The 173,377-nt window shown below is 62.4% G+C and carries 141 protein-coding genes, 2 tRNA genes, 2 pseudogenes and 1 riboswitch (1 of these 146 cut by a window edge); of the genes and pseudogenes, 54 read left to right on the forward strand and 91 right to left on the reverse strand.

Going from position 1 to position 173,377, the window contains the following annotated elements; translation table 11 throughout:
- Nucleotides 1-565 carry the 3' portion of an energy transducer TonB gene (locus IC234_RS03755; RefSeq protein WP_190922483.1) on the forward strand. It extends 50 nt beyond the left edge of the window, so only the last 565 of its 615 coding nucleotides appear in the window; its start codon lies beyond the left edge, outside the window; its stop codon occupies nt 563-565.
- An 86-nt stretch (nt 566-651) separates the two neighbouring features.
- On the opposite strand, the gene IC234_RS03760 is transcribed toward IC234_RS03755, so the two are convergent.
- From IC234_RS03760 to IC234_RS03780, 5 genes are read right to left on the reverse strand one after another with little or no spacing between them, the layout of a single operon-like run.
- Nucleotides 652-1,452: an aminotransferase class IV gene (locus IC234_RS03760; protein ID WP_190922484.1), complete on the reverse strand. Its 801-nt coding sequence runs from the start codon at nt 1,450-1,452 to the stop codon at nt 652-654.
- A 9-nt stretch (nt 1,453-1,461) separates the two neighbouring features.
- Entirely contained in the window at nt 1,462-2,355 is an 894-nt protein-coding gene (locus IC234_RS03765) for a hypothetical protein (protein WP_190922485.1), read from the reverse strand.
- Nucleotides 2,352-3,293, reverse strand: coding sequence for a hypothetical protein (locus IC234_RS03770; RefSeq protein ID WP_190922486.1), 942 nt, complete (start codon nt 3,291-3,293; stop codon nt 2,352-2,354). Before IC234_RS03770 ends, IC234_RS03765 begins: the two co-directional genes overlap by 4 nt.
- Before the next feature lie 25 nt (nt 3,294-3,318).
- Nucleotides 3,319-4,458 carry a DNA-processing protein DprA gene (gene dprA, locus IC234_RS03775; protein WP_190922487.1) on the reverse strand — a complete coding sequence of 380 codons (1,140 nt, stop codon included), beginning with the start codon at nt 4,456-4,458 and terminating at the stop codon, nt 3,319-3,321.
- Nucleotides 4,458-4,835 carry a MerR family transcriptional regulator gene (locus tag IC234_RS03780; RefSeq protein WP_190922488.1) on the reverse strand — a complete coding sequence of 126 codons (378 nt, stop codon included), beginning with the start codon at nt 4,833-4,835 and terminating at the stop codon, nt 4,458-4,460. Before IC234_RS03780 ends, dprA begins: the two co-directional genes overlap by 1 nt.
- A gap of 129 nt (nt 4,836-4,964) precedes the next feature.
- Between IC234_RS03780 and alaS the strand changes: the two genes are divergently transcribed.
- The 7 genes from alaS to IC234_RS03815 all read left to right on the forward strand — a co-directional run bounded on the left by alaS (nt 4,965) and on the right by IC234_RS03815 (nt 14,494).
- Nucleotides 4,965-7,652 (forward strand): alanine--tRNA ligase, encoded by a 2,688-nt coding sequence (gene alaS, locus IC234_RS03785; protein WP_190922489.1) that lies wholly within the window; start codon nt 4,965-4,967, stop codon nt 7,650-7,652.
- A 187-nt stretch (nt 7,653-7,839) separates the two neighbouring features.
- Nucleotides 7,840-8,586 (forward strand): TonB family protein, encoded by a 747-nt coding sequence (locus IC234_RS22125; protein ID WP_190922490.1) that lies wholly within the window; start codon nt 7,840-7,842, stop codon nt 8,584-8,586.
- A gap of 53 nt (nt 8,587-8,639) precedes the next feature.
- Nucleotides 8,640-9,449, forward strand: a complete 810-nt coding sequence (locus IC234_RS03795; RefSeq protein ID WP_190922491.1) for an energy transducer TonB — start codon at nt 8,640-8,642, stop codon at nt 9,447-9,449.
- 98 nt (nt 9,450-9,547) lie between these two features.
- The gene (locus IC234_RS03800; protein WP_190922492.1) at nt 9,548-10,519 is read left to right on the forward strand and encodes an LIC11966 family surface protein; all 972 of its coding nucleotides are present in this window, start codon (nt 9,548-9,550) and stop codon (nt 10,517-10,519) included.
- Nucleotides 10,520-10,709: 190 nt separating this feature from the next.
- A complete protein-coding gene (locus IC234_RS22130) occupies nt 10,710-11,621 on the forward strand; it encodes an energy transducer TonB (protein WP_190922493.1) in 912 nt (303 codons plus the stop codon).
- 121 nt (nt 11,622-11,742) lie between these two features.
- Nucleotides 11,743-13,200 (forward strand): Asp-tRNA(Asn)/Glu-tRNA(Gln) amidotransferase subunit GatB, encoded by a 1,458-nt coding sequence (gene gatB, locus IC234_RS03810; RefSeq protein ID WP_190922494.1) that lies wholly within the window; start codon nt 11,743-11,745, stop codon nt 13,198-13,200.
- Nucleotides 13,201-13,360: 160 nt separating this feature from the next.
- Nucleotides 13,361-14,494, forward strand: a complete 1,134-nt coding sequence (locus tag IC234_RS03815) for a TlpA disulfide reductase family protein (protein ID WP_190922495.1) — start codon at nt 13,361-13,363, stop codon at nt 14,492-14,494.
- A 79-nt stretch (nt 14,495-14,573) separates the two neighbouring features.
- Here the strand turns inward: IC234_RS03815 and IC234_RS03820 are convergent, their stop codons facing one another.
- From IC234_RS03820 to IC234_RS03840, 5 genes are all read right to left on the reverse strand, one after another.
- Nucleotides 14,574-15,287, reverse strand: a complete 714-nt coding sequence (locus IC234_RS03820) for a hypothetical protein (RefSeq protein WP_190922496.1) — start codon at nt 15,285-15,287, stop codon at nt 14,574-14,576.
- A gap of 48 nt (nt 15,288-15,335) precedes the next feature.
- Nucleotides 15,336-15,854, reverse strand: a complete 519-nt coding sequence (locus IC234_RS03825; RefSeq protein WP_190922497.1) for an acyl-CoA thioesterase — start codon at nt 15,852-15,854, stop codon at nt 15,336-15,338.
- Between the two features lie 156 nt (nt 15,855-16,010).
- Nucleotides 16,011-18,191 carry a M43 family zinc metalloprotease gene (locus IC234_RS03830; protein WP_190922498.1) on the reverse strand — a complete coding sequence of 727 codons (2,181 nt, stop codon included), beginning with the start codon at nt 18,189-18,191 and terminating at the stop codon, nt 16,011-16,013.
- 137 nt (nt 18,192-18,328) lie between these two features.
- Complete coding sequence (locus IC234_RS03835; protein ID WP_190922499.1) at nt 18,329-20,545, reverse strand: M43 family zinc metalloprotease; 2,217 nt, start codon at nt 20,543-20,545, stop codon at nt 18,329-18,331.
- Nucleotides 20,546-20,678: 133 nt separating this feature from the next.
- Nucleotides 20,679-21,344, reverse strand: a complete 666-nt coding sequence (locus IC234_RS03840) for a protein-L-isoaspartate(D-aspartate) O-methyltransferase (protein ID WP_190922651.1) — start codon at nt 21,342-21,344, stop codon at nt 20,679-20,681.
- A gap of 143 nt (nt 21,345-21,487) precedes the next feature.
- On the opposite strand from IC234_RS03840, the gene IC234_RS03845 reads away from it, so the two are divergent.
- The 7 genes from IC234_RS03845 to IC234_RS03875 all read left to right on the forward strand — a co-directional run bounded on the left by IC234_RS03845 (nt 21,488) and on the right by IC234_RS03875 (nt 28,304).
- Nucleotides 21,488-22,909, forward strand: coding sequence for a sugar transferase (locus IC234_RS03845; protein ID WP_223827446.1), 1,422 nt, complete (start codon nt 21,488-21,490; stop codon nt 22,907-22,909).
- 176 nt (nt 22,910-23,085) lie between these two features.
- A complete protein-coding gene (gene mnmA / locus IC234_RS03850; protein ID WP_190922500.1) occupies nt 23,086-24,246 on the forward strand; it encodes a tRNA 2-thiouridine(34) synthase MnmA in 1,161 nt (386 codons plus the stop codon).
- A 73-nt stretch (nt 24,247-24,319) separates the two neighbouring features.
- Nucleotides 24,320-25,093 carry a hypothetical protein gene (locus IC234_RS03855; protein WP_190922501.1) on the forward strand — a complete coding sequence of 258 codons (774 nt, stop codon included), beginning with the start codon at nt 24,320-24,322 and terminating at the stop codon, nt 25,091-25,093.
- A gap of 40 nt (nt 25,094-25,133) precedes the next feature.
- Nucleotides 25,134-26,828 carry a S8 family serine peptidase gene (locus IC234_RS03860; RefSeq protein ID WP_190922502.1) on the forward strand — a complete coding sequence of 565 codons (1,695 nt, stop codon included), beginning with the start codon at nt 25,134-25,136 and terminating at the stop codon, nt 26,826-26,828.
- A gap of 144 nt (nt 26,829-26,972) precedes the next feature.
- The gene (locus IC234_RS03865; RefSeq protein ID WP_190922503.1) at nt 26,973-27,287 is read left to right on the forward strand and encodes a hypothetical protein; all 315 of its coding nucleotides are present in this window, start codon (nt 26,973-26,975) and stop codon (nt 27,285-27,287) included.
- A gap of 156 nt (nt 27,288-27,443) precedes the next feature.
- Nucleotides 27,444-28,040 carry a riboflavin synthase gene (locus tag IC234_RS03870; protein WP_190922504.1) on the forward strand — a complete coding sequence of 199 codons (597 nt, stop codon included), beginning with the start codon at nt 27,444-27,446 and terminating at the stop codon, nt 28,038-28,040.
- Between the two features lie 63 nt (nt 28,041-28,103).
- The gene (locus tag IC234_RS03875; RefSeq protein ID WP_190922505.1) at nt 28,104-28,304 is read left to right on the forward strand and encodes a hypothetical protein; all 201 of its coding nucleotides are present in this window, start codon (nt 28,104-28,106) and stop codon (nt 28,302-28,304) included.
- Between the two features lie 28 nt (nt 28,305-28,332).
- Here IC234_RS03875 and IC234_RS03880 read toward each other — a convergent pair whose 3' ends face one another.
- Genes IC234_RS03880 through hemF form a run of 3 tightly spaced genes read right to left on the reverse strand, consistent with a single transcriptional unit; the run spans nt 28,333 to nt 30,454 of the window.
- On the reverse strand, nt 28,333-28,944 hold the full coding sequence (locus IC234_RS03880) for an NAD(P)H-dependent oxidoreductase (protein ID WP_190922506.1): 612 nt from the start codon (nt 28,942-28,944) through the stop codon (nt 28,333-28,335).
- Nucleotides 28,945-28,956: 12 nt separating this feature from the next.
- Complete coding sequence (locus IC234_RS03885) at nt 28,957-29,535, reverse strand: phosphatase PAP2 family protein (protein WP_190922507.1); 579 nt, start codon at nt 29,533-29,535, stop codon at nt 28,957-28,959.
- A complete protein-coding gene (hemF, locus tag IC234_RS03890) occupies nt 29,528-30,454 on the reverse strand; it encodes an oxygen-dependent coproporphyrinogen oxidase (RefSeq protein WP_190922508.1) in 927 nt (308 codons plus the stop codon). The genes IC234_RS03885 and hemF overlap by 8 nt, the downstream gene beginning before the upstream one ends.
- Nucleotides 30,455-30,602: 148 nt before the next feature.
- Between hemF and IC234_RS03895 the strand changes: the two genes are divergently transcribed.
- On the forward strand, nt 30,603-32,816 hold the full coding sequence (locus IC234_RS03895) for an alpha-ketoacid dehydrogenase subunit alpha/beta (RefSeq protein WP_190922509.1): 2,214 nt from the start codon (nt 30,603-30,605) through the stop codon (nt 32,814-32,816).
- 125 nt (nt 32,817-32,941) lie between these two features.
- Here IC234_RS03895 and tamL read toward each other — a convergent pair whose 3' ends face one another.
- Nucleotides 32,942-35,563: a translocation and assembly module lipoprotein TamL gene (gene tamL, locus IC234_RS03900; RefSeq protein WP_190922510.1), complete on the reverse strand. Its 2,622-nt coding sequence runs from the start codon at nt 35,561-35,563 to the stop codon at nt 32,942-32,944.
- Between tamL and IC234_RS03905 the strand changes: the two genes are divergently transcribed.
- The gene (locus IC234_RS03905) at nt 35,554-36,312 is read left to right on the forward strand and encodes an RNA methyltransferase (RefSeq protein ID WP_190922511.1); all 759 of its coding nucleotides are present in this window, start codon (nt 35,554-35,556) and stop codon (nt 36,310-36,312) included. The genes tamL and IC234_RS03905 overlap by 10 nt on opposite strands.
- A 104-nt stretch (nt 36,313-36,416) precedes the next feature.
- Here IC234_RS03905 and IC234_RS03910 read toward each other — a convergent pair whose 3' ends face one another.
- From IC234_RS03910 to IC234_RS03925, 4 genes are all read right to left on the reverse strand, one after another.
- Entirely contained in the window at nt 36,417-37,568 is a 1,152-nt protein-coding gene (locus IC234_RS03910; RefSeq protein ID WP_190922512.1) for an outer membrane beta-barrel protein, read from the reverse strand.
- Nucleotides 37,569-37,592: 24 nt separating this feature from the next.
- On the reverse strand, nt 37,593-38,654 hold the full coding sequence (locus tag IC234_RS03915) for a hypothetical protein (protein ID WP_190922513.1): 1,062 nt from the start codon (nt 38,652-38,654) through the stop codon (nt 37,593-37,595).
- An 8-nt stretch (nt 38,655-38,662) separates the two neighbouring features.
- Complete coding sequence (locus IC234_RS03920) at nt 38,663-39,220, reverse strand: RNA polymerase sigma factor (RefSeq protein WP_223827447.1); 558 nt, start codon at nt 39,218-39,220, stop codon at nt 38,663-38,665.
- Nucleotides 39,221-39,316: 96 nt separating this feature from the next.
- Complete coding sequence (locus IC234_RS03925; RefSeq protein WP_190922514.1) at nt 39,317-40,669, reverse strand: chloride channel protein; 1,353 nt, start codon at nt 40,667-40,669, stop codon at nt 39,317-39,319.
- Nucleotides 40,653-40,725, reverse strand: a riboswitch (Fluoride riboswitch). (Overlaps the previous gene by 17 nt.)
- A gap of 108 nt (nt 40,726-40,833) precedes the next feature.
- On the opposite strand from IC234_RS03925, the gene IC234_RS03930 reads away from it, so the two are divergent.
- Nucleotides 40,834-41,826 (forward strand): ABC transporter ATP-binding protein, encoded by a 993-nt coding sequence (locus tag IC234_RS03930; protein WP_190922515.1) that lies wholly within the window; start codon nt 40,834-40,836, stop codon nt 41,824-41,826.
- A gap of 95 nt (nt 41,827-41,921) precedes the next feature.
- Here IC234_RS03930 and IC234_RS03935 read toward each other — a convergent pair whose 3' ends face one another.
- On the reverse strand, nt 41,922-42,281 hold the full coding sequence (locus IC234_RS03935; protein WP_190922516.1) for a CoA-binding protein: 360 nt from the start codon (nt 42,279-42,281) through the stop codon (nt 41,922-41,924).
- 135 nt (nt 42,282-42,416) lie between these two features.
- Nucleotides 42,417-43,985 carry an NAD(P)/FAD-dependent oxidoreductase gene (locus tag IC234_RS03940; protein ID WP_190922517.1) on the reverse strand — a complete coding sequence of 523 codons (1,569 nt, stop codon included), beginning with the start codon at nt 43,983-43,985 and terminating at the stop codon, nt 42,417-42,419.
- A gap of 208 nt (nt 43,986-44,193) precedes the next feature.
- On the opposite strand from IC234_RS03940, the gene IC234_RS03945 reads away from it, so the two are divergent.
- On the forward strand, nt 44,194-45,513 hold the full coding sequence (locus IC234_RS03945; protein WP_190922518.1) for an MFS transporter: 1,320 nt from the start codon (nt 44,194-44,196) through the stop codon (nt 45,511-45,513).
- A gap of 18 nt (nt 45,514-45,531) precedes the next feature.
- Here the strand turns inward: IC234_RS03945 and IC234_RS03950 are convergent, their stop codons facing one another.
- A complete protein-coding gene (locus IC234_RS03950; protein ID WP_190922519.1) occupies nt 45,532-45,807 on the reverse strand; it encodes a hypothetical protein in 276 nt (91 codons plus the stop codon).
- Nucleotides 45,808-45,971: 164 nt separating this feature from the next.
- The gene (locus IC234_RS03955) at nt 45,972-46,967 is read right to left on the reverse strand and encodes a tryptophan 2,3-dioxygenase family protein (protein WP_190922520.1); all 996 of its coding nucleotides are present in this window, start codon (nt 46,965-46,967) and stop codon (nt 45,972-45,974) included.
- A 255-nt stretch (nt 46,968-47,222) separates the two neighbouring features.
- Here IC234_RS03955 and sdaAB point away from each other — a divergent pair, with 255 nt between their 5' ends.
- The 5 genes from sdaAB (at nt 47,223) to IC234_RS03980 (ending at nt 52,587) form a co-directional block, all read left to right on the forward strand.
- Entirely contained in the window at nt 47,223-47,903 is a 681-nt protein-coding gene (gene sdaAB / locus IC234_RS03960; protein WP_190922521.1) for an L-serine ammonia-lyase, iron-sulfur-dependent subunit beta, read from the forward strand.
- A 72-nt stretch (nt 47,904-47,975) separates the two neighbouring features.
- Nucleotides 47,976-49,517, forward strand: coding sequence for a TolC family protein (locus IC234_RS03965; RefSeq protein ID WP_190922522.1), 1,542 nt, complete (start codon nt 47,976-47,978; stop codon nt 49,515-49,517).
- 76 nt (nt 49,518-49,593) lie between these two features.
- Nucleotides 49,594-50,988 carry an efflux RND transporter periplasmic adaptor subunit gene (locus tag IC234_RS03970; RefSeq protein ID WP_190922523.1) on the forward strand — a complete coding sequence of 465 codons (1,395 nt, stop codon included), beginning with the start codon at nt 49,594-49,596 and terminating at the stop codon, nt 50,986-50,988.
- Nucleotides 50,989-51,138: 150 nt separating this feature from the next.
- Nucleotides 51,139-52,128 carry an NAD(P)H-dependent glycerol-3-phosphate dehydrogenase gene (locus IC234_RS03975; protein WP_223827448.1) on the forward strand — a complete coding sequence of 330 codons (990 nt, stop codon included), beginning with the start codon at nt 51,139-51,141 and terminating at the stop codon, nt 52,126-52,128.
- Nucleotides 52,129-52,158: 30 nt separating this feature from the next.
- Nucleotides 52,159-52,587: an EamA family transporter gene (locus tag IC234_RS03980; protein ID WP_190922524.1), complete on the forward strand. Its 429-nt coding sequence runs from the start codon at nt 52,159-52,161 to the stop codon at nt 52,585-52,587.
- Between the two features lie 13 nt (nt 52,588-52,600).
- Here IC234_RS03980 and IC234_RS03985 read toward each other — a convergent pair whose 3' ends face one another.
- From IC234_RS03985 to pdxH, 5 genes are read right to left on the reverse strand one after another with little or no spacing between them, the layout of a single operon-like run.
- A complete protein-coding gene (locus IC234_RS03985) occupies nt 52,601-54,475 on the reverse strand; it encodes a hypothetical protein (protein ID WP_190922525.1) in 1,875 nt (624 codons plus the stop codon).
- A gap of 1 nt (nt 54,476) precedes the next feature.
- Complete coding sequence (locus IC234_RS03990; RefSeq protein ID WP_190922526.1) at nt 54,477-56,261, reverse strand: hypothetical protein; 1,785 nt, start codon at nt 56,259-56,261, stop codon at nt 54,477-54,479.
- A gap of 12 nt (nt 56,262-56,273) precedes the next feature.
- Entirely contained in the window at nt 56,274-56,867 is a 594-nt protein-coding gene (locus IC234_RS03995; RefSeq protein WP_190922527.1) for a Maf family protein, read from the reverse strand.
- Nucleotides 56,864-58,216, reverse strand: a complete 1,353-nt coding sequence (locus IC234_RS04000; protein WP_317173320.1) for a DUF1015 domain-containing protein — start codon at nt 58,214-58,216, stop codon at nt 56,864-56,866. The genes IC234_RS03995 and IC234_RS04000 overlap by 4 nt, the downstream gene beginning before the upstream one ends.
- 60 nt (nt 58,217-58,276) lie before the next feature.
- Nucleotides 58,277-58,927 carry a pyridoxamine 5'-phosphate oxidase gene (pdxH, locus tag IC234_RS04005; RefSeq protein ID WP_190922528.1) on the reverse strand — a complete coding sequence of 217 codons (651 nt, stop codon included), beginning with the start codon at nt 58,925-58,927 and terminating at the stop codon, nt 58,277-58,279.
- Nucleotides 58,928-59,170: 243 nt separating this feature from the next.
- On the opposite strand from pdxH, the gene IC234_RS04010 reads away from it, so the two are divergent.
- The 3 genes from IC234_RS04010 (at nt 59,171) to IC234_RS04020 (ending at nt 62,487) form a co-directional block, all read left to right on the forward strand.
- Nucleotides 59,171-59,728, forward strand: a complete 558-nt coding sequence (locus IC234_RS04010) for a YqgE/AlgH family protein (RefSeq protein WP_190922529.1) — start codon at nt 59,171-59,173, stop codon at nt 59,726-59,728.
- Between the two features lie 91 nt (nt 59,729-59,819).
- A complete protein-coding gene (locus IC234_RS04015; protein ID WP_190922530.1) occupies nt 59,820-62,288 on the forward strand; it encodes a DUF349 domain-containing protein in 2,469 nt (822 codons plus the stop codon).
- Between the two features lie 126 nt (nt 62,289-62,414).
- A tRNA-Thr gene (locus IC234_RS04020) sits at nt 62,415-62,487 on the forward strand.
- 73 nt (nt 62,488-62,560) lie between these two features.
- Here IC234_RS04020 and IC234_RS04025 read toward each other — a convergent pair.
- A complete protein-coding gene (locus tag IC234_RS04025) occupies nt 62,561-63,373 on the reverse strand; it encodes a phosphatase PAP2 family protein (protein WP_190922531.1) in 813 nt (270 codons plus the stop codon).
- A gap of 181 nt (nt 63,374-63,554) precedes the next feature.
- Here IC234_RS04025 and IC234_RS04030 point away from each other — a divergent pair, with 181 nt between their 5' ends.
- From IC234_RS04030 to IC234_RS04050, 5 genes are all read left to right on the forward strand, one after another.
- Nucleotides 63,555-64,202: an HD domain-containing protein gene (locus IC234_RS04030; RefSeq protein ID WP_317173321.1), complete on the forward strand. Its 648-nt coding sequence runs from the start codon at nt 63,555-63,557 to the stop codon at nt 64,200-64,202.
- A 62-nt stretch (nt 64,203-64,264) separates the two neighbouring features.
- The gene (locus IC234_RS04035) at nt 64,265-64,495 is read left to right on the forward strand and encodes a hypothetical protein (protein ID WP_190922532.1); all 231 of its coding nucleotides are present in this window, start codon (nt 64,265-64,267) and stop codon (nt 64,493-64,495) included.
- A 145-nt stretch (nt 64,496-64,640) separates the two neighbouring features.
- The gene (gene gyrA, locus IC234_RS04040) at nt 64,641-67,289 is read left to right on the forward strand and encodes a DNA gyrase subunit A (protein WP_190922533.1); all 2,649 of its coding nucleotides are present in this window, start codon (nt 64,641-64,643) and stop codon (nt 67,287-67,289) included.
- Between the two features lie 195 nt (nt 67,290-67,484).
- Nucleotides 67,485-68,642 (forward strand): tetratricopeptide repeat protein, encoded by a 1,158-nt coding sequence (locus tag IC234_RS04045; RefSeq protein WP_190922534.1) that lies wholly within the window; start codon nt 67,485-67,487, stop codon nt 68,640-68,642.
- Nucleotides 68,643-69,607: 965 nt separating this feature from the next.
- Nucleotides 69,608-70,597 carry a hypothetical protein gene (locus tag IC234_RS04050; RefSeq protein WP_190922535.1) on the forward strand — a complete coding sequence of 330 codons (990 nt, stop codon included), beginning with the start codon at nt 69,608-69,610 and terminating at the stop codon, nt 70,595-70,597.
- Between the two features lie 76 nt (nt 70,598-70,673).
- On the opposite strand, the gene hisIE is transcribed toward IC234_RS04050, so the two are convergent.
- From hisIE to rpe, 9 genes are all read right to left on the reverse strand, one after another.
- Nucleotides 70,674-71,360, reverse strand: a complete 687-nt coding sequence (gene hisIE / locus IC234_RS04055; protein WP_394354866.1) for a bifunctional phosphoribosyl-AMP cyclohydrolase/phosphoribosyl-ATP diphosphatase HisIE — start codon at nt 71,358-71,360, stop codon at nt 70,674-70,676.
- Nucleotides 71,361-71,399: 39 nt separating this feature from the next.
- A complete protein-coding gene (gene hisF, locus IC234_RS04060) occupies nt 71,400-72,155 on the reverse strand; it encodes an imidazole glycerol phosphate synthase subunit HisF (protein WP_190922536.1) in 756 nt (251 codons plus the stop codon).
- A 47-nt stretch (nt 72,156-72,202) separates the two neighbouring features.
- A complete protein-coding gene (hisA, locus tag IC234_RS04065) occupies nt 72,203-72,919 on the reverse strand; it encodes a 1-(5-phosphoribosyl)-5-[(5-phosphoribosylamino)methylideneamino]imidazole-4-carboxamide isomerase (RefSeq protein ID WP_190922537.1) in 717 nt (238 codons plus the stop codon).
- A gap of 24 nt (nt 72,920-72,943) precedes the next feature.
- A complete protein-coding gene (gene hisH / locus IC234_RS04070) occupies nt 72,944-73,531 on the reverse strand; it encodes an imidazole glycerol phosphate synthase subunit HisH (RefSeq protein WP_190922538.1) in 588 nt (195 codons plus the stop codon).
- Between the two features lie 56 nt (nt 73,532-73,587).
- Nucleotides 73,588-74,688, reverse strand: coding sequence for a bifunctional histidinol-phosphatase/imidazoleglycerol-phosphate dehydratase HisB (gene hisB, locus IC234_RS04075; protein WP_190922539.1), 1,101 nt, complete (start codon nt 74,686-74,688; stop codon nt 73,588-73,590).
- A 46-nt stretch (nt 74,689-74,734) separates the two neighbouring features.
- Nucleotides 74,735-77,134, reverse strand: coding sequence for a histidinol dehydrogenase (gene hisD / locus IC234_RS22135; RefSeq protein ID WP_317173322.1), 2,400 nt, complete (start codon nt 77,132-77,134; stop codon nt 74,735-74,737).
- Between the two features lie 5 nt (nt 77,135-77,139).
- The gene (gene hisG / locus IC234_RS04085) at nt 77,140-77,991 is read right to left on the reverse strand and encodes an ATP phosphoribosyltransferase (protein WP_190922540.1); all 852 of its coding nucleotides are present in this window, start codon (nt 77,989-77,991) and stop codon (nt 77,140-77,142) included.
- 407 nt (nt 77,992-78,398) lie between these two features.
- Nucleotides 78,399-80,960 carry a TonB-dependent receptor gene (locus IC234_RS04090; protein ID WP_190922541.1) on the reverse strand — a complete coding sequence of 854 codons (2,562 nt, stop codon included), beginning with the start codon at nt 80,958-80,960 and terminating at the stop codon, nt 78,399-78,401.
- Nucleotides 80,961-81,018: 58 nt separating this feature from the next.
- On the reverse strand, nt 81,019-81,738 hold the full coding sequence (gene rpe, locus IC234_RS04095) for a ribulose-phosphate 3-epimerase (protein ID WP_190922542.1): 720 nt from the start codon (nt 81,736-81,738) through the stop codon (nt 81,019-81,021).
- A gap of 143 nt (nt 81,739-81,881) precedes the next feature.
- Between rpe and IC234_RS04100 the strand changes: the two genes are divergently transcribed.
- Complete coding sequence (locus tag IC234_RS04100; RefSeq protein WP_190922543.1) at nt 81,882-82,478, forward strand: hypothetical protein; 597 nt, start codon at nt 81,882-81,884, stop codon at nt 82,476-82,478.
- Here IC234_RS04100 and trmB read toward each other — a convergent pair.
- The 11 genes from trmB to holA form a co-directional block, all read right to left on the reverse strand.
- The gene (gene trmB, locus IC234_RS04105; RefSeq protein ID WP_190922544.1) at nt 82,475-83,140 is read right to left on the reverse strand and encodes a tRNA (guanosine(46)-N7)-methyltransferase TrmB; all 666 of its coding nucleotides are present in this window, start codon (nt 83,138-83,140) and stop codon (nt 82,475-82,477) included. The genes IC234_RS04100 and trmB overlap by 4 nt on opposite strands.
- A gap of 30 nt (nt 83,141-83,170) precedes the next feature.
- Nucleotides 83,171-84,481, reverse strand: coding sequence for a bifunctional folylpolyglutamate synthase/dihydrofolate synthase (locus IC234_RS04110; protein ID WP_190922545.1), 1,311 nt, complete (start codon nt 84,479-84,481; stop codon nt 83,171-83,173).
- 106 nt (nt 84,482-84,587) lie between these two features.
- Nucleotides 84,588-85,466 (reverse strand): hypothetical protein, encoded by an 879-nt coding sequence (locus IC234_RS04115; RefSeq protein WP_190922546.1) that lies wholly within the window; start codon nt 85,464-85,466, stop codon nt 84,588-84,590.
- A gap of 32 nt (nt 85,467-85,498) precedes the next feature.
- Entirely contained in the window at nt 85,499-85,918 is a 420-nt protein-coding gene (locus IC234_RS04120) for an ExbD/TolR family protein (protein WP_190922547.1), read from the reverse strand.
- Between the two features lie 91 nt (nt 85,919-86,009).
- Entirely contained in the window at nt 86,010-86,696 is a 687-nt protein-coding gene (locus tag IC234_RS04125; protein ID WP_190922548.1) for a MotA/TolQ/ExbB proton channel family protein, read from the reverse strand.
- 8 nt (nt 86,697-86,704) lie between these two features.
- Nucleotides 86,705-87,919, reverse strand: a complete 1,215-nt coding sequence (locus IC234_RS04130; RefSeq protein WP_190922549.1) for an HU domain-containing protein — start codon at nt 87,917-87,919, stop codon at nt 86,705-86,707.
- A gap of 103 nt (nt 87,920-88,022) precedes the next feature.
- Nucleotides 88,023-89,804 carry a TonB-dependent receptor gene (locus IC234_RS04135; protein WP_190922550.1) on the reverse strand — a complete coding sequence of 594 codons (1,782 nt, stop codon included), beginning with the start codon at nt 89,802-89,804 and terminating at the stop codon, nt 88,023-88,025.
- Nucleotides 89,805-89,840: 36 nt separating this feature from the next.
- Nucleotides 89,841-93,077, reverse strand: a complete 3,237-nt coding sequence (locus tag IC234_RS04140; RefSeq protein WP_190922551.1) for a tetratricopeptide repeat protein — start codon at nt 93,075-93,077, stop codon at nt 89,841-89,843.
- 130 nt (nt 93,078-93,207) lie between these two features.
- Nucleotides 93,208-93,942, reverse strand: a complete 735-nt coding sequence (locus IC234_RS04145; RefSeq protein WP_190922552.1) for an ATP-grasp domain-containing protein — start codon at nt 93,940-93,942, stop codon at nt 93,208-93,210.
- A 300-nt stretch (nt 93,943-94,242) separates the two neighbouring features.
- Nucleotides 94,243-94,434: a hypothetical protein gene (locus IC234_RS04150; RefSeq protein WP_190922553.1), complete on the reverse strand. Its 192-nt coding sequence runs from the start codon at nt 94,432-94,434 to the stop codon at nt 94,243-94,245.
- A gap of 58 nt (nt 94,435-94,492) precedes the next feature.
- Nucleotides 94,493-95,551, reverse strand: coding sequence for a DNA polymerase III subunit delta (gene holA, locus IC234_RS04155; protein WP_190922554.1), 1,059 nt, complete (start codon nt 95,549-95,551; stop codon nt 94,493-94,495).
- A gap of 153 nt (nt 95,552-95,704) precedes the next feature.
- On the opposite strand from holA, the gene tyrS reads away from it, so the two are divergent.
- Nucleotides 95,705-97,018 carry a tyrosine--tRNA ligase gene (gene tyrS / locus IC234_RS04160; RefSeq protein WP_190922555.1) on the forward strand — a complete coding sequence of 438 codons (1,314 nt, stop codon included), beginning with the start codon at nt 95,705-95,707 and terminating at the stop codon, nt 97,016-97,018.
- Between the two features lie 240 nt (nt 97,019-97,258).
- Here the strand turns inward: tyrS and IC234_RS22140 are convergent.
- Nucleotides 97,259-97,429: pseudogene (locus IC234_RS22140) on the reverse strand (histone H1); the annotation flags it as partial.
- A gap of 255 nt (nt 97,430-97,684) precedes the next feature.
- A complete protein-coding gene (locus IC234_RS04170) occupies nt 97,685-98,932 on the reverse strand; it encodes an aminotransferase class I/II-fold pyridoxal phosphate-dependent enzyme (RefSeq protein ID WP_190922557.1) in 1,248 nt (415 codons plus the stop codon).
- 282 nt (nt 98,933-99,214) lie between these two features.
- Between IC234_RS04170 and accC the strand changes: the two genes are divergently transcribed.
- Nucleotides 99,215-100,729: an acetyl-CoA carboxylase biotin carboxylase subunit gene (gene accC, locus IC234_RS04175; RefSeq protein WP_190922558.1), complete on the forward strand. Its 1,515-nt coding sequence runs from the start codon at nt 99,215-99,217 to the stop codon at nt 100,727-100,729.
- Nucleotides 100,730-100,873: 144 nt separating this feature from the next.
- On the opposite strand, the gene IC234_RS04180 is transcribed toward accC, so the two are convergent.
- Together IC234_RS04180 and parS are read right to left on the reverse strand one after the other, a co-directional pair.
- Nucleotides 100,874-101,326, reverse strand: coding sequence for an RES family NAD+ phosphorylase (locus IC234_RS04180; protein WP_190922559.1), 453 nt, complete (start codon nt 101,324-101,326; stop codon nt 100,874-100,876).
- Between the two features lies 1 nt (nt 101,327).
- Nucleotides 101,328-101,771: a type II RES/Xre toxin-antitoxin system antitoxin gene (gene parS, locus IC234_RS04185; RefSeq protein ID WP_190922560.1), complete on the reverse strand. Its 444-nt coding sequence runs from the start codon at nt 101,769-101,771 to the stop codon at nt 101,328-101,330.
- A gap of 244 nt (nt 101,772-102,015) precedes the next feature.
- Between parS and IC234_RS04190 the strand changes: the two genes are divergently transcribed.
- Entirely contained in the window at nt 102,016-102,435 is a 420-nt protein-coding gene (locus IC234_RS04190; protein ID WP_190922561.1) for a secondary thiamine-phosphate synthase enzyme YjbQ, read from the forward strand.
- A 119-nt stretch (nt 102,436-102,554) separates the two neighbouring features.
- Here IC234_RS04190 and bshB1 read toward each other — a convergent pair whose 3' ends face one another.
- The 8 genes from bshB1 to IC234_RS04230 all read right to left on the reverse strand — a co-directional run bounded on the left by bshB1 (nt 102,555) and on the right by IC234_RS04230 (nt 111,429).
- Nucleotides 102,555-103,274: a bacillithiol biosynthesis deacetylase BshB1 gene (gene bshB1 / locus IC234_RS04195; RefSeq protein WP_190922562.1), complete on the reverse strand. Its 720-nt coding sequence runs from the start codon at nt 103,272-103,274 to the stop codon at nt 102,555-102,557.
- A 74-nt stretch (nt 103,275-103,348) separates the two neighbouring features.
- Entirely contained in the window at nt 103,349-104,467 is a 1,119-nt protein-coding gene (locus tag IC234_RS04200; RefSeq protein WP_223827450.1) for a M23 family metallopeptidase, read from the reverse strand.
- A 141-nt stretch (nt 104,468-104,608) separates the two neighbouring features.
- A complete protein-coding gene (gene trxB / locus IC234_RS04205) occupies nt 104,609-105,541 on the reverse strand; it encodes a thioredoxin-disulfide reductase (protein ID WP_190922563.1) in 933 nt (310 codons plus the stop codon).
- Between the two features lie 123 nt (nt 105,542-105,664).
- Entirely contained in the window at nt 105,665-106,528 is an 864-nt protein-coding gene (locus tag IC234_RS04210) for a sigma-70 family RNA polymerase sigma factor (RefSeq protein WP_035566352.1), read from the reverse strand.
- A 121-nt stretch (nt 106,529-106,649) separates the two neighbouring features.
- Complete coding sequence (pnp, locus tag IC234_RS04215) at nt 106,650-108,821, reverse strand: polyribonucleotide nucleotidyltransferase (protein ID WP_190922564.1); 2,172 nt, start codon at nt 108,819-108,821, stop codon at nt 106,650-106,652.
- A 203-nt stretch (nt 108,822-109,024) separates the two neighbouring features.
- Nucleotides 109,025-109,300 carry a 30S ribosomal protein S15 gene (gene rpsO / locus IC234_RS04220; RefSeq protein WP_190922565.1) on the reverse strand — a complete coding sequence of 92 codons (276 nt, stop codon included), beginning with the start codon at nt 109,298-109,300 and terminating at the stop codon, nt 109,025-109,027.
- Nucleotides 109,301-109,453: 153 nt separating this feature from the next.
- Nucleotides 109,454-110,908 carry an LptF/LptG family permease gene (locus IC234_RS04225; protein ID WP_190922566.1) on the reverse strand — a complete coding sequence of 485 codons (1,455 nt, stop codon included), beginning with the start codon at nt 110,906-110,908 and terminating at the stop codon, nt 109,454-109,456.
- Between the two features lie 107 nt (nt 110,909-111,015).
- The gene (locus IC234_RS04230; protein WP_223827451.1) at nt 111,016-111,429 is read right to left on the reverse strand and encodes an START-like domain-containing protein; all 414 of its coding nucleotides are present in this window, start codon (nt 111,427-111,429) and stop codon (nt 111,016-111,018) included.
- 130 nt (nt 111,430-111,559) lie between these two features.
- Between IC234_RS04230 and IC234_RS04235 the strand changes: the two genes are divergently transcribed.
- A tRNA-Met gene (locus IC234_RS04235) sits at nt 111,560-111,633 on the forward strand.
- Nucleotides 111,634-111,832: 199 nt separating this feature from the next.
- On the opposite strand, the gene rplT is transcribed toward IC234_RS04235, so the two are convergent.
- From rplT to IC234_RS04280, 9 genes and pseudogenes are all read right to left on the reverse strand, one after another.
- Nucleotides 111,833-112,177, reverse strand: a complete 345-nt coding sequence (gene rplT / locus IC234_RS04240) for a 50S ribosomal protein L20 (protein WP_068195169.1) — start codon at nt 112,175-112,177, stop codon at nt 111,833-111,835.
- An 84-nt stretch (nt 112,178-112,261) separates the two neighbouring features.
- Nucleotides 112,262-112,456, reverse strand: a complete 195-nt coding sequence (rpmI, locus tag IC234_RS04245; protein ID WP_190922567.1) for a 50S ribosomal protein L35 — start codon at nt 112,454-112,456, stop codon at nt 112,262-112,264.
- Nucleotides 112,457-112,648: 192 nt separating this feature from the next.
- A pseudogene (gene infC, locus IC234_RS04250) lies at nt 112,649-113,203 on the reverse strand (translation initiation factor IF-3); the annotation flags it as partial.
- 209 nt (nt 113,204-113,412) lie between these two features.
- Nucleotides 113,413-115,347, reverse strand: a complete 1,935-nt coding sequence (gene thrS / locus IC234_RS04255) for a threonine--tRNA ligase (protein ID WP_190922568.1) — start codon at nt 115,345-115,347, stop codon at nt 113,413-113,415.
- A 175-nt stretch (nt 115,348-115,522) separates the two neighbouring features.
- Entirely contained in the window at nt 115,523-116,638 is a 1,116-nt protein-coding gene (locus IC234_RS04260) for a tetratricopeptide repeat protein (RefSeq protein ID WP_190922569.1), read from the reverse strand.
- Nucleotides 116,639-116,751: 113 nt separating this feature from the next.
- On the reverse strand, nt 116,752-117,720 hold the full coding sequence (locus IC234_RS22145) for a tetratricopeptide repeat protein (RefSeq protein WP_190922570.1): 969 nt from the start codon (nt 117,718-117,720) through the stop codon (nt 116,752-116,754).
- 199 nt (nt 117,721-117,919) lie between these two features.
- Nucleotides 117,920-120,658, reverse strand: coding sequence for a DNA gyrase/topoisomerase IV subunit A (locus IC234_RS04270; protein ID WP_394354867.1), 2,739 nt, complete (start codon nt 120,656-120,658; stop codon nt 117,920-117,922).
- Nucleotides 120,659-121,316: 658 nt separating this feature from the next.
- Nucleotides 121,317-124,472, reverse strand: a complete 3,156-nt coding sequence (locus IC234_RS04275; protein WP_190922571.1) for a DUF7948 domain-containing protein — start codon at nt 124,470-124,472, stop codon at nt 121,317-121,319.
- A 187-nt stretch (nt 124,473-124,659) separates the two neighbouring features.
- Nucleotides 124,660-126,597: a DNA topoisomerase IV subunit B gene (locus tag IC234_RS04280; protein ID WP_190922572.1), complete on the reverse strand. Its 1,938-nt coding sequence runs from the start codon at nt 126,595-126,597 to the stop codon at nt 124,660-124,662.
- 195 nt (nt 126,598-126,792) lie between these two features.
- Here IC234_RS04280 and IC234_RS04285 point away from each other — a divergent pair, with 195 nt between their 5' ends.
- The 3 genes from IC234_RS04285 (at nt 126,793) to IC234_RS04295 (ending at nt 130,198) form a co-directional block, all read left to right on the forward strand.
- Complete coding sequence (locus IC234_RS04285) at nt 126,793-127,986, forward strand: AI-2E family transporter (protein WP_190922573.1); 1,194 nt, start codon at nt 126,793-126,795, stop codon at nt 127,984-127,986.
- Nucleotides 127,987-128,062: 76 nt separating this feature from the next.
- On the forward strand, nt 128,063-128,530 hold the full coding sequence (locus IC234_RS04290; RefSeq protein WP_190922574.1) for a PA2169 family four-helix-bundle protein: 468 nt from the start codon (nt 128,063-128,065) through the stop codon (nt 128,528-128,530).
- Nucleotides 128,531-128,713: 183 nt separating this feature from the next.
- Nucleotides 128,714-130,198 carry an exonuclease domain-containing protein gene (locus IC234_RS04295; protein ID WP_190922575.1) on the forward strand — a complete coding sequence of 495 codons (1,485 nt, stop codon included), beginning with the start codon at nt 128,714-128,716 and terminating at the stop codon, nt 130,196-130,198.
- A gap of 76 nt (nt 130,199-130,274) precedes the next feature.
- Here IC234_RS04295 and acs read toward each other — a convergent pair whose 3' ends face one another.
- The 4 genes from acs to IC234_RS04315 form a co-directional block, all read right to left on the reverse strand.
- Nucleotides 130,275-132,188 carry an acetate--CoA ligase gene (acs, locus tag IC234_RS04300; protein ID WP_190922576.1) on the reverse strand — a complete coding sequence of 638 codons (1,914 nt, stop codon included), beginning with the start codon at nt 132,186-132,188 and terminating at the stop codon, nt 130,275-130,277.
- A gap of 87 nt (nt 132,189-132,275) precedes the next feature.
- Entirely contained in the window at nt 132,276-134,198 is a 1,923-nt protein-coding gene (locus IC234_RS04305) for an AMP-binding protein (RefSeq protein ID WP_190922577.1), read from the reverse strand.
- A gap of 101 nt (nt 134,199-134,299) precedes the next feature.
- The gene (locus IC234_RS04310; protein ID WP_190922578.1) at nt 134,300-135,769 is read right to left on the reverse strand and encodes an MFS transporter; all 1,470 of its coding nucleotides are present in this window, start codon (nt 135,767-135,769) and stop codon (nt 134,300-134,302) included.
- 183 nt (nt 135,770-135,952) lie between these two features.
- Nucleotides 135,953-136,870, reverse strand: coding sequence for a M28 family peptidase (locus IC234_RS04315; RefSeq protein ID WP_223827453.1), 918 nt, complete (start codon nt 136,868-136,870; stop codon nt 135,953-135,955).
- Between the two features lie 84 nt (nt 136,871-136,954).
- On the opposite strand from IC234_RS04315, the gene IC234_RS04320 reads away from it, so the two are divergent.
- A complete protein-coding gene (locus tag IC234_RS04320) occupies nt 136,955-137,875 on the forward strand; it encodes a flavin reductase family protein (protein WP_190922580.1) in 921 nt (306 codons plus the stop codon).
- 20 nt (nt 137,876-137,895) lie between these two features.
- On the opposite strand, the gene IC234_RS04325 is transcribed toward IC234_RS04320, so the two are convergent.
- The 3 genes from IC234_RS04325 to tsaE form a co-directional block, all read right to left on the reverse strand.
- Nucleotides 137,896-139,182: an acyltransferase family protein gene (locus IC234_RS04325; protein WP_190922581.1), complete on the reverse strand. Its 1,287-nt coding sequence runs from the start codon at nt 139,180-139,182 to the stop codon at nt 137,896-137,898.
- Between the two features lie 195 nt (nt 139,183-139,377).
- The gene (locus IC234_RS04330; protein WP_190922582.1) at nt 139,378-140,604 is read right to left on the reverse strand and encodes an alanine dehydrogenase; all 1,227 of its coding nucleotides are present in this window, start codon (nt 140,602-140,604) and stop codon (nt 139,378-139,380) included.
- Between the two features lie 104 nt (nt 140,605-140,708).
- Complete coding sequence (tsaE, locus tag IC234_RS04335; RefSeq protein WP_190922583.1) at nt 140,709-141,146, reverse strand: tRNA (adenosine(37)-N6)-threonylcarbamoyltransferase complex ATPase subunit type 1 TsaE; 438 nt, start codon at nt 141,144-141,146, stop codon at nt 140,709-140,711.
- A 174-nt stretch (nt 141,147-141,320) separates the two neighbouring features.
- Between tsaE and IC234_RS22150 the strand changes: the two genes are divergently transcribed.
- Both IC234_RS22150 and IC234_RS04345 read left to right on the forward strand, forming a co-directional pair.
- The gene (locus IC234_RS22150) at nt 141,321-143,777 is read left to right on the forward strand and encodes an outer membrane beta-barrel protein (protein ID WP_190922584.1); all 2,457 of its coding nucleotides are present in this window, start codon (nt 141,321-141,323) and stop codon (nt 143,775-143,777) included.
- A 60-nt stretch (nt 143,778-143,837) separates the two neighbouring features.
- Complete coding sequence (locus tag IC234_RS04345; RefSeq protein WP_190922585.1) at nt 143,838-145,094, forward strand: pyridoxal phosphate-dependent aminotransferase; 1,257 nt, start codon at nt 143,838-143,840, stop codon at nt 145,092-145,094.
- A 76-nt stretch (nt 145,095-145,170) separates the two neighbouring features.
- On the opposite strand, the gene porX is transcribed toward IC234_RS04345, so the two are convergent.
- Nucleotides 145,171-146,739, reverse strand: a complete 1,569-nt coding sequence (gene porX / locus IC234_RS04350) for a T9SS response regulator signal transducer PorX (protein WP_190922586.1) — start codon at nt 146,737-146,739, stop codon at nt 145,171-145,173.
- 279 nt (nt 146,740-147,018) lie between these two features.
- Here porX and IC234_RS04355 point away from each other — a divergent pair, with 279 nt between their 5' ends.
- From IC234_RS04355 to IC234_RS04375, 5 genes are all read left to right on the forward strand, one after another.
- Entirely contained in the window at nt 147,019-148,248 is a 1,230-nt protein-coding gene (locus IC234_RS04355; RefSeq protein ID WP_190922587.1) for an HD domain-containing protein, read from the forward strand.
- Nucleotides 148,249-148,358: 110 nt separating this feature from the next.
- Complete coding sequence (lpxD, locus tag IC234_RS04360; protein WP_190922588.1) at nt 148,359-149,399, forward strand: UDP-3-O-(3-hydroxymyristoyl)glucosamine N-acyltransferase; 1,041 nt, start codon at nt 148,359-148,361, stop codon at nt 149,397-149,399.
- Between the two features lie 99 nt (nt 149,400-149,498).
- Nucleotides 149,499-150,893, forward strand: a complete 1,395-nt coding sequence (locus tag IC234_RS04365; protein ID WP_190922589.1) for a bifunctional UDP-3-O-[3-hydroxymyristoyl] N-acetylglucosamine deacetylase/3-hydroxyacyl-ACP dehydratase — start codon at nt 149,499-149,501, stop codon at nt 150,891-150,893.
- Nucleotides 150,894-151,002: 109 nt separating this feature from the next.
- Nucleotides 151,003-151,809: an acyl-ACP--UDP-N-acetylglucosamine O-acyltransferase gene (gene lpxA / locus IC234_RS04370; protein ID WP_190922590.1), complete on the forward strand. Its 807-nt coding sequence runs from the start codon at nt 151,003-151,005 to the stop codon at nt 151,807-151,809.
- A gap of 14 nt (nt 151,810-151,823) precedes the next feature.
- Nucleotides 151,824-152,447: an ABC transporter ATP-binding protein gene (locus IC234_RS04375; protein ID WP_190922591.1), complete on the forward strand. Its 624-nt coding sequence runs from the start codon at nt 151,824-151,826 to the stop codon at nt 152,445-152,447.
- Here IC234_RS04375 and IC234_RS04380 read toward each other — a convergent pair.
- From IC234_RS04380 to IC234_RS04410, 7 genes are all read right to left on the reverse strand, one after another.
- Nucleotides 152,444-153,445, reverse strand: a complete 1,002-nt coding sequence (locus IC234_RS04380; RefSeq protein WP_190922592.1) for an ADP-ribosylglycohydrolase family protein — start codon at nt 153,443-153,445, stop codon at nt 152,444-152,446. The two genes, IC234_RS04375 and IC234_RS04380, sit on opposite strands and share 4 nt — an antisense overlap.
- 36 nt (nt 153,446-153,481) lie before the next feature.
- Nucleotides 153,482-154,258, reverse strand: a complete 777-nt coding sequence (locus IC234_RS04385) for a methyltransferase domain-containing protein (protein WP_190922593.1) — start codon at nt 154,256-154,258, stop codon at nt 153,482-153,484.
- Complete coding sequence (locus IC234_RS04390) at nt 154,251-155,390, reverse strand: SRPBCC family protein (RefSeq protein WP_190922594.1); 1,140 nt, start codon at nt 155,388-155,390, stop codon at nt 154,251-154,253. The genes IC234_RS04385 and IC234_RS04390 overlap by 8 nt, the downstream gene beginning before the upstream one ends.
- Nucleotides 155,391-155,443: 53 nt before the next feature.
- A complete protein-coding gene (locus IC234_RS04395; RefSeq protein ID WP_223827454.1) occupies nt 155,444-155,977 on the reverse strand; it encodes a GbsR/MarR family transcriptional regulator in 534 nt (177 codons plus the stop codon).
- A 9-nt stretch (nt 155,978-155,986) separates the two neighbouring features.
- The gene (locus IC234_RS04400) at nt 155,987-156,910 is read right to left on the reverse strand and encodes a TIGR01777 family oxidoreductase (protein ID WP_190922595.1); all 924 of its coding nucleotides are present in this window, start codon (nt 156,908-156,910) and stop codon (nt 155,987-155,989) included.
- A gap of 136 nt (nt 156,911-157,046) precedes the next feature.
- On the reverse strand, nt 157,047-158,123 hold the full coding sequence (locus tag IC234_RS04405; protein ID WP_223827455.1) for a nucleotidyltransferase domain-containing protein: 1,077 nt from the start codon (nt 158,121-158,123) through the stop codon (nt 157,047-157,049).
- A gap of 14 nt (nt 158,124-158,137) precedes the next feature.
- Nucleotides 158,138-158,911, reverse strand: coding sequence for a nucleotidyltransferase domain-containing protein (locus IC234_RS04410; RefSeq protein WP_190922596.1), 774 nt, complete (start codon nt 158,909-158,911; stop codon nt 158,138-158,140).
- 115 nt (nt 158,912-159,026) lie between these two features.
- Here IC234_RS04410 and IC234_RS04415 point away from each other — a divergent pair, with 115 nt between their 5' ends.
- A complete protein-coding gene (locus IC234_RS04415; protein WP_190922597.1) occupies nt 159,027-159,626 on the forward strand; it encodes a TMEM175 family protein in 600 nt (199 codons plus the stop codon).
- Between the two features lie 91 nt (nt 159,627-159,717).
- Nucleotides 159,718-160,116, forward strand: coding sequence for a hypothetical protein (locus tag IC234_RS04420; protein ID WP_190922598.1), 399 nt, complete (start codon nt 159,718-159,720; stop codon nt 160,114-160,116).
- A gap of 310 nt (nt 160,117-160,426) precedes the next feature.
- Here the strand turns inward: IC234_RS04420 and IC234_RS04425 are convergent, their stop codons facing one another.
- On the reverse strand, nt 160,427-163,171 hold the full coding sequence (locus tag IC234_RS04425; RefSeq protein ID WP_190922599.1) for a polynucleotide kinase-phosphatase: 2,745 nt from the start codon (nt 163,169-163,171) through the stop codon (nt 160,427-160,429).
- Nucleotides 163,172-163,222: 51 nt separating this feature from the next.
- Between IC234_RS04425 and IC234_RS04430 the strand changes: the two genes are divergently transcribed.
- A complete protein-coding gene (locus IC234_RS04430) occupies nt 163,223-164,149 on the forward strand; it encodes a hypothetical protein (protein ID WP_190922600.1) in 927 nt (308 codons plus the stop codon).
- Here IC234_RS04430 and IC234_RS04435 read toward each other — a convergent pair.
- The gene (locus tag IC234_RS04435) at nt 164,130-165,608 is read right to left on the reverse strand and encodes a 3' terminal RNA ribose 2'-O-methyltransferase Hen1 (RefSeq protein WP_190922601.1); all 1,479 of its coding nucleotides are present in this window, start codon (nt 165,606-165,608) and stop codon (nt 164,130-164,132) included. The two genes, IC234_RS04430 and IC234_RS04435, sit on opposite strands and share 20 nt — an antisense overlap.
- Before the next feature lie 137 nt (nt 165,609-165,745).
- On the opposite strand from IC234_RS04435, the gene IC234_RS04440 reads away from it, so the two are divergent.
- Complete coding sequence (locus tag IC234_RS04440) at nt 165,746-166,384, forward strand: hypothetical protein (protein ID WP_190922602.1); 639 nt, start codon at nt 165,746-165,748, stop codon at nt 166,382-166,384.
- A 33-nt stretch (nt 166,385-166,417) separates the two neighbouring features.
- On the opposite strand, the gene IC234_RS04445 is transcribed toward IC234_RS04440, so the two are convergent.
- From IC234_RS04445 to IC234_RS04460, 4 genes are all read right to left on the reverse strand, one after another.
- On the reverse strand, nt 166,418-167,878 hold the full coding sequence (locus IC234_RS04445) for a GH1 family beta-glucosidase (protein ID WP_223827456.1): 1,461 nt from the start codon (nt 167,876-167,878) through the stop codon (nt 166,418-166,420).
- Nucleotides 167,879-167,912: 34 nt separating this feature from the next.
- Nucleotides 167,913-168,956: a glycosyltransferase family protein gene (locus tag IC234_RS04450; RefSeq protein WP_190922603.1), complete on the reverse strand. Its 1,044-nt coding sequence runs from the start codon at nt 168,954-168,956 to the stop codon at nt 167,913-167,915.
- Nucleotides 168,957-169,108: 152 nt separating this feature from the next.
- The gene (locus tag IC234_RS04455; RefSeq protein WP_317173324.1) at nt 169,109-170,014 is read right to left on the reverse strand and encodes a UDP-2,3-diacylglucosamine diphosphatase; all 906 of its coding nucleotides are present in this window, start codon (nt 170,012-170,014) and stop codon (nt 169,109-169,111) included.
- Between the two features lie 23 nt (nt 170,015-170,037).
- Nucleotides 170,038-170,274, reverse strand: coding sequence for a hypothetical protein (locus tag IC234_RS04460; protein WP_190922605.1), 237 nt, complete (start codon nt 170,272-170,274; stop codon nt 170,038-170,040).
- Nucleotides 170,275-170,510: 236 nt separating this feature from the next.
- Between IC234_RS04460 and IC234_RS04465 the strand changes: the two genes are divergently transcribed.
- Nucleotides 170,511-171,104, forward strand: coding sequence for a hypothetical protein (locus IC234_RS04465; protein ID WP_190922606.1), 594 nt, complete (start codon nt 170,511-170,513; stop codon nt 171,102-171,104).
- A gap of 109 nt (nt 171,105-171,213) precedes the next feature.
- Here the strand turns inward: IC234_RS04465 and IC234_RS04470 are convergent, their stop codons facing one another.
- Entirely contained in the window at nt 171,214-171,732 is a 519-nt protein-coding gene (locus IC234_RS04470) for an NUDIX domain-containing protein (protein ID WP_190922607.1), read from the reverse strand.
- A 317-nt stretch (nt 171,733-172,049) separates the two neighbouring features.
- Here IC234_RS04470 and IC234_RS04475 point away from each other — a divergent pair.
- Nucleotides 172,050-173,377, forward strand: a 1,328-nt coding sequence (locus IC234_RS04475) for a DEAD/DEAH box helicase (protein WP_190922608.1), incomplete at its 3' end; no start/stop codon positions are given.

Below are 173,377 nucleotides of genomic sequence, written 5' to 3' on the forward strand. Positions count from 1 at the left end.
GGCCCGAGCGGCCAGCGCGCAAAAGGGCGGCCGCGCGCTGCCCCGGGCCAACACGGCCCTGCGCACGCAGCCTGTGCCGGCGCCGGCAGGCTCGCTGCCTTTGCTGCCCCGCTTCTGGCACCTGGCCGATTCGGCTGAACGGACAGACGCGGCGGAGATTTTTCAGCAGTTCCTCCGGCAGTTTATTCAGTATCCGGTCCTTGCCCTCAAGGCGGGGGTGGGTGGGGTCATTTACGCCATGCTCACGGTGCTGCCTGACGGGCGCGTGAGCAGTATTTCCGTTACCCGGCGCGCCTTGACCTCAGGCGCGCCGCCCATCAAAGCCGTGCTGGCGCTCGACGCGGAACTGCTGCGGGTGGCTTGGCAGCTGCGGTTTAAGCCCATGCTCGTGCGCCCCGATAGCGCGGCCAGCGCGGCTGCTGTCGATGTGACCGACGTGCCGGAGCGAAGTGACAATGCAAACGAGACGGAAAGCGACGACAGCATCGACGTGACGGAAGCCCCCGCCGCCACTTCGATACCGGCAGATACCGTTACCATCCATTTTCAGTTTGCGCCGCAGTAAGGCCGGGAGTGTGGGAGCCGAGCATTCCTTCATCGGCCTATCCCTGAAGACCGTAGGCTGCCAATGAGGCTGCAAGTGGGTTGACTTTACAAACGGTCCGAGTGCAAAAACGTCAGGTTAGGCGGAGCAAAGACTGCTTGGCCAATGGCCAGCACCGCTCGCACCGAGGCCACATTTGCCGTGAATGCGGCTTCCGCGGCCAGCAGCTCGGCGGGTTTGAATAGACCCTCGCGGCACTCCACGCCCGCCGCCCGCGCGGCCCGCAGCACCTGCGCCCGGCGCACGCCCGCCACGCAGCCCGTTTCGAGCGCGGGCGTAAACAGCACCCCGTTTTTCAGCCAGAAAATGGCCGCGGCGCCCGCCTCGGCCACGTGCCCGGCGGAATCGCACAGAATGATTTCGTCGAGCCCGCGCTGCTGCCGCTCGTGGGCGGCGCGCACGTAGAGCCACGCCTGCGGGCCTTTACAAAAACACAGTGGGGAATAAACAGAGCAGGTTTCGAGCGCAAAATCGGCCTTGTCGATGGGCGTATCGGCGGGCACGAAAGCTTCGGCGGTGGCCAGCCATTCGGCCGCGTCGGTGGGCGGGGTGTAGCGGCCGCCGCCGGCACGCCACAGCTGCAGGCGCAGGCGGGCGGCGGGCAGCTGGCTGGCCTGGGCGAGGCCGGCCAGGGTCGTTTCCAGGGCTTCGGGCGTGGCCAGGGCGGCGGGTAGCGCGAGGTAGAGCGCGGCGGCGGCCTGCCGCATCCGGGCGTGGTGGCCGGCCGCCAGGCGCAGGCGGCCGTTGGCGAAAATCAGCGTTTCAAAGAACCCGTCGCCGAAAGCCAGGCCACGGTTGGGCAGGGGCAGGGCGGCGGCGGGCAGCAGTTCGTTGTTGAGCAAAAGCATGGGCCAAAGCTAGCGCCGGACCACGCGGTAGGGCACGCGTACTTGAAAGGTGGTGTCGCGGCCCCAAAGGCGTGCGCGAATCGTGCCGTGCCATTCGGCTGGTCCAGTATTAGCCGGGGCCGTAAAACCCACTATTCCCGCGCCGTCGCTGTCGATAGGAATGGGCTGCTCATTGCAATACATGCGAATAGATGGGCTTAGAAGGCTTTTAATTAGCAGCAAGCGGGCGCAGTACAAGGCGCCCGGTGCCACCTGGTTTGATTGGACCAAGGCCACTGCCACCACTTTCGCCCGCGGTTCCTGCCGCCCTACCTGCTGGGTGAGGTACTGAAGCGTGCGGGCCTCGGCCGCTAATAAGTCGTTTTCTACTTGAGCAAGCCCGGCCAAGGCCATTGCTGGGGAACCAGTAGAATGAGACGGTACGGCCAACCGAGTCGGGTCAACCGAATTGAGCCGGTGGAGGCTGTCGCCGTAAATTGCCAATTGCCGACGCAATACATCAAAGGCCGGTTGGTATGTATGACGCGGCTGTTCAATCCATGTCGTTTCGCCGGGCCGCACCTGAACCAAAGAATCGACGGAGCTAGCGGCACGTAGCACAGCCAGCCGCAACGCATGGATTTTGCGGAGCAGGGTGATGGTGCGCCAGCGCAGGGCTTCGGTGGCCGCGAGAATCGCGACCTCGTGGTTTTGGTATCGGTTTTTTTCAACGGCGTAACGCATAAATTTAACTGCGTAATCAGCGCGTTGCGCAGCCTCTGCGTTAGTTTCGTTCAGCTGCTGGCTCAGCAGCGTCAATTCCTGATTCAAGCATGCTTGTTGGGCATGCTGCCAATAAAAGCTCAACCCCGTTGCTACTAACGCCAATACGCCAGCCAACAGAACGACAGCACGGCGAATCATGGCGTTGGCGGGTTATTGATGAAGTACGGGACCGTCAGTTGCCAGACCGAATCGGCGGCGTAGGGGTGCGCTTCGGGGTAGGCCAAGGCGTGAATGGTGCCCCGCCAATGTGCCCGCCCAGAAGCCCGGCCGGCTGACTGGGCCGACACCCGCAACGTAAGCAACGACCCTTCGACCAAGGCTGGGGCCAACGCCTTACCGTTCGCGGAAACGCTGGTGTAGTAATAATGCAGGTTGTTGTCTCTGAGAAACAAGCGCGCGCGGTAAAGTTGGCCCGGCGTTACCGTTTCCGATTCGGGCGCGGCAAACGCCTGAATGGGGTCGTACCAATCGACGGTGCGACCGGATTTCTCCGCCACGTAGCCGAGAGCCTTGGCTCCCGTGCGCCACACTTGGGTTTCGAGCCGGTTGAGGCCCGCCAACGTGACTGGCAAGGGCTGGCGATGACTAAAAACAGCTGCCAACTGACCATCACCGGCGAATGACTGCAGGGTTGCCAGCAGCGGCTTCGCAGTGCCATAGGTTACCTCCGCGTAGCTCACCAGTTGCTTGCCTAATCGCGCAGCGGTACTGGCCTTAATACCGCTGTTGCTACCAGAGCGTGGGCTTTCGCCGGACGCTAGGCGAATCTGGTGTTGCAGGTCCCGGAGCGTATCGGCCAGTGATTGGGTGCGCTGCACAATCAGTTGGCTGGCGGCGAGCACTGCCAAATCATATGGCTGGCTAGCATTGAGATGGGTGTAATAGTTGATGGCGCGCACCGTCGTGGCCATTCCTGCGTCAGTCTGCTGGTTATGCTTTGCCAAGCGCATTTCCAGGTCGGCCAGCTGTGCCAGTGTGGCCGCTTGCTGCTCTTCTGCTTGATGATAAGCATAGCCGCTGGCCAGCAAAACGCTCCCGAGCAGCAGTATAAACAATAATCGAACGGGTTTTTTCATTGCCTTAATGCAAACAAACACTGTCCTACACCAACGCAAACTTCTTCCCCGGCATTGCCCGCACCACGCCCCGAAACTCCAGCCCCAGTAGCAGCGAGGCCACCGCGTAAATGGCCAGCTGGGCTTGCCAGGCAATGTCGTCCATGTGCAGCTCGCGGCCGGGCGCGGCGGCCAGCACCGTGACAATGGCGAATTCCTCCGGCGTAAAATCGTCGGCCGAATAGGAAGGAACCGCCCTGAACTTGCCCGACTGGTGCAGGGCCGCGTCCCAGTTCAGGAGCTGCTCCAGGTCCAGTGGCTCGGTGTACATGGCCGCCTTGTTGCTTTTGATGAGCGCATTGCAACCCGCCGAAGCCTCGGAGCCCAGATTGCCGGGCACGGCCAACACGTCGCGGTCGTAGCTCAGGGCCAGCTCGGCGGTGATGAGCGCGCCGCCTTTTATGGCCGCTTCCACCACCACCGTGCCGTCGCTCAGGCCGGCGATGATGCGGTTGCGGGCCGGGAAATTGTAGCGGTCGGGCGGCGTGCCGAAGGGGAATTCGGTGAGCAGGCCGCCTTGCTCGCGCATTTTCTCGGCCGTCTTCTGGTGGGTGTGCGGGTAGATGCGGTCGAGGCCCGTGGCCATCACGCCCACGGTTTCGAGGCCTTCCTGCAAGGCGGCGCGGTGCGCGATGATGTCGATGCCATAGGCCAGGCCACTCACTACCAGGGGCCGGTGCGGCACCAGTCCACGCACGATGCGCTCGGTTTGCTCGCGGCCGTAATCGGTGTTTTTGCGGGTGCCCACCAGGGCCACACTTTTCGGCGCGTTCAAGTCGGCCGTCCCTTTGTAGTAAAGGATGGCCGGCGCGTCCGGAATCAGCTTGAGGCGGCTGGGGAAGCGCTTGCTGGTGTAAAACAAGATTTCGACGCCGTCTTTTTCGGCTTTTTTTAGGTCGGCTTCAGCTTTGCGAAACGCCTTCTCGCGCTCGGGGCCGGTGAGGGCTTTCACCGTGGCCTCGCCCACGCCGGGAATGCGGCGGAGCTTACCGGGCGGCATCATGAGCACGTTTTTGGCCGAGCCGCCGTAGCTCATCAATTGGCGCGTGAGCTGCGGGCCAATGCCGGGTAGCAGCGTGAGGGCCAGCTCGTGGAAGAGGGTGTCGTCGGGGGAAGAATGCAGCATTAGGCCTCAGGCGTGGGGTCTGGGTCGGCTTTGCCGGCGGCTTCAACTTCCTTTTTCAAGCTTACCAGAAACGCGCGCACCTTCTCCAGGCTCTGCACCACATCAATCTTCTCTTTCAGCTGCGGGCCCTTCTGCTTGAGCATGTCGCGCGCGCCAGGAATGGTGTAGCCGCGCTCTTTTACCAAGTGATAGATGGTGCGAAACACCTCGATGTCCTGCGGGGTGTAGAGGCGGTTGCCCTTCTTGCTGCGGCGCGGGCGCAACTCGTCAAACTCCGTTTCCCAGAAGCGCACCAGCGACTCGGCCACCTTGAATTGGGCGGCCACCTCGCCGATGGTGAAGTACTGTTTCTCGATGCTGCGCTCCTTATACGGCATATGGCTACCTTTGCAAATACTCCGAAAAGTAGCCTAAAATTCGCAGCCATGCGCAGTTGCGGGCTGATTGGGCGGAGATAATCCAACGGTATCTTCTCATTCGTCAACGTTCGGTTGGCGCCTAGCTTCATGTCACTCCCCACCGCTTCCACTGTTCGCCAGCAGTTTCTTGATTTCTTCGCCAGCAAAGGCCACCACATCGTGCCCTCGGCCCCGATTGTGGTGAAAGACGACCCCACGCTGCTGTTCATCAACAGCGGCATGGCCCCGTTCAAAGACTATTTCCTGGGCAATAAGCCCGCGCCCTACAAGCGCATCGCCGATACCCAGAAGTGCCTGCGCGTGAGTGGCAAGCACAACGACCTGGAAGAAGTAGGCTACGACACCTACCACCACACCATGTTCGAAATGCTGGGCAACTGGAGCTTTGGCGACTACTTCAAGAAGGACGCCATTGCCTGGGCCTGGGAGCTGCTCACGGAGGTGTACAAGCTGGAAAAAGACCGGCTCTACGTCACCTATTTCGAAGGCGACCAGGCCGACGGCACCGCCGCCGACACCGAAACCCAGAACCTGTGGCGCCAATACACCACCGACGACCGGATTTTGCCCGGCAACAAGAAGGACAACTTCTGGGAGATGGGCGACACCGGCCCCTGCGGCCCGTGCACCGAAATCCACATCGACCTGCGCTCGGAAGATGAGCGGGCCGCCAAGCCCGGCCGCGCGCTGGTGAACGCCGACCACCCGCAGGTGGTGGAAATCTGGAACAACGTGTTCATGGAATTCCAGCGCCTGGCCGACAAGTCCCTCATCAAGCTGCCTGAGCAGAGCGTGGACACCGGCATGGGCTTCGAGCGCCTGATGATGGCCGTGTCGGGCGTGAAGTCGAACTACGACACCGACGTGTTCCAGCCGCTCATCCAGTTCATTGCCAAAGAGGTAGGCCTGGAATACCACGGCACCGCGCCCGCCACGGTGAACGACCAGCCGGCCACCGAAAACGAGAAAACGGACATCGCCATCCGGGTCATCGCCGACCACATTCGCACCATCGCCTTCACCATTGCCGACGGCCAGCTGCCGAGCAACGTGAAGGCCGGCTACGTCATTCGCCGCATCCTGCGCCGGGCCGTGCGCTACGCATTTTCGAGCCTGAACCAGAAGCAGCCCTTCCTCTACAAGCTGGTGCCCGTGCTGGCCGACCAGATGAAAGGGATTTTCCCGGAATTGCACCAGCAGGTGCCCTTCGTGCAACGCGTGATTGAGGAAGAGGAGATTTCCTTCCTGAAAACGCTGGAAACCGGCCTGCGCCGCCTCGACGCGCTGGAAGAAAGCGCCCGCGCCAACGGCGGCGTCATCGACGGCAAAACCGCGTTTGAGCTGAGCGACACCTTCGGCTTTCCGCTCGACCTCACCGCCCTCATTGCCCGCGAAAAGGGCCTGACCGTGGACGAGAACGGCTTTAAAAAGGAGCTGGAGCAGCAGAAAAACCGCAGCCGCAACGCCCAGGAAACCGAGCAGAGCGACTGGGTAACCGTGACCGAAACCGATGCCCCGAACGTGTTTGTGGGCTACGACCAGGACGAGGCCACGGCCCGCCTGCTGCGCTACCGCAAAATCGACAAAAAGGGCAAAACCGAGTACCAGCTCGTGTTCGACCAGACCCCGTTCTACGCCGAAAGCGGCGGCCAGATTGGCGACACCGGCTACTTGGAGTCGATGCTGAGCAAGGTGCGCGTGATTGACACGAAGAAGGAAAACGACCTCATCATCCACACCACGCTGGATTTGCCGCAGGATTTGGAAGCCGAATTCCTGGCCCAGCCGGACGTGGTGCGCCGCAACCTGATTCGCAACAACCACACGGCCACCCACCTGCTGCAGGCCGCCCTGCGCAACGTGCTGGGTAGCCACGTGCAGCAGAAAGGCTCGCTGGTGAACGAGAAGCTGCTGCGCTTCGACTTCTCGCACTTCACCAAAGTGACCGACGAGCAGCTGCGCGAGATTGAAACCATCGTGAACGAGCGCATCCGCCAGCAAATCCCGCTCGACGAGCGCCGCAACGTGCCCATTGCCGAAGCCAAAAACCTGGGCGCCATGGCCCTGTTCGGTGAGAAGTACGGCGACTTCGTGCGCGTTATCACCTTCGACAAGGACTATTCGGTGGAGCTGTGCGGCGGCCTGCACGTGCAGAACACCGGTAGCATCGGCTACTTCAAAATCACGGCGGAAAGCGCTGTAGGCGCCGGCGTGCGCCGCATCGAGGCCGTGACGGCCGGCGCGGCCGAAGCCTACGTGGACGCGCAGCTCGACCTGCTGGCCCAGGTGCGCGAAAAGCTCGGCAACCCCCAGCATTTGCTCACCGCCTTGGAAAAGCAAGGCGATGAGATGGCCAGCCTGCGCAAGCAGCTGGACCAGCTCACGCAGCAGCAACTGGCTGCCCAGCGCCGGACGCTCCTCACCCAAATCAAGCAGTTGCCCAACGGCTTGCACTTCCTGGCTGCTGCCGTGCACGCCGGCTCCGCCGATTCGCTGAAAACGCTGGCTTTCGAGGTGCGGCAGGCCGCGCCCGCGCCGCTGGCGGTAGTGCTGGGGGCAACCATCGATGGCAAGCCCCAGCTGGCGGTCATTTTGGACGATGAAACTGCCAAGGCGGGCACGCTCAACGCCAGCACGCTGGTGCGCGAGCTGGCCAAGGAAATTCAGGGCGGCGGCGGCGGGCAGCCGTTCTTCGCCACGGCGGGCGGTAAGAACGCGGAAGGGCTCAAAGCCGCCATTGCCAAGGCCGAAGAGGCGGTGAGCAAAGCCCTGTAAGCAGCCAGCAAATCGAATTGGGCGGCCGGTTTGGCGATGGAGCAAGGCGTATGCTTTAGCTTCGTCAAACCGGCCGCTTCGTGTGCAGGCCATAGCGGTTTATCCATTTATTCTACCTACTCCGGCAATGCGCGCTACTCTACCCGGGCTACTGATTCCCGTTTTCCTGGCTTGTGTTTCTCCAGCTGTGGCCCAAACGGCGGCCCCCGCAGCGGCGGCCTCCGCGGCGGCAGTTATCCCGCCTATCCACACGGTTTATTTCGACGCCCTGGGCCGGCCCATCAACACCGCAGAAGGGGCCGACCACCGCGAAGACATGATTTACCGCGACAGCGTGGGCGGCTCCGTGCGGGTATATTATCCGTCGGGGAAGCTGCGGCGGGTGGTGCCCTACCTGCATTTTGCCTACGGCATCAAGTACGGTTCCGAAACGAGCTTTTATGAAACGGGCGAGCTCAAAAGCCGCTGCGAGTATAAAGTTGACGGCCCCGTGGGCTACTACCAGCAGTTTTATCGCAACGGCAAGGTCCGCTTCCGCACGCCCATGGGCAACGACTTGCCTAAAGACGCCCAAGGCGAAGGGTTCGGGCCAGACGGCCTGCCTTTTACCGCCGCTTATAACAAGGAGCATTCCAAAATGCCGGCCATGCGTGGGGGCGGGGGCGACGCCGCCATTGTGCAGGCCGTGCAGCAAGCCGTGCGTTACCCAGCGGAAGCGTTGCGCTCGCAGATTACGGGCCGGGTGCTCGTTAGCTTCATGGTCGACGATTGCGGCTTCGTCCGCAACGTGCGCATTGTCAAAACTCCCTCGCCGGTTTTTAATGCCACGGTGCTGTCGGCGGTGGCGTCCCTTGGCCGGCTGACACCCGGCGAGCACGACGGCGAAACAGTGGACGTTTTCTATACCGTGCCCATCACGTTTTCCATTCGGTAAGTCTGTTGCTGCGTAATTATTCAGCTTCTTTACGGGAAATCTACCCGTCTCAAATGTATTTTCGATTGTTGCTGGCCGCCAGCATGGCCTGCGTAACCGCCGTGGCCCACGCCCAGGCCTCGCCACCTGTTCAAACCCCGACACCGCCCGCCGAAACCAAATATTTCGACGCCGACCATCACCAAGTTCTTACGGAAGCAGGGGCCGCGGAGAAACGCGTCACTACGTTTCGGGACACCGTTGGCGGCACCGTGCGGGCGTTTTACCTGCCGTCGGGCAAGCTCAAGCTATTTACGCCTTACGCCGACCTGCGCCATTCATTGCGCCACGGTACGGCCAGCGAATATTTCGAAAATGGCCAGCTACGCTTTCAGGCCACCTATAAGGCGGGCAAAGTGGTGGGCGATTTGGTGACGTACTACGCCGACGGGACGCTGAAACGCCGCGACCACCACGCGCCCGACCAGCCGACTTCCGGCGAATGCTTCGGGCCCGACGGCAAGCCGGTCCCGTACTACCCTTACGAGCAGATGCCGGTGTATTCCGTGGCGCCCGGCGACCAAGCGGCCGTGACGCGGGACGTGCAGCTCAACACCCGCTACCCGGCCGTGGCTCTGCGGCAGGGCGTCTATGGCATCGTGAAAGTGAAATTTGTGGTTGGCAAAGACGGGCAGGTGAAGAACATCGCGCCCGTGGAGCCGGCCAAAGACGCGGTGCCGGCCAAGCTAGCCACTGGCTACCGGGCCCTGCAAGATGCCGCCGTGAGTGCCGTGCAGCAGCTCAAGTCCTTCGCGCCGGGCCGGCAGGACGGCGAGCCGGTGTCGGTGTCGTTCACGGTGCCGGTCACGTTCCGCATCAAATAGGAAAAACGGCAAAAAAATAGGGGCGAGGGGTTGGAGAACTGCCGGCAAGTGGCAACTTTGTTTTAGTCCAATTCCCACAACTTCAACTCATTTTGCTTATGCGCTTTTTTACCCAACTCGCAGTTGGCTGTGTTTTCTCGGCCTTAGCGCTGCCCGCTGCGGCCCAAACTTTTTCGGACCCGGCCAGCTACAACAACGCCATCGTGAACGAGCAGGTGGAACTGCTCAAGAAAAACCTGCGCTACATCAGCAAGGCCGCCCACAGCGAAAACGACCGCAAGATTGAGAACCGCCGCCTCGAAGTGGTGGAGCAAAACAAGGTGGCCGTGGCCAACGTGCAGCGCATGCCCGCCGCCTACAAAGGCAACACCGAGCTGCGCACCAGCGCCCTCAACGCCTTCAAGACCATGCTGGAGGTGTACTCGGCCGACTACAAGCAGGTGAACGCGCTGGCCGCCACCCGCACCGAAAGCTTCGAGGCCATGCAGCGCTATTTCGACGCCCAGGAAGTGGCCGAAAAGAAGCTGGCCGTGGTAGACGACAGCGTGAACGCCGCCCAGAAGCGCTTCGCCAAGCAATTCGGCATGAGCATCGAGAGCAGCAAAGAGTCGGCGAAGCTGGCCGAGTACACCCGCCAGGTGTCGGCCGTGAACAAGTACCAGCACCAGGTTTTTCTGCCGTATTTCCGGGTGCAGAAAGCCAGCGCCAAGCTCACCGACGCCCTCAACTCGCAGGACGCCGCTGCCTTCGAGGCCGCCCGCGTGACCCTGGCCGCCGAAGCCGAGAAATCGGCCGCGGAGCTGTCGGCGGTGCCGGCGTTTCGGGGCAAGGACGTGGCCTACCGCAACGCGGCCCGCGACTTGGCCAACTTGTACGTGGTGATGTGCGCCAAGCAGTTTGTGCAGATTGCGGAGCTGTTGAAAAACAAAGACCACCTCACCAAAGTCGACGCCCAAACCATCAACAACAACATCAACGCCTACAATACGCAGAACCAGAAGTTCAACGAAGCCTACAACAAGACGTCGGCGGCTTTTATGGACACCTACGTGCCGGTGATGAACGACTAACCCGCTGCCGGAAGTCACGACTTGAGAAGCCAGCCGTTGCCATGCAGCGGCTGGCTTTTTTGGGGTGATAAAAATGGGTTGGCGTGCCCCCCGATTTCGATGGCTTTCGTACCTTACAGGTACACTCCGACGCCTCCGCCGTACCGGCGGGAACGCAGGCCGGTAAATTGCTGCTCAAATCTGAACTTCTGTGAAAACCACTTCCATTTGGTGGGGCTGTTTGCTGGGGCTGCTGCCGCTGGTCGGGCACGCCCAGGTGGCAGAAGGCGCGCCCGAAGCAGTGCCCGCGCCCGAACCACCGGTGGTGGCGCCCGCACCGCCCCCTGCGCCGCCGCAGCCGCCGGCCGTGTTCTACGCTGCCGACTTTACGCCCAGTACTTCGGCCGATTCGCTGGCGTATTGCGCCGAAACTACGTTTCGCGACAGCGTGAGCGGCGTGACCCGGGTGTATTATCCCTCGGGCCGGCTGATGCAGTACCTGCCGTATGCCGACGTGAACCGCCGCGTGCTGTACGGCACGCTCACCACCTGGTACGAAGACGGCTCGATGAAAACCAAGGAAGACTACGTGCGCGGCGTGCGCCACGGCGAGCTGCTCACCTATTACCCCGACGGCGCCCCCAAGCGGCGCGACCAGTACGTGAACGGCAAGTGCGGCGTGGGCTCGTGCTATGCCCCCAACGGCACGCTGGTGCCCTATTTTGCTTATGAGCAGCTGCCGCTGTACCCCGGCGGGGGCGAGCAGCTGGTGAAGGAGCTCAGCAAAGCCATCAAGCTCAACAAGGAGGAAACCGCCGCGATGTACCGCCTCAACCAGCGCGTGATGTGGTACCAGGGCAACTTTCGGCGCGAGGTGAAGGTGGAGCTGGCCGTGGCCCCCAACGGCCGCGTGACCGATGCCCGCGTGGTGCAGGGCACCGACGAATTTCTAAAAACCGCCGCCCTGCGGGCCGTGCCGCAGCTCAAGCGCCAATTTTTGCCCGGCCGGCGCGACGGCCAGCCCACCGCCAGCCTGCTCACCGTGCCCATCTACTACGATGTGATGATGAACCGGCAATCGCCCTTTCCCCAGCGCGGCTACCCAATGTACCGCACCCGATAACCGGCCGGGCTCATCGGAATGGAGCGAGCAGGGGAGCTGCCCGCGCCGGCGGTGGTGCCCGGCGTTGCCGCAGCCGTTACCTTTAAGGCCTGATAGCCTTTAGTACCCCGCTTTTTTAGATATGGACGAAGCCACCCTTGCCAAGTACCAACCCGTCATCGGCCTCGAAGTACACGCTCAGCTGCTCACGCACAGCAAGATGTACTCGTCGGACGAGAATGAGTACGGCGTTGCGCCCAATACCAATTTGTCGGTCATCACCCTTGGCCACCCCGGCACGTTGCCCAAAGTGAACCGCACGGCCGTGGAATTTGCCATGAAAATGGGCCTGGCCACCAACTGCCAGATTCGGCGCGACAACCTGTTTGCCCGCAAAAACTACTTTTACCCCGACCTGCCCAAGGGCTACCAGATTACGCAGGACAAAACCCCGATTTGCTACGACGGCCACGTCGACATTCGCCTGGCCGACGGCAGCACCAAGTCCATCGGCATCACCCGCATCCACATGGAGGAAGACGCGGGCAAGAGCATGCACCTGGCCGGCGAAACCGAAACCCTGGTCGACCTGAACCGGGCCGGCGTGCCGCTCATCGAGATTGTGAGCGAGCCCGACATCCGCACCGGCGAGGAGGCCTACGCGTATTTGATGGAAATCAAGAAGCTGGTGGAGTACCTCGGCATTTGCGACGGCAACATGGAAGAGGGCTCGCTGCGCTGCGACGCCAACATTTCGGTGATGCTGAAAGGCGCCGAGAAGTTCGGCATGAAGGTGGAGGTGAAGAACATGAACTCCTTCCGCAACGTGCAGCGCGCCATCGCCTACGAGGTGGAGCGCCAGATTTCCATCATCGAAGCCGGCGAGGAAGTGGACAGCGAAACCCGCGGTTTCGACGCCGCCAGCGGCACCACCAACGGCCAGCGCAGCAAGGAAACCCTCAACGACTACCGCTACTTCCCCGAGCCCGACCTGCCGCCGCTGGTGATTTCGGACGAGTGGCTGCACCGCGTGGCCGCCGAGCTGCCGGCCCTGCCGCAGCAGCTCTACTCGCGCTTCACCGGCGAGCTGGGCCTGAGCGACTACGATGCCTCCGTGCTCATCGACCAGAAGGACGTGGCCCTGTATTTTGACGAGCTGGCCCGCCTCACGCCCAACGCCAAAGCCGCCGCCAACTGGGTGATGGGCCCGGTGAAGAGCTACCTCAACGAGCGCGCCCTCACCATGGCCGACTTCCCGCTCGACGCCGCCCAGCTGGCCGGCATCATCGAGCTGATTGACGCCGGCAAGCTGAACTACTCGGTGGCCAGCAAGCAGTTGTTTCCGCACCTGTTGGAGCACCCCACCGCCAACGCCACCGGCGCTGCCGAAAGCCTCGGCCTGCTCCAGAAGGCCGACAGCGGCGAGCTGGAAGGCCTCGTGGCGCAAGTGCTGGCCGCCAACCCGGCCAAAGTGGCCGAGTACCGCGCCGGCAAGAAGTCGCTCACGGGCATGTTCATGGGCGAGCTCATGAAGCTGACCGGCGGCAAAGCCGACCCCAAGCTGGCCAACCAGCTGCTGCGCACCGCCCTGGAAGGATAAATAACCCCGATTATGTAACGGCAGGCAATAAACATTTTCCGGCAGCTGTTATTGAACGTCAACCCCGAAGAGGTTCGTTAGGAAGCTGCTGGTTAGTCATGCGCCGCCGCCGAACCCATTGCCCACTGTCAATTGCCCTTTGCTCCAAATGCGCCATCCTATGATTAAATCTGTTTTCCTTGCCGCCACCGTGCTGGGCATGGCCAACGCCTGCCAGAACGCGCAGGCCGCCGACGGCTACGAGGTGTCGGGCCAGCTCAAAAACGCCCCCGCCGGCACGGTGCTGCATTTGTCGGAGCTCACCTCCAACCAGTTTGTGGAGAAAGGCCAGGCCAAAACCGACGCTTCGGGCAAGTTTACCCTGAAAGGCACGGCCCTCACGCCCGGCATTTTCCAGCTCAAGCTCGACGATGCCAACCAGGTGCTGCTGCTGCTCGACAACAAAACGCACGTGCAGCTGAGTGGCGACGCCAAAAGCCTGCCCATGTCCTACACCGTGAAGGGCAGCAAGGACGCCGAGCTGCTGCGCCAGCTCACGCAGGTGATGCAGGGCAGCCGCGGCGAGATGGAAAGCCTGGGCCAGCGCTACAACGCCGCCGGCCAGGCCGGCAAAACCAACGAGATGAAAGCCATCGAAGGGCAGTACATGACGCTGCAGGCTCAGAATTCGGCGAAAATCAAAGGCCTCATCCGGCGCAATGCCGGTTCCGTGGCCAGCGGGTTCGCGGTGGGCGCCTTCCTCAATCCGGAAGAAGAATTCGCGTTTGCTGACTCCGTGGCCGGCGTGCAGCGCAAAGCCAACCCGTCGTCGCCGTTCACGAAGGAGCTCACGGCCCGCTTGGAGCCGCTGCGCGCCACCGCCCCCGGCACCCAGGCCCCGGAAATCAACCTGCCCACGCCCCAGGGCAACAAGCTGGCCCTGAGCAGCCTGCGCGGCAAGTACGTGCTGATTGACTTCTGGGCCAGCTGGTGCGGCCCTTGCCGCCAGGAAAACCCCAACGTGGTGAAGGCCTACAACCAGTTCAAAGACAAAGGCTTCACCATCTATTCGGTGTCGCTCGACCAGGACAAGGCCAAATGGGAGAAAGCCATTGCCGCCGACGGCCTGACCTGGAACCACGTATCGGACCTGGCCGGCTGGAACAGCGTGGCGGGCGCCGCCTACGGCGTGAAAGCCATTCCGCAGTCCTTCCTGATTGACCCGCAGGGTAAAATTATCGCCAAAAACCTGCGCGGCGAAGCCCTGGCCGCCAAGCTGGCCGAGGTGCTGAAAGTGAAGGCCAACGTAAATTAAGGCCCCGGCTCGATGGCTACATCGTCGGGCCAACAGACCCTAATAAAAAAGCCTCTCCAGCAATGGAGAGGCTTTTTTATTAGGCAAACATGCGCTGCAGACCGGGCCAAAGCCGTTTTTTTAGGCTCACGTCGTACTCCACCAAATCGACGGTGGCCGACGCTAAGTAAGCCAGGTTGAGACTGGGGAAGAGTACGGGTTCGTAAATCTGAGTGTTGCGAATGGTCGTGTCGAGCAGGTTTTTGCCGAAGGCGATGATGTGCGTGGCGGCCAGCTCGCGGCGCAGGTTGGCAAGCGCCACCGGCAGGTCCGATTCCACGTTCACCAGCACCACGTCGGCCATTACCATGTTCAGCGCCTGCAGCATCTTGTTGAGGAACACGTTGCGGTGCAGCTTCACAAACTGCTCTTGCGGCAGGCGGAACAGCAGCACCACGCCCTGCGCGTTGTCGCCCAGCGTGGTGAATGGCGTGAGCATTACGGGCGGCACGTTGGCGGGCGCGGGTGCCGCGGGCGGTGCGGCCACGGGCGTCGGTTCGGGCAGGGCTGCGCCGGCCAAGCGGCCGGCCAGCTGCACCTGGCTGGCCGTGGGAATGGATTTGGGCAGGCCGGGGCGGGCCACCGGCTTGTCCAGCGGGTTGGTTGGCTCGGGCCGGTTGGGCGGGGAGGGCGCGGCGTTGACGGGCGCGGCCACCGGGGCCGCCGGGGGCGTGGGTGCCGCCGCTTCGGCGGGCACGTAAAGCGTCACGTCGGTGTAGAAATTTTGCAGGAAAGCCAGCTTTTCGGCAGACATGGCAAACGGGCTAAGTGAGGCAGCGAAAATACGCTTCGGCGTCGGGTTTTATTCGAGCGCAAACAAGGCTTTCAGCTCTTTGGCTTCGGCGGGCTGCATGCGGCCGGCCAGCACCAAGCGCAGCTGGCGGCGGCGCAGGGCGCCGTCATAGAGGCGAATTTCCTCTTCGGTTTCGGGCACGGCTTCGGGCACGTCGATGGGGCGCCCGGTCTGGTCGACGGCCACGAAGGTGAAGAAGGCCTCGTTGGTTTTCATCTTGGTGCCGCTGGGAATGTCTTCGGCCCACACATCGATGTGCACTTCCATGCTGGAGCTGAAGGCGCGCGTGACCTGGGCCTGCAGCGTCACGACGTTGCCGAGGCGGATGCTGTCGCGAAACGACACGTTGTCGACCGACGCCGTGACCACGATGCGGTTGGAGTGCTTCTGGGCCGAGATGGCGGCGGCGATGTCCATGAGGTGCATCATGCGGCCGCCCATGAGGTTGTTGAGGGTGTTGGTGTCGTTGGGCAGCACCAGCTCGGTCATGATGACGAAGGAGTCGGCGACGGGTTTTTGCTTGCGCATAAGGGGCAACGGAACGGATGAAAAGCTGCAACACCGCCAACCGGCGGGCAGCGGCCTCGCAAAGGTACGGCCACCCAAGCGGAGGGCAGCCCAGCAAAAAGCCCCGCCGTGTACACGGCAGGGCTTTGCGGGCATTCACCGAGGAGTAGGCCGGCTCTATTCCACGGTCAGCTTCGAGGTGTAGAGCTCGCCGTTGAGCGTAATCCGCACCACGTACACACCGGCGCGCAGGGCGTGGCCAGCCGGGGTAAGGGCGAGGGCGTGCTGGCCCGCCCCGTAGGTTTTGGCGGGCAGCGTGAGCACGTCGCGGCCCAGCACGTCGGTGAGGCGCACCTGCACGTCGGTGGCTGCTGCCAGGTTGAAGTGCACGGCGGTTTCGCTGGTGAGCGGGTTCGGGAATACGCCAATGCCGCGGCTGGCCAGCGCGTCGGCGCGGGTGCTCAGCGGCCCCGACACGCGCAGGTAATCGAAAAAGAAGTTGTTGCCCGCACTCGTACCGTTCACCATCTGAAAGCGGACTTTCACCCCGCCGCCCTGAAATTGGGCGGGCACGGGCACCGACAGCGTTTGCCAGTCGGTTGCGGCAGCGGGCACAAACCCGTCCACGGGCCCGCGGCCCTGGGTGTTGAGCGCGGCGGCGTCGAATACCGTGGGCACGGTCCAGGTAGCGCCGCAGTCGCTGCTGAACGATACCCGCAACTGACTGTCGTCGGTGACGGTGCGCAGGGCGTAGGCCCGCGCAAAGCTCAGCGTGGCGTTGCCGGGCACCCCGGCCAGGTTGATGTTGGGCGTGATGAGCGTGGTGGTGGTGCCGGCCGGGTACGTGCGGTTGGTGACAACCAAGTAAGCCGTGCCATCGGCGGGCGTGGCAAGGGTCTGGCGGCGCCACACAAACGACGCGGAGGTGGCACCGGCGCTTGTCGTGCCGGAGGTTTCGTAGTTGCGCAGGCTGGGCGACGGAAACAGCACGGGGAAATTGGGGTCTTCAAACGACTCGGCAAACGGCGCGGTCTCGCCGCCCGTGGGGCCTTCCACCTTGATGAAGCTGGTGGCGGTGCTGCTGCCCACGGCGTTGCTCACGGTCTCGGTCACGGTGTAGATGCCGGCCGTGGGGTAGGTCACGGTCACGGTGGGGCCGCTGCCCCGGTTGGGCGTGCCGCCTGGCATGGCCCAGGTGTAAGTCACGGCGCCGCCGGCAGTCGTGAAGTTGGAAGAGTAGTCGCGCAGCACCACCGGGGTATTCACGCACACGCTGGTGCCGGAGCCGGGTGCCGGGCCAAACGCGGCAATGGGCGCGCAGCTGGGAGCCACAAAGCCGTCGTTGGTGCCCGTGGCCGCCAGATTGGCCGCCGAAACCAGCACGGAGCGGTTGGCGGCCAGCACCGCGCGCATCAGCGCGCGCTGGCCTTGCGTAAACATGACGGCGCAGGAGGCGTAGTCCATGTAGTTCTGCACGTTGGCTATCGGGCCGCAGGGCGCGTAGCTGAGGTTGCAGTTGAAGGTGCCGTCGGTGGGGGGCGTGTCGGCCACGTTGTCGGTGCCGGTGCAATTGCCGGTGCCGGGGTCGTTGGTGCTGCCCCAGGGGTGGGCCAGGCCAAAGTAGTGGCCGATTTCGTGGGTGGCGCCGCGCAGCAGGGCCCGCGAGGGGTTGCTGGTGCCCTGGTTGCCGAAGTAGTCGTTTCGGACCACGAAGCCGTCGCGGGGGTTGGTAGGCTGGTTGGGCGGCGACACGTAGCCGACCGTGAAGCCGCCGGCCGTGGCCACGCCGATGCTGTTCACCACCCAGATGTTGAGGTATTTGCTTTGGTCCCATACCCCCACGGCTTGCACGGAGCCGTTTTGCGGGTCGTTGGTCAGGTTGGGCAGGTAGTGCCGGGTGATGCCGGTGGTGCAGTTGCCGTTGGGGTCTTTTTTGGCCAGCCGAAACTGAAAGCCCACCGAAGCCGCAATGGGCCGAAAGAGCGGAATGATGGACGCCGTGTCGGGGTTCAGCTTCTGATAGTCCAGGTTGAGCTGGTCGATAGCGCTTTGCACCTGTGCGTCGCTGATGTTGTCGGTGCCGCCGGCGTGAATCACGTGCACCACCACCGGTATGGTCACGTCGGGGGTGGCGGTGGGGCCGGCGGCCGTGCGCAGCTGCGCCTGGCTCGCGGCTTCGAGGCGGCGGTAGAAGGCCTGCTGGGCCTCGTGGGCGCCGGGGTGCTCCGCAAAATACCGTTCCTGTTCGGCTGTGGTGCCGCACCAGTTTGCGGGGCGGGGGGCCTGCACGCTTTGCGCGCGAACCCCGGTGGTGAGCAAGGCCAAAGCCATGCCCAGCACCCGGGAGTAACGTTGCATTGACATAGAAAAAGGGAAAGGGGTGGAAAAGTCAGGTTGCCGTAAACCATGTCAAATGGCAGCCTTGACCTTTCCACCCCTTTCCTCTTTGCCCCAATGCGGGCTCAGAATTCGGGGCTCAATAACAGTGCGCTAGGTCAGGGAATCACCACTTTCGATGTCCAACGTGCTGCGGCAGTGCGCAGTTCAACTACATACACACCAGGAGCCGGCCGGGTTGCGCCCGCGGCCAGCAGCGGTAAAGATTGGGCACCCGGGCGGCCGGTGGCCAGCACCACGGGCTGCACCAGGCGGCCCACCAAGTCGGTGAGGCGCAGCTCCACGGGCCCGCTCGCCGTCAGGTTGAATTCAACGGTGGTTTCGGCCGTGAGCGGGTTGGGGAAAACCCGCAGCGCGCCCGCCGCCGCCGCGTTGCGGCTGGCCAGGGCGCTGGCCAGGCCAATGCGCACGTTGTCGAGGTACAGGGTGTTGCCGCCGTTGCTCACCATCTGAAAGCGCAGCTGGAAACGGCTGGTGAGGTAGGCGGCCGGAATGGGCAGGCTCAGGCGCTGCCAGTCGGAGGCGACGGTGGGGGTGAAGCCGAACACGCGCAGCGTGTCGCGGGTGTTGAGGTCGGTGCCGAAGAAATTGCGCTGGGTTTGCCAGGTCTGGCCGCAGTCGGTGCTGAACTGCACGCTCAAGTACTCGTTCACGACGGTGGGGCGCAGGGCGTAGGCCCGGTCAAACGTGAGCACGGGCGGGTTGGCCGCCGTGAAACCGCTCAGGTTGACGTTGGGCGAAACCAAACGCGTTTGGGTGCCGGCCGGAATCAGCGAGCTGCGCACGGCCACGCAGGCCGTGCCGTCGCTCACTTGCAGGGCGCCGGGGGAGGCGCTCAGGCGCAACCAACGGGCCGCGCCCGACGTCGACGACGACGAAGTTGACCAGTTGCGCAAGTCGATGCCCGCGAAGTTGGAGGGGAAATTGGCGTTTTCGAACGACTCGGCCACCGGCGCAATCAGGCCAGCGTTGCCGCCTATCACCTGCATCAGGCCGGTGCGGGTGGTGCTGCCGCTCACGCCGTTGGCCGTGATGGTCAGGGTCACGTTGTAGATGCCGCCCGTGGGGTAGGTCACGGCCGGGTTGCGCTGGTTGCTCGTGCTGGGCTGGCCGCCCGGAAACTGCCAGGCGTAGGTGGTGCCCGGCGCGGTCAGGTTGGCGTTGTAGGAAAAGTCCTGAAACGACACCGTGCTGCCTTCGCAAATGACCGTGGCGGCGGGCAAAAAGGCCACCGTGGGCGCGCAGTTGCCGCCCACAAAGCCGTCGTTGGTGCCCGTGGCCAGCAGGTTGGCCGGCGTGGTGAGGCGCTGGCGGCAGCTCAGCTGCAACGAAGCCCGCATCACCGCCCGCTGCCCCAGCGTGAACATGCGGGTGCACGACGAGTAGTCCATGTAATTCTGCACGTTGGCCAGAATGGGCTGGCTCGTGGCCGGGTCGGTGCAGGGCGCGAAGCTCAGGTTGCAGCCGCCCGAAATGCCCGTGGTGTTGGGCGTGTCGGCAATGCCGTCGTCGATGCCGCAGTTGGAGGCCAGGCCCGGCGTGTTGCTGCCGCCCCAGGTGTGCGGCAGGCCGAAGTAGTGCCCGATTTCGTGGGTGAGGGAGCGAGTGGCCAAGTTGCTGCCGCCCGAAGTGCCGATGCTGCCAAACTGCGCGTTGCGAATCACGATGCCGTCCACGGAGCCGCCCGAGCAGGGCAGGTAAGCGTAGCCGCCGGCGCCGTTGGCGCTCACGCACACCCACACGTTGAGGTAGCGGGCCTGGTCCCACACAATAAGGCTTTTCACCCGGTCGTCGCCGATGTTGGTGTCAGTGGAGTAAGTGCGCGTGATGCCCGTGGTGCAGTTGCCGTTGGGGTCTTTTTTGGCCAGGCGCATCTGGAAGCCCACATTGGCGTAGCGCGGCCGGAAAAACGGAATGACGTCGGCCGTGTCGCGGTTGGTTTTGCTGAAGTCTTCGTTGATGACGCGCACGGCGTCGTACACCTGCGCATCGGTGACGTTGCTGCTGCCCCCCGTGTGAATGATGTGTATCACCATCGGCACCGTCACGTCGGGCGTGGCCAGCAGGCGGGCCTGGACCGCGGGCGGCATGGCGGCCACCCGGCGTAGAAACGACTGGTATTCCAGCGCCGCGCCGGGCTGCCGGGCAAAGGCCGCCTGCTGGGCGCTGTCGAAGGCGCAGCGGAAGCCGGTTTGGTGCTCGGGGTAGCGGCGGGTGAGGCCGGCGGGGGTTTGGGCGGTGGCCGAATGGCCCAGGGCCACGGCTGTGCCCACGCCGAGCAGCCAGTGCCGGGCAATGCGTAACAGTTTCAGCATACGTTCTGAAAAGAGGGTGGAAGAAGAGCAAAAGCGGCGCCGGGACTTCGAAACCGGGTGGAGCACAGGCCCGCGACGGCCGCCATTGCCGAGCAAGTTACGCCCGGCCGGCTGCTTCGCTCACCCGCCGCCCTTAGGAGGTGCGCCAGCCGCTGGCCCCGAGCAGCGGCACAAACCGAAACTCCTCAAACTCTTCGCGCACGAAGCTTTCGGGGCCTTCGCGCGTCACGCGCACCATGCGCTGCGTCTGGTTGTCGCCCACGGGTATCACCAGCCGGCCGCCAATCTGCAGCTGGCGGAGCAGCGCCGGGGGCAGTCCGGGGGCCCCGGCCGTCACCAGAATGCCGTCGAACGGCGCGCGGGCAGGCAGGCCTACCGAGCCGTCGCCGCAATACAGCTGAGCCCCGCCGGCGCCCAGCGCCGCCAGCCGCCCCCGGGTGCGGGCATACAGCGTTGAGTTGAACTCGATGCTGTCGACGTGGGGCGTGAGCTGCAGCAGCACCGCGCACTGATAGCCCGAGCCCGTGCCCACTTCCAGCACGCGGTGGCTGGGCTGCACGCCCAGCAGCTGCGTCTGAAACGCCACCGTGTAGGGCTGCGAGATGGTCTGACCCTCGCCAATGGGAAACGCCTTGTCTTGGTAGGCGTGGGCCTCGAAGGCGGGCTCGAAGAACAGGTGGCGCGGCACCGTGGAAATGGCCGTCAGCACCCGCTCGTCGTGGATGCCGCGCTGGCGCAGCTCGCGGGCGAGGGCGCGCCGCTGGCCCTGGTGGCGGTAAGTGTCCGGAAGCGGTGTAATGGCGAGAGCGGGTTGGGTGGTGGTCGAAAAAAAAGCCGGGCGGCCGTCAGCGGGGCGCGGCAGCCGCAAATGGGCAACGGCCCTACCTTTGCGCGGCGCGGTTTTTGTCCTCAGGCCGCTAAAATACTACCTCGTCCGCCGTTTTGCAGCTCGTCCGCCGTTTTCAATACATCAAACTGGTCGCCGCCGATTTCGGCGCGGCCCTGCTGGCATGGATGTGCTTCTACCTCGTTCGCAAATACTTGCTGAACGAGCTGACGGGCTACCGCTTCACCGAAGGGGCCCTGTTCGACCTCACCGGCTCGGCCATTTTCATCGCCGTATTCTGGACCTTTCTCTACACCCTAGTCGGGGAATACCGCGACATCTACCGCAAGTCGCGCCTGGGCGAAATCATCCGGCTGGCGCGGGTGTCGTTGCTCGGCGCAGTGGTCATCTTTTTCACCCTGCTGCTCGACGACCAGGGCGTGGTGAACTACCGGGCCTACTACAAGACGTTCTCGGCGTACTATCTGCTGCACTTCTTCATCACGGGCATTTTGCGCACCATTGCCGTGAGCAGCGTGCAGCGCCAGATTCGCAAGGGACGCATTTCCTTTCCCACCTTGCTGGTGGGCTCCAATGCCTTGGCCTTGAGTACGTTTCATGAGCTGGCGCGGACCAGCCGGCACCTGGGCCTGCGGCTGGTGGGCTTTGCGCCCGTCGGCGACACCATCGACCCGGGCCTGGCCGCTGAGCTGCCCGCGCGCGGCTCTTACCAGCGCCTGCCGGCCCTGGTGCGGGCCCTCAAGATTGAGCAAATCGTCATCGCCATCGAGCCCAGCGAGCACCGCCTCATTCAGGACATTCTGACCTTGCTCGACGGCACTCCGGCCCGCGTCAGCATCCTGCCCGACTTGTACCAGATGCTGCTGGGCTCGGTGAAGGTGAACCACTTGTTTGGTACGCCGCTCATCGAAATCAAGCAGGATTTGCTGCCCCTGTGGCAGGTCATCCTCAAGCGCCTCATCGACATTGTGGGCTCGGCGCTGTTTCTGCTGCTGGCCAGCTGGGTGTATGCCTTTACGGCGCTGATGGTGAAGCTGTCGTCGCCCGGGCCGGTGTTTTACCGGCAGGAGCGGATTGGGCGCAACGGGCACCCGTTCCGCATCATCAAGTTCCGGTCGATGTACGTCGACGCTGAAAAGGCCGGCCCCGCGCTCAGTTCCGACCACGACCCGCGCATCACCAAGTGGGGCCGCTTCATGCGCAAGGTGCGCCTCGACGAGCTGCCCCAGTTCTGGAACGTGCTGAAGGGCGACATGAGCATCGTGGGCCCGCGGCCCGAGCGCCAGTTTTTCATCGACCAGATTGTGAAAATTGCGCCGCACTACCGCCACCTGCACCGCGTGCGCCCCGGCCTGACATCCCTTGGCCAGGTGAAATACGGCTACGCCGAAACCGTGGCCCAGATGGTGGAGCGCCTGAAATTCGACATTCTCTACATCGAGAACATGAGCCTGGCCATGGACTTCCGCGTGCTGCTCTACACGCTGAAAATTATTATCGAGGGGCGGGGCAAATAAACATGTCGGGTAAGCCGGCCGGCGGCAACCAGTACTACCCGTGGTGAGCGGCACCGGGTGGTGGAATCGGCTTGCCCGCAGCCGTTGCACAAGGCTCGCCGGCAGCGGGCGCGGGGCCGTACCTTTGCACGTGCCGGCCGGAACCTTTCAAGCTCCGGGTGAATTGCACCACCAATATGAATACCGAAGTAAAAGGAAGAGTACTCGTCGCCATGAGCGGCGGAATTGACTCCAGCGTGGCCGCCGTGCTGCTGCACGAGCAAGGCTACGAAGTGGTTGGGATGACCATGAAAACCTGGGACTACGCCAGCGCCGGCGGCTCGAAGAAAGAAACCGGCTGCTGCTCCCTCGACAGCATCAACGACGCCCGCGACATTGCCGTGACGCTCGGCTTCCCGCACTACATCATCGACATTCGCGACGAATTCGGTGATTTTGTAATTGATAATTTTACCGACGAGTACCTGGCCGGCCGCACGCCCAACCCCTGCGTGCTCTGCAACACCCACATCAAGTGGGATGCCCTGCTGCGCCGCGCCGACCAGCTCGGCTGCCAATACATTGCCACCGGCCACTACGCCAACATCCGCAAAGACGCCGAAACCGGTCGCTTCGTGGTGAGCAAGGGCCTCGACGAAAACAAAGACCAGAGCTATGCCCTGTGGGGCGTGAGCCAGGAAAGCCTGAGCCGCACGCTGTTTCCATTGGGCGGCATGCGCAAAACCGAAATCTACGACGAGGCCCGCCGCCGCGGCTTCACCGAGCTGGTGAACAAGCCCGAGAGCTACGAAATCTGCTTCATCCCCGACAACGACTACCGCGGCTTCCTGCGCCGCCGCGTGCCGGGCCTGGAAGCCCGCGTGGCCGGCGGCAACTTCGTGACCAAAAACGGTCGCGTGATTGGCAAGCACGAGGGGTATCCGTTCTACACCATCGGGCAGCGCAAGGGGCTGGGCGTGGCCCTGGGCTACCCGGCGTTTGTGCTCGAAATCCGGCCCGATACCAACGAGGTGGTGCTGGGCAACTACGACGAACTGGCCAGCACGGCCACCGTGGTGGGCAAGCTCAACATGGGCAAAGAAGCCAGCCTGGCGGGCCGCGGCCTAGTGCCGGCCGTGGTGAAAGTGCGCTATAACCACGACGGCGCACCGGCATTCTTGGAAGAAGTCGACGGCAAAATCCGGGTGTATTTCGAGGAGCCCGTGCACGCCATCACGCCCGGCCAGGCCGCCGTGTTCTACGACGGGCAGGATGTGCTGGGTGGCGGCTGGATAGAACGGCACGTAATTGGCGAAATCCCCTTACCTTTTGCGACTCCGGCGGAAGCCGGCAGCTAACGCCTCATTTCCCCTGTCTATCGGTTTGCGTATGCATCACAAGCTTTCCTTCCTTTCTGGCGCCCGCTTTCTTGTGCTTTCCGGCGTTGGGCTGGCGCTGGCCGCCGGCCTGCCCGCGTGCAAAAACGAGGTGGACGTGACGCCGCAAACCGACAAGGCCTACTACCCCGTGGCCGTGGGAAACTCCTGGACCTATGCCGTGGCCGACACAACCTGGAGCGAAGCCAGGCTGGTGAACCGGGTGGTGGTGCCCAGCGTGCCCACAGTGAATGCCTTCAAGCTGCGGGAAACCATTACGGAAACATTCACCGACGCCGCGGGCAACAAGGCCTACCGCCTGGTGCGGGCCAAGATGGTGCCGCCCTCTACGGCCTGGGTCGACGACAGCGTATTTGTGCTCACGGCCAACGACCAGTTTGTGGCCCTCAGCCGCAACAATGTGCGCACCGTTGAGCTGGTGTTTCCGGTGAAGGACGAGGGCACGTGGAACCTCAACGCGTTTAACAACAGCGCCCAGGATACCGTCACCAACCAAACCCGGCAATATACCCGGGTGGGGCAGGCCTACACCACCGGGGGCGGTGCCACGGGCTTGCCTGGGAAGGCCTACAGCACCACGCTCACCACCAACAACACCGGCACTGCCGCCGAAAACAGCCTCATCAAGCGTAGCGGCTACCAGCAGGTGTTTGCCAAAGGCATTGGGCCGGTGTTTCGGCGCCGTTTCAACAAGAGTTTTTTCAATTACCCCGACCCCAACAATACGAGCGTCCAGATTTACGTGGACGGCTCTTATTTTGGCGCCCGCACTCGCCACGAAACCTTGATTGACTACGTGGTAAAGTAGGTTGTTTTCTTTTTCGCATTCATCGCCTCAGCTCATTTCTATGGCGCTTTCGACACGTAAATGGTTAGGGTTGGCACTGCTGGCCGGGGCGCTTGAGTTGCTGGCGGCGGCTCCTGCTGCGGCGCAGGGCACGGTGCGGCGCCACCTGGTGTACTTCCGCGACAAGGCCGGTACGCCTTACTCCGTCACCCAGCCGCAGGCCTTTTTGTCGGCCCGCGCCATTGCCCGCCGCACCAAGCAGGGTATCGCCGTGCTGCCCCGCGACCTGCCCGTGAACCCGGCCTACGTGACGCAGGTGAAAAACCTGACCGGCAGCCCGCAGGTGGTGTACACGTCGCGCTGGTTTAATGCCGCCGTGGTGGCCTGCGACTCCGTCACCCTGGCCCGCATCACGGCGCTGCCCATTGTGCGCAGCGCGGCCACGCTCAACCGCAGCCAGCAGAAATTCTCGCCCGCGCCGGCTCCCGTGCAGGTTCCGCCAGTGGCCGCCCGCGGCACGCTGGCCACCCGCGCCCAGTACGGCCCGGCCTACCAGCAGGACCGGCAGATTGGCGCCACGGCCATGCACGACGCGGGCTTCCGCGGCGACGGCATGCACATTGCCGTGTTCGACGCCGGCTTCCCGGGCGTGAACCAGATTCCGGCCATGCAGCCGCTATTTCAGGAAAACCGGCTGGTGGCCACGCGCAACTTCGTGGACGGCGGGAAGAATGTGTACCTGCGCAACAGCCACGGCACCAACTGCGTGTCGGCCATTGCGGCCAACCAGGCCGGGTTCTACATCGGCACCGCGCCCAAAGCCACGTTTCACCTCTGCATTACCGAAGACGTAAACTCGGAGCATCCCATCGAGGAAGCCAACTGGCTGGCCGCTGCCGAATACGCCGACTCGGCCGGCGTCGACGTCATCAGCTCCTCGCTGGGCTACACCACGTTCGACGCCCCGTCGCGCTCCTACACCTACGCCGCCATGAACGGCCGCACGGCCATCAGTTCGCGCGCGGCCACCGTGGCGGCCCGCGTGGGCATGGTGGTGGTGAGCGCCGCCGGCAACGAAGGCAACAATTTCTGGCGCTACATCTCGGCCCCGGCCGATGCCGACTCCATCATCTCGGTGGCCGCCGTCGATTCGATGGGCAACAAGGCCGGGTTCAGCTCTTTTGGGCCCTCGGCCGATGGGCGCATCAAGCCCACGCTGGCGGCAATGGGCCAGGCGGCGGCCGTGCTCTCGCCCAGCGGCGCGGCGTTTCGCGGCAACGGCACGTCGTACGCCTGCCCGGTGCTGGCGGGCATGGTGGCCGGCTTTTGGCAGGCCAACCCCACGCTCACCGCGCAGCAGGTGATTGCGGCCCTGCGCAGCACCGCGTCGCAAGCCAACAACCCCGACAACAGCCTCGGCTACGGCATCCCAAACTTTGTGACGGCCTACAACGCCCTGCACCCCACGGCGCCGCTGGCCGCCACCGCCAGCAGCCCCACCGCCGAGGCCCTGGGCCTGTACCCGAACCCGGCCGGCGAAGGGGCCCTTACGCTGGTGCTGCCCCAGGACCTGCGCGGCCAGCCCCTGACGCTGCGCGTGCTCGACGCCCGCGGCGCGGTGGTGGCCCAGCAGCGGCTCAGTGCCAGCACCAGCAGCGAGGTGCCCGTGCGAATGGGACGCCTTGCCAAGGGCGCTTACACCTGCGAAGTAAGCGCTGGCACCACCCGCCGTACCGTGAAATTTGTGCAGCAATAAGCTCACGTTTAGGAAGTAAAAAAAGGCCCGCGCATGGGCCTTTTTTTATGTGGTTTTGACAGGATATTCACTTGTTTTTGAGGCTGATATTTTGTAATTTTAAAGCATCAATTAACCCCGTTTTATTGCAGTAGAATGTTGCAGATGATGATTACCAAGCGCATCGGGCGCCGTCAGTTCCACTTCACCGTGCAGGGCAGCAACCTGCACGAAACCGTGGCGGAATACGACCGGCTCAGCTTCCCCGATGTGGCGGCCTGTGGCCTGTGCGGCTCCGATAATCTGGACCTGACCAGCCGGGTGGCGCAAGGCAAATACAAGTACACCTCGGTGAAGTGCCTCTCGTGCCGCGCCGACCTCACCTTTGGCAAAAACAAGGACGACGACCAGAGCTATTTCCTGCGCCGCAAAGAAACCGGCGAACTCGATTGGAGGGCGCTGGACAAAGTCGAGAAGTAAAATCCTTTTTCCCGTCCGGCGGTTTTATTCACAGAACGGCATTCCGGCCACCGGGTGCCGTTCTTTGCGTTTTAACTGACTCTTTCGCTGCGTCCGGCTGCTTTCCGGCATTGGCGCAACGCTCGGGTCGGCCCCATCACCGTCATTTTGCCATTCATGTTTACCGGAATTATCGAAGCCCTGGGCACCGTCGTTGCCGTCGAAAACCAAGGAAGCAACCGCCATTTTACCGTCAGTTCGCCTTTTGCGGCGGAGCTGAAAATCGACCAGAGCGTGGCGCACGACGGCGTGTGCCTCACCGTGGTGGCCGTGGATGCAGCCGCCGGCACGCACGTCGTCACGGCCATTGACGAGACGCTGCGCGTCACCAACCTGGGCCAGTGGGCGCCCGGGCGCCACGTCAACCTGGAGCGCTGCCTGGCCGCCACGGGCCGCTTCGACGGACACATTGTGCAGGGCCACGTCGATGCCACGGCCACTTGCTTGAGCGTGGAAGACCAGCAGGGCTCCTGGCTGTTCCGGTTCGGGCACGAGCCGGGCCCCGGCCGCCTCACCGTCAACAAGGGTTCTATCTGCGTGAACGGCACCAGCCTGACCTGCTTCGACAGCACCGACGACGGCTTCACGGTGGCCATCATCCCGTACACCTACGAGCACACCGGCTTCCAGCAGTTGCGGCCCGGCGATACCGTCAACCTCGAATTTGACATTGTGGGCAAGTACGTGGCCAAGCTTCTGGCCCAAAACGCCTGACAACTTGCGGGAAAGCCAGCGCGTAGGAAGAATTCCACCTTTCCACGTAAACCCCTTTCCATCATGTCGAAGCGCGAATTGAATGAGCCCAACGAGGGCGACAAACGCTACATCCGCCGGAACGAGAGCGGCCAGATTGAGCACTCGGTCGAGCTGCACAAGTCGCTGTCTCAAGACGACAAGCACAACTCGAAAAAGACCAGCAAGCCAGGCCAGGGCGACCGCGGCGACGGCCACACCGGCAACCGCAGGCCCGCGAAATAAAAACTGCTCAGAAAAGCCCGCCGAGCAATCAGCGGGCTTTTTGCATGGTGGCCAGCGTCGGCATCGGGCGGGAGTCGGGGGCCGGGGCCGATTCAGAAAAAAAATGCTGGGCCTGCTGCAGGGCGCGGGCATCGTCCTGAATGTCGTTGGGCCGCGAACCGGTGCCGTAGAGCATGCCGCCCCAGCGCATGTTCATGTACCGGGCCGTGAGCACGAGGCTGTCTTCGAGGGGTTGGGTTTCGGTGCGGTCGCCGCTGCTCACCACGATGGACCACAGGGTTTTGCCCCGCATGGCCTCCCGAAAGTCCAGGTTGGGCGTGCGCAGCCAAGCGCTCCAATAGTCGAGGTAGTGCTTGGCGTGCACGGGCAGGCTGTACCAGTACAGCGGCGCCACCAGCACCAGGTCGGTGGCGTCGAGGGTGGCGTCGAGGAGGAGCAGGGCGTTGCCGGTGGGCGTGGGGTAGGGCGTGTGGTGGCGCAGGTCGACGAAGTAGGGCAGCGGGTGGTCCTGCAGATGAATCCAGCGTTGCTGGGCACGGGGCGGCAGCGAATTAGCTGCGCAATAAGCCAACTGCTCGGAATTGCCCATGCGGCGGGTGCTCGAAAGCAGGAAGAGAAAGCGGCGCGCCGGATTGCTCATATTCAACGATTCTTACGCTTTTTCAGGCCAACGCTGGGATTGCCAATGCCGAAACACCAACGCGGCGGTCCAGCCCAGCACTCCCCCAATGGCGGCCCCGCCCAGCACATCGGTAGGGTAATGAGCGCCAAGATACATACGGCTATATGATAGTACAGCTGCCCATAGGAATATGACAATTTTTAAACCTCGAAATCTTTCCGTGGGCAGCGTGACGGCCATGAACACGGCCAGCGCCATGGAGTTGGCCGCGTGCGACGACAGGAAGCCAAACTGCCCGCCGCAGCCATCGGGCAGGTGCAGCTGCGTAAAAATGGCCGCGTCGTGGCAGGGGCGGGGCCGCCCGAAAAAAGGTTTGAAAAGCCGGCTGGTGATGCTGTCGGCCAGGGCCACGGCTGCCACCACCAGCGGCAGCAGCACGGCCGCCCGCCACCGAAAATGGTAAACGAGCCAGCCAATGAGCACGGCGTACACCGGAAACCACACCGTGCGGTCGGAGGCCAGCACCATCACGCGGTCCAGCCACGGCGCATGGGCGTGGTTGATGGCCAGCAGCCACGCCCGGTCAAGGGCATTGATGGCCTCAAGCATCGGCCAGCCAGTCTACGCCCTTCCGAAGCCAGGCCAGGGTGGTGGCCTCGGGCGAGCCAGGAGCCGGCGGAGCGGGATTGTAGGCCCAGCCGGTGCGCGGGGGCAGGCTCATGAGGATGCTTTCGGTGCGGCCCCCGGTTTCGAGCCCAAAGCGGGTGCCGCGGTCGAAAGCCAGGTTGAACTCGGCGTAGCGGGCGCGGCGCAGGGTTTGCCAGGCTTCTTCGCGCTCGCCGTAGGGCAATGGGTGGTTTTCGGCCATGAGCTCAGCGTAGAAAGGGCCGAACAGCTCGGCCACGTCGCGCATGAAGGCAAACAGCTCCTCGGCGGTCCCGTCGGGGCCCACGGTGAGGCGGTCGTAGAAAATGCCGCCCACGCCGCGCGTTTCCTGGCGGTGGGGCAGGTAAAAGTAGTCGTCGGCCCAGCGGGTAAACTTGGGGTAGTACGCCGGATTGTGCCGGTCGCACACGGCCCGGAGCCGCTCGTGGAAGCGGCGGGCCTGGCCCTCGTCCACATAAATGGGCGTCAGGTCGATGCCGCCGCCAAACCAGGCCTCGCCGTTGCCGGCCTCGAAGTAGCGCACGTTCATGTGAATGATGGGCACCCGGGGGCTGCGCGGGTGCAGCACCACGCTCACGCCGGTGGCGTAAAAATGCGGGTCGGGCATGTGCAGCTGCCGGGCAGCGGCGGCGCTCATTTCGCCCCACACTGCCGAAAAACCCACCCCGCCTTTTTCCAGCACGCGGCCGTGTTCCAATACTTTGGAGCGGCCCCCGCCGCCGCCCTCGCGCTGCCAGGCATCGGTCAGGAAGTGAGCGGAGCCGGCGTCGGCCGTTTCGAGCTGCTGGCACAGGCGAAGCTGGAATTCAGCCAGCCAGGCTTCAATTTCGGGACGGACGGTGGGAGAGGCGGTTGGATTCACTGAGAAATCGGGGAAGTTCGGACGGGCCGGGCGGGCAAAGGTCTGCCAAAACAGACCCCGCAGGCCAAAAAAAGAGGTTCGGGGCCCGGCGCAAAGATACGGACGGAGGCCGGGCGTACTTTTGTGGCCTCACCCGCCACTTGCCCTGATGTCTGAATTCGCAGCTCCCACCGCTTCCGATACCACCGACCTTTCCAACACCCGCGTGGCCAATGCGGCTGCGGCCGCGGCGGCCGCCTTTTCGGCCAGCAGCCACGCCCCGGCCCCGGCCGTGGACCGCTACCTGCTGCGCCGGGCCTACCGCCTGATGCACACCGCGGCCGCCATGGCCGACCTCTACGAAGAACAAAAAGCCATTGCCGCCCGCTACGTGCACGCCACTGCGCGCGGCCACGAAGCCGTGCAGCTGGCCGCCGCCTTCCTGCTCACCGAAACCGACTTTGCCGCCCCCTACTATCGCGACGATGCCCTGCTGCTGGGCCTGGGCCTGCGCCCGTATGAGCTCATGCTGCAGCTCATGGCCAAAGCTGGCGACCCGTTCAGCGGTGGCCGCACCTACTACTCGCACCCCTCGCTACGGCGGGCCGGGGTGCCGGTCATACCGCACCAGAGCTCGGCCACGGGCATGCAGGCCATTCCGGCCACGGGCGTGGCGCACGCCATCAAGTACTTCGAGTCGCTGACGGCGGAAGCGCTGGCGGGGGCCACCGAGGCAGTGAAGCAGAACCGCGAAAGCCTGGTGGCCAACCGCTCGCTGAGCTTGTGCTCGATTGGCGACGGCGCCATGACCGAAGGCGAAGTGTCGGAGGCGCTGCAAATGGCCATTCTGCATCAGTTACCCATTATTTATCTGGTGCAGGATAATGATTGGGGCATTTCGGCCACCGGCCGCGAGATGCGGGCCATGAATGCCTACGAATTTGCGGCCGGCTTCCCCGGCCTGCGCCGAATGCAGGTAGACGGCGCCGATTTCGGCTCTTCTTACGCCGGCCTCACCGAGGCGTTTGCCCACGTGCGGGCCCGGCGCGGGCCGGTGCTGGTGCACGCCAAATGCCCCCTGCTGGGCCACCACACCAGCGGCGTGCGCCGCGAGTGGTACCGCCACGACCTTGCGCATCATCAAACGCAGGACCCCCTGCCGCGCCTGCACCAGCAGCTGCTGGCTATGGGCTTTGCCGAAACTGAACTGGAAGAGTTGCGGGCCGAAGCCAGCGCCACGGTGCAGGCCGACTGGGCCGAAGCCCTGGCGGCGCCCAACCCCGACCCGGCCACCTTTGCCGACCACGAATTTGCGCCGCCCGCGGTGACGGCCGAGGCCGGCGAGCGCAGCCCGGCAGGCGCCGAGAAAGCCCTGATGGTGGACGCGGCCCTGCACGCCGTCGACGACATTTTGCGGGAGTTTCCGGAAGCCTTGTTCTACGGGCAGGACGTGGGCGGCGAGCTGGGCGGCGTGTTCCGCGAGGCCGCGTTGCTGGCGAAAAAGTACGGTGATGGCCGCGTATTTAACACGCCCATTCAGGAAGCTTACATCGTGGGCAGTACGGCCGGCATGGCGGCCGTGGGGGCCCGGCCCATTGTGGAAATCCAGTTTGCCGACTACATCTGGCCGTCGCTGAACCAGCTGGTGGAGGAGCTGTCGAAATCCTGCTACCTCACCATGGGCAAGTTTCCGATTCCGGCGCTTATTCGCGTGCCCATTGGGGCCTACGGCGGGGGCGGGCCTTACCACTCCGGCTCCATCGAGAGCACGCTGCTCACCATTCGGGGCATCAAAGTGGTGTACCCCAGCAACGCCGCCGACATGAAGGGCCTGATGCGCGCCAGCTACCTCGACCCCAACCCCGTGGTGATGCTGGAGCACAAAGGCCTGTACTGGAGCAAAGTGCCCGGCACCGAAGACGCCAAAACTGCAGAGCCCGCCGCCGGCTACGTCATTCCGTTGGGCCAGGCCGCCGTGGCGCAGGCCGCCGACGCCGAGAAGCTGCGCCGCGGCGAAACGGCCCTGGTCGTGACCTACGGCATGGGCGTGCATTGGGCCAAAACCGCCAGCCGCGAGTTTCCCGGCCAACTCGAAATCCTGGACCTGCGCACCCTCAACCCGCTCGATTTTGAAGCCGTAACCGCCGCCACGCGCCGCCACGGCAAAGTGCTGGTGCTGACTGAAGAGCCCTTGCTCAACAGCTTTGCCGAGAGCCTGGCCGGCCGCATTCAGCGCCACTGCTTCGAGTCGTTGGACGCCCCGGTGTTCACCTTGGGCGCGGCGAATCTGCCCGCCATCGCCCTCAACGTGGAGCTGGAACGCCAGATGCTGCCCAGCGCCGAGAAAGTTGCCGTGGCCATTACCGAGCTGCTGGCCTATTAGTCAGTTAATCTTCCTGATACAAAAAATCCCCGGCACTGTAGAGTGCCGGGGCTTTTTTGTATTGCTTGGGTATCGGAGCACAAACTGCTTGGTTGTTCCAACCGCAGGGCATTCGGCCTCCCTGTTTAAAATGGATAGCCAATGCCGAGGTTGAAGGCAATCGGGTTGGCGCTTTTGTTGAAGTTGCGCAGCGCCCAGGTTTCGCCTGCGGGAGCGGTGGGGTCGTAGATTTTGGTGGCCAGGTCGAGGCGCAGGATAAGGAAAGTGAAATCGAAACGGATGCCGATGCCCGTGTCCAGGGCCAGCTGGCGGTAGAAGGAGTTCAACTGGAACTGCGCATTCTCGCGTTTGTAGCCGTTTTCATCCTTACGCTCCTGCAGGCCCCACACATTGCCAAAATCAGTGAATATGGCTCCTTTAATAAAGCCGTAGATGGGGAAGCGGTATTCGGCGCTGCCTTCGAGCAGCAGCTCGCCGGGCTGTTCAGTAAGGTAGTCGCGCGAGCCGTTGGAAAGGCGGGGCGTGTAGCCCCCCGGGCCCAGGCGGCGCGGCTGCCAGGCTCTCAAGCTGGTGGAGCCGCCCGCAAAAAACGACTTGTCGTAGGGCACCACAAATTCGTCGTCGGTTTTGCTGAGGGCGTGCACCGCGCCGCCATTGAGCCGCCACACAAAGTTGGTTTGAGGCGAGAGGCGGTAGTAGCGTCGGTAGTCGACGCTGATACGGGCAAAGTCATATACGTTAAGTCCGGTTTCATCAAAAAGTGGACGGCGGTACAAGCTCCGCGTGAGCCCGCCAAACTCAACGGCCAGTCGCAGGTACTGGGCATTGCGGGTTTGATTGAAATCGTTGGAATTGTACAGAGATGTGAAGCCGAAGCTGGGCTCCAACTGCTTGTTGAACGAACGATACAAAGAGGAGCCTTCCGTGAGCTTCAGGTCGTCCAGCCGTTGTTGAAACGCCTCGCTGGGGTCGGAATTTACCAACGTCAGCACCACGGGCGAAAACACGTACTGGTGAAATGCCGAGCGCTGCCAGATGTAGTCGAAAGCAAACTCGAAGTTTGAGCGGGTATATTCCGGGCGGTCCACGTACGTTTCTGAAAGCGTAAACCGGGTTTTTGGATTGTATTTCGTCAGAAAATGGTTGGTGCGAAATGGTACCAGAAACTGTGGCAGCGTGAGCGACGCCGTGGCACCAAACTGCTTGGTTAGTACCGACTGCTGCGTCTGGTTTTCGGTGGCCACCCGCACCAATTGCCCTTCCAGGCCTGCGCGAATGCCAAATTCCAACACCTCGGCCCCGCCAAACGGGTTCCGTGTTTTCAGGCGCAGGTTTAGAAAGGGACCGGCTAGGTTGGCCACGAAGGTGGCGCCAAACTCGTCGTTGATGGCGTATTTGGGCGCCGGGGCGGCGTTTATGATGGCGTTGAGTTCACCCGTGGTAGGATGTAGGCCGGCGCTGTCGGCGGCGGGCGGGTCGGCCACTTTGCGGTAGCTTACCGTGCTGAAGCGGAACATGTCCAGGTTGGAGAGCAGGCGCTGGGTTTGCTGGGTGCGCAAGAGGCTGTACTTCTGGCCTGGCCGCACCAGCACCTTGCGGGCCAACAGGCTGGTACTGAATTCCTGCTCGTAGGCCGCAAACCGGACCGAGTCGGTGACCGTGGTGTCGGTGCGCAGGCCCAGGCTGGGGCGAGCGCGAAGGGCGCTCACGGTGCCGGCCCGGCGCAGGGTGTCGCCGGTGGCGCTGCGCAGTGTGCGGCCAACGCCGGCGTCGGTCACGAAGCGCACCTGCCGTATCCGATACACGCGGTGGCCCTGGCCAGGGCCGGGGTTTGCTATGAAGGTGCGCAGGCGCACAGTGAATTTCTCATAGCTCGTGTCGGCCTCTAAGGTAATGTATTGCGGGCGGAAATCGAAGTAGCCCGCGTTCTTGAGCAAGGTTTCGAGTCGGGTACGTTCTTGACCGATTACGTCCTCGTTATACCGCTCGTTTTCGTGCAGCAGCGTGGCATTTTGGCCCTGGCGCACCAAAGCCGCCACCCCCGAATCGGGAATGCTGGGCGGCTGCAGGCGGTAGAGAAACGGCCGGTTTTCGGCGATGTTGTACGTCACCGTGACCCGGCGGTAGCGCTTGCTCACGTCCAGCGAATCGGAACTGCCTTTGTGCAGCCCACCCAGGGCGCGCAGCAAGATGCCGCGCCGGTAGCGGGCCGTATCGGTGGCCGTGACTTTGGCCCGGAAAAAGCCCTGCGAGTGCAGAAACGTCGTCATCTGCTCCACGCTGCGGCGGGTCAGGGCCGTGTCGTACACCACGGGCGCCTCGCCCAGGCGCATGATGGCGTTGCCCTTGTCGAGCGCCAGCTGCTTGCGGTTCACCTTGCGCTCGCGGCGGGCCAGCAGCTTGCCCAGTTCGGCCGAGTCGGTGCCGGCGGCTTTCAGGCGGGTCGCGTAAGTGGTCTGAATCTCGTGCAGCTTGTTTTTGATGCGCACCGAGTCGTAGAAGTTGTAGCCCAGCTGGTAGATGGCCAGCTTGGGCGGAAACCGGGTGTTGGGTTTTTGCTGGGCCAGGGACTTGAGCCGTTCTTTGTCGGCCTGCTCCACGCCTTTTATCTCGACGCGGCTCAGCAGGCGCTGGCCCGGCCGCAGCAGTTTAAACGGCGAACAGGCCACCAGCAGGGCCAGCAGCAGCGGCCCCAGTCGGCGCCCGGCCCGTAGCTTTGAAGAATAGGTCGACAACAATGGTTTCAAAAGCACTAGGCAAATACGTGCAGTCGCTGCACCAAAAAAAGTACCGGCAACGCCACGGCGCGTTTCTGGTGGAGGGAGGCAAAAGCGTGTTGGAGCTGCTAAGTTCTGGCCTGGAAACCGAACACCTGCTGGCCACCGCCGAATTTGCTTCCCAAAACCGTGCCCTGCTGCCGGCCCGGCTGCTCACCGTGGTGTCTGAGCACGAGCTTACCCAGCTCGGCACCCTGGCCAACAACACCACCGCCCTGGCCGTGGCCCGCCTGCCCACCGAGCCGCCGCTGCCTCCAACGCTGCCGGCGGGGGCTTTGTTGCTGGCCCTCGACGAAGTGCGCGACCCCGGCAACCTCGGCACCCTGCTGCGCCTGGCCGACTGGTACGGCCTGCCCGGCGTGGTGCTCAGCCCCGGCTGCGCCGACGCCTACGCCCCCAAAACCGTGGCCGCCACCATGGGCGCCTTCGCCCGCGTGCCCGTGTGGGAGCGCGACCTGGCTGCCTGGCTACCCACGCTGCCGCCCGAAGTGGGCATTTTCGGCGCCGACCTGACCGGCGACAACGTGCACCGCCTTGCGCTGCGGCCCGCCGGCGTACTCGTGATGGGCAGCGAATCGCACGGCCTCACCCCGGACGTGGCGGCGGCCCTCACGCGGCGGCTGCACATCCCGCGCGGCCCCGGCGGCCAGGCCGAAAGCCTCAACGTGGCCATTTCGGCGGCCATTTTGCTGGATAATTTTTTTCGGGGCGTAGCGTAAAGAAGGTATGCGGGCCAGGCGTAGGGGGGGCGGCCAATGCGTTAAAAAAGCGCCTTCAGAAATTTTCCGAAGGCGCTTTTTCAAGTTGTCCTGCCGCGCTAGGCTTAGAAGCCGATGATGTTCAAGCCGAAGGTTAGGAGATGGGTCTGAGGGCCTTTGCCTTCCTGAAACAGCTCGTTCATGTTGTACTTGGCGAAAAGCTGCAGGGCGTGGAAGCCGATTTCGCCCTGCACCCCATACTGCCAGTTGTTGAGATTCAGCGGGCCGGAGATTTTGTCTTCGTGCTTATAGTCGCTGCCGGCCACCTTGTATTCGGTTTTGGTATTGCTGGCCAGGCGGTAGCCCCCGAAGCCGCCGATGCCGGCCGAAAGTGTGCGTTTGTCTTCCTTATTGCGCAGCTGCAGGCGCAGCATCACGGGCAGGTTCAGGGTGCCGATGTAGAGCTGGGCTTTGTCGATTTGCTTGGCATCGGGGGCGCGCTCCACAAAGGTGGCGGTGCTGCTCTGCATCCACTGGTCGTTACCGTTCAGCTGCAGGTAGTTGCCGCCGAACTCAGGGCCAAAGGTGAGGGCCAGCTTGGAGCGTTTGGTGTAGTGTAGCGCCTGCACGTAATCAAGGCCAAAATTAATGTAGGTCGAGCCCCAGGTGCTGAGCGAGGGCGTGACCAGCGCTGCCGTCGAAGTTGAGTTCACCAGAGTGGTGAGGCCAATGTCGAAGCGCAGGTCCACGTGGTGACGGTCGTAGGCGTTTTCGCGCTTCAGCGAGTCCTCTTTGGTCTTAGCCTTGCCGTTTTTGCTGCTGATTTCGAAAGAGTTTTTGCCGTCGCCGTCGTTGTAGGTGGTGATGCCGAACTTCTTGTTCAGGTACACCTGCGTTTTGGTGGGGCCTTTGGTGCCGTCGGTGCCAGGCTTGTGCGCCGTGATGCGGATTTCCTCGGGCAGGTTCTGGCCGGGCTGGTCCTTGTCGGGGTAGAAGCGCATCGTCACCTGGTTGGTGGTGCCGGCCTTGGCCGCCGCCTCGGCCTGGGTGATGTAAGTGGCCAGGCGGGTCGTGAGCGAGTCGAGGTGGTAGTTTTTAAGCTGGCGCAGTTGAGCGGCGTCGCGCACCGTCACGGTGAGGGTGGCTTTGTTGGGCAGGCGCATCACAATGGTGTCTTGCACCGTGGCGGGCACGGCCAGGCGGGCGGCGCGGGCCTCGTTCAGGCCCGCGGTGAGTCCGGAAAGCAGCAGAAAAAAGGGGAGAAAAGCGCGTTGCATGATTTCTAAAAGAAGAAGGGTGAATTACAATTGAATGGATTTGCTGACGGTGCGGCCCGCCACCGTGGCCCGCACGGTCAGGTTTTCGGGTAGGCCGGCCACTTCGGCCAGGCTCACCCGCTCGCCCCGCACCAGGTTGCCGGCTTGTTGGAGCAGGCGGCCGCCGAGGCGGCGGCGGGCGGCGGGCGCCTCGCTCGATGCGACGGCCGAGGAGCTGGTTTGGGCCAGCCGGGCCGCCGAGGCATCGCCGGTGCGCACGTCCACCGTTATCAGCTCGTGGGTGCCCACGGGGACGATTTCCGGCGTGGTGGCGGGCAAGGTTTGGGCGGCCACTACCGGGGCCGGGTCCGGGGCCTGCCGCCGCTCGTCAGCAGCGATGGCCGGGGTCGGCTGGGCAGTGGGGCGAGTAGCTGCGCGGGCCACGAGGGGGGCTTGTTCGGGGGCTGCGTCCAGCCGCCGGGCGGGTCCTGTCAAGTGGCGGGGCGACTGCTCGGAAGCTGCCTGGCCGGCCTTTGATGCGGTAGATGCGATGTCGGAGGGGCGGGTTGCCCGGAGGGTTGCATTTTTTTGCACAGATTCAGCCAGAATATTTTTCGTCTGCTCAACCGGCTTAGCGGCCGCGATGGAGGCCGTTTTTTCGGCTTGCTCCGCCATGCCCGCGCCCTGTGGCAAGTCCGACGCTGCGGTTTGAGCTTGCTGGGAAGCAGCCGTCCCGCCCGATTTCTGCGACGCAACGGTGCCGGTGGCGGGAGTGCCGGCGGGAGAGCCCAACCACAGCTTTGTGCCACCCACCACTAAGAGCAGCGCCACAGCGGCTGCCAGGGCCATGGGCCACCACGCGGCGGCGCGGCGCTTGCGGGGCCGCAGGTGCTCGTCCTCGAGGCGCTCCCACAGCTCGCGCCGGGGCGGGGTGGCGTGGGCGCTCAGCCGCTGCCGAAACAGCTCGTCGAGGCGAGCGTTGGGCGCCGGGGCGGCGGGCTCGGCGGGGGCAGCGGCCTGCAGGCGGGCCCACAGGTCGTCGGCCGGCGGCGTGGCGTGGCCGTCGAGCTTCTCGCGGAATAAGTCGTCGATATCTTCGGGAAACATAGGTCTGTTTAGTTGCTGGCGATGGCAGAAAACTGAACCCGCCGCTGCAGCATGGCGCGGGCCTTGCTCAGCTGCGATTTGCTGGTGCCTTCGCTGATGCCCAGCAGCTCGGCAATTTCCTGGTGGCCGTAGCCTTCCAGGGCGTAGAGGTTGAAGACGGTGCGGTAGCCCGTGGGCAGAGTGGTGAGCAGCTCCATCAGGTCTTCGGCCTGCAATTGGGTGTCGGCGGTGGCGGCGGTAGTGGCCAGGTTTTCGGGTTGGGCAAAATCTTCAAACGACACCGTCATCATCTCGCGCTGGCGCAGCTGCATTAGCGCCTCGTTTACCATGATGCGGCGCACCCAGCCCTCGAAGCTGCCCTCGAACCGGTAGGTGGGCAGGGCCCGGAACATCTTGGCAAACCCCAGGATGAGGGCTTCCTCGGCGTCTTCGCGGCGCTTGAGGTAGCGGCGGCACACGGTGAGCATGAGTCCGGCCAGCCGGTCGTAGAGCTGGCGCTGGGCCCGATGCTCGCCGCGCACGCAGGCAGCGATGAGTTCGGCTTCGTTCACGGTAAGGGTGGGCAAAACGCAGAAAGGATGGTGAGTTAGCGCGGCAGATGCCGAAAGGGAAGCCGGGGTTGCCTGGCCTGGTAAAAATATTATGCCCGCTTCGTCGCACCGTTATAAGTCGCCCAGGCGGCGGCCTTGTTGGCGGCCCAGGCGCGGGTGCTTGGCTTGGCCCACCACCTGCGCGGCGTAGATGCCGTGGTGGCCCGAAAGCAGGTAAGCCACCACGCACGTCAGCCCCAGGTACACGCCGGCCTTCGCCCCGAACAGCTCCAGCCCCATGAGGGTGCAGGCCAGCGGGGTATTGGCCGCCCCTGCAAACACGCCCACAAAGCCCATGGCCGCTAGCAGCGCCACCGGCAGCGGCAGCACCACCGCCAGCGCGCTGCCCAGCGCCGCACCAATGAAAAACAGCGGCGTCACCTCGCCGCCCTTGAAGCCGCAACCCAGCGTAAGGGCCGTCAGGGCCAGCTTCAAGGCCCAGTCGGTGGGCGGGAGCGGATGCCGGAAAGCCTCAACTATCATCGGAATGCTCAGCCCGCTGAACCGGTCGGCGCCCAGGCCCCACAGCAGCAGCGCCAGCACCACGCCGCCCACCACCGGCCGCAGCGGCGGGTAAGCAATGAGCGCAAACCAGCGCCCCACCGCGTGCGTGAGGCCCCCAAACAGCCGCGCCACCAGCCCGCACAGCCCACCCACGAGCAGCGTGCATCCCAGGCCCAGCGGCGTGAGCGCCAGCGCCGGCAGCTCGGGGTAGGGCGTGTGGCCCACGCCCCAGGCCCGGGTCACGGCATCGGCCACCACGGCGGCTAGGAAGCTGGGCACCAGCGCCTCATACCGAAGGAAGCCCAGCAAAAAAACTTCCAACCCAAACACCGCGCCCGCCAGCGGCGTGCCAAACACCGAGGCGAAGCCCGCGCTCATGCCCGCCACCAGCAGCAGGCGCCGGTCGCGCGGCCGCAGCCAGCGGCGCAGCTGGTCGGCCAGGGCGCCGCCCATTTGCACCGCCGTGCCCTCGCGGCCCGCCGAGCCGCCCGCCAAGTGCGTGAGCAGCGTGCCGCCCAGCACCAGCGGCACCATGCGCAGCGGCAGCGTCTGGCTGGGCCGATGGATTTCGTCCAGAATCAGATTGTTGCCGCGGCCGGCCCGCTCGCCGTAGTAATGGTAGGCCAGGCCGATGACCAGCCCGGCCACGGGCAGCAGCGCCAGTGCCCAGGCGTGGGCTTCGCGCCAGTGCGTCACCCAATCCAGCCCCACCAGAAAGCCGGCCGAGGCCGTGCCCGCCAGCGCACCCACCACGGCGCTAATCAACAGCCAGCGCAGCAAATACAGCGCCGCCGAAGCGGTGCCTCGTGTTTGAAAGCGGGGTAAGAGAAAATCGGAAAAGGGAAAGCGAGGCGGCACGGCGCGAACGTAAGATGAGCTGGTCGGCCCGGCCTGCGGGGCCGTCCGTTCGGTAGGAATCATCAGCGCGGAGCGGGGGCTCCGGCGGTTCGCGGTGGAAATCCATCACCGTTGGCAGGGGTGGCAAATATAGCGCAAGGCCGGTTTTGGGCCGCTGCGGCGTTATTTCCGGGCCGCGCATCGGTTATTTGCCGGGCCATCGCCCTTTTGCCCATTCCCTTTTTTCCATGGAACTGCTCACGGTCACCAACATTAGCCTGACGGAACAGGGGAATGAAGTGTTGCGCAACATCACGTTTTCACTTCCTGCCCACCGCAAGCTGGCCTTGGCCGGCGAATCCGGCACCGGCAAAAGCACCTTACTGCAAATCATTGCCGGCCTCACGCAGCCCAGCACCGGCGAGGTGCGCGTGCAGGGCGAGCGGGTGCGCGGGCCGGTCGAAACGCTGGTGCCGGGCCACCCCGGCGTGGCGTATCTGTCGCAAAAGTCGGACCTGCCGCATTCGCTGCGCGTGGAGCAGGTGCTGCGCTACGCCAACAAGCAGCCGGCCGCCGAAGCGCAGGCCCTGTTTGCCCTCTGCCGCATCGACCACCTGCTCACGCGCCGCACCGACCAGCTCTCGGGCGGCGAGCAGCAGCGCGTAGCCCTGGCCCGCCTGCTACTAGGCGCCCCGCGGCTGTTGCTGCTTGATGAGCCCTTTTCCAACCTCGACCGGGTGCACAAGCGCACGCTGCAGGGCATCATCGAAGAATTGGGGCCGCACCTGGGCATTACCTGCCTGCTGGTGTCGCACGACGCGGCCGATACTTTGCCCTGGGCCAATGAAATTTTGGTGCTGCAGCGCGGCGAAATGGTGCAGCGCGGCACGCCGGCAGAGGTATATCATCGGCCCGTAAATGAATACACGGCGGCGCTTTTTGGCGATTACAACCTACTGCGCGGCGCCGCGCGCCAGGCACTGGGCCCGGTTCCGAAGTCGCGCCGGGGCCCGGCAGGCGGTGCGCTGCTGGTGCGGCCCGAAAGCTTTGTTCTTGCCCGTGGGGCCGGCGGGGTCCTCCCCGGCGTGGTAAGGACGGTGCGGTTTTACGGCAGCTACTACGAAGTGGAAGTGGCGCTGGCTGAGGAAACAGTGCGCGTGCGCCAGGGCCGGGCCGAGGTTGCGCCCGGCGATGCGGTCAGCCTCACCCTGGCCAGCGGCAGTGGCTGGCCCATCAACTAAATCGGGCCCCGACTTCTACCAAATGCAAAGCACCGGCCCTGTGTAGTGCCGGTGCTTTGTCACGTGTGCATTGGGCGATGCCCGGTGCTTGCTGCTTAATACTGTCCGATGGACAGCAGCACCAGCGTGCAGGCTTCTTCCGTTTGGATGCCGCGCTGTTGGGCCAGGCGTTCCAGCTCCGGATTTTCGGTGCCGGGGTTGAAAAGGATGCGCTTGGGCTGCAGGTCGAGGATGTAGTCGTACCAGGCGGGCTGGTTTTGCGGGCCCACGTAGAGCGTGACGGTGTCGATGTCTTTTTCCTGAGGGCGGTCGGTGCGAATGGGCAAGCCGGCCACTTCACCTTTGCGAATGCCCACCGGCACCACTTCATGCCCGTGCCGCTTCAGCATGTGGGCGGCCCGGAAGGAATACCGGTCAGGATTGTCGGAGGCGCCAAGAACGAGGGTCTTTTTCATGGATGATGCGATGCTAAATGAGGAAATGCCACCGGGCCGTTTGTCGCTACACTGGTAAGAATAAGGCCGCCAAGCCCGGTGAAGTGCCGCTGCTCAAGCCGGGGATGTGGTGGCCTGAGCGCCGGTTCTTGCCTTTTACGACAAAATCGCGAAAACCGCTTCGGCGCACCGTTCGCCGTCCATGGCCGCCGATACAATGCCGCCCGCGTAGCCCGCGCCCTCGCCGCACGGAAACAGCCCCGCCACCTCCGGGTGCTGCAGCGTGGCCGGGTCGCGCGGAATGCGAATGGGGGCGGAGGTTCGACTTTCCACGCCCACAATCTGCGCGGCGTTGGTGGCGTAGCCGGGAATCTTGCGGCCGAAGTCCTGAAAGCCTTGGCGCAGGCGCTCGGCCAGGTTGGGGCCCAGCACGTCGTCCATGCGCACCGACACGAGGCCGGGCTGGTAGGAGGTTTCGAGCAGGCTGGCCGATGTTTTTCGTTTGAGGAAGTCGCCTAGCAGCTGGGCCGGCGCCTGCTGGGTGTTGCCGGCCGCCGCGCAGGCCCGTTGCTCCAGCGCCTGCTGAAACCGCAGGCCCGCCAGCGGGCCGTGCTGGCGCAGGTCGAGGTCGGCCAGCTCCATGGCGGCCACAATGCCGGAATTGGCAAAGCGGGAGTCCCGGCGGCTCGGCGACATGCCGTTCACCACCACCTCGCCCTGGGCCGTGGCCGCCGGCACAATGAACCCGCCCGGGCACATGCAAAACGAAAACACGCCGCGCTGCTCGCCCTTCACCTCGGTTTGGTGCACCAGCGAGTAGGAGGCGGCCGGCAGCAGGCCGCGGTCGGTGCGGCGGTACTGGGCCTGGTCAATCAGCGCCTGGGGGTGCTCCACGCGCACGCCCATGGCAAAGGGCTTGGCTTCGATGAGCACGCCCCGCTGGTGCAGCAGTTCGTAGATGTCGCGCGCCGAGTGGCCCGTGGCGAGAATGGTGGCCTGGGCTTCCAGCGTTTCGCCCGCGGCCGTCACGACGCCGCGCAGCCGGTTGCGGTCGAGCAACAGGTCCGTCACCCGCGTTGCGAAGCGCACTTCGCCGCCGGCCTCTATGATGGCTTCGCGCAGGGCCTGCACCACGGCGGGCAGTTTGTTGGTGCCGATGTGCGGGTGGGCGTCCACCAGAATATCGGGGGTGGCGCCGTGCTGCACCAGTCGGCGCAACACGCGGCCCACGTCGCCGCGCTTGGTGGCGCGGGTGTAGAGCTTGCCGTCTGAATAAGTGCCGGCGCCGCCTTCGCCAAAACAGTAGTTGGAATCGGGATTTACCAACTGTTCCTTGTTGATGGCCGCTAGGTCGCGCCGCCGCGTGCGCACGTCGCGGCCACGCTCCAGCACAATGGGTTTCAAACCCAGTTCCAGGCAGCGTAGCGCGGCAAACAAACCAGCCGGCCCGGCGCCAACTATCAAAACCTTAGGTGTAGTTGATTTAACATTTGGATAAACAAACCAAGGGCCAAACAAGTCACGTGGTGGTGTATTTGTGTAAACATCGGCCCGTAATCTAACTTGCGCTTGCCGGCCCCTTGCGTCAATAGAACGCTTTTTTAAATGCACAAAGTCAGCTTCGCCAGCTCTTAGACCAGCGTGTTTGAGGATGGCTTCGTAGCGAGCAAACTCATCAAAGGCCACTTCAGGGCTAAGTAAAAGCTCAACTTCTTTTTTAAACATATGTGTAAGAAAGGTATTTATCCTTTTGAGAAACAAGTGGTTCAAATAAACCAAAGCAAAGGTACGAACATACCGAACCCTGCACTTCCTTAGAGACAACCCAGAACCAGCGTGAGCCCCCGTAAGATTCACTGCTGTCTGTTCACTGTGTCGTGCCTATACCCTGCCCGAAAGCATCCTATGCTTCGCGCTTTCGTTAGTTTGCCGCATGGCTGATATTTCAACTGCTTCCCCGGCGTCGCGCTTTCGTTCCATTATTAGCGGTTCCATTGGCAACTTGGTCGAGTGGTACGACTGGTATGCCTATTCGGCATTTGCCCTCTATTTCGCGCCCATATTCTTTCCCAACGGCGATGCCACGGCCAAGCTTCTGAATACCGCGGCCATTTTTGCCGTGGGTTTTCTGATGCGGCCCATTGGCGCATGGCTGCTGGGGGCCTACGCCGACCGACACGGGCGGCGGGCTGCCTTGCTGCTGTCGGTCCGGCTCATGGCCGGTGGCTCGCTGCTGATTGCGGCCACGCCGGGCCATGCGCGCATTGGGGTGGCGGCCCCTGCCTTGCTGCTGCTGGCCCGCCTGGTGCAGGGCATCAGCGTGGGCGGCGAATATGGTACGTCGGCCACGTACTTAAGCGAGATGGCCGGGGTTCGGCACCGCGGTTTTTGGTCCAGCTTTCAGTACCTCACGCTCATGGGAGGGCAGTTGTTGGCGCTGCTCGTGCAGTTGGGCCTGCAGCAGGTGCTGAGTCCGGCCCAGATGAGCGAGTGGGGCTGGCGGGTGCCGTTCGTGATTGGGGCTTTGGCGGCGCTGGGCGCCTTGTACCTGCGCACGCACATGAGCGAAACGGCCGCTTTTGAGCAACACCGGCAGGCCGCGGATGCCAGCGCGGTGCCGGGCGTTCGAGCCTCGGTGCCCAGCCAACTTCGGGTGCTGGCGCAACACCCCAAGGCCGTGCTCACGGTGGTGGGCCTCACGCTCGGGGGCACCCTGGCTTTTTACACTTACACTACTTACGCGCAGAAATTCCTCGTGAATACCTCGGGCTTCAGCAAGGAAGCGGCCACGCTGATTTCGTTTGGCGTGATGGCCGTAGCGCTGCTGTTCCAGCCACTGCTGGGCGCCATTTCCGATAAGGTGGGGCGCCGGCCTGTGCTGCTCATGTTCGGCGTCGGGGCCACGCTGGGCACGGTGCCGCTGCTACGCCTGCTGGCCAGCACGCACGACGCCTGGGTGGCGGCGGGCCTGCTCATTGCGGCGTTATTCGTGGTGAGTGGCTACACGTCCATCAGCGCCGTTGTCAAAGCCGAGCTGTTTCCGACCGAAATCCGGGCCCTGGGCGTGGGGTTACCGTTTGCGCTCACCGTGGCCATTTTTGGCGGCACAGCCGAGTACGTGGCCTTGTTTGCCAAGCAGCGCGGGGTGGAGGAGTGGTTTTACTGGTACGTCACGGCCTGCGCGCTGCTGTCGCTGGTGGTGTACTGGCGCATGAGCGAAACCCAGGCCGAAAAAGGCCACCTGGTGGATTAGGCGCGGCCAGAGCACGCGTTATTTTGACTCAGCGGGCGTCGGCGGTGTGCCGGCAAAGCCGTTGGCCAGCTTGCCCAGGTCGATGTGCGACCGGGCGGTGTTGGTGTACACTTCGGTGAGCATGCCCGACAGCGCTTTGGCCACTTCCGGCCCACTGCGCGCCATGGTGCCCGAGATGACTCTGTAGTAAAACGCGGCGAGGGCGTCGCCGTCCCACATGCCGCGCAAGTTGTCGTGCAGGGCGCGCGCCTGCTCGAGGGAGGTGTCGATGATTTTCTGGTCAGTTTCGGTCATGGGGCGGTGCGCGGTGCGCAGTGGATGCCCTTAGGTACGGCCGGCTCCGCTGCGGGTTGGGGCAACCGGGGCTGGCAGGCGCCATAACGCAGCAATGGCCGGCAGCGCGCCAAGCCGAAGCTTGGTGGTGCGCTGCCGGCCATGCGGCCAAGGGAACCGGGCTGCTAGTGCGCGCCCACGCCTTCTTCGAGCACGCTCTCTACCCAGCCTTTGCCCCAGTCTTCGAGCTCCTGGGCGCTCCAGAGCTGGGGGTAGAAGATGCGGCGCTGAAACTTGGGGGGCAGGTAGTTGCGCCAGTTGGTGCCACCGGTGGCGGCCACGTCGGTGGGGTTGCGGTGCAGGTAGCGCACCGCCGATTTGAAGTGCATGAGCGGCCAATTCACGTTCACGCTCACGTCGAGCTGGCGCATGGCGCGCAGCAGGCGCGGGTGGTGGCGGTCTTCTTCGGGCAGACGCTGCACTACGGCCCACACGTTGCGGTCGTGGTAAGCTTCGGCGTGGCGCACGAGGTCGGCGGTGTATTTTCGCTCGAACTCAATCAGCGTCAGGGCCTTGGCGCCGCTGGCCTCGATAGTGGCGCCGGCTTTCCAGTAGATGCAGCCCAGCAGCTGGTCGAAATCGTGGGCCGAAGCCTCGCCCAGGGTCTGGCGCTTCACTTGGTCGGTCAGGTTTTCGAGGGCGGTGCTGGCAATCTCAATCATGCGGTACTGCACGCTCTGGAAGCCCGAGGCCGGCATGAGGGCCATGCGAAAATCCAGAAACTGCTGCTTGTCCATGCCGTCGACCATCACGTCGAACGAGTCGATGAGGTTCTCGAAATAGCGGTTGATGCGGCCCAGGCGCAGTACGACCTCGCCCAGCGTGGGCTGTTGAAGGTCGCCGATTTGCTCGTACTCGCAGAGGCAGAGCTTGAAATACAGCTCCGAAATCTGGTGGTACATGATGAAAATCCGCTCGTCGGGCAGGTTGGTGAGCGGGCGTTGAAGGGAAAGTAAAGTGTCTAGCTCGATATAATCCCAGTAATTGATGTACTTGGCGTGGTAGAGTCCTTCGAGGTAGGCGGCCAGGTCCTGGCCGTCGGGAACGTATTTTTCCTGCAGCCGTCGGAGTTGGGCCAGTACGGCAGGGGAAAACTCGTCCGGGGTGGGAAGGTCGGACATAAGAAAAAGGGGTAATGGTGGGAGGGAAATGCCTGGGTGGAGGCAGGGCAAATATCGACAAAAACCTGAGGTTGCAAGCCACGGATTTAGGCGGCGTGCCGAACATTTAACTACGGTAGCGGTTAAGCGGCATTTTGGCGGCGGGTTTTGGCTCGGGCGCGGGCCGGCGCCGGGCGTTGGAAGGGCCGCGCGGCGGTAGATTTGGGGGCCGTCCGCTACTTTTAAGCCCCCAACCGTAGAGCGCGGCGCAAGTCCATGGCCGAAAAATCCAGCATTTTTGATATGATTGGTCCCGTGATGATTGGGCCCAGCTCGTCGCACACGGCTGGCGTGGTGCGCATTGCGCGCGCCGCCATTCGCATTCTGGGCGCCGTGCCCACCGAGGCGGTCATCACCTTCTACAACTCGTTTGCCCGCACTTACGAAGGCCACGGCTCCGACCGCGCCATCGTGGCGGGCCTGCTGGGCTACGCGCCCGACGACACCCGCATCCGCACGGCCTTCGACCACGCCGCGGCGGCCGGCCTGCGCTACACCTTCCAGAGCGTGGGCAATGCCTCTACCATGCACCCCAACACCATCAAGCTGAACTTGCTGGACGGCGCCACCGGCCACCGCGTGGAGGTGGTGGGCCAGAGCCGCGGGGGCGGGGTCATCCGCGTGGTGGAGGTCGACGGCTTTCCAGCCGATTTTTCGGGCGCGCTGCACACGCTCATCATCGATGCCCACGACGTGCCGGGCTCCATTGCCTTCATTGCTTCCGTCATTGCCCACGACCAGTGCAACATCGCCACCATGTTTGTGAGCCGCAAGGGCCGCAATGATGCGGCCCGACAATTCATTGAGATGGATAGCCCCATCAAAGAAATAACCCTGCAGTACCTGCGCCAGCTAAGCTGGGTGCAACGCATCACCTACATTCCCACGCTGGAATAGGAGGTGGGTAATAAAAATGACGAATTGCCGATTACAACCCTGCTACTTCCGCATAAAACACTTTTCTGCAAAATGAAACGACGGACTATTCCCGCTTCGATGAAGCACGGGCTCCTGGCCGGCTTGGCCGGCGCGTTGGCGCTGGCGCCGGCGGCCCGGGCCCAACAAACGCCGGCCGTGCCGGGGGCGCCGCCCGCGGCGGCCCCCAGCGGCACGGCGCAGGCCCTGCCCACCGGCCCCTGGTCGCTGCAAAGCGCCGTGGATTATGCCCTGGCCCACAACCTCAACGTGCGCTTGAGCGAGCTGCAGGCGCAAAACAACCAGCAGGTGCTGCGCCAGAGCCGCGCCGCGCTGCTGCCCTCGGCCAACCTGAGCGGCTCGCAGTCGTGGCAGTACGGCACCAGCGTGAACCCGCTCACTTACGAGTTTCAGAGCAACACCGTGCGGGCCAACAACTTTGCTGGCATTGCGCAGCTCACGCTCTTTCAGGGCTTCCAGCTGCGCAATACCATTCGGCGCAACGACCTGGATTACCAGGCCAGCTTGGCCGACATTGAGAAGGCCCGCAATGATTTGAGCCTGAACGTGGCGTCGGCGTTTTTGCAGCTGGTGCTGGCCCAAGAGCTGGTGCGCGCCAACCAGACGCGCGTGGAAAGCGACCAAGCCCAGATTGCCCGCACCAGAATTTTGCTCAAAGCCGGCAGCATTCCCGAAAGCACCTTGCTCGACAGCCAGTCGCAGCTGGCCACCGACGAGCTGAACGTGGTGACGGCCCAGAATCAGGCCGATTTGGCCCGCCTGTCGTTGCTCCAGCTTATGAACATCGACCCGGCTAACGCGGCGGGGTTTGCCATTGAGGTGCCCCAACTGCCCGACCCCGACGAGGAAGGCGCCCTGGCGCTGGATTTGAACGCCACTTACCAGACGGCGGCCGGCCGGCTGCCCGAAATCCGGGCGGCGGAGCTGCGGGTGCAAAGCGCCCGCCGGGGCACCGACCTGGCCCGCGGCGGCTATTACCCGCGCCTGGCCCTCACGGGGCAGGTATTTTCGGGGTATTCGTCGGTGCGCACGGTCACCTCGGTTGGCAACGACTCGACGGCCCGCCGCACCACGTTCTACGTGAACAACGGCGGCGTACAGACTCCGCTCACCGTGACCACCTATCAGCGCAATATCCTGAGCCTGCCGCAGGGGTTCTGGGACCAGCTGAACCAGAACCTGGGCCAGCAAATCCAGTTTCAGCTCAACATTCCCATCCTGAACGGTTTGCAGGTGCGCACCGGCGTGCAGCGCGCCATCATCAACGAAAAGGCCCAGACCGTGCGCGCCGAGCAGGCCCGCCTCACCCTGCGCCAGAGCATTGAGCAGGCCTATGCCGATGCCCGCGCGGCCCAGCTGCAATACGCTGCCGCCAAGCGGCAGGTGGTGGCCCTCACCCTCACGCAGCGCAATTCGGAAATCCGCTTCAACAACGGGCTGCTGAACGGCACCGAGTTCAACATCGCCAAAAACAACCTCAACTACGCCGAGTCGAACCGCATTCAGGCCAAGTACAGCTACATTTTCCGGCGCAAGGTGCTCGATTTCTATCAGGGCAAGCCGCTGGCGCTGTAAGCGGCCCGGGCGCGGGCCCACTTCCCTCACACTTTCTGCAAACTGAATACCTACTTACTGAACAGATTACGCTTTCATGAAAAATAACCGTTTACTCTTCATTCTGCTCGGCCTCATCGTGGTGGGCCTGGTGGGCTACACCATGGCCAAGAAAAAAGGCTGGGTGGGCAAGCCCAGCGGCGTGGAAGTGCTGGTGGCCAAGGCCGGCCCCACCACCATCGTTGAGAAGGTGAGCGCCTCGGGCAAGGTGCAGCCCGAAACCGAAGTGAAAATCTCGCCCGACGTATCGGGCGAAATCATTGAGCTCTACGTGCAGGAGGGCGACTCCGTGCGCAAGGGCCAGCTGCTGCTCCGCATTCGCCCCGACAATTACCAGGCCCAGGTAAACATGCAGAGCGCCCAGGTGGGCACCCAGCGCGCCAACGTGGGCCAGGCCCAGGCCCGCCTGCAGCAGCTGCTGGCCTCGGCCAAGCAAACCGAGCTGACCTACCGCCGCAACGCCTCGCTGTACAAGCAAAAGGTGATTTCGCAGGCCGACTACGAAGCCAGCCAGGCCGCCTACAACGCCTCGCAGGAGGAAATTAACAGCGCCCGCCAGCAAATCCGGGCGTCGCAGAGCACGGTGAGCGCGGCCTCGGCTTCGCTGGAAGAAGCCCGTAAAAACCTCAACAAAACCACCATCTACGCCCCGGTGAGCGGCACGGTGAGCAAGCTCAATGTGAAAAAAGGCGAGCGCGTGGTGGGCACCACCCAGATGGCCGGCACCGAAATCATGCGCATTGCCAACCTCAACAACATGGAGGTGCGCGTGAACGTGAACGAGAACGACGTGAACAACGTGAACCTCGGCGACTCGGTGGAAGTGGAAGTAGACGCGTACAGCAACCAGGACGAGAAATTCCGCGGCCTGGTCACCAACATTGCCAACACCGCCAAAGACGCCCTCACCGCCGAAGCCGTGACCGAATTTGAGGTGCGCATTCGCCTGCTGCCCGAAAGCTACAAGCACTTGCTGCGCACCGTGCGGGGCCAAACCATTGTGCCCTTCCGCCCGGGCATGACGGCCTCGGTCGACATCATCACCGACCGCAAAAGCAACGTGCTGAGCGTGCCCCTGGCCGCCGTGACCACTCGGTCGGATTCCTCGGCGCTGAAAAAGAACGAGAAGAACGCCGAACGCGTGAGGGGCGCGGTGGTGGCTGCTGACGAAAAAGGTGGCCCCAAGCCCGAAATTCAGGAGGTGGTGTTTGTGGTGCGCGACGGCAAAGCCGTAATGACGCCCGTGAAAACCGGCATCAGCGACTTCCAGAACATCGAAATCCTGCGCGGCGTGAAAGCCGGCGACCAGGTGGTAAGCGGCCCCTTCCGGGCGGTGGCCAAAACCCTCAAAGACAAGGCAACGGTTGACATTAAAGACGAAAAGTCTCTCAACAAAGAAGCCTTGAAAGACGAGTCGAACGAGGACAAGTAAGCCCTGTTTCGCCTCCTGCAGCGTCATGCTTCGCGAAGTCGAAGCATCTTTACGGCCAAACCAAGCCTCGCTTGGCAAAGCGGTAGAGATGCTTCGGCACGCTCAGCATGACGTTTTGCTTTTTTCTCATTGCCCTCAATTCCCACCCACTTGGAAAAAATCGCCATGCTCGGCGGCGGCTCCTGGGCCACCGCCCTCACCAAAATCCTCAGCGAAAACGGCGCCCGGCTCGACTGGTGGCTGCGCTCGAAAGACGACGTGCAGCACCTGCTGCGCACCCGCCACAACCCGCGCTACCTCTCGGCCGTGCAGTTTGACCTGAACCGCGTGTACCCCACCACCGACCTCGAAGATGCCATCGAAGAGGCCGACTGGCTGGTGCTGGCCGTGCCGGCCGCCTTCGTGCAGCCGGTGCTCGATAAGCTGGACCGCGACGCGCTGAAACACAAGCGCGTGGTGTCGGCCATCAAGGGCATGATTCCGGGCAAGAACCAGCTCGTGACCGACTACGTGGCCGAGCGGTTCCGGCTGGGCCGGCACCAACTGGGCGTGATAGCCGGGCCCTGCCACGCCGAGGAAGTGGCGCTGGAAAAGCAGAGCTACCTCACCATTGGCTCGCCCGATGCGGGCCTGGCGCTGGAGTTTTGCGAGCTGCTGCGCAACCGCTTCGTGAGCGCGCACCCGGCCGCCGACCTCGACGGCATCGAATACTGCGCCGTGATGAAAAACATTATTGCCCTCACCGGGGGCATTGCGCACGGCCTGGGCTACGGCGACAACTTTCTGGCCGTGCTGGTGAGCAACGCGGTGCAGGAAATCCGCCGGTTTCTGCAGGCCATCAACCCGCAGCCGCGCGACCTTTCGGCCTCGGCCTACCTCGGCGATTTGCTAGTGACGGCGTACTCGCAGTTTTCGCGCAACCGCACCTTCGGCAGCATGGTGGGCCGCGGGTATTCGGTGAAATCGGCCCAGCTGGAAATGAACATGGTGGCCGAGGGTTACTACGCCGTGAAGTCCATCCACGAGCTTAACAAAAAGCTCAAAGTGAACATGCCCATCACCGAAGCGGCGTTTAATATCCTTTACGAACGAATTGCGCCGGCCGTGGAGCTGGAGATTTTGAAGGAGAAGCTGCGCTAAAACGTCCTTTCGCCACCACGTCACTCGCCCATGATAAATTGGCTCCCGCTCGCGCTGCTCACGGCCTTGTGCCTGGCGCTCTACAACTTTTTCATCAAGCTGGCCGCCAATCACCTGCCGCCGGCCGTGGGCGCGGTGGTGCTGCAGCTGGTGGCCGCCGCACTGGGCGCCGCTTGGCTGCTGAAACTGAAGCTGGCCGGGCAGCCGCTGAACGTATCGGGCAAAGGGCTGGCGCTGGCGGCATTGGCGGGCCTGGGTGTGGGTTTGGCTGAAATCCTCACGTTTGTGGTGTTTCAGCGGGGCGTGCCGTCGTCGGTGGGCACGCCCGTCATTGTGGGCAGCTCGGTGCTGCTTACGGCCCTGCTGGGGCTGGCAGTGCTCCGCGAAACCCTGGCGCTGCCGCAGGCCGTGGGCTTGGTGCTGGTGGTGGTGGGCATTGCGCTGCTGGCGCGGAGCTAGCGCGTGGCAGCGCTTATAAATCCTCGTTGAGGAACCAGTACGAGGGCATTCCGGCCGGTGCGGGACCGGTTACGGGCACGCGGTAAATTTCCACCTCGGTGTTGCGAAAAGCGGGCGCAAAATCGAAACGGGGCTGAAAATAGCCCCGCTTATCGGGGAAGGCGACTACGTAGGGATACGCCCGGCCGGGCACGGGGCGCCCATCGAGCTGCCAGGGCTGGCCGGGCAACTCCGACCGAAAATAGAGTCGCAAAAAGATGCTGTGCGTGGGCTCGGGCACCAGCACGGGGCCGTGCGGCTGCTGTGAGAGCCAGGCATAGGCCGCGTGGTAGTCGGCATTGTGCTGCTGCGGGATGCGGTTGTCGCGCCACAGGCTCACAAACTGGTAGCCCAACCAGGCCACGGCCACCAGCACCAGCGTGGGCCGGAAAGCCTTCCACTGGCGCACCCGGGGGTGCTGCAGCAGCCACTCCAGCACCATGGCCAGAATTACGAAGAAAAACAGGGCTTTGTAGAGCAGCGTGCGGCCCGGCGCAAACACGCGTTGGGCAATGAGCAGTACGTAGGGAACTGCGCAAAACCAGAACGCGGCGGGCGCCAGGCCCAACCACCAGGCGGCATGGGCGGCTGGCAACTGCCCTTTCCGGGCGCGTTGCAGCAGCAGCAGGGCAGTCACGCCGCCCACGAGGGTGAGCAGGGCTCCGGTCTTAATCTGACCCACCAGAAACCCTTCCGTTTCCCACAAATAAGCCGGCAGGCCCGCCACAAACTCGGCAAAGGGCCGCGGGGCCACGAAGCCGTTGCCGAAAAAGATGGCCGGCCCCGAAACAAACAGCACCGGCGAATAGAGCAGGAGGGTAGCGGCCACGGTTAGGCCTCCCGTAACCACTAGCCTCAGCAGGTTAATCTGGGATTTTTGGCGCAGAAAGCTCAGGCCAAGCCAGGAGTAGGCCGAGGCAATGACCACCGCGAAGGTGGGCACGGCATACGCCCCCGCTACGCCGCTGAGTACCAGCAGCGCCCACGCGGCGCGGGGTGCCCGGGTTTTGCCGGCCAGCGCCAGCGTGACGAAAAACATGACCCCGGCGCAGCCCGTCAGCAGCCAGTAGCCCCGCCCCACGGACGAATGATACACGCTTAGCTTGGAGAGGCTGAAGAGCAGCACCGCCACCGCGGCCGGCCGAAATGCCAGCCGACGGTGCAGCAGGCCCACCAGCAGCAGCACCGTGACGGCCGTGGTAGTAAGCAGTACTGGCAGCCGCATGGTCCACCAAAAGCTTGGATTAACGTGGTAAAACGCCCAGCTCAGCACGTTGGAGAGCACGTGGTTGTTGGGCAAGGGGTAGTAGCAGGCCGTGACGAACAAGCCCTGACTAACAAAGAGGGTATACGATGCCGCGTCATCGTATTCGGGCGTCACGGAAGCCAGGCTGAGGTAGGCGCGCAGCCCCGTGAGAACAGCCAGCCCCCACGCAGCCCAGCGTTTCTGGCGTGGGCTCAACGATTGTATGGTGTGCCACAGCGAGCCAGCGGCGGCTAGCAGACTCAGCCACAGAGCGCGAAGCTCCTGGCGTCCGGCCGGCAGGGCGGCTAGTAAGGTGGCCGCCGCGCCGCACCCGGCCGCCAACGCAGCCAGTAACTGCCAGGTGTGCGTCAGCTCCTGAGCCGTGAAAGGCCGGGTACGCCAGGTGTAGAAAGGGAAGATGGCATCCAGCTGCCGCGCCTCCTGCCAGGTGGTGTGGTGCAGAATGAATGCTGCGTACCCGGCACATAAGCCCAGCAGCACGAGTCCGCAAAGCAGGAAAAAGGACCACGCGAACGGCGCGGGCTCAGCCTGCGGTGGGGTGGGTGAAAACGACTCGGTAGGAGTGAGCAAAGCGGGCGGCATGTTAGTTGGGGAGGTGCGCGCGCACGGGGCGCGGAACTTGAATTGCAGCTGGCAGGCGATAAATAATGACCATCTCGTCTGCGTATCCAGGCTGCAATGGCAGGTTGCTGGCCCACGCGGGCCGGGTGGCCGCCTGCTCTTTGCCCCACACCACGTAGCGCACGGGGCCGGTGGGCGCATACTGCAGGGGCAGGGGGCGGTGGGCTAGCAAGCTCAGGTGGTAGAACAACAGGCCGTGATAAGACGCACCCACAAATACCGGCCCGGCCGGCTGATGACTGAGCCAGTTGTACGCCCGCGTGACTTTTTGCGTCTGGGTCCGGCTGCGGAGCAATACCGGCACTTGGGACCTGATTGCCGCAAACTTCACCACAAAAATCCCAAGCAGCAACCCACCAACCACCGGCCTGAGCCCGCGAGGCGACTGGTGCCGCCAGGCCCAATCGGCGGCCAGGGCCAGCAGCACGTACAGAAAGTAAGTGGTGAACAGCAAGACGCGGGCCGGGATGTAAAACTGCCTGGCCAGCATGACGGGTGCAGGCAGCACGAGCAAGGCCCAGCACAGACCCGCCAGCCAACGGGTGTCGGGCCCGACGCCGGGCCGGGCCAGGAGTGCAGGCGTACCCACTGCCACTGCCGCCCACAACAGCAACGCGCCGCGGGGTGGCCCGTACAGCAGCCCCGCCGTCTCATACAGGTAGGCCTTGCCGGAAGCTAGGAAGTCCGCCAGTGAGTGCGCCTCCAGGTAGCGGTTTGCCAACAACCGCTGCCAACCCGAAATGCAGCCCACCGGGTAGTAGAGCAGCGCCGTGAGCAGGCCAATGGCCGCGAGTGCTGCAACGGTCTGCGCAAGCAAGGTCTGGCGCGAAGCACCGGAACGCGCGCCTGCTACCAGCAACCCGGCCGCCAGCGCCAGCAGCGGCACGGCAAACGTGGGCACGGCGTATAAGCCAGCGGTGCAGCTCAGTATAAATGTTGCCCAAGCCAGCCGCCGGCAAGGGCGATGAGTGACCAGGCAGAACACCGCAAAAAATGCCGCCAGCAGGCCGGTGAGCTGCAGAAAATAGCCCCGCCCCGACGCCGCATAGGTGAGGCTGACGGTGCTGAGCCCAAACAGAGCCGTGGCCAGCGTGGCCACCCGAAACCCGCGAAAATGCGTGAGCAGCAGGTAGCCCAGGCCCATGCCCGCCGTAGCGGCGAGCAACGAAGGCAGCCGCATAATGAGCCGCACTTGGCCCGGCAGCAGCAGCTTCAGCGGCCAGCACAGCAGGTTGTACAGCACGTGGTTGTTGGGGATGGGGTAGAAGCTGGTGATGGCCACAGGCCCTTGGTGCACAAAGGCATCGTAGGAAACCAACTCGTCGGGGCTCAGCGAGTCGGTCAGCAGCCAGCCCAGCTGCAGGGCCAGCAAGCTCACCAGCACCGCTGCGCCCAGTGCCCTTTCACGCTTCGTCAGTCTAACCAGAGTGCGTTTCAACACGAGTCGCACCTGAGCCATTTCCTGGCCCAAAAGGCGAAACTCTTCCCGAAACGCATCCATCCGAAGCAAGGCCACGCTGACTAGCGCGCTACCGCCTGCCACGGCCCAGATACCTCCTCGGAGCAATGCCAGTTCACCTTGCGCAGCCGGCAGGGCAAGGAACTGAGGCCCATCGGGGTAATACTCAAAATAGGCGACTTGCCCGAGATGCGCCACTGCCGCCTGTGCGCCAAAGCTAAATACCAGCGCCAGCAGGACACTTACGCCCAAGGCTCCCAGCGCGGCCACCAGCAGAATCAGGCGCATGCGGCGGCAGGATTAATGGTGGGCGGGCTGCAGCGTGGGCAGTGCGCCCAGCGCTTGCAGCTCCGCCCACACGCGGTGCACGGGCAGGCCCATCACGTTGAAATACGAGCCCTCGAGGCGCGTCACGCCCACCATGCCTATCCAGTCTTGCGCGCCGTAGGCCCCGGCTTTGTCGAAGGGCCGGGCAGTGGCGATGTAGTGGGCAATTTCGGCCGGGCTCAGCGGGCGAAAGTGCACCGTGGTCTGGTCCGAAAACACGGTTTCGCGGCCGTCGCCGCAGCGCAGGCACACGCCCGTGAACACGTCGTGGGCGCGCCCCTGCAGCCGGGTGAGCATGGCTGTGGCCTCGGCTACGTCGGCGGGCTTGTTCAGCACGTCGTCATCGAGGCACACAATGGTATCGGCGGTGAGCACCACTTCGTCGGGCGCCAGGCCGGCCACATAGGCCGAGGCTTTGCGGGCGGCCAGGTATTCGGCCACTTGGGCGCGCCGAAGGTGCGGCGGGAAGTCCTCGTCTACGTCCACCAGCCGCACTGCGTAGGGCAGGCCCAGGTCGGTGAGGAGTTGGCGGCGGCGGGGCGAGTTGGACGCTAGTATCAGTTTCACGAAGGCAGGAGCGGGATGTGGAAGTAGTCGGTAAACTCGTTGCCGGCTTCGTCGTCGGCGATGCTGCTGAACAGGAAGCCGCCGAGGGTTTTGGGGTAAAAAAACGTCGATTTAGGCGGCATCACGGCGCCGGAGTGGCATACGGCTTCCACCTCGGCCATGCTCACCTCGTTCACAATGAACGCCGCCTGGGCTTCGCCGCGGTCCACGCGCTGCAGGCACTCGGCAAAGCTGCGCACGTAGGCCACGCCCGGCCACGCCCGCTGGGCATCGGCCCCCACAATGCCCAACACCCGCTCGAAAACAAAATAATGAAGCACCGTCAAGTCGAGGGCTTTCACCTCGTCGGTGGTCGGCCAGCTCAGCTGGGCGTGGGCCTCGGGCTTCAGGCGGAGCTTGTAGGCCTGCCCGCCGGTGTAGAGCCCAAAGGCCCATGGCTTGCCGGCGATGATTTCGGGCAGGTCGTTGGCGTCTTCTTTGGGCGTCACCACGAAGAACTGCTCCAGCTGGGGCAGCAGGGCTGCCATGCGTTGGCCCGTGGGCACTTCCAGCAGCAGCCGGTGCGTGGGCAGAATGCGCAGGTCATCGGCCGCCGCGTTGGTGAGGTACATCAGGTGGTAGTTCCAGGGCTCGCGGCCGGTGGCTTCGCCGCCCGCGGCCAGCTCGCGGGCCTGCCGATAGGCCAGGGAACCCTCGTAGCGGTGGTGCCCATCGGCCAGAATGACTTGCCGGCTGGCCAGCACCTGCTGAAAGCGCCGGATGATGGCTGCGTCCTGAATCACGGCCAGCACGTCGCGCGCGCCCTGGTAGTCTTCTTCGGTTTCGTAGAGCGGCGAGCGCATGGCTTCGTCCAGGTAACTTTCCAGTTCGAAGTCGTCGTCGCGGTACAGGCCGTGCGTGGCGCTGGTTTGAAACTCGGTGCGGGCCAGCAGCTCGGCCCGGTCGTTCACCGAGGCCGGCAGCGTGTTCTCGTGCCGCAGCACCACGCCCTCGTCCCAGTCGTAAGCCCGAATGTGGCACATGAAGCCTTTGCGGCAATACTCCCGCGTGCTGCCCGGCAGCCGGAAATATTGATAGTAGGCATAAATACCCGGCAGCTGGTCTTGCCGCAGCACGCCCGTGGTTTTCCATTCCTGCAGGCGCTGCGCCGCGGCGGCGGCGGCATCGTCGCCGCGCGGCACCGAGAGGTGAATCGAGTTCAGCGGGTTGCGGTACAAGGCCTCGCGCTGCTTTGGCGACACCACGTCGAACAGCGGCGAAACAAAGTCATCGATGTGGGCGCTCAGCGTTGGGTTGTAGCGCCAGCCGCGCAGGGGTTGAATTTCGGCCAAGGGGATGCAGTGAGGCATGAAAAAGAAGGTGGAGGACAGGTGCGGGGCAAAGTCCTCAAGTTCCATTGGCTGCTTGATTTACGGGGCCAAGCGGCTGCGCTGCCAGCTGCCACCGGCCAGCTCGTACACGATGCGGTCGTGCAGACGGCTCGGGCGGCCTTGCCAGAACTCGATGCGCTGGGGGCGCAGAATGTAGCCGCCCCAGTGCGGGGGGCGCGGCAGCGGGTCCTGGTCATGAAACCGGTCGGCCACCTCGGCTTCGCGAGCTTCCAGCTCTTCGCGGCTGCCAATGAACTGGCTTTGGGGCGACGCCCAGGCGCCCACCTGGCTGCTGCGCGGGCGGCTCTGAAAATATTCGGTCGACAGCGCCTCGGGCGCCTTTTCGATGCGGCCTTCCACGCGCACCTGTCGCTCCAACCCGGGCCAGAAAAAGTTGATGGCCGCCAGAGGATGGGTTTCCAACTCCTGGCCCTTGCGCGAGTCGTAATTGGTGTAAAACAAAAAGCCGGCGTTATCGGGCAGACCTTTCAGCAGCACCACCCGCGAGGAGGGCTGTCCGGTGGCCCCCACGGTGCTTAGCGTCAGCGCCGTGGGCTCGTCTACCTGCGCCGCCAGGGCCTCGTCGAGCCACACCCGAAATTGGGCCACCGCATCGGGCAGCACATCGGCTTCGGACAAGGTGCGTTGCGCGTAGGTTTTGCGCAGGTCTGCTAACTGTGGGTCAATCATGGCGTTTTCTATGCTAAGCCGTTCCGGATTGGACAGCTGCCGTGGGCGTTACGTACAAGCCAAAAAGGAACATTTTTGGCCAGGCTTCAGTCTTACCTTACCCACGTGGCCGGAGCAAGGCGGTGCAAGTTACGACCGACTCCAAAGGCTGGCGCGCCGCCGCGCCGCTTTCGGCCTCATCGCCCTTGGCGGTACAATGAGCCAGCAGTGGCCCGCAACTCCACCTTCTCTTCCGAACTAAATATGCGTCCCGGTACCCTCCTCATCTCTCAGCCCTTTCTGGGCGACCCCAACTTTGAGCGCAGCGTGGTGCTGCTCTGCCGCGACGAGCCCGCAGAAGGCACGTTCGGCCTTGTCCTCAACCGCCAGACCAACCTGACCCTGGGCGATGTGCTCGACCTGCCTGCGGAAGTGGCCGCGGCCGCGGGCGCCTTGCCCATCTACGTGGGCGGCCCCGTCGAGCCCAATACGCTGCACTACCTGCACCGGCGCGCCGACCTGCCCGGGGCCGTGGACCTGGGGCAGGACGTGTACTGGAGCGGCGACTTTGAGCTGCTGCTGGGCCTGCTGGGCAGCGGCGTGGTATCCGGCGACGAGGTGCGCCTGTTCGCGGGGTATTCGGGCTGGTCGGCGGGCCAGTTGGCCGCCGAAATGCAGGGCGATAGTTGGATACGGCACCCCGCAAGCGCCGGGAAAGTGTTTACTTTGGCATCTGATGCCTTTTGGCGAGACATTTTGCGGGAAAAAGGCGGCCGCTACAAGGTGCTGTCCAACTATCCCGTCGACCCTCGCCTGAACTAATGGGTTGCTGAGGCCCTAAATTTGTTTTATTCCACTCTTTTTTTGCGCGCTGCTCTGGCCTCCACGGTGAGGCTGGCTTTTACGAAGTTCTATGGCTGCTGAAGAAAACCCCACTGCCCCGCAAGCCGGCGGCGCCGATGCGTCGGCGGAAGACCGGATGACCATTTTGCAACGCCGCCTGGCCGAGATTCAGGGCCGCGCTGCCGGTACGGAAACCCCCGCATCTGGCGCGAGCCAGACCGAGCTTCCCGCGCAGGGCTCGCCCGCCCTGCCCGAGAGCGAGCCCGCCGGTGCCGGCACCGCCGAACCCGCGCCTGATGCGCCGGCGGCCCCCGCGCCTGCTAGTGCCCCGGCCCCCGGTACCCCCGAAGCCGCTGCCGCCGCCGAAACCGCCGCCCACGTGCCCGATTCGGTGACGACGGATGGCCACGACATGTCGGCCCCGCAGGCACGTGCCGTAGCCCACTACGGTGCCGAAATGGCCGTGCCGGCGGAAGAGCCAGCCGTCACGCCTTCGCCCGAAGCGCTGCCTGCCCAGGAGCAGATTGCCAGCGCCAAGCCGGCGCCCATAGCCGACCCCGAAACCAGCCTCAGCGGCACCGGTGACGCGGCGACGGTAGAAGACACTGCCCCGGCGCCCACCGTGGCCCTGCACGCAGCCGAAGACTTGGAAAACGCTTCCGAGGGCGTGGCACATCTCCCGACGTCGGAAGAAACCCCGTTGAACGCTGCTCCGGCCGACGTGGCTGCCATCGACGCGGGCCAGGAGCCCACGGGCGAAGCCGGCAGCGCCGACAGTGCGGAGCCGGAAGCCACCGAACTGGCAGTGCCCGATTTCACTTCCCTCGACCTGCCGGCGCAGGCGGCTTATCTGGTTGACCTGATTCGGCGGCCCGATGCCCGCCGGCACCGCAAGCAGATTCAGGACCTCACGCGCCAGTACGAAGCTAATGTGGGCTTGGCCCGCAGTGCCGCCCGTCAGAAGTTTGCCGAAGGTGGCGAAGGCGCCGAAGCTTTCGCCTTCCAGCAGCCCGAAGGCCACCAGGAGCTAAATAAGGCCTTGCAGGAATTCCGCGAAAACCGCGCGAAAGACGCTAAAGCTGAAGACGCCAGCCGCGCCGACAACCTCATCAAGAAGCGCCAGCTGCTCGACCAGCTGCGCGGCTTGGTAGAAGCGGCCGAAACCAAGGACAGCTCGGCCAAGCTGAAGGCCCTGCAGGCCGAGTGGAAGGCCACTGGTGCCGTGCCGCAGTCCGACAGCCAGAGCATCTGGGACACCTACCACGGTTTGCTCGACATCTACTACAGCAAGCAGGGCCAGTTCCTGCAGATGAAGGACCTCGACCGCCGCCGTAATCTAGAGGCCAAAGAAGCCCTCATTAAGCGCGCCGAGGCCCTGGCCCAGGCGCCCGGCATCAACAAGGCGCTGGATGAGCTGACCAAACTGCACGAAGACTGGAAGAACATCGGCCCGGTGCCCAACGACCAGCGCGAGCCGTTGTGGCAGCGCTTCATTGCCGCCTCCGATGTGCTCCACCAGCGCCGCAAGGAGTTTGTGGACCAGCGCTCCACCCAGGAGAAAGCCAACTTGGTGGTGAAGCAAGCCCTGCTGGAGCGTGTGCTCCCTTTCGCCACCTTCGAAACCGACCGGGTGAACCTGTGGCGTTCGAAAACCGACGAGTTGCAGGAAATCAAAGCCGAGTGGGAGGCCGCCGGCCTCGTGCCGCGCGCCCAAGCCGATGCGTTGAACAAGCAGTACTGGGCCGCCTACAAGGCGTTTTTCAACCGCAAAAACGAATTCTTTAAGTCGCTGGACAATGAGAAATCGGCCAACGTGAAAGCCAAGCAGGCGCTTATCGACCAGGCCGAAGAAGCCCAGAATAACCCCGACCACGACGCGGCCCGCCAGGTTATCATTCGGGTGCAGAAGGAGTGGAAGGAAGTGGGCCGCGTGCCCGACAAGCTGGCCGACAAGCTCTGGCACCGCTTCCGCGCCGCCTGCGACGCCGTGTTTGAGCGTCCCAAGCAGGAAGCCCGCCAGCGGGAAGAGAAAGTGCAGCAGGCTTCGGTGGAGCAATCGGCCCATCTCGATAAGATTGCCGAGCAGGTGAATGCCCTCACGGCCGACAGCCCTGGTTCGCTGGAAGGATTCCGCGAAATTCTGGCCGGCTGGGCTACTGAGTTTGACCCCACCGACGAGCAGCCCACTCGCGGCACCGCCGACCGCAGCGAGGAGCAACTGCTCAGCCTGCTGGGCAAGTACCTCGACCACGTGCCCGGCCTGAGCTACGACGACCGCACCAACCTGTTGTTCCAAACCGAAGTGGCCCGCCTCAAAGCCCGTCCGCACGCGCAGCAGCAGCTCACCCGTAAGGAAATGGCCCTGCGCAAGGAAATCAACGAGCTGGAAAACGATGCGGCCACCCTGCAAACCAACCTCGATTTCTTCGCTCGCTCGAAAAATGCGAACCAGCTCCGCGAGGAGTACCAGGGCCGCATCGCCGAAGGCCAGAAGCGCATCGAGGCCCTCAAAAAGCAACTGAAAATGATTCGCAGCTAAGGCGCGTATCACACCCCAGAAAATCAGAAAGGCCCGCCGAAAATTTCGGCGGGCCTTTTTTTGGGAAATAGTCGGGTTTTGGCTGGCATAAGTGTGGCACCCGGCGTACTTTTGTGCCACCAAACAGCCGCCTTAGCTCAGTTGGTAGAGCTTCTGACTTGTAATCAGAGGGTCGTTGGTTCGAGTCCGACAGGCGGCTCACAGGTAAAAGCCCGGCAAACATCTTCATCTGGAAGAGCGTTTGCCGGGCTTTTTCGCTGCTGTGAAAGGCTTTATTTTGGGCGCCACGTCACGCTCATGCCCATGCCGCCCGAGGGGCTCCAGAGGGGCATGGCGCTTACGTCGCGCCCTATGGGCTTGCGGCCCCAACGGTTGCGGTGGGAGAGGTAGGCCAGGTGGGCCGAAAGGATGCCTACACCGGCGCCGGCCACCACGTCGCTCTGCCAGTGCTTGTCGTTTATCATGCGCAGGGCGGCCACACTTGTGGCTATGGTGTAGGCGCCGATGCCGTACCACTGGCTTTTGTCGCGAAACTCGGTGTGCACGATGCTGGCCGCCAGAAACGCCTGCGCCGTGTGCCCCGACGGAAATGACAGGTTGTTGGATTGGTCGGGGCGTTCTATTGCGGTGAGGGTTTTTATCACGTACACGGTAGACAGCATGATGGCCTCGCTTTTGAGTACAATAAGCGCCAGGTTCACCCGGTCGTCGCGGGAGTCGACGCCAGCCAGCAGTACGCCCCCAATTTCGAGATAAGGCGCCCATTGCAGGTAGTCGTCGACGTGGGTGCGGTAGCTGCCAAACACGCGGCGGATGTCATTGTGGGCATCGTAGGAGCTGTAGAGGCCGTGGCCGTTGATGGTGCTCGCGCCATAGCCAATGAGCACTGCTGGCACAATGGCCGCCCGAAAGCCCTTGCTTTTGAGGAAGGGCTTTTTGCCCTGCGAAACGCCGCCGGGGTTTTCGTACTTGTGGGTGGTGTCGGCTGGGGCCGGTTGTGGCGTTTGGGCGTTGGCTTGTTCGGGCAATGCGCCCAAGGGCAGGAAGAAAGCCACGGCCAGGAGCTTTCGGATGAGTGGGGTCATAGCAGAGAGGGTTTCTTGGCGCGAAGTAAGCAGGCGACGGCGCTGCGGTCTGGTTTTTCGATGGGGCAGGAGCGGGGAGAAGCGCGGGCAAGGCTGTTCCAGTACTTTTGCCAGGCCGTCTTACGCGGCACGCGGCTTGCGCGCCGAAGCGCAGCCGCGCTTACCCTGATTGATTTTTCTAGTGGATTTAATTACGAAAACCGCCGCGTTCGTGGAGGAGAAATTTACCGGCGAAGGCAGTGGCCACGACTGGGCACACATTCGCCGCGTCTGGCTGATGGCGCGCCACTTGGCCCAGGAGTCGCCGGCAGCCGATGCCGAAGTCACGGAACTCGCCGCGTTGCTGCACGACATCGCCGACTGGAAATTCCACGGCGGCGACTACGAAGCCGGGCCGCGCGCCGCCCGGGAGTGGCTGCAAACCCAGGGCGCTGCCGAAGCGCTGATTGCGCGCGTCGAAACCATCATTCGGGAAGTGTCTTTCAAAGGGCTGGGAGTGGCCACGCCGGTTTCGTCGGTTGAGGCGGCGCTGGTGCAGGACGCCGACCGGCTCGATGCCATCGGCGCCGTGGGCATTGCCCGGGCGTTTGCGTACGGCGGCCACAAAGGCCGCGCCCTGCACGACCCCGCCGTGGCTCCCGTGGCGCACGACAGCTTTGCCAGCTACCAGCAAAACACCGCGCCGACGCTCAACCACTTCTATGAAAAGCTGCTGCACCTCAAAGACCGCATGCACACCGCTGCCGGCAAAGCCGTGGCGGAGCAGCGCCACGCCTACATGGAAGGCTTCGTGGCCCAATTTTTGGCCGAATGGGACGGACAAGCCTGATGAGTCCGGCGCGGCCTGATTGTTCGGGGGCCGTCGCTCGCCACAACTGCTACCTTTGCGCCATGAAGTTGCTGCTCCGTTTGTTTTCGTCTTTGTTGCTGCTGTTGGCCGTGGGCTGCCGCACGTGCCCCATCGAGTCCTGCCACACCCGCAAGGTGCACCTGCACAGCGGCGTGAAGTACCACGGGCAACCCTTCTGGAAGATGCAGAACCCAGCCATTGGGCAAAAAATCAAGACTTACAATCCCAAAGCCGGGAAGAACCCGCAGGACAAGAGCAAGACGTTGAAATAGTCCTACTCAATGTCCCAAAAAAGGCCACAGCGCTTGTCGTTGTGGCCTTTTTGTCGTATCTTCGCGTGCGTATAAAGAACCATTCACCCTGCGGCTAAAAAGTCCCTTTTAAGGGTATTTACTTGGTCGCCTATCAACCCCCTCAATGGCGGAAGGCGAAAAAATCATTCCGATTAACATCGAAGACGAGATGCGGGGCGCCTACATCGACTATTCGATGTCGGTTATCATCTCCCGGGCCCTGCCCGACGTGCGCGATGGCCTGAAGCCCGTGCACCGGCGCGTGCTTTACGGCATGAGCGAGCTGGGCGTGGGCTACAACAAATCCTACAAAAAATCGGCCCGTATCGTGGGCGAGGTGCTCGGTAAGTACCACCCGCACGGCGATACTTCCGTGTACGACACCATGGTGCGCATGGCCCAGGACTGGAGCCTGCGCTACCCGCTCGTGGACGGCCAGGGCAACTTTGGCTCCGTCGACGGCGACTCGCCGGCCGCCATGCGCTACACCGAGGCCCGCCTCAAGCGCATCGCCGACGAAATGCTGGGCGACCTCGACAAAGACACCGTCGATTTCCAGCCCAACTTCGACGACTCGCTGGAAGAGCCCAGCGTGCTGCCCGCCAAATTCCCGAACCTGCTGGTGAACGGCACTTCGGGCATTGCCGTGGGCATGGCCACCAACATGGCCCCCCACAACCTCACGGAAGTGGTGAACGGCATCATTGCCTACCTCGACAACCCGGATATCACCGTGGCCGAGCTGATGCAATACGTCACGGCGCCGGACTTCCCCACCGGTGGCATTATTTACGGTTACGAGGGCGTGAAGCAGGCGTTCGAAACCGGCCGGGGCCGCGTGGTGATGCGTGCCAAAGCCACCTTCGAAACCACTAAAACAGGCAAAGAGCAAATCGTCGTCACCGAAATTCCCTATATGGTGAACAAGGCGTCGATGATAGAAAAAACCGCGGCGCTCATCAATGACAAAAAGATTGAGGGCATATCGGACATGCGTGACGAGTCGGACCGCGACGGCATGCGCATCGTCTACGACCTCAAACGTGACGCCATGCCCAGCGTGGTGCTGAACAATCTGTTCAAATACACGCAATTGCAGAGCTCCTTCGGTGTCAACAACGTGTGCCTGGTAAAGGGCCGCCCTATGACGCTGAACCTGCAGCAGCTCATCCACTACTTCGTGGAGCACCGCGCCGAAATTATCATTCGCCGCACCAAGTACGAGTTGGCCGAAGCCCAAAAGCGCGCCCACATTCTGGAAGGCCTGCTCATTGCGCTCGACCATTTGGATGAGGTAATTGCCCTCATCCGCGGCTCGCGCGACCCAGAAGTGGCCCGCGGCCAGCTCATCGAGCGTTTCGCGCTGAGCGAAGTGCAGGCCCGCGCTATTCTCGACATGCGTCTGCAGCGTCTCACCGGCTTGGAGCGCGACAAGATTGTGGCCGAATACAACGAGCTGATGAAGCTCATCGACTACCTGAAGTCGGTACTGGAGTCAGATGTGTTGCAGCGCGGCATCATCAAAACCGAACTGGAAGACATTCGCGAGCGGTACGGCGACGCCCGCCGCACAGAAATCAACTACCAGGGCGGCGACTTCTCGACGGAGGACATGATTGCCGACGAATCGATGGTCATCACCATCAGCCGCGAAGGCTACATCAAGCGCACCAACTTGGACGAGTACCGGGCCCAGGGCCGGGGAGGGGCCGGCTCGCGCGGTGCCATCTCGAAGAAGGACGACTTCACCGAGCACCTCTTCGTGGCCACCACGCACGAGTACCTGCTGTTCTTCACCGAGCTCGGCCGCGTGTTCTGGCTGAAAGTATACGAAGTGCCGGAAGGAGGGAAGGCTACCAAGGGGCTGCCCATTCAGAACCTCATCGAGATTCCGCGTGAAGACAAGGTTCGCTCGGTGCTCAACGTGCGCGGCCTTAAAGACCCCGATTACCTCGAAAACACTTTCCTGATGTTCTGCACGGAGCAGGGCACCGTGAAGAAGACCCCGTTGGAAGCGTATTCGCGTCCGCGCACGGCGGGCATCAACGCCATCACCATCAACGAAGGCGACCGGATTCTGGACGTGCAATTGCTCACGCCCAACGCGGAGGTGATTCTGGCTTCGCGGACGGGGCGCGCGGTGCGCTTCAACGAAAGCGAAGCTCGTTCCATGGGCCGTTCGGCAGCTGGCGTGCGGGGCATTCGCCTCGAAGACGTGCCCGGCAACCGCGTGGTGGGCATGGTGTGTGTGGCCGACCCCACGCAGGAACTGCTGGTGGTGAGCGAAAACGGCTTTGGCAAGCGCAGCCAGCTCGAAGAGTACCGCGTGACCAAGCGCGGCGGCAAGGGCGTGCGTGCCATGAAGCTTACCGAAAAGACGGGCAACCTGGTGGCTATCAAAGACGTGAATGATGGCGACGACCTGATGATTATTAACAAATCGGGCATCACCATTCGCCTCCGTATGAGCGACTTGCGCACCATTGGTCGGGCCACTCAAGGCGTTCGTCTCATCAAGATTAGCGCCAACGACGAAATTTCTTCCGTGGCCAAAGTAGAAGCAGAAGAGAAAGACGAAGAGGCCACCAGCGCTGCCTTGCTGGTGGGTGCCGAGGGCGCAGTAGGCGCTGACGGCACGCAGGCCAGCGTTGGTGTTTTGGGCCCGGAGGCAGACGATGCCGATGAGCTGGATGACGACGAACTGGACGAGGAAGAAGACGACGATTCCGACGATTCGGATGATGATTCGGCAGAAGAAGCCGATTTGGCATAATTGCTGAATAGGAGCGAGGCGGTCCATTTGGGCCGCCTCCTTTATTTTTGGCGAACTCAAGGCCAGTTCCGTTCGTTTCGGCTGCGTTGCTGGCTTATCACTCACTTACCTTTTTCCTTTTTCCGCTCCGTTTGTGGTGGCAGCTATCATAGCACAGGCTACACCGGCACCACGAAGGGCACATTCCCAACATTTATGAAGAAGACTTTTTTGACCTTCGCGATTGGTGCTTCGCTGTCGGCAGGCTTGCCGGTTGTTGTTTCCGCGCAAACTTCGGCCGTGACCAATGCGATTCTCAATCAGCGTTCCGGATTGCTCGACAAGGCTCGCGTGGAAATCGATAAAGCTATTGCGAACGAAAAAACGAGTGGCAAGGCTAAAACCTGGTACACGCGCGGTGAAATCTACCAAGGTATGCTTGAAAGCCCGATTTATGGCAAGCAGCTGCAGCCTGGCGAGGGCCTGCAAAAAGCCGTTGAATCGTATAACAAGACGATTGAGTTGGACTCGAAGACCGGTGAGTTTGGTAAGCAGGCTGTCGCCAAGATGGACAACCTCTACGGGTTCGCCTTCAACGATGCGGTGAACAGCTACAACGCCAAAGACTACGACAAAGCCATTGCCAGCTATAAACTAGCTTCGCAGCTCAAGCCGCAGGATACCACCGCCGTATTGTATTCAGCGTATGCCTACGAAGCCAAGCAGGACTATGCCGGAGCCAAGGCGAGCTATAACCAACTGCTCGGCATGAACTACAAGTCGGCCACCTTGTACACGCGCTTGTTGCAAATGGCCAAACAGCAAAAGGACGATGTCGAGGCAGCCAAAGTGCTGCAGCAAGCCTTGGCAGCCTACCCGAACAACAAGACGTTCATGCTCGAGGACCTAAATCTTTCGCTTGCGTCGGGCAAGGGACCGGAAGCGTTGGATAAAATCTCGAAAGCCATTGCTGCCGACCCGTCCAATTCGAACCTGTATGCTGTGCGTGGGTCAATGTATGACCAGCAGAAGAAGTCGGACTTAGCGCTGGCGGATTATCGCAAAGCGGTCGAGCTTGACCCCAACAACTTTGATGCTCAGTTTAACCTAGGTGTCTACAATTATAACAAAGCTGCCGATGCGTATACCAAAGCCAGCAAGATGGACCTGAAGGCGTATCAGGTTAGTGGCAAGAAACTGGAGTCAGAAGGCAAAAAGTATTTTGAAGCTTCGGTGCCTTATTTTGAGAAGGCGTTGCAGTTACAGCCTGACGACCGCAACACTCTTGCTTCGTTGCAAAAAGTGTATTTCCGTCTTGGTCGCACTGCGGATTCTGAGCGCCTAAATGCTAAGCTTCAGTCGCTTAAAAAGTAAACACAAGGACTTATAGTGGGGGAGCCCGGCTGCGAATGCAGTCGGGCTTTTTCATTGGTTAAGTGATTGCCCGAATTTTTATGACTCATAACTTAACATAATATAAATTATAAGACAATTTTAGATTTGTTTGCTGACTTGGCTAGTGTGTAGAAAAATAAGTCAAGAGTTATTCAATGGTTATGAATTAGATGTTACTTCAGGTTTGAAAATACAACCAGATTCGCGGCTCTTTGAAACTAGTTATCTAAGTGGATGATGAGCCGACCTGCTGTCATAAGTAAGGGCTTTTGCTTCAGATTCATTTGCCGACCAAAGTTTTGAAACACAGCTACAGTATATACATCTATTCCTGAAGCATCATTGTGTTTTAAAAAGCCGTAACGCGCAAAGAAGGCATAAGAGATTGATTCAATTGAGTATTTTTTCCTTCAGCGGAATGCAGACGGGTTTTAAGTGGTTGGTTTCTCGTTTATGCTCCTTCACTTGCTTTTCTGCAAAGAGACTTCGTTGAGTCGTTTACAACCGGTTTCATCATGTATCGCTTAGTCCAAGCAAAGGCAAATTACAATATGATGGATGCAGTACAAAAAAGTTTAAAAAATGAAGAAATTTTATACTTATAAATACTTTTTATATAAGCCTAGATAATATGATGCCTATTGTTGTAAAGTTTATCATGCAGTAAATTAGTATCTCATGTTACAGGGCTGCAACAGATGCTCTAGAAAAACAGAAATTATATGCTGCTAAGAAGTTTTAATGTTTTGTTACTTTAACACTTTCAGGCCGTAAATAGACAAATTTAAAGCACATAAATTAGGACCACCAGTCCTGCTAAAATAAAGTACGACAAATCACACTCGTTAGCAATAAATAGTATATAACACTGTCCATTTTAAACTTTTTTATACTTTGAATCCTTTATATCTCATCATCAGTAACAAGCATTAAAACAACCTCGAATGCCAAAACTTATAGACTACCCCAGAACCTCTTATGCTGGCGCATGGGAACTAGCAGAAGTCGTAGACGACACCGGAGGCAAATGTGCCATAGAAACTGCAGCGAAGAAGCTCAACCGCAAGGTGAGCGGTTCATTTAAAGCCATCATTGGCTCGGCCGTGAAGTTTGGGCTCATGACAAGCAAGCGGGAATTGCTAAGCACCACAACGCTATTTAAGCGCATAAAACATGCATACGACAAAAAAGAGGAACTCCTCTTTCATCGTGAAGCATTCCTCACACCCCCACTGTTCACGCAACTGTGCCGAAAATTCCGCTCTCGTGAACTCCCGGTACAAATGCTTGACGTGATGCTTATCCGGGAATTCGGTGTAGAAGAAATTAACGCACAAGGGGTAGCCAAAGCGTTTGTGGAAGGATGCCGCATGGTAGGCCTTCTAGACGAACACAATATGGTAGCGGACATTGATGCTCTGGCAGCCCAACAGCCACCGCGTCGGACACTGTCGAATCCAGCCCCAGCTCCAAATTCATTTCGTTCAACAAATCGCACTGAAGAAGAGCAATCAAACGGCATCGCCAAAAGGCCGCACGCAACGGAAGATAGTTCCATCCTAACACTGCCTTTTCAACAGGAAGGCACATTGAACTCAACTCTAAGCGCTGCAGCCACTGAACAAAACACGCACCATAGCGATGCCATCGCCAGCTTATTTGGCTTGTTACCAACGTTGCCCGAAAACGGCACTACGAACTCGACAGATAGCGACCGCCCCGCAACAACAGCCGGACCAACGGAAGATGTCGCGCCCCACATGGCCATGCCGAAAACGCCTGTTTTCACTCCAAACGCCATTGGCACCACTGAGTATCAGTTGCAAGTGAGCGGCCCTGGGGTTAATACACTACTTTCAATAGTGGAGGAAGAAGACGTAACTATTGCCATCGCCTTGCTGGAAAAAATTCGCCGTCAACTTCGCAACGCATAAATAAAAGGGCAGCAGCCGGACCATCGTTTAACTGACGGTCTGGCTGCTGCCTTCTTTACTGTTGGCATTTGGCAACTTACTTTCCCGTCAGATGGCGGGTGCTGGGGGTGCGATGACGTTGCTGCAAAACCTCAAGCACCTCGCTGAAAGACACGCCCGTGCCAACCAGCAACACCACCAGGTGATACAACAGGTCGGCTACTTCGCCTTTGAGCCCTTCGTGGTTACCGGCTACTGCATCAATGACGGTTTCAACGGCCTCCTCTCCTACTTTCTGGGCAATTTTGGCTATGCCTTTCTGGAAAAGCTGCACCGTGTACGAATCCGGGGTGCGTTCCGGAAAATGCTTCCGCTCGCTCACCAACCGCTCCAACTCCACGAGGAATCCGATGGACGCTGCAGGAGCCTGCAGTTGCTGTGGCTGCTCAAAACAACTCGTTGTGCCGCGGTGGCAAGTTGGCCCAGCGGGAATTACTCGAATCAGCACCGTGTCGGCGTCGCAGTCGATATGACTGCTGACAACGGTGAGGAAGTTTCCGCTGGTTTCGCCCTTGGTCCAAAGTCGGTTTTTGGAACGGGAAAAGAAGGTTACCCGCCCATCGGCCTGCGTACGTGCCCACGCTTCTTCGTTCAGGTAGCCCAACATGAGGACCTGACCGGTGTCTGCATCTTGAATCACGGCGGGAGCCAAGCCCGTTGCAGAGTCGAAACGCAAAGAGACGGGCGCTGGCAAGTGGGTTTCCATGTTTACAGATTTGTGCATAGGGATGAAAGCAAAAAAGACACTGCTACTGGTTTGCCGTTACAATCGCACGGGAATGCCAGCCTGGTGCAGATAACTTTTCAGCGATGGCAACGACGTCTCATTGAAGTGAAAAATGCTGGCTGCCAGCGCGGCGTCAGCTCCACCGCTTTGGAACACTGCCGTGAAGTCGCTGGCCTGCCCTGCGCCGCCAGACGCAATCACGGGTACGGGCACGGCATCGCTCACGGCACGGGTAATATCCAAGGCAAATCCGGCTTTGGTGCCGTCGTGGCTCATCGAGGTCAACAGCAGCTCCCCGGCACCCAAATTGGCGGCCTCCCGGCACCAGGCCACGGCTTCCCAGCCGGTGGCGGTGGTCCCGGCGCGGGTCATCACCTGCCACTGATGGTCGACGAATCGGGCATCAACCGCCACCACCACGCACTGCGAGCCAAACCGGCGCGCCAGTTCCGACACAAATGCCGGGCGCGCAAGCGCTGCCGAATTAATAGAAACCTTGTCGGCGCCGCTCAGCAGCAGGGCTTCCACGTCGGCCACGCTGCTGATGCCGCCACCCACGGTAAAAGGAATATCCAGCACCCGCGCCACCTCCCGCACCAGCTCAGTCAGGGGCTGCCGCCGCTGGTTGGTGGCCGTAATGTCGAGGAAGACCAGTTCGTCGGCTCCCTCGCGGGCATAGCGTGCGGCCAGGGCGACGGGGTCGCCGGCGTCGCGCAGGCCCTCAAACTGGATGCCCTTCACGGTGCGGCCGTCGCGCACGTCGAGGCAAGGAATCAGGCGCTTTTTTATCATGGGGGTATTCTTAATGAGTAGCCAGCCGGATTGCGCCGCGCTGGTGGTTACAAAAAGCGGCGCAAATCAGCCAAGGCAATGGTGCCTTCGTACAGGGCTTTGCCAATAATGGCACCGTGCATGCCCGCCTCGGCCAACTGCTCCACATCCGCGACCGTGGTCACGCCGCCGCTGGCGATGAAACGGGCCTGCGGGAATTCCTGCAACAGCCCCTGGTAGCGTTGCAACGAAGGCCCCTGGAGTAAGCCGTCCTTGCTTACGTCGGTGCAGATGAAGGTGTGGCCACCAGCCTCTAAATAGCCGGCAATAAATTCGGAGAGCGTAAGCGTGGCCTTGTCGGCCCACGCGTTTATCATAATGTGCTGGTCCTTGAAATCGGCCCCCAAAAAGATGGTATCGGCGCCGTAATGACGAAGCCAGGCGCTCACCGTGGCCGGCTCACGCACGGCCAAACTCCCTGCCGTGACGTGCGCGGCTCCGGCCGCCAGCACCTGCGTCAGGGCCTCGGTGGTCTGAATGCCCCCGCCGGCATCAATGTCGAGGCTGGTGGCGCGGGCAATGGCTTCCAGTACGGCCAGATTAACGGGTTGGCCCGCGCGGGCACCGTCCAGGTCTACCAAGTGCAGGCGGCGCAGGCCGGCATCGGCAAAACGCTGCGCCATGGTCACCGGGTCGGCGTCGTAGGTGGTCTGGTGCGCAAAGTCACCGGCGCTGAGGCGCACGCAGCGGCCGTTCAGTAAATCGATGGCGGGGATAATTTCCAAGGCAGTGCGAAGAAGGCAACGGAGCTAGAGCTCCAAAAAATTAGACAAAATGCGGGTGCCAACGGCGCCGCTTTTCTCGGTGTGGAACTGCACCCCATAGAAATTAGCGTGCTGCACGGCTGCGCTGAACGGCGCGGGGTGAGCGGCCTGCGCAATGGTGTACTCGCCCACCGGCGCGTAGTAGCTGTGCACGAAGTACACGTGGTCCTGCTCGGTGAGCCCAGCAAAAAGCGGGCTTTGCAGTGCCTGCAGGTTGTTCCAGCCCATGTGCGGTACTTTGTGCTGCGCATCGGGCACGAACCGCCGCACGTGAAACGGCAACAGGCCCAACAGCGTGGTGTCGTTTTCTTCGCTGTGCTGCCCCAGCAGTTGCATACCCAGACAAATGCCCAAAAAGGGTTGTCGCAAGCTGGGCAATACCTGGTCGAGACCGGCTTCCCGCAGGGCCGCCATGGCCGAAGCAGCCTCCCCTTCGCCCGGGAAAAGCACCTTATCGGCTTTATTCAGTACTTCGGGGTCGCAGGTAAGTGTGGGCACGGCCCCTAGTCGCTCCAGCGCAAACAGCACCGATTGCACGTTGCCACCCTTGTAATCAACTACCGCAATTTCCATAACTATATATTAGCACCATTTGGACAAATAACTACATCATCACATTTGTGTAATACCTACAAGATGCCTTTGGTGCTTGGAATGCTCACGGATTCGTCGCGTTGCAAAGCCATCTTGATGGCCTTGGCAACGGCCTTGAAGATGGCTTCAATCTTGTGGTGCTCATTGTCGCCCTGGCAGGAGATGTTGAGGGTGGCACGCGCGTTATCGGTGAACGACTTAAAGAAGTGAAAGAACAGTTCGGTGGGCAGGTCCCCTACCCGCTCCCGCCGAAATTCAGCTTCCCACACCAGCCACGGACGACCGGAGAAGTCGATGGCGGCCTGGGCCAGGGCTTCGTCCATGGGCAACAGGAAGCCGTAGCGGGCTAGGCCGCGCTTGTCGCCCAGGGCCTGCGAGAAGGCGGTACCTAATGCCAGGGCAGTGTCTTCTACGGTATGATGTTCATCGATGTGTAAATCCCCCTTTACACTAATGGACATATCCACGCCACTGTGCCGACCCAGCTGTTCCAGCATATGGTCGAAAAAACCGAGGCCGGTTTTGATGCTGGTCTGGCCGCTGCCGTCCAAATTAAGCTTTACTGAAATATGAGTTTCGTTGGTGTTCCGCTCAATGACGGCAATGCGCGCGGGGTACCGCAGGAAATGGTATATGGCTTCCCAACTGGTGGTGGTGAGCGCAGCCCGCGCATCGGGCGTTTCGGACAACAGAATGGCCTGGCTCCCGAGGTTGGCCGCGAGTTCCACATCCGTGAGGCGGTCGCCGATGACGAAGGAATTGGCCAGGTCGTAACCATTTGCGGGGTCGAGGTATTGCGTCAGCATGGCGGTGCCGGGCTTGCGGGTGGGCAGGCCCTGGTGCGGAAAGCTGCGGTCGACGTGCTCGGCAGCAAAATGGATGCCCTCGCCGGCCAGAATTTCCTGCATCAGCCGGTGCGGCGGCCAGAACGTTTCTTCCGGGAAGCTGTCGGTGCCGAGGCCGTCCTGGTTGGTCACGAGCACAAGCTCGTACTCGGGCAGTTCGCGCGCAATGCGCGCCAGGGCGCTGATGCAGCCGGGAAGGAAGGCAAATTTTTCGAGGCTGTCGACCTGCTGGCTGGGTTGCGGCTCAATCAGAATGGTGCCGTCGCGGTCAATAAACAGGGCCTTTTTCACTAGGGTAAGAATATCAGTATGGGAGGTAAACTTGGCTGCGCCGGCGCTAGTGCACGGCCATGGTGGCCGGTTGGCCGGCTTCTATTTCGACCAGGGCTTGCAGGAGCCGGGCATTTTCGCTGGCAGTTCCCACGGTGAGGCGCAGGCAATTGGCGCAGCCGGGCTGGGTGGTGCGGTTGCGCACCACAATGCCGCGGGCGCGCAGCTGGTCATAAATGGCCGTGGCGTCGGAAGTGAAGCGAACCAGGAGAAAGTTGGCGTCCGATGGAAAAACGTGCTCTACCATCGACAAGCGAGGCAGCTGTTCGGCCAGATAGGCTCGCTCCTTCAGCAATTCGGCCTGCATGGCTTCCAGCCGGGGCGCGGCGGCCAGGGCGGCCAGCGCGTGCTGCTGGGTAGCGGCCGAAATGTTGTAGGGCGGCTTGATTTTGTTGAGGTAGGCTATCAGCTCGGGCGCGGCATAAGCTACGCCCAACCGCAGGCCGGCGAGGCCCCACGCTTTAGAGAAAGTCTGCAGCACCACCAGCCGGGGGAATTCGGCCAAACGCGTGGTCCAGCTCGGCCCCGCCGCAAAATCTGCGTAGGCCTCATCGACGATGACCAGACCGGGGAATGTCCGCAGGATGCGCTCCAGGGCGTCCTGAAGCAGCAGGTTGCCGGTAGGATTGTTCGGCGAACACAGGAAGACCATTTTTGCCTTCGAGCGAGCCAGCGTATCAAACGCCGAATCTGGCATCTGGAAGTCGGGCGTCAGGGGCAGGCGCTCCACGCGCACGTCGTTGAGGTTGGCCGCCACTTCGTACATGCCGTAGGTGGGCGGACACACCACAATGGCGTCCTGGCCCGGCGTGCAGGTGAGGCGCACCAGCAGGTCGATGGCCTCGTCGGAACCATTGCCCAGGAAGATATTGTCCGGCTTCACGCCCTTCAAACGAGCTAAATCGGCCTTGATGGCGCGCTGGTGCGGGTCGGGGTAGCGGTTGAACTCGTCGGGGCCCACCGAGCCCAGGCTGTTTTCGTTGGCGTCCAGCATCACGGGCGCCATGCCCTCAAATTCGTCGCGGGCCGAAGAGTACGGCTGCATGCGCTCCACATTGGGCCGAATCAAACCGGCATAGGGGTTAGTGCCGACGGACGCTGCCTCGGCGGAGGCATTCGTAGCGAGGGCAGCCAAGCGCAGCGAAACGGCGCGGGCGTGGGCGGCCAGTCCTTCGGCTTCGGCCATGGTTTCCACCACCGGACCCAGCGCCTGCAATCCCGCAGCCGAGAGCCGCTGAAACGTAATTTTTTTAACGAAAGAATCGAGCGACACGCCGCTGTACTGGCGGGCATAGCCGCTGGTGGGCAGCGTGTGGTTGGTGCCGGAGGCGTAATCGCCCACCGCTTCGGGCGTGAGGTGACCCAAAAACACCGAACCGGCATTGGTGACCTGGTTGGCCAGCGCGTCGGCGTTGTCGGTGGACAGGATGAGGTGCTCGGGCGCGTATTGATTAGAGAATGCCAGCATGGCCTGGTCGTCGGGCAGCAGCACGGCGCGGCTGTTGGCCAGGGCCTGGGCCGCCACGTCGCGCCGGGGCAAGGTGGCCAGCTGGCGCTCTACTTCGGCCTGCACGCGCACAATGACTTCGGCGCGGCTGCTCAGCAGCACCACTTGTGAATCGGGCCCGTGCTCGGCCTGCGACAACAAATCGGCCGCCACGAACACCGGGTTGGCATGACCATCGGCAATCACCAACACCTCCGACGGACCGGCCGGCATGTCGATGGCCACGCCGTGCTCAGCGGCGGCCAGCTGCTTGGCTGCCGTGACGTAGCGGTTGCCCGGCCCGAAAATCTTGTCCACCGCGGGCACGGCAGCGGTGCCAAGGGCCATGGCGGCCACGGCCTGGGCACCACCCGCTTTCACTACGGTGCGGATGCCGAGCAGCTGCGCCACGTAAAGAATAACCGGGCTGACGGTGCCGTCGGGCTGAGGCGGCGTGCACACCACGATTTCGGTGCAACCCGCCAGCCGAGCCGGCACGCCCAGCATCAGCAGCGTGCTAAACAGCGGCGCGCTGCCGCCGGGCACGTACAGGCCCACCCGCTGCACGGGTACCGCGCGCCGCGCGCAGCTCACCCCGGGCATGGTTTCTACGCGCAGCTCGGGCTCACGCTGGGCGGCGTGGAAGGCTTCAATGTTGGCTTTCGCTTGGCGGATGGCGGCCTGCAGCTCGGCTGGCACTGCCGCCGCTGCGGCCGAAAACTCGGCCGGTGACACCAGCAGACTGCTCAGCGCGGCGTTGTCAAGCTCGCTTGCCAGGGCTAGCAGCGCGGCGTCGCCTTCGGCTTGCACGCGGGCAAAAATAGCGCGTACTCGCGCGGCCACCTGCGGAGCTTCGGCAGCGGCCGGGCGCTGCAGCAGGGCGGCCCAGGTGCCGGGGTCGGGATAGGAATAGACTTGCATGGCGGCTAGGCAATCATTTTTTCGATGGGCAGCACCAGGATGCCTTCGGCCCCAACGGCCTTCAGCTGACTGGTGATGTGCCAGAACTCGTCTTCCTGCACCACCGACTGCACCGACACCCACCCGGGCTCGGCCAGCGGCGTCACGGTGGGCGACTTGATGCCCGGCAGCAGACGCCGCACTTCGTCCAGGGCGCTCAGGGGCGCATTCAACAGGATGTACTTGCTGCGCTTGGCGCGGCGCACGGCCTGCATGCGGAAGCGCAATTGCTCCAGCAGGTCCGTTTGCTCCGGGCTGAGGTTGGGCTGCGCGATGAGCACCGCCTCGGACCGAAACACGGTTTCGACTTCGCGCAGGCCGTTGCCGAGCAAGGTAGAGCCGCTGCTCACAATGTCGCAGATGGCCTCGGCCAGGCCGATGCTGGGCGCGATTTCCACCGAGCCGCTGATGGTGTGCAAGTTGGCCTGCACCCCTTGCCCGGCCAGGTAGCGGCCCAGAATGTTGGGGTACGAGGTGGCAATGTTCTTGCCCTGCAGCGCGGCCACCGAGGCGTAAGCGTCGGCGCGGGGCACGGCCAAGCTCAGGCGGCACTTGCTAAAGCCCAGGGCTTCGACCTCGAGGTCGGGGAAACCGGCTTCGACCAGCACATTCTGCCCCACAATGCCGAGGTCGGCCACGCCGTCCTGCACGTAGCCGGGAATGTCGTCGTCGCGCAGGAACAGGATTTCGAGCGGGAAATTGGTGGCTTCGGTCTTGAGTTTATACGAGCTGCTGATGAAGCTGATGCCGCATTCGCGGATGAGCGCAAGGGAATCCTCGCTCAGGCGACCGGACTTTTGAATGGCTAAACGTAGCATGAAGGAAGGGGGCGGGCAGTGCCGGCAGGGGGCACGTCGTGGTTCTTACTCCGGCACAACCGGTTTGGATGCAGAACCTCCCGAAAAATGAAGAAAAAGCCCGGCGCTTGCTCGCCCCGGTGCGCGGTGGCGGAGGCACGGGCGGCCGGTGCTAGGCTAGCACCCGGCGCACAGCCCGGCCCCCCACAGATGGTGGTGATGGCCGTGTACCCCAACCGCTGCGCCAGCCGCAGCGGCGGCGAACGAAGAAATAAAGGAAGGGGCGTTGGTGGCGTTCATTGTGGCCGCAAAGGTAAGCACATTTGCCAAACTGGCAAACATTAGCCACACAGAGTATCCAACTCCATACAGTTAAGCCTGAAATGCTGATAAGTACATAACGCGTTACCTCGCGAGCGGGCCGGCTGCTAAAAACGCGCCACGACGCGCAGGTTCACCAGGCGCTGCGAGAGGTAGCTTGGCACCGAATACGTCACGCCGTTCACGTCCTGCAAATAATTGTAGCCGGCCACGTTGTTGGCCGCAAACACGTTGAGGATTTCCAGCCCCAGCCAGAGGCTTTCGAAATCGTAGAAATGCGCTTTGGGGGCGTTGGTGTTTTTCAGGCTTACCACTTTGGAGAAGCCCAAATCGACGCGGCGGTAAATGGTGGTGAGGGCATCGGTGCCGCGCAAATCGGGCTGGTTGGGCGGGCTGAACGGCAGGCCCGTGCCCAGTACCAGGTTCACGTAGCCGCGCACCGAGGGGTTGTTGGGCAAATGGTCCTGGAAAAAGACGCCCAGGTTCAGGCGCTGGTCCTGGGGGCGGCGGATGAATCCCTTGGCCTCCCGGCCCACTTTCTTGCCGTCGGCATCCACCACGTTGGCCGAGTCGCCGGCCACGTTTTCGCGGGTGGTGAGCACGCCGAGGCTAAACCACGACTCGGCGCCCCGCACAAACTCTCCGCTCAGGCGAGCGTCGAAGCCGGCGGCGTAGGCGCGGGCGTTGTTTTTGGCGAAGTAGCGCAGCCGCACGTTGTCGATGTCGTAGGGCACCACGTCGGTGAGGTACTTGTAGTAGGCCTCCCCGGTGAACTTAAACGGCCGTCCAAACTGCTGGAAGGAAATTTCCTTGCCCACGATGAAGTGGTAGGATTTCTGGGCCCGCAGCTCGGGGTTGAGGTAGGCTTGCTGCACGCCCTGGGCAATGGTGGTCTGGTCGCGCAGCTCGCGGTAGAACGGCGGCTGGTAGTACACGCCCACGGCGGCTTTGAACGAGCGGTTGGGGTGCAGGCGGCTGATTTGCGAGTACTGCACCCGCGGGCTCACCACCAGCTGGCCGTTGGTGGTCCAGTAGTGCACGCGGGCGCCGTAGGTGAGCGTGCGCAGCGTGTCGAGGCTCCAGGTGTCCTGCACGAAGCCCTGCGAGCGGGTGCTGAGCAGGCTCAGGTCGGAGCGCAGGCGCAGGCGGCGCGCATCGGGCACGTAGTCGGCCGAGTCGGCGAAGCTGTACTCGTCCAGGGTGTCGCTGATTTTTTCGCGGCCGATTTTGGCGCCCCAGCGCACCGTGTGGCTGGGCGCCGCAGTCCAGCGCCCCCGCGTTTCGGCGGTAAAAATCTGCGCGTCGAGAAAGTTGCGCGAGTGCTTGAACTGCGAGCCAATGTCGCGCTGCCGCACGGCCTGGTTGAATTCCAGCGACTTCGGGTCGCGGTTGATGGCGGCAAACGTGTACGCGGCTTCCACGTCGCGCAGCTCCGACTCGCGCGAAACCAACGCCGAGCCCAGCAGCTCCATCTGCAGCCGCGAGGAAAAATCGTGCTTCAGGTTGAGCCCGCTTTGGTAGGTGTCGAACTGCATGCGCTCGCGGCCATCGTAGGCGATGAAAACGCGCGTGAGCTGGTTGGGGCCGGTAGAGAACGTAGCCTCCCCGGTTTCGGGCGAGAAGCGGTAGTCGTTGTGCGCCACCACCCCCAACAGGCCCAGCGAGGTGCGCTGCATGTCATCCTTATTGCCCAGGCCGATGGTAACCAGCGCCTGCGCGTCGTAGAACGTGGGGTTGTAGCCGCCCTGCGACTGCTTGAGCGACCGCAGCACGTACTGCGCGTTTTTGTAGCGCACACCCGCCAGATAGCTCACGCGGCCGTTGGCGGAGCGCGCCTCGGCGTGGGCCGCGCCGCCCACCAGGCTGGCGGTGAGCGAGGCGGCAAACTTCTCGGGCGTTTTGTACTCCACGCTCAGCACCGAGGCCAGCTTGTCGCCGTACTTGGGCTGCCAGCCGCCGCTGCTGAACTCCACCTGCTTCACCAGGTCGGGGTTGATGAAGCTCAGGCCCTCCTGCTGGGCCGAGGTCACCAGAAACGGCCGGTAAATCTCAAAGCCGTTGACGTACACCAGGTTTTCGTCGTAGTTGCCGCCGCGCACGCTGTAGGTGCTGCTCAGCTCGCTGTTGGAAACCACGCCCGGCAGCGTTTTCAGAATAGCGTTGAAATCGCCGAATGCCGAGGGAATGTCTTTAGCTTGGCGCGGGTCGATGTGCGTAATGCTGACCTGCTCGCGGGTGTCGGCCTGCTCCGAGCGCGCGGTCACCTTCACGGCGCTCAGCGCTTTGGTGTCGAGCCGCATGGTCAGCGCGAAGGGCTTGGCGGCGTCGGCCGGCAGGCGCAGGGGGATGCGCAGGGGCAGATAGCCCAGGCGCCGCACCACCAAAAAAGTATTCTGCCCACCCTCGCGCACGCGCACGGTCAGCGTGAAATTGCCCTCCGACGTGGTGTTGGCGCCGCCCGGCAGGCCCTCCACTCCCACCGCTGCCAGCTCCAGCGGCTGGCCGCTGGCGTCGCGCAAGGTGCCAGTCAGCGTCACGGCGGTGGTAGCGGGAGTTTGGGCGGGCAAGGCCGCGGGCGTTTGCGCCTGCGCCGTGGGGCCAGCCACCAGTACCACCATCACCCCACAAGCCGAAGCCTGGGCCCACAAGGCGCGTCGAAATTCCCTCATGAATGAACGGCGGGATAGAAATGGGAAGCTATGGAGTTGAAACGCACGGCAAGACGCGCTATTGTTGGCGACGCCCGCCTTCGGCCTCGTCCGACAGCACCAGGCCATTCAAATGCTCGCGCAAGTTGGCCAGGGCCGCCACTGGGCCTTCGTGGGCGCTGAACACAAAATTGCCGGCCACCAGTACGTCGGCTCCGGCTTCTACCAGCGGGCCGGCGTTGGCGATGCTTACGCCGCCATCCACTTCAATCAGGGCTTCCGAACCGCAGTCGACCAGCAATTCCTTCAGCATGGCCACCTTTTTCAGGGTATTCGGAATGAAGGCTTGGCCACCAAAGCCGGGGTTCACCGACATCACCAGCACCACGTCGAGGTCGGCGGCAATGTCTTCCAGCAGCGCCACCGGCGTGTGGGGGTTCAGGGCCACGCCGGCGCGGCAGCCCAGCTGCTTGATTTGCTGCACCACGCGGTGCAGGTGCGGGCAGGCCTCGTAATGCACGGTGATGCCGGCCGCGCCGGCGTCGCGAAACGCCGCCAGGTAGTGCTGGGGCTCTTCTATCATCAGGTGCACGTCGAGCGGCTGCTTGGCGTAGCGGGCCACGGCCTGCAGCACGGGCAGGCCAAAGGAGATGTTGGGCACGAAGCGGCCGTCCATCACGTCGAAGTGCAGCCAGTCGGCGGCGCTGGAGGCCAGCCGCTCGGTTTCGGCTTGCAGGTTGGCCAAATCGGCGGCCAGAAAGGACGGGGCCAGCAGCGGGGCGCGGCGAGTTGAGTTCATGGTGGCGAAGATACAGCCGCCCGGCACTCCCCTGGCGCGCCAGAGCGCGGCCCCGCCCCTACTTTTGCGACAGGCTACTCGTTTGGCTTCCCCTCACCCGCTTCGGCCGCCCATCTGGTTCCGAACCCACTTCGCTGTTTCCCTTGCCCCACCTCGTTCCCCTCCTCATTCGCGGCATCAACAACCTCTCCGATGCCCGCTACTGCGCCGGCATGGGCGCCGACAAGCTCACCTTCGTGCTCGACCCCGCCCTGCCCGGCGCCCTCGACACCCGCACCGTGAAAGAGCTGGCCGGCTGGGTGGCCGGCGTGGAGCTGATTGGGGAATTTGACCAGCTCAGCGCAGCCGAAATCAACGCCGTGGCCGCAGAGTGCGCCCTCGACGCCGTGCTGCTCCGCCGCCCGCGCCCCGAAGCCGAGCTGGCCGAAATCGCCCCGCCCGTGTACGTGGAGCTGGCGGCTGAGGCAATGCAACACGCCACCGAATTCTCGTCGGTTCCCGTTGGCTGGGTAATGGAGTTGAGTGCTGAAACAACAGCCACAGACACCGCTGCCCTGCACGCAATCGCGCAGCAGCGCTCCCTGTGGCTGGGCCCGGGCCTGAACCCCGACCTCGCCCACGAGCTGGCCACTCAGCTTCCGCTGGCCGGCCTCAGCTTCCCGTCCGGCGACGAAGTGAAGCCGGGCCTGCGCGATTTTGACCAGCTGGAAGCCGTGTTCGAGGCCCTGGAGCAGGACTAGCTCAGCCGGAACTGCACGTACTTGATGGGCACGCCCACGGCCCGGTACTTGCCCTCGAAGTTGGTTTGAATGGCCTGGGCTTCGATAAATTCCGCACCGGTCTCGGCATACAGGTCGCGGGTGAAACGCTCCACGCGCGCACCCGGCCGGGCCGCCAGGGTTTCCAGCGTGTATTCAAACAAGCCCTCGTTGTCGGTTTTGAGGTGCAGCAGGCCATTGGGCGCCAACAGCTGCTGGTAGAGGTCGAGGAAGCGCGGCGAGGTGAGGCGGCGCTTGATGTCGCGGTCGCGCGGGCGCGGGTCCGGAAACGTAATCCAGATTTCGGCCAGCTCGCCGGCGCCAAACTGGGCCGCCAGTGCCTCGGCGCGCATCCGCACAAAACCCACGTTGGTCAGGCCCATTTCGGTGGCGCGGGTGCTGCCCCGCCAGATGCGCTCCCCTTTGATGTCGAGCCCCAGAAAATTGCGCTCGGGGTAGCGCTGCGCCAGGCCCACCGTGTACTCGCCCTTGCCACAGCCCACTTCGAGCGTGAGCGGGTGCGGGGCCCGAAAGAAATCGGTGCGCCATCGCCCGCCCAGCTGCTCGTATTCCGGCTTTCCGGGCTCAATAATATCCGGACGGGTGGCGTTGTCGTTGAAACGCTGCAGTTTAACGCGAGGCAAATCGTAGAAATTAACAGGTAAACAATAAAATCAGGCAGCGTACAGCTCCTCCACTTCCGCCACCACAAAGGTGCTTCCGCCGATGAACACCACGTCGTCGGGCTGAGCGGCCCGGCGCGCCGCGGCCACGGCCTCCCGCACCGACCCGTAGGTGTCGCCATTCAGGCCCAGCGCCGCAGCTTGTTGCCGCAGCTCGGCTGCCGGCAGCGCCCGCGGAATGCTGGCGGCACAAAAGTAATAGGTGGCCTCCGGCGGCAGCAGGGCCAGCATGCCGGCCACGTCCTTGTCGTTTACGGTGCCAATGACGAGGTGCAGCGCCCGGTGCGGCACGCGTTGCAGCTGAGCCATCACCATGCGCAGCCCGGCCGGGTTGTGGCCCGTGTCGCACACCACCAGCGGCCGCTGGCCGATGATGCTCCAGCGGCCCCGCAGGCCGGTGAGCTGCGTCACTTGGCGCAGGCCGGTGCGCACGGCCGCCTCCGTGATGCGAAAGCCCAGGGCCCGCAGCTCATCGAGGGTGGCCAGCACGCCGGGCACGTTGTACTGCTGGTAGTCGCCGGGCAGCCCCAATTCGGCGTTGGGCAGGTAGGGCCGGCCGTGCTGGGTCACGTGGAGGGGGCGCAGGCCGGTTTCCGGCGCGGGCTCGCCGGCGAAGGTGGCCTGGTAAATCTGGTCAGCCACCACCAAGTGCGCGAGTTTGGCCGCGGCTTCCCGTTCAAACACCGCCGCTACCTCGGGCTGCGTTTGGCTGATGACCACGGGCACGCCCTGCTTAATAATGCCCGCTTTTTCGGCCGCAATCTCCGGCAGCGTATTGCCCAGCAAGGCTTGGTGGTCGAAACTGATGTTGGTGATGAGCGAAACCAGCGGGGTGATGATGTTGGTGGAATCCAGCCGCCCGCCCAGGCCTACTTCGATGATGGCAATGTCAACGCGCTGCTCGGCAAAATAGGCAAAGGCCAGCGCCACGCACATCTCAAAAAACGAAGGCTGCACCTGCTCAAACAGCGGCCGCCACTTGGCCACCCACTCCACCAAATATTCCGGTTCCAACTCTTGGCCGTTTACCCGAATGCGCTCCGTGAACTCGCGCAAGTGCGGCGAAGTGTACAAGCCCACCTTATAGCCGGCCGCCTGCAGCACCGCCGCCAGCAGGTGCGAGCTACTCCCCTTGCCGTTGGTGCCGGCCACGTGCACGCTCCGAAACCGGCGCTCCGGGTTGCCCAGAGCCTCGGCCAACACCAGCGTGTTGCCCAGTCCCTTTTTGATACCAGCAGCCCCCACCCGCTGAAACATGGGCAGCTGCTCGTAGAGGTAGTTCAGCGTTTCAGAATACGTCATAATAGCGTGATGGCAGGCCTAAAATTACGAGTCATTCGCAGCCTGTCAATAAAAAGCCCCGTCACCAAATCGGCAACGGGGCTCGCAAAGCTGTTCGGTGCAAGCTCTACTTGAAGCGGTACGTGATAAAGCCGGTCGCTCCTTCGGTGCCGGAATTGGTACGGCGGAACGTGGCATTCAGCAGCGCATCGCGCACCAAACGCTCCTGGGCTGGCGACACGTTACCGGACACCTTGGTGACGCTTTCTACGTCGCCATCTTCCGAAATTTTGATTTTAAAGCGAATCATGCCCGGGTTATCGTCAATCGATTCGGGCCGGGGCGTGCTGTCGAAGGCCCAGCCGCTCATTTCCAGCCCACCGCTGCCGGGGCTGCTGCCACTGCCCCCACGACCCGGGGCGCCGTACAGGGCCTTCGCATCTAGCGAACCATTGGGGTCGCCCTGGTCGCCCACGGTGCCGGGACGGTCGCCGTTGTTGTTGCCGGTGGGCGTGTTGCTGCTGCCGTTCACGCCGTTGCCGCCACCGGTGGCGTTGCCCTTGGGCGAGAACGTCACGGCCACCTGCCGCTTGGGCTTGGGCGCCACTTTCACTTCTTCCTTGGGCGGGGCGGGGGTTTCCACGGGCGCTTCCGAAACGGGGCTTTCCTCGGCTTCGCTGGTGATGATTTTTTCCTGCGAGGGCGGCGTGGGGTCGGGCGTGGCCGCGGCGGCGGGGCGCGGCTGCGGGTCGGGGCTGGCCACGGGCGGGCGGCTGTCTTCGCGGTTCGGCGAGTTGTTGGCCGTGGCCATGCTTTGCACGTCGCCGGAGCCCGCAGGGTCGAGGCCGTAGTTCAGTTCCACGCCATCGCCGCCACCCAGCGGCTGCAGCGGGGGGTTGGGGCCCTGGAACACCATGAAAATAAACAACAGCAGCAGCACCCCGTGCACAACCAGGGTGCCAATCAGGCCTTCGCGCCGGTGCGGTTCTTGATAATCAATAGCCATGGGAATGATACGCTAATCGTTCGGATGACGGCTTACTTGCCGGCTGCTTGCTGGGCCTGGGTGGCCATCACCATTTTCAGCTTGAGCCGGTTGCCAATCTCCAGAATGTCAACCAGCTTCTGAACGTTCAACGAATTATCCACGCGCAGCACCACCGTGGGCTGCTCCTGGGTGGGCGCCGAGCCCACCAGGGCCACCAGCTCCGATTCCACCGCAGTGGGATTCACCGGCTTTTTGTTCACGTAATACACGCCCGCCGCATCCACCGAAATGGTGATGGGCTGCTTCATCACCTGCTTGCTCGACTTGGCATTGGGCAGAAGCAGCTTGATGACGTTGGGGTTTACCAGCGTGGAGGCAATCAGAAAGAACAGCATCAGGAAAAACATGATGTCGTTCATGGCCCCGGTTTCGACGTGCGAGGTAAGGCGGTGGCGGCGGGAAAGGTTCATTGGTTGATGTGCTAATGAATTGATATGCTAATGTGCTGAAGACTGAATGTTAGTTTCAGCACATCAGCACATTAAAGAATCAGCAAATCAATTAATTGTCCTGGAGAATGTCCATGAACTCAATGGCCGAGTTTTCCATCCGGAACACCATGCGCTCAACCAGTATGCTCAGCCAGTGGTAGCCCACGTGGGCGATGATGCCCACGATGAGGCCCGTGGCCGAGGTCACCAGCTTCACGTACAGGCCGTCGGCTACCTGCGGAATGCCGAACTCCTTGGTGGCGGCGATGGAATAGAAAATTTTGATAACCCCGATGATGGTGCCCACGAAGCCAATCATGGGCGCAATGCCGGCGATGATGCCCAGGATGCTGATGTTCTTTTCGAGGCGCGCAATTTCAATCTTGCCCACGTTTTCCACGCTGGTTTCAATTTCCTTGAGCGGCAGGCCGATGCGGCGCAGGCCTTTTTCGACCATGCGGGCCAGCGGCGAGGCGGTTTGCGCGCACAGCAGCTTGGCGCCGGCCAGGTCGCCCTTCACCATGAGCGAGCGGATGCCGTTCATGAAGGTGTCGGGGTCGCCGGCGGCGCGGCGAATGGTGAAGTAGCGCTCGATGATGATGTAAACCGAGAGGATGGAAAGCGCCACCAGCGGAATCATAATCCAGCCGCCGCGCAGCAGCAGGTCGATAACCGGGACGCTGGTGCTGGCAATGGGCGCAGCGGTAGTAACAGTATCGGCAGCGGTGGGAACCACCTGCAGGAAGAATGCGGACATGAAAAGGATTAAAATTTCAACGTATTGTAGTCGCAGTGCGTGCTCACGCGCAGACGCTGGGCTTCGCGCTGGGCCGAGGCCAGGTCGGCGTAGTCGCCGGCCGTGAGGCGGAACAGGCGGCTGCCAAAAGGCGGCAGGATGATGCGGGCATTATGACCGTTGCGGGCCAGGATTTTGCGGCCCTTTTCGGCGTTGGCTAAGCTGCCGTAGGCGCCGGCAATGACGTAGTAACGCCCTGTGCGGTTTTTAATTGTAACCGAGTTGGTGGCCGCGGGGGCTTTGGCCTTAGGCAGCGCGGGCGCAACCGCTGCCGGAGCAACGGCGGGCTTGGCAGCCGCAACCGGGGTTTCCACCGTGTTGGCCAAAGCTTTGGGCTCAGTCACCGGCGTTGTTGCGGCAACAATAGCTGCCGGCTCTACTGTCTTGGCGGTCGGGGTCTCCAGCGTGGGGATGGGCTGCGCCACAGGGGCAGCGGGCGCCGAAGCTTCCGAAGCATTGAGCGGCGTCAGGCCTTCGGCAGCCGTTTCGGCGCTGGTAAAGGTGCGCTGGCCCAGCGTAGCCTGCTGGGGTTCCGACAGGGAGGCGGCACCCGAAGTGCGCTGCTGCGCCCATTCCAGCTTGGGCAGTTGATTTTGCCACTTGGCCGAAACCATATTGCGGTTCACCAGAAACTGGTAGTTGGCCAAAAAAAGCAGCCCCGCCGCCAGGGCAATGATGCCGCCCGGCAGCAGGCGCGCCACGCGGGTGCGCCGCGTGGAGGCGCCGCGCAAAGCCGGCTGCGGGCGCTTGCTGCGGGCGTCGTTGGCTCGCACGGGACGCGCCACCAACTCGGGCAGCCCATAAGCCGAGGCCAGCAGGTTGTCGGAACCGGTGTATTCGAAAGCCAGGCCACGGCCGGCGGCGCGACGGAAAATCCCGATGCCGGGCAGTTCGGTGCGGTTGGTTTCGTCGAGCTCCTGCTTGAGGCCGGCCACGGCAGCGCGCACGGCTTCGCGGGCTTGCGCGATGGGCAGGCCCAGGTGCTGGCTCAGGGCGTCGACGAGCAGGCCGTCGTTGCGGGTCAGGGCTTGGTTGAAGGCCACCAGCTTGGTAGGCGGGCCCAGGGCCTGGCGGCCGGGCTGCACGCGAGCCGGCGAAGCATCGGCCACCAATCCTCCAAAATCCGGAATAATCACGCAGTCGTGGTCGCGGAGCAAAGGACGGATGTGGTCGGCTAAATGCATTGTATCAATTAAAAATTATGAGTTAACAGCGGCGAGTCATCGGGTTACGGCTCATTGCGTTAGCTGCAATTTGCTTCGTAACCGCGGACCTGTTTCTGTCACCTCAGAAAGTGTAGCTCGCGCCGCCAATGACGTTAATGCCCTTCACCGGATAGCCGTAAAAGCGCTGGTATTGGCGGTTTGCAAGGTTATTACCCATTACAAAGATGGATATTTTTGGCGTAATGCGGTAATCGGCGCGCAGGTTTAGGTCGATGATGGGGTCGGTGGCCCGGTAAAAATCGGGCACGCGGGCGGCGCCCGCCACGGAGGCCGGGCGGTAGCTGATGCCGTAGCTGGCCGAGAAAAAGTATCCTTCTACGCCCACCATCAGCTTCTCAAACACGTTGTAAGTGCCGAAAACCGAGGCTTGGTACTCGGGCCGGTGAAACGGCTGGGGCAGGTTTTTGAGGGCGTATTTGTTGAAATCCATCCGGGTGCCGAGGCGGAATTTTTCAGCAGCGTTGTACAGCAGCTCACCGTGCAGGTTGAGCACGCCGGTGGCGTTCTGGTCGTACACGAGGTCGAAGCGGCTGGGGTCGATGGGGTTGTTGAGGTAGAAATAGAGGTTGCGGTCGCGGGCGTAGGTGGCGCGGGCGTTGAACTCGAGCCCGCGGGCCGGCGTGGAGGTGAAACCCGCGTAGATGGTGGGCCCGCGGTGCGTGTCAGCTACGTTCAGGCCGCGGTTCAGCCAGGGGTTTTCGGTGGTGAGGTCGTAGCGGGTCACGCGCTGCAAAGAGCCGCCCAGGCCCGCATACACCATAAATTTCTCGGGCTCGATGGTGTAGCCCAGGCGCACGGCGGGGTAAATCACCGCCTTGCTCACATTGGTGGCCGTGTCGGAGGAATAGCCCAGCGTGGCGCCTACCGAAAAGGCAATGTTGTTGCGCATAAACTCATAGGCCGGCGTCGCCTGCACGAAAGTGCGCGTGCGGGTCACCTGCTCGGCGGCCACGTTTGGCTTGGCCGGGGCCAGGTCTTTCTCGGCAATAAAGGACGCTTCGCCGTTCAGCGTGATGCGGCTCGACTCGCCCAGGGCGTAGCCCAGCTTGGCGTTGAGGCGCACGTCGTTTTCGTTGGCGGCAAAGATGTCGCTCCAGTAGCGGTAGCCCAGGCTGGCGTCGTACTGCAGCACCTGCTCGGGGTCGCGGTTGTGGGCGTACCCCTTCACGGCAAAGCGGTTGAATACTTGCTTGATGTCGCCGGCTTCGGGCGTGGCCACGGGCGTGCCGTTGGCGGCCTTTTCGTAGCCATAGAAGTTGTAGCGCTCCCGGCCCAGGTCCAGGTTGGCCCCGAAGGCCGCGGTGCCGCGGTACAGCTCGCCCATGAGGTGGGCACTAGTTTCGGCCACACTGGAGTTTTTCCCGTCCACGGGGCCGTTCAGGGAGTTGACGTGCTTGATGTCGAGGCCGTAGGCGTGGTCGGTGTTGCGGGTGCTGTGGAAATAGCCCCGGCCGTAGAACGTGCCGTAGTTGCCGATGCCCACTTTCACCAGGTTGCCGGTGAGCGGCGTGGGCTCCTCGGCCCGAATGGTCAGCACCTTCACCGAAGGATTCAGGCGGTCGGCCGGCAGGCGAAAATCGGAGAAGGTGTAGGTGACTTTGCGCTCGGTCTGAGGCGGCGCCGGCAGCGCGATTTTGGAGAAGTTGCGGGTGGCTTCGGGCAGCTGGTTCACCCGCTCCTTCACGATTTCAATCTCGGCCTCTTCAATCTTGCCCGTGGTTTTGCCCTTGGTGGGCTGGGCCATGGCGGCGGGCGCGGCGGCCCCCACCAGCACGACGGCCAGGGCCAGGCCTGCGCCCCGGCGCGCTTTCGACGACGTATTATTAGTTGACAAACGCTTCATCAGCAATCAATTATTCAGTGAGTAAATGCGCCGATGTTAGCGCTGGGTGGCCGTATCGGCCGGGGCGGTGGTGGTGCCGCGCAGGTTGGTGCGGGGCACGGCGGCTTTGCCCTTGGTGGGGGCCGGCGTGGAGGCCGGCTTGCCAGTGGGCGCAGGCGTTTTGGCCGGGGCCTTGGCGGGTGCCTTCGGAGTGGTTTTGGGCTCGGCGGGTTCTTCGGGCTGGTCGGCGCCCAGGGTTTTGAGGCGCTGCTTGGCCGCCTCGACCACTTCAGCCACCGGGAAATTGTTGTCGATGAGCGAATTCAGCGTGCCGCGGGCTTGGAAGTTGTCGCCTTCGGCCGCGTACACATCGGCCACCAGCAGGAAGGCCCGGCCCTGCCACAGCGCGTAGCTGCTGTAGTTGGCATTCACCTTGAGGGCGGCGGCAATGGCCTCCTCGTTTTTCTTTTGCTTAAACAGCGTCTGGGCTAGGAAATACTGGGCTTCGGCGCCGTTCACGTCGTTGGGCGCGGCCGTGACGGCGGCAGCCAGCTCGGTCGCGGCCTGGTCGTAGTTCTCGGCCCGGTAGCTGGCCTTGCCCAGGTACAGCAGGGCGGCATTGGTGGCGTTGGCGGTGGCGCCGGCCTGGGCGCGCAGCTCTTCGGCCACGCGGCGGGTGCCGGCGTAGTCGCCCACTTCGTAGAGGCTGCGCATCTGGCCGAGGGTGGCGTTGGCCACCTCGCGGCGGTTGGTGCTGGCGCCGCGCAGGCGCTCGTAATATTTGGCGGCCTCGGCGTAGTTCTTGTTTTCGAACTCCAGGTCGGCGAGGCGGCCCACGGCGCGGTTCAGAAACTCGCTTTTGCCTTCGGTCACCACGTCGCGCAGGCGAGCCAGGCCCTGCTGCCGGTCGCCGGTTTTCACGTAGGAATCAGCCAGGAAGAAGCGGGCATCCGGCCCCAGGGCCGACTGCGGGTACTGCTTCAAGTACGACTCCAGGCGCAGAATGGCGGGCTTGTATTTCTCAGCCAGATACAGCGACTTCGCCGCTTCGAACTCCACGCTTTCGGTGGCCTTGCTGTCGGGGTTCTGAATCTTGAAAGAGGCCAGCGCTGCGTCGAACTCCTCGGTGCGGCCCAGCGCCGTCAGGCTCTCCTGCAGGCTATAGATGGCCTGCGAGGCAGCTTCGCTGCGCGGGTAGTCCGTCAGCACTTTCTGGAAGTCGGCCACGGCTTTTTCCTGCTGCTGCAGGTTGGCGTAGGCCACGCCGCGCTTTTGCAGGGCCTGCGGCATAAGCGGGCTGTTGGGGCGGTTGGCAATCAGCCTGGTGAAGCCGTCCACGGCCGGCTGGTACTCGCCGGCCTCAAACGATAGCTGCGCCTGCTGAAACACCGCCTCCTCGGCGTAGCGCGAGTTGGGGCTGGTTTTGAGTAGGGCCGCGAGGGTCGAGCTGGCTTCGTCGCGGCGGCCCATCAGGCCCAGCGTGCGGCCTTTTTGGTAGTAGGCGTAGTCTTTGTCGGCGGCATTGGCCTTGATGACCTTGTCGTACAAATCCAGCGCTTGCTGGTAGCTTTTGGCCACGTAGTAGGTATCGGCCAGGCGCAGCGTAGCGTCGTAGTAGTTCGGGTCCGAAGGTTTGGCGTCGATGTCGCTCACATAGGCCTGGAACTGCGGCCGGGCGCGGTCGTACTGCTTGGTGTTGTAGTAGGCATAGCCCAGGCCGTAGCGGGCTTTCTGCTCAAAGTCGGCCTCTTCGGGGCTCACGCCGCCCTGCCGGGCCGAGCGGGCCGCCGCTACGTAGGCCGTGATGGCCTCCTGGTACTTCTGGCCCACGCTGAAAATTTCGCCCCGCAGCACCTGGGCCGCCGCGCGGAGGGCGTCGTCGGCCGGGTATTTCAGCGACTTGTCCAGCAGCGGCAGCGCCTCGGAGTAATTGCCGTTGTTGTAGAGCGTGGCGGCCTGCGAGTAGGCCACGCGCTGGTAGGTAGCGTCCAGCTTGGCGCTGCGGTCTTCCAGGCCTTCGAGATAGGTCAGTGCCTGGTTGTAGTCGGTCGAGGACAGGAAGCTGTTGCTCAGCAGGTCGTCGACGATGGGCTGGTTTTTGGAGCGGGGAAACTTCTTGCGGAAATCGCGCAGCACGGCAATGGTTTCGGGCAGATTGCCCTGCTCGTACTGCACCTGGCCCAGCTTGAGCGTGGCGTTTTCGGCAATGCCCTTGTCAAACGTCGACTGCCGCGCCGCCTCAAAGGCCGTGACCGCCTGCGGCTTCTGGTTGGTCTGCAGGTAGCTCAGGCCCAGGTGGTAGGCGGCATTCTGGCCCAGCGAGTCGCGGCGCACGGCCACGTTGCGCAGGCTGGCTATGGCGCCCTTGAAGTCGCCCATCTTGTAGTTGGCAAAGCCAATTTTGTACTGCAGCGCCGGCTCAATTTTGCCCTTGTGAATGGCCGCGTACTTATCGAAGTTTTCGGCCGCCTCCTTGTATTGGCCTTTCTGGTAGTAAGCGTCGCCGAGCAGCAGCTGGATTTCGTCGGAGTTCTGCGGCGGCGGGGTGTTTTGCAGGGCCTTGGTGGCGTAGCCTATCAGGCCGTCGAAGTTGCCTTCGCGGTAGTAAATCTGGGTCATAACGGCCGGCACCACGAGCTGGTAGGCATCGTTCTGCTCGGCCACGGCCAGGTCGGTGCGGGCCGCGGCGTAGTCGCCGGCGCGGTAGGCCAGGTAGCCCGCGTAGTACGAGCTGGCGTACTTGTACTGGCTTTGCACCTGCTTGTTGCGGTCGAAAAGCAAGCGGGCCTTCTCGTAGTCCTTCTGCTCAAAATAGCTGTAGGCCAGCTTGAAGTCCGACTCGGCGCGCTGGTCGTTGCTGAGGTTGTCGGGCGCTACCTTCTGGAAGTAGCGGATGGCGGCCTCGTAGTTTTTCTGGTCGAAATAGAACTTGCCCAACTCGAAGTAGGCCGCCGCGGCGCGCGGGTGGGCCGGGTGCTGCGCCGCAAAATCGAGGATGAGGCCTTCGGCGTCGGGGTGCGAAAGGTAGAGGCCGCTCACGGCCACGTAATACTCGGCGTCGGCGGTGCGGTCGCGGGCCGCGGCGCCGCCCTGGCTGGTGTGCACCGGCTCGATGGCCAGGTACTGCCGAAAGGCCTCCTGCGCGGCCCCGTACTGGCCGCGGTCAAACAGCTCCAACCCTTCCTGAAAATGCCGTTCGTCGGACGCAAAAACCTGGGACTGCTGGGCCTGCGCTGCCAGCGGGGCCGCCGCGCTCAGGGCGGCGGCTAGCGCCAGCCGGGGAAATAGCTTCATGTAAATACCTTGCGTGGAGGGGCCGCACCGGGCCCGGGAACTGGCCAAAAGTAGCGATAAAAGCCCGTAGGTTGCCCCGCCAACGGCAAATAAGAGGTTTCATTGCCAACCCGGGGCCACAGCGGGTTACTTAGAAGCGGCAGTAGTCCACGCTACCCGTCATCTCGGCCCAGCGGGCCGACAGAAATTTGGCGTAGGCCAGCGGCGTCAGGCCATAGGCGCCCAGCGCGTACCCTTCGTTCACTTCCACTACTACGGTCGCGCCGGTGGCGGTAGCCGCTACGTCCAGCGCAAAAGCCGCCGGCGCCTCGGGCAAATATGCCGCCAGGGCCTGCTCCACTACTTGCCGGTCGAAGTGGGCACGCCAGTCGCCTTTGTACGGCCGCACATCCAGCACTTGGCCGTAGCGCACAAAGCAGCGCCATTCGGCAACCATTCGCACAGGGTCGGCACACCACACCTGCGTATCCTCATACTGGTCGCCACACCCCACCAAGTCCCCGATTCGGCGCACCAGTACGCCCGTAAACTTCTTGGTTTGGTGCATCGGCTTCACAAATACCGGCCACAGGCTGGCATCGGCCGCCACGGCATTGATGGTACTCTGCCACAGCCGCCGCCCCAGAAACGGGCGCAGCGCCGCCGGGTAGCCCAGTTCGGGCGGTACCGGCCGGCCCAGCGCCCGCAGGCTGGCCCGCACGGCCGCAATGTGGCCCACCACCACCTCATCCGGCGCATGCTCGCACACAGGCTCGGCATCGGTATAAGGCACGATTTCCCAGCCCATCTGCTGGAAGCCGTCCATTGCCAGGTAGTTGTTGACGCTTTGCGGAATGCCGCGATGGAAGTGAATGTGGGCGCGCATGAGAGCTTGAACTAAACGACTGACGAAAGTACAGTTGCCGTTGGATGACGTTTTGGGGCTGTTGATTGACTTGCGGGGCCATTGAATGAATTTCCGGGGCCATTGGATGCCTTGCGGAACCGTTGGACGCGTTTCCGGAGCCGTTGGATGCGCTATCAGATGCGTTGAATGCCTTGCGGAGCCGTTGGCTGTCTGAAATGACTTCGTGGTCCCGAACCACGGAGGGGCGGGCCCCGCCCCTACAACAAAGCCCCGGCAGCAGGTGCTACCGGGGCTTTTTCCAATTGAAGCGTCGTTCGACTACTTGAACTTGGGCACGTTGGGCAGGTTCAGGTTGCCGTTTTTGTAGCGCTTGTAGAGGTACGCGGCACCGGCGGCCAGCAGGGCGCCTTTGACCAGGCTGCCGCCCGTAGAACCACCGGCACGCGTGCCGTCTTCGTTTGTGCGGCCGCCAAACAGGCCGGCAATCATGCCACCAAGGGTATTGCTCATGAGTGAAATCAGGTTTAAAGTGAAATACCCGCCTTCTACGCCCCCGCCGGGCCGGTTGTTACCCCAGCACCCCGGCCGGCACCGGATGCAATATCAGCCACACCAGTTCCCGCAGTATTTCGGCGTCGTCCATCGAGCCGCTTTCGATGCCCTTGCTCTGGGCATCGGCCCGCCGGATGTCGTGAATGATGCCCACCACCCGCTCTATCGGGTAGACGCGCAGGGCCTGCTGATATTCCTTCTGGGCAAAGCTGTTCATGATGCCCAGGCTTTTATACACGCCATCGGGCGGGTTGGCGCCGGCCTGATGCAACACCAGCAGCTTGGTAAAGAAGTTGAACAGCAGCGTGAGGTTCGGAATCAGCGGGTTGGCTTTGGGATTGGCGGCGAAATAGCCCAGAATGCGGTTGGCCTTCAGCACGTCGCGCTGCACCAAGGCTTTTTGCAGCTCAAATATGTTGTAGTCCTTGCTGATGCCCACCAGCCGCTGCACCAGCTCTTCGTCGATGGGCTGGTTGGGCTTGAGGTTGAGCACCAATTTGTCTACCTCATTGGCCAGCCGGCCCAAATCGGCCCCGATGTACTCGGCCAGCATGGCGGTGGCCTGCCCCGTGATTTGCAGGTTGCGCGCCCGCACGTTGGCCGTGAGCCACTGCGGCACCTGGCTGTCGTAGAGCTTTTTGCTGGTCATCAGCACGGCCGGCGAGTCCTTGCCCGCGAGCAGCTTGCCCAGCTTCTTGCGGCTGTCGAGGGTTTTGTGCTTATAGCAAAACACCAGCACGGTGCTGGGCAGCGGGTTTTTGAGGTACGCCTCTAGAAAAGGCCAGCTCCGCTCCTGCTCCAGGTCGGCCACGGTCTGGGCTTCCTTCACGATGACGACTGAGCGTTCGGCCATCATGGGAAAGCGCTTGGCTTGGCCCAGAATGGCGGTCACATCCACGTCCTTGCCGTACACCACCACCTGGTTGAAGCTGCGCTCGTGCTCGGCCAAGGCCGTTTTCTCAATCAACTCGGCCACCACGTCGATGTAGTATGGCTCTTCGCCCTGCAAAAAATACACGGGCTGAAACTGCCGTTGCTGCAGCTGCTTGAGGATGGCGTCGGCTTCCTGTATCAAGGGGGGAATGGGTGAATGGCTGAATGGGTGAATGGCTTGGGCGTTCCATTCTTTCCGTCTGGCAAAGGTAAAGCCACCTAGTACCTTTGGGGCCACGTTTTGCGGGTGAAACCGTTTTCAATTCACCCATTCACCCATTCAGCCATTCCCCCCTTGAATCTCCTTGAAGAACTAACCTGGCGCGGCATGTACCACGACGCCATGCCCGGCACCGCCGAGCACCTGGCCACGCATGCCCCCATCACCGGCTACATCGGCTTCGACCCCACCGCCGCTTCGCTGCACATCGGCAACCTGGCTACCATCATGCTGCTGGTGCACCTGCAGCGCGCCGGCCACCGCCCGGTGGCCCTGGTGGGCGGCGCCACCGGCATGATTGGCGACCCCAGCGGCAAATCGGCCGAGCGCAACCTGCTCGACGAAGCAACCCTGCGCCGCAACCAAGCCGGCATCCAGGCCCAGCTCGAGAAGTTTCTGGATTTCTCCGAAGGTCCCACCGGAGCGCTGGTCGTGAACAACTACGACTGGTTCAAGGACTTCGGCTTTTTGCAATTTCTGCGCGAGGTGGGCAAACACCTCACCGTGAATTATATGATGGCCAAGGACTCGGTGAAGCGGCGCATTGGCGGCGGCGAGGACGGCGACAGCAGCGGCATCAGCTACACCGAGTTCAGCTACCAGCTGCTGCAGGGCTACGACTTCGTGCACCTCAACAAAACCCTCGGCGTGACCCTGCAAATGGGCGCCAGCGACCAGTGGGGCAACATCACCACCGGCACCGAACTCATTCGCCGCATGGCCAACGCCGAAGGCACCGAAGCCAAGGCCTATGCCCTCACCGGCCAGCTCATCACCAAAGCCGACGGCACTAAGTACGGCAAGTCCGAAACCGGCACCGTGTGGCTCGACCCCGCCCTCACCACGCCCTACCAGTTCTACCAGTTTTTCCTGCGCGCCGAAGACGCCGACGCCCCGCGCCTCATTCGCGTGTTCACGCTGCTGAGCCAGCCGGAAATCGAGGCCCTCGAAGCCGAGCACGCCCAAAACCCCGGCCTCAAAACCCTGCAGAAAGCTTTGGCCAAGGACGTCACCATTCGGGTGCACTCCGAAGCTGCCTACGAGGCCGCCGTGGCCGCGTCCGAGGTGCTGTTTGGCAAAGGCGGCGACCTGAGCACCTTGGCCGAAGCCACGCTGCTCGACGCCTTTGCCGGCCTGCCGCACCTGCGCGTGCCCCGCGCCGCCACCGCCGACCTCAACGTGGCCGTGCTGCTGAGCGACGCCACCGAAAAGCAGATTTTGTCCTCGCGCGGCGAAGCCCGCAAGCTCATCCAGTCCAACGGCCTGAGCGTGAACGGCGCCAAGCTCACCTCGCCCGAAACCCCGGTCGCCGACCTGGCCCCGCTGCACGGCAAGTACTTGGTGGTGAAAAAGGGCAAGAAGGACTACTTCCTGGTAGAATTGGTGTAGAGAAGCCGCGCGTCAGGCGGGCACCGCCCATGCCCAACGCGCCCAGGCACCACAAAAAAAGGCCCCGCCAATTGGCGGGGCCTTTTTCGTCATCTACAACATTCGCCGAATCCGGCGAATCCGTGATTACTTCTTTTTGGCAGGAGCAGCTTTCTTGGCAGCAGCAGGAGCAGCCTTTTTGGCGGCGGGAGCGGCCTTCTTGGCACCACCGGCAGCAGGAGCCTTGGCGGCACCGGCAGCGGCGTTCTTGGTGTTCTGCACCTCGGTGCGGAACGCCTGAGCCATCGTCTTCAGCTCCTGCATGCCTTTGCGCACGCGGGTGCCGGCGGCAGCGTTCTGCTTGTCGTAGAATTTCGAGAAATCGTCTTCCAGCGACATTACGAGGTCCTTCAATTTACCAAAGTTGTTCATTGGGGTTTGGGGTTTGGGGGTGAAAAATGAGCGTATTAAGCGGTTAAGCCGGCCCTAATATACAGGGATTTCAAATGCAAGCAAGTTTTTCACTTTTTTTTCAAAACCCTCTTCCCGGCTTTCAGAGGCCGATTTTCGGAAAAAAAACCTTGATTCCAGCAAGTAGCGCTAAACCCCTTAGCTTAGAATAGTTCAAAAACAAAAGCGCCGACTCCCCTCTCGGGAAGCCGGCGCCATGTGCCTTGGCGGGCCGTTTTAGGCGGTTTGCGTGGCCGCGGGGGCTTTGCTGTAAAGACCCTTATCGAGCTTGGTCGCCACGGCCTCAAACGCCGCAATCGTTTCTTGTACGTCTTCCAGCGTGTGCACCGCCGTGGGGATGAGGCGCAGCATAATCACGCCCTTGGGCACCACCGGATACACCACGATGGAGCAGAAAATGCCGTGATTCTCGCGTAAATCGAAGGTTAGGGCCGTAGCGTCGGGGATTTCGCCGTTCAGGAACACGGGCGTCACCGGCGACTCGGTGGTGCCGATGTTGAAGCCTTTTTCCTTCAGGCCGCTTTGCAGGGCGCGCACCACGGTCCAGAGGTTTTCGCGGTATTCGGGGTGGTTGCGAATCAGCTCCAGGCGCTTCAGGGCACCAATTACGAGGGGCATGGGCAGCGATTTGGCGAAAATCTGGCTGCGCATATTGTAACGCAAATATTCAATAACGCTTTCCGGCCCGGCCACGAACGCGCCGATGCTGGCCATGCTCTTGGCGAAGGTGTAAAAAATTAGGTCTACGCCCTCTACGCAGCCCAAATGTTCGGCCGTTCCGGCACCCGTGGGGCCCAGCGTGCCAAAACCATGAGCATCGTCGACGAAGATGCGGAAGTCGTACTTTTTCTTCAACTCCACGATTTCGCGCAGCTTGCCCAGGTTGCCTGACATGCCGAACATGCCCTCCGTAATCACGAGGATGCCGCCGCCGGTTTCGTCGGTGAGGCGCTTGGCGCGCTCCAGCTGCTTTTCGAGGTTGGCGATGTCGTTGTGGGGAAACACGAAGCGCTTGCCCTGGTGCAGGCGCACGCCGTCGATGATGCAGGCGTGCGACTCGGCGTCGTACACAATGGCGTCGTGGCGGCTCACCAGCGCGTCGATGATGCTCACCACGCCTTGGTAGCCGAAGTTGAGCAGCAGGGCGCTGGGCTTGTGCACGAAATCGGCCAGTTCATTCTCCAGCTGCTCGTGCAGGGTCGAGTTGCCGCTCATGATGCGCGCGCCCATGGGATAGGCCATCCCGTAATCGGTGGCACCTTCGCGGTCGGCCTGGCGCACTTCGGGGTGGTTGGCGAGGCCCAGGTAGTTGTTGAGGCTCCAGGTCAGCACTTCTTTGCCCCGGAACATCATGCGCGGCTTGATTTCGCCTTCGAGCTTGGGGAACGTGAAATAGCCGTGGGCGTAGTGCGAGTGCGAGCCAAGCGGGCCGCGGTTCGCCGAAATCCGGTCGAAAATATCCACTGAAAAAACGGTATGGAGGTGAAGTAAAGGGCGGTAAACAGGTAAAAGGGCTGATTTTCAAAAACCCAATACCTGCCTAATCACAAAGGTAACCCCGGGCCGCCGTTGTACATAATTTGGGCTTAATAACGGTTTGGCAGGGCCGATGTTTGAGGAGGGCGCGCGCTTAGCCCGTTTCTTTGTGCCAGACTTTAGCGAAACAGCGCAAATCCGGCCCTCGGGCGTCGCTCCCCTTTGCCCGACGGCCGGATACGCTCACCATTCTCCGCCCCACTCCCACCCATGAAAAAAATCTCCAAGCTGCTCGTCGCCAACCGCGGCGAAATCGCCCTGCGCGTGCTGCGCTCGGCCAAAGAAATGGGCATTGCCACCGTGGCCATCTACTCCGAGGCCGACCGCAACGCCCTGCACGTGCGCTACGCCGACGAGGCCGTGTGCGTGGGCCCGCCCGCCTCAAAAGACAGCTACCTGCGCGGCGACAAAATCCTTGAAGTGTGCCGCGCGCTGGGCGTCGACGCCATTCACCCCGGCTACGGCTTCCTGAGCGAGAATGCCGGCTTTGCGCGCATGGTGCGCGAGGCGGGCCTAATTTTCGTAGGGCCTAGCCCCGAGGCCATGGAAATCATGGGCGACAAGCTTTCGGCCAAGCAGGCGGTGCAGGCCTACAACATTCCGCTGGTGCCGGGCACGGCCGAAGCCATTTCGGACGTGGCCGCCGCCAAGCAGATTGCGCAGGAGGTGGGCTTTCCCATTCTGATTAAAGCTTCGGCCGGCGGCGGCGGCAAGGGCATGCGCATCGTGAACGATGCGGCCGAGTTTGAGGAGCAGATGCAGCTGGCCATTAACGAGGCCGTGTCGGCGTTTGGCGATGGGGCGGTGTTCATTGAGAAGTTCGTGACTGGCCCGCGCCACATTGAAATCCAGGTATTGGGCGACGAGCACGGCAACATCGTGCACCTGTTCGAGCGCGAGTGCAGCATCCAGCGCCGCCATCAGAAGGTGATTGAGGAAGCGCCTTCGTCGGTGCTTACACCCGAGCTACGCGCCGAAATGGGCCGCTGCGCCGTCGACGTGGCCCGTGCCTGCAACTACGCCGGGGCTGGCACGGTGGAGTTCCTGCTCGACGACAAGCGCAATTTCTACTTCCTGGAGATGAACACCCGCCTGCAGGTGGAGCACCCCGTGACGGAGCAAATTACCGGCCTCGACCTGGTGAAGGAGCAAATCCGCGTGGCCGAGGGCTACCCCCTGCCTTTCGCACAAGAAGACCTTACCATCACCGGCCACGCCCTGGAGCTGCGCGTGTACGCCGAAGACCCGCAAAACAACTTCCTGCCCGACATCGGCACCCTGAGCACCTACGTGCGCCCCCAGGGTCCCGGCGTGCGCGTCGACGACGGTTTTGAGCAGGGCATGGACATTCCGATTTACTACGACCCGATGATTGCCAAGCTGGTCACCTTTGGGGCCGACCGCGCCGAGGCCATTGCCCGCATGCTGCGCGCCATCGAGGAGTATAAAATCACGGGCATTGAAACCACGCTGGCCTTTGGTACCTACGTGCTGACGCACCCCGCCTTCGTGAGCGGCGATTTCGACACCAACTTCATCAAGGACCATTTCACGCCCACGACACTCGCCCCCGCCGCGCCGGACGAGGCCACGGCAAAAGTAGCCGCCGCGCTGGGCGCCATGCTGCTAAGCGAGAAGAAACCCAAAACGGCCGCCGCAACTGGGGAAACGGCCGGCGCGGAGGGTTCGTCGGGATGGCGTCGGAACCGGCTGGGCGTGCGGTAGGCCGCTTGCTGCTTTTCTATTCTATTAAGTCTATAAAGCGAAAAGCCCGGCATAAAGCCGGGCTTTTTTATGGGCAGTACCTTTATAGTAAATCGTTCTCCTTTAGGGTTGCCAAGAGTTGACGCGTAAATCAGACGATGCCCACTAGCCCTCTTTAATCCGCGGGTCAAACGCAAAATCCTCCCACCCCACAATCTTCACTTGCCCAAAATCCGGGTGGCGGGTGTTGAGCACGTAGTTGTGCTCGTGGGCAATGATGGACGAGGGCACGCGCAGCACGGCCGCCGTTTGGCGGCGGTACCAATCATCACCCAGAGGCTGACAGCGGGCGTAGTGGCGCGGCAGCTGCCACTCCTCGGGCATTTGGGCCAGCGTCAGCTCCTCGACGGCTAGCGTGTCGGGCACTTCAATGCGGATGACTTTGAAGAGGCTGTTGAGGCCTTCGCCGCTGCGGTGCACCACGTTTTCGAGGCAGGCCAGGGCGCGGCTGCCGGCGGCGTAGATGACCAGCTGGCCGCGCAGGTTCCAGCGGCCGGGGTTGCCGGAGGCGACGAGTTCACCGGCGTATTTAGCCAGGCAGATGCGGTAGATTTCCACTCTACGCCAAGTCGCCGTGGGCGATGCGGTCGACCTCGTCGGCCACCAGGTCGATGCCGCCGCTGGTTTCGAGCAGGGCCAGCGGCGGCTGGTTGTCAAGGCCGTAGGCAGGCTTGTCGAGCCAGCGGCGGAAGGCCGCCAGGGCGCCGAACACTTCTTCGCCCTGGCGGGCGAGAGCCAGCAGTTTGAGAACTTGCTCGCTGGCGGCGGGGCCGAGGCGTTTTTTGCCCTCGCGGTAGGCGCGCAGGGTTTTGGTGGTGGTGTGCAGCAGGTTGGCCAGTTCGTCGGCGCTGAGCTTGAGCAGGGCGGCCACATCGAAGGCAATTTTGGCCGGCACGCCGCTGCGGGCTTCCATCACAAGGGCAAAGGAATCGGCCACGGTGGCTTGCAGCCCCCGCAGGGCGGGCGAATACACGGCGGTGGGCGAGGTGGCGGTGGCAGTCATGGGAGCAAAATTAATTCTTTCCCAAAGATGGGAAATATTTCCCTGACAACGGGGAAATATTTCCTTTAGTTTCAGGACAACCGTGGCAGCAGGCGCGTGCGCTGGCCAACCCATGCCCTGCTGGCACAATTCGGCATGCTTGCCCCGACAAAGACGACGCGGCCCGGGCGTAAATTGTTCGGCAATCGGTGCCGCTTAGCGAGCTTGCGCACCGTATGTGCGCCTAATTTTCGACGTTTCCCCAATGGTTTTTCAGAAACAGCTGCGGCTGCCGGCCATGCGCCGGGGCTTCCACCTCATCACCGAGTACGTGTTGCAGGAATTGCCCGAGCTGGCGCGGGTGCGGGCCGGGCTGCTGCACGTGTTCATTCAGCATACCTCGGCTAGCCTCTGCCTCAACGAAAACGCCGACCCCACGGTGCGCCACGATTTTGAGCAGTTTTTCAACCGCGTGGCTCCCGAAAACGCCCCCTATTTCCGCCATACTTCCGAAGGCCCCGACGACATGCCGGCCCACCTGAAAGCCGCGCTACTGGGCAGCAGCGTCAGCATCCCAGTCACAAACGGGCGCCTCGCACTGGGCACCTGGCAAGGCATCTACCTGGGCGAGCACCGCGACCACGGCGACCGGCGCGCGCTGCTGCTCACCCTAATGGGCGAGTGAGCACCCGCGGAGACAGCATGAATGCAAAATGCCTGAAAAAAAACCGGCCCGGTTGCAAGCGCAACCGGGCCGGTTTTTATTGCTAAGTCCGCACGGGCGGCGCCGGAAACGCTAATGCGCTACAGCAAATCCCCTACCTCGCGCACGCCCACCGGCCGCGCGGCAGTGAAGCCCTCGCCAAACTCTACCCCGATGATGTGACCAAACTCCCGCGCCCGCGCTTCCATAAAGCGGCTAAAAGCCTGGCTGGAAAGGTAGGTTTGCGGCGCGTCCAAATCAGGATTGAAGAACTGGGTTTTAAACGCCTGAATGGCCTCCCACTTCTTTTCCCAATACGGCGTGATATCGACCACGAAAGCCGGCGGCAGCTGGCGGTCCTGAATGTAATGGTACACGTTTTTGGGGCGCCAGGCCTCTTGGGGCTGGCCGTCGTCGCCCAGGGTTTCAATCATGCGCAGGCCGGCCAAGAAACAGGCGTCAATGGCCAACTGGGCGGCGCGGCCGTGGTCGGGATGGCGGTCCGAGATGGCGTTGGCCAGCACCACCTCGGGCTGGTAGCGGCGAATGGCGGCAATGAGCGGCAATTGGTGCTCCCGGTCGTTGCGAAAAAAACCATCGGGCAGCCCCAGGTTCTCCCGGATGTCAATGCCCAGAATCTTATTGGCAGCGGCGGCTTCTTCGGCCCGGGTGGCCGGGGTGCCGCGCGTGCCCAGTTCGCCCCGGGTGAAGTCAACGATGCCCACCTTTTTGCCAGCCGCCCTGCTGGCCAGCAGGGTGCCGGTGCAGGACATTTCTACATCATCGGGATGGGCCCCCAGAGCCAGAATATCGAGTTTCATTTAGTTGGTGGGTGAGGGTTGTCCGGTGCCAAGCGCAGTCGAAGCCAAACGGCCTGCCAGCCGACAACGAGTTCTTACTTAATCCGCAGCTTTTTGCCCGGTTGCAGGGTTTTCACGCCGGGGTTCAGCTTGCGCAGGGTGCTGACGCGCACGCCGTAGCGTTCGGCCACCTCCGAGAGCGTATCGCCCGAGCGCACTTTGTGCGTCACCGTTTGGCGGGCCCGCGAGGGCTGGCTGCGGCTGCCACTGCTGCGGTGCCCCAGCGCCCGGCTGTAGTAATTGAAGAGCTGCGAGGTGATGGTGAAATTGTCTTTCCGCAGCTTGTAGCCGGGAAAATCGTACATCAGCACCGGGTTGATGGGGTTGCCCTGGTAACGCACCTCAAAGTGCAGGTGCGAGCCCGTGCTGCGCCCCGTGCTGCCGCCGTAGCCGATGAGCTGGCCGGCCTTTACGAAAGTGCCCACCGTCACGAGGGATTTACTGAGGTGGCCGTACACGGTTTCGAGGCCGTTGTAGTGCCGCACCAGAATGTAGTTGCCGTAGCCGCCGCCGTCCCAGGCCTGAATGCGCACCACGCCGTCGAACACGGACTTCACCGAGTCGCCGGTTTCCAAGTCCAGGTCCATGCCGTAGTGCCAGCGGTAGCCCCGGAAGGCAAAGCCCGAGGTGATGGGCGTGGTCACGAGGGGCATTTTGGCGTAACGCTGCCGCGGCGGGTCGGTGAGGCGTAGCTTCAGCGAGTCGCGGTAGCTGCGGCCGTCCACGCGGTAAGGGTTCACCCGGTGCGTGTCCCAAATGGAGTAGTAGCCCGCCACCTTTACCCACGACGAGTCGATGAGCACTTCCTCCGACATCTCCACGATTTCCGTGCCGCCGTCGTTCAGCGTCGTGGTGTCTTCGCTCACAATGCTGAGCTTCTTGGCCGGGTTGAAGTAAATGGACTTCGCAGCGTCGGAATTCTCGTCGGGAATTTCCTCGGTTTCGATGACCGTGGTCGTATCGGGCCGCACGTAGCGCATCTTGGGCGTCTTGATGCGGAAAAAGTCGGACCGGCCCGACGTGTTGCCGGCCTTGGCCTTGGTACGCGGCGGCTTGCGGCGCTGTGCCTGCGCCGGGGTCAGCCCGGCCAGGCACAACAGCAGGCCCAGCACCAGCAGCGCCGGGCGCCAGTAAGTTGTTTTCAGGAAAGTCAAAAGCGAACAGAAAAAGGCTTCCGGCGCAACCGTGAAGCAGTGCGCCGTAGTGCCGTTTGGTCTAAACAAAGCGTGTTAGAAAAAACGAACCACAAAGCTCGTCTTTTCTAACACGCCTTCACTAACTCAACAAGGCAAATTTTAGTGTATGCCCACGGCCGTCAGGTAGCGCTCGGCGTCGAGGGCCGCCATGCAGCCCGAACCGGCAGCCGTCACGGCCTGACGGTAGGTGTAGTCCTGCACGTCGCCGCAGGCAAAAACGCCGTCCACGTTGGTCTTGCTCGTGCCCGGAATGGTTTTCAGGTAGCCTTGCTCGTCGTGGTGCAGGTACGGCTGGAAAATCTTGGAATTCGGCTCGTGGCCGATGGCCACAAAGAAGCCGGTCAGGGGAATTTCCTTGGTTTCGTGGGTCAGCAGGTTTTTCACCCGCACGCCTTCCACCGAGTGCTCGCCCAGAATCTCATCCGTCACCGTGTTGAACAGCACCTCAATCTTGGGGTTGTCCAGCACGCGCTTCTGCATGATTTTCGAGGCCTTCATCTCGCCTTTGCGCACTATCATGGTCACCTTGCTGGCGAGGTTGGCCAGGTAAGTGGCTTCTTCGGCCGCCGTGTCGCCGGCGCCCACAATGGCCACCTCCTGCCCGCGGTAGAAGAAGCCGTCGCACACGGCGCAGGCCGATACGCCCGAGCCGTTCAGTTTGGCCTCCGACGGTATGCCCAGCCATTTGGCCGAGGCGCCGGTGGCAATAATCACGGCGTCGGCCGTCAACTCGGTGGTTTCATCAATAGTCACGCGACGCGGCGTCACCGAAAAATCAACCGCCGTGGCAATGCCGTAGCGGATGTCGGTACCGAAGCGAGCGGCCTGCTTTTTGAGGTCTTCCATCATTTCGGGGCCCATAATGCCATCGGGGTAGCCGGGGAAGTTCTCCACGTCATTCGTGATGGTGAGCTGGCCGCCGGGTTGCAGGCCCATGTACATAACGGGCGCCATGTTGGCGCGGGCGGCGTAAATAGCGGCAGTATAACCAGCCGGACCGGAGCCGATAATCAGGCACTTAATGTGTTCCATACGGGAGCGCAGGCTTCCGCTTGCGCATATTAAAGTCGATGTGAAAGGCACCCGCGAAAGCAAGTGCTACAAAAAACCCCAACCTTACAGCCGGGGTTTTTCAACAACAAAACTACGCAGAAGTTAGCCCAGATACGGCTTCAGCGCTTTCGAGCGCGAGGTGTGGCGCAGGCGGCGAATGGCTTTCTCCTTAATCTGGCGCACCCGCTCACGGGTCAGGTTAAACTTCTCGCCGATTTCTTCCAGCGTGAGAGCGGCTTCGCCGTTCAGGCCGAAATACAGCGTAATCACGTCGGCTTCGCGCTTGGTGAGCGTGCTCAGGGCACGCTGCACTTCCTTGCGGAGCGAGTCGTTCATCAGGGCCATGTCCGGCGACTCCTCGTCCTCGTTTTCGAGCACGTCGAGCAAGCGGTTTTCTTCGCCCTGCACAAACGGCGCATCCACCGACACGTGGCGGCCCGAGATTTTCAGGGTGTCCACCACTTCGGAAGTGGTCAGTTCCAGCACTTCGGCAATTTCCTCCGGCGACGGCTCGCGCTCAAACTTCTGCTCCAGCTCCGAGAAGGATTTGCTGATTTTGTTCAGCGAGCCCACGCGGTTCAGGGGCAGGCGCACGATGCGGCTCTGCTCGGCCAGGGCCTGCAGGATGGACTGACGAATCCACCACACGGCGTAGGAAATGAATTTAAAGCCGCGGGTTTCATCGAAGCGTTTGGCGGCTTTGATAAGGCCGAGGTTGCCCTCGTTGATGAGGTCGCCAAGGCTCAGGCCCTGGTTCTGGTATTGCTTGGCCACCGACACCACGAAGCGCAGGTTGGCCTTGGTCAGCTTCTCGAGCGCCTGCTGGTCCCCGTCGCGGATGCGCTGGGCCAGCGTCACCTCTTCGTCGGGCGTGAGCAAATCAACCTTGCCAATCTCCTGGAGGTACTTGTCCAGCGACTGGCTTTCGCGGTTGGTAATCTGCTTACTAATTTTTAGCTGTCTCATGGGACTAGGTAAGAACGATATCTGATGGGGTTATACGTAAGAAAAAGCCGCCCGGCCAGTCCCTAAGTCAGAGGAAGCCAACAGACTCCCCCTGACATTAGTTCGGCGCTGGGGCGTCTGGCTAGGCTTTCGCCTCGCCGTTGCTGGCGGCGGCGGCCTCCGGCTTCGGCAGCAACACCTTGCGCGAGAGCCGGTATTTGCCCGTTTTCTTGTCGATTTCCACCAGCTTCACGTCGATATCCTGGCCCACTTCCAACAGGCCTTCCAGCGTCTGAATCCGCTCGTGCGTCACTTCCGAGATGTGCAGCAGGCCGTCTTTGCCCGGCATAATCTCCACGAAAGCGCCATAGGGCTGAATGCTGCGCACTTTGCCTTTGTACACCTCGCCCACTTCGGGCTGGGCCGCGATGGCGCGGATGCGGTCGATGGCGCCCTGCATGTCCTCCTGGTTGGAGGCGTAGATGCTTACGTGGCCCTTCTCGTCCTTCTCCTCGATAATCACCGTGGCGTTGGTATCCTTCTGAATCTGCTGAATCACCTTGCCGCCCGGCCCGATTACGGCACCGATAAACTCTTTGTCGATGAGCATCTTGTGCGAGCGCGGGGTGTGAGGCTTCAGCTCCGGCGCGGGGGCCGAAATCGTCTTGGCCATTTCGCCCAAGATGTGCAGGCGGCCCTCCCGCGCCTGGTGCAGGGCAGCGGTCAGAATCTCGTTGCTCAGGCCCTGGATTTTGATGTCCATCTGGCAGGCGCAAATGCCCTTTTCCGTGCCGGTCACCTTGAAGTCCATGTCGCCGAGGTGGTCCTCGTCGCCGAGAATGTCGCTCAACACGGCGTACTCACCGGTTTCCTTGTCCTGCACCAGGCCCATGGCAATGCCGGCTACGGCGGCGCGAACCTTCACACCGGCGTCCATCAACGCCAGCGAGCCGGCGCACACCGTGGCCATCGAGCTCGAGCCGTTCGACTCCAGGATGTCCGACACGATGCGGATGGTGTAGGGGTTTTCCTCTTCCGAGGGCAGCACTTGCTTCAGCGAGCGCATGGCCAGGTTGCCGTGGCCGATTTCGCGGCGGCCGGCGCCGCGGTTGGGCTTCACCTCGCCGGTCGAGTAACCGGGGAAGTTGTAGTGCAGCATGAACTTCGAGAAGCCCTTGGTCAGCGGCTGGTCGATGATTTGCTCGTCGAGTTTGGTGCCCAGCGTGGCAGTGGTCAAGCTCTGCGTTTCGCCGCGGGTGAAGATGGCCGAGCCGTGCGCGCCGGGCAGGTAGTTGATTTCCGACCAGATGGGGCGGATTTCGGTGAGCTGGCGGCCGTCGAGGCGCACCCGCTCCTTCACCATCATGTCGCGAATGGCTTTCTTCTCAGCCGAGCTGTAGTAGCGGCTGAACATCTTCATGTCCAGTTCGGGCTGCTCCGCAATCAGCTGCTCCAGGAAGGCCTTTTTCACCAGCGAGAAACCTTCCTTGCGGCCGGCTTTGCTGGTGTTGCCGCTGCGGGCCACATCGTACGCACCTTGGTAGATGGCGTCATGAATGCGCTTTTTCAGCTCTTCGTTCTCCTCGTACTTGGGGTACTCGCGGGTGGGCGAGTCGGCGGTGCGGCCCACGGCCGCCGCCAAATCAAGCTGCAGCTGCACCTGGGCTTTGATGGCCTCGTGGGCGAAAGCAATGGCCGCTACCATTTCTTCCTCGCTCACTTCGTGCATCTCACCTTCCACCATGGCCACCGAGTCGCCGGTGGCGCCCACGATGAGGTCCATGTCGGCGCGAGCCAGGTCCGAAGTCTTGGGGTTAATCTGGAACTGACCGTCGATGCGCGCCACGCGCACTTCTGAAATTGGGCCGGCAAACGGAATATCCGAAATAGCCAGGGCAGCCGAGGCGGCCAGGGCGGCCAGGGCGTCAGGCTGCACTTCTTTGTCGGCCGAGATGAGGTTAATCATCACCTGCACCTCGTAGTGGTAGTCTTTGGGGAACATCGGCCGCAGGATGCGGTCGACGAGGCGGCAAATCAGGATTTCGTAGTCGCTCAGGCGGCCTTCACGGCGCTGAAACGAGCCGGGAATCTTGCCGGCCGAGCCGAATTTTTCTTGGTAGTCCACCGACAGCGGCAGGAAGTCAACGCCTTCGCGCTGGCTGGGGGCCGACACCACCGTGGCCAGCAGCATGGTGTCACCGAGGCGCACCACTACGGCGCCGTCGGCGAATTTGGCCAGCCGGCCGGTTTCGATGGAGATGACGCGGCCGTCGGGCAGCGCCAGGGATTTGGTAATGGCTTGGGGTTGGGACATCAGCGGGGTTTGCTTGGAAAAGCGACAGCGGGCGAGCAGCCAAAAACGAGCGCCGCCAGCGGCATTCGTTACTCAGGGGTATTCTACAGCAACATGGCGCCGAAGGAAAACAGTGCCCGGGGCGGCCTCGGCGCCAAACCGACCCGAACAAAAAAAGAGTAGGGAACCTTCGTTGGAAGGCTCCCTACTCTCAGACTCTGGACTTACTTGCGGATGCCCAGCTCCTTGATGATGGCGCGGTAGCGGTTGATTTCGCGGTGCTGCAGGTAATCCAGCATGCGGCGGCGCTTACCTACCAGCTTCAGCAGGCCCAGGCGGGTGCTGTGGTCCTTCTTGTTCACCTTGAGGTGCTCCGTCAGGTGGTTGATGCGGTGGGTGAAGAGCGCAATTTGCGACTCAGCCGAACCGGTGTCGGTTTTGGCTTTCTGCAGGCTGTTCTTTTCGAAGATGGCCTGTTTTGCTTCGGTAGTCAGAATCATCGGTTGATAGGTGTTACCCCGTCTTAGATTGTGAACGTGAAAAAATGTTGATTGAGTACCCCACACATTGGGGTGCCGCAAAGGTACGCAATTTTAAAACAGGATAAAAGCACGACCCGGGATTTTTAACCGCGGCCGTGCCGCTGACGAAGATTAGCTCACCAGCTCTTCTTCCGGCTCCGTGATTTTGCGCAGCGCCGGGATGCCCACGCGCTGCGGCAGGCGGCGCCAGAAGTCCAGCTCCAGCAGGCCGGAGTCGTTGTAGGCCTGATAGAGAAAGAAGAGACCAGCCGGGAGCAGCACCAGGTTCGAGAGCCACATGCCAATGCCCACGGGCATCACAAACTCGCGGCCGTACTTCTCACCCATGATGCTGAGCACGTAGTACACGATGAAAAACAGAATGGAAATGAGGATGGGCACCCCCAGGCCGCCTTTCTTGATGATGGAGCCCAGCGGCGCACCAATCATAAACATCAGCAGCACGGCCACCGATTGCGTGTACTTGCGGTACACCTCGATGCGGAACAGGGCCGAGTTGCGGGCAAACTCGTCCAGCCGCTCTGCCGTCGAGGTGGCGTACGACTGCAGGTTGCGGGCCCGGTTGACGGCCTGCTGAACGATGGCTGCCGAAACCGCGGGCAGCTTGCCGGCGGGCACTTGCAGGCCTTCCACTTTGCGGCTGGCAGCCCGGCCGGTGGTGTCGAAGCGAATGTAGGCGTAGTAGCTGTTCATTTGCCGGGGCAGCTGCTGCTCTTCGGTGCGCAGTCTTTTCTGCACCGAATCGGTGGCGTAGTGCAGCTGCGGGATGTTGAGCATCATCCGGTTTTGCTTAAACAGGTCCTCCTTGGTGCGGTTCATGCCGAAGGAAGCCAGCGAAAACGTGACCATGTTGTGGTCGAATGCCTGGCGCACAAAGCTGGCCCCGGCACGGTCCTGCGCATCGGGCTGCTCCACGTAGTTGTGGCCGTGAAACAGCTCCAGCCCCAGATACCCGCCGTTGAAGCGCGTGAACATGCGGCCCGAGTCGGCGAGCATCACCGTGGCGTTGCCCGACTTCTGCGTGTGGTCATATATCATGACGCCATGCAGCTGGTCGCCGTTTTCGCCCGTTTTCTTGTCCACCTTGATGGTGTAGCCGGGAATGCCGTTGTAAAACACGCCTTCCCGAATGTCCAGGGCCAACTTCTGCTGGCGCACGTCCCACAGCAAGCTGTAGGCTTTCAAGTTGGCGCGCGGCACGATGGTTTCGTTGAACCAGAACGCTCCAACGGCCAACGTCAGCGTGAGCAGCAGCACCGGCCGCAAAATGCGCGTGAGCGCAATGCCCGACGCCTTGATGGCCGTCAGCTCGTGGTGCTCGCCCAAGTTGCCGTACGTCATCAGCGACGAAAGCAGCACCGCCAGGGGCAACGACACGGGCACAATCAGCACGCTGAAATAAAACAGCAGTTGCAGCAGCACGGCCGTGCCCAGGTCCTTGCCGATGATGTCGTCGAGGTATTTGAGCAGCGTGTGCGTGAGCAGAATGAACTGCACCACCGCAAACGTGAGCAGGAAAGGCCCGGCAAAGGCCTTTAGAATGAGTTTGTCGAGCTTTTTGAGCATAGAACGCAACGCTGAGCAGTGGTTTCAGCTCAGCCCAAAACGACGGAGAAAGAGAAAAAGTACCAGCCGGTGGTGAAAAACGCCGCAGCCACCACCCGTAGCCGGGGCTACCCTCCTACCTGCTCGCGCAGCTTGCTCACCAGGCCTTCCCACATTTCGTGCTGCTCGTCGGCGTCTTGAGCCAGCGAATAATCCACTACGCGTAGATACACTTCATCCGTTACCTGCGAAGAGTCCAAGGTAAATTCCAAAAAATTGGCATCCGGCACGGACTGGCGGTGCTCGTCGAGGAAGACAAAACGCACGGCGCGGTTCAGGCGCTGGCCCGTAATCTCGGCGAAGTGGTTGTCATTATCCCAGATAAAATTGAGGCGTTGCCCCTCCACGTAGCGCACGTCGTCGCAAAACCATTGCGAAAGGCCCGACGCCGTAGCCAAATACGGGTAAAGAATTTTGGGAGAAGCGTTGATGGGAAATTCCACCACGAAGCGCGTTTTGGACTGAATATCAGGCGAAGCCATAAATGAAAAAACGAGGGCGCCCGAATAACAACCGGCGTAAACCAGCGGAGCGCAGGAGAAATACTGTGTTTTTAGCCCCAAACCTTGTTTTGGGGCCGATTATCGCGTTACCTTTGCACCCACAAAACCCGGCGGGGTAGCTCAGTTGGTTAGAGCACAGGATTCATAACCCTGAGGTCACGAGTTCAACTCTCGTCCCCGCTACTTCAAAAACCGTTTTGGCCGTGTGCCGAAGCGGTTTTTTTGTGTTGTGCCGGGTTGTGGCCGGCGAACCGCCGTGGCGGCGGGCGCGGCTTGTTGGCTTGCGCCGGCCACCGCCCGAAACCGGGTTGCAAGGGCCCAAAACAAGAAAACGCTGAACCCGGGGTTCAACGTTTTCTTGATGGATAACGCCCGGAAGGGGTTACTTCACTTTTTCCACGATGCCTTTGAAGGCTTCGGGGTGGTTCAGGGCCAGGTCGGCCAGCACTTTGCGATTGAGCTCGATGCCGGCTTTTTTCAGGCCGCCCATCAACTGCGAATACGACAGGCCGTGCTCACGAGCGCCGGCGTTGATGCGCTGAATCCAGAGGGCGCGGAACTCGCGCTTCTTTACTTTCCGGTCGCGGTAAGCGTAGAGGAGGCCTTTTTCAACGGCGTTCTTGGCTACGGTCCACACGTTTTTGCGACGGCCGTAGTAGCCCTTCGCCAAACGCATGATTTTCTTACGGCGGTGGCGCGAGGCCACGTGGTTGACACTTCTTGGCATAACCTTGAGAGTTTTTGGCAGCCGGCGACGGGGTTAAGGTCTTAGAGCCGGAAGCCTGGTGAAATTTTAATTACAGACTAGAGACTAGAAATTCAGCATCTGGCGCACGCGGCTCATGTCGGCGCTGCTCACGAGGCCGGCGTGGGTCAGGCCGCGCTTCTGCTTGGTGGTCTTCTTGGTCAGAATGTGCGATTTGAAGGCGTGCTTCCGCTTCACCTTGCCCGTTCCGGTGAGCGAAAAACGCTTCTTGGCACCGGATTTCGTCTTTACTTTCGGCATTGTAGTGGTTGTTGGAGGGTTGGTTGTTGATTGTTGATTGCTCACCGACCAGGGGTCGGGAAGCCATCCGCAACCGGGTAAAATCTATTCAGCGTCGGAAGACGCCGGGGCTGCTTCGGCCGCCTCAGCAGGCTTGGGAGCTTTCTTCTCGGGTTTGGCGTCGGTAGCAGGCGCCGGCTTGGCAGCGGGTTTGGCCACGGCCGCGGCTTTGGGCGCGAGGTAGAGGAACATGCGCTTGCCTTCGAGCTTGGGCAGTTGCTCCACTTTGGCCAGGTCCTCGAGGGCCTGCGCAAACTTGAGCAGCAGAATTTCGCCCCGCTCCTTGAACACGATGCTACGGCCCACAAAGTGCACGTAGCTCTTGATTTTCGCGCCTTCGCGCAAAAACTCCTGGGCGTGCTTCACCTTGAAGGCGAAGTCGTGCTCGTCGGTGTTGGGGCCGAAACGAATTTCCTTGAGGACGACCTTGGTCTGCTTGGCCTTCAGCTCGCGGGTCTTCTTCTTCTGCTCGTACTTGAATTTCGAGTAGTCGATGACGCGGCAAACGGGCGGCGTGGCGGTGGGCGAAATCTCAACGAGGTCGAGATTCTGGTCCTGCGCCATCTTGCGGGCCTGGTCGATGGAATACACGCCTTGCTCCACGTTGTCGCCAACAAGGCGCACTTCGCGAGCCGTGATTTTCTGGTTGATTTTGAACGGCTCTTCCACCTGCTGGCGGGGCACGTACCGACGATTCGGGGCTGCTATGGTTTGGTCCTCCTGCTAAAAAAGTGGCGGGGAATGAGATTCTTGGCTGTTTCGGCCTGGTAAGGCCTGGCAATCAGGGGGCAAATATCGGCATTTTTAATTGGAAAGGCAACTACCGCCACCAATCTATTTGTGGGTAGACACAAAAAAAGAACGTCATGCTGTGCCTCCGCTCAGCATGACGTTCTTTTTTTGTGTCAGGCAATGCCTTACATCACCTCGGCCATCTGGCTTTGCACGCTTTTGACAAACGCTTCCAGCGGCATCGAGCCCAAGTCGCCTTCGCCATGCTTGCGCACGCTGATGATGTTGTCCTGGGCTTCTTTCTCGCCGACCACCAGCAAGTAAGGAATTTTGCCCATCTCAGCGTCGCGGATTTTGCGGCCGATGCGCTCGTCGCGGGCGTCGACGGTGCCGCGCAGGTCGCGCTGCTCCAACTGGGCTTTCACCTGCTCGGCGTAGTCGATGAACTTATCGGAAATGGGCAGCACGATGAACTGCTCAGGTGTGAGCCAGAGCGGAAAATTGCCGCCGCAATGCTCGATGAGCACGGCCACGAAGCGTTCCAGCGAGCCGAACGGGGCACGGTGAATCATCACGGGGCGCTGCTTGGAGTTGTCGGCGGCGGTGTATTCGAGGTCGAAGCGCTCGGGCAGGTTGTAGTCGACCTGAATGGTGCCCAACTGCCAGCGGCGGCCGATGGCGTCGCGCACCATGAAGTCGAGCTTGGGGCCGTAGAAAGCGGCTTCGCCGTACTCGGTGACGGTATTGAGGCCTTTTTCGAGGGCCGCTTCCTGAATGGCGCTTTCGGCCTTCTCCCAGTTCTCGTCGGAGCCTATGTATTTGGTTTTGTTGTCAGGGTCGCGCAGCGAAATCTGGGCGGTGAAATCGGGGAAATCGAGGGCTTTGAGCACGTAGAGCACGATGTCAATCACCTTCATAAACTCCTCCTTCACCTGGTCGGGGCGGCAGAAGATGTGGGCGTCGTCTTGCGTGAAGCCGCGCACGCGCGTCAGGCCGTGCAACTCGCCCGACTGTTCGTAGCGGTACACGGTGCCGAATTCGGCGAGGCGCACGGGCAGGTCGCGGTAGCTGCGGGGCTCGGTTTTATAGATTTCGCAGTGGTGCGGGCAGTTCATCGGCTTGAGAAAGAATTCCTCGCCGGGGTTGGGCGTTTTGATGGGCTGGAACGAGTCGGCGCCGTACTTCTCGTAGTGGCCGCTGGTCACGTACAGCTCCTTGGCACCGATGTGGGGCGTGACGACGGGCGAGTAGCCGGCTTTCACCTGGGCGCGGCGCAGGAACTGCTCGAGGCGCTCGCGCAGGGCGGTGCCCTTGGGCAGCCACAGGGGCAGCCCCGCTCCTACTTTCTCCGAAAAAGCAAACAGCTTCAGCTCTTTGCCCAGCTTGCGGTGGTCGCGGCGTTTGGCTTCTTCGAGGCGTTCGAGGTACTCGGCAAGGTCCTTGGCCTTGGGGAAGGTGATGCCGTAGAGGCGCGTGAGCTGCTTGTTCTTCTCGTCGCCGCGCCAGTAAGCGCCGGCCACGTTCATCAGCTTCGCGGCCTTGATGGTGCCGGTGTCGGGGATGTGCGGGCCGCGGCAGAGGTCGGTGAAGCCGCCCTGCGTGTAGAAGGTGATGTTGCCGTCTTCGAGATTTTCGAGCAGCTCCAGCTTGTAAGGGTCCTGCTTCTCGGTGAAGTAGGCGATGGCGTCGGCCTTCGAGACCTCTTTGCGGATGTACTGGCTTTTGTTTTTGGCCAGCTCCAGCATCTTCTTCTCAATTTCGGGAAAGTCTTCGCTGCTGATGCTGCGGCCCTCGCCCAGGTCGACGTCGTAGTAGAAACCGTTTTCGATGGCCGGGCCGATGGCCAGCTTCACGCCGGGGTACAGCGCTTCGAGAGCTTCGGCCATGAGGTGGGCCGAGGAGTGCCAGTAGGTGGCTTTGCCGTTGGGGTCGTTCCAGGTGAGGATGCTGACCTGCGCGTTGTTGGGCAGGGGGCGGTGCAGGTCGCGCACTTCGCCGTTGACCGTTACGGCCAAGGCGTTGCGGGCAAGGCCTTCGGAAATACTGGCGGCCAGGTCGTAGCCGCTGGCGCCGTCGGCGAGCTCGCGCTGCGAGCCGTCGGGGAGGATGATGTTGAGCATAATCGGTGGCCCGCGGTGAGCGCAAAGCCGGCGCAAGTTACGGCCAGCCGCCGGAGAAACGAAGCCCCAGCAGCCAAAAGCCTTGTCCGGTGGGTGCCAGGGCACTTACCCGCCTAAAAGCATCGTGCCGCACCAGTCAGGTGCCAGGGCTCTCATTTGCCGTCCCGGTGCCGGGCTATAGCCCCGCGCTACGGGGCGCCAGTGCTTCCACCGGCGCGGGCCGGACGCGTGGCGCGGCCGGACGGCGGTAGTAGTAGCGCGGCCCCGTGCGCAGGCTATCGGGCAGGGACGCCTGCACCTGCTCATTCGTTTTCCAGACTTTAAACGTCCAGTGGGCGTTGCCGGGGTTTTCGGCCACCAGCTGGCGGTATTGGGCCAGGGCTTCGGGCAGGCGATGTTGCGATTCGAACGCTTCGGCCAGCAGGGCGCGGGCTTCGGGCAGGCGCGGGTTGCGGCGCAAGGCCCGAACGAGGTGCTGGATGACGGCTTTGGGCTGGCGGGCTTTGGCCGCGGCGAGGCCCAGGCGGTAGTCGGCGCGGTATACGGTGGTGTCGAGGGCCAGGGCGCGGCGGTAGTACCACAGGGCGCTGTCGGGGCGGCCCTGCAGCTCCAGCTGGCGGCCGTAGTCGTAGCGTAGCAGGCCCGAGGTGGTGTCGAGGCGCATGCCCAGGGCGGCGTAGCGGGCGGCATCGGCCGGAATGCGCCACGCGTTGAGCAAAAAAGCCAGCTGGTGCAGGATTTCGGTTTCGTGGGGGTCGCGCGCCAAGGCATCCTGCAGGTACTGCACGGCGGTGGAGGTGTCGGCCGTGGCGGCGTAAGCCAGGCCTTTGTAGAATAGCGCGGCGGGCTGGTCCGGGTCGAGGCGCAGGGTGCGGTCCAGGTTGTCGAGGGCGGCGGCGTAGTTGCGGGCCGCGAGGTGGGTTTCGCCCACCAGCAACGGCAGCTCGGGGCCGCCAAAGCCGTGCTCGGCGGCCTGGCGGGCAGCGGCGAGGGCCTCTTGCAATTGCCCGATGGCTCGGAACGCCCGGGCTTGCAGAAAATACAGGTTGCCGTCGGCGTCGTCAATTTCCAGGGCAGCGGCGATGTCCGTCAACGCGGCCCGCGGCTGCCCCGCCGCCAGGCGCAAGGTAGCCCGCTTGGCCAGGAGGGCCACATTGCGGGGCGCGCGGGCAATGGCCCCGTTCAGCTCATCGGCTTGCACGCGCGGCCCGCTTTGCACCGTGGCCAGATTAACCAAGGTATCGGGCCTTTCGGCGGGGCCGGTTTGGCAGGCCGTGGCTAACGCAAGCACCGGCAGCAAATTCCGCGGCAAGAACCGGAAGCACGGCATAGGAGGAAGCACGGTGGCCATTTAATAGAAAGAGCAAAGCCGCTCCCCACAAAAATACAAACGGCAAGTTGGGCCTAGCGGCCAGCCGCCGTCCTTTTCGGGCCCGACTCCTTTTTACCAACTGAATCTGCCGGCGGCGGCACTTTATCAAGCGCAGGCTCGGGCGCTGACGCAGGGCTCGGCTTTGCCGAACGGCGGGCATCGGCGCGCTCCAGCGGCGGCAGCATTTTGCGGCAAAGGCGACTGATTACGAGGTCGTCGCTGGTGATGGGAGGAATTTTCTCCGCCTCCTGCAGCACCTCAATGGCCCGGCGCCGGCGCCCCTGGTAGCGGCACATCCGGGCCAGGTCGTAGCAAAACTGCAGGTTTTGGGGAGCCATTGCATGCGCTTTTTCCAGATGCTCGATGGCCTCGCGGCTGTCGCCGCCCTCGGGCACGCCGCCCAGCACCAGCTTGCTGTAGAGGCGCTCCAACAGGTTGTAGTGCGCCACGCGGTATTGCCAGCGGCCCAACAGCTGCCAGGCCTCGGGGAGGTCGGGGCGGCGCTCGGTGGCCAGGTACACGTGCGAGCGCAGGTCGCGAAACGCCGCCAACCGCGCCCCGGCGCTGTACAGCGTGGCTTGGTTGAACAGGGCCAGTGCTTCGGCGTAATTGCTTTCGCCCCCTTCGGGGCGCAGCAGCATGGCGCGGTCGGCGTACTGACGGGCAGCGTTAAAATAGGCCGATTTGCGGGTTTCGTCGGAGTAGCGGTTGCCGATGCGCACGCTGAGCACGGCCGACTGCCACAGTGCGAGATAGTGCGTGGGCACGGTGCTCAGGATTTCTTGGTACACGGCCAGGGCTTCCGACTCTTTGAACTGGCTGATGAGGCTAGCGGCTTGGAACAGCTTGGCCCGAACGGCGGGCGGGTCGGGCGCGGGCGCGGGTGCCGCCACGCGGGCAGCCGGCGCCCGGCGCTTGGCCGGCTGCGCCCGGGCCGGGCCCGACATCAGCACGCCCAGGAGCAGAGCGGGCAGCCACCAATGTTGTTTAAACCACTTCACCAGACAAGCCAAAAACGGAATACGCGAATTTGCGCAAAGAACGGCAAGGTGCACCCAGGGTTGGCACACGCCTGCGTTCGACGCAGATTACCTTAAGGCAACATGCCGCGCAACGCTTTCTAGTAAACCCGAAGACCGGGCCCGGAAATTCCGGACCCGGTCTTCGGGTTTGGCAATTGGCACGAAGCCGAGAGCCGGCTTAAAACAGCCCCAGCTGCGCTTTGGGCCGTTTCAATAGCTCACGGGCCTGGGCCACTTCGGCATCGGTAACGTCGACCGGGCCGGTTGGCTCGGCACGGGGCGTTTCGGTGGCCGCGGCAGAGTCGCTGGTTTTGGGTGCGGCGGCGCGCTTTTTGGCCACTTCGCGGCGCTGGGGCTCGGGGCCTTCGTCGGTGAGCAGGGCCACGGCGTGCACCTTGAAGTAGTTGAGCTTGTTGCCCATGGCCTTCCAGCCCTTCACGTCGATGAATTCGTGCAGGGCAATTTTTTCCTTTTCCTTGTCGGCCTTTTTGTCCCGTTGCAGCGTCACTTCCACCAGCGGCTCGGGGTTGGCCGTCACGGCCAACAGCTTCGAGCCTTTGGTTTCGGAAATGAATGTAAAACGCTTGCTGAGCGTACTGGTTTCCACTTTGAACCGCTTGACGTAGTGCACCTTGGTTTCGCCGTCCATGTACACTGCCGAAAGCGCCACCTCGGGCTCAAATTTGCGTAGCAGCACAATATTGGGCACATCGTAGTGAATGGCCGGGTCGGGCGGCGTCAATTCGTAGCTGCCGTCTCTGAACACCACCAGCACCGTGTTGTCGGTGTCGAAGGTGCCCAGGTAGCGGCCGTGGCCGGCCGTGTTGAGGCGGCCCACCACGCTGTCGAAGAACATTTCGCGGCCGCCGAGCGTGGAGTCGCCCAAGGCTTTCTGGGTGATTTTCTTGATGGGCTGCTTGGTCACGATGTTGCCCATCGAGCCCTTGCCCTTGATGGCGAGGTCGGCGAAGTCGAAATCAAACTGCTTCACCCGCGCCGGCGCCTTGTCGCTGAGCTGAATGCTCACGATTTCCGACTCGGAGTTAGGATTGGCCGTGAGGTAGAGCGTCTTGGTGCCCTTGGTGCCTTTGGTGAGGTCGTACACCTTGTCGCGGGTGATGCCCGACACCAGGAAGCGCTTGGCGAATGAGATGCCCGAGGCACCGTCGAGGTACACCATGTTGTACACCAGCCGGTCGTCGTTCTTGTTGTACACACCCACGTGCAAGATGTCCTTGCCCACGAAGGTCTTTTCCGCGATTTTGCTCACCGTGAACGTGCCGTCGCGCCGAATGGCGATGATGTCGTCCAGGTCCGAGCAGTCGCAGATGGTGACGGCGTTTTCGTCCTTTTTCAGGCCGTAGCCCACGAAGCCGTCGGCGTAGTTCACGTACAGCTTCTGGTTGGCCACGGCCACCTTTTGAGCCGTCACCACGTCGAAGGTGCGGAGCTGGGTTTTGCGCTCGCGGCCGGCGCCGTACTTCTTCAGCAGGCCTTTGAAGTAGTTGATGGCGTAGCGGGTGAGGTTGGCCAAATGGTCGGCCACCTCGGCCATTTCGGCCTCCAGCTTCTGAATGTATTCGTCGGCCTTGAAGCCGTCGAACTTCGAAATGCGCTTGATGCGGATTTCGGTCAGGCGCGTCAGGTCGTCCTCGGTAATGGCGCGGCGCAACAGGATGCGGGTGTCGTCGGCCCGGGCCTTCTCCCCTTCCACGCGCACAAATTTCTTCAGGCCCTTGTCAATCGTTTCGAGGATTTCCTCCCAGGTTTCGCACTCCTCAATCTTGCGGTAGATGCGGTTTTCGATGAAAATCTTTTCCAGCGAGGCGTTGTGCCACTTTTCCCACAGCTCATCCTGGCGGATTTCCAGCTCGCGTTCCAGCAGCCGCACCGTGGCCTTGGTGCTCTGGCGCAGCACGTCCTCCACCCCCACGAAGCGCGGCTTGTCGTCGATGATGACGCAGGTGTTGGGCGAGATGCTGATTTCGCAGTCTGTGAAGGCATACAGCGCGTCCATGGTCAGGTCGGGGCTGACGCCGGCCGGCAGCTGCACCTGGATTTCCACGTCGGCGGCCGTGTTGTCGACCACCTTTTTAATCTTGATTTTATTGGCCTCCGACGCCTTCACGATGCTTTCCATCAGCGCCGTGGTGGTGGTGCCGTAGGGAATGTCGCGGATGACGAGCATGGTCTTGTCGACCTTCTCGATGGTGGCGCGCAGGCGGATTTTGCTGCCGCGCAGGCCCGAGTTGTAGTTGCTCACGTCGCAGAGGCCGCCGGTCGAAAAGTCCGGAAACAACTGCACATCATGGCCCCGCAGCACCTCGATGCTGGCCTCGCACAGCTCGCGGAAGTTGTGGGGCATAATCTTGGTGCTCAGGCCCACGGCGATGCCTTCCACGCCCTGCGCCAGCAGCAGCGGGAATTTCACGGGCAGCGTGGTGGGCTCGCGCTTGCGGCCGTCGTAGCTGAGCTGCCACTCGGTGGTGTCGGGGTTGAACACCACATCAAGCGCAAACTTGCTCAGGCGCGCCTCGATGTAGCGGGGCGCGGCGGCGCCGTCGCCGGTGCGCACGTCGCCCCAGTTGCCCTGGGTTTCGATGAGCAGGTCTTTCTGGCCCAGGTTCACCATGGCGTCGCCGATGCTGGCGTCGCCGTGCGGGTGGTACTGCATGGTCTGGCCGATGACGTTGGCCACCTTGTTGAAGCGGCCGTCGTCCATCTCCTTCATGGCGTGCAGAATGCGGCGCTGCACGGGCTTGAGGCCGTCCTCGATGGCCGGCACGGCGCGCTCCAGAATCACATAGGAGGCGTAGTCCAGAAACCAGTTCTGGTACATGCCGCGCACGGTGGCCACGTCGTGAATGGTTTCGCCGGGGGCAAACTTGGGCTCCTCCTCGGTTTCGGGCTCGGTGATGAGCGGGGCCTCTACCTCGGGCGAAAGTTGGCCAAACAGGTCGGCGGCGCCGCCGGAAGCTTCCGCGGCTTCGGCATTGGCGGCTACACCGTCCCCGTCGACGGGCAATTCGGGCTCTTTAGCATCGGCCGCGGCGGCCGGCGAGAAGGCCGCCAAATCAAAATCGACCGAATCGCCGGGCTGCAGAAATTGTTGGTCAAGCGAATCGGAATCAGGAGTATCGAGAGGTGCCACGAGGTAAGCGAATGAGGTCGGCGAACTGCCGTCAAAAGTACCAGAATCAGCGCGGAGCGCAACTATTTACAAGCAAGGGAACAGACAGAAAGTTCCCAATAATTTTAGCCGCTCCAATAAAAAACCATTGGAAGCAACCCAGCAGAAAAAGCGTTATTTAGCCCAAATTACCGAAATTTATCAACCCGAAGCAAGCTAAAATAAATAGCCAAGCTAAAGCTTCGCTGTCAGACCTTAAGTGCCAGCGTGTGCTGAATCGGCCACGCACGAAAAAAGCCCGCGCCAAAGGTGCGGGCTTTTCCGTGGAATTTGCCGACTAGTCTACCCCTAGTCGACGGTCCAAACGTACGCAAACTTTTGGTTATATACCTAATTTGCGCCGCATTTTTTTACTTCAGTGACCAGCTGCGGTATAAAATTTGAGTTAGCGAACGATTTCAACCCAGCCCTTGGATTCGATGTTGCAACCGGGCTGCCGAATCAGATAATGGTAGACGCCGGCCGGCAGGTCGCTGCCAGTCCACTCATTGCGGTAAGCCTTGGTTTCGTACACCAAGCGGCCCCAACGGTTGAACACCTTGAGTTCGGGCGTGCCGTACGAGGCCGGCACTTTGAAATTGGCATTCAGGTTGTCGCCGTTGGCCGTAAGGATGTTAGGAATTTGGAAGGTTTTGCTCAGTTTCACGTTGAATTCAACCACGGCCGGGCAGAGCAGGCCCTGGTCGATTTCGACCCGGTAGCGGCCGGGCGAGGTCACCGAGATGCTGGGGCTTTTGGCACCGGTACTCCAGTTATAAGCACGGCCGGAAACAAAGGGTGTGAGACGGGCCGGGTCGAGCACCAGTTGCTGGCCGCAGTCGAGGGAATCGATAACGGTGCGTACCGGCCGCGGCACAGCGTTGCCGATGGTGTATTCAATGGTGATGGGGCAAGCTTGCCCCGCCTGCTGCACCTGCACACTATACTTGCCAGCCGAGGTCACGGTCAGGGTCGGGGTTTGGGCGCCATTGTTCCAGGTGAAGGCGCCGCCAACCACCGGCGGCGACAAGCGGGCCGGGTCGAGCACCAGCTGCTTGCTGCAGCCCAGCGTATCGAGCGCGGCGCGAATGGGCGCGGGCGCCATCACCATCACCTGCAGGCTGAGGCTGGCCGTGGCCGGCCCGCACGAGGATGCGGCGTTGCGGCGCGTGGCCACCAAACGGGCCGTGTAGGTGCCCGGCGTGGCATAGGTGTGGCGGGGCGCTTTGGCTGTGTCCAGCGGAGAGCCATCGCCAAAGTCCCAGCTGTAGGTATTGGAGCCGTTGGTGATGTTGACGAATTGCAGCGCGTACGGCGCGCAGCCGGCGGCCGGCGGCTGCACCACCAGCTGCAGGGCCGAGGTGGCCGTGGGCGCCAGGTCGAACTTGAAGGCGGCGCCGTCGTTGGAAGAGGTGAGACCCGCCGAGAAAGCACCGGGCGTAGTGCCAAAGGCTTTTCCAGTGTTGCAGGTAATGTGGTACATCACGCCGGCGCGGGTGAGGTAGTTGGAGGCCGCGTAGTGCAAGTGAGTGGCAAAAGAAGGCCCTTGGCTGGAGTTCAATTCCCCAATGTAGGTGCCGTAGAGCAGCGAAGTGGCGTTTTCGCCCAGCACGCACAGGTACAGGCTGCGGGCTTGCTGCGAGTACGCATCGGGCGTGCGCGGGCAACCGGGGTTGGCCAGTGCGCCGGCATAGGCACTGAAGTAGAGGCGCCCGCAGTTATCGCGGCCGAAGCCAGTGAGTACGTTGCAGCCGCCCAGGGCTTGGAAGCCGACCACGGAGATTTGCGTGGAGAAAAGCGTGCTGCTCAGGGCCGGGGTCAGGCCGTGCACGAAGATGCCGGTGGTGCCGGACACGTACGCGCCGTAAGCGCCGCCGGTGCGCAGGTAAGTGCCTTCGCTGGCGCCGCCCACCAGCACGTTGCCGCTGGCATCGAAGTCAAGAAAACGGGCCACGTCGTTGCTGGTAGTGCCCAGAAAAGTCCCGTTGAGGCGGCTGCCGGTGCTACTGTACCGCAGCACAAAGCCGTCGTTGCTGTTGAAGCTGGAGCTGCTGCCTGGGGCCGTGGCCAGCAGGCCGCCAGCGCCCACCGGGAAGTTAGTGCTTTGGGTGGCGCCGCACACGTACACGTCGCCGTTGGGCGCCACTTTCACGTCGTGGGCGCGCTCGGCACTGCTGCCGCCCAGGTAGGTAGACCACCGCAGAGACGTCAGCGTGGGCGACAAACGCGTGAGCACGCCGTCGGCGCCGCCGCCGGAGGTATTTTGAAAGGCGTTGACACGCGGGTAGTCGATGGAAAAGCTGGTGCTGGCCACCAGCACATCGCCGGAAGCCGGGTCGGTGGTGATGCTGCCGGGAATCAGCGACGTGGAAGCCGCCTCGTCGCTGGTGCCGCCCAGAAACGTAGAAGCCAGAATGCCGGTACCCGTAGAATTAATCCGCGTCACCACGAGGTCGCGCCCGCCGTTGCCGTTGTTGAGGGTGCGGTCGTAGGCGCCGTTGGTGGTGGGGTAATCGGTGGAGATGGTAGAGCCCAGCACCAGCAGCTCGCCAGCGGCGTTGATGTCGAAATCGAGCGGGTAGTCGTCGACGTTGACGAAAGTGCTCGTGCCCCCGCCGCCTAGGTACGTGGCATAAATCAGGCTGTTGCCGGCGGCCGAAAGCTTCGAAATGCCGATGTTTCCATATGCAAACGTTGACTTAATGGCGCCCAGCGTGACGGGGTAGCCGCTGCCGAGTACGTAGCCGCCGGTGTACATATTGCCCTGCGCATCGGCCACGGTCGTATTGGCCGACTCGCCGCCCGGCGAGCCGGAGTAGGTCGAAAACACCAGCACGGGGTCGATGACCAGGCGCTGGGCCGGGTTGTACTCTTTGCCCAGGGCAAACGTGACCTCGCGGCCGCTCAGCACAAAGCGGCAGGGCACGGCCCGCCGCTGGCCGCTGGCCGAGAGTTGCCAGGCCACGGGGGCCTGCTCGCGCACCTCGCCCACGCTGGTGCGCAGCTGCAGGTGGCCTTCGGGCGTGACGCTCAGGCCGTCGAGACCGTCGTAGCGCAGCCGGATGGCGGCCGGCCGGGCGCCGGGCGCCAATTCAAAATCGTATTCGAGCTGGCCAGTGCCCTGCTGGTGCCAGCGCAGGTCCACGCCCGGGTACACGGCCCGGTAGCGCACGTCGGCAAACAGCGGCACGGCCGCAGCCCAGTGGGCGGGGTCGTTGCCCAGGAAATAGTTGCGGTAAGCGGTTTGCTTGCTTTCGCCAACCATGGCCGGGGCGGCCGCCGCGCCCACCATCGTCACGCGAAAGGCGTGGCTGGCCACCGGCTTGCGCTCGGCCAAGGGCGCATCGGCGTGCGAGAGGCCGGGGTACAGGTGATAGGTGAAGGCGTTGTTTTCGAGGTAGAGACGGCCGCCGGGAATGTCGACGGCGTATTTCACCCGGGTTTCCCACTGGCCTTTGTTGGCCACGAAGGGAAGCGCGGCCGTGGGAGCCTCGGCGCGCACCGCGCCCACAGCCCCTAGTAGTGGTAGAAGTAGAACAACCTGTTTGGTAAATGTGGTCATTTATGGAAGGAATAAAAATTTTTCAAAGCTACTTGCTTTGAGTGAGTAACGGCTCAATAATCGCACCATTGCGTGGCTTTTTAAGAAAATTTTTTAGCCAAGGAGTCGTACCGTTAAAAAACCGAAAAGCCCCTGGCTGCTGCCAGGGGCTTGACCGTGCGGACCTGCCACGGGTTGCACAGGTCTGCTATGCTTCGGCTGGCACCTCGGCCGCGGGCAACACGTCGCTGGTGATGAGGTCTTTTTCGAGGCGCAGGTTTTCGATGATGAATTCCTGGCGGGCGGGCGTGTTTTTGCCCATGTAGTAAGTGAGCACCTGTTGGATGCTGCGGTCCGACTGCAGAATTACCGGCTCCAGCTTGATGTTTTCGCCGATGAACTTGCCAAACTCCTCGGGCGAAATCTCCCCCAAACCTTTGAAGCGGGTGATTTCGGGGTTGCGGCCCAGCTTGCGCATCGCGGCCTGCTTTTCCTGCTCGTTGTAGCAGTAGATGGTTTCCTTCTTGTTGCGCACCCGGAACAACGGCGTTTCGAGGATGAACACGTGGCCGTTGCGCACCAGGTCGGGGAAGAACTGCAGGAAGAACGTAAGCAGCAGCAGGCGAATGTGCATGCCGTCGACGTCGGCATCGGTGGCCACCACCACGCGATTGTAGCGCAGGTGCTCAATGCCCTCCTCGATGTTGAGGGCGTGCTGCAGCAGGTTCAGCTCCTCGTTCTCGTACACAATTTTTTTCTTGAGCCCAAAGCAGTTCAGCGGCTTGCCGCGCAAGCTGAACACGGCCTCCAGTTCCACGTTGCGGCTCTTGGTGATGGAGCCCGATGCAGAGTCGCCCTCGGTGATGAATAGCGTAGTGAGCAGTTCCTTTTCGGCGCCGTCCTTGGCATTTTCGCCCAGGTGGAAGCGGCAGTCGCGCAGCTTGCGGTTGTGCAGGTTGGCTTTTTTGGCGCGCTGGTTGGCCAGCTTTTTCACGCCGGCCATGTCCTTGCGCTCCCGCTCGCTCTGCTCAATGCGCTTGCGCAGGGCCTCGGCCACGGCGGGGTTCTTGTGCAGGTAGTTGTCGAGGTTGTCCTTGACGAAATCGACGATGAAGCCGCGCACCGTGGGGCCGTCCTCACCCATGTTCACCGAGCCGAGCTTGGTCTTGGTCTGAGATTCAAATACGGGCTCCTGCACGCGCACCGAAATGGCGGCAATGATGCTAGCCCGGATGTCGGAAGCGTCGTAGTCTTTTTTGTAAAATTCGCGCACGGCCTTCACCACGGCTTCGCGGAAAGCGGCCAGGTGGGTGCCGCCCTGCGTGGTGTACTGGCCGTTCACGAAGGAATAATACTCTTCGCCGTAGTCGTTGCCGTGGGTCATGGCCATCTCAATGTCCGGCCCTTTCAGGTGGATGATGGGATAGCGCAGGCTTTCCACGTCGGCCTTGCGGGCCAACAGGTCGAGCAGGCCGTTTTCGGAGTAGTACTTCTGGCCGTTGAAGTTGATGGTCAGGCCCGCGTTGAGGTAGACGTAGTTCCAGATTTGATTTTCGAGGTACTCCGGAATGAAGCGGTAGTTCTTGAAAATCGTGTCGTCGGGCTGAAACACCACCAGGGTGCCGTTGCGCTGGCTGGTTTTCTGGGGTTTGGGGTCGCTCACGAGCTTGCCCTGGGCAAACTCGGCCGCCTTCATGGTGCCTTCGCGCACGCTCTGCACCAGGAAGTAGCCGCTCAGGGCGTTCACGGCCTTGGTGCCCACGCCGTTGAGACCCACCGACTTCTGAAACACCTTGGAGTCGTACTTGCCGCCGGTGTTGATTTTGCTCACCACGTCGACCACCTTGCCCAGCGGGATGCCACGGCCGTAGTCGCGCACTTGCACGCGGCTGTCCGAAATCTTGATGTCGATGGTGCGGCCGTGGCCCATCACGTGCTCGTCGATGCAGTTGTCAACGACTTCCTTCACCAATACGTAGATGCCGTCGTCGTAAGCTGAACCGTCGCCGAGCTTGCCGATGTACATGCCCGGGCGCAGGCGGATGTGCTCGCGCCAGTCCAGCGAGCGGATGCTGTCTTCGTTGTAGCCGTGGTCGGGCGCTTTGGCGGGCGCTTCCGGGGCTGCGGTAAGTAGTTCGTCGTTCATTGGGGCAACTGTTCGCCGGTTTTCGGGTAAAATAACGCAGAAATAAGCGGGAGGGCAAGAATTATTGCCAGCCCGCTTAGCAACCACCCGCTAATTTAATTAGTTCGCCACTACCCCGGCCCGGCCCGGGCTCAGGCATTTTTTCTTGCTCAAGCGCTCAGCTTGTTCCATTACCAGCCCCGTCAGCCATTTTCCATGTTCCCTCCTCTAATCAGCCGCGGCACGCCCCGCCCCCATCCCACCCAACATTCGGCCGCGCCCGCCGAGGCCAAGCTGGCGCCGGTGGTTCACTACACTTTTTTGCTCATTGGGCTGTCGCTGCTGGTGTACGTGCTGCACAAGCTCGACGGCATTTTGCTCCCGCTGTTTTTTTCGGCGCTGCTGGCCACGCTGCTCCTGCCGCTGGTGACGCGACTGGAGGCGCGGCGCTGGCCGCGGGTGCTGGCCATTCTGGTGGCCATTCTGCTGCTGGTGGGCGGCATCGTGGGCCTCATCATCCTGTTCGGCTCGCAGATTCTGGATTTGAAGGCCGAGCTGCCGCTCATTCAGCAGAAGCTGGTGGTCATGTTTGACCAGGGGCAGCAATGGCTGCACGACAAGTTTGGAATGCGCGTGATGAGCAAGGACGAACTCATCGACTCCTCGCTGAGCTCGGCCAAGAAATCGGCGGGCGGCTTTCTGGGCAGCACGCTCAGCACCACGGCCGGCGTGCTCAGCGTGCTCACGCTCATTCCAATTTACATTTTCTGCTTTCTGTACTACCGCGACCACATGCGGCAGTTCATGTTCCGGTTTGTGGCGCCCGACAAGCGCACCGGCGTGCTGCACACCATGGACAGCATCCAGACGGTGGTGCAGGCCTACATCTCGGGCTTGCTCACGGTGATTGTGATTGTGGCCGTGCTGAACGCCATCGGGTTGCTGCTGCTCAACGTGAAGTTTGCCATCTTCTTCGCCATTTTCGCGTCGGTGCTGGCCGTCATTCCCTACATCGGCATCATGGTGGGCGCCACCATTCCGGCGCTGATTACGCTGGTCGAAACGGGCTCGCCGGGCAAAGCGGCGGCCGTGGTGGGCGTGTTCGTGTTTGTGCAGTTTTTGGAAGGCAATTTCATCACGCCCATGATTACGGGCTCAAAAGTGAGCATCAACCCCATGGCGGCCATCATTGCCCTCATTTTGGGGGGCGAGCTGTGGGGCACGCCGGGCATGATTTTGAGCATTCCGCTCACGGCCGTGCTCAAAGTGGTGTTTGATGCCAACAAGACCACCGAGCCCTGGGGTTTCCTGCTCGGCGACGTGACCGACGGCGAGGAAACCAAGAAAGACAAGTCGGACGACAAGCCCGGGTTTTGGGGCAAAGCCTGGCACATGATTAAGCGGATGTGAGGCCGGGGACAACCCCGGCCAAGAGTTGGTAGTATAGTTTACCATCCTTTCCATTCACCAACCCCATTTCTTTCCGATGGATACTGCCAATAATTCCAACCAAGCATTCAGCGAATTGCTCGCCATTGCGCACACCGGCGCCAAAGGCTACCAAGAGGCCGCCGAAGGTGCCAGCAACCCCCAAATCAAAGCCGAGCTCAGCCAGCTCTCGCAGCAACGCGCGCAGTTTGAGTCGCAGCTGCAGCAGCAAGCCAACCGCCTGGGCGTGGCCGGCGATGCCGTGGGGGGCGTAGAAGCCGCCGTGACCGAAGCCGCCGCTGCCGTGCACCGCGGCTGGATTAACCTCAAGTCGGCCATTACCGGGCAGAGCGACTCGGCCATTCTGGGCGAGTGCGAAACCGGCGACGCCACCGCCCTCACGGCCTACGAAGCGGCGCTGAAATCGAACCTGCCGAGCGACGTGCGCTCCGTAGTGGAGCAGCAGCACGGCCAGATTCTGGCCGCCAAAAACAAAATCACCCAGTTGAAAGGCCAAGTCAAATAATTTAGTAAACAGTTAGTAGAGAGCAGTCAACAGGACGTTTATTTATCCTAACGCGAACTGGTCACTGCTCACTGATAACTGACAACTGAAAAAAGGCAGCCTAGTAAGGCTGCCTTTTTTCATGCAACCTTCTGCCGGGCTAAGTTTGTTAGCTTTCCTACCGACCACCTACTGCGCCGCGATTTGTACGCCATCATCGACCTTGAAACCACCGGCGGGCAGCCCACCCAGGACCGCATCACCGAAATCGCCATCTACATCCACGACGGCGAAAAAATCGTGGATGAGTACGCCACTTTGCTCAACCCCGGCCGGGCCATTCCGCCGTTCATCACGCAGCTCACCGGCATCACCAACGACATGGTGAGCGACGCCCCCAAGTTCCACGAGGTGGCCAAGAAAGTGGTGGAAATGACCGAAGGCTGCGTCTTTGTGGCCCACAACGTGCGGTTCGACTACTCGTTTTTGAAGAAGGAATTCGCCGACCTGGGCTACAACTACTCGCGCAAAACGCTGTGCACCGTGCGCCTCTCGCGCAGCCTCATTCCGGGCCAGCCCAGCTACAGCCTGGGCAAGCTGTGCCAAAACATCGGCATTCCGCTGCAGGACCGGCACCGCGCCGCCGGCGATGCCCACGCCACGGCCCTGCTCTTCGGCAAGCTGCTGAAGATTACCAACGAAAGCGAGGACCTGCCCCACGGCACCAACACCAGCCACACCTTGGCCCGGGTGGATGCCCTGGCCCCCGCCGGCCGCCGGCCCGACGGCACCAAAGCCCCCAAGCCCAAGCGCGTAGCGGCGATGCAGGAGGCCATTCGCACGGCGCTGCTGCCGCCGCTGGTGTCGCCGGAGCTGGTGGCCAGTCTGCCCCAGGCCACGGGCGTGTACTATTTCCACAACGAGGCCGGCGAGGTCATTTACGTGGGCAAGAGCATCAACATTTACAAGCGCATTCAGCAGCACTTTGCCATCGATGTGAAGTCGCGCAAGAGCTTGGAGTTTAAGAATTCCATTGCCGACATTACCTGGGAGTTGACTGGTTCGGAACTGGTGGCGCTGCTGTACGAGTCGCACCTGATTAAGCAGATGAAGCCGGCCTACAACCGGGCCCAGCGACGCTCGGTGTTTCCGGCGGGCATCTACCTGCGCGTGGATGAGCAGGGCTACAAGCGCTTGGCTTACGGCCGTGCCGATGCCCGCAACGCCGAGATTCCCATCATCGCGCTGGGCAACCAGTATAAGGCGCAGGGTTTTTTGTACCACAAAGTGGCCAAGTACAACCTGTGCCAGAAGCTGTGCGGCCTCTACAAAACCACTGGCCCCTGCTTCGACTACCAAGTGCACCGCTGCCAGGGCGCCTGCGTGGGCCAGGAGCCGCCCGAGAGCTACAACCAGCGCGTGGACGAGGCCATCGACAGCATCAGCTACGAGCACGAAAGCTTTGTGGTGATTGGGCCGGGCCGCACGGAGCTGGAAAAGAGCATCGTGCTGGTGGAAAACGGGCGCTACCGCGGTTTCGCATTCGTCGACGAAACGTTTTCAGCCCGCAAGTTGGCCGATTTCCGCGACGTGATTCAGCCCTACACCGACAACAAGGACATTCAGCAGATTATCCGGCAGCACTTGCGCACCAAGCGGAAAGGCGAAAAAGTGAAGGTTTTTGGGTAGGGTTTGTGTCGGCCATGAAAAAAGCCGCTGCAGAGATTCTGCAGCGGCTTTTTTTTATGACCAGGAATTTTCAGGCTTACTTTTTCCCGGCCAGAATCTCGTCCACCACCAGCGGGTCGAGCAGCGTGGTCACGTCGCCGAGGTTGCTGGTTTCGCCCTCGGCCACTTTGCGCAGGATGCGGCGCATGATTTTGCCGGAACGGGTTTTGGGCAGGCCCGACACGAGCTGAATCTTGTCGGGCTTGGCGATGCGGCCAATCTGGGCCACCACGGCTTCGATGATGCTGGCCTCGGTGCGCTGGATGTCGATGTCGGTGGTGGGCACGCCGTTCTGGCAAATGACGTAGGCGTAGATGCCCTGGCCTTTCACGTCGTGCGGGTAGCCCACCACGGCACTTTCCACCACAAACTCGCTCTCGTTGATGGCATTTTCGATTTCGGCCGTGCCGAAGCGGTGGCCGCTCACGTTGATGACGTCGTCGACGCGGCCGATGATGCGGTAGAGGCCGTTTTCGTCGCGCCGGGCGCCGTCGCCGGTGAAATAGTAGCCGGGATAGGGCTGGAAGTACGTTTGGCGGGCGCGCTCGTGGTCGCCCCAGGTGGTGCGAATGACGCCCGGCCAGCTGCCTTTGAGGGCGAGGTAGCCCTCCTGGTCGTTGCCTTCAATTTCGGTGCCGTCCTGGTTGAGTAGCACGGGCTGCACGCCCGGCAGCGGCAGGCCGGCGCGGGCCGGCACCGAGGGCGTAATGCCGGCCATGGCCGAAATCATGATGCCGCCGGTTTCGGTTTGCCACCACGTGTCCACGATGGGGCAGCGGCCCTTGCCCACGTGCTGGTGGTACCAGTGCCAGGCTTCCTCGTTGATGGGCTCGCCCACCGAGCCCAGAATGCGCAGGCTGTGCAGTGAATACGCCAACACGTGGTCGATTGGCGCGCTCATGAGCGAACGAATGGCCGTGGGCGCGGTGTAGAAAATGGTGACGTGGTGCTTGTCAATCACCTCCCAGAAGCGGCCCGGCGACGGAAACGTGGGCACGCCCTCAAACAGCAGCGTGGTGCCACCGGCCAGCAACGGCCCATACAGCCCGTAGGTGTGGCCCGTGACCCAGCCAATGTCGGCCGTGCACCAGAACACGTCGTTTTCTTCCACCTGAAACACGTTGCGGAACGTGTAGTCGGCCCACACCATGTAGCCGGCCTGGGTGTGCACCACGCCCTTGGGCTTGCCGGTGCTGCCGCTGGTGTAGAGGATGAACAGCGGGTCTTCGGCCACCATTTCGACGGGCGGGCAGTCTTTGGCCACGTCCTTCACCTCGTCGTGGTACCACACGTCGCGGCCGTCCTGCCACTGCACGGGCCAGCCGGTGTGCTCCACCACGATGACGCGGCGCACGCCGGGGCAGCTTTGCAGGGCTTCGTCCACCACGCCTTTCACCGGAATTTGCTTGGCGCCGCGGTTCAGGCCGTCGGCGGTGAGGACGAAGGCCGCGTCGGCGTCGTTGATGCGGTCGGCAATGGCCGTGGCCGAGAAGCCCGCAAACACCACCGAATGCACCGCCCCGATGCGGGCGCAGGCCAGCACGGCCACGGCCAGCTGCGGAATCATGGGCAGGTAGAGCACTACCCGGTCGCCTTTCTGCACGCCGTTTTTCAGCAGCACGTTGGCAAACTGGCACACTTGCTCGTGCAGCTCGCGGTAGGTGAGGCGCAGGTGGCGGGTTTTGGGGTCGTTGGGCTCGAAAATGATGGCCAGCTTGTTGGCGCGGGTGGCCAAGTGGCGGTCCAGGCAGTTTTCGGTGATGTTGAGGCGCGCCCCGTCAAACCAAGTGCTGGTGCCGGCCGGCGAAAACTCGCCGCCGCGCACGGTGTCCCACTTTTTGCGCCAGGTGAAGGGCTCGGCCGCTGCTGCCCAAAAAGCGTCGGGGTCCTGAACGGAGTGCTGGTAATCGGCGTGGTATTCTTCGAGGGTGCGGGTGCGCGTGGCGGACATGGACAAAGACTAGGTGTTGGGCGTTGGGAAGGGATAAGGCGGAAGCCCCCTAAGGAATGCGCAAGAATAATGGGTAAGTCCCCTTTTCTAAGCAGCCGTCGTGCTTTCGAAGGCCAAACCGATGCCGCGCCGCATCAGGCCAGCCCGGATTTCGTCCAGAATGAGCGGGTCGTCGATGGTGGCGGGCAGGGCAAACGCTTCGCCGTCGGCCAGCTGGCGCAGGGTTTTGCGCAGAATTTTACCGGAGCGGGTTTTGGGCAGGCGCTTCACCGCCACCGCCTGCCGGAAGCAGGCCACCGCGCCAATGCGGGCGCGCACCGCCGCCACCAGCTCCTGCTCCAGCGTCTCCTCTCCTATCATGTGGCCGTCCTTCAGCACCACCAGCCCCACGGGAATTTGCCCTTTCAGGGCGTCGGCAATGCCCAGCACGGCGCACTCGGCCACGGCCGGATGGGCGGCCAGAATTTCTTCAATCTCACCGGTGCTCAGGCGATGGCCGGCCACGTTGATGACGTCGTCGACGCGGCCCATGATGTAGGTGTAGCCTTCCGTGTCGCGGTAGCCGCCGTCGCCGCTGAAGTAGTAGCCGGGAAAAGGTTCGAGGTAGGCTTGGTAGCGCTCGGTGTCGTTCCAGAGCGTGGGAAAGCAGCCGGGCGGCAGCGGCAGCTTCACGGCCACCAGGCCGGTGATGCCGGCGGGCTGGGGCTGGCCGGCTTCATCGAGAATGTGTACGTCGTAGCCGGGCACGGGGTGGCCGGCGCTGCCGGCGCGGGGCGGCGGCATGCCTTCCAGCCCGGCCAGGGTGGCCAGCATGGGCCAGCCGCTCTCGGTTTGCCACCAGTGGTCGATGACCGGCACGCCCAGCACCTGCCGGGCCCACTCGTAAGTAGCGGGGTCGCAGCGCTCGCCGGCCAGAAACAGGTGGCGCAGGCTGCTGAGGTCGTACTGGCGGGCCAGCGCGCCATCGGGGTCTTCCTTCTTGATGGCGCGAATGGCAGTGGGCGCCGTGAACATTACGCTGGCCCGGTGCTGGCTGACGAGGCGCCAAAACGTGCCCGCATCGGGCGTGCGCACGGGTTTTCCTTCAAATAAGACCGTGGTAGCGCCGCGCAGCAGCGGCCCATACACGATGTAAGAATGGCCCACGGCCCAGCCGATGTCGGAACCGGTGAAGATGACTTCGCCGGGGGCGAGGTCGTAGATAGCTTCCATGCTGAAGCGCAGGGCCACGGCGTGGCCGCCGTGGTCACGCACCACGCCCTTGGGCCGGCCGGTGGTGCCGCTGGTATACAGAATGTAGAGCGGGTGCGTGGCGGGCACCGGCACGGCCGGCACGGGTTCGGCACGCAGCAAAGTATCAAAATCAACATCCACCTCCGGCTGCAGCTCGGCCTTCACAAACGGCCGCTGGCACACCACCACGTGGGCCGGCTGGTGCGTGGCGCTGGCCCGGGCTTCGTCCACCAATGGCTTGTAGGGGATGATGCGGTCGAACTCCATCCCGCCCGAGGCACAAACAATGACCTTGGGCCGGGCATCGTCAATCCGCACGGCCAGCTCGTGCGGCGCGAAGCCCCCAAACACCACCGAATGAATGGCCCCGATGCGGGCGCAGGCCAGCATGGCCACCACGGCCTCGGGCATGTTGGGCATGTAAATGATGACCCGGTCGCCGAGCTGCACGCCCAGTTCGCGCAGGCCGCCGGCAAAGCGGGCGGTCAGGTCCAGCAGTTCGGCATAGGTGTAGGTGCGCAGGGTGTGGGTGACGGGCGAGTCGTAAATCAGAGCCGGCTGGTCGGCGCGGCCGTGCTGCACGTGGTAGTCGAGGCAGAGAAAGGCAGTGTTCATCTCCCCATCCGCGAACCAGCGAAAATGCCCGTTTTCGTCCTGGCTGAGCACTTCCCGAGGGGCTTTGTTCCAGTGCAGGTGAGCGGCCTGGTTGGCCCAGAAGCCCGCCGGGTCGGCGAGGCTGGCGGCGTGGGCCGCGGCGTAAGAACAAGCTCGTTTCATGGCGGGTGGGAATTTGATGAGAGTGGGGAGCACGGCGTCAATTTAGTAAAAAACCCGCCGGGCGCAGTGCCCGGCGGGTTTTTAATTCCCAGCCGCTCAGCCTACTCCATGATGCGCACGTTGCGCGAATCCTTCATCAGGGCCGAGCCAATTATCCAGCACAGGGCGGCAATCAGAACCGGATAAATCAGGCCCGACAGAGCCGCGTGTTCCTTGAAGAATGTGCCCGCGGGCTGGGCTTTGGCCCACACGGCTATCCAAGTGGCCACCAGCGGCACGAAGCCGCCGAAGATGCCGTTGCCAATGTGGTAGGGTACCGAGAGCGAAGTGTAGCGCACTTTGGTGGGAAACAGCTCGACCAGATAAGCGGCGATGGGACCGTACACCATGGTCACGAACAACACCAAGCAGAAGGTGAGCACCGTCATCATGAACAGATTGGGCGCCAAGGCTTTCGACACGGCTTCTACGGCTTTGCCAGCGGCGTCGACGGTGGCGGGGGTTACTTCGGTGAGGGGGCCGGCGTAGGCTTTCAGCCCATAGAAAAGCGGCACCGTGAACAGGGCCGCGCACAGCATGCCGGCCATGATGATGCGCTTGCGCCCGATGCGGTCGGAAAGCGAGCCGAAATAAATGAACAGCGGCGTGGCCAATACCATACTGGCCACCAGCACGATGCTGGCATCGATGAGGTCCAGCTTCAGCGCGTTCTGCATGAAGGAATAGGCGTAGAACTGGCTGGTGTAGAACACCACGCCCTGCCCCATAGTGGCCCCAAACAGCGCAATGAGCACCAGCCGACGGTTCACGGGGTTCAGAAACGAGTCGCGCAGCGGACTGGTGCTGGTTTTGCCCTCAGCCTTGGCTTTGGCAAACAGCGGCGACTCGTGCAGCTGCTTCCGGATGTAGTACGAGGCCACAATGAGCACGCCCGAGAGCAGGAACGGGATGCGCCAGCCCCAGGTCTTGAAGTCGGCGTCGGGCATGGCTTTTTTGGTGAGCACGATGACCAGAATGCTCAGGATGAGGCCGGCCGTGGCCGTAATCTGGATGTAGCTGGTGAAGTAGCCGCGGCGCTTGTCGGGCGCGTACTCGGCCACGTAGGTGGCGGCGCCGCCGTACTCACCACCCAGCGCCAGGCCCTGAAACAGGCGCAGCACCAGCACGATGGCCGGCGCCACCCAGCCGATTTTGTCGTAGCTGGGCACCAGGCCGGTGGCCACGGTGGCCCCGCCCATCATCAGCAGCGTCACCAGGAAGGTGTATTTGCGCCCAATCATGTCGCCGATGCGGCCAAACACCACCGCCCCGAACGGCCGCACAATGAAGCCCACCCCAAACACGGCCAGCGCCCCCAACAGGGTTTCCTCAGGCTTGCCCTTCGAGCCAAACAGCACCGGCCCGATGATGGCCGCCAGTGAGCCGAAAATGTAGAAATCGTACCACTCGATAACGGTTCCGACCGATGAGGCGGTGATGACCTTCCAGATGGTTTTTTCGTCGACGCTGTTGTTATCGTGCGCCGCCGGGGCATCCCCCACGTCGGGCGAGATGGGTAAACGTTGTTCCATGTAGTTCGCAGCCTGATGGGTAAATGGGAATCCGGGCGGCAACATACAACCCAATGGCGAACGGAATTGGGGAGATAGGTGCGGAAGTGCAATGAAATGCGCCGAAGCCATGCCTGCCGTTGTGGCATAGCGGGCATTTTTGTGGCTCGTGTTTGCACAATGCCCTGAGCATCATCTGCTGCGCTATTTCTCTTCCGCCAGCACGGTGGCCAGCAGCGCATCCACCGCCAGGCCCAAGCGGCGCAGGTCCAGGCGGGCCAGCGTATCGGAAGCCTCGTGGTAGCTGCGGTTGCGGTAAAAGGCCGTATCGGTGAGCAGCACGGCCGGGTAATCGAATTTCCAGTAGTTGAGGTGGTCGGAGAAGTCGATGCCCGGCAGCCAGGCCGGGGCTTTGAAGCGCTTCACCGGCAGGGCCGCGGCCGCCCGGTAGTGCCGCGCAAACCGCCGGCCGAAACGGCCGTTGCCGAATTTCTGGGCCACGGTCACGTAGTTGCCCCGGCTGCCGTAAATGAATTTTAGCGGCCAGATGGGGTAGCGCTGGGAACCCCGGCGGTCGTCGAAATAACCCAGCATTTCGAGCGATACCATGCCCCGCACCGGTACGCCCGCCGCTTTGAGCGAAGCCGCGTGCACATAGCTGCCCATTTGCGGGGTCCGGAAAAACGGGGGTTCTTCCAGCGTGTAGGCCACCAAATCGATGCGGTACGGCACTGTTTTTTCCTGCCCGAGCAGACGGGCCAGCTCTAGCAGGGCCGCCACGCCGGTGCCGTTGTCGTCGGCGCCGGGCTGGTCGCCGCACACGTCGTAGTGCGCCCCGATGATGAGCCGGGGGCCGTCGGTGGGCCCAAACGAGGCGGTGACGTTGCGGTAGGTTTGGCCCTGCACCGTGTAGGGCTGGTCGGCCACGGCGTAAGCGCCGGCGGTGCGAAGCTCGCGCCCGATGAAAGCCGCCACCGATTCCAACACCACGGGGTGAACGTAGTTGCGCGGCTGTGGCGTGCCGGTGAGCACCCGCAGGTGCTGGCGCAGCCGGGCCGTGTCGGCCAGCGGCGCGGGGTTTTCGGTGGCAGCCGCAGCGCCGGGCGCTAGCAGGCACGCCAATAGTGCCGGGAGAAAAAACCGCTTCATGCAGCCAAGCTACTTAGCTTTGGCCACCCAAGCTCGGTGCATCGCACGCAAACTCTCATGGCCTCCCTCCTTCCCGTATTCCACTCCCTCACTCCTTCCGACCTCAAGCCCAGCGAGTGGCACCCGTTTATGGTGGGCGCCGTGGCGCCGCGGCCGGTGGCCTTCGCCAGCACGATTGATGCCGAGGGCCGCGTGAACCTGAGCCCCTACAGCTTCTTCAACGCCTTTAGCGCCAACCCGCCCATCCTCGTGTTCTCGCCGGCCAACCGCGTGCGCGACAACACCCAGAAGCACACCCTGCAAAACGTGCGCGAAGTGCCCGAAGTCGTCATCAACATCTGCGATTTCGCGCTCGTGGAGCAGATGTCCTTGTCGAGCACCGAGTACGAGAAAGGCGTCAACGAATTCACTAAAGCCGGCCTCACCGAGCTGGCCTCCGAGCAGGTGCGCCCGCCGCGCGTGGCCGAGGCCCCGGCCGCTTTCGAATGCGTGGTGGAGCAAATCATTGAACTGGGCCAGAACCACGGCGCCGGCAACCTCATCATCTGCCGGGTGGTGCGGGCCCACTTCCGCGAGGATATCCTGCTTCCCGACGCCACCGGCATCGACCCGTTCAAGCTGGACGCTGTGGCCCGCCTCGGGGGAGACTGGTACTGCCGGGCCAGCGGCGCCAGCCTCTTTGAAGTGCCCAAGCCCAACCGCCACATCGGCATCGGCTTCGACCAATTGCCCGATTTTATTCTAAATTCCGACGTGCTCACCGGCAACGAGTTGGGCCGCTTGGCCAACATTGAGCGCGACTCCCTGCCCACGCCGGAACAAGTCGAGGAATTTAAATCCGAGCCGATGGTAGCCTACCTATTGAACAAGCACCGCGACGATGCGCTGGAACTCAAGAAACAATTGCTGCAGTTGGGTCGGCAGTTTCTGGCGGAAGGGCGGCTGGTAGAGGCGTGGAAAACGTTTCTACTTTCCTGAACGGAAGACCACAGCCGCGACTAGCCGATGGCCTTTCGTACCCAGGGCTGGTACACTTTTTCTAAGTAGTAGGACGCCACCACCGTGACCAGAAGAAACACCGCCAAGCGCACGCAGTAGGTAAAGCCCGAGCCGGAAAAACCCTGGTACGAGAGAATGAGCGTGAGCAAGGGAAAATGAACAATGTACAACCCGTAGGAGATGCTGCCTAGCGGCACGAGCCGCTTGATGGCCCGCTTCGAGAAGTGCTCCAAGCTCGCCGGAAATAGGAAAAACACCAAGGAAATGCTGTAAAACAGCCCGATGAAGAACAGCGTAATGAGCGGGTTCTTGTCGGCTTCTTTCAAGTAATGTACGAAGCTCAGGGCGGGGAAAAGCGTCATAAAGCCGAGAATGGCTTTGCGGTGCTTGAACCGGATGCCGGCAAACACCGCGACCATCAGCGCGCAATACGGCAGATATGCGAAATCCTGAAAAACCATATACGCATCTTGGCTTTCCGGAACTATACTCAAGTCTTTCCCAAGAAAGAACAGTAGGGCACGGTGCAGTAACGCAGGGGCGGCATCCAAGGCCCCCAGCGTCAGGAACAGAAAGACCAGACTGACCATGGCGGCATAGGAGGCAGCGCTTACATCGGGCCGGGAGTGCCTGGCCAGGACCAGCCCGCACAGCCAGAACGCGAAGCCAAACGCATAGGTGGGCACCAGGCCCATGGCAAAGGCCGGAAAAAAATAAGCCGTCACCACTCCCAGCCCCACCATGGCAACTGCAATGACCGTCGGATTCAGCCTGAAATAAGAAATAGGGATAAACAACAGGTAAAAAAAGACTTCATAGCTGAGCGACCACGACGGCGAAATAGCGTGCAGCACGGGCGCCGTAAGCCCCTGCGTCAGGGAGAAATGACTGAATACGGTTAAAAGCGAAGGGTTTCTGACGAGCACCAAAAAAACAAACAGGATGCAGACCAGATAGATGGGGTAAATCCGAACGAACCGCTTTTTCAAATACAGCAGAATGGTATCCTTCTGTAGCGCCACGGCGTGAGCCTTGCCAATGACATAGCCCGAAAGCACAAAAAACAGCAGCACGCTCAAATGGCCCGGCGCGGCGTACGTCCAGATGCCGGTGGGGTGGTACGCCGGGTCAAGCGTGTTTAGGCTGGTGTGCACTGCGTGCGACAGTACCACCACGAGGGCGGCCACTCCGCGCAACGCTTCCAGGTCGAAGTTGAATTTGCTTTTGGCGGAGCTGGAATTCTCCAGCGCGGGAGTTTCCAGTACGGCACATTCCGTATTATTCAAAGGAGAAATATAATTCGTGTAACTCATTACATATCTTTTTCAAAAACAAAAAGACTGCAAAACTAATCCTGCTTTACTTATGCTAAGTATACCTCTACTATTTACTTACTTAATAAAACTACCCGGTAACATATTGTGTCATGTAACCGGGAAATAGTATAATCATCGCCTAAGACTTTAAAAAAAACACCGTCCTTAATTCCGTACCGCAATCAACAATCCCAGCTCCTTATACCGCATGTTGAATTTCTTCGCAATCATCGCATTGGTCAGCGAGCCGCGGTAGATGTACACGCCACTGCGGAAATGCTCGTTGGTGAACAGCACTTCGTTGATGCCGCCGTGCTGGCTGATTTCCTGCAGGATGGGCGTGAAGATGTTGCTCAGCGCGTTGGTGGCGGTGCGGGGCACGCGCGAGGCGATGTTGGGCACGCAGTAGTGCACCACGTCGTACTTGCGGAAGACGGGGTTGCTGTGGCTGGTCATCTCGCTGGTTTCGAAGCAGCCGCCTTGGTCAATGCTCACGTCGATGATGACCGAGCCGGACGACATCGTGGCCACCATTTCCTCGGGCACCATGAAGGGAATGCGGCCGTCTTCCACGGCCAGCGCGCCGATGACGACGTCGGCCCGCCGGATTTGCTGGCTCAGGGCAAACGTATCCAAGGTACTGGTGTAGAGCTGCATGCCCAGGTTGTGCTTGAGGCGGCGCAGCTTGTAGAGGTGGTTGTCGAACACCTTCACCTCGGCCCCGAGGCCGGTGGCGGCGCGGGCAGCGTACTCAGCCACCGTGCCGGCCCCCAGGATGACCACCTGCGACGGCGGCACGCCCGTGATGCCGCCCAGGATGATGCCCTTGCCCTCGTTGGAGCGGGCCAGGTATTCGGCCGCAATCAGCATCACGGTCGAGCCCGCGATTTCGCTCATGGCGCGCACCACGGGGCGGGCACCGCTAGGGTCTTTCATCAGCTCGAAGCCGATGGCGTTGATTTTCTTGCGCGAAAGCGCCGCGATGTATTCCTGGGTCATCGAGCCCATCTGCAGGGCCGAAATCAGGGTTTGGCCGGGGTGCAGCAGCTCAATTTCTTCGAGCGTGGGCGGGGCCACTTTGAGCAGCACGTCGGCCTTGTACACTTCGTCGGCCGAGTAGGCTATCTGGGCGCCGGCTTCGGAGTAGTCGTGGTCGGCGTACTTGCTGGGCTCGCCGGCGCCGGCTTCCATCACCACTTCGTGGCCCGCGCTCACCAGGTGCTGCACGGCTTCGGGGGTGAGGCCGAGGCGGTTTTCCTGCAGCGAGGTTTCGCGGGGCAGGCCAATGAAAAGCTTGCGCTTCCGGGTTTCCACGGCCAGCATCGATTCCTGGGTGAAATAGGCGCGGCTGGTGGCCAGGGACTCAAAACCGGATGGTAGCTGCTCGGGCATAGGTTCAGGTAGCAAGTATCAATTAACAGGCATCAGGTGGGGCCGGCCGGCTAACGGGGCGGGCGGCAGGGCAACGGCAGGCTAATTGATGCGGGGCGGGCAAGTTACGGGATAAGGTGCAGGTGGATTTCACGGGCTTCGGGGCCCACCACGTCGATGCGGACTTCGAGCCGGGGCGTGGGCAAAAGCGGGCCCACCCGGGCGGGCCACTCCACCAAGCAAAGATACCCCGAATCGAGGTACTCAGCGGCCCCCATCTGTTCAGCTTCGCGCAGGGAGTCGATGCGGTAGAAATCGAAATGATACACGGGCCGCTCCTGCGCGTCGCGGTACTCATTCACCAGTGAGAAGGTGGGGCTGCTCACGTCGTCGGCCACGCCTAGGGCGGCGGCCAGGGCGCGGATGAGCGTGGTTTTGCCGGCGCCCATCTCGCCCTCAAACGCCACCACGGAACAGTGAGCGGCTTCGATGGCGGCCTGCACCCGGCGAGCGGCCGCGGGCAACTCGTCTACAGAAGAAACGGCAATGATTGAGGGAAGCATGGCGCAAAAATACCGGCAAAGCCGCAGCAGCGGGCCGCCGCTTTGGATAAATGCCGCGGAACCTGCAACTTTATGCTTTGCGGCAGCGCCTAACGTCATCAGCCAAAAGAAACTACGCCTTCTTTTGCGGCCGGTGATGAGGCGAGGCAGCATTTGCCTTTCTATTTCTACCCCGTGCGTTTTTCTACTTTTTTGCCGTTCCGGTGGCGGGTCGGGCCGTTTTGGTGTATTGCCCCTTGGGCCGGGCTACTCCTACTCGCCCCCTGGGCCGGCGCGGCTCAGGCCCAGGCCGTGGCGCGGGGCACGGTTTTGACCGGGGCGGGAGGCGCTGTTCCCTTTGCCACTATTGCCCTGCACCGCGCCGCCGACTCGGTGGTGGTAAAAACCGAGTTCAGCGACGAGCGGGGCGTTTTTTTGCTGGAAGGCCAGGCGGGCGGCCGCTACCTGGTTTCGGCCAGCCAGGTGGGGTACCGGCGCGTATGGAGCGCGGCATTTTCCCTGCCACCAGACGGCCTGGTGCTACCTGCCCTGCTGCTGCAAGCCAGCGAGGCCACGGCCCTGGCCGGGGTGACGGTGCAGGCGCGCCAGCCCTTATTTGAGCATCACCCCGACCGCACCGTGGTGCACGTGGCCGACAGCCCTTTATCGGCCGGGGCCACGGCCCTCGACGTGCTGGGCCGCTCGCCGGGCGTGGTGGTGAACGAGGCCATTGCCCTGCGCGGCCGGCAGGGGCTTCTGCTGCTGGTAGACGGCAAGCGCCTGCCCCTGGCGGGCGTCGACCTCACCGAATACCTGCGCGCCCTGCCCGCCGAGCAGCTCCAGACCATTGAGCTCATCACCAACCCGCCCGCCCAGTACGATGCCCAGGGCGGGGCCGGGGTCATCGCCCTCACGCTCAAAAAAGACCTGCGCCTGGGCACAAACGGCACGGCCAACGCCAGCTACGGCCGGGGCGAATACGGCAAGCTCACCTCCGGCTTTACCCTGAATCACCGCAGCCAAAACGTCAACTTTTACGGCTCCTATAGCTACACCAATCGCAACGACTTTGCCCGGCAGGAATTCTACCGCCAATACGAGGCCCTGGCGGGGCTGCCGGCCGCCAGCAGCGACGTGCTGGGCAAGCGCATGCTGTACCTGCGCTCGCACAGCGCCAAGGTGGGCGCCGACTTCAATCTCACGCCGCGCACGCTGCTGGGCATGGCGCTCACGGGGCTGCTCAGCCGCACCACCACCGCCAACGACACCCAGACGCGGCTGTACGACGAAGGCGGCACGCCGGCGCTGTGGTACCGCTCGCTGGTGGCACAGGAAATAAAGCGCCCCAACGGCAGCGCCAACCTCAACTTGCGGCACGCTTTTGCCGACTCGGCGTCGGCCGCCAGCCTAACGGCCGATGCCGACTACGCGCAGTACCGCACCACCCGCGCCCTCGACCTGCGCACCAGCTTTCTGGAGCCAACTCTTGCACCGGCCCTGCTCACGGGCGAGCAGCGCAGCGACCTGACCATTGGGGCCCTGAAGCTAGACTACAGCCGCCCCCTGCCCCACCGCAGCCGCCTCGACCTGGGCGGCAAAAGCACGCGGGTGACCTCCGCCAGCGCGGTGGCTTTTCTCGAGAACGGCGTCTTTGCGCCCTCAATATCGAGCGCCTTCGACTACTATGAAAACGTGAACGCCGCCTACGCCAGCGTGCGCGGCGGCCGCGGCAAGGCCAGCCTGCAGGCCGGCCTGCGCGCCGAGCAAACCACCATTCGCGCCACGCTCGCGGGCGAGGGCATGCGCGAGCGCCGGTACCTGCAGCTGTTTCCCACGGCCTCGGTTCAGGTGCAGCTGGCCGCGCAGCACGCGCTGGCCCTGGCCGCCGGCCGGCGCATCGACCGGCCCAACTACGCCCAGCTAAACCCGCTGCGGGCCTACGTCGACGCGGTTTCGTACCGCTCGGGCAATCCCTACTTGCTGGCCCAGACCAGCTACAACGTGGACCTGACGCACACCTACCGCCAGAAATTCAGCACGGCTCTCAGCTACGCCCACACCCGCCAGCCCATCGTGACGGTGGTGCAGCCCGCGCCCGACGGCAGCCGCCAGGTAGTGAGCCGCGAAGTGAACCTGACCAGCCAGGATTACCTGGCTCTCACCCTGACCGCGCCCGTGGAACCCACCAAATGGTGGACGCTCTACGCCAACGCCATTTTCTACGTGTCGCGCTTTCGCGGCGAGCTGGCCCGCACCCTGCTCGACCGCCAACAGCCGGCCTGCCAGCTCACCGCCAACAATACGTTCAGCCTGCCCCACGGCTGGTCGGGGGAGCTGAATGGCGCCTTTCAGTCGGGCGAAATCTGGGGCTTTGAGCGCGCCCGGTCCCGCGGGCAGCTGCTGCTGGGCCTGCAGCGCAGCTTCTGGGACAAGCAGGCCACCCTGCGGCTGAACGTTTCGGACGTGCTCTACACGTCCGTTTTGCGCTCTACGTCGGTGTACACGTCTTTTTCCGAAAGCTTTGTGACCCGGCAGGACACCCGCGTGGCAACGGCCGCCTTCACCTACCGCTTCGGCAACGGCAAAGTGGCCGCCGCCCGCAAGCGCGCCGCCGGCGCCGAAGACGAGCTGCGGCGGGCGGCCGGGCAATGATGCCGCAGGCGTCATTTACCTTCGCGGCCAATGCAGCTTATATCCGGCTGCTTCCCTTCTATGCAAGTATCCAAGATGGCCGCCGGCCTGAGCGGCTCCGAAATCATTCGCATTGGCAACCAGGTAAGCGAGCAGGTGCGCCAGGGCGCTAACATCTGCAACCTGACCATCGGCGACTTCGACCCGAAGATTTTTCCCATTCCAACTGAGCTAAACGAAGGCATCACCCGGGCTTACCAGGCCGGGCTGACCAACTACCCGCCCGCCGCCGGCATCAATGAGCTGCGCCAGTCGGTTTCCGACTTCCTGAAAACCCGCCAGGGCCTGGAGTATGGCCCGAATGACATCCTGATTGCCGGGGGCTCGCGCCCGCTCATCTACGCCACCTACCGCACCCTCATCGACGCCGGCGACCGGGTCATTTTCCCGCTGCCCAGCTGGAACAACAACCACTACTGCCACCTCACCGGCGCCACGCCCGTGGCCGTGCCCACCCGCGCCGAAAACAACTTCATGCCCACGGCCGCCGACCTGGCCCCGCACCTGCCCGGCGCCACGCTGCTGGCCCTGTGCTCGCCGCTGAACCCCACCGGCACGGTGTTCACCAAAGCCGGCCTGGAAGAAATCTGCGACCTGGTGATTGCCGAAAACAAGCTCCGCGGCGCCGATGAAAAGCCGCTCTACATTCTCTACGACCAGATTTACTGGCTGCTCACCTTCGGCAGCACCGAGCACCACGACCCGGTGAGCCTGCGCCCCGAGCTGCGCGACTACGTCATCTACATCGACGGCATTTCCAAGTGCTTTGCCGCCACCGGCGTGCGCGTGGGCTACAGCTTCGGCCCCCCGGCCATCATCGAGAAGATGAAGTCCATTCTGGGCCACGTGGGCGCCTGGGCTCCAAAGGCCGAGCAGGTGGCCACCGCCCACTTCATGCCCGAAACCGAAGCCGTAGATGCCTTTCTGGGTGAGATGAAAACCAACCTGCAAGGTTCGCTGCAAGCCTTGTTTGACGGCTTGAAAGAGTTGCAGGCCGCCGGCTACCCCGTCGACGCCGTAGCCCCGGCCGGCGCCATCTATCTCACCATCAAAATCGACGTGCTGGGCAAAACCGCACCCGATAGCACCGTGCTGGCCACCACCGCCGAACTCACGTCCTATTTGATTTCGGAAGCCAAGCTGGCGCTGGTGCCCTTCAGCGCGTTTGGCTCGCCGGCGTCGGAGCCGTGGTTCCGGGCTTCGGTGGGCGCCGAAACGGTAGACTCGATTCAGGCGGCCCTGCCGCGGCTGCGGGCGGCGCTGGACAAACTCAAATAGTTAACTTGACCACCCCAAAGCAAAGAAGGCCGCCTCATAAAAGGCGGCCTTCTTTGTTCTTAGAAACTCTTTCAAATTACCCCTTCGGGGTGAGCGTCACATACGGGATGATGCACTCTTCCAGCGAAATGCCGCCGTGCTGGAACGTGTCCTTGTAGTAGTTCACGTAGTAGTTGTAGTTGTTCGGGTAGGCGAAGAAGTAGTCGCCGATGGTGAAGACGTAGGCCGTACTCACATTTTCGCGCGGCAGGAAAATGCTTTCCGGCTTGCGCACCACGTACACGTCGCGCGAGTCGTCGAAGCCCAGATTCTTACCGTGCTTGTAGCGCAGGTTGGTGTTGGTGTTCCGGTCGCCCACAATCTTGTAGGGGCGCTTGCAGCGGATGGTGCCGTGGTCGGTGGTGATGATGAGCTTGCCTTTTTTCTCGGCAATCTGCTGCATCATTTCATACAGCGGCGAGTGCAGGAACCACGAGCGGGTGATGCTGCGGTAAGCCGACTCGTCGGCGGCCAGCTCCCGAATCATGGCCATGTCGGTGCGGGCGTGCGAGAGCATGTCCACGAAGTTGTACACGATGACGTTGCACTTGTAGTTGTTGTGCAGGTTGCTCATCTTGCCCAGCAAGTCCTTGCCAGCCTGCAGGTTGGTCACCTTGTTGTAACTGTACTTGGCCTTCTGGTTGTTCTTCTGGAAATTGATTTCCATGAACTCGGCCTCGTGCAGGTTTTTGCCTTCGTCGTCGTCGTCGGTCACCCACAGGTTCGGGTATTTTTTCTGAATTTCGCCCGGCATCATGCCCGAGAAAATGGCGTTGCGCGCATAGGCCGTAGTCGTCGGCAGAATGGCGTAGTACATCTCCTCGCTGTCCACCGTGAAAAACTCGGTGATGATGGGCTCCAGCACTTTCCACTGGTCGTAGCGCAGGTTGTCAATCAGCACGAAGTACACGGGCGTGTCGCCGGTAGCTTTCAGCGTCGGGAACACCCGCTCCTTGAACAGCTGGTGCGACATGAGCGGGGCGTCCTTGTCGTCGCCGTTCACCCAGTCCTCGTAATTCTCCGTGATGAAGCGGCCAAAGTAGGTGTTGGCCTCGTCCTTCTGCATGTTGAAGACTTCGGCCATGCTCTTGCCTTCGGTCTCGTTGATTTCGAGCTCCCAGTACACCAGCTTCTTGTACACTTCGGCCCACTCCGAGGGCGAAAGCCGGTCGGAGAGTTGCATGCCGAGCTGGCGGAAGTCGCGCTGGTAGCCCGAGTTGGTGGCTTCGCTGATGAGGCGCTTGTTGTCGAGCACCTTTTTCACCGACAGCAGAATCTGGCTGGGGTTCACCGGCTTAATCAGGTAATCGGCAATTTTGGCGCCGATGGCCGACTCCATGATGTGCTCTTCCTCGCTCTTGGTAATCATCACCACGGGCACGGTGGGCCGGATGGCCTTGATTTCGCTCAGCGTTTCGAGGCCGGTGAGGCCGGGCATGTTTTCGTCGAGAAACACGAGGTCGTAGCTCTTTTCCTGAATTTCCTCGATGGCGTCGGCGCCGCTGTTGACGGGCGTCACGTCGTAGCCTTTTTCCTTGAGAAACAGCAAGTGCGGCTTGAGCAAGTCGATTTCATCGTCGGCCCAGAGAATGGTGGTTTGTTGCATAGTAAGGGACTTGGGGTCTTGGGGACTTCGCGTACGCTGACCTTCGGTGGGGGTGTTGATTTCAGTAGGTAACGTAAGCCGGCCCGAATAGATATAGCGAAACGACGCTACGGGTTGCAACCGCGTTTGGGGCGGAGTGTTGAGCTTGCCCAAACGACGGGGCGTAGTTTCGCGTTCAGTCATGGACGGACCGCGGCTGCAAATGTTGCCGGTTTATCGGCAGCAGCGCCGCAACTTCGCTTTCCGTTTTCGGCCCGTCATCCTGCCCCCGCCCCCACTGTGAACAAAAAGAAAATCTTCAACGACCCCGTCTACGGCTTCGTCACCATCCCCACGGAGTTCCTGTTCGACCTGATTGAGCACCGCTACTTTCAACGGCTGCGGCGCATTCAGCAGCTCGGGCTCACGGGGTTTGTGTACCCGGGGGCGCTGCACACGCGCTTTCACCACGCGCTAGGCGCCATGCACCTGATGAGCCTGGCCCTGCGCACGCTCAAGGACAAGGGCGTGAAGATTTCGGCGGCCGAGGGCGAGGCGGCCATGGCCGCCATTCTGCTGCACGACGTGGGCCACGGCCCCCTCTCCCACGCCCTCGAGACGGCCATTTTCCAAAATGTGCCGCACGAGCAGGTGTCGGTTTTCCTCATGCAGCGGCTGAACTTGGAGTTTCACGGCAAGCTGGGGCTAGCCATTTCGATGTTTGACGGCACGTACGGCCGGCCGTTTTTTCACCAGCTGGTGAGCAGCCAGCTCGACATGGACCGCCTCGATTACCTCAACCGCGACTCCTTTTATACCGGCGTGGAAGAAGGCCGCCCCGGGGCCGACCGCCTCATCAAGATGCTGCGCGTGCACGACGAGCGGCTGGTGCTGGAAGAAAAAGCCGTGTACTCGGTCGAGAACTTTCTGGTGAGCCGCCGCCTGATGTACTGGCAGGTGTACCTGCACAAAACCGTGACCTCGGCCGAGCAGATGGTTATTCGGGTGGTGCAGCGGGCCCGCGACCTGGCCCGCCAGGGCGTGGAGGTACCCGCCAACAGCTGCCTGGGCTACTTCCTAGGCCGCGCCGTGAGCCTGGCCGAGTTTGAGAAGGACGACAAAATCCTCAACCACTTCGTGGAGCTCGACGACTACGACATCTGGTCGGCCATCAAGACCTGGGCCGGCCACCCCGACACCGTGCTCAGCTACTTGGCCAAGAGCATCCTGCACCGCAACCTGCTCAAAATCGTGCTGGCCCCGGAGCCCTTCGACGAAGATTTCCGCCTCGGCATTCGGGAGCTGATTGAGGAAAAATTCAACCTTTCGCCCGAGGAAGCGGCCCTGCTGATGATATCGGGCCGCCTGAGCAACAGCGCCTACAACGCCGAAAGTCAGGAGCCCATCGAAATACTGACCAAAAAAGGCGACGTGGTGAACGTGATGGAAGCCTCCGACCTGCCCAACATCCGCGCGCTCAGCCAACGAGTCGAGAAGTTCTACATCTGCTACCCGAAGGAAATAGTTTAGGTGTCAGTTGTTGGTTGTCAGTTGTCAGGCATCTAGGCCGAGCACGCCCCCGTGCATTGGCCGGAACCTGACAACTGACAACCAACAACTGACACCTATTTTTGCCGCCTATGGAATTTACCGTTCAGCAAATCGCCGAAGTGCTCGGCGGCACCGTGGAGGGCGACGCCTCCCAGCGCATTTCCAGCCTGGCCAAGATTGAAGAAGCCCAGGCCGGCTCCCTTACTTTCCTCTCCAACGCCAAATACGAGCCCTTTTTATACGAAACCGGGGCCTCGGCCGTCATCGTCGGCCAGAACCAGGAATTGCGGCAAGCCGTGAAACCCACGCTGATACGGGTTGAAAACCCTTACACGGCCTTCAGCCAGCTGCTGGAGTTCTACGCGCAGGCCACCCGCACCGGCAAGCGCGGCGTGGAAGAGCCTTCGTTTATCGGCAAAAGCTCGGAAATCGGTGCCGGGCACTACCGGGGGGCTTTCTCCTACATCGGCGAGCAGTGCAAGCTGGGCGACAACGTGCTGGTGTTCCCGCACGCCTACATCGGCGACCGGGTTACGATTGGCGAGGGCAGCGTCATCCACGCGGGGGCCAAAATCTACCCCGATACCGTCATTGGCAAGTTCTGCGTCATCAAAGCCGGCGCCGTGGTGGGCTCCGATGGGTTTGGCTTCGCGCCGCAGCCTGATGGCTCCTACAAGGCCATTCCGCAAATCGGCAACGTGGTGCTGGAAGACTACGTGAGCATCGGCGCCAACGCCACCGTCGACTGCGCCACGCTGGGCTCGACGCGGGTGGGCCGGGGCAGCAAAATCGACAACCTCGTGCAGCTGGCCCACAACGTGGAAATTGGCCGCAACACCGTCATCGCGGCCCAAACCGGCATCGCCGGTTCGGCCAAAATCGGCGACCAGTGCGTGCTGGCGGGGCAGGTGGGCATGGCTGGCCACGTCACGCTGGCCAACAAAACCACCGTCACGGCGCAGTCCGGCATCGGCAAAAACGTGAAGCAGGAAGGCACCATCCTGCAGGGCTCCACGGCCTTCGACTTCAAGCAAAACCAGCGCGCCCAAATCGTATTCCGCCGCCTGCCCGAGCTCGAGCAGCGCGTGGCGCAGCTGGAAAAGGCAAAAAACGCGACGGAAAAGCCCTAGCTTTGCAGCTTCTTAGTTGTTCGTTGCTAGTTGTCAGTTGTTAGGCTACCAGGCTTTAAACGACTAACAACAAACAACAAACAACTGACAACCAATGAAATGAACGACAAGCAACACACCATTCAGGCGCCCGTGACGGTGCGCGGCATCGGACTGCACACCGGCGTGGAAGCCACCATGACGTTTTGCCCCGCGCCGGTGGGCCACGGCTACAAATTTCAGCGGGTCGACATGCCCGGGCAGCCCATCGTGGACGCCGACGTGGACAACGTGGTGGACCTGAGCCGCGGCACCACCATCGAGCAGAACGGCGCCCGCGTAAACACCGTGGAACACACCCTGGCCGCGCTGGTGGGCCTGCAGCTGGACAACGTGCTCATTCAGCTTTCCGGCCCCGAGCCGCCCATCATGGACGGGTCGTCGGCGGAGTTCATTAAGGCAATTGAAACCGTGGGCCTGCAGGAGCAGAACGCGCTGCGCAACTACTACGAAATCCCGGAAAGCATCCGTTACGTCGACAACGCCCGCGGCGTGGAAATTGCGGCCCTGCCGCTGTCCGACTACCGCCTCACGGTGATGGTGGACTACAACTCGCCGGTGCTGGGCTCGCAGCACGCCACGCTGGCCGACATCAACCAGTTTGGCGACGAAATTGCCTCGTCGCGCACGTTCTGCTTTTTGCACGAGCTGGAAATGCTCTACAAAAACAACCTCATTCGCGGCGGCGACCTCTCCAACGCCATTGTGGTGGTCGACCGCGTGGTGAGCGACGACGAGCTGACCGACCTGGCCAAAATGCTGGGCAAGCCCCGCGTGTCGGTGAAGAAAGAGGGCATTCTCAACAACGTGGACCTGCGCCACAAAAACGAGCCCGCCCGCCACAAGCTGCTCGACCTCGTGGGCGACCTCGCATTGGTGGGCCGCCCGCTGAAAGGCCAGATTCTGGCCGCCCGCCCCGGCCACGCGGCCAACGTGGCTTTTGCCAAGCGCATTAAAAAGAAGATGCTGGAGGCCCGCAGCAACCCCGTGCCAGTGTATGACCTGAACCGCGAGCCGGTGATGGACATCAACCGCATCATGCAGGTGCTGCCCCACCGCTACCCGTTCATGATGATTGACAAGGTCATTCACCTCGACGACCAGGTGGTGACGGCCGTGAAAAACGTGTCCATCAACGAGCCTTTTTTCCAGGGGCACTTCCCCGGCAACCCGGTGATGCCCGGCGTGCTGCAGATTGAAGGCCTGGCCCAAACCGGCGGCATTCTGGTGATGAACACCGTGCCCGACCCCGAAAACTACTGGCAATACTTCCTGGGCATCGAAAATGCCCGCTTCCGGAAGAAGGTGCTGCCCGGCGATACCATCATTTACCACTGCCAGCTGCTGGCGCCCATCAAGCGCGGCATTGCCAAAATGCGCGGCCAAGCTTTCGTGAATGGCAAAGTGGTGTGCGAAGCCGAAATGAGCGCCGCCATCGTCCGCAAAGACGCCTAATTTTTTAATTAATAATTAAGAATTAAGAATTAAAAATCACTGGCAACTCCTTCGCCATGGTCTTCAATTTTTAATTTTTAATTCTTAATTCTTAATTCCAAAAAGAAGAATGCTTTCTCCCCTCGCTCACATTCACCCCGATGCTCGCCTCGCGCCCGGCGTAACCGTTGAACCGTTTACGACCATTGCGGCCGATGTGGAGATTGGCGAGGGCACCTGGATTGGGCCCAATGTGACCATCATGAGCGGGGCCCGCATCGGGGCGCACTGCCAGGTGTTTCCGGGCGCCGTGATTGGGGCCGTGCCGCAGGACTTGAAGTTTGCGGGCGAGCAAACCACCGCCGTGATTGGCGACCACACCGTCATTCGGGAGTGCGTGACCGTGAACCGCGGCACCGTGGACCGCGGCGAAACCCGCGTGGGCAGCCACTGCCTGCTGATGGCCTACGTGCACATTGCCCACGACTGCGTCATCGGCCACCACTGCATCCTGGCCAACACCGTGCAGGTGGCCGGCCACGTCGAAATCGGGGACTACGCCATTGTGGGCGGCTCGTCGGCCGTGCACCAGTTCGTGAAAATCGGCGCCCACGCCATGATTTCGGGCGGCTCGCTGGTGCGCAAAGACGTGCCGCCGTACGTGAAGGCTGGCCGCGAGCCTTTGTCCTACGCCGGCGCCAACTCGGTGGGCCTGCGCCGCCGCGGGTTTTCGGAAGAAGCCATCAACCAGGTGCAGCAGCTGTACCGCACGCTGTTTTTGGGCGGCCTGAACAACCACGACGCGCTGGCTCAGATTGAGCGCGAGCTGCCCGCCACGCCGGAGCGCGAAACGGCGGTGGGCTTTGTGCGGGCGGCCACGCGTGGCATCATCAAAGGCCCCAAGCGCGGCCGTACCGACGGCAGCGAGGCCGAATAATCTTTCTTGTTCAGTTGCTACTCACCGCCACCGGCCTGGGCAAGCGCTTTCAGCGCGACTGGATATTCCAGGGCCTGACGCGCACGTTTCGGCCGGGCAGCGCCACGGCCGTGCTCGGGCCCAACGGTGCCGGCAAAAGCACGCTGCTGAACACCCTTTCGGGCCAGCTGCTGCCCACCCAGGGCGAGCTGACCTATGAGCTGGCCGGCCGTGCGGTGCCCGTGGAAGACGTGCCCCAGCACCTAGCCTACGCCGCCCCCTATCTGGAGCTGCTGGAAGAGCTGACGCTGCTGGAGCTGCTACAGTTTCACACAAGTTTCAAGCCTCTGCGGCCGGGCATCACGCCGGACAAGCTCATCGACGTGATGTACCTCGAAAACGCGCGCCAGCAGCTGGTGCGCGAGTTCTCATCGGGCATGAAGCAGCGCCTGAAACTGGGCCTGGCGCTCTATGCCGCCGCCCCCCTGCTCCTGCTCGACGAGCCCACAACCAATCTGGACGCAACGGGGGTGGCCTGGTACCAGGAGCACGTGCAGGCCACCCGCGCCGGTCGTACGCTCCTGCTCAGCTCCAACGTGCCAGCCGAATACGCTTTCTGCGACGAACAATTGCTGGTGACAGATTTCCAGAAGCGCTAAGGCCGGGTGTCTGATGCCAAGCTAGCTCCAGCCAGCCGCACGGCCAGTTGCTCAATGTCAGCCCGCCGAGCCAACACGGCCAGCCACTCGTCTGGAATCGCAGCTTCACCGTAGGCCAGGCCCGCGAGGCCACCAGCTACAGCGCCGGTGGTGTCGGTGTCGTCGCCGAGGTTCACAGCGGCCAGCACCGTGGCGGCGTAGGTGTCGTGCCGCAGCAGACACCAGAGGGCTGCTTCGAGGGTGTGGACAACGTAGCCGGAAGAAGCAATTTTGCTTTCCGGTTGGTCAGGCAATGCCCCGGAAAGCACCCAGCGGTAATACTTGTCCTCCACCACGGCCGGTATACTGCCGTGTTCGAGCCACTGGTTCGCTAGCTCGCGCATGGCGGCATAAGCATCGGCGGGAGCTAAACCGGCCAGCAGCCCCCGCGCCACCAGCAGATAGATGAAGCAGCCCAGCGTAGAGCGCGGGTGCCCGTGTGTGACGCTGGCCGCGTTTTCGGTCAGAATCCAAGCGGCATCTAAGTCGAGAGTTTCGGTCCGCCAAGTTTCATGGAAGGCCAGCGGCAGAATGCGCATGAGCGCGCCGTTGCCGTTGTCCTCCTCGGAGCGGGGGCCGGCGGCCGTGGGGGTAGTGCCGCGCCGCAGCCGGTTGATGGCCGTGCGGGTGGTATTGCCCACGTCGAAAGTCTTGCCGTGGGCAGTCCAGTAGGCACTATCGAGCCAGTTGATGCTGCGCCGGGCGAAGTCGGCCAGGTCGGGCGCGGCCGTGCGGCCAGCGGGCAAGGCCAGGGTTTCGGCCAGGCAGAAGGTGAGCGAGGAGTCGTCGGACCAAGTGCCGACGGGCTGGTGGTGGGTTCCAAAAGCGCGCATCCCGGTCACGGGGTCTTTCTGACGGGCGGCGCGGGACAAAAACTCCACCGGAACGCCAAGGGCGTCGCCCACGGCCAGGCCCAGCAAGGCGGCACGGACTTGGGTGGAAAGGGTTGCAGTTGACATGGTCGGCATGGAAGGGACGAAAAATGCGCGAAGCTACTACCGCGCGCCGGTCAGCTCAGCCGTGAGCAGCACCGCGCAGCCGGGCCACAGGCGCCGCTGCCGCAGCCCGCCAAAACCGGCCTGCCGCAGGGCGTGGCGCAGCTGCCCTAGGTCGAAGCCGCGCCGGAGGTAGCCGGCCAGCGCGGCATGCACCGCGGCGGCCGGGCACAGCCACCGCACCACCGGCATCAGCGCGGCCAGGTACGCGGGCAACAGCCGCCGCAGCCAGCCCCGCGCGGGCAGCACCACTTCGAGCAGGGCCAACTGGCCGCCCGGCCGCAGCAGCCGGGCCGCCTCGCGGGCCAGCGCGGGGTAGGCGGCCGGGTCCAGGGTTTTCAGCCCGAAAGTGCTGGTAACAACGTGCGCCCGGCCCGCGGGCAAGCCGGTGGCCAGCGCATCGGCCGGGTGCAGCGCCAGCCCGGGGCCGGCCGCGTGCCGGCTGGCCCGGGCGAGCATGGCGGCCGAAAAATCGACGGCCGTGAGGTGCAGGCCGGACCCAAGGCGGCGGCTGAGGGCCGGCCACAGGTCGGCGCCCCCGGCCATCAGGTCGACCACCTGCACCCGATGGCCGGGGGCCGGCGCGTGCAGGCCGTGCGCCAATTGCTGACGCCAGCGGCCCAGCATGCCCCCCGACAACCAAGGCGCAAAACCGTAGGTGGGCGCCATGGCATCGAACAGAGCCCGCACCCGGGCGGGAGCATAGGCCGAGCTGCCGGTTGTGCGCGGCGCGACGCGGATGCCGGGGGAGCAGGGCCTTTCCATCGTCTTATTCATGAGTGCGGCTAGCTTCGGCCTGTTCTTTCAGGGTAGCCAGCACCTGGCCGTGCATGGTATCGAGCAGGTAGTCGCTCCAAAGCTGCCAGTAAAACTGCGGGCCAATGGAGTGGCGGTACACCGTGCGGGCTTCGAGCAGCGTGCGCCCGCCCGGCAACGGCTGCAGCCGGAACGTGCCGCTGTCGACCCGAAAAAACCCGTGCAGGTGCGGCGCGTGCACGCTGGGGTACGGGCTAAGCTCGCGCATGGGCGCGGGCATGCTGGGCGGCGGCACGGCAAACGTGAGGCTGCGGCCGGGCTCCCACCCCACCACCGGCAAGTGGGCCAGGCCCTGCGAGTAGCGGCACACCAGTGTGCGGCGGCCGGTGGCCGAATCGAGCGCGAAAGCCGTGCGCGTGGGGTACACCACGCCCGCCCGAAACCAGGAGTTGGCGGCCGGGTACGTCACGGGGCGCATCAGCACGGCCCACACGGCGGCCGGCGGCGCGTTCACCACTCGCTGCGTCGTCACGCGCCGAGGCAGCACCGGGGCTGGGTGGCGCACCTCGTACTCCTGCGCGGCCGGGTACAGCAGCACCACGGCGGCCAGCACGGGCAGGGGCCGGCGCGGGCCGCGCATTTCCACCACCGCCTGCCCCAGCAGCCCGCCAACCAGTGCCAGCACCAGGGCAAAAGGCAGCGCCATCAATACGCAAATGATGCCTTCGCCCCCCGAAGAGATGAGCAGCAGCATCGAAGCCAACACCGCCATAATGGCCACCACCGCCCACGAAACCGACCACACGCCGCCTGCTCGCTCGGGCTGCTTCCGCCGGTACAGCAGCACCGCCACGAAGCTGCAGATAGTGGGCGACAGGCAAAACAGCGTGGCCCCATACGACTCGTACCGCCGCAGCGACAGCCACATCAACAGCGTGCCCAGCACGCCGGCCACCAGCGCCGTGCCCACAATGGCCAGCAACGCCGAGCCCCAGGCACTGCCAGACTCTTCCTCTTCGGGCTGATGCGCGAAGGCGGTACCGGCCGGCTGTTCCGGCGGGGTCTGAAACGACGCAAAGGGCGGGGCCGCCGCCGGGTCGTTCTCGATGGGGTTGGGTTCGGTCGGCTCGGGTTGGTTCTCGGACGGCAGCATATGATAAACCTGAAAGAGTGAACAAAACGGCCAAGCCGACCGCCGGGCGGGTACTACATAAACAGCTTCAGAAACGTGTTCCAGAACCAGCTTTTTTCGGCCTGCATGAGGCGTGTGAGCAGCTTGTCCGACACGGTGGCCAGCTGCTGAATTTCGGTGAGCGTGGCGTGGAAGACCCGGTATTCAGCATCGGCGGGGTCGCCGGGCAGGGCCGCGAGCTGGTCGAGGCTGCGCTTCATCTGGTCGAGCTCGCGGCGCTTGCGGGCCCGGATGATGCAGCGCGTCACCTGCAGCATATCCTTCTCGGCCACGAAGTATTCGCGGCGCTCGCCGGGCCGCAATTCCTTGTATACCAATCCCCAATCGAGCAGCTCGCGCACCGTCATGCTGGCGTTGCCGCGCGAAATGGTGAGCTGCTCCATGATGTCTTCGGTACTGAGGGCGGCTGGGCTCACCAGCAGCAGGGCGTGCACCTGGGCCAAGGTTTTGCTCACGCCCCAGCTGCTGCCCGACACGCCCCAAAGGTGAATGAACTGGGCGCGGGCTTCGGCCAGCGAGGGCACGGGATTGGAATTAGTGGGTTGCATGAGTAGTCGTTAGGAATGAGGCAGCAGCTCCTGCAGGGCCGCTTCGCAAGCTGGGAATTCAAACTGAAACCCCAGCTCCAGCAGCCGCTGCGGGTACACTTTGCGGCTTTTGAGAATCAGCTCGGTTTCGGTGCGCAGCACAAAGGCCCCGATTTCGAGCAGCCATTCGGGCTGGGGCAGCCGCAGCCAGGGGCGCAGCTGCCGGCACAGCAGGGCCATAAAGTCGCGGTTGGTGAGCGGCTGCGGGGCGCACAGGTTGAAAGCCCCAGCCGCCGCGGGCGCGTGGAGCAGGAATTCGACGGCTCGGCAGAAGTCAGCAATGTGGAGCCAACTCATCCATTGCCGGCCGTGGCCCTGCGGCGAGCCCAGCCCCCACCGGGCGAGCCGCGCCATCACCGGAAATGCGCCGCCATCGCGCCCCAGCACAATGGCCGTGCGCAGCACCACTTTGCGCGTGGCCGGCGCCGGGCAGGCGGCAAAAGCTGCCTCCCAGGCCCGCGCCACTTCCACCGAAAAGCTTTCGCCAATGCGGCCCATCGCCTCGGTATTGGCAGGCTGCTCGCCGGTGGTATCGGCGTAAATGGTGGCGGTGGACGAGTTGAGCCACACCCGCGGCGGCACGGCACAGGCCGCCACAGCCGCGCCAAGCACACAAGTGCTCTCGACGCGGCTGGCAATGATTTCGCGTTTGTTGGCCGCCGTGTAGCGGCAGTCGACGCTCCGGCCCGCGAGGTTTATCAGCGCGTAGGCCCCCTCCAGCTTGGCGGCCCAGGAGCCAAGGGAGCAGCCATCCCAGCGCACGTAGTTGTCGAGGCTAGGTGCCGCCCCCCTCCCCAACACAACCACACGGTAGCCCCGCTCCCGGAAATACCGGGCCAGATGACGGCCCAAAAACCCGTTTCCTTCGGCAATTACCATTTTCGGCTGTGGCATACACGGCGGCCCGGCAAATGGCGCAGTCCCGGGACATTCCGGCCGCGCTTGCATCGGACGAGCAAATGTATCACAAGTTTCAATAATTATTGAAACTTGTGATACATTATTTTAAATATTTTTTCATGTTTAATCATTAAGCACTTGTGTAGAATACCCGCCGCACCCGGCGCAACAGTTTCTCAGTAGAATCCTTATCAGGTGCTTCTGGCAATACGGACCTTGCAAAAGCTGCTTCCACCCGCACCACAAGTTGCTCTGCTTCGGCCACCAGTTCTTCGTACTCAAACGCCCCCCGCCGGATTTGCAGCAGGAACTCCCGGTTCGGCCGACGAACGTGCAATTGGCCACTAACCGCAATTTCCTCGGCCATTTGCAGCAGCCGAAACACGTGCAGCATGTTTTTGGCGTCGTAGTTTTTGCCGTGCTGCACGGTATTCTGGTAGCGCTCGGCGTTGCGCTTTTCCACCCATTCCCAGTATTCGCGGAATACGCGGCAGTAGGTGCTGTAACCATTGCGGTTGAAGGACAGATACGCCACCGGCACCTCCCCTTTCGGCACGGCCGACAGCTGCACGCCCTGCGAAGTTTCCGGGTCGCGCACGAGGCCGCGGTAGCCGTGGGCGCGCCCGGGCGTGGCATCCACGAACAGCGCGTACAAATCGGTGAGATGCGGCACGTTGGCCAGGCCACACTGCGCGGCTTGGTAGCCCTGGCGGGCCAGCCAGATGGTCACGGGCTGAGCGCCAGCTCCCACCGTCACGTAACAGAAATCTAGCACCGACTTGCGGGCCGGGGGCTCGGGGTGGTTGATTTTCTTATTCAGCCCTTTGGCTTTGCGGATTTGCGCCACGGCGTACTCGGCAAAGCTCTGGCGGCAGAGTTTGGAGAGAAAATCCCGGGCCTGAAATTCCGCAAACAGCGGGTGCTGGTATACAACGCAGTCGGCCGGCGTGCCGAGCAATTCGAGCACGGTGGGGTTGTTTTTCAGCAGCAGCTCCACGAAGCGGCGCAGCTCATAAAACACCTCGTCGTTGGTTTCATTGGCCACCTGCGGCACGTAGTCGAGGCCGAAAAAATGGTCTTCAGGCAAAATGAAGACGCCTTTTACATCGGTATCGGAATGCGGCAAATGGGTGCCGTAGGCCCGGCTCCCGCTGATGGCTTCGAAAATAATTAAGTTCTGCACCCGTAAATCGGCAATGGTCAGCATGGCTGCTTTGCTATTTAAAAAGTTGCGAATGCCTCCCCAATCAGCGCCTGAAACGATGCGTCCAGCTCGCTGGCTACAGCGCCAAGCCGTAGCACCGGCAAGGTTTCCCGCGCCACCTGGCCCGCCGCTAGCTCGGCTTGCAGGAATTCCACCAGCGCGGCCGGGGGTGGCACCCGGGTCTTTTCGTCGGCGGTGGCTTTATGGGCCATCAATGCATCTACATCAACTTGCAAATCAGCAGGTAATAATTGCCGCAGCGGCGCGAATTCCATGGGCGGCAGTGCGTGCCGCTCCCGAATCCAGCGGGCCGCCAGGGCCGAACGCAGCGCGTAGAACAGCCGTTTTAAGCGTACGTCGGAGCCGGGCAGGTTTTCCTCCACCCCGCGCCGCAGCTGGCCCAGGTAGTGGTGCAGGCCGGCTTTCAGGTTGAAGGCAGTGGGCAGCAGCGGCTCCAGCCGGGCCCGAAAGTCGAGGGCCTCGTGGTACAGTACCGGCGACTGCAGCCACTCAAACACCGACGCGTTGGAACCGCGCAGCAGGCGCAGGGCCTTGCGCAATTCCCAACCGGCCAGGTCCAGTTCGTCATCAACGGGAAAATTCAAGGTGTCGCGCCCTTCGTCGAGGGTGAGATACCAGGCCGGCGGGTGGCAGTAAATGAACCGCACGTCGAAATCTGAATCGGGCGAGGGAAAACCCCAGGCCCGGCTGCCCGACTCGCAGGCGTACAGGATGCGGATGCCGTGCGTGGCTTCGAGCTGGCGGAAGGCGGTTTGAATGCGGGCAAGCATGCGGAAAACATTGGGGAAGGGTCAGGCAACAAGGCCACGAAAGTAGCACCAGCCGCCACGCCACCTATTTTAGCAGGCTCAACTTCTCAGCCGGCTGTGGGCCGCGGCTCTTCTCATGCACAAAGGACGACTCGAAGCGTTCAGCGACGGCGTGCTCGCCATCATCCTCACCATCATGGTGCTGGAAATCAAGGTACCGCACGGGGCCGATTTCGCCGCCCTGCGCCCGCTGCTGCCCGTGGTGCTCAGCTACGTGCTCAGCTTCATATACATCGGTATCTATTGGAACAACCATCACATGATGCTGGCGGGCACGAGCAAGGTATCCGGTGGCATTCTGTGGGCCAATCTGCACCTGTTGTTTTGGCTGTCGCTGGTGCCGTTTGCTACGGGGTGGATGGGTGAAAACCACTTCGCCAAGCCCGCCATGGTGCTCTATGGCGTGATATTGCTGATGGCCGGCGTGGCTTACTGGATTTTGCAGAGCCGCATCATCGCCCTCGAAGGACCAAATTCGACGCTGGCCCGCGCTGTTGGGCGCGACTTCAAGGGCCTGTCGTCGCCCCCACTTTACGTGGCGGGCATCGCGGCCAGTTTCTGGAACCCGTGGGTGGCGGGCGGCATCTACGTGGCCGTGGCGCTGATGTGGCTCATCCCCGACCGTCGAATTGAGCGCACGCTGGTGGAGAAAAGTGATGGGAAACACGTTGGTTAACAGCTGTCAATGTGAAATTTTGATTAACAATACAGAGGAAGTAGTAGCACTTCCATTAAAAAAACTCATTGAAAATCTAATCAACCGGCTTATGACAGAAGATATTACTATAGAACGCCCAGGCGGCCCGATACAACTACTGGGAGGTAAACATGCATCTGCTCTATTATTAAATGGAAAGCTAATTCAATTTACATTCCTTAGAGAAGTTGGCTCCACCTGGCGATATCAAATAGCTAAAAATATCACTGAAACTGATATCATAGCAGAGAATCAATTTCGAAATTTTGTTAAATACGGTTTCCTGCAGGCCGAATCAATACAAAGCCAGTTCGCCTATATTATTAACAAGCTTGCAATAGGCAAGTATCGCGTTGCAATTGAATACATCGATGCTGGAATTGAACTTCTTGAGCCTTGCTTAACCTCGCAAAACTTTACTCCCAAGAGTGATTATTTCCATTTTGACACTTATGGTGCATTGGCTTAAGTCATTGCGACTCAATTACTCACCGATGAAAATATCATCGAAGAATACATCGAGCTAATCAAGAAAAATGTTGAGCCAATTGCTGTTGTTATTTCAACCGAAGACGCTTACAATACTTTCCTTCTTGATGGGCATCATAAATTTATAGCCTACTCCAGGCTCAAGCGTCCAGTTAGGGTTTTGAGAATAGTTATGCTGGGCCCTTTGCCTATTGATAGAAAATTGGGTTTGGAATTACTATCAATGAGCGGAAGCCGTAACGCAGAATACAGAAGCAGGTTTCTCGACCAATAGAAAACCAACCAAAACTTTACAGCCGCGGGTCCACCGCTTCGCTTTCCAGCGCTAACACGCCGAAGACGCACTGGTGCACGCGGCGCAGGGGCTGGCCGGCCACGAAGCGTTCGAGGCCCTCGACGCCGAGGGCGAACTCGCGCAGGGCAAGGTTGCGCTTGGCTTTCACGTTGCGCTGGCGGAGGCGGTCGAGGTGGCCGGGCAGCAGGTAATCGGGGCCGTAGATGATGCGCAGGTACTCGCGGCCGCGGCACTTGAGGGCGGGCTGGAGCAGGCCGCCTTTGCCCTGGGGGATGAAGTCGTAGGGCTTCACCACCATGCCTTCGCCTCCGGCGGCGGTGAGGTCGGTCCACCACTGGATGGCGGCTTCTACTTCGGCGGGGTTGGTGAGGGGGACGACGCGGTAGGGCGTGGCGCGGAGCAGGCCGGGGTCGGCTAATGACAACGTGCGCAGGGTTTCCATGTGCCAGGCGTGGTCTCGGTCGAAGTAGGTTTTGCCTTCAGTGGCTAATAAATGGAAGGGGGCCAGCTTGAGGTCGTCGAGGGAGTGCACGGGCCAGCAGTAGCGGCGGTAGGCGTCGGCGTAGTGGGTGGCTGCCTGGTGGCGGGCGGTGGTGCGGGCCAGCAGGGCTTCGGCGCCGTCGAGCTGGCGGGCGGCGGCTTCGGTGAGGGCGGCTTCGACCTGGGGCAGGGCGGCGAGGGCGGCGGCGGCCACGGCGGCGTACTGGGTTTTGACCAGCTCCTGGGCTTTGGCCGACCAGGGCAGCAGTTCGGCATCGAGGCAGACCCAGTCGGTGTCGAATTTCTCCCAGAAGCCGGCCGTGCTCAGGGCGTCGCGCAGGCGGGCGAGGAAGGCGGTTTCGAGGGCGGCGTCGGTGAAGAAGTTGCGGCCGGTGCGGGTGTAGACCTTGCCGATGCCCTCGCCCACTAGGCCGAGGCGGCGCTGGATGGCGGCTTCGTCGCGGCCCAGCACCACCACCACGCGGCTGCCCATGTGCTTTTCTTCGCACACCACGCGCTCCACGCCGAGGCGCTTGTAGTAGTCGAAGGCTTCGGCGGGGTGTTCGAGCAGGTCGGGCAGGGCCGAGGTTTCGGTGGGCGACATGGTGGGCGGCAGGTACAGCAGCCACTTGGGGTGCAGGGCGAAGCGCGACATCACCTCCAGGGCGGCCACGGCGTTGTCTTCGCGGATGGTGACGCCGCGCATGAGCCGGGTTTCGATGAACTGCTTGCCGGTGACGTCGCGAATGTCGAGCAGGTCGTCGTTTTCGTGCTGGGCGGTGGTGCTTGGCGCGTTTTCGGCGGCCAATTCATTTTGGGCTTGCAGCTGGAGGGCGCGGTAGTTAAGCGGGCGCACGGGCTCGGAGTATACCTGCGCGGCGGGCACGGCCACGAGCTCGCGCTCGGGGTAGCGTAGGGCGGTGAGGCGGCCGCCGAACACGCAGCCAGTGTCGAGGTCGATGGTGTTGTTGAGCCATTCGGCGTCGGGCACGGGCGTGTGGCCGAAGGCGACCATGGCCCGGCCCCGGTACTCGCGGGCCCATTCGTAGCGCACGGGCAGGCCAAATTCGTCAATCTCGCCGGTGCTTTCGCCAAACAGCGCGAAGGCCCGCACGGCCCCCGAGCCGCGCCCCTGCATCTCCTCGGTGAGGCCGGCGTGGGCCACCACCAGCTTGCCGCCGTCGAGCACGTAGTGGCTCACCAGGCCGTCGAGAAAGCGGCGCACGTCGCTTTTGAAGGCTTCGGGCTCGGGTTCGAGCTGGGCTAGGGTTTCGGCCAGGCCGTGGTTGATGGTGACGTTTTTGCCATTGAGGTGGCGCAGGAGCTTGATGTCGTGGTTGCCGGGCACGCAGAGGGCGCTGCCGTCGCGCACCATGCTCATCACCAGGCGCAGCACTTGCGGGGAGGCCGGGCCGCGGTCCACGAGGTCGCCGAGGAAGATGGCCTTGCGGCGCGGCCCGTCTGCCGATTGTAGAGACGCGACCCTTCGCGTCTCGGCGTCCGCGCCGCTAGAATCGTTGGTTGCCGCATCGTTCAACGAAGAGACGCGAAGGGTCGCGTCTCTACCTACCAATGGGGCGGTCACCCGCACGCCCAAATCCCGCACGTCTGTAATCGACTCTTCCGTAATCTGATAGCCCAGTTTCTCCAGCAGCGCGCGCAGCTCCTCGTAGCAGCCGTGCACGTCGCCGATGATGTCGAAGGGGCCGGTTTCTTCCTGGCGGTTGTTGTAGAGGCGGTCGCGGGTGATGGACTGGATGGCGTCGATTTCGCCCACGTTGCGCAGGTGATGGATGTGCCGGAAGCCCTCCTGTTTGAGGTTGCGCAGGCTGCGGCGCAGCTGCTGGCGGTGGCTGGCGATAACGTGCCGGCCCAGGTGGCGGCGGTCGGGGCGCTGGGCGTTGCGCTCCTGGGCCACGGCATCGGGCACATCGAGCACGATTGCCACGGGCAGCACGTGGTATTGGCGGGCCAGGGCCACCAGGGGCTTGCGGCCCTCCTCCTGCACGTTGGTGGCATCGACCACGGTGAGCAGCCCGCGCTTCAGGCGCTTGGCCACCAGGTAGTGCAGCAACTCAAACGCGTCTTTGCTGGCCGATTGGTCGTTTTCATCGTCGGCCACCAGGCCCCGGCAGGCATCCGACGACACGATTTCCGTGGGCTTGAACAAGCGCCGCGCAAATGTGGACTTGCCCGCGCCCGTGCTGCCAATGAGGAGGATAAGGGAAAGTTCGGGGACCTTGAGGGTATCTTGGGGCATAAATAGTGGCAACAACAGCGACAAAAGACATTTTAAGAAATCAAGCAATAAATGAGCTACGACCTCTACTTCTACAAACGCCAGAATCAGCAGATTTCCGAAAGTGACATCAGTGACTACTTAACAAACAATTTGTGCCCAGCCAATGAGCAAGGAAATCAGTGGTTTTATGAGAACGATGATACAGAAGTCTACTTCTCATTTGACTTGAACGAACCTGAAACCGACCCAGAGGCTATTGAGCTTGAAACAGTTTTAGATTTTGATTACACTCGATTCAGTTTCAATCTGAATTTTTTACGTCCAGATTTCTTTGGTCAAGAGGCGTTTTTGTTTGTTGACCAAATGATTAGCGACCTCAGTCTGTATGTTGTAAATCCTCAGTCTACAATTGATGAAGAATTTCCAACGCAACCTGGAGAAGCTGAGCTATACAGGAATTGGTCAGAAATCAACGCTAGACATTCAGCGCATTTTTATGAGGAATTAGAACTCAATTATTATCCACTTCCTGCCTCAAATGCGGTTTGGAAACACAATTTCAACAAGAGGCAAATACAAGACGAACTAGGCGAAGAATACTTTGTGCCAAAGGTGATGGTCCTGCAAACTGTTGCTGACAAGCGGATTATTACCCTGTCCGTGTGGCCCGAAGGTCTGCCCATTCTAGTGCCGCAGGTAGACTATTATCTCCTGGTCAAGAAATACAGGAAGCTCTTCAAGGAGGTAGAAGAATCCGGGCTTATTTCAGCAAAGACATTTCAAACGCATTTTGGAAGTTTTGTTAGTAATTCTGACGCTGGCAAAGTCATTCACCCATCCAATGCGAACAGCTTGCAAAAGCTATTCAACTCAATTAAATTCGATGGGGATGTTTCTGGTTTTGCAGAGAAACTACCATTTGAAAAAATGGTCAACGTCATTCCCGCAGACGATGAAAATGGATTCTCGCAGAAGATTACGACTGTTCTAGATTAAACACCGCCATCTGCGAGGGCGCGCCCACCCCTGCCACCTCCTCTCCCATCCCCACCAGCCGCACCTGATACCTGTGCCGCTCCGCCACGGCGGTGGCCCAGGCCGCAAACTCGGCGCGAGACCATTCGAAGCGGTGGTCGTCGTGACGGAATTCGCCGGCGTTGAGCTTTTCGAAAAGCTGGTTGTAATCGGCGTTGGGGGTGGTGACGAAGACGTGCGCCGGGCGGGCCTGGCCGAACACCACGGCTTCGAGAGCGGCGAGGCGGTTCGGGTCGAGGTGCTCGATGACTTCGACAAGGGCCGCCGCATCGAAGCCGGCGAGGCGCTCGTCGCGGTAGAGCAGCGAGCCCTGGATGAGGTCGAGGCGGGTGCGCTGGCGTGGGGGCATCTCGTCCAGGTGCAGGCGGCTTGCGGCGCGGGCCAGGGCCTGGTGCGACACGTCCATGCCGAGGATGTACTCGATTTTGGGCTGGCGCAGAAGCAGGCGCAGCAGCTTGCCTTCGCCGCAGCCCAGGTCGAGCACGCGCTTGGGGGAGAGCTGGTAAATTTCGTGGGCGACTTGCTGGAGGCGCTGGTCGTGGAGCGAAAGCTTGGGCTGTAGCGTGGACTCTGCGAGTCCGCGCATCGCATCGTTCGGCTCTGCCACTTGCGGCTGCACAGTTTCTACAGAGCCGCTTTCTCCGTCCTCCATGCGCGGACTCGCAGAGTCCACGCTACGGTCCTCCCCTTGCATCAACCGTTCCAGCGTCGGGTTCACGTAGGCGGCCAGGTAGCGCAGGTAGCGGCGCGTGATGAAGCCGCGCTCCGGGTGCTGGGGCAGCCAGTCGCCGCCGCGATGCAGCAGTTTCTCGGCCTCATACTCGCCGATGTAGTAGTGCTTGTCGTTATCGAGCACCGGGAGCAGGACGTAGAGGTGCGTGAGCACATCCTGCAGGCGCAGGCCGGCGTGGCGCAGGTGCAGGGTGTAGTAGGGGCTGTCGCCCCACTCCGGCACTGTCGGGTCGAGCGGGGTGGTTTCGATTTCCACCTCGTAGCCCAGCGGCTCAAAAAGGCGGCGCGGCCAGTCGGGGCCGGGCGCGGATACTACGGCCACTTTGATAGCTAGCGGCAGGACTTGGGCAGGCAGGTCGGGCTTGTCTTTGCAGGTGCCGTTCATGGCCGTACCAAAGGCTTTGCTCAGGGCAGCGCTCAGGAAGGACGAGGCCACGTAGGGCCGGTCGTTCACGTATTGCTCGAGGGCGAAGCCTTCGCCGGAGGCGCCGGCCCGGCCCCGCACCAGACTGATGGGGTCGAGGTCGAGGAGCAGGGCGGCGGTACAGCGCTCGGCGGTGGCTTCGGGGTAGAAGATGTGGGCCTGGCCGCCGGCTACTTCGAGGCTTTGCAGCCGCGCCGGGTTTTTGTGCAGCAGGTAGCCCAAGTCGGTGGCGGGCTGGTAGGTGGTGGAGATGGTGAGCAGCATGGCGGAGCAGGAAGTGCGAAGAGCCGAAAGTAGCACCGCGGCGCACGAAGCAAAGTTTTTTTGGCCATCCCGAAATAGGTTTGCGTACTCAATAGCCGTTTCCCTGTTGATGTCCTCTGTCTTTTAAGCAGCCGCACGTGTCCGATTCCGTTTCCCCTGCCGGCCCCACCGGGCCCACCCTCAACGATTTTGCCAGCTTCTATCTCTACGGCCTCACCAACAACCCGTACCAGCAATCCACTGATTTTGATAGGTTTGGAAAGCTGTATAACCTCGTCATCGGGGCGCACGGGGGCTTTAGCATCGCCAGCTCATTTCATCCCTACCAGCTGGTGAGTCCGGCCGGCGTATCGGTGTGGTACGCGGCCTACGCGCAGTTCTACTCGCAGCCCAACCGCGTCGAGATGTTTGGGGAAATGACGCTGGAACAGGCCAAGTTTGTGGTGACGCCCCCGGATTCTTTTGCGGCCTACCACGTGTGGCCCGACAGCCGGCTCATTCACGCCGAAAACCCCATTTTCAGCCAATACATCCCTTTTGTGCTGCCCTTTCTGGTGCGAAAAGACCCCGCCGCGCTGCGGTGGGACGCCGAAATATCGGCCGCGCAAGGCGACAAGGAGCGCCTCGGCTGGTACCACGACGCGGTGAACGAGGCCATCAAATTCATACAGCCCTCCCCTTCTTTCGTGCTCGGCTTCGAGGAATTCGACGAGCAGCACCCCGAGCGGGTAATTGAGAAATTCATGAGCTGCCGCGACATGCTGCGGGCGCTTTAAGCAGCTGAGCCGGGCGCGCGCCTAGCGCTGGCCTTACTGCTGGCGCAAGGCGGCGCTCTGGCCCAGTTTCGCGCCAACCGGTGCGCCGCTCAGAAAATCCCGGTACCAGCGCCCGGAGTCTTTCACGATGCGCTCCTGGGTTTCGTAGTCGACGTGGATTAGGCCGAACCGGGGCCCGTAGCCTTCGGCCCATTCAAAGTTATCGGTCAGGCTCCAGGCAAAATACCCGCCCACGTTCACGCCTTCCCGTTGGGCCCGCAGCACCTGGCCGATGGCGGCCTGGAGGTAGGCGCGGCGGGCTTCGTCGTGCACCCGCCCGCCCGTTGCCACATCCGGGAAGGCTGAGCCGCTTTCCGTGACGAGCAGTTTTGGGGCATTGGGGTAGGCGCTGAACTGTTTCAACATGTGGTAAACCGACTCTGGGTAAACTTCCCAGCCCATGTCGGTGTGGGGCACGCCGCGCTGCTTGGCGGACACCAGGGCGGCCCATTGCAGCGGGAGCCAGGGCGAGAATTTCACCACCTCGCGGGTGTAGTTCTGCACGCCCCAGAAGTCGAAAGCGAAGGCCATGCGCTGCTCGTCGCCGGGCTTCTGGTAGCGCTCCAGCAGCCAGCGCAGGGCGGGCAGCTCGGCCACGGGGTAGCCCAGGCCCAGGGCGGGCTCCACAAAAAAGCGGTTCAGCACGGCATCGGCGCGGCGGGTGGCGGCTTCGTCGTAGCTGTTGCCGGGGCGGTGCGGCGTGAGGAAGGAGCAGGAAAACGTGGTGCCGATTTGGGCCGCTTCGGGCAACACGGCCCGCAGGGCGCGGCCACCTTCGGCCTGGGCCAGCGTGGCGTGGTGGGCCGCCGCCAGAAAAGCCCCCAAATGCCGTCGCCCGGGGGCGTGAATGCCCAGCAGGTGGCCGGCGCCCACAAACACCATGGGCTCGTTCAGCACGGCCCACTGCGCCACCCGGTCGCCCAGGCAGCGCCCCATGAGCTGGGCATAATCGGCAAACCAGCCCACTACGTCGCGATTGGCCCAGCCGCCCCGGGCCTGCAGGGCGCTGGGCAGGTCCCAGTGGTAGAGCGTGAGCCAGGGCCGCAGGTCGCGCGCCAGGCAGGCATCCACTAGCCGGTCGTAGAAGTCAAGCCCGCGGCGGCTCACGGCGCCGGTGCCCGCCGGCAGCACCCGCGACCACGCCGCGGAGAAACGAAAGTCGCTGAGCCCGAGCCCGCGGGCCAGGTCGAGGTCGGTTTCGTAGCGGTGGTAAAAGTCCGTGGCCACGCGGCCGTGCTCGTTGCGGCGGATGACGCCCTTGCGGCGCGTGAAATCGTCCCAGATGCTGGGCCCCTTGCCCTGGTGCTGCCACGCGCCTTCCGTCTGGTACGCGGCGGCGGAAGCTCCCCACGAAAAATCGGGGCCGAAATCGGGACGGGAAAACGGCTGCGGGGCCGACGGCGGGTAAAAAGCCGGCGGCAGCGGCTCAGCGTAGCGAGGCGGAAGGTGCATCATGCACAACGTGCGAAAAAATCAACTGAACGAATACTTACTCCGCTAAAAGACGTGCGCGGGAGTGGGCCCGGCCGTTGGCGGCCGGCAGCTGCTCGCGCAGCAACCGGTCTAATACGGCGGCGGTGCCGTCGGGGTAGTCAACGGCAATGGTGCGGTCTTCGTGCAGCCACTGGTCTACTGTGTCGAGGTGTTTGTCTTTCAGGCTTTTGATGACGGGCACGCCCATATGGGTCAGCGCGGCGGCGTTGCATTGCTGCTCATATTGCTGTTTCATGGGCATCACCAGCAGCTTTTTGCCCAGGTACAAGGCTTCGGCGGGGGTTTCGAAGCCGGCGCCGCACAGCACCCCGGCCGAGCGGGCCAGGCTGTCGAGAAATGCCGGGCCGCTCACCGGCCACACCCGCACGTTGCCGTGGGTGGCGGCCGTCGTGCTGTGCTTGCTAAACACCTCCCAGCGGGTGCGGCGGCTCAGGTACTGCAGGCGCTCCACCAGCAGCTTCTCTTCGTAAGCCGGCAGGTACACCGTGTAGTGGCCGTCGTTTGCGGCGCTGAGGCCGCGCACTTGCTGCCGAATGACGGGCGTGGCAATTTCGGGCGCATACGCCTGAAAATGAAAGCCGTACTGGGCCGTGCTCGGCGCGTAATGCCGCAGCACGGCCCGGCCCGCCGGGTCTTCGGACCGGGGCCGCGGGGCCAGGGGGTGCAGCACCACGCTCTGGTGGCTCAGGGCCACGCAGGGCACCCCGCGCACTTTGCAGGCCCAGCTGCTCACCGGCTCGAAGTCGCTGATGACCAAGTCGTACCGCTCTACCGGCAGCTGGCGCACTTCCCGCAGAAACGTGGCCGAATTGAACTGCCAGAAGGTTTTCACGAAGTTGATGCCGCCCTTTTTGCCAAACAAAAACCCCATGCCCTGGGCCCGGTACCTGACGGCAAAAGGCAGCGGCAGGTCGGCCGGCGGGCCGCTCACCAGCACGTCGACCTGCTCGCAACGGGCCTGCAGCAGGGGCACCACATCAAGGGCGCGGGCCAGATGCCCGTTGCCGGTGCCTTGGATGGCGTAGAGGATTCGGCCCATTTAATAGCTGCTTGTTCTTTTAGTTGGCGCGTCCTGCAAAGCACAGCAAAGCATCCTGCCCATTATGCCCATTACTACTAAGTGGTTGCAGCATGCGTGCTGCTTTGCTGCGCTCAGCATGATGTTCTTCCTATTTTATCTTCCTATTTTATTTAAGCCTTCAGCTTGAACTCGGCCAGCAGGCCTTCCAGCAGCTGCGCGGGGTTGGCGTCGGCTAGCTCCTCAGCGGCATCGGTGGCTTCTGGGTCGGGGGCCAGCTGCATGCGGGGGTCGTCGTTGAAATAATACAGCTGCCAGCCGGCTTCAGACGTGTACTCCAGGGCCGTGAGGTTTTCCACCCAGTCGCCGGAGTTCAGGTACACTACTTCCCCGTTGTGGGTGGGCAGGGCTTTAATCTCGGGCTGATGAATGTGGCCACAGGCCACGTAGCGGTACCCGTTGTCGGCAGCAATTTCGGCGGCGGTTGCCTCGAAGTTGCTCACGGCGGCTACGGCGGTTTTCACCCGCTCCTTCACGCGCTTGCTCAGGGCCACGCGGGGCCGGCCCAGCCGGGCCAGGCCGTAGTTCACGAAGCGGTTCAACAAAATCAGCAAATCGTAGCCGTGGCCGCCCAGCCGGGCCAGCCAGCGCGAGTGGCGCATGGTCAGGTCGAACACGTCGCCGTGAAACAGCCAGGTGCGGCCGTGGGGCAGGTCGAGCACCAGCTTGTTGTCGAGCCGGAACTGGCCCAGCCGGAGGCCCGCAAACTTGCGCAGCAGCTCGTCGTGGTTGCCGGTGAGGTAGTGAATGGCGGTGCCTTTGGCGGCCAGGCCGGCCAGGTAGCGCACCACCCGCATGTGGGCCGGCGGCCAGTAGTTTTTGCTGAACTGCCAGATGTCCACGATGTCGCCGTTGAGCACCAGCACCTGCGGCCGAATGCTTTTGAGGTAGCGCAGCAGCTCGGTGGCGTGGCAGCCGTAGGTGCCCAGGTGCACGTCGCTAATCACGGCCACGTGCACGCGGCGCTTGCGCCGGGGCCGGGCGCGGGCGTCGCCCGGGCCAGCCGGAGCGCCGGGCACAAGCAAGGGGGAAGCAGCCGTGCTCATGCGGCGGCGGGCTGGGCCAGACGCCCAGGGCGAGTGTGGCCGCCCCCCGTGCGGCGGGGCCGAATGGCGGGGCCGCGGCGGGCGGCGCCCCACTCGCCTCCCCCGCCCAGCGCCGAGCGCAGGCTTGCCAGCGTGCGCAAGCCGAACGCCATCCACAGCGCCACCTGAAACAATTCGTACACGAGCCAGCGCCTCAAGCGGCGCAGCCCCAGAACCAAGGCCGGAAAGTGCATGGCAGGAAGTTGGTGATGATGGTCAAATCCTGCGCTCAAAGTTCCGCCCCCGTTGTGAAGGCTTGATTACGCCGGGGTTATACTTCCGTCATCACCGCCTCGGGATGGGGCCCGGGCGGCAGCAATGGGCGGCGCCAGAAGCGGGTTTCGCGCCGCACCGTGTTAATTTGGTCGGTAATTCTTACAGCGCCGCCATTAGTTTTCATTTGTTGCTTTCCAATTGCATTCCCCCAATTATGCCCACCTTTTCCCATTTCTGCCGCCGCCTGCTGGCCCTGCTGGTCGTTAGTCTTTTTGCAGCTGGCGCGGCTCATGCCCAGCCCACCGGCAAAGCCGCCAAGGGCCGCAAGCGCTACACCTTCGCGCAGAAAGATGCCGTGTCGCCCTACGTGCAGAACGTAACCAAAAACACCGACGAGGAGCAGGACGTCGACGGCTCCTTCACCCGCCTGGGCTACCGCTCCTACACCGACCTGCTCACCGAAGTGGAAGCCCTACGCAAGCTCAAGGACTGGGCCGACACCACTTACCAGCGCCGCGTGGCGGCCATCCCACCCGGCGGCGTGCTGCTGGTCACCGTGCACCGCCAAGGCCCCAAAGGCGTGGAGCTGTCGAACCTCACGCTCACCGTCACCGACAAAGACGGCAAGGAAGTGCTGGCCCAAACCCTGGCGCCCGGCGGGGGCCGCTTCATGGGCCGAGACCTCTACCAGGGCCAGCGCCTCCTCCCCTTCCCCAAAATGGAGCCCCAGGAGCTCACCGTGAGCATCCGCGACGCCAAGCTTTACCAGACCTTCGACTACATTCTGACCTTGCCCAAGGCCCAGTAGACGCGCAAGCACCTCAGTAGCTGCACCCCGGACACGGGGCGGACTCCGCGAGAGCGGGGCCGCCCCGTGTTCTTTTGGATGGTCAGTGTTTTCGCCTTTTGAAATGTGCTCAGGACTGCTGCCGCAGGCGCACCCATTGCACGGCAATCACCGTTTTGGCGTCGCGCAGCGGCTCGGCCACCAGCGCTTCAAAGGAAAGCTCCACCAGCTCAATGTTTTCGTGTTCTTCGGCCAGCCCGCCGCCTTCGCCGGATTTGTGGCTCACCTCGGCGTAGTACACGGTTATCTCCTCCGAGCTCATGCCCGGCGAGGGCCAGATGCACACGATTTCCTCCAGCTTGTCGATTTCGTAGCCCAGCTCCTCGTGAATCTCGCGGCGCACGGCCGTTTCGGGCGCTTCGCCGCGGTCCATCATGCCGGCGGCAATTTCCAGCAGCTCGGCTTCGGGCCCGATGCGAAACTGGCGCGTGAGCACATATACCTGTCGGGCCGCGTCGTACACTAGCGCCGCCACGGCTTTGCCGGGCACAAATTGCTCGCGCTTCAGCTCGTGGCCGTCGTGCTGCACAATGAGCTGGTCGATTTTATAATGGCCGTTGAAAACGCGGTTGCGGTCGATAATCTGCATGTTCGGATTTAAGTGTTGTACCTTTGCTGTCACCAGGGCCGCCGTCGGAGCAGCCCGCTGCCCGGCTGCGTCGGGCAAAGCCCCGCGCCTCGGCTGTCTCCGCGAAGTAAGCGCACCTCACTACAATTCCTCTTCATCTCGGGAATCGGTCGGCCTCCGACGAGCCGCCCACCCTCCCCACGCCTGGCCCTTGCCGGCGTGGCCATGCCCGCCTATGCTACGGCGCAGGCTGAACCACTCATTGCGCAGGCCATTGCCTGCCACCATTTTACCGCGGCATTCTCTTTGCAGCGCCCGGTATTCCCTACTTACCCCCCATGACGTTTGACGAGTTAAATCTGATTGACCCCATTCTTAAAGCCCTCAAAGAAGAAGGCTACACCACCCCCACGCCCATTCAGGAGCAAGCCATCCCGCACGTGCTCGAAGGCAAAGACCTGCTGGGCGTGGCCCAAACCGGCACCGGCAAAACGGCCGCTTTCACCGTGCCCATTCTGCAGGTGCTGCACCGCACGGCCCAGCTCGAACGCCACGCCCCGCGCGCCATTCGCTGCCTGGTGCTCACGCCCACCCGCGAATTGGCCATTCAAATCAACGAAAGCTTCGGCGCCTACGGCCGCCACCTGAGCCAGATTCGCCACACCGTCATTTTCGGCGGCGTGGGTCAGAACCCGCAGGTGCAGGCTCTCAAGCGCGGCGTAGAAGTGCTTATTGCCACGCCCGGCCGCCTGCTCGACCTCATGAACCAGGGATTTGTAGACCTGCGCCAGATTGAGGTGTTTGTGCTCGACGAAGCCGACCGCATGCTCGACATGGGCTTCATCAACGACATCAAGCGCATCCTGCCCAAGCTGCCCACCCGGCGCCAGACCCTGTTTTTCTCGGCCACCATGCCCGGCCAGATTCAGGAGCTTGCCGCCACCATCCTGCGCCCCAACCCCGTGCGCGTGGCCGTGACGCCCGTGAGCAGCACCGCCGACACGGTGACGCAGTCGGTGTACTTGGTGGAAAACAACGACAAGCCGGCCCTGCTCCGTCACATCCTGCAAGACAAGGACATCAAGCGCGTGCTGGTGTTCACGCGCACCAAGCACGGCGCCGACAAAGTGGTGAAAGCCCTGGCCGCCAACCAGATTCCGGCCGAAGCCATTCACGGCAACAAAAGCCAGAACCACCGCCAGCGCGCGCTGTCGAACTTTAAAGCCGGCAGCACCCGCGTGCTCGTGGCCACCGACATCGCCGCCCGCGGCATCGACGTGGACGAGCTGACCCACGTCATCAACTACGAAATCCCCAACGAGCCCGAAACCTACGTGCACCGCATCGGCCGCACGGGCCGCGCCGGGGCCTTTGGCACCGCGTTTTCGTTTGTAGAAGACGAGGAGCGCGCCTACCTGCAGGACATCCAGAAGCTCATCAACCGCCAGATTGACGTGGAGGCCGAGCACCCGTTTGTGTCGGGCCGCATCAAGCCCGTGATGCTGCACGGCAACGAGCGCATCATCCGGCCCAAAGGCCCGGCCGGGCGTCCGGCCCGCTCCGGTCCGCGCGAGGGCGGCAACGGCCGCTCGGGTGGCCAGGGCGGCGGCCGCCCCAGCGGCGGCCAGGGCACTGCCCGGCCCAGCGGCGACCGCAACGCCAGCGG

It is taken from the genome of Hymenobacter armeniacus (assembly GCF_014699055.1).
Lineage (GTDB): Bacteria > Bacteroidota > Bacteroidia > Cytophagales > Hymenobacteraceae > Hymenobacter > Hymenobacter armeniacus.

Excerpts from the sequence above, each read along its gene's own strand:
- IC234_RS03760 (WP_190922484.1), bottom strand. The coding sequence starts at position 1,452 with ATGCTTTTGCTCAACAACGAACTGCTGCCCGCCGCCGCCCTGCCCCTG.
- IC234_RS03765 (WP_190922485.1), bottom strand. The coding sequence starts at position 2,355 with ATGATTCGCCGTGCTGTCGTTCTGTTGGCTGGCGTATTGGCGTTAGTA.
- IC234_RS03770 (WP_190922486.1), bottom strand. The coding sequence starts at position 3,293 with ATGAAAAAACCCGTTCGATTATTGTTTATACTGCTGCTCGGGAGCGTT.
- dprA (WP_190922487.1), bottom strand. The coding sequence starts at position 4,458 with ATGCTGCATTCTTCCCCCGACGACACCCTCTTCCACGAGCTGGCCCTC.
- IC234_RS03780 (WP_190922488.1), bottom strand. The coding sequence starts at position 4,835 with ATGCCGTATAAGGAGCGCAGCATCGAGAAACAGTACTTCACCATCGGC.
- alaS (WP_190922489.1), top strand. The coding sequence starts at position 4,965 with ATGTCACTCCCCACCGCTTCCACTGTTCGCCAGCAGTTTCTTGATTTC.
- IC234_RS03795 (WP_190922491.1), top strand. The coding sequence starts at position 8,640 with ATGTATTTTCGATTGTTGCTGGCCGCCAGCATGGCCTGCGTAACCGCC.
- IC234_RS03800 (WP_190922492.1), top strand. The coding sequence starts at position 9,548 with ATGCGCTTTTTTACCCAACTCGCAGTTGGCTGTGTTTTCTCGGCCTTA.
- gatB (WP_190922494.1), top strand. The coding sequence starts at position 11,743 with ATGGACGAAGCCACCCTTGCCAAGTACCAACCCGTCATCGGCCTCGAA.
- IC234_RS03815 (WP_190922495.1), top strand. The coding sequence starts at position 13,361 with ATGATTAAATCTGTTTTCCTTGCCGCCACCGTGCTGGGCATGGCCAAC.
- IC234_RS03820 (WP_190922496.1), bottom strand. The coding sequence starts at position 15,287 with ATGTCTGCCGAAAAGCTGGCTTTCCTGCAAAATTTCTACACCGACGTG.
- IC234_RS03825 (WP_190922497.1), bottom strand. The coding sequence starts at position 15,854 with ATGCGCAAGCAAAAACCCGTCGCCGACTCCTTCGTCATCATGACCGAG.
- IC234_RS03830 (WP_190922498.1), bottom strand. The coding sequence starts at position 18,191 with ATGCAACGTTACTCCCGGGTGCTGGGCATGGCTTTGGCCTTGCTCACC.
- IC234_RS03835 (WP_190922499.1), bottom strand. The coding sequence starts at position 20,545 with ATGCTGAAACTGTTACGCATTGCCCGGCACTGGCTGCTCGGCGTGGGC.
- mnmA (WP_190922500.1), top strand. The coding sequence starts at position 23,086 with ATGAATACCGAAGTAAAAGGAAGAGTACTCGTCGCCATGAGCGGCGGA.
- IC234_RS03860 (WP_190922502.1), top strand. The coding sequence starts at position 25,134 with ATGGCGCTTTCGACACGTAAATGGTTAGGGTTGGCACTGCTGGCCGGG.
- IC234_RS03865 (WP_190922503.1), top strand. The coding sequence starts at position 26,973 with ATGATGATTACCAAGCGCATCGGGCGCCGTCAGTTCCACTTCACCGTG.
- IC234_RS03870 (WP_190922504.1), top strand. The coding sequence starts at position 27,444 with ATGTTTACCGGAATTATCGAAGCCCTGGGCACCGTCGTTGCCGTCGAA.
- IC234_RS03875 (WP_190922505.1), top strand. The coding sequence starts at position 28,104 with ATGTCGAAGCGCGAATTGAATGAGCCCAACGAGGGCGACAAACGCTAC.
- IC234_RS03880 (WP_190922506.1), bottom strand. The coding sequence starts at position 28,944 with ATGAGCAATCCGGCGCGCCGCTTTCTCTTCCTGCTTTCGAGCACCCGC.
- IC234_RS03885 (WP_190922507.1), bottom strand. The coding sequence starts at position 29,535 with ATGCTTGAGGCCATCAATGCCCTTGACCGGGCGTGGCTGCTGGCCATC.
- IC234_RS03895 (WP_190922509.1), top strand. The coding sequence starts at position 30,603 with ATGTCTGAATTCGCAGCTCCCACCGCTTCCGATACCACCGACCTTTCC.
- IC234_RS03905 (WP_190922511.1), top strand. The coding sequence starts at position 35,554 with ATGGTTTCAAAAGCACTAGGCAAATACGTGCAGTCGCTGCACCAAAAA.
- IC234_RS03910 (WP_190922512.1), bottom strand. The coding sequence starts at position 37,568 with ATGCAACGCGCTTTTCTCCCCTTTTTTCTGCTGCTTTCCGGACTCACC.
- IC234_RS03915 (WP_190922513.1), bottom strand. The coding sequence starts at position 38,654 with ATGTTTCCCGAAGATATCGACGACTTATTCCGCGAGAAGCTCGACGGC.
- IC234_RS03925 (WP_190922514.1), bottom strand. The coding sequence starts at position 40,669 with ATGATTCCTACCGAACGGACGGCCCCGCAGGCCGGGCCGACCAGCTCA.
- IC234_RS03930 (WP_190922515.1), top strand. The coding sequence starts at position 40,834 with ATGGAACTGCTCACGGTCACCAACATTAGCCTGACGGAACAGGGGAAT.
- IC234_RS03935 (WP_190922516.1), bottom strand. The coding sequence starts at position 42,281 with ATGAAAAAGACCCTCGTTCTTGGCGCCTCCGACAATCCTGACCGGTAT.
- IC234_RS03940 (WP_190922517.1), bottom strand. The coding sequence starts at position 43,985 with ATGTTTAAAAAAGAAGTTGAGCTTTTACTTAGCCCTGAAGTGGCCTTT.
- IC234_RS03945 (WP_190922518.1), top strand. The coding sequence starts at position 44,194 with ATGGCTGATATTTCAACTGCTTCCCCGGCGTCGCGCTTTCGTTCCATT.
- IC234_RS03950 (WP_190922519.1), bottom strand. The coding sequence starts at position 45,807 with ATGACCGAAACTGACCAGAAAATCATCGACACCTCCCTCGAGCAGGCG.
- IC234_RS03955 (WP_190922520.1), bottom strand. The coding sequence starts at position 46,967 with ATGTCCGACCTTCCCACCCCGGACGAGTTTTCCCCTGCCGTACTGGCC.
- sdaAB (WP_190922521.1), top strand. The coding sequence starts at position 47,223 with ATGGCCGAAAAATCCAGCATTTTTGATATGATTGGTCCCGTGATGATT.
- IC234_RS03965 (WP_190922522.1), top strand. The coding sequence starts at position 47,976 with ATGAAACGACGGACTATTCCCGCTTCGATGAAGCACGGGCTCCTGGCC.
- IC234_RS03970 (WP_190922523.1), top strand. The coding sequence starts at position 49,594 with ATGAAAAATAACCGTTTACTCTTCATTCTGCTCGGCCTCATCGTGGTG.
- IC234_RS03980 (WP_190922524.1), top strand. The coding sequence starts at position 52,159 with ATGATAAATTGGCTCCCGCTCGCGCTGCTCACGGCCTTGTGCCTGGCG.
- IC234_RS03985 (WP_190922525.1), bottom strand. The coding sequence starts at position 54,475 with ATGCCGCCCGCTTTGCTCACTCCTACCGAGTCGTTTTCACCCACCCCA.
- IC234_RS03990 (WP_190922526.1), bottom strand. The coding sequence starts at position 56,261 with ATGCGCCTGATTCTGCTGGTGGCCGCGCTGGGAGCCTTGGGCGTAAGT.
- IC234_RS04000 (WP_317173320.1), bottom strand. The coding sequence starts at position 58,216 with ATGCCTCACTGCATCCCCTTGGCCGAAATTCAACCCCTGCGCGGCTGG.
- pdxH (WP_190922528.1), bottom strand. The coding sequence starts at position 58,927 with ATGATTGACCCACAGTTAGCAGACCTGCGCAAAACCTACGCGCAACGC.
- IC234_RS04010 (WP_190922529.1), top strand. The coding sequence starts at position 59,171 with ATGCGTCCCGGTACCCTCCTCATCTCTCAGCCCTTTCTGGGCGACCCC.
- IC234_RS04015 (WP_190922530.1), top strand. The coding sequence starts at position 59,820 with ATGGCTGCTGAAGAAAACCCCACTGCCCCGCAAGCCGGCGGCGCCGAT.
- IC234_RS04025 (WP_190922531.1), bottom strand. The coding sequence starts at position 63,373 with ATGACCCCACTCATCCGAAAGCTCCTGGCCGTGGCTTTCTTCCTGCCC.
- IC234_RS04035 (WP_190922532.1), top strand. The coding sequence starts at position 64,265 with ATGAAGTTGCTGCTCCGTTTGTTTTCGTCTTTGTTGCTGCTGTTGGCC.
- gyrA (WP_190922533.1), top strand. The coding sequence starts at position 64,641 with ATGGCGGAAGGCGAAAAAATCATTCCGATTAACATCGAAGACGAGATG.
- IC234_RS04045 (WP_190922534.1), top strand. The coding sequence starts at position 67,485 with ATGAAGAAGACTTTTTTGACCTTCGCGATTGGTGCTTCGCTGTCGGCA.
- IC234_RS04050 (WP_190922535.1), top strand. The coding sequence starts at position 69,608 with ATGCCAAAACTTATAGACTACCCCAGAACCTCTTATGCTGGCGCATGG.
- hisIE (WP_394354866.1), bottom strand. The coding sequence starts at position 71,360 with ATGCACAAATCTGTAAACATGGAAACCCACTTGCCAGCGCCCGTCTCT.
- hisF (WP_190922536.1), bottom strand. The coding sequence starts at position 72,155 with ATGATAAAAAAGCGCCTGATTCCTTGCCTCGACGTGCGCGACGGCCGC.
- hisH (WP_190922538.1), bottom strand. The coding sequence starts at position 73,531 with ATGGAAATTGCGGTAGTTGATTACAAGGGTGGCAACGTGCAATCGGTG.
- hisD (WP_317173322.1), bottom strand. The coding sequence starts at position 77,134 with ATGCAAGTCTATTCCTATCCCGACCCCGGCACCTGGGCCGCCCTGCTG.
- hisG (WP_190922540.1), bottom strand. The coding sequence starts at position 77,991 with ATGCTACGTTTAGCCATTCAAAAGTCCGGTCGCCTGAGCGAGGATTCC.
- IC234_RS04090 (WP_190922541.1), bottom strand. The coding sequence starts at position 80,960 with ATGAGGGAATTTCGACGCGCCTTGTGGGCCCAGGCTTCGGCTTGTGGG.
- rpe (WP_190922542.1), bottom strand. The coding sequence starts at position 81,738 with ATGAACTCAACTCGCCGCGCCCCGCTGCTGGCCCCGTCCTTTCTGGCC.
- IC234_RS04110 (WP_190922545.1), bottom strand. The coding sequence starts at position 84,481 with ATGACGTATTCTGAAACGCTGAACTACCTCTACGAGCAGCTGCCCATG.
- IC234_RS04115 (WP_190922546.1), bottom strand. The coding sequence starts at position 85,466 with ATGGCTATTGATTATCAAGAACCGCACCGGCGCGAAGGCCTGATTGGC.
- IC234_RS04120 (WP_190922547.1), bottom strand. The coding sequence starts at position 85,918 with ATGAACCTTTCCCGCCGCCACCGCCTTACCTCGCACGTCGAAACCGGG.
- IC234_RS04125 (WP_190922548.1), bottom strand. The coding sequence starts at position 86,696 with ATGTCCGCATTCTTCCTGCAGGTGGTTCCCACCGCTGCCGATACTGTT.
- IC234_RS04130 (WP_190922549.1), bottom strand. The coding sequence starts at position 87,919 with ATGCATTTAGCCGACCACATCCGTCCTTTGCTCCGCGACCACGACTGC.
- IC234_RS04135 (WP_190922550.1), bottom strand. The coding sequence starts at position 89,804 with ATGAAGCGTTTGTCAACTAATAATACGTCGTCGAAAGCGCGCCGGGGC.
- IC234_RS04140 (WP_190922551.1), bottom strand. The coding sequence starts at position 93,077 with ATGAAGCTATTTCCCCGGCTGGCGCTAGCCGCCGCCCTGAGCGCGGCG.
- IC234_RS04145 (WP_190922552.1), bottom strand. The coding sequence starts at position 93,942 with ATGCGCGCCCACATTCACTTCCATCGCGGCATTCCGCAAAGCGTCAAC.
- IC234_RS04150 (WP_190922553.1), bottom strand. The coding sequence starts at position 94,434 with ATGAGCAATACCCTTGGTGGCATGATTGCCGGCCTGTTTGGCGGCCGC.
- accC (WP_190922558.1), top strand. The coding sequence starts at position 99,215 with ATGAAAAAAATCTCCAAGCTGCTCGTCGCCAACCGCGGCGAAATCGCC.
- parS (WP_190922560.1), bottom strand. The coding sequence starts at position 101,771 with ATGACTGCCACCGCCACCTCGCCCACCGCCGTGTATTCGCCCGCCCTG.
- IC234_RS04190 (WP_190922561.1), top strand. The coding sequence starts at position 102,016 with ATGGTTTTTCAGAAACAGCTGCGGCTGCCGGCCATGCGCCGGGGCTTC.
- bshB1 (WP_190922562.1), bottom strand. The coding sequence starts at position 103,274 with ATGAAACTCGATATTCTGGCTCTGGGGGCCCATCCCGATGATGTAGAA.
- trxB (WP_190922563.1), bottom strand. The coding sequence starts at position 105,541 with ATGGAACACATTAAGTGCCTGATTATCGGCTCCGGTCCGGCTGGTTAT.
- IC234_RS04210 (WP_035566352.1), bottom strand. The coding sequence starts at position 106,528 with ATGAGACAGCTAAAAATTAGTAAGCAGATTACCAACCGCGAAAGCCAG.
- pnp (WP_190922564.1), bottom strand. The coding sequence starts at position 108,821 with ATGTCCCAACCCCAAGCCATTACCAAATCCCTGGCGCTGCCCGACGGC.
- rpsO (WP_190922565.1), bottom strand. The coding sequence starts at position 109,300 with ATGATTCTGACTACCGAAGCAAAACAGGCCATCTTCGAAAAGAACAGC.
- IC234_RS04225 (WP_190922566.1), bottom strand. The coding sequence starts at position 110,908 with ATGCTCAAAAAGCTCGACAAACTCATTCTAAAGGCCTTTGCCGGGCCT.
- IC234_RS04230 (WP_223827451.1), bottom strand. The coding sequence starts at position 111,429 with ATGGCTTCGCCTGATATTCAGTCCAAAACGCGCTTCGTGGTGGAATTT.
- rplT (WP_068195169.1), bottom strand. The coding sequence starts at position 112,177 with ATGCCAAGAAGTGTCAACCACGTGGCCTCGCGCCACCGCCGTAAGAAA.
- rpmI (WP_190922567.1), bottom strand. The coding sequence starts at position 112,456 with ATGCCGAAAGTAAAGACGAAATCCGGTGCCAAGAAGCGTTTTTCGCTC.
- thrS (WP_190922568.1), bottom strand. The coding sequence starts at position 115,347 with ATGCTCAACATCATCCTCCCCGACGGCTCGCAGCGCGAGCTCGCCGAC.
- IC234_RS04275 (WP_190922571.1), bottom strand. The coding sequence starts at position 124,472 with ATGACCACATTTACCAAACAGGTTGTTCTACTTCTACCACTACTAGGG.
- IC234_RS04280 (WP_190922572.1), bottom strand. The coding sequence starts at position 126,597 with ATGAACGACGAACTACTTACCGCAGCCCCGGAAGCGCCCGCCAAAGCG.
- IC234_RS04285 (WP_190922573.1), top strand. The coding sequence starts at position 126,793 with ATGTTCCCTCCTCTAATCAGCCGCGGCACGCCCCGCCCCCATCCCACC.
- IC234_RS04290 (WP_190922574.1), top strand. The coding sequence starts at position 128,063 with ATGGATACTGCCAATAATTCCAACCAAGCATTCAGCGAATTGCTCGCC.
- acs (WP_190922576.1), bottom strand. The coding sequence starts at position 132,188 with ATGTCCGCCACGCGCACCCGCACCCTCGAAGAATACCACGCCGATTAC.
- IC234_RS04305 (WP_190922577.1), bottom strand. The coding sequence starts at position 134,198 with ATGAAACGAGCTTGTTCTTACGCCGCGGCCCACGCCGCCAGCCTCGCC.
- IC234_RS04310 (WP_190922578.1), bottom strand. The coding sequence starts at position 135,769 with ATGGAACAACGTTTACCCATCTCGCCCGACGTGGGGGATGCCCCGGCG.
- IC234_RS04320 (WP_190922580.1), top strand. The coding sequence starts at position 136,955 with ATGGCCTCCCTCCTTCCCGTATTCCACTCCCTCACTCCTTCCGACCTC.
- IC234_RS04330 (WP_190922582.1), bottom strand. The coding sequence starts at position 140,604 with ATGCCCGAGCAGCTACCATCCGGTTTTGAGTCCCTGGCCACCAGCCGC.
- tsaE (WP_190922583.1), bottom strand. The coding sequence starts at position 141,146 with ATGCTTCCCTCAATCATTGCCGTTTCTTCTGTAGACGAGTTGCCCGCG.
- IC234_RS04345 (WP_190922585.1), top strand. The coding sequence starts at position 143,838 with ATGCAAGTATCCAAGATGGCCGCCGGCCTGAGCGGCTCCGAAATCATT.
- porX (WP_190922586.1), bottom strand. The coding sequence starts at position 146,739 with ATGCAACAAACCACCATTCTCTGGGCCGACGATGAAATCGACTTGCTC.
- lpxD (WP_190922588.1), top strand. The coding sequence starts at position 148,359 with ATGGAATTTACCGTTCAGCAAATCGCCGAAGTGCTCGGCGGCACCGTG.
- IC234_RS04365 (WP_190922589.1), top strand. The coding sequence starts at position 149,499 with ATGAACGACAAGCAACACACCATTCAGGCGCCCGTGACGGTGCGCGGC.
- lpxA (WP_190922590.1), top strand. The coding sequence starts at position 151,003 with ATGCTTTCTCCCCTCGCTCACATTCACCCCGATGCTCGCCTCGCGCCC.
- IC234_RS04380 (WP_190922592.1), bottom strand. The coding sequence starts at position 153,445 with ATGTCAACTGCAACCCTTTCCACCCAAGTCCGTGCCGCCTTGCTGGGC.
- IC234_RS04385 (WP_190922593.1), bottom strand. The coding sequence starts at position 154,258 with ATGAATAAGACGATGGAAAGGCCCTGCTCCCCCGGCATCCGCGTCGCG.
- IC234_RS04390 (WP_190922594.1), bottom strand. The coding sequence starts at position 155,390 with ATGCTGCCGTCCGAGAACCAACCCGAGCCGACCGAACCCAACCCCATC.
- IC234_RS04395 (WP_223827454.1), bottom strand. The coding sequence starts at position 155,977 with ATGCAACCCACTAATTCCAATCCCGTGCCCTCGCTGGCCGAAGCCCGC.
- IC234_RS04400 (WP_190922595.1), bottom strand. The coding sequence starts at position 156,910 with ATGCCACAGCCGAAAATGGTAATTGCCGAAGGAAACGGGTTTTTGGGC.
- IC234_RS04405 (WP_223827455.1), bottom strand. The coding sequence starts at position 158,123 with ATGCTGACCATTGCCGATTTACGGGTGCAGAACTTAATTATTTTCGAA.
- IC234_RS04410 (WP_190922596.1), bottom strand. The coding sequence starts at position 158,911 with ATGCTTGCCCGCATTCAAACCGCCTTCCGCCAGCTCGAAGCCACGCAC.
- IC234_RS04415 (WP_190922597.1), top strand. The coding sequence starts at position 159,027 with ATGCACAAAGGACGACTCGAAGCGTTCAGCGACGGCGTGCTCGCCATC.
- IC234_RS04420 (WP_190922598.1), top strand. The coding sequence starts at position 159,718 with ATGACAGAAGATATTACTATAGAACGCCCAGGCGGCCCGATACAACTA.
- IC234_RS04425 (WP_190922599.1), bottom strand. The coding sequence starts at position 163,171 with ATGCCCCAAGATACCCTCAAGGTCCCCGAACTTTCCCTTATCCTCCTC.
- IC234_RS04430 (WP_190922600.1), top strand. The coding sequence starts at position 163,223 with ATGAGCTACGACCTCTACTTCTACAAACGCCAGAATCAGCAGATTTCC.
- IC234_RS04435 (WP_190922601.1), bottom strand. The coding sequence starts at position 165,608 with ATGCTGCTCACCATCTCCACCACCTACCAGCCCGCCACCGACTTGGGC.
- IC234_RS04445 (WP_223827456.1), bottom strand. The coding sequence starts at position 167,878 with ATGATGCACCTTCCGCCTCGCTACGCTGAGCCGCTGCCGCCGGCTTTT.
- IC234_RS04450 (WP_190922603.1), bottom strand. The coding sequence starts at position 168,956 with ATGGGCCGAATCCTCTACGCCATCCAAGGCACCGGCAACGGGCATCTG.
- IC234_RS04460 (WP_190922605.1), bottom strand. The coding sequence starts at position 170,274 with ATGCACTTTCCGGCCTTGGTTCTGGGGCTGCGCCGCTTGAGGCGCTGG.
- IC234_RS04465 (WP_190922606.1), top strand. The coding sequence starts at position 170,511 with ATGCCCACCTTTTCCCATTTCTGCCGCCGCCTGCTGGCCCTGCTGGTC.
- IC234_RS04470 (WP_190922607.1), bottom strand. The coding sequence starts at position 171,732 with ATGCAGATTATCGACCGCAACCGCGTTTTCAACGGCCATTATAAAATC.